At 66.2% G+C, this 222,188-nt stretch carries 224 protein-coding genes, 4 tRNA genes and 1 riboswitch (2 of these 229 cut by a window edge); of the genes, 115 read left to right on the top strand and 113 right to left on the bottom strand.

Annotation, left to right across the window (positions count from 1 at the left end; genetic code table 11):
- On the top strand, window positions 1–288 hold the final stretch of the coding sequence (gene rnc, locus ACFOOQ_RS18185; RefSeq protein WP_379729034.1) for a ribonuclease III. 459 nt of this gene lie to the left of the window's left edge; 288 of the gene's 747 nt are visible here — the last part of the coding sequence; its start codon lies off the left edge, out of view; it ends in the stop codon at window positions 286–288.
- Window positions 285–1,211 carry a GTPase Era gene (gene era, locus ACFOOQ_RS18180; RefSeq protein WP_379729033.1) on the top strand — a complete coding sequence of 309 codons (927 nt, stop codon included), beginning with the start codon at window positions 285–287 and terminating at the stop codon, window positions 1,209–1,211. Before rnc ends, era begins: the two co-directional genes overlap by 4 nt.
- 6 nt (window positions 1,212–1,217) lie before the next feature.
- Here era and ACFOOQ_RS18175 read toward each other — a convergent pair whose 3' ends face one another.
- Window positions 1,218–2,138, bottom strand: a complete 921-nt coding sequence (locus tag ACFOOQ_RS18175) for an AEC family transporter (protein WP_379729032.1) — start codon at window positions 2,136–2,138, stop codon at window positions 1,218–1,220.
- Window positions 2,139–2,196: 58 nt separating this feature from the next.
- Window positions 2,197–2,532: a hypothetical protein gene (locus tag ACFOOQ_RS18170; protein WP_379729031.1), complete on the bottom strand. Its 336-nt coding sequence runs from the start codon at window positions 2,530–2,532 to the stop codon at window positions 2,197–2,199.
- 198 nt (window positions 2,533–2,730) lie between these two features.
- On the opposite strand from ACFOOQ_RS18170, the gene ACFOOQ_RS18165 reads away from it, so the two are divergent.
- The 9 genes from ACFOOQ_RS18165 (at window position 2,731) to ACFOOQ_RS18125 (ending at window position 12,946) form a co-directional block, all read left to right on the top strand.
- Window positions 2,731–4,806 carry an AsmA family protein gene (locus tag ACFOOQ_RS18165; protein ID WP_379729030.1) on the top strand — a complete coding sequence of 692 codons (2,076 nt, stop codon included), beginning with the start codon at window positions 2,731–2,733 and terminating at the stop codon, window positions 4,804–4,806.
- Window positions 4,803–5,657 carry a YihY/virulence factor BrkB family protein gene (locus ACFOOQ_RS18160; protein ID WP_379729029.1) on the top strand — a complete coding sequence of 285 codons (855 nt, stop codon included), beginning with the start codon at window positions 4,803–4,805 and terminating at the stop codon, window positions 5,655–5,657. Before ACFOOQ_RS18165 ends, ACFOOQ_RS18160 begins: the two co-directional genes overlap by 4 nt.
- 86 nt (window positions 5,658–5,743) lie before the next feature.
- Window positions 5,744–7,513, top strand: coding sequence for a dihydroxy-acid dehydratase (gene ilvD / locus ACFOOQ_RS18155; protein WP_449265819.1), 1,770 nt, complete (start codon window positions 5,744–5,746; stop codon window positions 7,511–7,513).
- 52 nt (window positions 7,514–7,565) lie between these two features.
- Window positions 7,566–8,156 carry a class I SAM-dependent methyltransferase gene (locus ACFOOQ_RS18150; protein ID WP_379729028.1) on the top strand — a complete coding sequence of 197 codons (591 nt, stop codon included), beginning with the start codon at window positions 7,566–7,568 and terminating at the stop codon, window positions 8,154–8,156.
- A gap of 68 nt (window positions 8,157–8,224) precedes the next feature.
- A complete protein-coding gene (locus ACFOOQ_RS18145; protein ID WP_379729027.1) occupies window positions 8,225–9,763 on the top strand; it encodes a M81 family metallopeptidase in 1,539 nt (512 codons plus the stop codon).
- Between the two features lie 973 nt (window positions 9,764–10,736).
- Window positions 10,737–11,741 (top strand): fatty acid desaturase family protein, encoded by a 1,005-nt coding sequence (locus tag ACFOOQ_RS18140; RefSeq protein ID WP_379729025.1) that lies wholly within the window; start codon window positions 10,737–10,739, stop codon window positions 11,739–11,741.
- Window positions 11,742–11,847: 106 nt separating this feature from the next.
- The gene (locus tag ACFOOQ_RS18135; protein WP_379729024.1) at window positions 11,848–12,132 is read left to right on the top strand and encodes a toxin-antitoxin system TumE family protein; all 285 of its coding nucleotides are present in this window, start codon (window positions 11,848–11,850) and stop codon (window positions 12,130–12,132) included.
- Window positions 12,129–12,500: an HVO_A0114 family putative DNA-binding protein gene (locus tag ACFOOQ_RS18130; RefSeq protein WP_379729023.1), complete on the top strand. Its 372-nt coding sequence runs from the start codon at window positions 12,129–12,131 to the stop codon at window positions 12,498–12,500. Before ACFOOQ_RS18135 ends, ACFOOQ_RS18130 begins: the two co-directional genes overlap by 4 nt.
- Before the next feature lie 2 nt (window positions 12,501–12,502).
- Complete coding sequence (locus tag ACFOOQ_RS18125; protein WP_379729022.1) at window positions 12,503–12,946, top strand: hypothetical protein; 444 nt, start codon at window positions 12,503–12,505, stop codon at window positions 12,944–12,946.
- Here the strand turns inward: ACFOOQ_RS18125 and ACFOOQ_RS18120 are convergent.
- Window positions 12,938–13,822: a helix-turn-helix domain-containing protein gene (locus ACFOOQ_RS18120; RefSeq protein WP_379729021.1), complete on the bottom strand. Its 885-nt coding sequence runs from the start codon at window positions 13,820–13,822 to the stop codon at window positions 12,938–12,940. The genes ACFOOQ_RS18125 and ACFOOQ_RS18120 overlap by 9 nt on opposite strands.
- 107 nt (window positions 13,823–13,929) lie before the next feature.
- On the opposite strand from ACFOOQ_RS18120, the gene ACFOOQ_RS18115 reads away from it, so the two are divergent.
- From ACFOOQ_RS18115 to recQ, 3 genes are all read left to right on the top strand, one after another.
- On the top strand, window positions 13,930–14,313 hold the full coding sequence (locus tag ACFOOQ_RS18115) for a VOC family protein (RefSeq protein WP_379729019.1): 384 nt from the start codon (window positions 13,930–13,932) through the stop codon (window positions 14,311–14,313).
- A 252-nt stretch (window positions 14,314–14,565) separates the two neighbouring features.
- The gene (locus ACFOOQ_RS18110) at window positions 14,566–15,909 is read left to right on the top strand and encodes an MFS family transporter (protein WP_379729018.1); all 1,344 of its coding nucleotides are present in this window, start codon (window positions 14,566–14,568) and stop codon (window positions 15,907–15,909) included.
- Between the two features lie 306 nt (window positions 15,910–16,215).
- Entirely contained in the window at window positions 16,216–18,123 is a 1,908-nt protein-coding gene (gene recQ, locus ACFOOQ_RS18105) for a DNA helicase RecQ (RefSeq protein ID WP_379729017.1), read from the top strand.
- Here the strand turns inward: recQ and ACFOOQ_RS18100 are convergent.
- From ACFOOQ_RS18100 to ACFOOQ_RS18090, 3 genes are all read right to left on the bottom strand, one after another.
- Window positions 18,120–18,896 (bottom strand): exodeoxyribonuclease III, encoded by a 777-nt coding sequence (locus ACFOOQ_RS18100; RefSeq protein ID WP_379729016.1) that lies wholly within the window; start codon window positions 18,894–18,896, stop codon window positions 18,120–18,122. The two genes, recQ and ACFOOQ_RS18100, sit on opposite strands and share 4 nt — an antisense overlap.
- Window positions 18,897–18,943: 47 nt before the next feature.
- Window positions 18,944–19,828: an alpha/beta fold hydrolase gene (locus ACFOOQ_RS18095; protein ID WP_379729015.1), complete on the bottom strand. Its 885-nt coding sequence runs from the start codon at window positions 19,826–19,828 to the stop codon at window positions 18,944–18,946.
- A 130-nt stretch (window positions 19,829–19,958) separates the two neighbouring features.
- On the bottom strand, window positions 19,959–20,267 hold the full coding sequence (locus ACFOOQ_RS18090) for an ArsR/SmtB family transcription factor (protein ID WP_379729014.1): 309 nt from the start codon (window positions 20,265–20,267) through the stop codon (window positions 19,959–19,961).
- Window positions 20,268–20,338: 71 nt separating this feature from the next.
- On the opposite strand from ACFOOQ_RS18090, the gene ACFOOQ_RS18085 reads away from it, so the two are divergent.
- On the top strand, window positions 20,339–21,307 hold the full coding sequence (locus ACFOOQ_RS18085; RefSeq protein WP_379729013.1) for a threonine/serine dehydratase: 969 nt from the start codon (window positions 20,339–20,341) through the stop codon (window positions 21,305–21,307).
- A 30-nt stretch (window positions 21,308–21,337) separates the two neighbouring features.
- On the opposite strand, the gene erpA is transcribed toward ACFOOQ_RS18085, so the two are convergent.
- Entirely contained in the window at window positions 21,338–21,733 is a 396-nt protein-coding gene (gene erpA / locus ACFOOQ_RS18080) for an iron-sulfur cluster insertion protein ErpA (protein ID WP_379729012.1), read from the bottom strand.
- A 181-nt stretch (window positions 21,734–21,914) separates the two neighbouring features.
- On the opposite strand from erpA, the gene argS reads away from it, so the two are divergent.
- The 14 genes from argS to ACFOOQ_RS18010 all read left to right on the top strand — a co-directional run bounded on the left by argS (window position 21,915) and on the right by ACFOOQ_RS18010 (window position 35,298).
- Entirely contained in the window at window positions 21,915–23,666 is a 1,752-nt protein-coding gene (gene argS, locus ACFOOQ_RS18075) for an arginine--tRNA ligase (protein WP_379729011.1), read from the top strand.
- A gap of 3 nt (window positions 23,667–23,669) precedes the next feature.
- Window positions 23,670–24,566 (top strand): SPOR domain-containing protein, encoded by an 897-nt coding sequence (locus tag ACFOOQ_RS18070; protein WP_379729010.1) that lies wholly within the window; start codon window positions 23,670–23,672, stop codon window positions 24,564–24,566.
- Window positions 24,553–25,620 (top strand): beta-N-acetylhexosaminidase, encoded by a 1,068-nt coding sequence (gene nagZ / locus ACFOOQ_RS18065; RefSeq protein WP_379729009.1) that lies wholly within the window; start codon window positions 24,553–24,555, stop codon window positions 25,618–25,620. The genes ACFOOQ_RS18070 and nagZ overlap by 14 nt, the downstream gene beginning before the upstream one ends.
- Entirely contained in the window at window positions 25,617–26,312 is a 696-nt protein-coding gene (locus tag ACFOOQ_RS18060; protein WP_379729008.1) for a site-2 protease family protein, read from the top strand. Before nagZ ends, ACFOOQ_RS18060 begins: the two co-directional genes overlap by 4 nt.
- Before the next feature lie 41 nt (window positions 26,313–26,353).
- Window positions 26,354–27,259 carry a segregation and condensation protein A gene (locus tag ACFOOQ_RS18055; RefSeq protein WP_379729007.1) on the top strand — a complete coding sequence of 302 codons (906 nt, stop codon included), beginning with the start codon at window positions 26,354–26,356 and terminating at the stop codon, window positions 27,257–27,259.
- A gap of 3 nt (window positions 27,260–27,262) precedes the next feature.
- Window positions 27,263–28,333, top strand: coding sequence for an SMC-Scp complex subunit ScpB (scpB, locus tag ACFOOQ_RS18050; RefSeq protein WP_379729006.1), 1,071 nt, complete (start codon window positions 27,263–27,265; stop codon window positions 28,331–28,333).
- 8 nt (window positions 28,334–28,341) lie between these two features.
- The gene (locus ACFOOQ_RS18045) at window positions 28,342–29,391 is read left to right on the top strand and encodes an ABC transporter ATP-binding protein (protein WP_379729005.1); all 1,050 of its coding nucleotides are present in this window, start codon (window positions 28,342–28,344) and stop codon (window positions 29,389–29,391) included.
- A 120-nt stretch (window positions 29,392–29,511) separates the two neighbouring features.
- Window positions 29,512–29,757, top strand: a complete 246-nt coding sequence (locus ACFOOQ_RS18040; RefSeq protein ID WP_379729004.1) for a twin-arginine translocase TatA/TatE family subunit — start codon at window positions 29,512–29,514, stop codon at window positions 29,755–29,757.
- 91 nt (window positions 29,758–29,848) lie between these two features.
- The gene (gene tatB / locus ACFOOQ_RS18035; protein WP_379729003.1) at window positions 29,849–30,331 is read left to right on the top strand and encodes a Sec-independent protein translocase protein TatB; all 483 of its coding nucleotides are present in this window, start codon (window positions 29,849–29,851) and stop codon (window positions 30,329–30,331) included.
- Entirely contained in the window at window positions 30,328–31,206 is an 879-nt protein-coding gene (tatC, locus tag ACFOOQ_RS18030; RefSeq protein ID WP_379729002.1) for a twin-arginine translocase subunit TatC, read from the top strand. The genes tatB and tatC overlap by 4 nt, the downstream gene beginning before the upstream one ends.
- 12 nt (window positions 31,207–31,218) lie before the next feature.
- Window positions 31,219–32,505: a serine--tRNA ligase gene (gene serS / locus ACFOOQ_RS18025; protein WP_379729001.1), complete on the top strand. Its 1,287-nt coding sequence runs from the start codon at window positions 31,219–31,221 to the stop codon at window positions 32,503–32,505.
- Window positions 32,505–33,260 carry a 5'/3'-nucleotidase SurE gene (gene surE / locus ACFOOQ_RS18020; RefSeq protein ID WP_379729000.1) on the top strand — a complete coding sequence of 252 codons (756 nt, stop codon included), beginning with the start codon at window positions 32,505–32,507 and terminating at the stop codon, window positions 33,258–33,260. Before serS ends, surE begins: the two co-directional genes overlap by 1 nt.
- Window positions 33,260–33,913: a protein-L-isoaspartate(D-aspartate) O-methyltransferase gene (locus ACFOOQ_RS18015; RefSeq protein WP_379729152.1), complete on the top strand. Its 654-nt coding sequence runs from the start codon at window positions 33,260–33,262 to the stop codon at window positions 33,911–33,913. Before surE ends, ACFOOQ_RS18015 begins: the two co-directional genes overlap by 1 nt.
- Before the next feature lie 164 nt (window positions 33,914–34,077).
- Complete coding sequence (locus ACFOOQ_RS18010; RefSeq protein WP_379728999.1) at window positions 34,078–35,298, top strand: peptidoglycan DD-metalloendopeptidase family protein; 1,221 nt, start codon at window positions 34,078–34,080, stop codon at window positions 35,296–35,298.
- 3 nt (window positions 35,299–35,301) lie between these two features.
- Here ACFOOQ_RS18010 and ACFOOQ_RS18005 read toward each other — a convergent pair whose 3' ends face one another.
- On the bottom strand, window positions 35,302–36,219 hold the full coding sequence (locus ACFOOQ_RS18005; RefSeq protein ID WP_379728998.1) for an ATP-binding protein: 918 nt from the start codon (window positions 36,217–36,219) through the stop codon (window positions 35,302–35,304).
- Between the two features lie 94 nt (window positions 36,220–36,313).
- Here ACFOOQ_RS18005 and ACFOOQ_RS18000 point away from each other — a divergent pair, with 94 nt between their 5' ends.
- Entirely contained in the window at window positions 36,314–36,991 is a 678-nt protein-coding gene (locus ACFOOQ_RS18000) for a 2OG-Fe(II) oxygenase (RefSeq protein ID WP_379728996.1), read from the top strand.
- A gap of 98 nt (window positions 36,992–37,089) precedes the next feature.
- A complete protein-coding gene (locus ACFOOQ_RS17995; RefSeq protein WP_379728995.1) occupies window positions 37,090–38,523 on the top strand; it encodes an NAD-dependent succinate-semialdehyde dehydrogenase in 1,434 nt (477 codons plus the stop codon).
- Between the two features lie 52 nt (window positions 38,524–38,575).
- Here the strand turns inward: ACFOOQ_RS17995 and chrA are convergent, their stop codons facing one another.
- The 6 genes from chrA to ACFOOQ_RS17965 all read right to left on the bottom strand — a co-directional run bounded on the left by chrA (window position 38,576) and on the right by ACFOOQ_RS17965 (window position 44,900).
- Complete coding sequence (gene chrA, locus ACFOOQ_RS17990) at window positions 38,576–39,904, bottom strand: chromate efflux transporter (protein ID WP_379728994.1); 1,329 nt, start codon at window positions 39,902–39,904, stop codon at window positions 38,576–38,578.
- Between the two features lie 13 nt (window positions 39,905–39,917).
- The gene (locus ACFOOQ_RS17985) at window positions 39,918–40,718 is read right to left on the bottom strand and encodes a chromate resistance protein ChrB domain-containing protein (protein WP_379728993.1); all 801 of its coding nucleotides are present in this window, start codon (window positions 40,716–40,718) and stop codon (window positions 39,918–39,920) included.
- Between the two features lie 134 nt (window positions 40,719–40,852).
- The gene (dprA, locus tag ACFOOQ_RS17980) at window positions 40,853–41,968 is read right to left on the bottom strand and encodes a DNA-processing protein DprA (protein WP_379728992.1); all 1,116 of its coding nucleotides are present in this window, start codon (window positions 41,966–41,968) and stop codon (window positions 40,853–40,855) included.
- Window positions 41,940–42,557, bottom strand: a complete 618-nt coding sequence (gene plsY / locus ACFOOQ_RS17975; RefSeq protein ID WP_379728991.1) for a glycerol-3-phosphate 1-O-acyltransferase PlsY — start codon at window positions 42,555–42,557, stop codon at window positions 41,940–41,942. The genes dprA and plsY overlap by 29 nt, the downstream gene beginning before the upstream one ends.
- A 3-nt stretch (window positions 42,558–42,560) precedes the next feature.
- Window positions 42,561–43,865 carry a dihydroorotase gene (gene pyrC, locus ACFOOQ_RS17970; protein WP_379728990.1) on the bottom strand — a complete coding sequence of 435 codons (1,305 nt, stop codon included), beginning with the start codon at window positions 43,863–43,865 and terminating at the stop codon, window positions 42,561–42,563.
- A gap of 21 nt (window positions 43,866–43,886) precedes the next feature.
- Complete coding sequence (locus ACFOOQ_RS17965) at window positions 43,887–44,900, bottom strand: aspartate carbamoyltransferase catalytic subunit (RefSeq protein WP_379728988.1); 1,014 nt, start codon at window positions 44,898–44,900, stop codon at window positions 43,887–43,889.
- Between the two features lie 73 nt (window positions 44,901–44,973).
- On the opposite strand from ACFOOQ_RS17965, the gene ACFOOQ_RS17960 reads away from it, so the two are divergent.
- From ACFOOQ_RS17960 to ACFOOQ_RS17900, 13 genes are all read left to right on the top strand, one after another.
- On the top strand, window positions 44,974–45,522 hold the full coding sequence (locus ACFOOQ_RS17960) for a hypothetical protein (RefSeq protein WP_379728986.1): 549 nt from the start codon (window positions 44,974–44,976) through the stop codon (window positions 45,520–45,522).
- Between the two features lie 3 nt (window positions 45,523–45,525).
- Window positions 45,526–47,334 (top strand): tetratricopeptide repeat protein, encoded by a 1,809-nt coding sequence (locus ACFOOQ_RS17955; protein ID WP_379728985.1) that lies wholly within the window; start codon window positions 45,526–45,528, stop codon window positions 47,332–47,334.
- Window positions 47,335–47,401: 67 nt separating this feature from the next.
- A complete protein-coding gene (gene metG, locus ACFOOQ_RS17950) occupies window positions 47,402–48,958 on the top strand; it encodes a methionine--tRNA ligase (protein WP_379728984.1) in 1,557 nt (518 codons plus the stop codon).
- 7 nt (window positions 48,959–48,965) lie between these two features.
- Window positions 48,966–49,769, top strand: coding sequence for a TatD family hydrolase (locus ACFOOQ_RS17945; RefSeq protein WP_379729151.1), 804 nt, complete (start codon window positions 48,966–48,968; stop codon window positions 49,767–49,769).
- Between the two features lie 22 nt (window positions 49,770–49,791).
- Window positions 49,792–50,547, top strand: coding sequence for an MBL fold metallo-hydrolase (locus ACFOOQ_RS17940; protein ID WP_379728983.1), 756 nt, complete (start codon window positions 49,792–49,794; stop codon window positions 50,545–50,547).
- Window positions 50,541–51,515, top strand: coding sequence for a mitochondrial fission ELM1 family protein (locus tag ACFOOQ_RS17935; protein WP_379728982.1), 975 nt, complete (start codon window positions 50,541–50,543; stop codon window positions 51,513–51,515). The genes ACFOOQ_RS17940 and ACFOOQ_RS17935 overlap by 7 nt, the downstream gene beginning before the upstream one ends.
- Window positions 51,516–51,659: 144 nt before the next feature.
- Complete coding sequence (locus ACFOOQ_RS17930; protein ID WP_379728981.1) at window positions 51,660–52,391, top strand: MotA/TolQ/ExbB proton channel family protein; 732 nt, start codon at window positions 51,660–51,662, stop codon at window positions 52,389–52,391.
- 17 nt (window positions 52,392–52,408) lie between these two features.
- Window positions 52,409–52,894 carry an ExbD/TolR family protein gene (locus ACFOOQ_RS17925; RefSeq protein ID WP_449265821.1) on the top strand — a complete coding sequence of 162 codons (486 nt, stop codon included), beginning with the start codon at window positions 52,409–52,411 and terminating at the stop codon, window positions 52,892–52,894.
- A gap of 5 nt (window positions 52,895–52,899) precedes the next feature.
- The gene (locus tag ACFOOQ_RS17920; protein WP_379728979.1) at window positions 52,900–53,694 is read left to right on the top strand and encodes an energy transducer TonB; all 795 of its coding nucleotides are present in this window, start codon (window positions 52,900–52,902) and stop codon (window positions 53,692–53,694) included.
- Window positions 53,695–53,747: 53 nt separating this feature from the next.
- Window positions 53,748–55,034 (top strand): imelysin family protein, encoded by a 1,287-nt coding sequence (locus ACFOOQ_RS17915; RefSeq protein ID WP_379728978.1) that lies wholly within the window; start codon window positions 53,748–53,750, stop codon window positions 55,032–55,034.
- 68 nt (window positions 55,035–55,102) lie between these two features.
- Window positions 55,103–56,593, top strand: a complete 1,491-nt coding sequence (locus ACFOOQ_RS17910; RefSeq protein WP_379728976.1) for a di-heme oxidoreductase family protein — start codon at window positions 55,103–55,105, stop codon at window positions 56,591–56,593.
- Between the two features lie 11 nt (window positions 56,594–56,604).
- On the top strand, window positions 56,605–57,681 hold the full coding sequence (locus ACFOOQ_RS17905; RefSeq protein ID WP_379728975.1) for an imelysin family protein: 1,077 nt from the start codon (window positions 56,605–56,607) through the stop codon (window positions 57,679–57,681).
- A gap of 4 nt (window positions 57,682–57,685) precedes the next feature.
- On the top strand, window positions 57,686–58,819 hold the full coding sequence (locus ACFOOQ_RS17900; protein WP_379728974.1) for a DUF1513 domain-containing protein: 1,134 nt from the start codon (window positions 57,686–57,688) through the stop codon (window positions 58,817–58,819).
- Between the two features lie 154 nt (window positions 58,820–58,973).
- Here ACFOOQ_RS17900 and ACFOOQ_RS17895 read toward each other — a convergent pair whose 3' ends face one another.
- From ACFOOQ_RS17895 to ACFOOQ_RS17885, 3 genes are all read right to left on the bottom strand, one after another.
- Window positions 58,974–59,093 (bottom strand): hypothetical protein, encoded by a 120-nt coding sequence (locus tag ACFOOQ_RS17895; RefSeq protein ID WP_379728973.1) that lies wholly within the window; start codon window positions 59,091–59,093, stop codon window positions 58,974–58,976.
- 363 nt (window positions 59,094–59,456) lie between these two features.
- On the bottom strand, window positions 59,457–59,744 hold the full coding sequence (locus ACFOOQ_RS17890) for a hypothetical protein (RefSeq protein ID WP_379728971.1): 288 nt from the start codon (window positions 59,742–59,744) through the stop codon (window positions 59,457–59,459).
- 165 nt (window positions 59,745–59,909) lie between these two features.
- Window positions 59,910–60,395, bottom strand: a complete 486-nt coding sequence (locus ACFOOQ_RS17885; RefSeq protein WP_379728970.1) for a hypothetical protein — start codon at window positions 60,393–60,395, stop codon at window positions 59,910–59,912.
- Window positions 60,396–60,837: 442 nt separating this feature from the next.
- Here ACFOOQ_RS17885 and ACFOOQ_RS17880 point away from each other — a divergent pair, with 442 nt between their 5' ends.
- The 19 genes from ACFOOQ_RS17880 to ACFOOQ_RS17790 all read left to right on the top strand — a co-directional run bounded on the left by ACFOOQ_RS17880 (window position 60,838) and on the right by ACFOOQ_RS17790 (window position 90,088).
- Entirely contained in the window at window positions 60,838–62,757 is a 1,920-nt protein-coding gene (locus ACFOOQ_RS17880) for a phage tail sheath family protein (protein ID WP_379728969.1), read from the top strand.
- Window positions 62,758–62,772: 15 nt separating this feature from the next.
- A complete protein-coding gene (locus ACFOOQ_RS17875) occupies window positions 62,773–63,288 on the top strand; it encodes a phage tail protein (RefSeq protein WP_379728968.1) in 516 nt (171 codons plus the stop codon).
- 12 nt (window positions 63,289–63,300) lie between these two features.
- Window positions 63,301–64,041 (top strand): hypothetical protein, encoded by a 741-nt coding sequence (locus ACFOOQ_RS17870; RefSeq protein ID WP_379728967.1) that lies wholly within the window; start codon window positions 63,301–63,303, stop codon window positions 64,039–64,041.
- Window positions 64,042–65,078: 1,037 nt separating this feature from the next.
- On the top strand, window positions 65,079–65,501 hold the full coding sequence (locus tag ACFOOQ_RS17865) for a hypothetical protein (RefSeq protein ID WP_379728966.1): 423 nt from the start codon (window positions 65,079–65,081) through the stop codon (window positions 65,499–65,501).
- Entirely contained in the window at window positions 65,498–66,775 is a 1,278-nt protein-coding gene (locus ACFOOQ_RS17860) for a DUF4255 domain-containing protein (protein ID WP_379728965.1), read from the top strand. The genes ACFOOQ_RS17865 and ACFOOQ_RS17860 overlap by 4 nt, the downstream gene beginning before the upstream one ends.
- Entirely contained in the window at window positions 66,772–68,715 is a 1,944-nt protein-coding gene (locus ACFOOQ_RS17855; RefSeq protein WP_379728964.1) for an ATP-binding protein, read from the top strand. The genes ACFOOQ_RS17860 and ACFOOQ_RS17855 overlap by 4 nt, the downstream gene beginning before the upstream one ends.
- Complete coding sequence (locus tag ACFOOQ_RS17850) at window positions 68,712–68,942, top strand: hypothetical protein (protein WP_379728963.1); 231 nt, start codon at window positions 68,712–68,714, stop codon at window positions 68,940–68,942. The genes ACFOOQ_RS17855 and ACFOOQ_RS17850 overlap by 4 nt, the downstream gene beginning before the upstream one ends.
- Window positions 68,939–71,776 (top strand): eCIS core domain-containing protein, encoded by a 2,838-nt coding sequence (locus ACFOOQ_RS17845; RefSeq protein WP_379728962.1) that lies wholly within the window; start codon window positions 68,939–68,941, stop codon window positions 71,774–71,776. The genes ACFOOQ_RS17850 and ACFOOQ_RS17845 overlap by 4 nt, the downstream gene beginning before the upstream one ends.
- Window positions 71,773–72,423: a hypothetical protein gene (locus tag ACFOOQ_RS17840; protein ID WP_379728961.1), complete on the top strand. Its 651-nt coding sequence runs from the start codon at window positions 71,773–71,775 to the stop codon at window positions 72,421–72,423. Before ACFOOQ_RS17845 ends, ACFOOQ_RS17840 begins: the two co-directional genes overlap by 4 nt.
- An 11-nt stretch (window positions 72,424–72,434) precedes the next feature.
- Window positions 72,435–72,791: a LysM domain-containing protein gene (locus ACFOOQ_RS17835; RefSeq protein WP_379728960.1), complete on the top strand. Its 357-nt coding sequence runs from the start codon at window positions 72,435–72,437 to the stop codon at window positions 72,789–72,791.
- The gene (locus ACFOOQ_RS17830; RefSeq protein WP_379728959.1) at window positions 72,788–73,936 is read left to right on the top strand and encodes a hypothetical protein; all 1,149 of its coding nucleotides are present in this window, start codon (window positions 72,788–72,790) and stop codon (window positions 73,934–73,936) included. The genes ACFOOQ_RS17835 and ACFOOQ_RS17830 overlap by 4 nt, the downstream gene beginning before the upstream one ends.
- Complete coding sequence (locus ACFOOQ_RS17825; RefSeq protein WP_379728957.1) at window positions 73,933–74,523, top strand: phage baseplate assembly protein V; 591 nt, start codon at window positions 73,933–73,935, stop codon at window positions 74,521–74,523. The genes ACFOOQ_RS17830 and ACFOOQ_RS17825 overlap by 4 nt, the downstream gene beginning before the upstream one ends.
- On the top strand, window positions 74,523–74,864 hold the full coding sequence (locus tag ACFOOQ_RS17820; RefSeq protein WP_379728956.1) for a hypothetical protein: 342 nt from the start codon (window positions 74,523–74,525) through the stop codon (window positions 74,862–74,864). Before ACFOOQ_RS17825 ends, ACFOOQ_RS17820 begins: the two co-directional genes overlap by 1 nt.
- Window positions 74,861–75,226, top strand: a complete 366-nt coding sequence (locus ACFOOQ_RS17815; protein WP_379728955.1) for a GPW/gp25 family protein — start codon at window positions 74,861–74,863, stop codon at window positions 75,224–75,226. Before ACFOOQ_RS17820 ends, ACFOOQ_RS17815 begins: the two co-directional genes overlap by 4 nt.
- Window positions 75,227–75,231: 5 nt before the next feature.
- A complete protein-coding gene (locus ACFOOQ_RS17810; RefSeq protein ID WP_379728954.1) occupies window positions 75,232–77,508 on the top strand; it encodes a hypothetical protein in 2,277 nt (758 codons plus the stop codon).
- Window positions 77,505–82,811, top strand: coding sequence for a putative baseplate assembly protein (locus tag ACFOOQ_RS17805; RefSeq protein WP_379728953.1), 5,307 nt, complete (start codon window positions 77,505–77,507; stop codon window positions 82,809–82,811). Before ACFOOQ_RS17810 ends, ACFOOQ_RS17805 begins: the two co-directional genes overlap by 4 nt.
- The gene (locus ACFOOQ_RS17800; protein ID WP_379728952.1) at window positions 82,804–84,873 is read left to right on the top strand and encodes a hypothetical protein; all 2,070 of its coding nucleotides are present in this window, start codon (window positions 82,804–82,806) and stop codon (window positions 84,871–84,873) included. Before ACFOOQ_RS17805 ends, ACFOOQ_RS17800 begins: the two co-directional genes overlap by 8 nt.
- 30 nt (window positions 84,874–84,903) lie before the next feature.
- A complete protein-coding gene (locus tag ACFOOQ_RS17795) occupies window positions 84,904–86,199 on the top strand; it encodes a DUF6519 domain-containing protein (protein ID WP_379728951.1) in 1,296 nt (431 codons plus the stop codon).
- A gap of 43 nt (window positions 86,200–86,242) precedes the next feature.
- Complete coding sequence (locus ACFOOQ_RS17790; RefSeq protein WP_379728950.1) at window positions 86,243–90,088, top strand: hypothetical protein; 3,846 nt, start codon at window positions 86,243–86,245, stop codon at window positions 90,086–90,088.
- A gap of 159 nt (window positions 90,089–90,247) precedes the next feature.
- Here the strand turns inward: ACFOOQ_RS17790 and ACFOOQ_RS17785 are convergent, their stop codons facing one another.
- Window positions 90,248–91,033, bottom strand: coding sequence for a DUF2182 domain-containing protein (locus ACFOOQ_RS17785; protein WP_379728949.1), 786 nt, complete (start codon window positions 91,031–91,033; stop codon window positions 90,248–90,250).
- Between the two features lie 47 nt (window positions 91,034–91,080).
- Window positions 91,081–91,863 (bottom strand): DUF899 domain-containing protein, encoded by a 783-nt coding sequence (locus tag ACFOOQ_RS17780; RefSeq protein WP_379728948.1) that lies wholly within the window; start codon window positions 91,861–91,863, stop codon window positions 91,081–91,083.
- Between the two features lie 151 nt (window positions 91,864–92,014).
- Here ACFOOQ_RS17780 and ACFOOQ_RS17775 point away from each other — a divergent pair, with 151 nt between their 5' ends.
- Window positions 92,015–93,235 carry a hypothetical protein gene (locus tag ACFOOQ_RS17775; RefSeq protein ID WP_379728947.1) on the top strand — a complete coding sequence of 407 codons (1,221 nt, stop codon included), beginning with the start codon at window positions 92,015–92,017 and terminating at the stop codon, window positions 93,233–93,235.
- A gap of 9 nt (window positions 93,236–93,244) precedes the next feature.
- Window positions 93,245–93,889 (top strand): Vgb family protein, encoded by a 645-nt coding sequence (locus ACFOOQ_RS17770; RefSeq protein ID WP_379728946.1) that lies wholly within the window; start codon window positions 93,245–93,247, stop codon window positions 93,887–93,889.
- A 32-nt stretch (window positions 93,890–93,921) separates the two neighbouring features.
- On the opposite strand, the gene ACFOOQ_RS17765 is transcribed toward ACFOOQ_RS17770, so the two are convergent.
- Genes ACFOOQ_RS17765 through ACFOOQ_RS17735 form a run of 7 tightly spaced genes read right to left on the bottom strand, consistent with a single transcriptional unit; the run spans window position 93,922 to window position 101,958 of the window.
- Window positions 93,922–94,815: an ABC transporter permease gene (locus ACFOOQ_RS17765; RefSeq protein WP_379728945.1), complete on the bottom strand. Its 894-nt coding sequence runs from the start codon at window positions 94,813–94,815 to the stop codon at window positions 93,922–93,924.
- On the bottom strand, window positions 94,812–95,753 hold the full coding sequence (locus tag ACFOOQ_RS17760; RefSeq protein ID WP_379728944.1) for an ABC transporter permease: 942 nt from the start codon (window positions 95,751–95,753) through the stop codon (window positions 94,812–94,814). The genes ACFOOQ_RS17765 and ACFOOQ_RS17760 overlap by 4 nt, the downstream gene beginning before the upstream one ends.
- A gap of 56 nt (window positions 95,754–95,809) precedes the next feature.
- Window positions 95,810–97,315, bottom strand: coding sequence for an ABC transporter substrate-binding protein (locus ACFOOQ_RS17755; RefSeq protein WP_379728943.1), 1,506 nt, complete (start codon window positions 97,313–97,315; stop codon window positions 95,810–95,812).
- A gap of 19 nt (window positions 97,316–97,334) precedes the next feature.
- On the bottom strand, window positions 97,335–98,414 hold the full coding sequence (locus tag ACFOOQ_RS17750) for an ABC transporter ATP-binding protein (RefSeq protein WP_379728942.1): 1,080 nt from the start codon (window positions 98,412–98,414) through the stop codon (window positions 97,335–97,337).
- Entirely contained in the window at window positions 98,411–99,376 is a 966-nt protein-coding gene (locus ACFOOQ_RS17745; RefSeq protein ID WP_379728941.1) for an ABC transporter ATP-binding protein, read from the bottom strand. Before ACFOOQ_RS17745 ends, ACFOOQ_RS17750 begins: the two co-directional genes overlap by 4 nt.
- Complete coding sequence (locus ACFOOQ_RS17740) at window positions 99,376–100,107, bottom strand: DUF1028 domain-containing protein (protein ID WP_379728940.1); 732 nt, start codon at window positions 100,105–100,107, stop codon at window positions 99,376–99,378. The genes ACFOOQ_RS17745 and ACFOOQ_RS17740 overlap by 1 nt, the downstream gene beginning before the upstream one ends.
- A gap of 24 nt (window positions 100,108–100,131) precedes the next feature.
- Window positions 100,132–101,958 carry a gamma-glutamyltransferase family protein gene (locus ACFOOQ_RS17735; RefSeq protein ID WP_379728939.1) on the bottom strand — a complete coding sequence of 609 codons (1,827 nt, stop codon included), beginning with the start codon at window positions 101,956–101,958 and terminating at the stop codon, window positions 100,132–100,134.
- A gap of 316 nt (window positions 101,959–102,274) precedes the next feature.
- On the opposite strand from ACFOOQ_RS17735, the gene mazG reads away from it, so the two are divergent.
- From mazG to ACFOOQ_RS17710, 5 genes are all read left to right on the top strand, one after another.
- Window positions 102,275–103,096: a nucleoside triphosphate pyrophosphohydrolase gene (mazG, locus tag ACFOOQ_RS17730; RefSeq protein WP_379728938.1), complete on the top strand. Its 822-nt coding sequence runs from the start codon at window positions 102,275–102,277 to the stop codon at window positions 103,094–103,096.
- Window positions 103,097–103,322: 226 nt separating this feature from the next.
- A complete protein-coding gene (locus ACFOOQ_RS17725; protein ID WP_449265818.1) occupies window positions 103,323–103,616 on the top strand; it encodes a CsbD family protein in 294 nt (97 codons plus the stop codon).
- 49 nt (window positions 103,617–103,665) lie between these two features.
- Entirely contained in the window at window positions 103,666–103,929 is a 264-nt protein-coding gene (locus tag ACFOOQ_RS17720) for a CsbD family protein (RefSeq protein WP_379728937.1), read from the top strand.
- 50 nt (window positions 103,930–103,979) lie between these two features.
- The gene (locus tag ACFOOQ_RS17715; RefSeq protein ID WP_379728936.1) at window positions 103,980–104,285 is read left to right on the top strand and encodes a DUF883 family protein; all 306 of its coding nucleotides are present in this window, start codon (window positions 103,980–103,982) and stop codon (window positions 104,283–104,285) included.
- Window positions 104,282–104,668, top strand: a complete 387-nt coding sequence (locus tag ACFOOQ_RS17710; RefSeq protein WP_379728935.1) for a hypothetical protein — start codon at window positions 104,282–104,284, stop codon at window positions 104,666–104,668. Before ACFOOQ_RS17715 ends, ACFOOQ_RS17710 begins: the two co-directional genes overlap by 4 nt.
- Window positions 104,669–104,714: 46 nt before the next feature.
- Here ACFOOQ_RS17710 and ssb read toward each other — a convergent pair whose 3' ends face one another.
- Window positions 104,715–105,221 (bottom strand): single-stranded DNA-binding protein, encoded by a 507-nt coding sequence (ssb, locus tag ACFOOQ_RS17705; protein ID WP_379728934.1) that lies wholly within the window; start codon window positions 105,219–105,221, stop codon window positions 104,715–104,717.
- Window positions 105,222–105,332: 111 nt separating this feature from the next.
- Here ssb and uvrA point away from each other — a divergent pair, with 111 nt between their 5' ends.
- The 4 genes from uvrA to trmFO are packed head-to-tail and all read left to right on the top strand — an operon-like array spanning window position 105,333 to window position 110,635.
- Entirely contained in the window at window positions 105,333–108,233 is a 2,901-nt protein-coding gene (uvrA, locus tag ACFOOQ_RS17700) for an excinuclease ABC subunit UvrA (RefSeq protein ID WP_379728933.1), read from the top strand.
- A gap of 29 nt (window positions 108,234–108,262) precedes the next feature.
- Window positions 108,263–108,664: a GlcG/HbpS family heme-binding protein gene (locus ACFOOQ_RS17695; RefSeq protein WP_379728932.1), complete on the top strand. Its 402-nt coding sequence runs from the start codon at window positions 108,263–108,265 to the stop codon at window positions 108,662–108,664.
- Between the two features lie 14 nt (window positions 108,665–108,678).
- Window positions 108,679–109,260, top strand: a complete 582-nt coding sequence (locus ACFOOQ_RS17690; RefSeq protein ID WP_379728931.1) for a regulatory protein RecX — start codon at window positions 108,679–108,681, stop codon at window positions 109,258–109,260.
- Window positions 109,247–110,635: a methylenetetrahydrofolate--tRNA-(uracil(54)-C(5))-methyltransferase (FADH(2)-oxidizing) TrmFO gene (trmFO, locus tag ACFOOQ_RS17685; protein WP_379728930.1), complete on the top strand. Its 1,389-nt coding sequence runs from the start codon at window positions 109,247–109,249 to the stop codon at window positions 110,633–110,635. Before ACFOOQ_RS17690 ends, trmFO begins: the two co-directional genes overlap by 14 nt.
- Before the next feature lies 1 nt (window position 110,636).
- Here trmFO and ACFOOQ_RS17680 read toward each other — a convergent pair whose 3' ends face one another.
- Window positions 110,637–111,473, bottom strand: a complete 837-nt coding sequence (locus ACFOOQ_RS17680) for a phytoene/squalene synthase family protein (protein WP_379728928.1) — start codon at window positions 111,471–111,473, stop codon at window positions 110,637–110,639.
- A 153-nt stretch (window positions 111,474–111,626) separates the two neighbouring features.
- Here ACFOOQ_RS17680 and ACFOOQ_RS17675 point away from each other — a divergent pair, with 153 nt between their 5' ends.
- On the top strand, window positions 111,627–112,205 hold the full coding sequence (locus tag ACFOOQ_RS17675; protein WP_379728927.1) for a urate hydroxylase PuuD: 579 nt from the start codon (window positions 111,627–111,629) through the stop codon (window positions 112,203–112,205).
- Between the two features lie 3 nt (window positions 112,206–112,208).
- Here ACFOOQ_RS17675 and ACFOOQ_RS17670 read toward each other — a convergent pair whose 3' ends face one another.
- The 4 genes from ACFOOQ_RS17670 to yajC form a co-directional block, all read right to left on the bottom strand.
- Entirely contained in the window at window positions 112,209–112,583 is a 375-nt protein-coding gene (locus tag ACFOOQ_RS17670) for an Mth938-like domain-containing protein (protein ID WP_379728926.1), read from the bottom strand.
- A gap of 4 nt (window positions 112,584–112,587) precedes the next feature.
- Window positions 112,588–113,553 (bottom strand): protein translocase subunit SecF, encoded by a 966-nt coding sequence (gene secF, locus ACFOOQ_RS17665; RefSeq protein ID WP_379728925.1) that lies wholly within the window; start codon window positions 113,551–113,553, stop codon window positions 112,588–112,590.
- 18 nt (window positions 113,554–113,571) lie between these two features.
- Entirely contained in the window at window positions 113,572–115,188 is a 1,617-nt protein-coding gene (gene secD / locus ACFOOQ_RS17660) for a protein translocase subunit SecD (protein WP_379728924.1), read from the bottom strand.
- Between the two features lie 92 nt (window positions 115,189–115,280).
- Window positions 115,281–115,628 carry a preprotein translocase subunit YajC gene (yajC, locus tag ACFOOQ_RS17655; RefSeq protein ID WP_379728923.1) on the bottom strand — a complete coding sequence of 116 codons (348 nt, stop codon included), beginning with the start codon at window positions 115,626–115,628 and terminating at the stop codon, window positions 115,281–115,283.
- 224 nt (window positions 115,629–115,852) lie between these two features.
- On the opposite strand from yajC, the gene ACFOOQ_RS17650 reads away from it, so the two are divergent.
- Window positions 115,853–116,056, top strand: coding sequence for a heavy-metal-associated domain-containing protein (locus ACFOOQ_RS17650; protein ID WP_379728922.1), 204 nt, complete (start codon window positions 115,853–115,855; stop codon window positions 116,054–116,056).
- A 101-nt stretch (window positions 116,057–116,157) separates the two neighbouring features.
- On the top strand, window positions 116,158–116,748 hold the full coding sequence (locus tag ACFOOQ_RS17645) for a hemerythrin domain-containing protein (protein WP_379728921.1): 591 nt from the start codon (window positions 116,158–116,160) through the stop codon (window positions 116,746–116,748).
- A gap of 35 nt (window positions 116,749–116,783) precedes the next feature.
- On the opposite strand, the gene ACFOOQ_RS17640 is transcribed toward ACFOOQ_RS17645, so the two are convergent.
- The 8 genes from ACFOOQ_RS17640 to ACFOOQ_RS17605 all read right to left on the bottom strand — a co-directional run bounded on the left by ACFOOQ_RS17640 (window position 116,784) and on the right by ACFOOQ_RS17605 (window position 121,627).
- A tRNA-Pro gene (locus tag ACFOOQ_RS17640) sits at window positions 116,784–116,860 on the bottom strand.
- 134 nt (window positions 116,861–116,994) lie between these two features.
- The gene (locus ACFOOQ_RS17635; RefSeq protein WP_379728920.1) at window positions 116,995–117,519 is read right to left on the bottom strand and encodes a MerR family transcriptional regulator; all 525 of its coding nucleotides are present in this window, start codon (window positions 117,517–117,519) and stop codon (window positions 116,995–116,997) included.
- A gap of 38 nt (window positions 117,520–117,557) precedes the next feature.
- Window positions 117,558–117,881, bottom strand: coding sequence for an integration host factor subunit alpha (locus ACFOOQ_RS17630; RefSeq protein WP_379728919.1), 324 nt, complete (start codon window positions 117,879–117,881; stop codon window positions 117,558–117,560).
- 134 nt (window positions 117,882–118,015) lie between these two features.
- Window positions 118,016–118,987, bottom strand: a complete 972-nt coding sequence (locus tag ACFOOQ_RS17625; protein ID WP_379728918.1) for a beta-ketoacyl-ACP synthase III — start codon at window positions 118,985–118,987, stop codon at window positions 118,016–118,018.
- A complete protein-coding gene (gene plsX / locus ACFOOQ_RS17620) occupies window positions 118,984–120,084 on the bottom strand; it encodes a phosphate acyltransferase PlsX (protein ID WP_379728917.1) in 1,101 nt (366 codons plus the stop codon). The genes ACFOOQ_RS17625 and plsX overlap by 4 nt, the downstream gene beginning before the upstream one ends.
- Before the next feature lie 39 nt (window positions 120,085–120,123).
- Window positions 120,124–120,309, bottom strand: coding sequence for a 50S ribosomal protein L32 (gene rpmF, locus ACFOOQ_RS17615; RefSeq protein WP_379728916.1), 186 nt, complete (start codon window positions 120,307–120,309; stop codon window positions 120,124–120,126).
- A 110-nt stretch (window positions 120,310–120,419) separates the two neighbouring features.
- Window positions 120,420–120,989 (bottom strand): YceD family protein, encoded by a 570-nt coding sequence (locus ACFOOQ_RS17610; RefSeq protein ID WP_379728915.1) that lies wholly within the window; start codon window positions 120,987–120,989, stop codon window positions 120,420–120,422.
- A gap of 95 nt (window positions 120,990–121,084) precedes the next feature.
- Entirely contained in the window at window positions 121,085–121,627 is a 543-nt protein-coding gene (locus tag ACFOOQ_RS17605) for a ubiquinol-cytochrome C chaperone family protein (RefSeq protein WP_379728914.1), read from the bottom strand.
- 98 nt (window positions 121,628–121,725) lie between these two features.
- On the opposite strand from ACFOOQ_RS17605, the gene ACFOOQ_RS17600 reads away from it, so the two are divergent.
- Window positions 121,726–122,187, top strand: a complete 462-nt coding sequence (locus ACFOOQ_RS17600; protein ID WP_379728913.1) for an outer membrane protein assembly factor BamE — start codon at window positions 121,726–121,728, stop codon at window positions 122,185–122,187.
- An 11-nt stretch (window positions 122,188–122,198) separates the two neighbouring features.
- Here the strand turns inward: ACFOOQ_RS17600 and cobT are convergent, their stop codons facing one another.
- Window positions 122,199–123,221: a nicotinate-nucleotide--dimethylbenzimidazole phosphoribosyltransferase gene (gene cobT / locus ACFOOQ_RS17595; protein WP_379728912.1), complete on the bottom strand. Its 1,023-nt coding sequence runs from the start codon at window positions 123,219–123,221 to the stop codon at window positions 122,199–122,201.
- A gap of 79 nt (window positions 123,222–123,300) precedes the next feature.
- Between cobT and cobS the strand changes: the two genes are divergently transcribed.
- Window positions 123,301–124,167, top strand: coding sequence for an adenosylcobinamide-GDP ribazoletransferase (gene cobS / locus ACFOOQ_RS17590; protein ID WP_379728911.1), 867 nt, complete (start codon window positions 123,301–123,303; stop codon window positions 124,165–124,167).
- Window positions 124,168–124,224: 57 nt separating this feature from the next.
- Here cobS and ACFOOQ_RS17585 read toward each other — a convergent pair whose 3' ends face one another.
- From ACFOOQ_RS17585 to ACFOOQ_RS17495, 19 genes are all read right to left on the bottom strand, one after another.
- Window positions 124,225–126,306: a sodium-translocating pyrophosphatase gene (locus ACFOOQ_RS17585; RefSeq protein ID WP_379728910.1), complete on the bottom strand. Its 2,082-nt coding sequence runs from the start codon at window positions 126,304–126,306 to the stop codon at window positions 124,225–124,227.
- 194 nt (window positions 126,307–126,500) lie between these two features.
- Window positions 126,501–127,700 carry an MFS transporter gene (locus tag ACFOOQ_RS17580; RefSeq protein WP_379728909.1) on the bottom strand — a complete coding sequence of 400 codons (1,200 nt, stop codon included), beginning with the start codon at window positions 127,698–127,700 and terminating at the stop codon, window positions 126,501–126,503.
- A 26-nt stretch (window positions 127,701–127,726) separates the two neighbouring features.
- Window positions 127,727–128,194 (bottom strand): hypothetical protein, encoded by a 468-nt coding sequence (locus ACFOOQ_RS17575; RefSeq protein ID WP_379728908.1) that lies wholly within the window; start codon window positions 128,192–128,194, stop codon window positions 127,727–127,729.
- A gap of 21 nt (window positions 128,195–128,215) precedes the next feature.
- A complete protein-coding gene (gene thiL, locus ACFOOQ_RS17570; RefSeq protein ID WP_379728907.1) occupies window positions 128,216–129,211 on the bottom strand; it encodes a thiamine-phosphate kinase in 996 nt (331 codons plus the stop codon).
- Window positions 129,212–129,220: 9 nt separating this feature from the next.
- Window positions 129,221–129,727, bottom strand: coding sequence for a transcription antitermination factor NusB (gene nusB, locus ACFOOQ_RS17565; protein WP_379728906.1), 507 nt, complete (start codon window positions 129,725–129,727; stop codon window positions 129,221–129,223).
- Window positions 129,724–130,278 carry a 6,7-dimethyl-8-ribityllumazine synthase gene (locus tag ACFOOQ_RS17560; RefSeq protein ID WP_379728905.1) on the bottom strand — a complete coding sequence of 185 codons (555 nt, stop codon included), beginning with the start codon at window positions 130,276–130,278 and terminating at the stop codon, window positions 129,724–129,726. The genes nusB and ACFOOQ_RS17560 overlap by 4 nt, the downstream gene beginning before the upstream one ends.
- A gap of 4 nt (window positions 130,279–130,282) precedes the next feature.
- Window positions 130,283–131,413 carry a 3,4-dihydroxy-2-butanone-4-phosphate synthase gene (ribB, locus tag ACFOOQ_RS17555; protein WP_379728904.1) on the bottom strand — a complete coding sequence of 377 codons (1,131 nt, stop codon included), beginning with the start codon at window positions 131,411–131,413 and terminating at the stop codon, window positions 130,283–130,285.
- The gene (locus ACFOOQ_RS17550) at window positions 131,410–132,006 is read right to left on the bottom strand and encodes a riboflavin synthase (RefSeq protein WP_379728903.1); all 597 of its coding nucleotides are present in this window, start codon (window positions 132,004–132,006) and stop codon (window positions 131,410–131,412) included. Before ACFOOQ_RS17550 ends, ribB begins: the two co-directional genes overlap by 4 nt.
- Before the next feature lie 11 nt (window positions 132,007–132,017).
- Entirely contained in the window at window positions 132,018–133,139 is a 1,122-nt protein-coding gene (gene ribD / locus ACFOOQ_RS17545) for a bifunctional diaminohydroxyphosphoribosylaminopyrimidine deaminase/5-amino-6-(5-phosphoribosylamino)uracil reductase RibD (protein WP_379728902.1), read from the bottom strand.
- Window positions 133,132–133,599, bottom strand: coding sequence for a transcriptional regulator NrdR (gene nrdR, locus ACFOOQ_RS17540; RefSeq protein ID WP_379728901.1), 468 nt, complete (start codon window positions 133,597–133,599; stop codon window positions 133,132–133,134). Before nrdR ends, ribD begins: the two co-directional genes overlap by 8 nt.
- A gap of 31 nt (window positions 133,600–133,630) precedes the next feature.
- Entirely contained in the window at window positions 133,631–134,938 is a 1,308-nt protein-coding gene (gene glyA, locus ACFOOQ_RS17535) for a serine hydroxymethyltransferase (RefSeq protein ID WP_379728900.1), read from the bottom strand.
- Between the two features lie 35 nt (window positions 134,939–134,973).
- Window positions 134,974–135,417, bottom strand: coding sequence for a ribose 5-phosphate isomerase B (gene rpiB / locus ACFOOQ_RS17530; protein WP_379728899.1), 444 nt, complete (start codon window positions 135,415–135,417; stop codon window positions 134,974–134,976).
- Between the two features lie 186 nt (window positions 135,418–135,603).
- Window positions 135,604–136,704 carry a branched-chain amino acid ABC transporter substrate-binding protein gene (locus tag ACFOOQ_RS17525; protein WP_379728898.1) on the bottom strand — a complete coding sequence of 367 codons (1,101 nt, stop codon included), beginning with the start codon at window positions 136,702–136,704 and terminating at the stop codon, window positions 135,604–135,606.
- Window positions 136,705–136,773: 69 nt separating this feature from the next.
- Window positions 136,774–137,124 (bottom strand): DUF6867 family protein, encoded by a 351-nt coding sequence (locus tag ACFOOQ_RS17520; RefSeq protein ID WP_379728896.1) that lies wholly within the window; start codon window positions 137,122–137,124, stop codon window positions 136,774–136,776.
- Window positions 137,121–137,834: an ABC transporter ATP-binding protein gene (locus ACFOOQ_RS17515; RefSeq protein ID WP_379729148.1), complete on the bottom strand. Its 714-nt coding sequence runs from the start codon at window positions 137,832–137,834 to the stop codon at window positions 137,121–137,123. Before ACFOOQ_RS17515 ends, ACFOOQ_RS17520 begins: the two co-directional genes overlap by 4 nt.
- A complete protein-coding gene (locus ACFOOQ_RS17510; protein ID WP_379728895.1) occupies window positions 137,834–138,649 on the bottom strand; it encodes an ABC transporter ATP-binding protein in 816 nt (271 codons plus the stop codon). Before ACFOOQ_RS17510 ends, ACFOOQ_RS17515 begins: the two co-directional genes overlap by 1 nt.
- Window positions 138,646–139,950, bottom strand: coding sequence for a high-affinity branched-chain amino acid ABC transporter permease LivM (gene livM, locus ACFOOQ_RS17505; protein ID WP_379729147.1), 1,305 nt, complete (start codon window positions 139,948–139,950; stop codon window positions 138,646–138,648). The genes ACFOOQ_RS17510 and livM overlap by 4 nt, the downstream gene beginning before the upstream one ends.
- Before the next feature lie 4 nt (window positions 139,951–139,954).
- Entirely contained in the window at window positions 139,955–140,869 is a 915-nt protein-coding gene (gene livH, locus ACFOOQ_RS17500) for a high-affinity branched-chain amino acid ABC transporter permease LivH (protein ID WP_379728894.1), read from the bottom strand.
- 24 nt (window positions 140,870–140,893) lie between these two features.
- Window positions 140,894–141,100, bottom strand: coding sequence for a DUF6898 family protein (locus tag ACFOOQ_RS17495; RefSeq protein ID WP_379728893.1), 207 nt, complete (start codon window positions 141,098–141,100; stop codon window positions 140,894–140,896).
- 209 nt (window positions 141,101–141,309) lie between these two features.
- Here ACFOOQ_RS17495 and ACFOOQ_RS17490 point away from each other — a divergent pair, with 209 nt between their 5' ends.
- Entirely contained in the window at window positions 141,310–141,702 is a 393-nt protein-coding gene (locus ACFOOQ_RS17490; RefSeq protein WP_379728891.1) for a RidA family protein, read from the top strand.
- Between the two features lie 27 nt (window positions 141,703–141,729).
- Here the strand turns inward: ACFOOQ_RS17490 and mmsB are convergent, their stop codons facing one another.
- From mmsB to ACFOOQ_RS17475, 3 genes are read right to left on the bottom strand one after another with little or no spacing between them, the layout of a single operon-like run.
- A complete protein-coding gene (mmsB, locus tag ACFOOQ_RS17485; protein ID WP_379728890.1) occupies window positions 141,730–142,737 on the bottom strand; it encodes a 3-hydroxyisobutyrate dehydrogenase in 1,008 nt (335 codons plus the stop codon).
- Window positions 142,679–143,728 carry an enoyl-CoA hydratase/isomerase family protein gene (locus ACFOOQ_RS17480; RefSeq protein ID WP_379728889.1) on the bottom strand — a complete coding sequence of 350 codons (1,050 nt, stop codon included), beginning with the start codon at window positions 143,726–143,728 and terminating at the stop codon, window positions 142,679–142,681. The genes mmsB and ACFOOQ_RS17480 overlap by 59 nt, the downstream gene beginning before the upstream one ends.
- A 23-nt stretch (window positions 143,729–143,751) precedes the next feature.
- The gene (locus ACFOOQ_RS17475; RefSeq protein WP_379728888.1) at window positions 143,752–144,903 is read right to left on the bottom strand and encodes an isobutyryl-CoA dehydrogenase; all 1,152 of its coding nucleotides are present in this window, start codon (window positions 144,901–144,903) and stop codon (window positions 143,752–143,754) included.
- A gap of 215 nt (window positions 144,904–145,118) precedes the next feature.
- On the opposite strand from ACFOOQ_RS17475, the gene ACFOOQ_RS17470 reads away from it, so the two are divergent.
- The 3 genes from ACFOOQ_RS17470 to hemB all read left to right on the top strand — a co-directional run bounded on the left by ACFOOQ_RS17470 (window position 145,119) and on the right by hemB (window position 148,535).
- Window positions 145,119–147,203: a hybrid sensor histidine kinase/response regulator gene (locus tag ACFOOQ_RS17470; protein WP_379728887.1), complete on the top strand. Its 2,085-nt coding sequence runs from the start codon at window positions 145,119–145,121 to the stop codon at window positions 147,201–147,203.
- Window positions 147,204–147,280: 77 nt separating this feature from the next.
- Complete coding sequence (locus ACFOOQ_RS17465) at window positions 147,281–147,508, top strand: helix-turn-helix transcriptional regulator (RefSeq protein WP_379728886.1); 228 nt, start codon at window positions 147,281–147,283, stop codon at window positions 147,506–147,508.
- Window position 147,509: 1 nt separating this feature from the next.
- The gene (gene hemB, locus ACFOOQ_RS17460) at window positions 147,510–148,535 is read left to right on the top strand and encodes a porphobilinogen synthase (protein WP_379728885.1); all 1,026 of its coding nucleotides are present in this window, start codon (window positions 147,510–147,512) and stop codon (window positions 148,533–148,535) included.
- A 21-nt stretch (window positions 148,536–148,556) separates the two neighbouring features.
- Here hemB and ACFOOQ_RS17455 read toward each other — a convergent pair whose 3' ends face one another.
- A complete protein-coding gene (locus ACFOOQ_RS17455; protein ID WP_379728884.1) occupies window positions 148,557–149,438 on the bottom strand; it encodes an NAD(P)-dependent oxidoreductase in 882 nt (293 codons plus the stop codon).
- Window positions 149,439–149,650: 212 nt separating this feature from the next.
- Between ACFOOQ_RS17455 and ACFOOQ_RS17450 the strand changes: the two genes are divergently transcribed.
- The 8 genes from ACFOOQ_RS17450 (at window position 149,651) to ACFOOQ_RS17415 (ending at window position 158,952) form a co-directional block, all read left to right on the top strand.
- The gene (locus ACFOOQ_RS17450) at window positions 149,651–150,292 is read left to right on the top strand and encodes a hypothetical protein (protein ID WP_379728883.1); all 642 of its coding nucleotides are present in this window, start codon (window positions 149,651–149,653) and stop codon (window positions 150,290–150,292) included.
- A gap of 140 nt (window positions 150,293–150,432) precedes the next feature.
- Window positions 150,433–152,850: a penicillin acylase family protein gene (locus tag ACFOOQ_RS17445; RefSeq protein ID WP_379728882.1), complete on the top strand. Its 2,418-nt coding sequence runs from the start codon at window positions 150,433–150,435 to the stop codon at window positions 152,848–152,850.
- A gap of 112 nt (window positions 152,851–152,962) precedes the next feature.
- Window positions 152,963–153,823, top strand: coding sequence for a flagellar motor stator protein MotA (gene motA / locus ACFOOQ_RS17440; protein WP_379728881.1), 861 nt, complete (start codon window positions 152,963–152,965; stop codon window positions 153,821–153,823).
- 20 nt (window positions 153,824–153,843) lie between these two features.
- The gene (locus ACFOOQ_RS17435; RefSeq protein WP_379728880.1) at window positions 153,844–155,028 is read left to right on the top strand and encodes a flagellar motor protein MotB; all 1,185 of its coding nucleotides are present in this window, start codon (window positions 153,844–153,846) and stop codon (window positions 155,026–155,028) included.
- 24 nt (window positions 155,029–155,052) lie between these two features.
- Complete coding sequence (locus tag ACFOOQ_RS17430) at window positions 155,053–155,550, top strand: RDD family protein (RefSeq protein WP_379728879.1); 498 nt, start codon at window positions 155,053–155,055, stop codon at window positions 155,548–155,550.
- 73 nt (window positions 155,551–155,623) lie between these two features.
- Window positions 155,624–156,340: an arginyltransferase gene (locus ACFOOQ_RS17425; RefSeq protein WP_379728878.1), complete on the top strand. Its 717-nt coding sequence runs from the start codon at window positions 155,624–155,626 to the stop codon at window positions 156,338–156,340.
- Window positions 156,341–156,499: 159 nt separating this feature from the next.
- Window positions 156,500–157,621, top strand: coding sequence for a TRAP transporter substrate-binding protein (locus ACFOOQ_RS17420; protein WP_379728877.1), 1,122 nt, complete (start codon window positions 156,500–156,502; stop codon window positions 157,619–157,621).
- Window positions 157,622–157,827: 206 nt separating this feature from the next.
- A complete protein-coding gene (locus tag ACFOOQ_RS17415) occupies window positions 157,828–158,952 on the top strand; it encodes a TRAP transporter substrate-binding protein (RefSeq protein WP_379728876.1) in 1,125 nt (374 codons plus the stop codon).
- Between the two features lie 129 nt (window positions 158,953–159,081).
- On the opposite strand, the gene ACFOOQ_RS17410 is transcribed toward ACFOOQ_RS17415, so the two are convergent.
- Complete coding sequence (locus ACFOOQ_RS17410; protein ID WP_379728875.1) at window positions 159,082–160,650, bottom strand: TRAP transporter large permease; 1,569 nt, start codon at window positions 160,648–160,650, stop codon at window positions 159,082–159,084.
- A gap of 7 nt (window positions 160,651–160,657) precedes the next feature.
- Window positions 160,658–161,245: a TRAP transporter small permease subunit gene (locus tag ACFOOQ_RS17405; RefSeq protein ID WP_379728874.1), complete on the bottom strand. Its 588-nt coding sequence runs from the start codon at window positions 161,243–161,245 to the stop codon at window positions 160,658–160,660.
- A gap of 424 nt (window positions 161,246–161,669) precedes the next feature.
- Between ACFOOQ_RS17405 and ACFOOQ_RS17400 the strand changes: the two genes are divergently transcribed.
- Both ACFOOQ_RS17400 and ACFOOQ_RS17395 read left to right on the top strand, forming a co-directional pair.
- Window positions 161,670–162,098 (top strand): hypothetical protein, encoded by a 429-nt coding sequence (locus tag ACFOOQ_RS17400; RefSeq protein ID WP_379728873.1) that lies wholly within the window; start codon window positions 161,670–161,672, stop codon window positions 162,096–162,098.
- Window positions 162,099–162,197: 99 nt separating this feature from the next.
- Window positions 162,198–163,391, top strand: coding sequence for a hypothetical protein (locus ACFOOQ_RS17395; RefSeq protein WP_379728872.1), 1,194 nt, complete (start codon window positions 162,198–162,200; stop codon window positions 163,389–163,391).
- A gap of 17 nt (window positions 163,392–163,408) precedes the next feature.
- On the opposite strand, the gene ACFOOQ_RS17390 is transcribed toward ACFOOQ_RS17395, so the two are convergent.
- The 10 genes from ACFOOQ_RS17390 to ACFOOQ_RS17345 all read right to left on the bottom strand — a co-directional run bounded on the left by ACFOOQ_RS17390 (window position 163,409) and on the right by ACFOOQ_RS17345 (window position 170,217).
- A complete protein-coding gene (locus ACFOOQ_RS17390; protein ID WP_379728871.1) occupies window positions 163,409–164,665 on the bottom strand; it encodes a pentapeptide repeat-containing protein in 1,257 nt (418 codons plus the stop codon).
- A gap of 46 nt (window positions 164,666–164,711) precedes the next feature.
- Window positions 164,712–165,035 (bottom strand): hypothetical protein, encoded by a 324-nt coding sequence (locus ACFOOQ_RS17385; RefSeq protein WP_379728870.1) that lies wholly within the window; start codon window positions 165,033–165,035, stop codon window positions 164,712–164,714.
- A 255-nt stretch (window positions 165,036–165,290) separates the two neighbouring features.
- Entirely contained in the window at window positions 165,291–166,046 is a 756-nt protein-coding gene (locus ACFOOQ_RS17380; RefSeq protein ID WP_379728869.1) for an SDR family oxidoreductase, read from the bottom strand.
- A 170-nt stretch (window positions 166,047–166,216) separates the two neighbouring features.
- Entirely contained in the window at window positions 166,217–166,549 is a 333-nt protein-coding gene (locus ACFOOQ_RS17375; protein ID WP_379728868.1) for a c-type cytochrome, read from the bottom strand.
- A gap of 14 nt (window positions 166,550–166,563) precedes the next feature.
- Window positions 166,564–167,802 carry a molybdopterin-dependent oxidoreductase gene (locus ACFOOQ_RS17370; protein ID WP_379728867.1) on the bottom strand — a complete coding sequence of 413 codons (1,239 nt, stop codon included), beginning with the start codon at window positions 167,800–167,802 and terminating at the stop codon, window positions 166,564–166,566.
- A 115-nt stretch (window positions 167,803–167,917) separates the two neighbouring features.
- Window positions 167,918–167,994: transfer RNA gene (locus ACFOOQ_RS17365), tRNA-Arg, on the bottom strand.
- A 70-nt stretch (window positions 167,995–168,064) separates the two neighbouring features.
- The gene (locus ACFOOQ_RS17360; protein WP_379728866.1) at window positions 168,065–168,358 is read right to left on the bottom strand and encodes an ETC complex I subunit; all 294 of its coding nucleotides are present in this window, start codon (window positions 168,356–168,358) and stop codon (window positions 168,065–168,067) included.
- A 70-nt stretch (window positions 168,359–168,428) separates the two neighbouring features.
- Window positions 168,429–168,505, bottom strand: a tRNA-Pro gene (locus ACFOOQ_RS17355).
- A gap of 99 nt (window positions 168,506–168,604) precedes the next feature.
- Entirely contained in the window at window positions 168,605–169,102 is a 498-nt protein-coding gene (locus ACFOOQ_RS17350) for a DUF192 domain-containing protein (protein ID WP_379728865.1), read from the bottom strand.
- Complete coding sequence (locus tag ACFOOQ_RS17345) at window positions 169,099–170,217, bottom strand: acetoin utilization protein AcuC (RefSeq protein ID WP_379728864.1); 1,119 nt, start codon at window positions 170,215–170,217, stop codon at window positions 169,099–169,101. The genes ACFOOQ_RS17350 and ACFOOQ_RS17345 overlap by 4 nt, the downstream gene beginning before the upstream one ends.
- Window positions 170,218–170,276: 59 nt before the next feature.
- A riboswitch (TPP riboswitch) is annotated at window positions 170,277–170,384 on the top strand.
- Between ACFOOQ_RS17345 and ACFOOQ_RS17340 the strand changes: the two genes are divergently transcribed.
- The 4 genes from ACFOOQ_RS17340 to ACFOOQ_RS17325 all read left to right on the top strand — a co-directional run bounded on the left by ACFOOQ_RS17340 (window position 170,376) and on the right by ACFOOQ_RS17325 (window position 173,471).
- Complete coding sequence (locus tag ACFOOQ_RS17340; RefSeq protein ID WP_379728863.1) at window positions 170,376–171,110, top strand: ABC transporter ATP-binding protein; 735 nt, start codon at window positions 170,376–170,378, stop codon at window positions 171,108–171,110. (Overlaps the previous riboswitch by 9 nt.)
- Window positions 171,107–171,904 carry an ABC transporter permease gene (locus ACFOOQ_RS17335; protein ID WP_379728862.1) on the top strand — a complete coding sequence of 266 codons (798 nt, stop codon included), beginning with the start codon at window positions 171,107–171,109 and terminating at the stop codon, window positions 171,902–171,904. Before ACFOOQ_RS17340 ends, ACFOOQ_RS17335 begins: the two co-directional genes overlap by 4 nt.
- On the top strand, window positions 171,901–172,839 hold the full coding sequence (locus ACFOOQ_RS17330; RefSeq protein ID WP_379728861.1) for an ABC transporter substrate-binding protein: 939 nt from the start codon (window positions 171,901–171,903) through the stop codon (window positions 172,837–172,839). The genes ACFOOQ_RS17335 and ACFOOQ_RS17330 overlap by 4 nt, the downstream gene beginning before the upstream one ends.
- 98 nt (window positions 172,840–172,937) lie before the next feature.
- The gene (locus tag ACFOOQ_RS17325) at window positions 172,938–173,471 is read left to right on the top strand and encodes a PAS domain-containing protein (protein WP_379728860.1); all 534 of its coding nucleotides are present in this window, start codon (window positions 172,938–172,940) and stop codon (window positions 173,469–173,471) included.
- A gap of 88 nt (window positions 173,472–173,559) precedes the next feature.
- Here the strand turns inward: ACFOOQ_RS17325 and ACFOOQ_RS17320 are convergent, their stop codons facing one another.
- A complete protein-coding gene (locus ACFOOQ_RS17320) occupies window positions 173,560–174,240 on the bottom strand; it encodes a cold-shock protein (protein WP_379728859.1) in 681 nt (226 codons plus the stop codon).
- A 141-nt stretch (window positions 174,241–174,381) separates the two neighbouring features.
- The gene (locus ACFOOQ_RS17315; RefSeq protein WP_379728858.1) at window positions 174,382–175,116 is read right to left on the bottom strand and encodes a hypothetical protein; all 735 of its coding nucleotides are present in this window, start codon (window positions 175,114–175,116) and stop codon (window positions 174,382–174,384) included.
- A 120-nt stretch (window positions 175,117–175,236) separates the two neighbouring features.
- Between ACFOOQ_RS17315 and ACFOOQ_RS17310 the strand changes: the two genes are divergently transcribed.
- The 4 genes from ACFOOQ_RS17310 to ACFOOQ_RS17295 all read left to right on the top strand — a co-directional run bounded on the left by ACFOOQ_RS17310 (window position 175,237) and on the right by ACFOOQ_RS17295 (window position 179,691).
- Entirely contained in the window at window positions 175,237–175,902 is a 666-nt protein-coding gene (locus tag ACFOOQ_RS17310; RefSeq protein WP_379728857.1) for an SRPBCC family protein, read from the top strand.
- Window positions 175,903–176,020: 118 nt separating this feature from the next.
- Window positions 176,021–176,494, top strand: a complete 474-nt coding sequence (locus ACFOOQ_RS17305) for a (2Fe-2S)-binding protein (RefSeq protein WP_379728856.1) — start codon at window positions 176,021–176,023, stop codon at window positions 176,492–176,494.
- A 4-nt stretch (window positions 176,495–176,498) separates the two neighbouring features.
- Window positions 176,499–178,871, top strand: coding sequence for a xanthine dehydrogenase family protein molybdopterin-binding subunit (locus ACFOOQ_RS17300; protein ID WP_379728855.1), 2,373 nt, complete (start codon window positions 176,499–176,501; stop codon window positions 178,869–178,871).
- A 22-nt stretch (window positions 178,872–178,893) separates the two neighbouring features.
- The gene (locus tag ACFOOQ_RS17295) at window positions 178,894–179,691 is read left to right on the top strand and encodes an FAD binding domain-containing protein (protein ID WP_379728854.1); all 798 of its coding nucleotides are present in this window, start codon (window positions 178,894–178,896) and stop codon (window positions 179,689–179,691) included.
- 68 nt (window positions 179,692–179,759) lie between these two features.
- Here ACFOOQ_RS17295 and ACFOOQ_RS17290 read toward each other — a convergent pair whose 3' ends face one another.
- From ACFOOQ_RS17290 to ACFOOQ_RS17230, 13 genes are all read right to left on the bottom strand, one after another.
- Window positions 179,760–180,122, bottom strand: a complete 363-nt coding sequence (locus tag ACFOOQ_RS17290) for a nitrile hydratase accessory protein (protein WP_379728853.1) — start codon at window positions 180,120–180,122, stop codon at window positions 179,760–179,762.
- Entirely contained in the window at window positions 180,119–180,781 is a 663-nt protein-coding gene (nthB, locus tag ACFOOQ_RS17285) for a nitrile hydratase subunit beta (RefSeq protein ID WP_379728852.1), read from the bottom strand. Before nthB ends, ACFOOQ_RS17290 begins: the two co-directional genes overlap by 4 nt.
- Window positions 180,782–180,806: 25 nt before the next feature.
- Window positions 180,807–181,496, bottom strand: coding sequence for a nitrile hydratase subunit alpha (gene nthA / locus ACFOOQ_RS17280; RefSeq protein WP_379728851.1), 690 nt, complete (start codon window positions 181,494–181,496; stop codon window positions 180,807–180,809).
- A gap of 135 nt (window positions 181,497–181,631) precedes the next feature.
- A complete protein-coding gene (locus ACFOOQ_RS17275; RefSeq protein ID WP_379728850.1) occupies window positions 181,632–182,063 on the bottom strand; it encodes a hypothetical protein in 432 nt (143 codons plus the stop codon).
- Between the two features lie 12 nt (window positions 182,064–182,075).
- The gene (locus tag ACFOOQ_RS17270; RefSeq protein WP_379728849.1) at window positions 182,076–183,458 is read right to left on the bottom strand and encodes a sensor histidine kinase; all 1,383 of its coding nucleotides are present in this window, start codon (window positions 183,456–183,458) and stop codon (window positions 182,076–182,078) included.
- Window positions 183,451–184,131 carry a winged helix-turn-helix domain-containing protein gene (locus tag ACFOOQ_RS17265; protein ID WP_379728848.1) on the bottom strand — a complete coding sequence of 227 codons (681 nt, stop codon included), beginning with the start codon at window positions 184,129–184,131 and terminating at the stop codon, window positions 183,451–183,453. Before ACFOOQ_RS17265 ends, ACFOOQ_RS17270 begins: the two co-directional genes overlap by 8 nt.
- A 71-nt stretch (window positions 184,132–184,202) precedes the next feature.
- Window positions 184,203–185,681: a DegQ family serine endoprotease gene (locus tag ACFOOQ_RS17260; protein ID WP_379728847.1), complete on the bottom strand. Its 1,479-nt coding sequence runs from the start codon at window positions 185,679–185,681 to the stop codon at window positions 184,203–184,205.
- Between the two features lie 124 nt (window positions 185,682–185,805).
- Window positions 185,806–187,212, bottom strand: coding sequence for a multicopper oxidase family protein (locus ACFOOQ_RS17255; RefSeq protein WP_379728846.1), 1,407 nt, complete (start codon window positions 187,210–187,212; stop codon window positions 185,806–185,808).
- 100 nt (window positions 187,213–187,312) lie between these two features.
- A tRNA-Ser gene (locus ACFOOQ_RS17250) sits at window positions 187,313–187,405 on the bottom strand.
- A 94-nt stretch (window positions 187,406–187,499) separates the two neighbouring features.
- Window positions 187,500–188,009 carry a YbaK/EbsC family protein gene (locus tag ACFOOQ_RS17245; protein WP_379728845.1) on the bottom strand — a complete coding sequence of 170 codons (510 nt, stop codon included), beginning with the start codon at window positions 188,007–188,009 and terminating at the stop codon, window positions 187,500–187,502.
- A gap of 7 nt (window positions 188,010–188,016) precedes the next feature.
- Complete coding sequence (locus tag ACFOOQ_RS17240) at window positions 188,017–188,643, bottom strand: glutathione binding-like protein (protein WP_379728844.1); 627 nt, start codon at window positions 188,641–188,643, stop codon at window positions 188,017–188,019.
- A gap of 3 nt (window positions 188,644–188,646) precedes the next feature.
- Window positions 188,647–189,081: a GNAT family N-acetyltransferase gene (locus tag ACFOOQ_RS17235; RefSeq protein WP_379728843.1), complete on the bottom strand. Its 435-nt coding sequence runs from the start codon at window positions 189,079–189,081 to the stop codon at window positions 188,647–188,649.
- Window positions 189,082–189,182: 101 nt separating this feature from the next.
- Complete coding sequence (locus ACFOOQ_RS17230; RefSeq protein ID WP_379728842.1) at window positions 189,183–189,887, bottom strand: glutathione binding-like protein; 705 nt, start codon at window positions 189,885–189,887, stop codon at window positions 189,183–189,185.
- Window positions 189,888–190,128: 241 nt separating this feature from the next.
- Here ACFOOQ_RS17230 and ACFOOQ_RS17225 point away from each other — a divergent pair, with 241 nt between their 5' ends.
- Both ACFOOQ_RS17225 and ACFOOQ_RS17220 read left to right on the top strand, forming a co-directional pair.
- Window positions 190,129–190,602: a hypothetical protein gene (locus ACFOOQ_RS17225; RefSeq protein WP_379728841.1), complete on the top strand. Its 474-nt coding sequence runs from the start codon at window positions 190,129–190,131 to the stop codon at window positions 190,600–190,602.
- 90 nt (window positions 190,603–190,692) lie between these two features.
- Entirely contained in the window at window positions 190,693–191,388 is a 696-nt protein-coding gene (locus tag ACFOOQ_RS17220; protein WP_379728840.1) for a glutathione S-transferase family protein, read from the top strand.
- 3 nt (window positions 191,389–191,391) lie between these two features.
- Here ACFOOQ_RS17220 and ACFOOQ_RS17215 read toward each other — a convergent pair whose 3' ends face one another.
- The 5 genes from ACFOOQ_RS17215 to ACFOOQ_RS17195 form a co-directional block, all read right to left on the bottom strand.
- Window positions 191,392–191,619 (bottom strand): hypothetical protein, encoded by a 228-nt coding sequence (locus ACFOOQ_RS17215; RefSeq protein ID WP_379728839.1) that lies wholly within the window; start codon window positions 191,617–191,619, stop codon window positions 191,392–191,394.
- A 79-nt stretch (window positions 191,620–191,698) separates the two neighbouring features.
- Window positions 191,699–191,911 (bottom strand): hypothetical protein, encoded by a 213-nt coding sequence (locus ACFOOQ_RS17210; RefSeq protein ID WP_379728838.1) that lies wholly within the window; start codon window positions 191,909–191,911, stop codon window positions 191,699–191,701.
- Window positions 191,912–192,056: 145 nt separating this feature from the next.
- Window positions 192,057–193,511, bottom strand: coding sequence for an N-acyl-D-amino-acid deacylase family protein (locus ACFOOQ_RS17205; protein WP_379728837.1), 1,455 nt, complete (start codon window positions 193,509–193,511; stop codon window positions 192,057–192,059).
- Between the two features lies 1 nt (window position 193,512).
- The gene (locus ACFOOQ_RS17200) at window positions 193,513–194,442 is read right to left on the bottom strand and encodes an NAD(P)-dependent oxidoreductase (RefSeq protein ID WP_379728836.1); all 930 of its coding nucleotides are present in this window, start codon (window positions 194,440–194,442) and stop codon (window positions 193,513–193,515) included.
- A 59-nt stretch (window positions 194,443–194,501) separates the two neighbouring features.
- Window positions 194,502–196,763 carry a PAS domain-containing sensor histidine kinase gene (locus ACFOOQ_RS17195; protein ID WP_379728835.1) on the bottom strand — a complete coding sequence of 754 codons (2,262 nt, stop codon included), beginning with the start codon at window positions 196,761–196,763 and terminating at the stop codon, window positions 194,502–194,504.
- Between the two features lie 203 nt (window positions 196,764–196,966).
- Here ACFOOQ_RS17195 and ACFOOQ_RS17190 point away from each other — a divergent pair, with 203 nt between their 5' ends.
- Entirely contained in the window at window positions 196,967–198,271 is a 1,305-nt protein-coding gene (locus ACFOOQ_RS17190; RefSeq protein WP_379728834.1) for a flagellar hook protein FlgE, read from the top strand.
- A 16-nt stretch (window positions 198,272–198,287) separates the two neighbouring features.
- Here ACFOOQ_RS17190 and ACFOOQ_RS17185 read toward each other — a convergent pair whose 3' ends face one another.
- The gene (locus ACFOOQ_RS17185; protein ID WP_379728833.1) at window positions 198,288–198,593 is read right to left on the bottom strand and encodes a plasmid stabilization protein; all 306 of its coding nucleotides are present in this window, start codon (window positions 198,591–198,593) and stop codon (window positions 198,288–198,290) included.
- 184 nt (window positions 198,594–198,777) lie between these two features.
- Between ACFOOQ_RS17185 and ACFOOQ_RS17180 the strand changes: the two genes are divergently transcribed.
- Window positions 198,778–199,224 (top strand): CBS domain-containing protein, encoded by a 447-nt coding sequence (locus ACFOOQ_RS17180; RefSeq protein WP_379728832.1) that lies wholly within the window; start codon window positions 198,778–198,780, stop codon window positions 199,222–199,224.
- Between the two features lie 9 nt (window positions 199,225–199,233).
- On the opposite strand, the gene ACFOOQ_RS17175 is transcribed toward ACFOOQ_RS17180, so the two are convergent.
- Both ACFOOQ_RS17175 and ACFOOQ_RS17170 read right to left on the bottom strand, forming a co-directional pair.
- Window positions 199,234–199,605: a hypothetical protein gene (locus tag ACFOOQ_RS17175; protein ID WP_379728831.1), complete on the bottom strand. Its 372-nt coding sequence runs from the start codon at window positions 199,603–199,605 to the stop codon at window positions 199,234–199,236.
- A 36-nt stretch (window positions 199,606–199,641) separates the two neighbouring features.
- Window positions 199,642–201,075 carry a hypothetical protein gene (locus ACFOOQ_RS17170; RefSeq protein WP_379728830.1) on the bottom strand — a complete coding sequence of 478 codons (1,434 nt, stop codon included), beginning with the start codon at window positions 201,073–201,075 and terminating at the stop codon, window positions 199,642–199,644.
- A gap of 233 nt (window positions 201,076–201,308) precedes the next feature.
- Between ACFOOQ_RS17170 and ACFOOQ_RS17165 the strand changes: the two genes are divergently transcribed.
- Window positions 201,309–201,884 carry a chromate transporter gene (locus tag ACFOOQ_RS17165; protein WP_379728829.1) on the top strand — a complete coding sequence of 192 codons (576 nt, stop codon included), beginning with the start codon at window positions 201,309–201,311 and terminating at the stop codon, window positions 201,882–201,884.
- On the top strand, window positions 201,881–202,411 hold the full coding sequence (locus ACFOOQ_RS17160) for a chromate transporter (protein ID WP_379728828.1): 531 nt from the start codon (window positions 201,881–201,883) through the stop codon (window positions 202,409–202,411). Before ACFOOQ_RS17165 ends, ACFOOQ_RS17160 begins: the two co-directional genes overlap by 4 nt.
- Window positions 202,412–202,426: 15 nt before the next feature.
- Here ACFOOQ_RS17160 and ACFOOQ_RS17155 read toward each other — a convergent pair whose 3' ends face one another.
- From ACFOOQ_RS17155 to gatC, 5 genes are all read right to left on the bottom strand, one after another.
- Complete coding sequence (locus ACFOOQ_RS17155; protein ID WP_379728827.1) at window positions 202,427–203,035, bottom strand: DUF6655 family protein; 609 nt, start codon at window positions 203,033–203,035, stop codon at window positions 202,427–202,429.
- A 75-nt stretch (window positions 203,036–203,110) separates the two neighbouring features.
- Window positions 203,111–204,577, bottom strand: a complete 1,467-nt coding sequence (locus ACFOOQ_RS17150; RefSeq protein WP_379728826.1) for a hypothetical protein — start codon at window positions 204,575–204,577, stop codon at window positions 203,111–203,113.
- A gap of 164 nt (window positions 204,578–204,741) precedes the next feature.
- A complete protein-coding gene (gene gatB / locus ACFOOQ_RS17145) occupies window positions 204,742–206,202 on the bottom strand; it encodes an Asp-tRNA(Asn)/Glu-tRNA(Gln) amidotransferase subunit GatB (protein ID WP_379728825.1) in 1,461 nt (486 codons plus the stop codon).
- Between the two features lies 1 nt (window position 206,203).
- Window positions 206,204–207,682, bottom strand: a complete 1,479-nt coding sequence (gatA, locus tag ACFOOQ_RS17140; protein ID WP_379728824.1) for an Asp-tRNA(Asn)/Glu-tRNA(Gln) amidotransferase subunit GatA — start codon at window positions 207,680–207,682, stop codon at window positions 206,204–206,206.
- On the bottom strand, window positions 207,682–207,948 hold the full coding sequence (gene gatC, locus ACFOOQ_RS17135) for an Asp-tRNA(Asn)/Glu-tRNA(Gln) amidotransferase subunit GatC (RefSeq protein ID WP_449265817.1): 267 nt from the start codon (window positions 207,946–207,948) through the stop codon (window positions 207,682–207,684). The genes gatA and gatC overlap by 1 nt, the downstream gene beginning before the upstream one ends.
- Before the next feature lie 87 nt (window positions 207,949–208,035).
- Here gatC and ruvX point away from each other — a divergent pair, with 87 nt between their 5' ends.
- On the top strand, window positions 208,036–208,566 hold the full coding sequence (gene ruvX / locus ACFOOQ_RS17130) for a Holliday junction resolvase RuvX (RefSeq protein ID WP_379728822.1): 531 nt from the start codon (window positions 208,036–208,038) through the stop codon (window positions 208,564–208,566).
- 8 nt (window positions 208,567–208,574) lie between these two features.
- On the opposite strand, the gene ACFOOQ_RS17125 is transcribed toward ruvX, so the two are convergent.
- The 6 genes from ACFOOQ_RS17125 to ACFOOQ_RS17100 all read right to left on the bottom strand — a co-directional run bounded on the left by ACFOOQ_RS17125 (window position 208,575) and on the right by ACFOOQ_RS17100 (window position 213,919).
- Complete coding sequence (locus ACFOOQ_RS17125) at window positions 208,575–209,360, bottom strand: ABC transporter ATP-binding protein (protein ID WP_379728821.1); 786 nt, start codon at window positions 209,358–209,360, stop codon at window positions 208,575–208,577.
- Entirely contained in the window at window positions 209,357–210,418 is a 1,062-nt protein-coding gene (locus ACFOOQ_RS17120; protein ID WP_379728820.1) for a dihydrodipicolinate synthase family protein, read from the bottom strand. The genes ACFOOQ_RS17125 and ACFOOQ_RS17120 overlap by 4 nt, the downstream gene beginning before the upstream one ends.
- A 46-nt stretch (window positions 210,419–210,464) precedes the next feature.
- The gene (locus ACFOOQ_RS17115; RefSeq protein ID WP_379728819.1) at window positions 210,465–211,307 is read right to left on the bottom strand and encodes a GNAT family N-acetyltransferase; all 843 of its coding nucleotides are present in this window, start codon (window positions 211,305–211,307) and stop codon (window positions 210,465–210,467) included.
- Window positions 211,308–211,309: 2 nt separating this feature from the next.
- On the bottom strand, window positions 211,310–212,362 hold the full coding sequence (locus ACFOOQ_RS17110; protein WP_379728818.1) for an NAD-dependent epimerase/dehydratase family protein: 1,053 nt from the start codon (window positions 212,360–212,362) through the stop codon (window positions 211,310–211,312).
- A complete protein-coding gene (locus tag ACFOOQ_RS17105; RefSeq protein ID WP_379728817.1) occupies window positions 212,359–213,174 on the bottom strand; it encodes an ABC transporter permease in 816 nt (271 codons plus the stop codon). The genes ACFOOQ_RS17110 and ACFOOQ_RS17105 overlap by 4 nt, the downstream gene beginning before the upstream one ends.
- Before the next feature lie 82 nt (window positions 213,175–213,256).
- Window positions 213,257–213,919 carry a TetR family transcriptional regulator gene (locus tag ACFOOQ_RS17100; protein ID WP_379728816.1) on the bottom strand — a complete coding sequence of 221 codons (663 nt, stop codon included), beginning with the start codon at window positions 213,917–213,919 and terminating at the stop codon, window positions 213,257–213,259.
- Window positions 213,920–214,111: 192 nt separating this feature from the next.
- Between ACFOOQ_RS17100 and ACFOOQ_RS17095 the strand changes: the two genes are divergently transcribed.
- Both ACFOOQ_RS17095 and ACFOOQ_RS17090 read left to right on the top strand, forming a co-directional pair.
- Window positions 214,112–215,107 (top strand): ABC transporter substrate-binding protein, encoded by a 996-nt coding sequence (locus tag ACFOOQ_RS17095; RefSeq protein WP_379728815.1) that lies wholly within the window; start codon window positions 214,112–214,114, stop codon window positions 215,105–215,107.
- 196 nt (window positions 215,108–215,303) lie between these two features.
- A complete protein-coding gene (locus ACFOOQ_RS17090; protein WP_379728814.1) occupies window positions 215,304–216,551 on the top strand; it encodes an MFS transporter in 1,248 nt (415 codons plus the stop codon).
- Between the two features lie 7 nt (window positions 216,552–216,558).
- Here ACFOOQ_RS17090 and ACFOOQ_RS17085 read toward each other — a convergent pair whose 3' ends face one another.
- Entirely contained in the window at window positions 216,559–216,948 is a 390-nt protein-coding gene (locus ACFOOQ_RS17085) for a nuclear transport factor 2 family protein (RefSeq protein ID WP_379728813.1), read from the bottom strand.
- 117 nt (window positions 216,949–217,065) lie between these two features.
- Here ACFOOQ_RS17085 and ACFOOQ_RS17080 point away from each other — a divergent pair, with 117 nt between their 5' ends.
- The 5 genes from ACFOOQ_RS17080 (at window position 217,066) to ACFOOQ_RS17060 (ending at window position 221,532) form a co-directional block, all read left to right on the top strand.
- On the top strand, window positions 217,066–217,224 hold the full coding sequence (locus ACFOOQ_RS17080; RefSeq protein WP_379728812.1) for a hypothetical protein: 159 nt from the start codon (window positions 217,066–217,068) through the stop codon (window positions 217,222–217,224).
- A gap of 13 nt (window positions 217,225–217,237) precedes the next feature.
- The gene (locus ACFOOQ_RS17075) at window positions 217,238–217,978 is read left to right on the top strand and encodes a dipeptidase (protein ID WP_379729146.1); all 741 of its coding nucleotides are present in this window, start codon (window positions 217,238–217,240) and stop codon (window positions 217,976–217,978) included.
- Window positions 217,979–218,325: 347 nt separating this feature from the next.
- Window positions 218,326–219,648, top strand: coding sequence for an ABC transporter substrate-binding protein (locus ACFOOQ_RS17070; RefSeq protein WP_379728811.1), 1,323 nt, complete (start codon window positions 218,326–218,328; stop codon window positions 219,646–219,648).
- 71 nt (window positions 219,649–219,719) lie between these two features.
- Window positions 219,720–220,622 carry a carbohydrate ABC transporter permease gene (locus tag ACFOOQ_RS17065; protein ID WP_379728810.1) on the top strand — a complete coding sequence of 301 codons (903 nt, stop codon included), beginning with the start codon at window positions 219,720–219,722 and terminating at the stop codon, window positions 220,620–220,622.
- Window positions 220,623–220,632: 10 nt separating this feature from the next.
- The gene (locus tag ACFOOQ_RS17060) at window positions 220,633–221,532 is read left to right on the top strand and encodes a carbohydrate ABC transporter permease (RefSeq protein ID WP_379728809.1); all 900 of its coding nucleotides are present in this window, start codon (window positions 220,633–220,635) and stop codon (window positions 221,530–221,532) included.
- Window positions 221,533–221,552: 20 nt separating this feature from the next.
- Here the strand turns inward: ACFOOQ_RS17060 and ACFOOQ_RS17055 are convergent, their stop codons facing one another.
- Both ACFOOQ_RS17055 and ACFOOQ_RS17050 read right to left on the bottom strand, forming a co-directional pair.
- Entirely contained in the window at window positions 221,553–221,987 is a 435-nt protein-coding gene (locus tag ACFOOQ_RS17055) for a cytidine deaminase (RefSeq protein WP_379728808.1), read from the bottom strand.
- Window positions 221,984–222,188 carry the end of a valine--tRNA ligase gene (locus ACFOOQ_RS17050; protein ID WP_379729145.1) on the bottom strand. It continues 2,435 nt past the right edge of the window, so the window shows 205 of its 2,640 coding nt (coding positions 2,436–2,640); its start codon lies beyond the right edge, outside the window; it ends in the stop codon at window positions 221,984–221,986. The genes ACFOOQ_RS17055 and ACFOOQ_RS17050 overlap by 4 nt, the downstream gene beginning before the upstream one ends.

Below are 222,188 nucleotides of genomic sequence, written 5' to 3'. Positions count from 1 at the left end.
GCCGAACGCTTCGTGCGCCGCTACATGGAGCCGCTGCTGGGCGATTTCGCCGCCGGCGCCGAGAAAGATCCGAAGACCGCCCTGCAGGAATGGGCGGCCGCCCGCGGCATGGCGACACCGCGCTACGATGTGGTGAGCCAGGAAGGCCCGCCCCACGAACCCCATTTCACCGTGGCCGTCCGTCTCGGCAATGGTGACCCCGAAACCGGCAAGGGCGGCTCCAAGCGCGCGGCCGAACAGGAAGCGGCCGGGCATCTGCTCGCGCGGCTCGACAAAGCGAAGGCATGACCGATACCGAACAGACCACTCCGGCGACGCAGCATTGCGGCTACGTCGCCCTTGTCGGCGCACCCAATGCCGGAAAATCGACCCTGCTGAACCGGCTGGTCGGCGCCAAGGTGTCGATCGTCTCGAAGAAAGTGCAGACCACGCGCGCCCGCATCACGGCGATTGCCGTCGAAGGCGACGTGCAGATCGTCTTCCTCGATACGCCCGGCATCTTCGTGCCGAAGCGCAGGCTCGATCGCGCCATGGTGACGGCGGCCTGGAGCGGCATCGACGACGCCGATGCCGTGCTGCTGCTGATCGATGCCGGCAAGGGTTATGACGATGAAAGCCGTGCCATCGTCGAGGCGCTGAAGGCGCGCAAGCGCAAGGTGCTGCTGGCGCTGAACAAGATCGACACGGTGGCGCGCGAGAAGCTGCTTGGCCTGGCCAAGATGCTCAACGACGACTATCCCTTCGAGCAGACCTTCATGATCTCGGCCGAGAAGGGTCACGGCGTCGACGATGTCCGCACCGCGCTGGCGAAACGGATGCCGGCCGGCCCGTGGCTCTATCCGGAAGACCAGCTGGCCGACGTGCCGATGCGCTTCCTGGCCGCCGAGATCACCCGCGAGCAGGTCTATCGCAGCCTGCATGACGAACTGCCCTATGCGATCACCGTCGAGACCGAGAACTGGACCGACCAGAAGAAGGGCGGCGCGGCACGGATCGAGCAGGTGATCTATGTCGAGCGCGACAGCCAGAAGAAGATCGTGCTGGGGCAGGGCGGCCAGATGATCAAGCGCATCGGCGCCAAGGCGCGCGAGGAAATGCAGGTGCAGTTCGACCGCCCGGTCCACCTGTTCCTGTTCGTCAAGGTGCGCGAGGACTGGGGCGACGACCCCGAGCGCTACGAGGCCATGGGCCTCGATTTCCCGAAGAAATAAGCCGCGCTATATCCCGACCAGCAGGAAGACTGCCGGCACGGTGATGAAGGCGAGCAGGGTGCAGACGGTGACGATGGCGGCGGCCAGCGGCGCGTCGCCGCCCATCTGGCGGGCGAGGATATAGCTCGAACTCGCGGTGGGCATGGTGCCCCAGAGGATCAGGATCTTGGTCTCGAGCGGACCGAGACTCCACAGCCGGCTCAGCCCGAACAGCAGCGCCGGATAGACCAGCAGCTTGAGCACACAGGCAAAGCCGATCGCCCGTCCGCCGCTGCGGGCCGCATGCCACTGCAGGCCGGCGCCGACGGTCAGCAGACCCATCGGGGCGGCCATGCTGCCCAGCATCTTCAGCACCGGCTCGATCCCGGCCGGAATCGTGATGCCGCAGAAATTGAGGGCGATACCGAGCAGGCAGGCAATGATCAGCGGGTTCTTGGCAAGGAACAGTAGTTGCGCCTTCAGCGTGGTGCCCTGGCCGTGGTCGCCGTAACGCGCCAGCGTCAGGACGCACATCACGTTCAGCGTCGGGATGGCGAGGGCAATGGCCACGGCGAACAGCGTCACCCCGGTGCCGCCTTCCAGCGCCGTTACTGCGCCCAGGCCGACGAAGGTATTGAAGCGCACCGCGCCCTGGAACACCGACGTAAAGGCCGGGCCGTCGACATTCATCAGAGGCCGCAGCGCATAGACCAGCGCCGCCTGCACGATCAGGGCGATCAGCAGGGCGCCCAGCATGCCAGTCGGATCGAGGTTGCCCAGATGCGCATGGGCCAGGTTGTCGACCAGCAGGGCCGGGAAGAAGATGAAATAGGTCATCTTGTCGGCCAGCGGCCAGAAGGCATCGCCGGGGAAATTGCCACGCTTGAGGCCGGTGCCGATGGCGATCAGCAGGAAGATCGGGATGATGGCCAGAATGATCGAAAACATGGAGGGGGACTCGGGGCGGGACGATTTTCCCGCACTCTAGCCCATGACGGCCGGATTGCTAGCCGGCCAGCAGGATCAGCAGTTCCAGCGCCCGGTTGGCGAGACTGAAGACCAGATACAGCGCAAAGGCGCGCAGGGCGGCATCCTGCCAGCTCAGCGGCCGGGCCACCGTGCGCGGCAGGATCGCCGGCTGCACCGGCCCGACCTCGACGGTGATCGGCGGCGGCAGGGCAGGAAGAGCGGAGGCCGGCTCCGGCCGGTCCTGCACCCAGTATTCGGCGATGCGGGTGCGGCGCGGGCCGTAGATGCGGCGCCAGCGGAAGGCCTCGGCTTCGGCATTGTCGGGATCGGCATGGAAAGCGCGCGGAATCCAGCTGTCCGCCAGCCGCGTCATGACCACATAGCGTGGGACAACTATTTCAGCCTGTAATCCCATGTCTGAAGATTACATCCGCAGCGTTAACGATTCTTAAACAGCCGTTAATTTCCATCCTGCCGCAAAAAAGCCCGAAAAGATCAATATATACTTAGGGATACTGCTGATCCGGGAGGCTGCCATGGCCGCATTTGAGCCCCGGGGGATGTTTAAGAAATGAACCGGGAATCGCCACAACCGGCGGTCCGGCCGAGCTGGCGGCGATGGCTACTGGGCAGTCTCACCGTGCTTGTCGTGGTGATCGGCGGGACCGTGGCGCTGTTCGACTGGAACTGGCTGCGCGACCCCGTTGCCTCTGCACTCAGCGATGCCACCGGCCGCAATGTGCGACTGGATGGTGACCTGTCCGGGCAATGGTCGCTGCACCCGCGTCTGGTGATCGAGGATTTCCATATGGCCAATGCCGACTGGGCAGCCGAGCCGGAAATGGCAGCGGCCCGGCGGATCGAGGTGGTGATCGACCTGCCGGCCCTGCTGCATGGCCGGATCGAGATTCCGGACCTGCGGCTTGTTGACCCGAAAATCGATCTCGAACGCCAGGCCGATGGCCGCTCGAACTGGACGCTCGGCGCGAAGGAAGCTGCCGATGCGGCCACGCCGGATGATCGCCACGAGATGCCGGTGATCGGCCGGCTCAGCGTCGAGAACGGCCGACTGCGGTATCGCGATGCGAAGGCCGGCCTCGACATCGACACCCGGATTTCTACCGTCACGGGCCAGGGCGGGACGGGTCAGGGTGGGCAGGCCGGCGGCGAGATGCGCCTCGAGGGCGAGGGGCGCCTGCATGGCGAGCCCTTTCGTCTGACTGCACGCGGCGGTTCGCTGCTGGCGCTGCGCGAAGGCAACGATCCCTATCCGCTGACGGTCGATGCCCGGGTCGGCGAAACCCGGGGCCGCATCTCCGGCACGCTGGCGGATCCGATCCGCTTCGAAGGCCTCAATCTCGATGTCGCGCTGACCGGCCCCAATCTCGGCCGGCTGACCCGCATCACCGGCGTGCCGCTGCCCGCGACGCCGCCCTATGACCTGAAGGGCCATCTGCGTCGTGACGGCGCCATACTGCGCATCGAGGATATGGCCGGCCGTGTCGGCAACAGCGATCTGGCCGGCAAGCTCCGCATCGATACCGGCCGCGAGCGCCTGTTTATCGGCGCCGACCTGCATTCGAAGGTGCTGGACTATCGCGATATCGGTCCCCTGATCGGCCTGTCGCCGCCGGCCGCCGTGGAAGCAGCGGGCGGGGCGCCGCAACCGAAGCAGGCCAGTGCGGCGCCGCCTGCGGCCGGCAAGGCTGCGCCGTCAGAACCGGCGCCTGCATCTCCGCCGGCAGGCGATGCGCCGCCGCCGCGCGTGTTGCCGGATGCGCCGCTGGCCGCCGAACAGATCCGCGCCGTCGATGCCAAGGTGACCTTCCATGGGGACAAGGTCGAGGCGCCGAATGTGCCGCTCAATGCCGTCGACCTTGACCTGACCCTGCAGGATGGCCTGCTGCTGCTCAAACCGCTGCGGCTCGGCGTTGCCGGCGGCCAGGTCAATGCCGATATCCGCCTCGATGCCCGCCATGATCCGGTCACCACGGATTACGACATCCGGCTCAGCAAGTTCCGGCTGGAGCGCTTCCTCGACAGCGCCGGCCTGTCGGGTTCCGGCAACGGCATCATCGACGGGCGGATCCGGCTGACCGGGCAGGGCGATTCCGTGCGCAAGTCGCTCGGCAGCGCCAACGGCAATATCCGTTTCGTCATCGACCATGGCACCATCTCCAATCTGGCCGTGGCGCTGGCCGGCCTCGACATCGCCCGCGCGCTCGGCCTCTGGGCGACCGGCGATGCGCCGATCCCGCTGCGCTGTTTCGTGGCCGATTTCGATGTCCGCAAGGGCGTGATGACCCCGAAAACCTTCGTACTGGATTCCAGCAACAGCACGCTGACCGCCGAGGGCAATGTCAGCCTGGCAGATGAACAGCTTGACCTGCGGCTGCTGGCGCATCCGAAAACGCCGACCCTGGTCAGTGCGCGCACCCCGATCACGGTCAGCGGCGCCTTCAGCCGTCCTTCGGTCGGCGTCGAGGCCGCACCGCTGGGTGCACGGGCGGCCGGCGCGGCGGCACTCGGCGTGCTGCTGACGCCGCTGGCCTCGATCCTTGCCTTCATCGATCCCGGCCTGGCGCAGGACAGCGACTGCGCGGCGCTGATCCATGCTGCCGGCCCCAAGGCAGGTGGCGGTAAATGACCCGGTGGCCGGTTCTCGTGCTCTACCAGGCCGGCCGGGCGATGGCGCGCAGCCTGGCTCTCGAACTGGCCGGACATATCGCCTATACGGCGCTGCTGGCGATCTTCCCGTTCCTGATTTTCCTCGCCGCTCTTTCCGGCTTTCTCGGCAGTGGTGCGGAAAGCCTCGCCACCGTGGAGGATGCGGTCAACCTGCTGCCAGGCGATGTCGCCCGTACCCTGCTGCCGGTGATCCGCGAGGTGCTGACTTCGCGTGACAGCGGCCTGCTGACCCTCGGCCTGCTTGGCGCGCTGTGGGTGGCGTCAAACTGCATCGACGCCCTGCGCATTGCGCTCAATTCCGCCTATGGCTTTGACGAGCCGCGGCCGTGGTGGCGGGTCAAGCTGAGTAGTCTCGGTGCCATCGTGATCGGCGCCGTGGTCTTTCTCGTCCTGTCGGTGGTCGTGGTGCTCGGTCCGGTGATCTGGGACGGGCTGCTGTGGCTGCTGCCGCTCAGCGACAGCGACCACTGGGCTTTCGGCGCGCTGCGCTACGGCGTTGCCGCCGTAGTGCTGCTGGGCGGCCTGCTGGCCCTGCATTGCTGGCTGCCGGGGCGGCGGCTCGCGCTGGAGGCGTTGCTGCCCGGTGTGCTGGTCACCGCACTGCTCTGGCTCGGCGCCGCCAGCCTGTTTTCCTTCTATGTCGCCAATCTCGGCAACTACACGGCGACCTATGGCAGCCTCGGCGGCGTGATCATCACCCTGGTCTTCTTCTACATCTCGGCGGTCCTGTTCATCTTCGGCGCCGAGGTCAATGCCGCCCTGCTGCGCCGCCAGGGCCGCATGGGACGCAAAAAACCGGTATCCGGCTAGACATCATCTCTGGTCCGGCGGCCGGCCGCTGGCTATGCTCCGGACCCTGTGCTTTTCCGATGTCCGTCCCAGGGAGCGACCAGCCCATGAAAAAGCCCACAAAAAAGGCTGCACCGAAGCGCAAGTCCGTCATGAAGGGCGGCAAGATCGACAAGGCGATGCTGCCCAGCCGCCATGTCACCGAGGGCCCGGAGCGGGCGCCGCATCGCAGCTTCTATTACGCCATGGGCCTGACCGAGAAGGAAATCCACCAGCCCTTCGTCGGCGTGGTGACCACCTGGAACGAGGCCGCGCCCTGCAACATCACACTGGGCCGCCAGGCGCAGTGGGCGAAGAAGGGCGTGAAGGCAGCCGGCGGCACGCCGCGCGAATTCACCACCATCACGGTGACCGATGGCATCGCCATGGGGCACCAGGGCATGAAGTCGTCGCTGATCAGCCGCGAGGTGATCGCGGACTCGACCGAGCTGACCGTGCGCGGCCATTGCTATGACGCCCTGGTCGGCCTGGCCGGCTGCGACAAGTCGCTGCCCGGCCTGATGATGGCCATGGTGCGCCTGAACATCCCGTCGGTCTTCATGTATGGCGGCTCGATCCTGCCCGGCAGGTTCCGCGGCAAGGATGTCACCGTGATGGACGTCTTCGAGGGAGTCGGCAAATACGCCGCCGGCGAGATGAAGCCGGCCGACCTGCATGAGCTGGAATGCGTGGCCTGCCCGTCGGCCGGGTCCTGCGGCGGCCAGTTCACCGCCAATACCATGGCCTGCGTGTCGGAAGCCATCGGCCTCGCCCTGCCGGGTTCCGCCGGTGCGCCGGCGCCCTACGAGACCCGCGACCAGTATGCCGAGGCCTCGGGCAAACAGGTCATGGAGCTGATCAGGCTCGGCATCCGCCCGCGCGACATCGTCACCCGCAAGGCGCTGGAGAATGCCGCCCGCGTGGTCGCCGCCACCGGCGGTTCGACCAATGGCGCGCTGCATCTGCCGGCCATCGCTCATGAGGCCGGCATCCGGTTCGACCTCGACGACGTCGCCAGGATCTTCAAGTCGACGCCCTATATCGCCGACCTCAAGCCGGGCGGGCGGTACGTAGCCAAGGACATGTACCAGATCGGCGGCGTGCAGGTGGTGCTCAACGAGCTGTTCAAGGGCGGCTACATCCACGGCGACTGCCTGACGGTGACCGGCAAGACCATCGAGCAGAACCTGAAGGGCGTGAAATTCCCGAAAGACCAGGACGTGGTGCGCCCGATCACCAACCCGATCACGCCGACCGGCGGTGTCGTCGGCCTGAAGGGCAACCTCGCGCCGCGCGGCGCCATCGTGAAGGTCGCCGGCATGCACCGCCTGAAGCATGTCGGGCCGGCGCGGGTGTTCGACAGCGAGGAGGCCGCCTTCGAGGCGGTGCAGGCCAAGAAGTACAAGGAAGGCGACGTCATCGTCATCCGCTACGAGGGCCCGAAGGGCGGTCCCGGCATGCGCGAGATGCTGTCGACCACCTCGGCGATCTACGGCCAGGGCATGGGCGAGAAGGTGGCGCTGCTCACCGACGGCCGCTTCTCCGGCGCCACGCGCGGCTTCTGCGTCGGCCATGTCGGGCCCGAGGCGGCGGTCGGCGGGCCCATTGGTCTGATCAAAAACGGTGACATCGTCACCATCGATGCGGTCAAGGGCATCCTCAGCGTCGATGTCTCGGCCAGGGAGATGGCGGCGCGCAAGAAAAAGTGGAAGCCGCGCAAGACCGAATACCAGTCGGGTGCGCTGTGGAAATACGCCCAGACCGTGGGCGACGCCCATGACGGCGCGGTAACCCACCCCGGCGGCAAGGCGGAGGTCGAATGCTACGCCGATATCTGACCGGACCATCGAAGGGCGACCCGGTGGCGCGCTTTCTTTTTGGCGACCCAACATGACCGACAGCACAAGCACCGACGGCTATACGGCCGAAGCCGACGTTCTCGCCGAGCGCTATGAACGCATCCGCTTCGAGGATGTGCATGCCGCAATTCTGCACCTGCTGCCGGCCACGCCGTGCCGCGCCATCGATATTGGCGCCGGCACCGGCCGTGACGCCGCGGCACTGGCGGCGCGCGGCCATGCGGTGACCGCGGTCGAACCGACGGCGGCGATGCGGGCGCATGGCCAGCGCCTGCATCCCGGCAGCGGCATCACCTGGATCGACGACGGCCTGCCCGACCTGGCGCGGGTCGAGGGCACGTTCGACCTCGTCATGCTGACCGCCGTGTGGATGCATCTCGACGCCGGCGAGCGCGCACGGGGCATGGCGCGGCTGGCGGCATTGCTGGCACCGCAGGGCCTGGCGGCGATGACGCTCCGGCACGGGCCGGTGCCGCCCGGTCGCCGCATGTTCGAGGTCTCCGGCGCAGAGACCGTGGCGCTGGCGGCCCCGCACGGCCTGCAGGCGGTTCTGCAGGCGCAGCGCGGCGACATGCACGGCCGCGAGGTTACCTGGACCCAGCTTGTGCTGCGCCGGGTGTAGCGAACGGCCATGGACAGCCTGTCCGTATCCTGACTAAGCTCGCGGAAACAACCAGCGAGCCCCCAGCCATGACCTTTCGCGTTGCCATTGCCGGCTTCCAGCACGAGACCAACACCTTCGCGCCGCAGAAGGCGACGCTCGACAAGTTCGTCCGTGGCGAGGGCTGGCCGGCGCTGACCGAGGGCGCGGCGATCTACGCGACCTTCGAGCCGATGAACATCCCGATCGGCGGCTTCATCGCCGAGGCGAAGAAGAAGAAATGGGCGCTGCATCCCATCGCCTGGGCCGCCGCGCAGCCATGCGCCCATGTCACCGACGAGGCCTTCGAGCATGTGGTCGGCAAGATCGTCGATGGCGTGGCCGCGCTGCAGGGCCGCATCGACGCGGTCTATCTCGACCTGCATGGCGCCATGGTCACCGAGAGCCATGAGGACGGCGAGGGCGAGATCCTGCGCCGCGTGCGTGCAGTTGTAGGCCCGGACATACCCGTCGTCGCCAGCCTCGACCTGCATGTCAACATCACCGAGGCGATGGTGCGATACAGCGACGCGCTGATCGCCTATCGCACCTATCCGCATCTCGACATGGCGGTGACCGGCGGCCGCGTCGCGCGGCATCTGGAACAGCTGCTGACCGGCGAGCGGTCGAAGCAGGCGAAAGCGCTGCGCAAGCTGCCGTTCCTGATCCCGCTGACCGCGCAATGCACCTTCATCGAGCCGTGCAGGAGCATCTATGAGACTCTCGGCCAGATGGAGCTGGGCGCCGTCTCGTCGCTGTCGTTCGCGCCGGGCTTCCATCCGGCCGATATCCGCGACTGCGGCCCGGCGGTGATCGCCTATGCCGACACGCAGGATGCCGCCGACCGCGCGGCGGATGCGCTGGCCCGCCAGATCGCCGAGCGCGAGGGCGAGTTCCGCACCCGGCTGCTGTCGCCCGAGGCCGCCATTGCCGAGGCGCGGGCGATGATCCGCGCCGGCGCCAGCAAGTCGGTGGTGCTGGCCGACGTGCAGGATAATCCGGGTGCGGGGGCGACCTGCGACACCACGGGCCTGATCGCCGCGCTGGTGGCCGAGGGCGTGCCGGACGCCGCGGTCTGCGCGCTGTATGACCCGGAGACGGCGCGGCTGGCGCATCAGGCCGGCGAGGGCGCCACGCTCGAGATCGCCATCGGCGGCAAGCTCTATACCGACCACGGCGCCGGGCCGTTCCGCCACCGCTTCGAGGTCGCCAGGCTCGGCGACGGCAAATTCCTCTGCACCGGGCCGTTCTATCGCGGCACCCAGGCGAAGCTGGGGCCGCAGGCCCTGCTGCGCATCCGCAACCCGGAATCGCCCCAGGGCCGCGGCGTCGACATCCTGGTCAGCTCGACCCGCATGCAGGCCGCCGACAAGGAGCAGTTCCGCCAGCTCGGCATCGAGCCGGGCCAGCGCCCGATCCTCGGCCTGAAAAGCACGGTGCATTTCCGCGGCGACTTCACCGACATCGCCCACGAGATCCTGACCGTCGAGAGCCCTGGCGCCTTCATCGAGCGGGCCGAGACCCTGCCGTACAAGCACCTGCGCAGCGGTATCCGGCTGTTCCCGCAGGGCCGGGTGCATGCCGGCTGACGCATACCGCATTATGCACCGGTGCTGACCGTTCCGGTCCGTTTGTGACCGTTGCGGCCCGTTCTGGCCCGCTGGTGACCGTTTCTGACCGTTCGGGACCGTTTCTGACCGTTTCTGACCGTTCGGGACCGTTTCTGACCGTTTCGCACCGTTGGCGACCGCTGAGGACCGGCGGGGTCTGCCCGGATGCGCCGGGGCGGTACCCGGACAAGAACAAAATGGGTATCCGGCGGCCCGCCGGCAAGAGCCGTCGTCCCGCGCAATTTTCAGGATACGCGCCGTTCTCTGAAATTTTCGCGGCCGGTCAGGCGGTCTTCCGGATCTGCCGGACCCCGGCGCGCGCTGGCGCTTGGCCGGGGTGACGATTTGTGGGGGCGCTCCCGAAGCCCCGCCGTCCGAAACCCCGCCATCCCATAACCCGTCACCCCGGGCCAGACCTGGGGTCCATGCGGCGATGCCGTAGCGCAACCGGCGGGATGGCAGGCGCGGCAAGGGCGGCTGGACCCCGGCTCGCGCTGGCGCTTGGCCGGGGTGACGGTTTGTGGGGGGGCGGCCATGGAAGGTCGAACCCTGACTCGTCACCCCGGGCCAGACCCGGGGTCCATGCGGCGGCGCCGTAGCGCAGGCGGCGGGACGGCCTGCGCGGCAAGGGCGGCTGGACCCCGGCTCGCGCTGACGCTTGGCCGGGGTGACGGTTTGTGGGGGGCGGCCATGGAAGGTCGAACCCTGACTCGTCACCCCGGGCGCAGACCCGGGGTCCATGCGGTGGCGCCGTAGCGCAGGCGGCGGGATGGCAGGCGCGGCAGGGGCGGCTGGACCCTCGGGGCAAGCCCGAGGGTGACGGTTTATGGGAGCCGGCCATGGACGCCCGATCACGAATGAACGGGCCTGCCGCAAGGACAGGATTTATGCCCCGCCGCCGGCGCGCTAGACTGGCCGGCAACGACACGGACGACCAGCGGAGGAGAGGCCAGTGCAGGAGGAATCCGCCGAGGCCGTGGCGGCAAGGCCGGTGCGCCATGCCCGCGACCTGTTCACGCCGGAAGAGATCAAACGGCTCGGCCGCCGCTCGGACCTCGCCGGCGCCCTGCTGGTGCTGCATGCCTGGGCGCTGATCGGCGGCGCCATGGCGGTGTTTGCCGCCTGGCCGAACCCGCTCACCTTCATCGCGGCCGTGATGGTGATCGGCGGGCGGCAGCTCGGCCTCGCCATCCTGATGCATGACGCCGCCCATGGCCTGCTGTTCCGCACACGGCGCTGGAACGAATTCGCCGGGCAGTGGCTCTGCGCCTGGCCGGTCGGCACCGACCTGCATCTCTATCGCCCCTATCACCTGAAGCATCATCGCTTCACCCAGCAGGCCGAGGACCCCGACCTGGTGCTCTCGGCGCCGTTTCCGATCACGCGCAGGAGTCTCTGGCGCAAGATCCGCCGCGACCTGACCGGCGAGAGTGGCTTTCGCCGGCGGCAGGCGCAGTGGCGCGAGGCATGGGAAGGCGAATTGGCTTGGACGGAGCGCCGCGCGCGACTGAGCCAGCTCGGCATCACCGGCGGGCTGGCCGCCAACCTCGTGCTGCTCGCGGGACTCACTGCCATCGGCACCTGGTGGCTCTATCCGGTGCTGTGGCTGCTGCCGCTGTTCACCTGGTACCAGCTGGTCAGCCGCATCCGCAACATCGCCGAGCATGCCATGGTGCCCGACAACGACGACAGTTTACGCAACACGCGCACGACCCATGCCGGGCCGCTGCTGCGCCTCGTGCTGGCGCCCTACCGGGTGAACTACCACCTCGAACACCATCTCGCCCTGCAGGTGCCCTGCTGGAAACTGCCGCAGGCGCACCGCATGCTGCTGGCGAAAGGCTGGGGCGAGAAGATGGAGATTCAGAAAAGCTACGCCGCCGTGCTGCGGCTGGCGGCGAGTGCGCTGTCGGAGCGGGGCGGCGGTGCGAGCGGCCCGAAAGCGCAGCATATCTGAGGGGCGCAGCATATCCGACGCGCCCCGAGCGGTGACCGGCGGCCCTGCATACAGGTGTTGGCATAATTGACAACAGCCGGCCGGCCGTGCTGTAATTCCTGCCAACATGAAGGCCGAGTTGCTGATGCGCGAGGTCTGGCGGCTCGACGAGCATGCGGCGGTCGAGATCGTTATCTGGCGCCTGCCGAAACCGCTGGCCGGATCGCGCCACGGTTTCAAATACCGGCTGGCCTATATCGAGCGGAATCGCTGCGTGCTGCGCTACGACAACGAGGCGGGCAAGGGCGACCACCGCCATGCCGGGCGCCGCGAACAGGCCTATGACTTCAGCGACCCGGATACCCTGCTGGCGGATTTCTGGCGCGATGTTGACGAGTGGAGGCGCAGATGAGCAGCAAACCGGCGACAGACGGACCCGCGAATACCGTGACCATCGGCATCGCCGACCTGGCAGACGTGAAAAGCCGCGCCCGCGCCGCCTTTCGCGGCAGGAAGCAGGGTGCCCATATCACCTTCGCCTCGCATGACCTGCTGATGAAGACGCTGACGCCGAAACGCTGGGACCTGCTGCGCGCCATGACGGGGCTCGGGCCGACCGGCATCCGCCCGCTGGCGCGGCGGGTGGAGCGCGACGTGAAAAGCGTGCACCGCGACGTGCAGGCGATGCTGAAAGCCGGCCTGCTGCAGGCCACCGACGACGGCAAGGTGGAATTCCCCTGGGACGCCATCCATGTGGATTTCATGCTGAAGGCGGCGTGAGGGTGCGCCTGCTGGCGAAGGGGTACGGTGGATGGATGGAGATTCGGAAGTCGTATGTAGCCATGCTGCGACCGGCGGCGAGTGCGATGGGCGCGAGCGGAGGTAAGGATCGCCTGCCCGGCGGAATGTCACAAATCGTTGTCGATATGCTATCAAAAAAGCGGCTCGAATTTTCTAGTGATGCAGAAATTCGATTTGTAACCGACTCTTTGACTGTGGATGAAAAATGGGCAGGCAATTTAGTTGGTAGCCATATTGATTCTAATGTTGAAAATCCGAATAAATTTGTGCATGTCGAAATTGATTTAGATAAAATGATCGATGCAATTGTTCTGCACCCGAAAAGTGGATCCGAATATAAAAATAAAATTATCAATATGATTGAAATGACGCGCGATAATCCGAGTGACTTAATTCAAAAAATAAAAACATCTTCGTTAGCATGAATATATCCACTCTTTCGGAGTCATTCGAAATATTTCCTTGAATCTCGCATTGAACGTCGACAGGTCGCCGAAGCCGGCGTCGTAGGCAATCGCCGCGATGCTGTCGGTGCTCTCGCGTAATCGCACCGCCGCGCGGCGCAGGCGTAAACCCAGCAGCCAGTCATAGGGCGTGCTGCCGGTGATGCGGCGGAAGCTGCGCAGGAAATGGTATTTGCTCATGCAGGCGAGCGCCGCCAGCGCATCGAGGCTGTGCGGCTGGTCCTGCGTCTCTTCCATATGCCGCAGCACGGCGGCGATGCGCCGGTGGTCGCGGGGCGAGGGCGCGGCGGTGGTCGGCGTCTCGCCGCTCGCCGTGGTCAGCACCGCCTCGGCCAGGCGGATCGCGGTCTCCTCGATCTGAGCGCTGTCGCTCTCTGGCGACCGGGCATCCGGCGCGGCCAAAGCTTCGAGGCCGGCCAGGGCTTCGAGGCCGGCCAGCAGCGGCGTCAGCCGGCGCACACTGGCCGGCAGCATGGCATGGCGGAAGCGGAAGCGGCTGCTGCCGGCATGGCTGGCGGCGATCTCGGCGAAATAGTCGGGCGCGAAATGCAGCGAGAGGCAGCGGTCGCCGGCGCTGTGATCATGGCCGCATTCGAAACAGGCGCCGCTGTTGCCGAGCAGCAGGGCACCGGCATGCAGCAGCGCGGTGCCGCTGTCGGTGCGGTAGCGGAAGCTGCCGGCGGCGACCAGCGAGATCGAGGCGCTGTCGTGGCGTTCCTCGAAGGCGCGGTCGGCCGGGCCGGCCGTGCACAGGATGTCGCGGAACAGCCAGCCGTTGCCGGCCGCAATGGTGCGGCTGGCGAGCTTCGGTGGCGGCGCGGTTTCGGCGGTCGGCATGATGGAAGAATAGCAATATTCCCCAAGTGCCGGGAGGGGGCATCGGGCAGTCTGCGCGGCGCCAGTATGACGGACACCGTCAGACCCACACAGAGGACTGCCTTCCGATGCTCAACCACATTTCCTTCGGCGTCGCCGATCTCGCCCGCAGCCGCAAATTCTACGATGCCGTGCTCAAGCCGCTGGGCCTTGCCTGCACCGCGCCGGGCGACACATCGCTCGGTTACGGCGATGCGGCCGGCGCCATTGCGCTGTGGCTGCTGGCGGCCAAGAAGCCGGTCAGGGCCGAGGCGCAGAACGGCCTGCATGTCTGCTTCGATGCGCCCAGCCGCAAGGCGGTCGATGCCTTCCATGCCGCTGCCCTGAAGGCCGGCGGGTCGGACAACGGCCGGCCCGGCCTGCGCGCCGATTACGGGGCGCACTATTACGCCGCCTTCGTGATTGATCCGGACGGCTATCGGCTGGAGGCCTTCTGCGGGGCGGCAAAGTAAGCGCCGACCGGCGGGCGCTTCGCACCTGCAATATACTGCAGGGTTTGTGACCGCCGACATTGTTTGCAGACAGATGAGTTGGCAGGCTCGGGGCAGTTTTCCGGGCCTGCCGCGCCTGTCGCGGGTAACCATCCGCCGTTCCGGACGGTCTCTCCCGGCCGGTTTTATCCCGGCCTGTTCCGCCCCGTCCGCAGCGCGATCTGCATCCGGCAGCCCGCCGATAAAAAAACATGCCGCCCAGGAGCCTCCCCCATGTCCGCCCCCGCCACCCTGCCTGCCGGCACCGCCGCCGGCCAAGCCACCCCTGACTCCGGTTCTCGTGACACCGCACGCCGCGTCTGGGCCATCGTCGCCGGCTCGTCCGGCAACCTCGTCGAATGGTATGACTTCTACGTCTATTCCTTCTGCGCGCTGTATTTCGCGCCGGCCTTCTTCCCGCAGGGCAACACCACCACCCAGCTGCTCTCGGCCGCCGGCGTCTTCGCCGCCGGCTTCCTGATGCGGCCGATCGGCGGCTGGTTCTTCGGCCGCTTCGCCGACCGCCGGGGCCGCCGCGCCGCCATGGTGCTCTCGGTGATCCTGATGTGCAGCGGCTCGCTGGTGATCGCCGTGCTGCCGACCTATGACACGCTGGGCAATGCCGCCGCCGTGCTGCTGGTGCTGGCCCGCCTGCTGCAGGGCTTCTCGGTCGGCGGCGAATACGGCACCAGCGCCACCTACATGAGCGAGGTCGCCGTCGCCAGGCACCGCGGCTTTTTCGCCTCGTTCCAGTATGTCACGCTGATCGGCGGCCAGCTCGTCGCCGTGCTGGTGCTGGTGATCATGCAGCAGTTCCTCAGCCATGCCGAACTGTCGGCCTGGGGCTGGCGCGTGCCGTTCTTCATCGGCGCGGTGCTGGCGGTGATCGCGCTGTACCTGCGCCGCGCCCTGCCGGAGACCGCCAGCAAGACCGACCGCAGCCGCAAGGAGGCCGGCACGCTGGCCGGCCTGCGCGTGCATTACAAGGCGGTGCTGCAGGTGCTGGGCCTGACCGCGGCAGGCTCGCTGCTGTTCTACACCTATACGACCTACATGCAGAAATACCTGGTCAACACCGCCGGGATGAACGCGAAAACCGCCAGCGAGACGATGACCGTGGTGCTGCTGGTCTACATGCTGATGCAGCCGCTGTTCGGCGCCATCGCCGACCGCATCGGCCGCAAGCCGGCGCTGCTGGCCTTTGCCGTGCTCAGCATCGTCAGCACGGTGCCGCTGCTGAGTGCCATCGGCCATGTGCAGAGCCCGGTGATGGCCTTCGTGCTGATCGTGGCCGCGCTCGCCATCGTCAGCTTCTATACGTCGATCAGCGGCCTGGTGAAGGCCGAGCTGTTCCCGACCCAGGTGCGCGCGCTCGGCGTCGGCCTGTCCTACGCCATCGGCAACGCGCTGTTCGGCGGCACGGCGGAATATGCCGCGCTCTGGTTCAAGCAGGCAGGCATCGAGAGCGACTTCTACTGGTATGTCACCGGCATGGCGGTGATCGCGCTGCTCGCGGTGATCTGGATGCCGGACAGCCGCCGCCACGGCCATCTCGGCGGCGACCACCCGGTGGAGTAGGGGCGCAGGCCGGATCGTTTACCCAGATCGTCACCCCGGCCAGATTGACCCGTTCACAAAGATCGTCACCCCCGGACTTGATCCGGGGGGCCATCTGTCCTTTCCGTGTCTCTGGTCGTGCGGTTTGTATGGTGACGGTGCCGCATGGATCCCCGGGTCAAGCCCGGGGATGACGGTTTTTTTATACGTCCGTCAAAGAAGCCGTACCGGCCCCATATCCCCCGGGGTCGAAGCGGCGGCCGGTCTCTGCTAAACCGGAGGGGCAGGGCGAATCGGCCCCTCCTTCCGGTTGGCATGACCTCTCAGATGTCTTCAGAGTCCGGCGCAGTTTCCGGCGAGTCCGCAGCGCTTTCCGATGCGTTGGCGGAGGCGCGCGCCGCCCTGCATTCGGTGTTCGGCTTCGACAGTTTCCGCGCCGGCCAGGCCGAGATCGTGCAGTGCCTGCTCGGCGGCGCCGATGTGCTGGCCGTGATGCCGACCGGTAGCGGCAAGTCGCTGTGCTACCAGCTGCCGGCGATTCTGACGGGCGGGCTGACCGTGGTGGTCTCCCCGCTGATCGCCCTGATGCGCGACCAGGTGCGCCAGCTGCAGGGGCTCGGCGTGAATGCGGCGGCGCTCAATTCCGCCAATTCCGAGGACGACAACACGCGCATCCACCGCGACCTGCGCGACGGCAGCCTGCGCCTGCTCTATGTGGCGCCGGAGCGGCTGGTGCGCGACGGCACCGTGGCGATGCTGAAACGGCATGGGGTGGGGTTGCTCGCCATCGACGAGGCCCATTGCGTCTCGCAATGGGGCCATGACTTCCGCCCGGAATACCTCGCGCTCGGCCAGGTGCGCGCCGAGCTGGGCCATCCGCCGACCATTGCGCTGACCGCTACGGCGGACGCGCCGACCCGCGCCGATATCGTGGCGAAGCTGTTCGGCGACAGCGATCCGCGGCTGTTCATCCGCAGCTTCGACCGCCCCAACCTGCACCTGATGATGCAGCCCAAGGCGAGCGCCAAGCAGCAGATCGGCCGCTTCATCGCGGCGCGGCGGGGGCTGAACGGCATCGTCTACTGCTCGTCGCGCAAGCGCACCGAGGAGCTGGCGGCAGGTCTTGCCGGGATGGGCCACAACGCGCTGCCCTATCATGCCGGCCTCGATCAAAGCGTCCGCAACGCCAACCAGGACACCTTCCTGCGTGAGGACGGCGTGGTGATGGTGGCCACCGTGGCGTTCGGCATGGGCATCGACAAGCCGGACGTGCGCTATGTCTGCCATGCCGACCTGCCGGCCAATGTGGAAGCCTATTACCAGGAGATCGGCCGTGCCGGCCGCGACGGCCTGCCGGCCGAAACGCTGACGCTGTATGGCCTCGACGACATGCGGCTGCGCCGCCTGCAGATCGAGCAGGGCGAGGCCAGCGAAGACCGCAAACGCATCGAACGGCAGCGCTTCAACGCGCTGGTCGCACTCTGCGAAAGCCCGCGCTGCCGGCGGCAGACCCTGCTCGCCTATTTCGGCGAGGAGAGCGGCCCCTGCGGCCATTGCGACCTCTGCCAGGACGACGTCGCGCGCTTCGATGCCACGGTGGAGGCGCAGAAGGCGATGTCGGCGATGGCGCGTACCGGCCAGCGCTTCGGCACCGAGCATCTGGTGCAGATCCTGCTCGGCAATGCGACCGACGCCATCCTGCGGCTGGAGCATGACCGGCTGCCGACCTTCGGCGTCGGCAAGGACCGCGATGCTCATGCCTGGCGCTCGATCTTCCGCCAGCTTTATGGCGCCGGACTGATCGACCTCGATATAGCCGGTCATGGCGGCTGGTTCATCACCGACCAGGGCCGCGCCGTGCTCAAGGGGCAGGCGACGGTGGAACTGCGCGTCGAGAGCCTGACCGGCGGTCGCGCCAAGGACCGGAGGCGCGGGGCGGGTGCGGCGGCCGTCGCCGAAGCCGCACTCTCGGCCGGCGACCAGACGCTGCTTGCGGCGTTGAAAGACCTGCGGCGCAAACTTGCCACCGAGCTGCAGCAGCCGGCCTATCTGGTGTTCTCCGATCGCACGCTGATCGAACTGGCGATCAAGCGGCCGCAGAATCTCTACCGGATGGCGGATATCCACGGCATCGGCCAGGCCAAGCTCGACCGCTTCGGCGACGCGTTTCTCGATGTGGTGCTGGCGCATGACGCGCCGGATCGGCAGGCGCCAGGCCGGGATGCCGCCGACTAGGCCGCTGCGGCGATCTCGCAGATGATCGGCGTGTGATCGGAGGCCTTCTCGCGGCCGCGGGGGTTGCGGTCGATCTCGCAGGACACCAGCCGGTCGGCCAGCTGCGGCGACAGCAGGAAGTGATCGATGCGCAGGCCGTTGTTCTTCGGCCAGGCGCCGGCCTGATAGTCCCAGAAGGTGTAATCCACCTTGGTGGGGTGCAGGGCACGCCAGGCCTCGGTGAGGCCGAGATTGAGCAGGCTGCGGAACGCCCTGCGGCTGTCGGGCCAGCACAGGGCATCCTCGGCGAAGCCGATCGGATCGAACACATCGACATCCAGCGGGCAGACATTGTAGTCGCCGGCCATCAGGAAGGGGCGTTCCTCGGCGAGCAGTTCCGCGGCGCGCGCCTGCAGGCGGCGCATCCAGCCGAGCTTGTAGTCGTATTTCTCGCCCGGCCGCGGGTTGCCGTTCGGCAGGTAGAGGCCGCAGACCGTCACACCGCCGAAATCCGCCTCGATATAACGGGACTGCTCGTCGGCATCGTCGCCGGCCAGCCGCGTGCGCACGGCATCGGGCTTCTCGCGGCTGAGAACGGCGACGCCGTTATAGCTCTTCTGGCCATGGGCATGGACCTGATAGCCGAGCGACTGGAATTCCAGCACCGGGAAATCGGCGTCCTGGCATTTGATTTCCTGCAGCAGCAGCACGTCGGGCCGGGCCTCGCGCACCCAGTCGGTGGCATTGGCAAGCCGGGCCTTGATCGAATTGACGTTCCAGGAGGCGATTTTCATGGCCAAACGGAATAGCAGGAAAGCTGTGCCGAATGAAGGGGGCTACCTCACAACCGGTTCCGGGCCAGCCAGTCACTCAGGATGCCGGCGGCTTCCGTCGGATACTGGTCGACGAAGAAATGCCCGCCCGGCAGGCTGGCGGTGGACAGGTCATCGCATTTCTCGCGCCAGACAGCCGCCATATCGAACAGTTGTCCCATCAGGCCGGTGCTGCCCCAGAAGGCGAGCGTCGGGCAGGCGACGCGACGGGCGAGATCGGCGGTATCAAGGTCGAAATCGACCGTAGCGGCCGCGCGGTAATCCGAGCAGGCCCCGCGGATCGCATCTGGCTGGCGCCAGCAGCGCCGGTATTCGGCCACCTGCGCGGCGTCGAAATCCTCGATCCGGGTGGCGCCCCAGCCAACCAGACAGGTCTCGAAGAAGGCATCCGGATCGCGGGCAATCATGGTTTCAGGGAAGGGTGACGGCTGCGACAGGAAATACCAATGCCAGTAGGCCTTGGCGACCTGCCGGGTGACCGCGGCGAACATCGTGTGGGTCGGCACGATGTCGAGTACGGCCAGTGAGGCCACGCAATCCGGATGGTCGAGCGCCATGCGGTGGCCGGTGCGGCCGCCACGATCATGGCCGATCACATGGAAACGCCCGAAGCCAAGCTGCCGCATCAGCAGAATCTGATCACCGGCCATGGTACGGAAGGAATAGTTGCTGTGATCCGGCAACTCCGGCGGCTTGTCGCTGTCGCCATAGCCGCGCAGGTCAGCGCAGATCACCGTGTGGCTGCGCGCCAACACAGGCGCGACATGCGCCCACATGGCCTTGGTCTGCGGGAAGCCGTGCAGCAGCAGGAGCGGTGGACCGTTGCCGCCCGCGACATAACTGATGTCGATATCGCCGCAGCGTTGCGCAGCCGACCGGAATCCGTCGAACATCTGTTTCCTCTCCATGTGCGGACCTCGCGGGATCCGTCTCTCGTTTTTGCCGCATCAGCTAAACAGAGCCGGGCGGATTCCGGCATTGAATTATATTCAGTGCCGGTTGCGGATTTCTGCGCTGCCGCGATTACAACTCGCCGCCGATCGCTTTCTTCAGCGCGGCGATGCGCGTCTCGTTGCGTTTGTAGAAAATCCATTGACGGGTCTTCTTGGCGGTCAGCAGGCCGGCGCGGGTCAGCGTCGCCAGATGCACATGGGCGGTCGGCTGGCTGACGCCGAGCTTGTCGGCGATGAACACGCCGCAGACGCCATCCTTCACCAGATCGCCGTCGCGCTGTTCGGGGAAATGCGCGCGCGGGTCCTTCAGCCAGCCGAGGATGGCCAGCCGTTTCGGATTGGCGATGGCCTTCAGGCCGTCGAGGTCGCTGGCTTTCATGTCCTGCCGATGGACTTAGTCGATTAGCTAAGTTACTGTGCCATATTCCGTGTGTCAAACGAGGGATCGCCATGACCGCCGCTGTTGCCGCCGAAGCCGCCATTATTGACCGCGCCGGGGTGGAAGCGACGCTGCCGCTGATCCGGTCACATGTGCGCCGCACGCCGGTGCTTGAGGTGGCGGCAGCCGATCTCGGCCTAGCCGGCGATGCGCCGCCGGTGACGCTGAAGCTGGAATTCCTGCAGCATGCCGGTTCGTTCAAGCCGCGCGGCGCCTTCACCAACCTGCTGACCCGGCAGATACCGGCGGCCGGCGTGGTCGCAGCCTCGGGCGGCAACCACGGTGCCGCCGTGGCCTATGCCGCGAAGCAGCTCGGCATCCCGGCGAAGATCTTCATCCCGGAGGTGGCCTCGCCGACCAAGGTGGCGCAGATCCGCGGCTATGGCGCCGCGCTGGTGATATCCGGGCAGCGTTATGCCGATGCGCTGGCGGCCAGCGAAGAATGGATCGCGCAGTCGGGTGCGCTCGCCGTCCATGCCTATGACCATCCGGCGACCCTGCTGGGGCAGGGCACGGTGGCGCTGGAATGGGCGGAGCAGGCGCCGGAGCTCGATACCGTACTGGTGGCGGTCGGCGGCGGCGGCCTGATCGGCGGCATGGCGGCTTATTACGCCGGCGGCACGCGGCTGATCGGCGTCGAGCCGGAAGCAGCGCCGACCCTGACCATGGCGCTGGACGCCGGCCGCCCGGTCGAGGCGCCGGCGGGCGGCGTCGCCGCCGACAGCCTGGCACCGAAGCAGATCGGCGCGCTGGCCTTCGAACAGGCGCAGCGCCATGTGGCGGCCACGGTGCTGGTCACCGACGATGCCATTGTGGCGGCGCAGCGGCGCATCTGGGAGAGTTTCAGGATCGTGGCCGAGCCGGGCGGGGCGGCGGCGCTGGCGGCCGTGCTGTCAGGGCGCTACCGGCCGCAGGCCGGCGAGCGGATCGGCGTGCTGATGTGCGGCGCCAACAGCCATGCAGTCGATTTCGGCCGCTGAGGCCGGGACCGCCAGGTTGGGCGGCTGGCGTCAGATGGCGAAGGAATTGCCGCAGCCGCAGCTCGACGAGGCCTGCGGGTTGGCGATCTTGAAATAGGCGCCGGTCAGGTCCTCGATGAAGTCGATCTCGGCGCCGCGCAGGTATTCCACGGAGACGGTGTCGATCACCACCCGGGCGCCGTCGCGTTCGATGACGATGTCGTCGGCAGTTTCGGCATCGTCGAGGGTGAAGCCGTACTGGAAGCCGGAGCAGCCGCCGCCGGAGACGCTGATGCGCAGCGCCATGGCGGGATTGCCGTCCTGCGCCACGATGGTCCGCACCCGGCGCGCCGCCGAGGCGCTGACGGTCACCGGAGCCGCGCCGGCATCGGCCGGGGCAGTCTGGGCGCCGTTCTGGGGGCTGGTCTGGGTCGGCAGGTCGGTCACAGGGTCCTCACAGGTGTATTTACGCTTGGTTTACCAATAATTTGCCACATTGCATAAGCAATTTAGGAAACATTGCGCGGAAGTCAATTTTGGCAGGGCGCGCGGGCGGTGCGTTGCGGCTGGGATGGCCAGTCGCTAGTGTCCGGCCCGATTCCAGGAAGATACGAAAAGCCTTTCCGAAATGAACGTTTTCACCGAATTCCGCCGCGCCGTGATGGCGGCCGTCCATACGCTTTCCGAGCAGGGGGTGCTGGCGGGCGAACTGCCGCTGTCGGCCATCGCCGTCGAGCCGCCGCGCGATCCGAGTCATGGCGACCTCGCCACCAATGTCGCCATGGTGCTGGGCAAACCGGCGAAAATGGCGCCGCGTGCGCTGGCCGAGGCGATCAAACCGCTGCTGGAAGCCCATCCGGCGGTCACCGCCGTCGAGATCGCCGGGCCGGGCTTCATCAACCTGCGCCTGAACCCGGAGCACTGGCAGGGCCAGATTGCCACGATCCTGAAGACCGGCGCCGCCTATGGCGACAGCGACCTGGGGCAGGGCCGGCCGGTCAATGTCGAATATGTCTCGGCCAACCCGACCGGCCCGATGCATGTCGGCCATTGCCGCGGCGCCGTGTTTGGCGATGCGCTGGCCGCCCTGCTGCAGAAGGCCGGCTTCCAGGTCTGCCGCGAATATTACATCAACGATGCCGGCGCCCAGGTCGACGTGCTGGCCCGTTCCGCGCATCTGCGCTACCGCGAGGCGCTCGGCGAGACCATCAGCATCCCGGAAGGGCTCTATCCCGGCGACTACCTGGTGCCGCTCGGCCAGGCGCTGGCCGCGCAATACGGCGACACATACAAGACCGCGCCCGAGGGCGAATGGCTGGCGCTGTTCCGCAAGGAAGCCACCGCGGCGATGATGGCGATGGTGCGCGACGACCTTGCCGCGCTGAACATCCACCATGCCGTCTTCACCTCGGAAAAGGCGCTGCATGACAGCGGCGCCGTGCAGGGTGCCTTCGACCGCCTCAAGCAGCGCGGCCTGATCTATACCGGCGTGCTGGAGCCACCCAAGGGCAAGCCGCCCGAGGATTACGAGGCGCGGCCGCAGGAGCTGTTCAAGGCCAGCGAATTCGGCGACGACACCGACCGGCCGCTGAAGAAATCGGACGGCTCGTGGACCTATTTCGGCGCCGACATCGCCTATCACGACGACAAGTACCGCCGCGGCTTCAGCCAGATGATCGACGTCTGGGGCGCCGACCACGGCGGCTACGTCAAGCGCATGAAGGCGGCCGTGAAGGCGCTGTCGAACGGCGAGGGCGAACTCGACGTCAAGCTGGTGCAGATGGTCAACCTGCTCGACGGTGGCCAGCCGGTGAAGATGTCCAAGCGGGCCGGCACCTTCGTCACCCTGCGTGACGTGGTGGACGAGGTCGGCCGGGACGTCGTGCGCTTCATCATGCTGACGCGCAAGAACGACGCCCAGCTCGACTTCGACTTCAAGAAGGTGACCGAACAGTCGAAGGACAATCCGGTCTTCTACGTCCAGTATGCCCATGCCCGCATCTGTTCGGTGCTGCGCAATGCGGCTGCCGAAGTGCCGGGTATCGACACCGAGGACGGTGCGCTGGCCCAGGCCGATCTCGGCCGGCTGTCGCATGACTCGGAACTGGCGCTGATCAAGCTGCTGGCAAGCTGGCCGCGGCTGGTCGACAGCGCCGCCGAGGCCCATGAACCGCACCGGGTGGCGTTTTATCTGCAGGAGGTCGCCGCGGCCTTCCACGGCCTGTGGAACGTCGGCCGCGACGATACCAGCGTGCGGTTTCTGATCCCCGAGGATCTGGCGCTGACGCGGGCGCGGCTGGCGCTGCTGCGCGCGGTGGCCGTCGTGATCGCGTCGGGCCTGTCGGTGATGGGCGTGACGCCCGTTGAAGAGATGAGGTGAGTGATGAGTGACCTGCGAACCGAACGCGGCGGGCGCCCGGTGCCCGGCGACGAGCAGCAGGGCGGCAGCCCGAAGCGGATGATCACGGCGGCAATCGCGCTCGGCGCGGTGGCGGCTTTCGGCATCGGCATCTGGTTCGCCTATGACCAGGGCGTCAAGCGCGGCTCGAGCGGCGCGCCGCCGCTGATCCGGGCCGACCAGGGCCCGACCAAGGTGGCGCCGGAGAATCCCGGCGGCATGCAGGTGCCGAACCAGGACAAGCAGATCTATGACCGCATCGGCGGCAATGTGCCGCCGGCCGGCGATGACGGCAAGACCGAACGCCTGCTGCCGCCGCCGGAGCGGCCGTCCGCCAGCGTTGCCACGGCTCCCGCCACGGGGCCGGCCGGCAGCGCGCCGTCGGTGACGGTGCCGATGCGTCCGGCGCCGAGCCCGGTTCCCAACCAGGCGCCGAATCAGGCGCAGGGCCAGCAGGGCCAGGCGGCGACCGGCATTCCGAACCAGACCAACGCGCCGAGCGCCATGCCGCTGTCGCAGGCCGAGAAGACGCAGGCCGAGAGGACTCCGGCGGCAAAGCCGGCCGAGAGCAAGCCGGCCGCCAAGCCCGCAGCCGAGGCACCGGCCAAGACCGCCTCGCTGGCGTCGCCGGGCGGCAGCGCGAAAGTGCAGCTCGCCTCGCTGAAGGACCAGGCCGACGCGCAGGCGACCTGGAACCGGCTGCAGAAGAAGTTCCCCGAACTGCTCAATGGCCTGACCCCGAGCTACGAGAAGGTGGAAATCCCCAACAAGGGCGCCTTCGTGCGCCTGCAGGTCGGGCCGCTGAAGGATCGCGCCGCGGCGCAGTCGCTGTGCCAGCAGCTCGCGGCCAAGAACCAGGGCTGCATCGTTGTCAGCAAGTAACGGCGCGGCTGCCACCGACTGGGGCGGCTTCGCCCCGGTCGTGGTCGGCTGTGCCGGCCTGCAGCTGACGCCCGAGGAGCGCGTGCTGTTCGGCGTGCGCCGGCCGCTCGGCCTGATCCTGTTCGCCCGCAATGTCGACAGCCCGGCGCAGGTAAAGGCGCTGATCGCCGATTTCCGCGGCGTGGTCGGCAACGAGCTGGCGCCGGTGCTGATCGATCAGGAAGGCGGCCGGGTCGCCCGGCTGAAGCCGCCGCACTGGCCGAAATTTCCCGCCGGCGAGGTCTTCGGCCGGCTGTGGGCGCAGGACCGTGCCGCCGGCGAGGAACTGGCCTACCTGAATTACCGCTGGATCGGCGCCGAACTGGCCGCGCTCGGCATCGATGTCGACTGCGCGCCGGTCGCCGACCTGCCGGTGCCCGGCGCTCATGACGTGATCGGCGACCGCGCCTATGGCCGCGATCCCGCCACGGTGACCGCCATCGGCGGCGCGGTGATGCGCGGCCTTGCCGATGCCGGCGTGCTGCCCGTCATCAAGCATATTCCCGGCCATGGCCGCTCGCATGTCGACAGCCATCTTGACCTTCCGGTGGTCGATACCGATCTGGCAGAGATGGCCCACAGCGATTTCCGGCCCTTCGTCGCCCTGCGCGACGCGCCCTACGGCACGCCGTGCTGGGCAATGACCGCGCATATCGTCTACAGCGCCATCGATGCCGGGCATCCGGCCACCATGTCGCCCCTGGTGATCGGCGATATCATCCGCCGCCGCATCGGTTTCGACGGCGTGCTGATCAGCGACGACCTCAACATGAAGGCCCTGAAGGGCCGGCCGGCCGAAACCGGGCCAGCGGCGCTGGCGGCCGGCTGCGACCTGGCGCTGCATTGCTCGGGCGACCTGGCCGAGATGCAGGCGCTGTTCACCGCCCTGCCGGCCATGGGCCCGGACGCCGCCCGGCGGATCGGCGCCGCCCGCGCCAGCCTGCCGGCAACGCAGGCCTTCGGGGCGGCGGAGGCCGCGCGGCACCGCAGCCTGCTGGAACAGGCGGGGGCATGAGCCAGCACCTCCTCGCCACCCTGTTCGACATCTCGACCTGGATCCTGCCGGCCCTGCTGGCGATCACCCTGCACGAGGCCGCCCATGGCTGGGTCGCCTGGAAACTCGGCGACGACACCGCCCTGCGCGCCGGCCGGGTCAGCTTCAACCCGCTGCGCCATGTCGACCGTATGGGGACGATCATCATCCCCGGCATGCTGCTGCTGCTGCGGGCGCCGTTCCTGTTCGGCTGGGCCAAGCCGGTGCCGGTCAATTTCGCCAACCTGCCGCGACCGCGCCGCGACATGGCCATCGTGGCGGCCGCCGGACCCGCGGTGAACCTGCTGCAGGCCTATATCGCCATGCTGGCCTTCAACCTGCTGCCGCTGTTCGGTGGACTGGCTGACGACTGGCTGGCCATGAATTTCGATAAAGCCATAGCAATCAACCTTGTATTGTGTGTTTTTAACCTGATTCCGCTGCCGCCGCTGGATGGCGGCCGGGTCGCGGTCGGACTGCTGCCCCTGCCGCTGGCGCGCCCCTTGGCCCGTCTGGAACCCTATGGCATGGTCATCCTGCTGATTCTCCTGCTGGCCGTGCCCCTGGCGGCACGGGAATTCGGCACCAACTGGAACCCGCTGTTCGACGTGATCTCGCCGATCATCGACGGCCTGCGGGACTTCCTGCTTGTATTGGCCGGACTGAGCGATTAACACGCTGGTCCGATTTAGGTGTCCGAACTGGAATTTAGGCCGTGAGCGATAGCGCTGACCCATCTGATACCGCGCCGGCCGACGCTGCCGGAGGCCCCGTCACGGGCAGCCCGGCCGAGCCCTTCGAGCCGGCCCATCGCGATGGGCTGCCGGACGGCGAGGGGAACGCCATCCGGGTCGGCGAACAGCTCGTGCTCAACCTCGATGTCTTCGAGGGCCCGCTCGACGTCCTGCTGAACCTCGCCCGCGAGCAGAAGGTCGACCTGCGCAAGATCTCGATCCTGGCGCTGGCCGAGCAGTACCTCGTGTTCATTGCCGAACTGCGCAAGGTGCGCATCGAGGTCGCCGCCGACTACCTGGTCATGGCGGCCTGGCTGGCCTATCTGAAATCCCGTCTGCTGCTGCCCGAGCCGGAGAAGGAGGGCGAGCCCACCGGCGCCGAGATGGCTGCCCGGCTTGCCCTGCAGCTGCAGCGGCTGGAGGCCATGCGCAATGCCGCCGACCAGCTGCTGAAACGCGACCAGGTCGGTCTGGCCATGTTCCTGCGCGGCCAGCCGGAAGGCGTCCGCATCATCCGCAAGTCGGTCTACAATTCCACGCTTTACGAGCTGCTGAAGGCCTATGCGGAATTCCGCGCCAGCAAGGGTTCGAGCGAGGCGCTGACCATGCGGATGGCGCGCCGCCGCATCGTGTCGGTCGAGGAGGCGCTGGCCCGGCTGCGCAACATGATCGGGCAGATCCCCGACTGGGCGACCCTGCAGAGCTTCCTGCCGCCCGACATGGACGACCCGTTCACCATGCGCTCGGCGATCGCGTCGACCTTCAATGCCAGCCTGGAAATGGCCAAGCAGGGCCTGATCGATCTGAAACAGGTGCAGAGTTTCGGCCCCATTTACATCCGCCGGCACAGCAATGCGCAGCCGGCGACGACCAATCCGGAAGAATAAGCAATGTCGAACGACGCTGTACCGGCCGAGGAGCGGCTGGAAGACGAAACCGAAATGACCGTGGCGGCAGCCGAAGTGGCGTCCGAACAGGACAATGCTGCGCCGGATTTTGCCGATGACAATGCGGATGACGAGTCCGTCGACGCCGCCGATGAATCCGGCGAGGACGATGCCGAAGCCGCTTTTGCCGGTGCCATCCGCATGGCCGAGGCCCTGCTGTTCGCTGCCGCCGAGCCGCTCGACGAGGCGACCTTGCGCAAGCGCCTGCCGCCCAAGACACGGGTGCCGGCCGTGCTGGCGGCGCTGGAGGATATGTACCGCGGCCGCGGCGTGATCCTGAAAAAGGTTGCCGGCCGCTGGGCCTTCATGACCGCGCCGGATATGCAGCATCTGCTGGAAGAGCATCGCCAGGTGCAGCGCAAGCTGTCGCGTGCCGCCATCGAGACGCTGGCGATCATCGCCTATCACCAGCCGGTGACCCGCGCCGAGATCGAGGACATCCGCGGTGTCGGCCTCAGCCGCGGCACGCTGGACGTGCTGATGGAAGCCGACTGGATCAAGGTGCGCGGCCGTCGCCGGGTGCCGGGCCGTCCGGTCACCTGGGGCACCACCGACGAATTCCTGGTGCATTTCGGCCTCGAAAGCGCCGACGCCCTGCCGGGCATCGAGGAACTGCGCGCGGCCGGCCTGCTCGAGGCGCTGCCGGCCTCCGGTGGCATCCCGATGCCGGGCGAGGCGCTGGACACCGCGCCGGAAGACCCGCTGGGCGAGGATGACGACGGCCGCGAATTCCTTGAACCGCTGATCGTCGAGGCGGAAGAGAAGGCCGAAGCCGAAACCGCCGAAGACAATGCTGCCCCGCAGGACGACGACGCCTCCGACGAGGATGGCGATGACGACGATGCGGATGACGATGATGATGACTCGGACGATGATGATGACGAGTCCGACGACAACGACGATGAAGACGACGACGATTACGACGAAGACGATGATGAGGACGAGGACTCGGATGATGACGAGGATGAGTCCGATGAAGACGAGGACGGCCACGGGCCGCGCAACGGTGGCTGACCGCCGCCATGGCTGACGGTCCGGCTGCGGCGACCGGCGGCCTCGATCTCGTCGGGGTCAGCCACGATTACGGCAGCCGCCGCGCCGTCGACGACATCAGTTTCAGCGTCGCGCCGGGCGAGATCCTCGGCCTGCTCGGGCCATCCGGCTGCGGCAAATCGACCACCTTGCGCATCGCCGCCGGCCTGGAAGACCTGCAGCGCGGCGAGGTTCGCATCGGTGGCAGGATCGTCGCCGGCGCCCGCGTCAATATTCCCACCGAACGGCGCCACGTCGGCATGGTCTTCCAGGACCATGCGCTGTTCCCGCATCTCAGCGTGGCCGCCAACATCGCCTTCGGGCTGAGCCATCTGCCGGCCGCCGGCCAGCGCGACCGCGCCGCTTTCTGGGCCGGCCGGCTTGGCCTCGGCGGCCATCTGGACGCTTATCCGCATCAGCTCTCCGGCGGCGAACAGCAGCGGGTCGCGCTGGCCCGGGCACTGGCGCCGGAACCGCGGGTGATGCTGCTGGACGAACCGTTCTCCAGTCTCGACAGCCGCCTGCGCGACCAGATCCGCGACGAGACCGTCGTCGTGCTCAAGCAGGCCGGCACCGCCACCCTGCTGGTGACCCATGACCCGGACGAGGCCATGCGCATGGGCGACCGCATCGCCATCATGCAGGCCGGCCGCATCGAGCAGCTCGATACCCCGGCCCGGGTCTATGCCCGGCCGGGCACGCCCTTTGCCGCGCGATTCTTAAGCGAGACCAACGAAATCCGCGGCCGGATTGCCGCCGGCCGGCTGGACACCCCGTTCGGCGCCGTCGCGGCGGCCGGGATCGCCGAGGGCAGCCCGGCGGTGCTGATGTTCCGCCCCGAGGCGCTGCAGGAAAATGCCGGCGGCCTGGCCCTGACGGTGGAGCGCGCCCTGGCCCTTGGGCCCTATCGCCGGCTCGATCTCGCCGGGGCCGGACTGCGGCTGGCGGCACGGCTGCCGCCGGGTCCGCTGCCGGCCGCCGGGACGACCCTGAATTTCGGGCTTAACCGCGAATACTGTTTCGTTTTTCCGGTCGCCTGAGCAGGCCGGAAGATTTCCCCGGAAGATTGCCTTGGCCGCGCTATCTCTGTCATAGTGCGCACTGACTTCGGCAGGTCCCGCGGCAGGCGGATCTGCCCCTGGGTTTGAGGAGACAAGGGTATGGGTTCGTTTAGCATTTGGCACTGGATCATCGTTCTCGTGATCGTGCTGCTGTTGTTCGGTCGCGGCAAGATTCCGAGCCTGATGGGCGACGTCGCTGCCGGCATCAAGAGCTTCCGCAAGGGCATGAAGGAAGAGCCGGGTGCCGAGACCAAGCCCGAGCCGCCGGTGATCAACCAGCAGGGCCAGCCGACCGGGGGCAGCGCCAATGCCGGCACCCCGGCCGACAAGTCCGCGCATAACTGACGCGCCGCCTGCGGTTTCCCCCGGGGCGATGCCCCAATCTGGCGCCGGGTTCCCCCGGCGCCGCTTCCTTTTGACAAGCGGGTAGGCGGCGATGTTCGACATTGCCTGGTCAGAACTCGGAGTGGTCGCGGTGGTGGCGCTGGTCGTCATCGGCCCGAAGGACCTGCCCAAGGTGCTGCGCACCATGGGCCAGTGGACCTCCAAGGCGCGCTCGATGGCCCGGGAATTCCAGAGCGGCCTCGACGACATGGTGCGCGAGGCCGAACTCGACGACCTGCGCAAGGCGGCCAAGCAGGTGACCGACTTCTCGATCGAGAACGAGATCAAGAAGGCCGTCGATCCCGACGGCAGCATGGCGGAAGACTTCAAAAAGACCGAAGCCGAGATGAATGCCATGCTGACCGACGCCGAGCAGCCGGGCGGTTTCCAGCCGCCGGCGGTCGAGGCGCCCGCCGCAGAGATACCCGGCGCGGAGACGCCTGCCGCTGAGCCCGTAGCAACGCCGGTGGCAGAGCCGGCCGTTCAGCCTGCCGCCGCGCCCGTGCCGGACAACCAGGACGGAAAGACGCCGTGACCGACCAGACGCCCGGGGATGAAGTCGAAGCCTCGCGCATGCCGCTGATGGAGCATCTGCTCGAACTGCGCACCCGTCTCATCTATTCCATCGCCGCCATCCTGGTGGCCTTTTTCATCTGCTATTACTTCTCGGCGCATATCTACGAGATCCTGATGCACCCGCTGGTGCTGGCGATCGGCACCGAGGGCCGGCGCATGATCTTCACGGCGCCGCAGGAAGCCTTTTTCACCTATGTGCAGCTGTCGCTGTGGGCGGCGCTGCTGCTGAGCTTCCCGATCGTTGCCAGCCAGATCTGGATGTTCGTCGCGCCGGGCCTGTACAAGCACGAGCGCCACGCCTTCATGCCGTTCCTGATCGCGACGCCGATCATGTTCACCCTCGGCTCGTGTTTCGTCTATTTCGTCATCATGCCGATGATGCTGCGTTTTTTCAGCGGCTTCGAGGCGCCGGGCGGACCCGACAGCATCCCGATCCAGATGGAAACCCGGGTCAGCGAATACCTGTCGCTGGTGATGACTTTGATCTTCGCTTTCGGCATCGCCTTCGAGCTGCCGGTGCTGCTGACCCTGCTCGGCCGGGTCGGCATCGTCACCTCCAAGAGCCTCGGTTCGATGCGCAAATACGCCATCGTCGGCATCTTCATCTTCGCCGCGGTGGTGACGCCGCCGGATGTGGTCAGCCAGGTTTCGCTCGCCGTGCCGTTGCTGCTGCTCTACGAAATCTCGATCTTCCTGGTGAAGATGATGGAACGCGACCGGACCAAGCGCGAGGCGGCGGAAACCGCGGCCCGCGATGCCGAGAACGGCGACAGCGCAGACAGTACCGGCAGCACCAGCGGACAGGATGGGGCCGGGCCCTCATCGCAGTCGTGACGGAAGACCGCCATGCATGACATCAAAGCGATCCGGGACAATCCGGAAGCCTTCGACCGGGCCATTGCGCGGCGCGGCGTCGCGCCGCAGGCGCAGGCGCTGATCGACCTCGACAAGACGCGCCGTGCCGCCCAGACCGAATTCGACGAACTGCAGGGCCGCCGCAACAGCCTGTCCAGGGAGATCGGCGTCGCCAAGGGCAGGAAGGACGAGGCGAGGGCCGCCGAACTGATGGCCGAGGTGGCGACCTTGAAGGACCGGCTGGCGGCGCTGGAGGCCGAGCAGAAGGAGGCCGAGGCGGCGCTGACCGACGCGCTGTCGCGCATCCCGAACCTGCCGGCCGACGAGGTGCCGGACGGGCTGGACGAGAGCTTCAATGTCGAGCAGCGCCAGCATGGCGCGCCGAAGACTTACAGCTTCAAGCCGAAAGAGCATTTCGATATCGGCGAGGGGCTCGGCTACATGGATTTCGCCGCCGGCGTCAAGCTGGCCGGCGCACGCTTCACCGTGGTCAAGAGCCAGCTCGCCCGGCTCAGTCGCGCGCTCGGGCAGTTCATGCTCGACCTGCATACCACCGAGTTCGGCTATACCGAGATGCAGCCGCCCTTGCTGGTCAACGACGCCACCGCCTATGGCACTGGCCAGCTGCCGAAATTCGGCGAGGACCTGTTCCGCACCACGGCGGGCTACTGGCTGATCCCAACGGCGGAAGTGCCGCTGACCAACCTGGCGCGCGACCTGATCATCGACGAGGCCGAGCTGCCGTGGCGGATGACCGCGTTGACGCCGTGTTTCCGCTCCGAAGCCGGCGCCGCCGGCCGCGATACCCGCGGCATGATCCGCCAGCACCAGTTCGACAAGGTCGAGCTGGTCAGCATCGTCACCGCCGACAAGTCGGTCGAAGAGCACGAGCGGATGACGGAAGCCTCCGAGACCGTGCTGAAACGGCTCGGCCTGCCGTTCCGCACCATGCTGCTCTGTGCCGGCGACATGGGCGGCGCGGCACGCAAGACCTATGACCTCGAAGTCTGGCTGCCGGGCCAGAACCAGTATCGCGAGATTTCCTCCTGCTCGAACTGCTGGGACTGGCAGGCGCGCCGCATGAATGCGCGCAGCCGCGCCGCCGGCGAGAAGCAGACCCGCTTCGTGCATACGCTCAACGGCTCCGGCGTCGCCGTCGGCCGCGCCCTGATCGCGGTGATGGAGAATTACCAGAACGAGGACGGCAGCATCGCGGTGCCGGATGCCCTGGCGCCCTACATGGGCGGCCTGAAGACAATCGAGAAGGTATCAAAGTAATGCGCATCCTGGTCTCCAACGACGACGGCATCCACGCGCCGGGCCTGAAGGTCCTGGAGAAGGTGGCGAAGTCGCTGTCGAAGGATGTCTGGGTTGTGGCGCCCGAATTCGAGCAGTCCGGTGCCTCGCATTCGCTGACGCTGACACTGCCGCTGCGGCTGCGCAAGATCAACGCCCGCCGATACGCCGTGCGCGGCACGCCGACTGATTGCGTGATGCTGGCGATGCACGAATTGTTCAAGGACAAGAAGCCCGACCTGCTGCTGTCCGGCATCAACCGTGGCGGCAACCTCGGCGAGGATGTCACCTATTCGGGCACCGTGGCGGTGGCCATGGAAGGTGCGCTGCTCGGCGTGCCCTCGATTGCGCTCAGCCAGGTCTTCACCCATGGCCATGCCGTCAAGTGGAAGACAGCCGAGACCCATGCGCCGAAGGTGATCCGCAAGCTGCTCAAGACCGGCTGGTCGGCCAGCACGCTGATCAACGTCAATTTCCCCGATGTCGCCGCCGATGCGGTCACCGGCATCGAGGTGGTGAAGCAGGGCAAGCGCGACCTGACCGACCTGCTGCTGGATGCCCGCGTCGATGCGCGCGGCGTGCCGTATTACTGGATCGGCTTCCGCCGCCAGAAGAACAAGGCGAAGCGGCAGACCGACCTCGGCGCCACCGACAACGGCGCCATTTCGGTGACGCCGCTGCAGCTCGACCTGACCCATGATGCCGGTATCCGGGCGCTGAAATCGGCGCTCACCTGATCGCCGTGGACACCCGTGTCATCCAGCTGATCATGGAACTGCGGCGCCAGGGTATTGCCGATACCCGGGTGCTGGCGGCCATCGAACGGGTGCCGCGCGAGCAGTTCGTCGCCGACCAGTTCCTCAAGCATGCCTATGACAACATCGCCCTGCCGATCACCCAGGGCCAGACCATCAGCCAGCCCTATGTGGTCGCCTATATGACCGAGGCCTTGCAGGTCGGTGACCGCATGAAGGTGCTGGAGATCGGCACCGGCTCGGGTTACCAGACGGCGATCCTGTCGCGGCTGTGCCGCCGGGTCTACAGCATCGAACGCTACCGCTCGCTGCTGCAGACCGCCGAGAAGCGCTTCGCCGCCCTCGACCTGACCAACATCACCTGCATGCTGGGCGACGGCAACAAGGGCTGGCCCGAGCAGGCGCCGTTCGACCGCATCCTGGTGACCGCCGCGGCCGACCGGCGGCCCGACCGCCTGCTGGAGCAGCTGTCGCCCGATGGCGGCATCATGGTGGCACCGGTGGCCGTCACCACCACCGAGCAGGATGTGATCCGCTATACCCGGCAGGGCACCGAGATCACCGAGGAACGCCTGCTGCCGGTGCGCTTCGTGCCGCTGCTGCCCGGCATCGCCCGCGAGGCGGCGACCTCCTGACGAAGGTGTCCGGGGCCTGCGACCTGCCGTCGGATTGTGGCTGGCGGCAAAGCAGCCTAGACTCGCCGCCCATGCGCCGGATTCGCCCGATACAGTCGTTTCTGGGGTGTCCGTCCCGGTGCGCCCGGCGCGGCACCTGGCACGGCGCCCGGCCGCTTCTTGCATTGCTGGCCCTGCTGACGGTCGCCGCCTGCGGCACCCAGCCGCCGGCCCCGGTCGAGTTCGGGCACAGTCTCAACGTCCCCCGCGCCGTCGAACCGGGCCCCAATCCCGCCGCCAGCCAGATCGCCGTGGCGCCGGGCACCACGCCGGAAGCGGTGACGGTGCAGGCAGGCGATACCGTCTATGCGCTGTCGCGGCGTTATCACCGGCCGGTGCGCGCGATCATCGACGACAACAACCTGCAGCCGCCCTACCAGCTGCAGCCCGGCCAGCGCATCGAGATGCCGGGCGGGCAGTTCCATACCGTGCAGCGCGGCGACACGCTCTACAGCATCTCGCGCGCCTATGGCGTCGATCTCTACAGCATCGCACGGACCAACGACCTCGCGCCGCCCTATGCCATCGCGGTGGGCCAGCAACTGCGGATCTCCGCGCCGGGTGGTTCTGCCATCGCCTCGGCACCCCATGACGCGGCCCCGGCGACCGGCCCGGCGGCAACCGGTACGGTGGGCAGCCTCGGCAATGGCGGGGTACAGGTCGAAGCCCTGCCGCCACCGGGCGGTACTGCCGCCACACCGCCAGCCGTCACGCCGTCAGTCGCTGCGCCGCCCGGGCCCAAGACACCGGCCGCGCCCGGCGTGCTGATGCCACCACCACCGGGCGGCACGGCCGCGGCAAAAGCGCCGGAACCGCCGGCCGCCGAAGCGAAACCGGAGGGGCAGGCCGCGACCGCTGAACCGGCGCCGGAAGACAAACCGGTGATCCCCGAGGAAAAGCCGACGCCACCGGCCGCGCAGCAGCCGGCCGAGACGCAGCAGGCCGCCGTGGTGCCGCCGCGCTCGGGCCGCACGTTTTCATGGCCGGTGCGCGGCCGCATCATCTCGAGCTTCGGCCCCAAGGCCGACGGCCTGCACAACGACGGCATCAATATCGCCGCCCGCGCCGGCGCGCCGGTGACCGCCGCGGAGAACGGCGTCGTCGTCTATGCCGGCAACGAACTGCGCGGGTTCGGCAACCTGCTGCTGGTGCGCCATGCCGGCGGCTGGATCACCGCCTATGCCCATCTCGACAGGATGCTGGTCAAGAAGGGCCAGCAGGTGGCGCGCGGGCAGGCGATCGGCACGGTCGGCAGCAGCGGCGGGGTCAGTTCGCCGCAGCTGCATTTCGAGATCCGCCAGGGCACCCAGGCGGTCGATCCGGCCAAGTTCCTGGCGGTGACCTGAGCGTTATTTCGCCTTGAGCGGCGTGCCGAGCCGGCCGGCGAGGTCCTGGATGAACTGCCAGGCGACGCGGCCGGAGCGGGCGCCGCGGGTCATCGACCATTCCACTGCCTCGGCGCGCAGCTGCTTCTGGTCGATCTTCAGGCCATAGGCGGCGCAATAGCCATCGAGCATGGCGAAGAAATCCTCCTGGCTGCAGGAATGGAAACCGAGCCAGAGGCCGAAGCGGTCGGACAGCGAGACTTTCTCTTCCACCGCCTCGTGCGGATTGATCGCGGTCGAACGCTCGTTTTCCATCATGTCACGCGGCAGCAGGTGACGGCGGTTCGACGTAGCATAGAGGATCACGTTGTCCGGCCGGCCCTCGATGCCGCCGTCGAGCACCGCCTTCAGCGACTTGTAATGCTGGTCCTCGGCATCGAAGGAGAGATCGTCGCAGAACAGCACCCAGCGTCGCTGCGACGCGCGCAGCAGCTTGAGCAGCTGCGGCAGCGACGGGATGTCCTCGCGGTGGATCTCGACCAGCGCCAGGGCATGCGCCTTCTTGACATTGATGGCGCCGATCACCGCCTTGACCAGCGACGATTTGCCCATGCCGCGGGCGCCCCACAACAGGGCGTTGTTGGCCGGCAGGCCCTTCGCGAAACGGCGGGTGTTGTCGAGCAGGATGTCACGCACGCGCTCGACGCCCTGCAGCAGGTCGATGGTCACGGCATTGATGCGCGGCACGGCTTCCAGCCAGCCCGGCGCCGGCTCGGCATGCCAGACGAAGGCATCGGCGGCCATCTCGTCCCAGTCCGGCGCGCGTGGCGGCGCCAGACGCTCCAGCGCGTCGGCGATGCGCTGCAGCAGATCGGCGCTGTCGGCCGGCGTGACGGCGGGAGCGGGACGGACGGCGGTTTTCGGCTTCGGACGCGGCGGCATGGGGTAGCTTTCCGGTGTTTCCAGCAATCTTTTGAGGAAGATCAATACCCGTCCGGGCCGGCAGGGTAAAGCAGCGGGGACAGGAGGTCCCACCATGTTCGGCGCAGACTTGCACGGCCCCGGCCATATCCGCCGCCATTTCCTCGCCCGCCTGCGGGCGGCCAGCGAGGTTCGGCAGCCTTTCCGCCACTGGCTGCTGCAGACAGCCCTGCCGCTGGAAACGGCGGCGGCCATCGTCGACCTGCCGCTGCGTCCGGTCGAAATCGGCGATACCGGCGGCAAGCGCGACAACCACAATGACAGCCGGGTGTTCTTCGCCGGCAGCCTGCTCGGGGAGCATGCGGTCTGCCGTGAGGTGGCGGCCTGCTTCCAGCATCCGGAAACGATTGCCGCACTGCAAAAGACGACCGGGGCCGCGCTGGAGGGCAGCAGCCTGCGCATCGAGTATTGCCAGGATCGCGGCGGTTTCTGGCTGGAGCCGCATACCGACATCGGCGCCAAATGCTTCACCATGCTGGTCTACCTGTCGACCGCGCCGGGCGCCGCGCAATGGGGCACCGACATCTACGACGCCGCGCGGCATCATGCCGGCCGGGCACCGGCCGGTTTCGACCAGGGACTGATTTTCGTGCCGGCCAGCGATACCTGGCACGGCTTCGAGCCGCGGCGGATCGATGGCGTGCGGCGCTCGATCATCGTCAACTATGTGGTGCCGGAATGGCGCGCGCGGCATGAACTGGCGGTGCCGGACCAGCCGGTGATGGCGGCCTGAAGCAGACCTGCAAATCCCGCTCAATGCCTAGCCGGGACCCGGGCTTTCCGTCATAATCCCGGGCCTGATTTTTGTCTCCGGATGCGTGAGGAGGAAACATGTACCCCGAAGTCTCCCTGTACATTGACGGCGCCTGGACCAAGGGCGCGAATGGCAAATTCCTGCCGGTGCTGAACCCCGCCACCGGCGAGGAAATCGGCAAGGTCGCCCATGCCGAGAAGGCCGACCTCGATCGTGCGCTGGCCGCTGCCGACAAGGGCTTCAAGGCCTGGAAGAAGGTCTCGCCCTACGACCGCTACAAGGTGCTGCGCAAGGCCGCCGACATCATCCGTGGCCGCGCCGACGAGATCGGCAAGATCATGTCGATGGAGCAGGGCAAGCCGTTCATCGAGGCCAAGGGCGAGACCCTGCTGGCCGGCGACATCATGGACTGGTTCGCCGAGGAGGCCCGCCGCACCTATGGCCGCATCGTGCCGCCGCGCGCCGAGGGCGTCTACCAGCTGGTCGTCAAGGAGCCGGTCGGCCCGGTCGCCGCGTTTACGCCGTGGAATTTCCCGATCAACCAGGCGGTGCGCAAATGCTCGGCCGCGCTGGCGGCCGGCTGCTCGATCATCCTGAAGGGCCCGGAAGAGACCCCGGCCAGCTGTGCCGCCCTGGTGCAGGCCTATGTCGATGCCGGCGTGCCGGCCGGTGCGATCCAGCTGGTCTACGGCATCCCGTCGGAGATCTCGGAATACCTGATCCCGCATCCGGTGATCCGCAAGATCACCTTTACCGGCTCGACCCCGGTGGGCAAGCATCTCGCCATGCTGGCCGGCCAGCACATGAAGCGCATCACCATGGAACTCGGCGGCCATGCCCCGGCCATCGTGTTCGACGATGCCGATGTGGATGTCGCCGTGAAGGTGCTGTCGGCCAACAAGTTCCGCAACGCCGGCCAGGTCTGCGTGTCGCCGACCCGTTTCCTGGTGCATGAATCGGTCTACGGCAAGTTCGTCGACGGCTTCACGGCTTTCGCCAAGTCGCTGAAAGTCGGCGATGGCCTCGACAAGGATACCCGCATGGGTCCGCTGGCCAACGATCGCCGCGTGCAGGCGATGGAGATGTTCGTCGCCGATGCGGTGTCCAAGGGCGCCAAGATCGAGACCGGCGGCAAGCGGATCGGCAACAAGGGCAACTTCTTCGAGCCCACCGTGCTGACCGGCATCAACACCGACATGCGCATCATGAACGAGGAGCCGTTCGGCCCGCTGGCGCCGATCGTGCCGTTCTCGAGCTTCGATGCGGTGGTGGAAGAGGCCAACCGGCTGCCCTTCGGCCTCGCGGCCTACGCCTATACCAAATCGGCCAAGACGGCGGCCGCCATCGGCGCCGCCTTCGAGAGCGGCATGGTGTCGATCAACCACCACGGCCTTGCCCTGCCGGAAGTCCCCTTCGGCGGCATCAAGGATTCGGGCTACGGCTCGGAAGGCGGCTCGGAAGCCATCGAATCCTACCTAAATACCAAGTTCATCACCCAGGTCGGCCTCTGAGCCACCTGACGACGATGATGCGAAAGGGGGCTGCCATAGCCCCCTTTCTTTTTTATGCGGCAAGCCGGATGACGATGCCGGCAACAGCCGCGCCACCGAGCAGCCAGCCGAGCCCGAGGTGGAAGCGGAACACGGCAACGAGTGCCACCGCCGCCAGCAGTGCCATCGCCGGATCGAGGCTGGACAGCACCGGCAGGTCCCAGTGCAGCGGGCCGAACGAGAGCGGCTGCATCTGCCGGAACAGCACATGCAGGGCGAACCAGACCGCAAGGTTGAGGATCACGCCGACCACGGCGGCGGTGATCGCCGCCAGTGCGTGGGCGAAGGCGCGCACATGGCGGGCGCGTTCCACATAGGGCGCGCCGAGGAAGATCCACAGGAAGCAGGGCACGAAGGTTACCCAGGTGGCGAGCAGGCCGCCGGCCAGGCCACCGAGCAGCGGCGAGGCGAAGCCGCCATGCTCGAAGCCGGCCACGAAGCCGACGAAGGTGAGCACCAGGATCAGCGGCCCCGGCGTCGTCTCGGCGAGGCCAAGGCCGTGCAGCATCTGGTCGGGTGACAGCCAGCCATAGATGGTGACCGCCTGCTGCGCGACATAGGCCAGCACCGCATAGGCGCCGCCGAAGGTGACCACCGCCATCTCGCTGAAGAACACACCGATCCGGCTGTAGACATGCGCGTCGCCGAGCGTGACCAGCAGCGCGATCACCGGCGCGAACCACAGCAGGCCGAACAGGCCGAGCAGCAGCAGGCTGCGCCGCGCGCTGGGCGGCACCGACGGCAGCACGTCGCGGTCGTCTTTGACGGCCGCTGCGGCGATCCAGTCGGGACGGCGGCGGCCGACCATGGCGCCGACCAGGCCGGCACCCAGGACGATCAAGGGAAACGGCAGCTGCAGGCCGTAGATGGCGGCAAAGGCTGCGCCGCCGAGCGCCAGCAGGAACCGCGTCTTGATGGCCCGCTTCGCGATGCGCTGCACGGCCTCGATGACAATGGCCAGCACGGCGGCCTGCAGGCCGAAGAACACGCCCTCGACCGCCGGTACTTCGCGCCACAGCATGTAGACCGCACTGAGGCCGAGGATGACGCAGAGCCCGGGCAGGATGAACAGCAGGCCGGCGGCGACACCGCCCTTCGCCCGGTGCAGCAGCCAGCCGACATAGGTGGCCAGCTGCTGCGCCTCGGGCCCCGGCAGCAGCATGCAGAAGTTCAGTGCATGCAGGAACTGCGGCTCGCTGATCCACTTTTTCTCGTCGACCAGCATGCGGTGCATCATGGCGATCTGGCCGGCCGGGCCGCCGAAACTGAGCAGGCCGATCTTCGCCCAGACATGCAGTGCCTCGCGGAAGCCGGGGCGGGACGGCGGTGTCGTGTCAGTCATGTCTGTCCATCCGTCAGGCGGCCGGCGGCCAGCCATGGGTTTCTGCCCGGGCGCTCGCGCACCACGCATACAAGGCATCGTAGATCGCCATGCCCTGTGTCAACATCCTGTCATCGTCCGGCAACATCACCGACAGGCCGAGCGACAGTGCCTTCAGCCCGGCGGCCTCCGCGGCGAGATCGGGCCGCCCGGTATCGGCGCCGCGCACCACCCGGGCCAGCGCCGCCAGCGCCGGATCGTCGCCGAGGCCGTGGCGGGTGATGAAGGTATCGAAGCTGCACAGCTCGCCGTCATGGCTGTAGTCCGCGCCGGGGATGTCGTAGGGCGTCGCCTGCCAGTCCGCCGCCCGGTCAAAGACCTCGTTGGCCGGCACATAGAAGAACCGCGCATCCGGATCGACAAAGCGCCGCACCAGCCAGGGGCAGGCGATGCGGTCGATCTTCGGCCGCTCGCGGGTGATCCAGCGGCCGGCCTCGGCGGGCGGCTTGGCCTGCAGCGGGCCTCCGGCTTCCTGCCAGACCTCAATGCCGCCGGCGAGATAGCGCGCGTCGATACCTCGCTGCCGCAGGGCAGCACAGGCCTGCTGGCTGACCTCGTGGCCATGCACGCAACAGACGACGACTGAAACGCCAGCCGGAATCTCCTGCGCCCAGACGGCAAGCCGGTCAGGCCGGCGGCGGCGGGCGCCACGGATCACCCCGGCGGCCGTGGCATAGGTTTCCTCGCGGCGGACATCGACGAGATAGGGAAAGCGCCCGGCGGCAATCTCGCCGGCCAGCGCATTGACGGTGATGAAGGGAAGGGTGGCATCCATTGGCTACCTCCAATACGCAGACATTCTGCGTAACGGTGTAGCGGCGCTTGGATGCGGAGCATCTGGCGGGGAGACCGCGTTGTCCCCGTGCCCCAACAGATAGGCTTGTATCGCGGTGCCGGCAAGCGGGATTTTCAGGCCGACGATACCTTGCCGCCGGGATGCCGGGTCAGGCGACCGGCCAGTTCGCGCTCGGTCAACACCATATGCACGGCCGCCGGAGCAAGCCCGCTCAAGCGAATCAGGTCGTCGACCAGCACCGGGCTCGGCGACAGCAGGCGTTCGATTTCGGCATGGGCGTGATCGAGATCGCCTTGCATTGGCGGCGTCTCCGTCACCGGCGGATCGGCCCGGCGGGCCGGGGTGACCTGCGGTGCCACCACAGCAAGGATGTCGTCGACACGCTCGACCAGGGTGGCGCCCTGGCGGATCAAGTCGTTGCTGCCATGACAGCGTGGATCGAGCGGCGAGCCCGGCACCGCCATCACCTCGCGGCCCTGCTCGGCCGCCATCCGCGCGGTGATCAGCGAGCCGGATTTCAGCGCGGCCTCGACCACCAGCACGCCAAGCGATGCGCCGCTGATCAGCCGGTTGCGACGGGGGAAATTCTGCGCCAGTGCCGGCGTGCCCGGCGGCATCTCCGCCAGCAACAGGCCACGTTCGGCGACCTCGGCCTGCAGTTTGGCATTCTCTGGCGGAAAGACGATATCGATACCGGTGCCGATGAAAGCCAGCGTGCGGCCGGTGGCGGCGAGCGCACCCTCATGGGCTGCACGGTCGATGCCGCGGGCGAGACCGGAGATCACCGCATAACCGTGGCCGCAGAGCGCGGCGGCGATGTCGCGGGTGAAGCGCTGGCCGATCGCCGAAGCATTGCGGGCACCGACAATGGCGATGCCCGGCGGTTCGTCCGGTGCCGGCTGGCCCATGGCGCAGAGCAAAGGCGGCGCATCGTCGAGCTGCATCAGGCGGACCGGATAGCCCGGCTCGCCCCAGGCCAGCAGGCTGGCGCCGAGCTTGCGCAGGGTTTTCAGTTCGGCATCGATGGCGGCAAGCGGCGCCAGCTTGACCACGCGCCTGGAGCCGCCGCGCCGTGCCATGTCGGGCAGGGCCGCGATGGCCTTCGCGGCATCGCCATGGTGATACCGGAGTATGTGGTGGAAGGTAATCGGACCCAGATGCTCGCTGCGGATCAGCCGCAGCCAGTCGCGCTTCTCGTCGTCACTGAGGCGGCGCGGTTTCGGCTCCATCGGATTTCTTGCGACCGATCTTGGGTTCCTCGCCCTTCAGCAGGCGAGCGATATTCTGGTGGTGCCGGATATAGACCAGCACCGCCATGGCAGCGGCCAGCCCGGCAACCTGTGGGCCGGCATAATACCAGGCGAACAACGGGCTGAGCAGTGCGGCGATCAGCGCCGACAGCGACGAATAGCGGCTGATCGCCGCGGTGGCGAGCCAGGCGAGGCAGGCGAAGATGCCGACCGGCCAGGCCGCGCCGAGCAGCACGCCGATATAGGTGGCGACGCCCTTGCCGCCGCGAAACTTCAGCCAGACCGGAAACAGGTGGCCGAGAAAGGCGGCGAAGGCGGCGATCACCATGATCTCCGGGCCGTATTTGGCGCCGATCAGTGCCGCCGCCGTGCCCTTGCCGCCATCCAGCAGCAGGGTGAGCACGGCCAGGTCCTTGCGTCCGGTGCGCAGTACGTTGGTGGCACCGATATTGCCCGAACCGATGCTGCGGATGTCGCCCAGCCCGCCGAGGCGGGTCAGCACCAGCCCGAAAGGGATCGAGCCGAGCAGGTAGCCGAGCAGGGCGGCGGCCAGTTGATACTGCATCATGGCTCAGGCCTCGCGCTTGCGCTGGAACACGGTCTCGCCGGCGACCACGGTACGGAGCGCATGGCCCTGCAGGCGGCGGCCGTCATAGGGCGAGTTCTTGGCCTTGGAGCGGAATTTCTTTTCGTCGACGCGCCATGGCGTATCGAGGTCGAAGACCAGCAGGTCGGCTGGCGCGCCCGGCGCCAGCCGGCCGGTTTCCTGTTTCAGCAACCGGGCCGGATTGCAGGTCAGGCAGGCCAGCAGCTTGAGCAGCGGCACCGAGCCGTTGTGATACAGCTCCAAGGTCAGCGGCAGCAGGGTTTCGAGCCCGATGACGCCGAATTCCGCCTGGCCGAACGGCAGGCGCTTGTTCTCCGGGTCCTGCGGCGAATGCGCCGAGGAGATGACGTCGATGGTGCCATCGGCAATCGCCTCGACCACGGCGCGGCGGTCGGGTTCCGTGCGCAGCGGCGGCTTGACCTTGGCGAAGGTGCGGTAGTCGCCGACGTCGAGTTCGTTGAGCGCGAAGTTATGCGGCGCCGCGCCGGCGGTCAGGCGCAGGCCGCGCTGCTTGCCGCGGCGCACGACATCGAGAGAATCCTGGGTCGACAGATGCGAGGCGTGCAGGCGGCCGCCGGTCGCTTCCAGCAGGCGCATGTCGCGCTCCAGCAGGATGGTCTCGGCCACCGCCGGGATACCGGACAGGCCAAGCCGGGAGGCGACTTCGCCTTCGTTCATCACGCCGCCCTTGGCCAGCGAGGCATCCTCGCAATGCTGCATCAGCAGCAGGTCGAAGGTGGTGGCGTATGACAGCGCGCGGCGCATCAGCCGGCTGCTGGTCACCGTCTTCTCGCCTTCGGTGAAGGCGACGGCGCCGGCCTGGGCCAGCAGGCCGAGTTCGGTCATCTCTTCGCCTCTGGTGCCGCGGGTGATCGCCGCAGCGGGCAGCACGCGCACCACCGCGGTATCGGCGGCGCGACGCGAGATGAATTCGACCAGCGCCACCTCGTCGATCACCGGATCGGTGTTCGGCATGGCGACCACCGAGGTGATGCCGCCGGCCGCGGCGGCGCGGGCGCCGGTGGCGATGGTTTCCTGGTGTTCGGCGCCGGGCTCGCGCAGCCAGACATGCATGTCGATCACGCCGGGGCTGAGGCAATGGCCCTGGCAGTCGATCGTCTCGGTGTCATCGGCGAACCCGGCATTGCCGAGCTTGGGGCCGAGATCGACGATGCGGTTGCCCTCGGTGAGCAAGGCGCCTTTCACGTCCAGGCCGGAGGCCGGGTCGAGCAGGCGCGCGTTGGTGTAGAGCTTGCGGCGGCGGGCCATGATTGTACGCTCTCCGTCCGCTTACAGGCCGGGCGGCGTGGTGCCGCGCCAGTTCGGCAGATGCCGGGCCAGCAGTTCCAGGCAGGCCATGCGGACGGCAACGCCCATCTCGACCTGTTCGTGGATGACGCTGCGGTGAATGTCGTCGGCCACTTCGGTGTCGATCTCGACGCCGCGGTTCATCGGCCCCGGATGCATGATCAGCGCATCGGGCTTGGCGAAGCTGAGCTTGGCGTAGTCGAGACCATAGAAGTGGAAATATTCGCGGGTCGACGGCACGAAGGCGCCGTGGAAGCGTTCCATCTGCAGGCGCAGCATCATCACGATGTCGACGTCGGTGAGGCCCTTGCGCATGTCGTGGAAGACCTCGACGCCAAGGTTTTCGGCATAGGCCGGCAGCAGGGTCGGCGGCGCGATCAGGCGCACCCGGGCGCCCATGGTGTTCAGCAGGTGGATGTTCGAGCGGGCGACACGGCTGTGCAGGATGTCGCCGCAGATCGCCACCAGCAGGCCTTCCAGCGAGCCCTTGCGGCGCCGGATGGTCAGCGCGTCCAGCAGGGCCTGGGTCGGATGCTCGTGGCTGCCGTCACCGCCGTTGATGACGCCGCAGCCGACCTTCTGGGCCAGCAGGGCGACCGCGCCCGAGTCCTGGTGGCGCACCACCAGCAGGTCGGGGTGCATGGCGTTCAGGGTGATCGCCGTGTCGATCAGGGTCTCGCCCTTTTTGACCGACGAGGTGGCCACCGACATGTTGATGACGTCGGCGCCGAGGCGCTTGCCGGCCAGCTCGAAGGAGGTGCGGGTCCGGGTCGAATTCTCGAAGAACAGGTTGATGATGGTGCGGCCGCGCAGGCTGGACTGTTTCTTTTCCACCGCCCGGTTCAGGTCGACGTAATGGTCGGAATGATCCAGCAGGAGGGCAATATCCGGAGCGGACAGCCCCTCGATTCCCAGCAGGTGGCGGTGTGGAAAAGTAACCGAGGGCCGGGAGGCGGCCGGGTCGGTGGCGGGATTTGCTGCGCGACTCGATGACATCAAAAACGCACCTTACACGGCGGCCCGATTTTCAGCAATCAAACCGTTAACCATTTTATGCTGTGCTGGCTTCATGGTGCAGGACTATCGCCAGAATCAGGTGGAGACCGCCGGCGGGACCGATCCCGTCGGGCAGGCCGTGCGCCTGCTGCAGGTCCTCAACAGCCGGGCCACCGAGGTCCAGGGCGTCACCGCCCGGATGTACGAGATGGCGACCATCCTGTCGTTTTCCGACTATGCCGACGGCTTCCGCCGCGTGCAGGAATTTCTCTCCTTCTGCGACGTGATCGAAAGCAAGCTGGAGAATATCGCGCCGTCCACGCGCGAGCCGATCCTGCATGAAATCAGCGCGGTGAAGATGCGTGCCTTCTCGGCGCTGCTGCGCGCCATGGGTGCCTATCTGACGGTGCTGGAACGCCGTGACATGATCAACTATTTCGCCCAGGCCGTCTTCCTGATGCAGCAGGACGTGCTGGCCGACTTCCATGACCATGCCCTGCCGGACGTGCCGCGGCAGCTGGTGCCGGAAAACCTGCCGGCGCTGTTCGAGCAGGTCGGCGCCCTGATCAAGCATCTGCTGGACCGGTGTATCGACGTGCCGGATTTCCGGTTCGAGGCCTGACCCGTGCAGCCCCAGTTGCTGCAGCATCTGCAGGCCGGTGTCGAGGCCCATCGCCAGGGCAACCTGGCGGTGGCCGAACAGAATTACCGCGCCGTGCTGGCCCATGCGCCGGAAACCCTCGATGCCATCAACCTGCTGGGCCGCCTGCTGGTGCAGACCGGGCGGGCGGCCGAAGCCGCGTCGCAACTGCGCCGTGCCCTCGACGTCGCGGCCGGGCAGGGGCCGCTGTGGCTCAGTTATGCCGAAGCCCTGATTGCTGCCGGCGATGCGGCGGCGGCGCGGGAAGCGGCCGAGACCGCAAGACGGCTGCTGCCGAAAGACGCCGATGCCCTGTTCCTCTGGGCGGAGACCCAGCGGATCGGCGGCGCCTGGGCGGCGGCGGCGGACGGCTATCGCCATGTGCTCGTGATGCGTCCGCAGCATGCGGCGGCCGCGCTGCAGCTCGCCACCTGCCTGCAGGCGGCCGGCGACCATACCGGCGCCCTGGCAGCCGCGCGGCAAGCGCTGGCGTTGGCGCCGCAGGCTCCCGAATGCCACAACAACCTCGGCAACCTGCTGGCAGCCGGCGGCAGCCATGACGCCGCGCTCGCCTGTTTCGGGCAGGCCCTGAAGCTGCGCCCGCAGTATCCCGCCGCGGCGATCAACATGGCAGCCTCGCTGCGCGAGCTGGGCCGCGCCGCCGAAGCGCTGCCGCTGGCCACCGACGCCATCGCGGCCAGCCGGAGCCTGCCGGCGCCGCTGCAGGCCGATGCCTGGCATGCGCTGGCGCAGACCCTTCATGCGCTGGCAGAACCCGACAAGGCGCTGGCGGCTTTCCGCGAGGCACTGTCCCGCCGGCCGGGTGATGCCGAGATCCAGTGGAATTATGCGCTGGCGGCACTGGCCGCCGGCCATTTCGCCGACGGCTGGGCAGCCTATGCCGCACGCTGGCGCAAGGCGGAACCGCCGCTGCCGCGCCGTGCCTGGCCCTGGCCGCGCTGGTCACCGGGCGCACCGGTGCCGGCCGGCCGGCTGCTGCTGTGGGGTGAGCAGGGGCTCGGCGACCGCCTGCTGTTCCTGCAATACCTGCCGGCGCTGCTGCAGTCCGGCGCCCGCGTGACGCTCGAGACCGATCCGCGGTTGGTGCCGCTGCTGAAACGGTCGTTCCCGGCGCTCGATTTCGCACCGGAAGCCGCCACGGCCGATCCGGAACTGCTGGCTGGATCTTTCGCTGCCCATCTGCCGCTCGGCGACCTGCCGGCCGGGCCGCCGCCGGGGCAGGCATTCCTGCAGGCCGATATCGCCCGCGCAGCGATCCTGCGCGATCGTTATCGGACCGGTGCCGGCGAGCGGCTGGTCGGCCTGTCGTGGCGCAGTGCCAATCCGGCGCTCGGGGCGGCCAAGTCGCTGCGGCCCGCCGATCTCGCGCCGCTGGCCGCCGTGCCGGACTGCCGTTTCGTCTGCCTGCAATATGGCGTGACCGAGGATGAACTCGCCGAACTGCGTGGCCTGTTCGGTGACCGCCTGCTGCTGGACCCGGAGATCGACGCGCGCAACGACCTCGACGGGCTGGCGGCGCAGATCACCGCTCTCGACCTGACGGTAACAGTCTCGAATGTCACGGCGCATCTGGCCGGCGCGTTGGGGCGCCCGGTCTGGGTGCTGGCACCGGCCAGCAAGAGCCGGTTCTTCTACCTGATGACGCAGGGCGAGGGCACGCCGTGGTACCCGTCGATGCGGATTTTCCGCCCCGCGCCGGACGCCGGTCCGGCCGCGCTGGCGGCGCAGGTGGCAGACACCCTCGTATCACTGGCCAAATCCGCCCTCAGGTGATAGCAAAAGGCCCGCCGCCGGCTTGCCGGGCTGGCTTATCCGGCGCTTCTGCCCTAGCTTTAAATCCATGACCCAAAAGAACTATTACATCACGACGCCGATCTATTACGTCAACGACAAGCCGCATATCGGGCATGCCTACACGACGCTGGCCTGCGACGTGCTGGCGCGCTTCAAGCGGCTCGACGGCTGTAACGTGATGTTCCTGACCGGCACCGACGAGCACGGCCAGAAGGTCGAGAAATCGGCCGAGGTCGCCGGCATCGATCCGCAGGCCTTCTGCGACCGGGTCAGCCAGAGCTTCCGCGACCTCGCCGCGACGATGAACATCTCGAACGACGATTTCATCCGCACCACCGAGCCGCGCCATGTCACCGCCGTGCAGGCGCTGTGGCAGAAGCTGGCCGCCACCGGCAATATCTATCTCGGCAAATATGCCGGCTGGTATGCCGTGCGCGACGAGGCCTTCTACCAGGAAGACGAACTGCAGGATGGCCCGAACGGCCAGAAGCTGGCGCCCTCCGGCGCCCCGGTCGAATGGGTGGAGGAGCCGTCGTATTTCTTCCGGCTGTCGGCCTGGGAACAGCCGCTGCTGAAATTCTACGAGGAGAATCCCGGCTTCATCCTGCCGGCCAGCCGCCGCAACGAGGTGATCAGCTTCGTCAAGGGCGGGCTGAAGGACCTGTCGGTCTCGCGCACCACCTTCAAGTGGGGTATCCCGGTGCCGGGTGACGAGGCGCATGTGATGTATGTCTGGCTGGATGCGCTGGCCAACTACATCACCGCCGCCGGCTATCCCGATACCGCCAGCGAGAAGTACCGGCATTTCTGGCCGGCCGACCTGCATATGGTGGGCAAGGACATCCTGCGCTTCCACGCCGTCTACTGGCCGGCCTTCCTGATGGCCGCCGAACTGGCTGCGCCCAAGCGCATCTTCGCCCATGGCTGGTGGACCAACGAAGGCCAGAAGATTTCCAAGTCGCTCGGCAACGTGATCGATCCGGTCGGCCTGGTCGACGAATACGGCCTCGACCAGACCCGCTATTTCCTGATGCGCGAAGTGCCGTTCGGCAACGATGGCGATTTCCGCCGCTCGGCCATCATCGGCCGCATCAACAGCGAACTGGCCAACGGCTTTGGCAACCTGGCGCAGCGCACGCTGTCGTTCTGCGCCAAGAATACCGGCGCCGCGGTGCCGCAGCCGGGCGAGCTGAGCGAGGCCGACGAGGCCCTGCTGGCCCATGCCGACAGCCTGCATCCGCGCATGGGCGAATCCCTCGATGTGCAGGCGATCCATACCGCCCTGCAGCACTGGTTCGACCTCGTGGATGCCGCCAACAAGTATATCGACGTCGAGGCGCCGTGGACTTTGCGCAAGACCGATCCGGCGCGCATGCTGACCGTGCTGTGGTGCCTGCTCGAGGCGATCCGCCAGCTTGCCATCCTGGCCCAGCCGTTCATGCCGGCTTCGGCAGCGAAAATGCTCGACCAGCTCGGCGTTTCCGAGGCGGCGCGCAGCTTCGCGCATCTGGGCGAGGCCGGCCGCCTGCGCGCCGGCACGCCGCTGCCGGCACCGCAGGGCGTGTTCCCGCGCCATGTGGAAGCCGCCGCCCAGGAGGGCTGACATGGCTTTGCTGATCGACAGCCATTGCCATCTCGACTTCCCGGATTTCGCCGAGGAGCGCGATGCCATCATCACCCGGGCGCGGCAGGCCGGCATCGGCCTGATGCTGACCATCTCGACGCGGCTCGACCAGTTCGATCGCGTTCTGGCGGTGGCCGAGGCCTATCCGGATATCTACTGCACGGTCGGTGTGCATCCGCATGAGGCCGATGACCACCCGGATGTGACGGCGGCAAAACTCGTGGCGCTGGCCAGCCATCCGAAGGTGGTCGGCATCGGCGAGACCGGGCTCGACTATTTCTACGACCACAGCGACCGCGAAGCCCAGAAGCGCTGTTTTCTTGCCCATATCACGGCCGCGCGTGACACCGGCCTGCCGGTGATCATCCATACCCGCGATGCTGATGATGACACGGCCGCCATTCTCGATGCCGAGATGGCAAAAGGCAAATTCAAGGGCCTGCTGCACTGCTTTTCGTCGGGCCATGCCCTGGCGGAACTTGCGGTACGGCACGACATGATGGTGTCCTTCTCCGGCATCCTGACCTTCAACAAGGCGCGCGGCGTCCAGGAATCTGCGGTCGCGCTTCCCATGGGCAACCTGCTGGTCGAGACCGATGCGCCGTATCTGGCGCCGGTGCCGCTGCGCGGCAAGCGCAACGAACCGTCCTACGTGGTCCATACCGCCGCTTTCCTCGCCAAGCTGAAGGGCGTCGGGGTCGGCGAGATCACCGAGCAGACGACACAGAACTTCCTGCGCCTGTTCGACAAGGTACCGCGCGAGGCGGTTGCCGACCGTCGGGCGGCCTGACGCGCCGGATGCGGATGCGCCGATGAAAGTGACCATCCTTGGCTGCGGCGCTTCGCCCGGCGTGCCGCGCATCGATGGGGTCTGGGGCGACTGCGATCCGGCCGAGCCGAAAAACCGCCGCACCCGCGGCTCGATTGTGGTGGAAGAGGCGGAGACCCGCCTGCTGATCGATACCAGCCCGGACCTGCGCCACCAGTTCATCGACAACGGCATCACCGAGATCAGCGCGATCCTGTGGTCGCATGACCATGCCGACCAGACCCACGGCATCGACGATATCCGCTTTCTCGCCTATGCGGCGCGCGGCCAGATCCCGGCCTATGCCGATGCCTTCACGCTGGAGCGGCTGGAACGGAAATTCGGCTACTGCTTCCAGAAAAGCAGCGACGGTTATCCACCGATCATCGAGCCCAGGCTGATCGATGGGCCGTTCAGTGTCGGCGCCATGGATGTGCTGCCGATCCAGCAGCGGCACGGCCGGATTCATTCCCTCGGCTTCCGCTTCGGCGACTTCGCCTACTCCAACGACGTCTCTTCACTGGATGATGAGGCCTTTGCGGCGCTCGCCGGCATCCGGGTCTGGGTGGTGGATGCCCTGCGGTACACGCCGCATCCGTCGCACAGCCATCTTGAACAGACGCTGGAGTGGATCGCCCGGGTGAAACCCGAACGCGCCGTGCTGACCAACATGACCATCGATCTGGATTATCGTCGTCTGCTGTCGGAACTGCCGCCCGGCGTCGAGCCGGCCTATGACGGCATGGTAGTGGAATGCTGAGAAGTATCTGGGCGGTGTCGCAGCGTGGCGCCGTCGGCATGCAGAGCCAGGCGCTTGGCCTGGCTGAAGCGCTGTTCGCCGGCGGCGGATTCGGCCTGCCAGAAGCGAAGGAAGTCTCGTTCCGTGCGCCGTATACCTGGCTGCCGATGCGGCCGGGCTTTGCCAGCCTGAACATGCTGTCGCCAGCCGATCGTGCCGCCTTTGCCGAACCGTGGCCGGATGTGCTGATCACCTGCGGCCGCAAATCGGCGATGCTGGCCATGGCGGTGAAGCAGGCCAGCAAGGGCCGCACGACAACCATTCATGTGCAGGATCCCAAGGCATCGCCGCGCAACTGGGATCTGCTGGTCGTGCCCGAACATGATCGCGTCCGCGGTCCCAATGTTGTCGTGACCCAGGGGGCGCCGCACCGGGTGACGCAGCTCAAGCTGCGCTCCGGCGCCGAAGCCCTGCGGCAGGAATACGCGCATCTGCCGTCGCCACGCGTCGCCGTGCTGGTCGGCGGCAACAACCGCTATTACACGCTGGACGACGAGTGGATGCGCGGCTTCGTCGCGCAGCTGCGGCAGATGGTCGACCGTTCGGGCTGCGGCCTCCTTGCCACCATTTCGCGCCGCACCGGCGAGGCGGAAACCAGCATCCTGCGCGGCGGACTGGCCAGCATGCCGGCGGCGCTGTGGGACGGGAAGGGACCGAACCCGTATTTCGGTTTCCTCGGCCTGGCCGATGCCATCGTGGTGACCTGCGATTCCATCTCGATGGTCTCGGAAGCCTGCTCCACCGGCAAGCCGGTGCTGGTGGCCCGTCTGCCCGGCAGCTCGCGACGGTTCGACAGTTTCTTTGCCGGCCTGGAGAAAAAGGGCCTGATCCAGTGGTTCGACGGCCGCCTGATGCAGTGGCAGAACGGCAAGCTGGACGACATGGACGAGATCGCCCGGCAGGTGCGGCAGAAGCTCGGCTGGGCCTGAGCGCGGCAAAACCGCACATTTCCGGGCCCGGGACCGCAATCTGTCAATTCTGCGCCTTCCATTTGCGATCGGTTCTCATTATTAATAGCAATGCCTCAGACATGATGGCCGGCCCGAAGAGGCCAGCCGCTGGAGTTTTGCTTTATGGATCAGAGCCTTGTTCCCGCAGCAGCCGATGCTGCAGCCGGCGGTGCCGGATTCTCCTTCACCGACATGGTGCTCAACGCCGACCCGATCGTGCAGGGCGTGATGGCCCTGCTGGCGCTGACCTCGGTAGTCTGCTGGTCCATCGTCTTTGAAAAGGTCGTCAAGCTCGGCCGCGCCCGCCGCGCTGCCCGCAGCTTCGAGACCGCCATCAAGGCCGACCTGCTGCTCACCGGCACCGGCAAGGTCCCGGCCAGCGGCCTGCAGGGCGCCATCCTCGCCGCTGCCGCCCGCGAGAAGCATGACGGCATCGAGGCCGGCGAAAGCCGCAGCGATTTCCGCGGCCGGCTCGAACTGGCCATGCGCCAGGCCATGGTGGTGCAGTTGCGCCAGCTCGAACCCGGCCTGCCGTTCCTCGCCACGGTCGGCTCGGCGGCACCTTTCGTGGGCCTGTTCGGCACCGTCTGGGGCATCATGAACAGTTTCACGGCCATCGCCGGCTCGAACGACACCAGCCTCGCCGTGGTGGCGCCCGGTATCGCCGAGGCGCTGTTCGCCACCGCCATGGGCCTGGTCGCCGCGATCCCGGCCGTCGTCGCCTACAACAAGTTCAGCACCGATCTCGGCCGCATCGCCCAGCGCACCAGCGCGGCGATTGTTGAAGCCTCGCGCCAGCTTGCCCGCAGCGCCGGTCATCCGGCAGTGCGCAGCCACGCCGAAGCCGGCCAGTAGGGAGAGCCGGCATGGGCATGTCCTCCGCCGGCGGCGGCCACGATTTCGACAGCGACGATTTCGGCAGCTACCGCCCGCTGTCCGACATCAACGTGACGCCGCTGGTCGACGTCATGCTGGTGCTGCTGATTATCTTCATGGTGGCGGCGCCGCTGATGATGGTCGGTGTGCCGCTGCAACTGCCGAAGACCACAGCCGCCAAAGTGACACCGCCGAAGGAACCCTTGGTCGTCAGCATCGACAGGGACGGCAGGCTGTTCATCCGCAAGGAGCCGGTGGAAGAGGGCGAGATCGTCGCCCGGCTGGCCGGCATCAAGGCGAAGGAGCCGAATGCCGTGGTCTATGTGCGCGGCGACAAGGCACTGGAATACGGTCGCGTGATGCAGGTGATGGGCCTGGTCGGCGAGGCGGGCTTCGGCAAGGTCTCGCTGGTTGCCGAAGGCGCCAATACCCAGCCCGTCCAGCCGCCGGTTGCGGCAGGCCCAATTGCGGCAGGGAAATAACCGGCATGCGCGGACGCATGACAGCCGTCTCGGTTTCGATTCTGGCCCACGCCGGGATCGTCGCGGCGTTTGTCGTCGGCCTGCCGCAGCGCGATCCGCCCGGCGCGGTCGACAAGGGCCTGCAGGGCATCGAGGTGATGCTGGCCGCCGGCGGCATTGCCGGGGCCCAGGCCGCGGAAGCGCCGCCGAAACCGCAGTTCGTCGAGCCGCCGCCACCGCCACCCGAACCCGAGCCGCAGGTCGTCACCTCGAAGGACACGGCACCGGAGGTCGCCGAAGCGCCGAAACCCGAGGCCCGGCCGAAACCCGAGCCGAAACCCAAACCGGTGGTGCAGAAACCGAAGCCCGAACCGAAGCAGGAGATACGGCAGGCCGAGAAACCCGCCGAGGCGCCGCCGCAGGAAATCGAGGTCGCAGCGGCCGCCGCACCGGCACCGCAGGGCCAGGTCGGCCGCCAGAATGCGCCCGGTGCCGGCAACGGCGCCGCCCGCAGCAGCGGCGGCAATCCCGGTGCCGAGGCGAATTACTTCGCGGTGCTGTCCGCCTGGCTGGAACAGCACAAGGAATATCCCTGGCGCGCCCAGCGCCGGCACAGCGAGGGCGTCGCCTATCTGCAGTTCGTCGTCGGTCAGGACGGCAAGGTGCTGCGCTACAGCATCCAGCGCAGTTCCGGTCACCGGCTACTCGACGAGGCGGTCGAACGGATGATCGAGAAGGCCAATCCGCTGCCGCCGATTCCACCGGATCTCGGCAAGGATCATCTGGAAATCGTCGTACCCGTGGAATTTTTCCTGAAGTAGCACCCGCAGAGTCAGTCACGAGAGTCAGCCCAAAGAGTCAAAAGGGGAAGATCATGAAGAAGCTCGCAACCGCAATCGCGCTGGCCGCCGGCCTGTGGGCCGCCGCGCCGGCCCATGCCGCCGATGGCGACCCGACCAAGCAGGCGATCCTGCAGCATTACGGCGACCTCGCCCAGGCGATGTACGGCGATGCGCTGAAGCAGGCGCGCAAGCTGCAGACCGCCGTGAAGGCGCTGGTCGATAAGCCGTCGGAAGCCAGCCTGAAGGCGGCGCGCGCGGCCTGGATCGCGTCCCGGCCGTGGTATCAGCAGACCGAGGTGTTCCGCTTCGGCAATGCCATTGTCGACGACTGGGAGGGCCGGGTGAATTCCTGGCCGCTCGACGAAGGCCTGATCGATTATGTCGATACCGCCAGCTACGGTGAAGAGTCCGACGAGAACCCGCTCTATACCGCCAACATCATCGCCAACAGGCAGGTCAAGTTCGGCGGCAAGGTGCTCGATGCCAGCAAGGTCGACTGGAAACTGCTGCGCAAGCTGCAGGAGGCCGGCGGCGTCGAGGCCAATGTGGCCACCGGCTACCACGCCATCGAATTCCTGCTCTGGGGTCAGGACCTGAACGGCACCGGCCCGGGCGCCGGCAACCGGCCCTGGACGGATTACGCCAGGGGCGGCGACTGCACCCATGGCAATTGCGATCGCCGCGCGCAGTACCTCTCGGCTGCCGCCCAGCTGCTGGTCGACGATCTGACCGAGATGACCCATGACTGGAAGCCCGAGGGCCCCGCCCGCAAGGCGCTGGTCGAGCATGGCGAGGATGGCGGTATCGCCGCGATCCTGACCGGTATCGGCAGCCTGTCCTACGGCGAACTGGCCGGCGAGCGCATGAAGCTTGGCCTGCTGCTGCACGATCCGGAAGAAGAGCAGGACTGCTTCTCCGACAATACCCACAACTCGCATTACTACGATGTCGAGGGCATGCGGATCGTCTACAGCGGCACCTACAAGACGCTCGGCGGTACCGTCATGAAAGGCCCGTCGGCCAGCGACCTCGTCCAGAAGACGGCGCCGGATCTCAACAAGGAGATGCTGGCCAAGCTGGCGGCGACCCACGCGGCCGTGCTGGCGATCAAGCAGCGCGCCGAAACCAAGGAAGCCTATGACCAGATGATCGGGCCGAACAACCCCGAGGGCAATGCCGTGGTGCAGGCCGCCATCGACCGCCTGACCGACCAGACCAAGACGCTGGAGCGCGTGGTCGGCAGCCTGAAGCTGAAGGCGATCAAGTTCGAGGGCTCGGACAGCCTCGACTCCCCCGACAAGGTCGCCAAGAAGAAGTAACCGCATTGCGGGGCGGGCAGGTTCGCCTGTCCGCCCCGTCGGCTTTTGCGTATAACCGGCCGCGTTTCATGTCACAGTTCCTCGCCATCGGAGCCGCTCTGGCTCTTGTCCTGCTGACGGTGCCGACCGGCGCCGCCCAGACTCTGGCGGCCGGCCAGACTCTGGCGGGTGGTACGGCAGCAGGCGCGGCGACTGCGGCCTTCGTGCCGGGCGAGGACCGGCCCGGCGGCGCAGCGACCACCGACAAGACGCGCGACCGCTCGGTCTTCTCGCAGCCCTCGGCCAACATGGGCTTCGAGAAGGAGCTCGACTTCAAGGTCGGCAACGGCGTCTTCCGCAAGCTGTGGACCTCGGCGCCGAGTTCGACCACGTCGTCGGATGGTCTCGGCCCGCTGTATAACGCACGCAGCTGCCAGAGCTGCCACCTGAAGGATGGTCGCGGCCATGTGCCGGTCGCGGACGAGGCACCGGTCTCGCTGTTCCTGCGCCTGAGTGTGCCGCCGGCCACCGATGCCCAGCGCGCCGCACTGGCCAGCCTGCGCGAGCTGTCGATCCCGGAGCCGGTCTACGGCAGCCAGCTGCAGACGTTTTCCGTGCAGGGCGTGCTGGCGGAAGGCGGCTTTCATATCCGCTATACGGATGAGCCGGTCACCCTGGCTGGCGGCGAGACCGTCGTGGTGCGACGGCCCGCCTACGACATCGACGGGTTGAATTACGGGCCGCTCGATCCCCATGTCATGGTCTCGCCGCGGCTGACCCCGCCGATGATCGGCCTCGGCCTGCTGGAAATGATCCCCGAGGCCGATATCCTTGCCCATGCCGATCCGGAAGACCTTAACCGCGATGGCATTGCCGGCCGGCCCAACCGGGTCTGGAGCGCCGCCGAAGGGAAGGTAGCGCTCGGCCGCTTCGGCTGGAAGGCCGGCATGGCGAGCATTCCCGACCAGACGGCCACGGCCTTTGCCGGCGATATCGGCCTGTCGACCGATCTGCTGCCGCAGTCCCATGGCGACTGCATGCCGGCACAGCAGGACTGCATGGCCGCACCGGTCGGCGACGATCCGGCGGAGCATGTCGAAGTGCCGCGCAAGCTGTTCGATCTCGTCGTCTTCTATGCCCGCAACCTGGCGGTGCCGGCGCGACCCGGGGCGCGGGCGCCGGCGGTGCTGCGCGGCAAGCAGCGGTTCGCCGAGGCCGGCTGTGCCGCCTGCCATGTCCCGCAATTTGTCACCGGACAGGATCCGGCCCGGCCGGAACTCTCGGGCCAGACCATCTGGCCCTACACCGACCTGCTGCTGCATGATATGGGCGAGGGACTGGCCGATCACCGGCCGGAAGGGCTGGCCGACGGGCGCCAGTGGCGCACGCCGCCGCTGTGGGGCATCGGCCTGACCCGCACGGTGAGCGGCCACGAGAATCTGCTGCATGACGGCCGCGCCCGCGATGTGCTGGAAGCCATACTCTGGCATGACGGCGAAGCCGCGCCGGCGCGTCGCAAGGTCATGCAGATGAGCCGGCAGGATCGCCAGGACCTGCTCGCCTTTATCCGGTCGCTGTGAGAGGTGTGTCCATGTCCCGTCTGATGTTTTCCGTCCTTGCCGCCGGCTTGCTGGCCAGCGGACCGGCCATGGCGCTCGATGATGCGACCTATGGCAAGATGAACCGGACGGCGATCGAGCAGCACATCCTGCCGCGCTACGATGCCCTGACCGGCGCGACCGCGAAACTGGACGGGCAGGCGAAGGCCTTCTGCGCGGCGCCGACGCCGGCCGGCCTGGCACCGTTGCGCAATGCCTATAACGGCGCCGTCGATGCCTGGCAGGACATCCAGCATGTCACTTTCGGGCCGGTCGACCTGTTCTTCCGCAGCCAGCGGATTGCTTTCTGGCCGGATGCCCGCAACAGCATCAGCAAGCAGATGGCCGAGCTGCTGGCGAAGCAAGACGCCGACGCGCTGTCGCCCGAGCATCTGGGCAGGAGCAGTGTTGCCGTGCAGGGCCTGCCGGCACTGGAACGCCTGATCTTCGGCAAGGATGCCGACAAACTGCTGTCCGGCGACGATGCAGCCTTCCGCTGCCGGTATGTGCAGGCGATCAGCGCCAATCTCGCGACCATGGCGGCCGAGACCGGCAAGGACTGGCGCGAGGGGGCGCCATCCTTCCAGACCAAGATGCTGGAGCCGGCGAAGAGCGACGGGCTCTACCACGAGCCGAAGGATGCGACCCTCGACCTGTTCAAAAGCCTGTACACGGGCGTCGAACTGATTGCCGACCACAAGCTGGCGCGGCCGCTGGGCGGCAGCATCGACCAGGCACGGCCGCATCTGGCCGAGGCCTGGCGCAGCCAGCGCTCGATGCGCAACATCGTCATCAACCTCAAGGCCGCGCAGGACCTGTACACCAAAGTCTTCTCGCCGGTGGTGCCCGACCGCGACCTCGACGACGCCATCGCCGATACCTTCCGTCGCGCATTTGAAGCCGCCCAAGGCATTTCGGAGCCGCTGGAGCAGGCGGTCGAGGACAAGGCGCAGCGCGGCAAGGTCGAGGCGCTGGCCACGCAGATTCTCGCGCTCAAGACCCTGCTGCTGCAGAAGCTGCCGGGCAATATCGAGCTGCAAGTCGGCTTCAATGCCCTGGATGGAGACTGAGGCCATGACCGCCATCCCGATGAACCGTCGCACCCTTGTGGCCAGCCTGATCGGTGGCGGCCTGCTGCTGCCACGGCTGGCGTTCGCCAACACGCCGTCGGAGCGCATCTTCGTCAATGCCTATGGCTCGCCGCAGGGCTTCGGGTTTGCCGCCTTCGGCGCGGACGGCGCGCTGCGCTATACGCTGCCGCTGCCACAGCGCGGCCACAGCTTCACGCAGAGTCCGGATGCCCGTACCGGCGTTGCCTTTGCCCGACGGCCGGGCAGCTTCGCGCGGGTCTTCGATCTGCGCAGCGGCACAGTGCAGCATGAGATCGCCGCGACCGAGGACCGGAATTTCTGCGGCCATGGCGCTTACTCGGCTGATGGCCGGCTGCTGCATGCCACCGAGGTGGTGGCCTCGACGGGCGACGGCGTGCTCGGCATCTACGACGTGCGCGACGGCTACCGCCGGATCGGTGAATTTGCCACTCGCGGCCTGGATCCGCACGAGATCCTGCTGATGCCGGACGGCCGGACGCTGGTGGTCGCCAATGGCGGCATCCTGATGCGGTCGGACATGCCGCGGCTGAAGCTCAACATCCCGGACATGGCGCCGTCGCTGGTCTATCTCGACAGCCGCGACGGCAGCCTGACGGGTGAGATCAAACCGGCCCGGGAGCTGCACCAGCTCAGCACCCGGCATATCGCCATCGACCGGCACGGCCGGGTCGCGGTCGCCATGCAGTATGAGGGCCCGGCGGACGACGACGTGCCGCTGGTGGCCTTGCACGATCCGGGCGCCGGGGAAACCGGGTTCCGCTATCTGCCGATGCCGCGGGCCGAGCAGACCGCGCTCCGGCAGTATTGCGGCAGTGCCGCCATCGACCGGACCGGCCGGTATCTGGCGGTCAGCAGCCCGCGGGGCAACCGCGTCCTGGTCTGGGACCTGGCGGCGGACGCCATGCCGATGGTGGCGAGCGTGCCGCTCGGCGATGTCTGCGGGCTCGGCGCCAGCGGCGAGGCTGGCGGCTTCGTGCTGTCGGCCGGCACCGGCAAGCGCGAGGTCTGGCACCAGGGCAGCGCGCAGCCGCGCATGCTATCGGCCACGGAGCGCCGGCTGCAGTGGGACAACCATATGATGCCGGTCATGATCTGACTGGAACCGGAAATACTGGAGAACCGGCATATTTTGGCTAATCTATATTTTCCATAATATACATTATCCGATGAATGGACGCTTTTTGTAGTGTAGCCTTTTGGGGCGCCTAGCCGGCTGAGAGCAACGGGAATGAGCGCGAAGCCCACGGTGCTCAACGGCCATAGCGGTTACAGACGTATTGGTGGATGACTTCTTCGCGGCGGCTATGACCGGAATCCATATCGATGTTCGGCGACTCGCTGCGTTCGGCCGAAATGAAGCGTTCGATCAAGGTATCGATCCAGATCCGGGCCCGTGCAATGCGAACCGGATGGATCAGCCCGGCTTTCTCGTCGACAATCTTCTGCCCGGGCGAATAAAGCCAATATCCCCTTCTCCATCTCGACCAGCCGCCGCTGCACCTCCAGCGCAATCAGTTTCGAGCCATACCTCTCGCCAGCCAGCGCCTGCTGGGAACGTCTGGGCCTGCCGCAGCCGGTGCAGAGCCGCCATGATCGTTCTCCTGATTCGTTCGACCCAAGCCGGCCGGATTCCGTTGCCGCGGGAGAGAAAACAAAAAAAAACGCCAGGCGGGCGACGCCAGGCGTTTTTCTTCACGGCATGAGCGTGATGCGATCCGGCCGGTGGCAGCCGGTCACGACGATAGATCGGCGGCCCAGTTGTTGGAGCCGGCCTGATAGGTATTCTGACCGTTGATGGTGACGACGGTCAGGGTGCCGCTGCTCAGCGTCAGCATGCCGTTGACGGTCGACTGGTCGGTCTGCACCCAGGTCTTCAGCGACAGGCTGGTGGCGCCACCCGAGGCGCCGCTGACGTAGATCGAGGTCGGGGTGAAAATGACCTCGGTGAACTGCGTCGGATTGCCGCTTGGCATGATGGTCAGCCCGTTCTGCGACGAACCGCCGCTTGTCGGCGCCAGCACCCAGGTCGCCCCGGAGGGCAACTGAAGCAGGCAGCTCGCGTTTGCCGCCATATTGGAAAGCATGAATTGAACCATTTGCGCCGTTGCAGTTGTCATGTTGCACTTCCTTTTGCGTTTGGCCATGGAGTTCAGGAGCAGGAACGCACTATCCGCCTGCCCGCGGATTCAGGGTCTCTGAGCGGGTGGCATGTCGAAGAACAAGGACCAGGAACCGGTCCCCACGACATTGGTGCGGTCGAGATTCGACTGCGGCGTGACGATGGTGCCCGGCGGCAGCACGACCGAGCCGAAAACCCACGGACTTGCGGTGCGGACGTAGAGCGCGATGTCGAGGGCGGGCATCGCCTGGTTGACGGCGATCGTCAGATGCGTGTTGGTCAGAATGAAAAGCTTCAGGCTGACAGCGGCACTGGCCGGTGCCGAGATCATCAGCCGCTGGTCATGCCGAGGGCCCGGCGCCATCGACCAGGCGGCATATGGCAGGCTGCGTTCGCCGCCCACGGCCACCGTATGATGCAGCAAGGCTGGCATGTTCTGGAAGTGCAGCGTGACCGGAAACGCGGTCGCCCCGGCCTCTTCCGGTTTGACAGCCTGGCCTGGTGCCACGGCGGCCGATGCCGGACGCTTAGCAGCCGTGTCTGTCTCCGCCATTGATTCCCCCGGCCACAACCCTAAAGACACATGCGCGTGGAGGCTGTAGAGCTTGGTGTTTACAAGCGCAATGATGTCTTACATATATTTTGCGATGAATATCAAGATAGAAAGACTCGCTTTAGTTTCATTTTCATCATTTAATGAGTCTTAGGCGGGCTAAAATAAAATTTCATATGTCTTATTGTGTGTGATCGGGGGAGCCAAGTATGGGGCGGGTAGCGGAAAATCCATTAGTTTTGCGAGAACATCATTTGACTAGCTCTTCCCTTGATAATTGTTACTATGAAAATACCCGTTTAGAGACATGCGGTTTTTTGCACCGGCCCGCCCGCTGCCCTCCCCTGACGACATTCCCTAAAGCCGGGCCGGCGTCCGCCGCCACCATTTCCCCCATCCCGCTGCCGCCTTCCGCCTGAGCGGCACGCTTGCAGGGTCAGCCATGACGGTCACTCCCACCTATCCCGGCATCTACATCAGCGAACAGCCGAGCTCGAGCCGCACCATCGTCGGCTCCAGCACATCGGTGACCGGCTTCGTCGGCTATTTCCTGCGCGGGCCGGCCAACAAGGCCACGCCGATTTTCAGCTTCGGCGAATTCCAGCAGCAATTCGGCGGTATCACGCAGAACAGCGAAGCGTCCTACGCCATCTCGCAATTCTTCCTCAATGGAGGCAGCGAGGCCTGGGTCGTGCGCACGGCGAAAAGCACCAGCACGGCGCCGTTCCGGGCGGCCAGCGTGACGCTGCTGAGCGCAGTGGAAAGCGGCGCTCCGGTACTGGTGGCGAATGCGGGCAGCAATGGTGCGTGGGGCAACAGCCTGTATGTCGATATCGACTACAACACCCAAAATCCGGCCACGCTGTTCAACCTCACGGTTTCCGATCTCAGTGCGTTGCAGACCACCGGCAACGTCAACACCGTGGTCTCGCGCAATTTGTCCGTCGACCCGTCCAGCGCGCGCTACGCGCCATCCACGGCCAGCCGCGAAATGGGCGGCCTGCTGAATGCCACGCTGCCCAGCGGGGGCAGCGCGACAGGCAGCGTCATGCCGGCACAAACCGGCCTGACCGGCGCCAGCCTGACCAGCCTGACGCTGAGCGGCAGCGAGACGATGACGGCCAGCATCGACACGACGGCGATCAACAATCCCAGCGGCCAGCCCTATGTCATTGGCCCGTTGCCCGACACCACCACGCTGGCCAGCCTGCCTTATGCATTGCAGGCGGCGATCCGCCAGGTACCGCAACTCGCCTCGGCCGTGGTGCAGATGATCGGCGGTCAGTTGCGCGTCCAGTTGACGGACTTCGGTTATGCCAACAACGTGCTGACCTTCACGGGGCAGCTTGCGACCCTGCTCAATCTCAGTGGCCAGGGTGTGTCGGCGAACTGTCAGCGCTACAGCCTTGGCTCCGGCACGGTGGGGGCGCAGAGCAATGCGGTGTCCGGCGGCGATGGCCTGCAGCCTGGCGCTGACGAGCTGACCGGCGATTCGGTGGCACGCACCGGCATGTTCGCGCTTGATACGGTCGACATCATCAACCTGCTCAGCATCCCCTCGGTATCGCTGCTGGGCGCCACGGATGCCTTCCAGGTGATGACCGCCGCCACTGCCTATTGCGAGGACCGGCTGGCCTTCTACATCGCCGACATGGCCGCGTCGGTGGCATCACCCCAGGATGCCATCCAGTGGATGGCCCAAAACAACATCACCAGCGCCTATAATGCCGTCTACTTTCCTTCGGTGATCATTCCCGATCCGCTGACCGGCGGTACGCGCCAGACCAGCAACAGCGGCACGATGGCCGGGGTCTATGCCAATAACGACGCCAAGCGGGCCGTCTGGGTGGCGCCGGCCGGCATTGATGACAAGCTGGTCGGCGTGCTGGCGCCTTCCTACGTGATGACCGACGACGAGAACGGCATGCTCAACCCGTTGGGCATCAACTGCCTGCGCAACCGTCCGGTCTATGGCAACGTGTCGTGGGGCGCCCGGACCAGCGCCGGTGCCGACGTGATGGCCTCGCAGTGGAAATACATCCCGGTGCGCCGCACGGCGCTCTATATCGAGCAGAGCCTGCAGCGCGGCCTGCAATGGGTTGTTTTCGAACCGAACGGCGAAGTGCTGTGGTCGCAGATTCGCCTCAACGTCAATGCCTTCCTGAACAACATGTTCGTGCAGGGCGCCTTCAAGGGCATGACGCCGGCGGAAGCTTATTTCGTCAATTGCGGCGATGACACTACGAGCGAATACGAAACCGAGCGTGGCATCGTGGTGGTCGAAGTCGCCTTCGCGCCGCTGCGGCCGGCCGAATTCGTCATCATCACCCTGCAGCAGCTCACCGCAACCAGCCAGACCTAAGCACGAGGCGCGATCATGGTCATGTTTCCCGTTAATCCGCAGCGCATGGATCCGTACAAGAACTTCAAGTTCCGGCTGCGCTGGGAAGGCCGTTATGTTGCCGCGCTGAGCAAGGTCAGCTCGCTCAAGATGTCGGTCGAAGCCATCAAGTTCCGCGAAGGCGGCGATCCGTCGACGACCCGTGTTTCGCCCGGCCAGGCTTCCTACGACCCCATCACGCTGGAGCGCGGCCTGACCCTCGACACCGAGTTCGAAGCCTGGATGCGGCAGATCTGGAATTTCGGTTCCGGCTTTGGCCGCCAGGTGGCGCTGGCCAACTACCGCCGCGATGTGACGCTGGAATTCTACAACGAGGCCGGCCAGCTCGTGATCGGCTACAACATTTTCCGCTGCTGGCCATCGCAGTACCAGGCGATGCCCGATCTGGATGCCGGCGGCAACGCGGTCGCCATCCAGACGCTGGTTCTGCAGAACGAAGGGTGGCAGCGCGATAGCGGTCTCGAGCCGCCACCAGAACCGAGCTTCAACTGAGGCGGTGGCCGTATGCAGGGGCTTACGGCGCGCCAGTTACTCGAGGTCTGGGAGCAGGGTGAGGTCCGTCATCCGCTCGACCGGGCCCTCATGATCCTGAGCGCGGCTGCCGGTTTGCAGGCCACGTCGGCGACCTGGGGCAGTCTCGCCGATCTGTCAATCGGCGAACGCAACCACCGCTTGCTGGAATTGCGCGCCGCCACCTTCGGTCCGGCCATTGCCGTAGCCACGGCCTGTCCTGCCTGCGGCATGCCGCTGGAATTCACCATAGACAGCCGCATGCTGGTTGAGGCCGCACCGCCCGCAGAGGCGAAGCCGTTACGCCTGCAGTCGGACGGACTTGATCTTGTCCTGCGCCTGCCGACAAGTCGGGATCTGGCCAGCTTGGTGCAGGATGCCGGCATGGCCGGCGATCCGCGCGACCGGCTGGTCCGCCGCTGCGTCGTCGACGGCATGACGCCGGACGACCCGCCGGCGCTGTCCGAGGATGTCCTGCGCGCATTGTCGGCGCTGCTGGCCGAAGCCGATCCGCTGGCCGATATCCTGTTCGCCCTGTCCTGTCCGAAATGCGAGCAGCAGTCGCATCAGCCGCTGGATGTCGCGGCTTTTTTCTGGGCGGAGATCGTGGCGCAGGCCCGCCGCATACTGGCCGAGGTTGATGCCCTGGCACGGGTCTATCACTGGCCGGAGGCGGATATCCTGGCTCTCGAACCGCGCCGCCGGCAGGCCTATCTGGAGCGCGTCCTGTCATGAACGAGGCCGGCGGCGGTTTCCTCGGGCGTCTGGTGGCGCAGGCACAGGGCGATGCGGCACCGGTGCAGCCGGTGATGCCGCCGTTCTATGCATTGCCTGTCGCCGAGCCGCCCACCGAGACCGCGGTCTGGGCGGGAACCGATACACCTCTGGATGCCCCGGCCGGGATGCAGCCGGCGGCCGAGCGGCCGGGTGCCGCCCCACTGCATAACATGTCCGCGACAGACATGGCGGGTGGCGGCCATCCGGCGCGCGGTGATATTGCGGCCGGAACCGCCATGCCGCAGGCCGGTGGAACAGTAGCAGGCATGCCAGCAAGGGATAAGGCGACAGCAGATGCATCCCCGGCGGCGACCGGCATGTCGCCTGCCGCAGCCGTCAAGGCCGCATCCTTTGCGGAACCGACAGATGCGGTCCTGCATCGCGATGCAGGCGCGATCCAGGTTCCGCCGCGCCGCGCATCGCCGGCGCCAGAGCTGAAGCCAGAATCGGAACAGGCGCCGCACCTGCCGCACCTGCCGCGCGAGCCGGCCGGAACCGCCGCTGTTCCGCTTCCTGCCATGCCATCTGCGCCGAAAGCGGAATCTCCGGCCGCGGGCATGCCGCCAGCGGAAATCCCCGGGGCCGAGATTTCCCTGCGCACAGATGCCGCGGTCGCGGCACAGCCGGTCGCACCATTGCGCGGGACCGGGTCAGAGGCGAAGCCAGCGCCGCTCTCATCGCCCCTGGCGGAACCGGCGGGAGTCGTCGCCCTTCCCCCTGCCGCACCACCGACCCGAGACAATGCCACGGCATCGGCGGTCCCGGCGCCGCGGCCAGCACCATTGTCAGACCCGGCGGTGCCGGTGATGGGGCCGGTCGCGCTACGTCCGTTCCCTGTGCCGCCTGCCGCTGCTGCGATGCCGTCACCCGTGCAGACGGCGCCACTCTCTGCACCGGCTTCGGCCCCTCCGGCAGCAGCACCGTCGCCATCCGCCGGTTCACCGGCGACAGCCGCCGCACAGGACGGTTCGGCCTGGAGCGACCATCCACCTGCCATGCCGCTGCGACCGGCAACCGCAGAGCAGAAACCGGAACGGCTGCGCCGCTCACCGGCCCCTGCCGCCGGCCGCATCAGCGGCAGTGCCAGTTCCAGTGCCGACGCCAGTGCCAGTGCCGGCCGTCAGCACAGCGGGCAGGATTCGCCGCAGGCACGGGCCTTCGGTGCCGCGGCGCCGGGCGAGACCGACAGGACGGAGCGGCGGCCGCCGACCCTGGTGCCGGAGACCGCAGCGCCGACTTTCCGGCCGCAGCCGGAAGAGCGGCTGTTCAACCCGGCTTCGACCGTACCGCCACCGCCGCCGCCGGTGCGGATCGAGATCGGCCGCCTTGAGCTGACGCCGCTGCCCGCCGCTGCGCCGGTCGCCCGGCCGACATACATGTCGCTGTCCGATTACCTGCGCCTGCGGGTGCGACCATGAGCAATTTCCTGGCCGTCGCCAATGCAACCGCTGCCTTGTGCGAGGCCCTGCAGGGGGCCGTCTACAGCGAGGGGCTGGGTGGTGTGCCCGGCGCGCAGGTCACCCACCTGTCGCCGAGCAGCGAACAACTCGATGCCGTCCATCCCGGGGTGAACGTTTTCCTCTACCAGAGCGTCGTCAATGCCGCCCTGGCCAATGACGACCTGCCGACCCGTCGGGCCGACGGCCAGGCGATGCAGCGGCCGCGTGCCGCCCTGTATCTGTGCTACCTGCTGACCTTTCACGGCGACAACGGCAAGCTGGAGCCGCAGCGCTTGTACGGTTCGGTGACGGCCTACCTGCATGCCGACCCGGTCCTGTCGCGCAGCCTGGTGCGCCAGACCGCCGAGCGAATTCCCTATCTGGCCGAATCCGATCTGGCCGACCAGCCGGATGTCGTGCGCATCACACCGGCCCTGCCCAGTGTGGACGAGCTGTCGCGGCTGTGGCTGATGTTCCCGCAGGTCGATTACCAGCTCTCGGCCCTGTACCAGGCCGGCCCGGTGCTGCTGGACTGGCCCGAGATTCCCACCATGCCGCTGCCGGTGCGCAGCATGGACCTGCGCACCGGCAGCCTGCGGGCGCCGCGTATCGACCGTCTGTCGTCGGAGGACAGGAAGGCCGGCTGGCCTGCGGTCGGCAGCATCCTGGTGATCCGGGGCGAGAATCTTCTCGCGCCGATGATGGAGGTGCGGGTCGGCGCCGAGAGCGTCGTGCCGCTGTCGATGCAGCCCGGCGAAATCCGGCTGCGGCTCGATCCGGCACAGCAACCCGCGCTGCGCGCGGGGCCCAACACGGTCAGAATCCTGCACCAACAGAGCGATGCCGGTGGCCAGCACATCACCACGGCGGCCTCGAACAGCGCCTCTTTCACCTTGCTGCCGATACTGGAAACGGTCTCGGCCGTTGCGTTGCCGCCGGACCCGGCTGCCATGGCGGGCGGACAACCCGCCTGGCTGGTCACGGCGCGGCTGCAGCCATGCATCGGCGCCTACCAGGTAGTCGAACTGCTGCTCAACGCCACCGTGCCCGGCGGCACGCCGGGTCCGGTCTATGTCGCCGGCAGCCGCGTGGCGGATGGCAACGATATTGTCTTCCGGGTGAGCGGCCTTGCCCCCGGCAGCTATCTGGTCCGCTTGCGCGTCGACGGGGCCGAGACCGCGCTGGATGTCGATACCGATCCGGCCAGCCCGGATTTCCGGCGCTATGCCGGGCCGCTGCTGGTGCTGGCATGAGCGTCAACGACATGGATATCGACCTCGCCGCCTGGAATGCCGGCAACCGGGCGGCGCTGGCGCATGCCATTGACGGCGTGCGCCGGGCGCTGGCCCGCCATGCCGGCCGGGTAATGGATGCCCCGGTGCCGCCCGTGCCTGAAGGCGGTCCCTACACGCTGGACATACTGGCTGAACGTTTCGACCTATCCGCTTTCGAGCAGGCGGTGGTGGTGCTGTGCATCGGCATGGAGATCGATGCCGGCATGGCCCAGCTCTGCGCCACCGCCGTCAACGATGCGTCCCGTCCCTTCCCCACTTTCGGCCTTGCCGTGGCCGCCCTGCCGGGCGGCCACTGGAATGCGGCGGCGCCGGGCCGGCCGCTGCGCCACTGGCTGCTGCTCGACACCGATGGCGAAGCCTCGCTGCAGGGCGGCCACATCCGCCTGAACGAGCGTATCGTGCATTTCCTGCTGGGCGGCGGCGACCGCGATGCCCGGCTGGCGGCGATGAGCGAGCGGATTCCCGAGCCGCCGCTCGAGGATGTGCCGCCGGCGCACCGGCCGCTGGCCCGCCAAGTGGCAGCATTGATGGCCGGCCGTCTGGCTGCGCCGCTGCCATGCCTGGACGGGCCGGTGGCGGCCGTGCGCGGCATCGCCGCCGCCGCCGCCGCCGGGCTTGGCCTGCCGCTCTATGCGATGCCGGCGGACAGCCTGGCCAGCCAGCCCGATCTCGATCTCGTCGCCCGGCTGTGGGAGCGCGAGGTGGCGCTGCTGCCGGCGGCGCTGCTGCTGGATGCCGGCGACCGTGATGCCGCCGATCCGCTGGCCCAGGCGGTGCTCAGCCTGGCCGAACGCATCACCACGCCGCTGGTGCTGGCCGGCGGGGCCCATCTGCGCCCGCGCAGCCGCATCGCCGCGCATTTCACCGTGCCGCTGTCGACGGCGCCCGAGCGCCGCGCGCAATGGCAGGCGGCGCTGGCCAAGATGGGGCTGGGCGCAGATATGGCGGATGCCGCGGATGTGGTGGCGGACCAGTTCGAGCTGGATGCGCCGGCGATGCGGGCCTGCAGCCAGGCGGCGCTGGATGCGGAAGGCCGGCTCGATGTCGATGCGCTGTGGTCGCTGGCCCGGGCCCAGGCGCGCCGGCCGCTGAACGACCTGGCCGAGGTGATCGAGCCACGTGCCCTGATGGACGACCTGGTGGTGCCCGGCGAGATCGCCGCCATCCTGGCGCAGATCGTGGCGGCGCAGCGCCAGCGCACGCGCGTGCTGGACGACTGGGGTTTCGCCGCCCGCAACCGCAGCGGCCTGGGGTTGAGCGTGCTGTTCGCCGGGCCGAGCGGCACCGGCAAGAGCATGGCGGCCGAGGCGATTGCCACGGCGCTGCGGCTCGACCTGTGCCGCATCGACCTGAGCGCGGTGGTCAGCAAGTATATCGGCGAGACCGAGAAGAACCTGCGCCACGTCTTCGATGCCGCCGAAGCCAGCGGCGCCGTGCTGCTGTTCGACGAGGCCGATGCCCTGTTCGGCAAGCGCAGCGAGGTGCGCGACAGCCACGACCGTCATGCCAATATCGAGGTCGGCTACCTGCTGCAGCGGGTCGAGGCCTATCGCGGCGTCGCCGTGCTGACCACCAATCTGCGGTCATCGCTCGATCCTGCCTTTCTGCGCCGGTTGCGCTTCATCCTCGATTTCAGTTTCCCAGACCAGGCCGCCCGCGTGAAGCTGTGGCAGCGCGCTTTCCCGCGCGCCGTGCCGCTTGGCGCGCTTGACCATATGCGTCTCGCCCGGCTCAACCTGGCCGGCGGCAGCATCGCCAATATCGCGCTGAACGCCGCCTTTCTTGCCGCCGATGCCGGCCAGCCGGTTTCGATGGCGCATGTGCGCAGTGCGGCTATTTCGGAATATGCCAAGAACGATAAACGTCCCACCGCGGCCGAGATCGGGGACTGGGGATGACGCGCGAGATCGAGCTGCGGATCCATCGCCTCAGCCTGGTGGGTAAGACGCCGGCTGAGGCACGAGCCTTTATCCGCGCTATGGAGCGGGCACTCACAGCGCAACTGGCCGCTGCGCCGGTGCAGCCCGACGCCACTCTCGCTGTGCCGCGCCACCAGGCCGACCTGCAGGTGGCGGCGCAGCCGCGGGCCGCCGCCGCCGCCCTGCACAAGCTGGTGACGAAATGAGCGGCGCCGCCTTCGCCCCGCCGATCCGCCCGGCACCCGCGGCAGTGCAGGCGGCACCCCGGCCAGCCCCGCGCCTGCAGGCCAAACTGAGCATCAGTAAGCCGGGCGACCATCATGAACGCGAGGCCGATGCGGTGGCCGACCAGATCATGCGCATGCCGCAGCCCGGTGCAGCATCGCCGAGCCTGCAGTCCGGCATGCCCTGGGCACCAGCCGGCAGCATGGGGCTGGTGCAGCGCGCCTGCAAGCAGTGCGAGGCCGAGCAGAAGCAGAAACAGGACAGTACCCGGCAGGATGCCGGCGGCGGCGACGTGCTGGTGCAGCGTGAATGCTATGAGGGAGCATGCGATCCTTGGGTCGGCGACGGTGATGCCGAGGTCGAACAGGAAGCAGCGCAGCAGCAGGCATTAGCCCAACAGCAGGCGCAATCGCCCTATGCGGCCGCATTCCAACTCCCAACCGCTCAGTCCTCGGCCCAGACTTCCAGTGGAATGCCAAGCTTTGAATCGCGACAGCAACAGACGCCTGCGATCCGGCGGCCCCGATCCTCGACGCCGTCGGCAGCGGCTTTAGCACCGCTGGAAGACGATGATGACCAGCCCTTGGTCAGCTATGAGGACGATGAAGACAGGCCACGGCGGCTCCGATCAGCCAAGCGCAATCGGGGCGAGGTGGTGCCGACTCCACCTGCCCCTTCGACCACGCAAGCCCCGCCTGTATCGCCATGGGATGAGCAGGCCCGGGCCATCACGCTGGAAGAGTTTGGCATCACGCCGACCGCTTTCAAGCGCAGTAAAAAACGGCCGACAGCCGGCAGAAACCGCAGCAGCGCTACCAGCGGTCGCCGCAGAGCGACGGCGGTAGCTGCCGCCACGGCCAGCACCAGTTTCCAGTTCCAGAGTCCGCCGGTATCCGGCAGCCCCGCGTTCGGCTTCGGCAGTACAGGCAACAGCGGCTTCGGCTTCGGTTTCGGTACAACCGGCCAGAGTTGGGCCAGTCAGAGCTTCCCGTTTCTTTCCGACGAGGACCGAAAACGGCTGTTCGGCCAGATGAAATCCCGCCGGCCCGGCGGGGACGCGGCCGTGTCCCTGTCCGCGGTCGGGCTACCCAGCGGCGGCGGCCGGCCGCTGTCGGGCGACGAGCGCGGCTTCTTCGAGCCGCGGCTCGGCCGCGATCTCAGCGGCATTCGCCTGCATACCGATGGCCAAGCCGCCGCTGCGGCCGACAGCATCAATGCACGCGCCTTCACCTACGGCCACAACGTGGTGCTGAACCAGGGTGAATACACGCCCGGTTCCGATAGTGGCCGGCGGCTGCTGGCGCATGAACTGACCCATGCGGTGCAACAGGGTGCGGCCGGCCCGGCGATCGGTGCCGGTGCGCCGGCCATCTCGCCGGTATCGCGTGCGACGATCCAGCGGCTATGCAAGGGCACCAACCGCTCGTCGGGCAGCCCCGAGCAGATCGTCATCCAGAGCTATATCACCCGCGCCAATCCGACCGTCGAGAAGGAATACCAGGTCCAGGACCCCGGTGGCGGCAACTGCTTCTTCCTCGATCTGGCGGACACCGCGCATTATCGAATCTACGAGATCAAGCCCAAACACACGCCCGGCGCCGGCGCCGCCCAGCTTGGCACCTATCGCAATGCCGCCCGGCAGGAATGCATCGGCGGTGAACAATGGGCCATCGGCACCCAGGCGGAATTCGGCGCGTTGATGAACAACGCGCTGCCACCGGCATACCAGAATGCCGCCGCCGGCGGGCCCTGGTACCTGCCTGGTGTACGGCCCGACGAGGCCATCGAGGTCAGCACCCCGGTCAATGGCGAGGTGGTGTTCGAGAGCATGCCACTCGAGGGCATTCCCGGCCGCGGCCTCGGCAAGATTCATCATGCCACCCGCCGCGGCATCATTGCCGGCATGACCGCCGATGCCCGCGGTGACATCCTGTCGCGCATTACTCGCGCCCCGCTAGTCACTGCTTTGAGCAATTATTCGACAGCAAATCTTTACGCCGGCCTTTCGGCAGCGAATGGTTTGACCGGTGCAGCTGGCGCCTTCCCCAACAACGCCGTGATCGAATCAACCATCGAAGGTCAGCCGACGCTCCAAATCCAGAATGCCGCAAATTATTTGTTGGGCCAATTCCCCGCCAGTTTTTTCGGATATGGCGGGATAGCTGGAAAAACCGATGCGCAGCTGGCGACTAAAATCCGGATTGTGATTGTCGCCAATGCCGGTACCAACATCAACGCGGTCATGACCAATTTCACCAGGCCTGAAGCCAGGGCGGCCGTGCTCGCAATCCATGTCGGTGCCGGTCGTGGCGATCCTGGCGGCGGTGCCGCCGGCAGAACGCGTCTTGCCGGCGTCATGGGAACCCTGCCGAAAGCCCAGCTTGGTGTTGCGACGGCCGCCTCCATCGCGGCGGCAGGCAATAATACCGGCATCCCCAATATCGGTCCGCAGGATGCCGCCGCCTCGGTTCCGTTCACGGGCATGCGCGGCACCGCCGGCGCGACCCGCACGGCCATCCAGAACACGGCTGCACCGAACGCCCAAAGGACCCAGATGATGGCTGCGACGGCGACATCGCCGGCCATCACGCAGACCGCCATCGTCGGCAAGCCGCTTGAATTGCAGTTCAGGGACTGGATCAGCAACCAGATCGCTGCGCCAGCCGCGTGGCTATGGACGACGATCAATGCCAACCCGGTGGGCGGCACGCCGCAACTTGCTGCTCTTTCCGGGGTGGCTTCCGGTGCCACCGCCGCCGCACCGGCCGCACGCGCAGGCATCACCGACCTGTGGAAATGGAGCCTGCGGCTATGACGTCGCCGGTCAACAATGCGCGGCTGACCAAGGGCGCCATCGTCGCGCTCGATCCGTTCAATCCTTTAGCCAGCGTGGTGATCTTCCAGTACAACCCGGCGGAACTGACCCGCTCGCTGACGCCCGCAGCGCCGCCAGGCGGCGCCGCTGCCGTGCCGGTCGGTGCCCAGCGCCTGACCGGGCCGCCGACCGAGAAGATCTCACTCAAGGTCACCATCAATGCCGAAGAACAGATGCCGGTGGCCGGCACGGTTACCGGTGGCAGCGTCTATCCGCAGCTCGCCGCGCTCGAGATGCTGATGTATCCGAAGAGCCTGCTGGTCATCAAGAATGCCGTGCTCGCGGCCATGGGCACGATGGAGGTACAGCCACCCGAGGCACCGCTGACGCTGTTCATCTGGGGCTTGCGGCGGGTGATGCCGGTGACGGTCGAGAGCTACAGCGTCACCGAGCAGTATCACGACAACAACCTCAATCCGCTGATCGCCGAAGCCGACCTGCAACTGCGGGTGCTGACCTACCAGAACTTCACCCGCCGCCAGGCCGGCTATTACACCTTCCTGTCCTACCAGATCGTCAAGGAGGCGATGGCGATGGTGGCCAGCGTCAGCAACATCGCCGCCACCGGCGCCGCAATACTCAAATAGCCGGACCCGTCATGACCATCCTCCAAGCCAACAGCCGCTATGCCCAGAATGACGACAGCGCCAGCATCGGCCGGCTGCCGCAACCTGATGGCCGCACTGTCCGCTACCGCCTGCGGCGTTTCCTGCCGCAGGGCGCGGATATCCCCACTGTGGGGGAAGTGACGGTGCAGGCTGGCGAGCGGCTCGACAATATCGCCTATCGCAGTTTCGGTGATACCGAGCAGGCATGGCGCATCGCCGATGCCAACAATGCCATGCGACCGCAGGCATTGCTGGCCGAACTCGGTCGTCGGCTGGCGATCCCGCTGCCGCAGGCCGAGACCGGCTGGCCGGCGCAGGACACGCCGCAGCAGGATGAATCGACATGACGGCGGCGCGCGGCATCACCATGACCGTGCTGGCCGGGCCGTCGGTGCCCAAACCGCTGCTGCCGGCGACGGTTGACCTGCTGGAATCCGTCGAGATCACTGAGGCGATGGAGGGCCGCAGCGGCTTCCAGCTCGTTTTCGGAGCCAGCCGCGGCTCACCGTTTGACCTGATCGACTATCCACTGCTGAAGGAGCGCAGCCTGGCGCCCTGGAGCCGGGTTGTCGTACTGGTGACATTCAACGCCGTGCCGACTGTGCTGATCGACGGACTGATCACGCGCCAGGAGCTGCAGCCCAGCCAGGGCGATGGCAGCGCCAGGCTGGTCCTGACCGGCGAGGATCTCAGCGTGGCGATGGACCGCGAGGCGAAGACCGCAGCCCATCCGGCGCAGAGCGAGAATGTCATCGCCAGCAAGATCATTCTGTCCTATGGCCGCTACGGCATCCTGCCGCAGGTGATGCCGCCACCGGTGATCGTGGTGCCGCCGCCGACCCAGCGCATGCCGATGCAGCATGATACCGACCTTGGCTATCTGCTAACCATGGCGGCGCGCTTCGGCTATGTCTTCCAAGTGCGGCCCGGCCGCGTGCCGCTCAGCAATATTGCTTATTGGGGGCCGCCGCGCCTGATCGGGCTGCCGCAGCCGGCCCTGACGGTCGCCATGAGCGGCGAGACCAATGTCGATTCGATCAGTTTCCGCACCGATGCGCTGGCCGCCGCCGCCACGGCCGGCCAGATCATGGACCCGGCGACCAACAAGGCCAGCAGCATCGCCGTCACCAAGGCATCCTGGCCGGCGCTCGGCCGCACGCCGGCCCTGCAGGCCTGGGGCAGCGACGGCCGTCAGGCATTGCTCGACGGTGCGGAGGGGCTGACCTATGCCCAGGCGCGGGCGCTGGCGCAGGGGCGCACCGACAGCAGTTCACAGCGGACCATGATCGCCGAGGGCGAACTCGATGCGCTGGCCTATGGCAATATCCTGCGCGCCGCCGGCCTGGTCGGCGTGCGCGGTGTCGGCCGGACCTATGATGGCGATTATTATGTGGCCGAAGTCACGCATCAGCTGGCGCGCGGCAGCTTCCGGCAGAAATTCCGCCTCAACCGCGGCGGCATCGCAGCCCTGAAACCGCTGGTGCGGCCATGACATCATTTTTCGGGAAATATCGCGGCAAGGTCGAACAGAATGTCGATCCCGAGAATCAGGCCCGCCTGCTGGTGAGCTGTCCGGCGGTGATGGGCAATGCGAAGAACTGGGCGATGCCTTCCGTGCCTTATGCCGGCAAGAATGTCGGCTTTTATGCGATGCCGCCAGTCGGCGCCAATGTCTGGGTCGAATTCGAGGCCGGCAATATCGATTATCCGATCTGGAGCGGCTGTTTCTGGGGCAAGGGCGAGCTGCCGGCCAAGGCCGTATCGCCGGCGACCAAATTCTGGGACACCGAATATATCAGCCTGACGCTGGACAACCGCCAGCGCAAGGGAGGCACCATCCTGACGGTCGGCTCCCCCGCCGTCTCAGTGCCGATCAGGATATCGGCCGCCGATGACGGCGTGACGATCTCGCTGGCCTCGGTGAAATTGCAGCTGCGCAAGAACGGCATCGATATCAGCCTGCCGCCCGGCAACATCGGCATGACCTCGAATGGCCTGGTGCTGAAGCATGGCGGTGCCACGGTGGCGCTGCAGCGGGTCAAGGTCAGCATCAACAACGGCGCCTTCGAGGTGACCTGATGGGCGTTTCCCTCATTCCCTTCGGCACCCAGATCAAATGCCCGCATGGCGGCACGGTGATGCCGACCGGCGGCAATCCGCGGGTCAAGGCGACCGGCCGGCCGATCCTGATGCTGCTGGGCGGCTATCCCATCGCCGGCTGCCCCTTCACCATTCCGACGCCCGGCGGGCCGAAGCCGCAGCCCTGCATCCGCGTGCAGTGGATCACCGGCACCATGCGCAGCAAGGCCGGCGGCGTCGCGCTGCTGCAGAATTCCAACGGCCTGTGCTTCAGCGCCGAGGGCATCATGCAGGGCAAGGCCATCATCCCGCCGGTGCCGCCGCGGGTGAAGTCGCAATGAATACGTTGCTGCTGCCCCTGCAGATCGGTCCGGACGGGCGCACCATGCTGGCGACGCCGGCACAGAGTCTGCGCAACATGATCGAGCAGGTGCTATTCACGGCGCCGGGCGAACGGGTCAACCGGCCGACCTTCGGCAGCGGCCTGCAGCAGTTCGTCTTCGCCCCGGCCAGCGACGAAATGGCGACGGCGCTGGAATTCACCATCCAGGCCGCCCTGCTGGAATGGCTGGGGGAGCGCATCCAGGTCGAACAGGTGGCCGTGGCAAGCGCCGATTCCATGCTGTCGGTGACGGTTGTCTATACCGTGCTGGTCAGCCAGGAACGGCAGACCGATACTTTCCTGCGCAGTCTGGCGGACTGACGGCGATGGCGGTCACAGCATCGTTGCTGACGCGGCTCGCCGGCATCACGGTCCGCAAGGGCGACGGACGGCAATGGCTGCTGGGCCTGCGCTTCGATCCGCCGGACGCGCCCGGCCCCGTTACGACAGGCAATATCCGGCTGACCACTGTACAGGGGGCGCCGGCGAGTGATCTTGCGGTGCGTGCGGTGACGCCGCCGAGCCCGGCGGCGCCGCTGACGGTCACGCTGGAAGATCTGCGGCCGCTGACCCTCGTCGCCGGCAACGACGATCCGTCGCCGGTCATCCTCACGCTGGTCGGCCTCGACGATGTCATAGATCCGGCAGCCAATTATGCCGGCTTCCTGCTCGGCGCGCCGGCCGCCACACTGTTCGACGCGGCCGAGGCGGCCGTTGCGGCCGCACCGGCCACCCTACCAGTCAATGCCGCGCTGGATTACCTGGCACGCGACTATCCGGCCCTACGCCAGGCCATGCTGGACCAGCTCAGCATTGCCGTGCCCGGCTTCGATGGTGGCCAGGGGGCGGCGGATTTTCCGGTCATGCTGGTCGAGGCGCTGGCCTATGCCGCCGACCAGCTCAGCTATTTCCAGGATGCGGTGGCAACCGAAGCCTATCTGGGCACGGCACGGCTGCGCCGGTCGGTGCGGCGTCATCTTCGCCTGATCGACTATCGCCTGCATGAAGGCTGCAATGCCAGGGCCTGGATTCATGTGGCGGTCAACGCGCCGATGGTTCTGCCGGCCGGCATCACCTTCGCCGCCGGCAGCCGCGTTTTCGCCGCCATGGCCGGGGCGAGCCTAGATCCGGGCTGCAACCGCATCGCCCTATGGTCGCCGCCCCGGGCCGGCAGCCACGTGATTCCGCAGGGCGCGACGGCGGCGCGACTGGCTGCCTCTGCCACGCTGCGGCCCGGCGACATCCTGGTCTTCGAGGAAATCCGCAATCCGGCCAGCGCGCGGATCGAGCCGGGCAATCCAGAGCGGCGCCAGGCCGTGCGGCTGACCGGCGTGACGGCCACGGCGGATGGCGTCGAGGTCCGCTGGGACCAGAGCGATGCCCTGCAATTCCCGCTGACGGTGACAGCGACCATCGCCGGCCAACGGATCGACGGAATCAGCGTGGCGCTAGGCAATATCCTGCTGGCCGACGAAGGCGCCTGGCAGCCGGCGGTAGCATTGCCGGATCCTGTGCTTTTCGCCAGCACTTACCAGCCGGCCCTGCCGCAGGGGCCGCTGGTCTATGCCACTGCGGCACCCGCCGCGACGTTGCCGGCAGCCCTCTGCCTGGATCAGGACCCGCGCCTGGCCGTGCCGCAGCTGAGCCTGACCGATGCGCAGGGCAATGCCTGGCAGCCCTGCATCGACCTGCTCGACCGCAACGGCTTCATGCGTGCCGTTACCGTGGAACCCGATGCCGCCGGGTGGAACCGCCTGCGCTTCGGCGATGGCCAATATGGCCGCCGGCCGGCGCCCGGCAGCCGGTTCACGCTGGTTCTGCGCAAGGGTGGCGGCAGCGCCGGCAATGTCGGTGCCGATGCCATCGATGCCGTACTGGGCGGCGGCATACCGGTGGCGACGATCACTGCGGTCCGTAACCCGCTGCCGGCAGCAGGCGGACTGGAACCCGAGGCGCTGGCCGATGCCCGCCTGACCGCGCCGCAGGCCTTCCGCCGGCAGCAGCGTTGCGTCACGCCGGCCGATTACGCCCTGCGCGCCGGAAGTTTTCCCAGCGTACTGCAGGCCGCCGCGCAGGCGGGCTGGTCGGGCAGCTGGCGCGTCATGGAGATTGCCGTCGAACGCACGGGGGCGGCACCGCTCGACGCCGCATTCAGGACGGCACTGCAGGCCCATATCGACCGCTTCCGCTGCGGCGGCGTCCAGGTGGCGATCACGGAACCGCGGCAGATCGGCATCGTCCTCGGTCTCGTGGTCTATTGCACGGCCAGTGCGGAGGCCAGCGCCATCCGCGCCGAGCTGAACCGGCGCTTCGGCACCGGCTACCTGCCGGATGGCAGCCCGGCCTTCTTCAATCCCGACAGCCTGCGGCTCGGCGCGCCGCTGCGTCTGAGCGACATCCTCGAACAGGCCAGCGCCGTGCCCGGCGTTGCCTGGATCGATAGCGATCCGCGCAACGACCCGCGCATCGGCTTCTATCGCGCCGACCGGCCGCCCGCCGATCTGCGGCAGCGCCAGATGCTGACTTTCGCACCGCTGGAGGTTGCCAGTGTCACCGCCGGGCATGGCGGCCAGGTGCGTTTCTATGTGGCGCGGAACGCATGAGCGATTTTCCCGACACCCTTCCCGCCAATCCGCCGGGACAACCGTCGCTATCCTATCGCATCGGCGACCAGTCCTCGTTCTTCCAGGCGATGCTCGACCAGCTGCCGCGCGAGCGGATCAGGAGCGGCCCCAATGCCGATGCCACGCCACTGCAGGCATTGACCACCCGTGCGCGCGAAGACTGGACCATCGCCCTGCTGCATGCCTGGGCCGGGATCGGCGACATCCTGACCTTCTATCAGGAGCGCATTGCCAACGAGGGCTATATCGGCACCGCGCGCGAGCGCCTGTCGGTCGCCGAACTGGCCGGCCTGGTCGGGTATCAGCCGCGGCCCGGGCTGTCGGCCGCCACCGACCTTGCCTTCGCCGTTACCGACGAAGAGGACGGGACCGCCCGCTGCCTCAGCCTTGATCCAGGCCTTGCGATACAGAGCATCCCCGATGCCGGCCTGTTGCCGCGGACCTTCGAGACCCAGCAGGCGGCGCAGCTGTCCAGTCGCTGGAATGCAATGCGCCCGCTGCTCACTCAGCCGCAGCAGGTCGGGCCCGGCAGCCGGCAGCTCTATCTGGCCGGGCTGCAGACCGGCCTGAATGTCGGCGATTACATCCTGCTGTTCGACGAGGCCAGCCTGAACAGCGCGGCGCCGCTCTGGTGGCTGCGGCAGGTCGATGCGGTCATCCCCGGGACCACCGCGGAAGGAATCGAGCGCAGCCTGGTGTCGTGGTACGAGCCGCTCGACGGCCTGACGACCGCCAGCCGCATTGCGGTTTTCGCACTGCGGCTCAGCGCACCGCTTTTCGGTTATGACGCGCCGGCCTGGTCGTCGCTGGCCTACGATCTCAAGCAGGATGCGGTGCCGCCCGGCTACGCGCCGCAGGATTTCAGCGAATGGCCGGGCTTCGGCGTCGATCCCGGCCGGCTCGATCTCGATGCCGTCTATCCGGCGGTTCTGGCCGGCAGCTATACCGTGCTGATGCAGCCGACCGCGCTGACGCTGTCGGTGGCGAGAACGGTGCGGACGGCTGCCGAAGCGGCCTTTTCCCTGACCGGGCAGGCGACGCAGATCCTGTCGGAGGCGCTGGCCAGCCTTTCCTACCATCATGCGCTGGCGCCGCCGCGGTCCGATCTCACCACCACGCTGCTTCCGGATGGCCGGCTGCTGCTGGCCGGCGGCCGCAGCCGTGACGGCGCCAGCGCCGTGGTCGAGGTCTATGACCCGGCCACCCGGGCCATCCAGACTGTCGGCGCCCTGCTGGTGCCGCGCTGGAACCATGTCGCCGTGCTGCTGCCCGACCAGAGCGTGCTGATCGCCGGCGGCGAGAATGACAGCGGCATGCTGGCGGATGCCGAGCTGCTGCGCCTGGCGGGCGATGATCCTTTCACGGCCACGGTACTGCCGCCGATGGCGACGCCGCGCAGCCGGCACCGGGCCACCGCCCTGCCCAGCGGTCCGGTGCTGGTGTCCGGCGGCTTCGACGGCCGGCAGACCCTGGCCAGCGCCGAACTCTTCCAGCCCAAGACCAGACAGTTCGATCCACCGGTCGCGCTGGCTGCGGCGCGGCAGAATCACAGCGCGACCCTGCTGATCCGGCAGGGCGATGTGCGGGTCCTGCTGGCCGGCGGCGATGACGACGGTATGGTGCTCGACACAGCCGAAAGCTATGTCGCCGCCAGCGGCAGCAGCAGCGCGATCACGGCGAAGATGACGGCGGCGCGCACCGGGCATAGCAGCATCTATCTGCCCTCGACCGGCCTGCTGCTGCTGATCGGCGGCGCCAGCGGCATGGACGGTCCGGCCGCGCAGCCGTCATCCGAACTGTTCCAGCCGGCCGGCGATCCGGCCGGCGGCAGCTTCGCGGCCAGCGGTGCGATGCTGACGCCGCGCTGGCGGCAGGATTCGCTGCTGCTGCAGAGCGGCGACGTCCTGGTCTGCGGCGGCACTGCCGATGGCCGCACGGCGCTGGCGGCCGTGGAACTCTATGCGCCGCAGACCGGCGGCTTCCGGGCCGCAGTGCCGGCCGCGCAGGCCCGGCTGGACGGCACGGCATCCCTGCTGGCCGACGGCACGGTCCTGCTGGCCGGCGGCAGCGACGGTACCGTCCTGATCACCGATCCCGAGACCTACGATCCCGCCGTCGAGACCTTCGTGCCGACCGGCGCCATGCCGGTCGCCAGCTTCGGCGGCGCCGGCGCCCTGCTGCCCAACGGCTATGCGCTGCACAGCGGCGGCTTCGGCATGACGGTGCAGACGCCGCCGCCGGCCCAGCCAGTGTCCGACGCGCCGCTCAATGCCGCCCTGCTGTACAATCCCTATACCGGGCTGTTCTCCGCCACCGGTGCGATGGGCACGGCGCGCTGCTACCACACCGCAACGACGCTGGACAACGGCAGCATCCTGGTCGCCGGCGGCCAGCTGCAGCGCGTCGCTCCGGAGCTGCAGAACATCATCGACATGCTGCAGGCCCTGGCCAGCACGGTCGGCCAGCTGACACCGCTGACCAACGACATCGTCGCGCAGGCCAATGCCGGCATCAGCACGACGCAGGCAATCGTTTCGAACAGCGAGAACAGCCCGATTACCGGCAACATCACCGTCACTTTCAGTGGCCACGATTATACTATCAACGGCTCCTATCAATATCAGGGCAACTTCACCATAACCATGACATGCAATGGCCAGCCGCCCCACGGTCATGATGATGCTTCGCCATGGGTCTGGCAGTGGAACAGCAATCTCTGGCAGGTAATGAATCCTGTTCAGTATCTCGTCAATAATGATGAAGCGTATTTCACGCAGATCCTGAACGATGCATCCACCGGTAACGGCAACACGCTCGAATCCGTCACGCAGCAGATCCTCGACGGCATCCAAGCCATCATCGACGCAATCTATGCGATGGGCCCGGGCTTGCTCTCCGCCGAGATCTACGATCCAGCCACCGGCGCCTTTGCCCAGACCACCGAGCCGATGCAGCAGATGCGCTATTTCCACAGCGCCAGCCTGCTGCCGACCGGGCAGGTGCTGCTGGCCGGCGGCACGGCTTTCGTGCCGAACCATCCGATGCCGACGCCGACCCTGAATTCCGCCGAACTGTACGATCCGGGCGGCGGCAGTTTCACCGCGACGGCCGGCAGCATGGCGGCGGCGCGCCAGCAGCAGACCGCTACCGTTCTGCCGAATGGCTTGGTGCTGATCGCCGGGGGCAGCAACGGGCAGGATTCCCTGGCCAGCGCCGAGATCTTCGATCCGTCCACCGGCCAGTTCACGGCCGTGGGCAGCATGAGCTTCGCCCGGCGCGGCCACAGCGCGACATTGCTGCCCGATGGCCGGGTGCTAGTCGCCGGCGGCCTCGACAACGACAGCCAGCCGGTCGCCACCTGCGAGATTTTTTATCCGGCCTGGGGTGGTTTCGGGCCGACGGCGCAGCTCAGTCCGGCCTGCGCCTTCCACGCGGCCAGCCTGCTGGACGATGGCCGCGTGCTGATCGCCGGCGGCACGTCTGGCGGCGCGGCGGGCAGCATGGCACTGACCGCCGCGTCCCTATACGATCCGCTCGCCGGCACCATCGCACCGACCGGTGCCATGCTGGCCGCGCAGGTGATGGCCGTCTGCCTGCGCCTGCCGACCGGCCGCATCCTGCTGGCCGGTGGCAGCAGCGATGGCCATGGCCACACGCCGGTCAATGCGGCCAGCCTCTATGTGGCGCCGCCACAGCCGCTGCCGGCCGGCAGCCGGCGCGACAGCACCGTGCTGACGCAGAGCGAGCCGCTGCCGCTGGCACCGGCGCCGCTGACCGAACCGGTGATGGGCGACCAGTTGGTCCTGCAGACCGCGGAAAGCGGGTTCTCTGCCGGACAGGTCACGATCCTGAGTGGCCGGCCGCTGCAGGCCATCGTTACGACGGCCGGGACCGGCCTGCGTCTGACCGATGCCGCCAGCGGACGCTGGGTCGCCCTCGAAGCCGGCGAGGCGCTGACCATCGTTTCGGTTGGGCCGGCCGATTCCGCCGGCCTACGCGTCTGGTGCCTGATCACGGCGCGCGGCTTTACCGGCACACTGACGGCGGCCCTAGACGCTTTCGATCTCGAACCGGATCCGGCCGCGCCCATCGCCGCGGAGCGTCTAGTGATCGCCGCGGCCGAAACGCCGGCCGATGGCGGCCCGACCCGGCTAGTTCTCACCGATGCCATGCAGCGCATCTACGAGCGCGTCACGGTCAGCCTGAATGCCAATGTCGTTGCGGCGCTGCAGACGCAGACGGTGGCCGGCGAGATTCTGGGCAGTGGCGATGGCACCTTGTCCAACCAGACCTTCACCCTTGCCGAATATCCGCTGAGCGCCTTTCCCGCAGCCACCAGCCACGGCAGCCGCGATGCCCTCTCCGTCACCGTGGACGGCATCGCCTGGCGCGAGGTCGACAGCCTGCTCGACAGCCTGCCTGCCTCGCAGGTCTATACCGTGCAGCGCGACCGCAGCGGCCGCGCCACCATCCGCTTCGGTAACGGCCGGCACGGCGCCCGGCCGGCCAGCGGCATCGACAACATCGTCGCCAGTTACGGCATCGGCATCGGCACGGGCGGCAACGTGCCGGCCAACCGGCTGCAGCAGATGCTGCAGCCGCCACAATTTGTCGACACCGTCACCAATCCGATGCCGGCTACCGGCGGTACCGATCCCGACAGCCTCGCGACTTTGCGGCGCATCGCGCCGATCACCACGCTGTCACTGGACCGGATTGTCACCGCCATGGATTACGAGACCTTCGCCATGTCCTTTGCCGGCATCGCTAAGGCCCGCAGCACGGTATTGCCCGGCGACCGGCGGCAGGTTTGTCTGGCCGTCGCGGGTCAGGACGGCGCCGCCGTGCCCCCCGGCAGCGCACTGTACGACCGGCTGCGCGATGCCATTGCCGGGGCCAGCGATCCGGGCCTGACCTGCCGCCTCGTTTCCTACACGCCGCGCCTGTTCACGCTCGGCGCAAGGCTGTCGCTCGATCCGCGTCGCGATGCCGAAGCCATCCTGGCCGCGGCGCGGTCGCTGGTGCTGGCGCGATTCGGCTTTGCCGCGCGTACATTCGGTCAGGGCGTGGCCGCCTCGATGGTGATTGCCGCCCTGCAGTCGGTGGATGGGGTGACCGGCGTCGTGCTGACGGAATTCGATTCCGGCACGGCCCTGCCGGAGCGGCATAGCTGGCTGCCGGCGGCATCCCTGCAGGTCGATGGCGACCGGATCACGCCCCCCGAGCTGCTCAGCATCGATCCGGACGGCATCACCCTGGCGGCGGCGGCGCGCCATGAATAACGGCAACCGCCTCGACCTGTTACAGCTGCTGCCGGCGCTGTACCGCAGCCTCGATATCACGGCCGGCAGTCCATTGCAGGCGCTGATGGCCGTCATGCAGCGGCAGTATGACGCCATCGACGCGAATATCGAGCAGCTCTACGACGACTGGTTTATCGAGACCTGCCAGGACTGGGCAGTGCCGTATATTGGACAACTGGTCGGCATCGACTGGCTGCTCGGGCCGGATGCCGCGCTGGAGCCGCAGCGTCGTGCCCTGGTCGCCGATGCCGTCGCCTTTGCCCGCCGCAAGGGCGTCGTGCCCGTGCTGCAGGCGCTGTGCTGGGCCGCCACCGGCTGGGCAGCGCGTGCCGTCGAGGCACCACCGCATCTGTTGGCGACGCAGGCGATGACCGCCCTGCGACCGGGCCAGGCCGGTTATGTCGATATCGCTGCACCGGGTACGCTGGCGGCGATCGATACGCCCTTCGATCCGCTCTTCCACCGCCCGGACATGGCCACCAGCGGCCACACCGGTGCCTATAACCTGTCCGATATCGCTGTCTATGTCTGGCGGCTGACGGCCTTTCCCCTGCAGGCCGTGCCGGCCACTGCCGCGACCGGCATCGACCATGCCTATTGTTTCGATCCGTTCGGGCGCGACCTGCCGCTCTTCGCGCCGCCATCGCGGCCGGTGCCCGGTGACGAGACCGCCGGCGTCGCGTCGCTGCCCGTCGAGATCAGCCGCCGCGCCCTGCAGCAGGACCTGGCCGCCTATCGCCAGCAATGGGGCGGCGCGACGAATCCGCCACCCAACAGCCTGTATTACGGGCCCGATCGCGGCCTGCTGATCACCAGCGGAAATATCGCGCTCACCCCGCTGCAGATCGAAGCTGCCGATCTCGGGGCCTGGCCGGACAGCCTGCCGGCCAACGGTCTCGTGCTGCTCGATCCGGAATGCGGCCGCTTCATGCTGGCGGCGACCGGCGCCGTGACCACCGACTACGGCTATGGTTTTTCCGCCGGCATGGGCGGCGGCCCCTATGGCCGGACCGGGCGCATGGCCGATCCGGCCGCCGCCGACTGGAGCATCACGGTCGGCAGCGGCGGCCGGGTGCCCGATATCGCCACCGCACTGGCGCAATGGCAGCAGGCAAATCCGGCAACGGCGGTGATCACCGTCCTGGACAATGCCAGCTATGCCGGCCTGCCGCCGATACTGGACATCACCGGTGGCAGTCGCCTGGTGATCCAGGCCGCCGACCAGCAGCGTCCGAGCATCGTCCTGCCGGCGCCATGGGCGGTCAGCGGTGCGGGAATCCTCGAACTGTCCGGTCTACTGCTGCAGGGCGCACTGGCTATGGACGGCACGATGCACCTGATCCTGCGCGACAGCACCATGCTGCCGCCGGACGGGCCGGTGACGTCGGCGCCGATTGCCGCTGCAGCCGGGGCCGGCATCGCCATCATGATTACCGACAGCATCGTGCCACCCATGGCCCTGCCATCCACCGCGACGGTGACGCTCAGCGACAGCATCGTCGATCCGTTTGGCCTGCCGGCGGCGATCACAGGTGTCGATGGCGCTGCCGGCGGCGCCGTGCTGACCGTGCGGCGCTGCACCCTGCTGGGCGCGGTCACTGCCGGCCAGCTTGCGGTGGCGGAGGATTCGATCTTCCTGGCGCCGGTCAGTCTCGCCGACAGCGAAAACGGGATCTTCCGCTACAGCTATGCCGCCGCGGGATCGGTACTGCCGCCGGCCTACCGGGCCCAGCCGCAGCTTGCCCTGGCCGAGGCCGCCGCCGAACTCGGCCTGGCCGGTCCCGACCAGCTGCCGCCGTCGGTGCGCGCTGCCGTGACTGCCGCGGTCACGCCGCGATTCACCAGCCTGACATTGCCGCAGGCCGGCTATGGCCAGCTGACGCTGGATGCGGCACCGCAGATCACCGGCGGTGCCAATGACGGGGGCGCGATGGGGGCCTTCAACAATCTGAACGAACCGCAGCTGCGACGGCTGCTCCTGCGCCTGCTGCCACGCTTTGTGCCGCTGGGCTGCACCGTCGATCCGGTCTTCGTCACATAGCGCTGCAGCAGCCAGCGCGGAAAGGATCACATGAGCGGCGATTTCTCACGCTTCCAGTTTCCCACCAGCGGGTTATACCAGACCATCCTGATGCAGCAAGGCCGTGTCGCCCTCGATGCCGACTGGAACAACCTGCAATCCGGCCAGCAGCAGCATCTGCAGCAACAGCTCGTCGATCTGGTCGGCGCGGCGGCCGGTCCGAAGGATGCCGCCGGCTTCGCGCTGACCCCCGGCAGCAACGCCGGCCTGCAGATCGGCGCCGGACGCTATTATGTGGCCGGCATCCTGTGCAGCTGCGATGCCGCGGTGGCCTGGGCCAGACAGCCCTACCTGCCGGTCGGCAGCCGGCTGCCGCTCAAGGCCGGATCATACATCGCCTATCTCGATGTCTGGCCGCGCATCGTCAATGCCTGGCAGGACCCGGCGCTCGGCGAGGTGGCGCTCGGCGGTGCGGATACCGCGGTCGGCCTGCAGCAGGTCTGGCAGCTCAAACTGCTGCCGAAAGCCGATCCGCCGCCATGGTCGGCGCCGGCCAGTCCGGTGATGACGGCGCAGGTCACCAACAGTTCCGGCCTCGGCAACTGGCTCTACCGCGTCGAGGTGCATTACGGCAGCGGCACCGCCAATGCCGCGAACGGCACGTTCAAATGGTCGCGGCGCAATGGTGCGGTGACCTTCGGGATCCAGGCCTGGAATGACGGGGCTGTCACGCTTGCCCCGGCGGCCGCGCCGCTTGGCACACAGCTGGCCGTCGGCGACTGGGTCGAATTCGTCGACGACGACATCGTGTTCGGCCAGACCGCGGTGCCGCTCTGGCAGGTGGCGGCCATCGACGCGGCCCGCAACACCGTCACGCTCAGCTCGGCGACAGGCAAGGCGCCGGCCATCCATCCGGACCGGCATCCGATGCTGCAGCGCTGGGACCAGCAGGATGGCGCCGGGCTGGTGGACGGCACCATCCCGATCGTGCCGGGCAGCTGGCTACCGCTCGAAGACGGCATCACCGTGCAGTTTCCCGCCGCCGCCACGCAGCCGGCCGTGGCCTATGGCGATTTCTGGACCTTCACCGCGCGGGCGGCGACCGGCGGCATCGACTGGCCGGCGGATGCCAAAGGCGTGCCGCTGCCGCAGCCGAAGCAGGGCATCTCGCACAATTACGCGCAGATCGCCGCGCTCAGCCTGTCCGGCACGGCCTGGACGGTCGACCAGGACCTGCGCGTCCTGTTCGGTCCGCTTGCCGGACCGGGCGGCAACGGACTGCTGGAAAAACTGGCGCAACTCGAGAAACGCCTTGCTGCGGCGGAGAAGCAGTTCATGGGCCGGTAGCAGCCGCTCGCCGGATCGATCCATCAACAGAGGGGATACAGACATGACATCGAAGCCGGGAATGCTGAAAGACAGCCAGTTTTCTTACGTCCGCATGGGCGATTTCCTGTCGACGCAGATGCAGTCGAACCGCAGCTTCGGCTACGGCCTGTTCATCTGCCGGATGCGAGCGGCGAAGGGACCGGTCTGCTCGACCTTCTGGCTCTATTCCAACTGCCCGTCGCCGGCGCAGGCCTCAAACACCGCGCAGAACTGGAATTGGAACGAGGTCGATTTCGAGTTCGTCCCGTATACGCAGGCGCCGCAGGCTGCCTATCTGTCCTTCGACGGCAATCTGCCCAAGCCGACGGTCACGACCTACGCTGCCATGCTCAATCTCGGCGATCCGCGCTCAGAAACGATCGAGAATGCCGCCGTCGCCTGGACACAGGTTGCGCGTACCGATGAAGAGATCGCCCGGCAGATGTGGGCCTATTATAACACCTGGATGACCGCAGGCAGCGCCGGCGCGCCCACGGGCGGCACGTTTATCCTCGAGGATGGCGTGAGCGGCGACATGACGGATTCGCTGGATTTCAATGCGAGTGCCTCGGATGTGCAGGCCGCGCTCGACCAGCTAAATGACGGCACCGGCCTGTTCGGCGTGAAGGGGCAATACGCGGTCAGCGTTTCGTCCGCGGGCGGACCCGGCAGCATCGCCTCCGTCCTTGCAGATGCAACCATGGTGACGGAGATCGATGCCGGTGCCAGCACGGTCACGCTGAGCAGTGCCTCTCCCGTCACCTGCGCCGACGCCACCCTGAACTTCACGCTCACTGCATCGGGCAACCTCATCACTGGCTCGGCCACGGTCAACGGCTTTGCGGCCCTGTCGGCTATCGCCGTGGGCCAGAGCGTGTATGCGACGGGTGTACCGATCGACACCACGGTGCAGGCGATCAATACGGCCAGCAACTCGATCACCCTGTCGAACGCGGCTACGGCCGCCTACACGCAGCAACCCCTGCTGTTCATCGGCGGCACCGCCACGGGCACCCTGACCGCGGCATCGGCGATGGTGACGGATATCACGCTGCCCGCCGGCGTGCTGGTCGGGCAGGCGGTCTGTGCGCAGACCGACCAGATCGTCCTGTCGGCAGGCCTGGTTCCGCAGCTGGTGGTCGGCGAAATCGTCACTGCAGCGAACAATCCCGCCCTGCTGCCGTCCGATACGACGATCACGGCGCTTGATGCCGTGACCAATACGGTGACGCTGAGCAACTGTGCGATGCAGGCGGCTGCCGGGCAGAATTTCAATTTCACACCCGCAGGCAGTTACAGCGTGACCTTCACGCCACCATTGCCGGCCGAGAAACCGCTGATCGTCCACTCCGCTGGCCTGCTACCAACCGGCACGCTCGGCAAGGTCGTCGCTGGTCTGAGCGGTACCACGGTTACTGCGCTCAACGTCACGATCTTTCAGCCCAGCCTGCAGCCGCGCAGCAGCCAGACCTGGTGGGATCTGCTCGTCGCCCAGACCGGCACGGGGACGGCACCGGCCTGGCCCCAGGCGACTGACTGGAAGTATCCGCTGGTGACAAAAGCTGCCCCGAGCAGCCTCAGCATGGACAATGCCGTGGCCCTGAACTTCTGGCGCACTCCGACTGGCAATACATCGGTCAGCGTAGATCTCGGCAGCTGGGGCACCATCGCCCATGATGGCGTCCTGAGTTCGACCCCCATGGCCGGCTCGACTCTCGACGGATCCTTTACCGCGGCGGTGCTCAACAACGAGGCCTATCTGTTCGATACCAGCGAGGTGTTCGCGCCCTATGATGGCTTTCACACCTATACCATTGCCTGGTCACCGACGCGCATGGCACAGTATATCGATGCGCCCAATGGCGGCCGTGACATCTCGAAGGCCACGCCGGTCGCGGAATTCGACCTGACCGGCTATCCATCGATCGCCAGATCCGGGCCGCAGGCCCCGGGTGGCGAGATTCCCTGGATCAGCAGCGAAGCCGACATGCCGATCGGCAACGTGACGATGAACCTCGCCAATTACGTCGCTTTCGATGCCGCCAGCACCGGCCCCAATCCGCCGGTGCAGGTCACCGGAACCCTGACCGCGAACTCGACGTCCATCACGGCCCTGAGCAGCTGCACGGGCCTCTTCACTGGCCAGGGCGTCACCGGCGCCGGTGTGCCGGAGAACACCACAGTGCTGGCGGTCGATGCGACCGCCCAGACAGTCACGCTCAGCGCTGCAGCGGCGACCAGCGGCACGGCCGTCGCGCTGACGTTCTTCACGATAGCCACGCTTGCGACGACGGGGACCTTGATCGCAGGACACCCCACGATCAGCAGCGTCGCTGCCATCACGTCGGTAGCCATCGGCCAGGTGGTGTCCGGCACTGGCGTGCCGGCCGGGGCAACGGTCACGGCTGTCGGGGCAACGACAGTTACCCTCAGCGCCAACGCGACAGCCAGCGGCACGGCCGTGTCGCTGACCTTCGCGACATTCTTCAACACCAGCACCACGACAGGAGATGTAACGCAAGGCTCGACCACCATCACCGGCATCGCCGACCCGGCCATCGTCGTGCCGGGCCAGTATGTGTCCGGTGCCGGACTGCCGGCCGGCGCCCAGGTGAAAGCGGTCGACGGCACCAGCCTGACACTGAATCTGGCGGCTACAACCAGCGGTTCGGCCGTTGCGCTGATATTCACGACCTCGCAGTCCGGTCCCGGCTGGTCCGGACCACCGCCCGAGGACAGCTTCACCGGCGTCGATGCCTATGTGCAGACCATCGGCTGGTATCCGCTGCAGCATGGCAAATCGGGCAAGGCGACCGACGATTTCGACCTGCAGAGCACGGAGGCGATGTGGCTCGACTTTTCCGACGGAAGTTGGTCAGCCGCGCAGTTCGATGCGGCCTTCCCGCGCCATTTCGGCATCCTGTATGCGCAGGATTACACCAGTGCCGGTGGCGTTCCCGGCTTCAGCCCGCTGCGCGATTCCAAAAGTCCGCTGGTCGTTTCCTGGGTTACCATACCCGATGGAAAAAATAAGCTCGGCGTAATGCAGCTGTCCTGCATGCCGTCGCAGGCCGAGCCAACACGCAACTTCTTCGTGCTGTTCACCAGCCAGAGCGGTTCAGGTGTCCTGAGTGCGACTAACCCGCTGGTGCGGGCTGTGGTGCGGGCGCCCGCCATCATCACCTGCAGTGCAGCAGCGAGTGCGGGCGGTACCGCCATGCCGATGACCTTTTCCGCCACGACCACCGGCAGCCTTGCGACAGGGATGGCCACCGTCACCGGCGTTGCCGATCTGTCGCTGGTCCGTCCGGGCCAGGCCATTGCAGGAACCGGGGTGCCAACCGGTACGACGGTTATCGCCGCCGATGCCAAGGCCGGCACATTGACCATGAGTGCGGCAGCAACAAGCGGCGGAACCGCCGCCGCCCTGAGCCTTTCCGCCATGACCACCGGCACCGTGACTGCCAGCACGGCCAGTGTGACGCTGGATGCTGCTTTTGATGTCGCGCCGGTCGTGGTCGGGCAGTCCGTTACCTGTGCCGGCTTCGCCAGCGGGACTACGGTCACGGCGATCGAGGAGCCGTATTATGCCGCCAACAGTTCGGTTGGCCCACCGACCGCTTTCTATGCGCCGCCGGCCGGCACGTCTGTCAACCTTGCGGTCGATGTCTGGGTGAACGACAAGGCCCATTACCCCAAGGGCAGCGTGCGGCCAGTCCCCCCTGATTATACGGCCAGCATCACGGTCCAGACAAGCACACGCGGCACCATATCCTGGTCGCCTGTCAGCGATCCGAACCAGGTCCTGGAAAAATATGATCCGAACAATCCCTTCCGTATTGTCGTGACGGCACCACCGTCATCCTGACCGGCCGTTTACTTCAACCCCTCAACCGGTTGTGGCTCACGGTGCCTAGAAACGATCAATGGGAAAGTTCAAACCCGATAGGCAGTGTTACTGCGGGAGTGATAAGAGTTCTGCTCAAAGAAATTCAACTCGTCGGGCAATGGAAAATTTTAAGGCCGCCTAAAAGCCCTGCACCACGGCCTGCGCGACCAGAAACACCCCCGTTGCAACAGCGGCCGCCCCGGTGACCCGGGCAAGGTGTTCGCCGTTCGCGGCAAGCCGTTCAAGACTGATGGCGACCGCGACGATGGCCATCACCCACAGGTCCATGACGCCCAGCACCAGCAGGATCGCGGTCGGACCGATGCAGCAGCGCACGCAGCGCAGACCGAGACGCAACCCGTGCCGCCACGCCGCACCGGCCGACCCGGACACTCGTTCGGCCTGCCGGCAGCACGCAAGCTGACGGACCTTCCAGGCGGAGAACTGCTGCACGCCGGCCCCCAGCACCACGAGGCCTGTGGCCAGCGGACCGGCCTGCGCCAGCGCCGGAAACCGCATCAGCATGTCCGCCAGTCCCGCCCCCAGCGGAAACACCACCAGGCCGGCCAGGCCCCAGACGAGAAAATAGCCGGCACCCACCAGAGTCGTCAGCCAGCCCGGACGCCCCTTGCCCGACCCGCCGGTCACCGTCGAGCGATACCGCCGCAGCATCGGCACCAGGGACGGCAGCATCATCGCGACCATCATCACCAACCACATACCGGTGAACGCCGCCGCGGCGCCGGTCCAGGTCTGACCGCACATCGGCAGCCATGCCATCGCCATCGACCAGCCGCCCGGCATCGGCACCGCGCCCATGTCCGACATGGACATGCACCAGACGGCCGTCGCTGTTGCGCTGCAGGCGAACAGCAGCAGCAGAATGCCGGGGAAAGCCAGTCGGGAGACCCGTTCAGAAATCATGGCCTGCGGACCTCCCGCCCTCTGGCTACGTCAGGGCCGTTCGCGGCTCAGCCGCAGCACGACGCGCCGGCAGCTTTCGCCGGAGCCTCGTACTCGTCATGGCGGCGCCACCAGATGCCCTGTTCGTTGCGCCCCTTGGGCGCGCGGTCGAGCCACTGATAGGCACCCCACAGGCCGTCCAGCCCGCGGGCATAGGTCGAATAGGTGTGATAGATCACACCGTCTTCGAGCACGAAGGTGCTTATGCCAGGCCGGTCCCGCGTGTAGGTGGCCGCATCAGTGCCACAGGTCGCCGCGAACTGGGTGACGGCTGCCGGAAACGCATTCGTGGCCATCTTGGGGCCACCACTGCGGAAGTTGTATTCGATGGTGCCGTCGCGCTGCTGCTGTTCGGTGAACGAGACGTTGAAGTCGAAGTTGAAGTCGCCGCCCTGCGACGACGCCCAGGGGAATGACCAGCCCATCCGCTTGCGATAGGCCAGCAGCTTTGCCAGCGGTGCCCGCGATACGGCCGTCAGCGTCACATCGTGGTTCGCCAGATGCATGGCGAAGCCATCGAAACCATCGGCAATCATCGAGCAGGACGGGCAGCCTGCCTTGTAGTCGGGGCCGAACATGAAGTGGTAGACCAGCAGCTGCGAGCGCCCCTGGAACAGATCCGCCAGTGATACCTGCCCCTGCTCGGTCTCGAACCGATAGCCCTTGTCGACCCGGACCCAGGGCAGCGCCTGGCGTTGCTGCGCCAGCGCGTCGCTGCGCCGCGTCAGGTCCTTTTCCTCCTCGAGCAGCCTGGTGCGTGCGGCCAGCCATTCCTCACGCGTTGCGGTCATATGTGCAGTCATCGTATCTCTCCATTGCCTGTGTTCTGCTGCCTGTGTTCTGCCGCCCGGCCGTCCTGTCACGACGTTCTGGCTGGCAGTCGAGGGTTAGACTAGGATCGGGAAACCGGATGGCGGGAGTGACAAGTGTGTCGGGATTCGCATGGACTCTCTGATCACGGCAGCAGCCCGCGCACTGGCGGCCGGTGACCCGCTCGGCGCATTGAATCGCGTCGCCCTGCGCGACGATGCGCCTGCCCTCGCCCTGCGCGGCATTGCCATGGCGCAGTTGGGCGATTTCGCGCGGGCAAAAACCCTGATGCGGAGTGCGGCGCGCCGCTTTGGCGTGAAAGAAGCGGTGGCGCGCGCCCGCTGCATCGTGGCCGAGGCCGAAATCGCCCTGGCATCGCGCGAGCTGGGCTGGGATGCGAAAGCGCTCGATGCGGCACGGTCGACACTGGAAAGCCATGGCGACCGGCTGAATGCAGCGCATGCGCGCTATCTCGAGATCCGCCGCCTGCTGCTGATCGGCCGGCTGGAAGATGCCGAGCGATTGCTGGCCCGGCTCGATCCCGCCCCTTTCCCGTCGGCCTCGCGTGCCGCCCACGAACTGGTGGTCGCCGGAATAGCCATGCGGCGCATTCGCACCAAACCGGCCCGCGCGGCGCTGGCCCGCGCCAGACGTGCCGCGCAGCAGGCCGGCATTCCTGCACTCGTCGCCGAGGTCGAAAGTACCACCCGCCTGCTGGACGCACCCGCGGCGCGGCGCATCGATCGCGGCAGGGAACGCCCGTTGCTGCTGGAGCAGGTGGAAACGCTGCTGGCTTCCAAGGCCCTCATCGTCGATGCCTGCCGGTATGTGGTCCGCCAGCGGCAGGCCGTGGTTTCGCTGCTGGGGCGCCCCGTCCTGTTCGCCCTGGCCCGTGTGCTGGCCGAAGCCTGGCCGCAAGATGCAGCGCGAGACCTGCTGATTGCCCGGGCTTTTGGCGGCCGGCATGCCGATGAATCGCATCGCGCCCGGCTGCGGGTCGAGATCGGGCGGTTGCGCGCGAGCATACGGCCGCTGGCCGGCATCAGCGCCACGCCGGACGGCTTCATTCTGACGCCGCGCCAGGCCCGCGAAGTCGTCGTGCTGGCCCGCCCGGTCGAGGAACCGCATGCGGCCGTGCTGGCCTTCCTCGCCGACGGCGAATCCTGGTCGAGCTCGGCGCTGGCCCTGGCACTGGGCACCAGCCAGCGCAGCGTACAGCGCGCGCTCGATGCACTCGCGGCAGACGGCAAGGTGCAGGCCACCGGCCGCGGGCGGGCGCGCCGCTGGATGATGCCGCCGGTGCCGGCATTCACGACGATATTGTTACTCCCTGCTCCGCTGCCGGCCGGCTAGGATGGCGCCATGACCAGATCGAAAGCAGAAATCATCCGCGAATACGGCCCCTTCCCCGGCATCGAACAGGTCGGTGGCGTCAGCTACGACGGACAGCATGTCTGGCTCGCCGCCGGTGACAGGCTGCAGGCCTTCGATCCCGACAGCGGAGAGCTGACGCGCGCCATCGATATCGCCGCCCACGCCGGCACGGCCTTTGACGGCCGGCACCTGTTCCAGATTGCCGAGAGCAAAATACTGAAGATTGACCCGGAAACCGGCCGCGTGCTTGCCGCGATCCCGGCGCCGGGCGGCGGCGGCGATTCCGGCATGGCCTGGGCAGAAGGCTGCCTGTGGGTGGGCCAGCACCGCGATCGCAAGATCCACCAGATCGATCCCGAAACGGGCAAGATCCTGCGGACCATAGAATCCAACCGCTTTGTCACCGGCGTCACCTGGGTCGATGGCCAGCTGTGGCATGGCACCTGGGAAGGCGATGAGAGCGACCTGCGCCTGATTGATCCGCAGACCGGCCAAGTGCTGGACTGTCTCGACATGCCAGCCGGCACCGCGGTCTCCGGTCTGGAATCGGACGGCAGCGACCGCTTTTTCTGCGGCGGCGGCAACAGCGGCAAGGTGAGAGCTGTGCGTCGTCCCGGGCGCACCGGTAAATAACCGGGACAGCCCGCAATCTGCAGGCCGCCCTGTCAGCCCCGGTGCCGCGGGTCGAGGGCGTCGCGCAGGCCGTCGCCGAACAGGTTGAACGACAGCACGACCAGAAAGATCGAGATGCCGGGATAGACCGCCATCCACGGTGCCTGCTCGAGGAAATCCTTCGCCGTGTTCAGCATGCTGCCCCAGCTCGGCGCCGGCGGCTGCTGGCCGAGACCGAGGAACGACAGGCTGGCCTCGGCGATGATGGCGGATGCGATGGTGAGCGTCGCCTGCACCAGCAGGGCCGGCCAGATATTCGGCAGGATATGGCGCAGCGCGATCCGCAGCGGCGGATTGCCCATGGCGCGCGCCGCCTCGACGTAATCCTCCACCTTCACCGCCTGCACCTGCGCCCGGGTCAGCCGGATGAAGATCGGCGTCGCCGACAGGCCGATGGCGATCATCGCGTTGCTGAGGCTCGGGCCCAGGAAGGCGGCCAGCGCGATGGCGAGGATCAGGAAGGGTACCGCCAGCATGGCGTCGGTCAGCCGCATGATCAGGCCGTCGACCAGCCCGCCGGCATAGCCCGACAGCAGGCCGATCGGAATGCCGAGCAGCAGCGCCAGCGCCACCGAAATCACGCCGGCCAGCAGCGAGGCCCGCGCACCGTAGATCACCCGCGACAGCACGTCGCGGCCGAGCTCGTCGCCGCCGAACGGATGCGCTAGGGTCGGCGCGGCACGCAGGGCGCCCCAGTCGGCCTCGGTCGGATCGTAGGGCGAGACGACATCGGCCAGCACCGCCACCGCAATGAACAGCAGCACGACGATCAGGCCGATCACGGCGCTGCGCCGCTTCAGCAGGCGGCGGAAGGCACGGCGCGCCGGGCTCTCTTCGGTTTCGGCGCGGACCGCGGTGGCGGTTTCGTTGGCAGCGGCGGCGGTCATGCGCGCAGCCTCGGGTTCACCAGGAAATAGGCAATGTCGGCCAGCAGGTTCAGCACGATGTAGGCCGTCGCCGTGCAGAGCACGACGCCTTGCACGACCGCATAGTCGCGGTTGAACACGGCATCGACGATCAGCTTGCCGAAGCCCGGCACCGAGAAAATCTGTTCGGTCAGCACCGCGCCGGACAGAAGCTGGCCGAATTCCAGCGCGCCGAGCGTGATCACCGGCACGGCGGCATTGCGCAAGGCATGCTTGCCGATCACCACGCGCTCGAACAGGCCTTTCGCCCGCGCCGTGCGGATATAGTCGCTGGACAGCACCTGCAGCATGGCGCTGCGGGTATGCCGCATCATCACGGCGGCAATCGCCGTGCCCAGCACGAAGGCCGGCATGACCATCGCCTCGAGGTTGCCGAGCAGGTCTTGCGCTGGGCTGACATAGCCGGACGCCGGCAGCCAGCCGAGATGCACGGAGAACAGCAGGATCATCATGATGCCGAGCCAGAAATTCGGGGTCGACAGGCCCCAGAGGCCAATCACATTGGCGAGGTAGTCCGGCCATCGACCGTTATAGAGCGCGGAGATCATGCCGGCCGGCAGGCCGATCAGCAGCGCGATCAGCATGGCCAGCACGGCCAGTTCCAGCGTGACCGGCAGCTTGTCGGCCAGCAGCTGGCTGACCGGCATCTGGATGCGGATCGATTCGCCGAAATCGCCGCGTACCACGCCGGAAATCCACAGCCAGTAGCGCACCGGCAGTGGCTTGTTGAGATTGTATTTCTCGCGAATCTGCGCGATGGCCACGGGATCATGTTCCTCGCCAGCCATGGCGAGGGCGGGGTCGCCGGGCAACAGCTGCTGCAGCCCGAAGATGATCATCGAAACGAAGATCAGCGTCGGGATGATGATGGCAAAACGGCGCAGCAGAAATCGGGTCATCTGAAAACGGACGGGCCGCTGAAACCGGCGGCCCGCCCTTCCCTGTTACGTGACGGTTACAGCTTCATGCCCTGGAAGCGGACCAGGCCGTCAGGATATTCCTTGAAGCCGGTCAGCTTGGCGTTATAGGCCCACATCCACTTGCGGTGCAGCAGGTAGATGATCGGGCGTTCGGCCATGATGATCCCGGCCGCACGTTCCCAGGCCTTCTGACGATCGGCCAGATTGGTGGTCAGGCGGGAATCCTTCAGCGCCTCGTCCAGCGCCGGGTTGCAGGTGCCCGGATAGTTCAGCGGCGCTTTGCAGGCGTAGAAGCTGTAGAGATTGCCGTCCGGATCGGGCCGGCCGCTCCACGCCAGGATATAGGCCTCGAAATCCCCCTTGTCCGCCATGTTCAGCGAGGTGGCGAATTCGGTCGCCTGGATACGCACGTCAAAGCCGGCATCCTTGGCCATCGCCTGCACGACCTGGGCGATGTTGCGCGCATCGGTCGTGGTCGGCGTGACCAGGTTGACCACCGGATGGGGATTGCCGGCTTCCTTCAGTAGCGCCTTGGCCTTGGCGACATCACGCTTCGGGACCGGGAAGGCCTTCACGTAATTTGGATTGGTCGGCGCGACCCACTGGTTGCCTGGAGTCGCCAGACCGTCGAAGACCGCCTTGTTGATGCCGTTGCGGTCGAGCGACAGCTCGAAGGCCTCGCGGATCTTCGGGTTCGACCCGATCGCCGACTTCGCCTTTTCGCCATGGCCGATGTTGATGTCGATACCGTAATAGCCGATCTCGGTGATCGACCCGAACTTCAGGGTCTTGTCCTTCTGCACCGACGGCGCATCGGTCGCCGCCAGACGCTCCAGCATATCGAGCTGGCCCGAGCGCAGGTTGGCAAGACGAACGGTGGCATCGATGAACGGCCGGAACTCGATCTTCTGGAAGTGGATATTGGCCTTGTCCCAGTAGCCGTCATACTTCTCCAGCACGATACGGTCCTGGGCAACACGCTCGACGAACTTGAACGGGCCCGAGCAGACCGGCGCGGTGGCGAACTTGTCGCCCAGCGCCTTGGCAGCCTTGGGCGAAACCATCATGCCGGAACGGTCGGTCAGGGTCGCCAGCAGCGGCGCGAACGGCGCCGTGGTGTTGATGCGAACGGTCAGCGGATCGACCACATCGACGGTGGTGACCGCCGACAGCTCGCCGCGGCGCTGCGAACCCTGCATGGTCTTGTAGCGCTCGATATTGAACTTCACGGCCTCGGCGTCGAACTTCTCGCCGTCCTGGAAAGTGACGCCCGGGCGCAGCTTCAGGGTCAGCGCCTTGTTGTCGGCCGACCAGCTCCAGGCGGTGGCAAGCTGCGGCACGACCTTCAGGTCGGGCGAGATGTCGACCAGCTTGTCACACAGCGCCGAAAAGACGATGCGCCCGACAAAGGTGCGGCCAAGCGCCGGATCGAGGGCATCGGGATCTTCGGCAAGGCCGAAGCGCAGGGTCTGCGCGCCGGCGGGCATCGCAACCAGCAGCGCGAGCGCCGCCAGCAGTCCATGGGTAGTTTTCCGTAGCATCAGGTCTTTCTCCTCCGGGTCAGCGGGACAAGGGTGGAACTTCGGTGGATTGCACAAAGCGGGCCTGCAGCCGGGCCAGCCGGGCGGCGCCGGCGCTGTCCGTGGTGGCCGGCAGAGGTGCGGCGGCCGGCAGCTCGGTCCAGCGGTGACAGGCAACCTCCTGCCCGTCGCCCGTCGATTGCATCGCCGGCGTTTCCTGCCGGCAGCGGTCGATGGCGAAGGGACAGCGCGTATGGAAGCGACAGCCGGGCGGCGGATCGATCGGGCTCGGCACGTCGCCCGTCAGCATCTCGCGCTGGCGGGCGGCACGCGGCTGCGGCACCGGGATGGCCGACAGCAGGGCCCGCGTATAGGGATGCCGCGGCGTGGCGAACAGCTGCCGTGTCGGCGCCACCTCGACGATGCGGCCGAGATACATCACGGCAATGCGGTCGGCGATGTGGCGCACCACGGCAAGGTCATGGGCGATGAAGATCAGCGCGATGCCCAGTTTCGCCTGCAGGTCTTTCAGCAGGTTCAGCACCTGGGCCTGCACCGAGACGTCGAGCGCCGAGACGGCCTCGTCGGCGACGATCAGGTTGGGCTCGACCGCCAGCGCCCGGGCGATGCCGACGCGCTGGCGCTGACCGCCGGAGAATTCATGCGGGTAGCGCCGGGCATGGAACGGCGCTAGGCCGACCATCTGCAGCAGCTCGGCCACCCGTTCCTTGCGCTTGGCCGGCGGCACAAGGCCGTGCAGCATCAGCGGCTCGGTCAGGATATCGCCAATGGTCATGCGCGGATTGAGCGAAGCGTAAGGGTCCTGGAACACCAGCTGCATCTCGCGGCGCAGGTCGCGCAGCGCGCTGCCTTCGATGCCGGTGATGTCGCGGCCGTCATAGCGGATGCTGCCGGCACTCGGATCGAGCAGGCGCAGCACCAGCCGGCCGGTGGTCGACTTGCCGCAGCCGCTTTCGCCGACCAGTCCCAGCGTCTCGCCGGCATCCAGCGTGAAGCTGATGTCGTCGACCGCGCTGACATGCCTGATCGGCCGGCCGTACCAGTTGGCCTTGGCGACGAAGCGCTTGGTCAGGCCGTTCACTTCCAGCAAACGGCTCATAGCGGGGCCTTCCAGCAGGCCACGGCATGGCCAGGCAGAACGTCCCGCAGGTCCGGCTGCGCGGCGCGGCATTGCTCGTCGGCAAACGGACAGCGCGGCTCGAAACGGCAGCCCGGCGGCGGCCTAGCCGGATCGGGCACGCTGCCCTCGATCACCGCCAGCCTTTCCTGATCCTGGTCGAGGCGCGGAATCGAGCCCAGCAGGCCGATGGTATAGGGATGCTGCGGCGCATCGAACAGCGCATCGACCGAGGCCTGTTCGACCACGCGGCCGGCATACATCACGGCCACATGATCGGCCATTTCGGCGATCACGCCGAGATCGTGGCTGATCAGAAGGATCGCCGCGCCGGTATCGCGCTGCAGGTCACGCAGCAGGTCGAGAATCTGGGCCTGCACGGTCACATCGAGCGCGGTGGTCGGCTCGTCGGCAATCAGCAGCTCCGGACCGCAGGCCAGCGCCATGGCGATCATGGCGCGCTGGCGCATGCCGCCGGACAACTGGTGCGGATAATCGTCGACGCGCTGTTCCGGGGCCGGGATGCGCACCTGGCGCAGCATGGCGATGGCAGCCTGACGCGCCTGCTCGCGGTTCAGCTTCTTGTGCCGGATCAGGCCTTCCATGATCTGGTCGCCGATGGTGAAAGCCGGGTTCAGCGACGTCATCGGCTCCTGAAAGATCATCGCCAGCCGGTTGCCGCGCAGGTCGCGCTTGGCATCCTCGTCGAGCGTCAGCAGGTCGGTGCCCTTGAAGCGGATGCTGCCGCCGGCGACGCGGGCGATCCGCGCCGGCAGCAGGCCCATCACCGACAGCGAGGTGACCGACTTGCCGCAGCCGCTCTCGCCGACGATGCCGAGCGTCTTGCCGGCATCGACCGCAAAGCTGACGCCGTCGACGGCACGGAACTCGCCGCCGTCGGTGGCGAAATGGGTGCGCAGGCCATCGACTTCGAGCAGCGCCATCAGGCCGCCCCCTTCTCTGCCTGTGCCAGCATGGCCTCGCGGCGCTGCACTTCCGCCTCGATGACGGCACGGTCGAACACGCCGCAGGGATTGTCGCGGGTCGGCAGGAAGCTCATGAAGGCCGCGTAGCGCCCCTGCGAGACGCGGTAGAGCCGCCGCAGTTCGGCCAGCGGATCGACATGGTCGTCGGCCCGCAGCGACAGGGAGGGATACGCCTCGCCGGTGTGGATGACGAGGCAGGCCGACTGTTTGCCGCGCTTGTCGCCGCCGGCGGTCTCGCCGGCTTCCATGGCCGTCAGCAGGCGTTCGGCAAACGGCAGGCTGGCCATCTTCAGGTACGTCTCACAGGTCGCATCGATCACTTCGGGACCCGCCAGCATGTTGCCGGCCACGGAAAGATTCTCGCCGCCGCGATGGCCGCACCAGCCGATGCAGTCGGCGCCGGTATGGGCGGCAGCCCGTCCCTGCGCATCGACGACATGAAGCTGCCGCGCCGCCCGGCCCTCGTCGCCGGTGATCAGCCCGGCAATGACATCCGATGCCGTGGCGCCGCCGGCCAGCAGGTCAAGTCCGCGCGGACCGTAGGTCGGGTTGATCAGCGCCTGGGTCGACAGGGCACCGGCGCCCGGACGGACATGCGGGCACAGCGATCCGACGGCAAAGAAACGCGAGGCCACGGCGACGCCCCAGGCATCGCCGGCCGGATCGCGCGCGACGATCGACCAGGTCATCGTCCGTCCCCCGTTCCGTCGGCCTCAGCGGCCAACCGCGTAGCCCTGCATGCCGCGCGGATTGGCACCGGCGCGCAGCATGGTGCCTTCCGGCGTCTCGTCGGTGGCCGTGGCGCAGAGTCGGCCTTCCGACCAGTCGCCGCCAACCTCGACCTTGTGCCCGCGCGCCTTCAGCGCCTCGACCGTCTCTTTCGGGAAGCGGCCTTCAAGGCCGAGATGGCCGGGCTTGGACGCCCGCGGATAGAAGGAGCTCGGGAAATGCTCGCAATGCCAGGCCGGGGAATCGATGGCTTCCTGCAGGTTCATGCCGTGATGCACGATCTTGAGGAACAGTTGCGGCGACCACTGGTCCTGCTGGTCGCCACCCGGGGTGCCAAACGCCATGGCGGGCTTGCCGTCCTTCAGTGCCATCGACGGCGACAGGGTGGTGCGCGGCCGCTTGCCCGGCAGCAGGGAATTCGGCAGGCCCTCTTCGAGCCAGAACATCTGCGCGCGGGTACCGAGCGCGAAGCCCAGCTCGGGGATCACCGGTGAGCTCTGCAGCCAGCCGCCCGACGGCGTCGCCGCCACCATGTTGCCCCAGCGGTCGATCACGTCGACATGGCAGGTATCGCCGCTGGCCACGCCGCGCTTGCTGACGGCGCCGTCGCTGCCGGCCAGACGGCCGACCGTCGGCTCGCCGATGCCGGCGCCGCCGGCGTCACCGGCCTTGATGCTGGTGAGTTTCGCGCCGGCGCCGCCCGGATTGCCGGGCCGCAGTTCCAGCGAGGCCTGTTCGCCGATCAGCTTGCGGCGCTCGGCGTTGTAGGCATCGGACAGCAGGGCATCCATCGGCACATCGACGAAATCGGGATCGCCGTACCAGGCCTCGCGGTCGGCGAAGGCAAGCTTGGCGGCCTCAGTCACCGTATGGACGAAATCGGGGCCGTCCGGTTCCATGGCGGAGAGATCGAAACCCTTGAGCAGGGCGAGCTGTTGCAGGAAGGCCGGGCCCTGGCTCCACGGGCCGCATTTGGCCACCGTCCAGCCGTGATAGTCATAGGTCAGCGGCGCCTCGACATGGGCCTGCCACTTCGCCATGTCGTCGCCGCTGAGTACGCCGCGATGGCGCCGCCCGGAGGCATCCATGGCCTCGGTGCTGCGGCAGAAACTGTCGATCGCCTCGGCCACAAAACCCTCGCGCCAGACCTGGCGCACCGCGTCGATGCCCTTCTCGCGACCGCCGGCACCCTTGGCGATCTCGGCGAATTTCGTGTAGGTGGCGCCGAGCTTCTCCTGGCGGAACAGCGCATAGCCCTTCGGCAGGTTGCCGCCCGGCAGCCAGACCGCGGCCGAGGTCTTCCACTCGTCGCGGAACAGCTCGCGCACCGTGGCAATCGTGTCGATGACGCGCGGCACCAGCGGACAGCCCTGCAGCGCGTAATGAATGGCCGGCGCCAGCGCCTCGTCGAGGCTGATGGTGCCGTAGTCGCGCAGCATCAGCAGCCAGCCGTCGACGGCACCGGGCACGCAGGGCGCCAGCAGGCCGGAGCCGGGGATCAGGTCGAGGCCGAGCGAGCGGAAATGCGCGATGCTGGCCTTCTGCGGTGCCGGCCCCTGCCCGCACAGCACCTCGACCTTCTGCTTGCCCGCGCTCCACATCAGCGCCGGCAGATCGCCGCCCGGGCCGTTCAGATGCGGCTCGGCCAGATGCAGCACGAAGCCGGCGACCACGGCCGCGTCAAACGCGTTGCCGCCGCGCTCCAGTACGCCCATGGCAGCCGAGGTGGCGATCCAGTGGGTGGTGGCGACGACGCCGAAATTGCCTTTGATCTCGGGGCGGGTGGTAAAAGCGAACGGAGGACGGGACATGGAAGCCTTCATCAATAAACGGACCAATCATGCCTATCATTTAGGCACGGCCGGACGATACCAGTACAATGTATGCAATGGTAAGCATTTCTTGTGCCAGCGACGCCCGGTTTGCGCTGCAGTGGGTTTCCCAGACGAGACGCTGGTTTCGGCCTGAATTGCCACACCACAACAGCACATTCCCCTACTGTTTAATGCCAGTTACCGCACAACAGATAGGCAAATGCATTATGCATTACCGTGGCCGGCCGGCGCCGGCTTGACGCCTCCGGCGATCCTGTCGAGGCTGGGTCGCCCCAGCTTCCGGATTCCCGCCATGACACAGCCCGATCTTTCCAGCCTGGCCGACCTGCTCGCCATCATGGCCCGGCTGCGCAATCCCGATGGCGGCTGCCCCTGGGACCTCGAACAGACCTTCAGCACCATCGCGCCCTATACCATCGAGGAGGCCTACGAGGTCGAAGATGCCATTGCCCGCAATGACATGGCGGCCCTGAAGGACGAACTCGGCGACCTGCTGCTGCAGGTGGTGTTCCATGCCCGGATGGCCGAGGAAGCCGGGCATTTCAGCTTTGCCGATGTCGCCGCTGCCATTTCCGACAAGATGATCCGGCGCCACCCCCATGTCTTTGGCAGCGTCGAGGCCCGCGAGGCCGAAACGGTGACCAGCAACTGGGAGGCCATCAAGGCGGCCGAGCGGCAGGCGAAGTCCGCGGCTCCTGGTGGAATCTCCGAAGTGCTGGCGGGCGTGACCACCGGCCTGCCCGGCCTGACCCGGGCGGTGAAACTGCAGAACCGCGCCGCCCGCGTGGGATTCGACTGGCCGGACATGAAACCTGTAATTGCCAAGATAAGGGAGGAATTGCAGGAGCTTGAAGACGAAATCCAATCCGGAAAATCAGAAGCGATCGATGAGGAGTTCGGCGATTTTCTCTTTGTTGTCGCGAACCTGGCCCGCCACCTGAAGCTCGACCCGGAAGACCGGATTCGTGCAGCGAATCGGAAATTCGAGAAACGCTTCAGCCGGATGGAAGCTATACTGAAGGCAGAAGGCAAACATCTGCCGGATTGCGATCTGGCGACCATGGATGCGGCTTGGGATCGCGCCAAGGCCGAGGAAAAGGCCGCCAGCGCCTGACCATCCGGGCCGGCTGCCCCATTCCGGCCACAACATCATCACACGAAGATCATGCCGTCTCCATTGTATTGCCCCGACTTGGTTCTCAAATACAAGTCACTGGAGCGCAAGGCGGAAATCATTCCACCCGGAATTCCGCGGAATGATTTCCTTTTTATTCTTGGAGTCCTTCCTCCATGCCGGCGAATACTTCGCAGGACACCCATTATTTTAGGAGGACTTGATAATGCGTAAGATCGCTATTGCTGCCGCATCCGCCCTGGCCATTCTGGCCGCCGTGCCGGTCATCGCCGCCCCGGCCTATGCCGAAAGTGCCACCTGGCTGAAGATCGAGGGCAACTGGAACCAGTTCGCCGGCAAGGTCAAACAGCAGTGGGGCAAGCTGACCGACGATGACCTGACCACCATCAAGGGCCATCGCCAGGAACTGGTCGGCAAGATCCAGGAGCGCTACGGCATCGCCAAGGCGGAAGCCGAGAAGCAGGTCGACGCCTGGGAGAAGACCCAGAAGGTCAACTGACCTGCGCCGGCTGCCCACTGACCCAATTCAAGCTTGAGGAGGCATGACCATGCCCAGCACAGTCGCGTCCACCGAAGCCGAGATGCGTGCGGCCCTGCCGTCCTGGGACCGCGTGGCCGGCAACTGGAACCAGTTCGCCGGCAAGATCAAGGAACGCTGGGGCGAGCTGACCCACGATGACCTCGCCATCATCGACGGCCATCACCAGCGCCTGATCGGCAAGATCCAGGAGCATTACGGGATCATCCACGAGCAGGCGGAAGTCCAGGTCGCCGAATGGCTGAAAGGCCTTGAATCGGCCGATGGCGGCTGACACCGCCGCTGACGCCGCAATCACTGAATCAGACAGACAGGAGAACTACCATGGCACGAGCCACCACCCGCACATCGGCTGACCCCGATCTCGCCACCCTGCAGGCCCAGGTCGCCGAAATCGGCGATCAGCTCGGCAGCCTGCTCACCCGCGCCAAGCAGGATGGCGGCGCGCTGGCCGAAGCCGAGCTCAGCCAGTTGCAGGCCCGCGTTCAGGCCATGATGGCCGACATGAAGGATCGAGGGCATGAAGCCCTCGTGAAGGTGGAAGATACGGTCAAGGAGCATCCGGGAACGTCGCTGCTGACGGCGTTTGCCGCCGGTGCGCTGCTGACCGGCCTTCTGATGCGGCGATGAGCCTCAACCTCGCCTCACTGGCCTTCCAGGGCCTGCAGGCAGCCGCATCGGCGCGGCAGCGGCGGCAGATTGCCGTCGCTGCCGTCGCCGGCCTGTTTGGCCTGGCGGCCATGCTGGCCGGCCTGCTGATGGCGGGCTGGGCGCTGTTTCTGGGTTTCAGCGCCGTGCTGATCGCGCCCTGGGCAGCCGCCGCAGCAGCGGCCTGCCTGTTCGTGCTGGCTGGCCTGAGCGGCTGCCTCGTGCTGCGCCTGAAGCCCGAGCCGGTCAATCCCCTCAACGAGGCGATCGCGCAGATCGCCCCGCTGGTCAGACAGCATCCGACCACGGCCCTGCTGGCCGCCGCCGTGCTGGGCGGGCTGACCGGGCTGTCAGCCCGGCGCTAGGATTTATGAGGGCTTAGAACGGGCCTGGCTTAAAACGGGCCTGGGCTCAGAACGGGATATCGTCGTCGAGATCGTCACGACGCGGCGGCGCGCCACCACCGGAGCGGCCGCCGCCACCCGACGAACCGCCGCCGAATCCACCTCCACCGCCGCCACTGCCGTAATCATCGCCACCGCCGGCACCGCTGCCACCGCCTTCACCGCGGCCATCCAGCATGGTCAGCTCGCCGCGGAAGCGCTGCAGCACCACTTCGGTGGTGTATTTCTCGGCGCCGTCCTTGTCGGTCCACTTGCGGGTCTGCAGCGCGCCCTCGATATAGACCTTGGAGCCTTTTTTCAGGAACTGCTTGGCGACCTTGACCAGATTCTCGTTGAAAATCACCACCCTGTGCCACTCGGTGCGCTCCTTGCGCTCGCCCGAGGCTTTGTCGCGCCAGGTTTCCGAGGTGGCCAGTGACAGCTGGGCGATCTCCTCGCCCGACTGCATGGAGCGGATTTCGGGGTCGCGGCCCAGATTGCCGACGAGAATTACCTTATTGACACTTCCAGCCATTTTTTAGCCCCTATCCGTTCGCGAACTGGTCTTATATCATCCAGACGGCGTATAATGAAAGTCTCCTCCGAAAAGCGCAATATTCGGCTCCCCTCAGACCCGGCGTAACCCATGCAGAAGTTCATTTCGGTCCGCGGTGCCCGCGAGCACAACCTGAAAAACGTCGATGTCGACATCCCCCGCGACAAGCTGGTGGTGCTGACCGGCCTCAGCGGCTCGGGCAAGTCCTCGCTGGCTTTCGATACGATCTACGCCGAGGGGCAGCGCCGCTACGTCGAATCGCTGTCGGCCTATGCGCGGCAGTTCCTCGAACTGATGCAGAAGCCCGATGTCGACCATATCGACGGCCTCAGCCCGGCGATCTCCATCGAGCAGAAGACCACCTCGCGCAACCCGCGCTCGACGGTCGGCACCGTCACCGAGATCTACGATTACCTGCGCCTGCTGTTCGCCCGCATCGGCATCCCCTATTCGCCGGCGACCGGCCTGCCGATCGAGAGCCAGACCGTCAGCCAGATGGTCGACCGCGTGATGGCCATGGCAGAAGGTACCCGCCTCTACCTGCTGGCGCCGATCGTGCGCGGCCGCAAGGGCGAATACCGCAAGGAACTGCAGGACCTGCAGAAGCGCGGCTTCCAGCGCGTCAAGGTCGACGGCAAGCTGCACGAGATCGCCGAGGTGCCGGCGCTCAACAAGAAGCTGAAGCACGACATCGAGGTGGTGGTCGACCGCGTGGTGGTGCGCGACGGCATCCAGACCCGGCTGGCTGATTCCATCGAGACGGCGCTCGGTCTCGCCGACGGCATTGCCTTTGCCGAGAATGCCGACAAGGACGAACGCACCATCTTCTCGGCCAAGTTCGCCTGCCCGGTCTCGGGCTTCACCATCGAGGAAATCGAGCCGCGACTGTTTTCGTTCAACAGCCCGCATGGCGCCTGCCCGACCTGCGACGGTCTCGGCTCGAAGATGTATTTCGATGCCGCGCTGGTGGTGCCGGACGGTGGCATCAGCCTGCGCGACGGTGCCATCGTGCCATGGTCACGCGCCGCCACCCCCTCGCCCTATTACCTGCAGACCCTGGAAGGCCTGGCCAAGTTCTACAAGTTCTCGCTGGCGACCAAGTGGAAGGAACTGCCGGCCAAGATCCGCAATGCCGTCCTCGGCGGCTCCGGCGACGATATCGTGCCGATCACCTACGACGACGGCATGCGCAGCTACACGGTGAAGAAGCCATTCGAGGGCGTGCTGCCCAACCTGGAGCGGCGCTGGCGCGAGACCGAATCCGACACCATCCGCGACGACCTGTCGCGCTACCAGTCGCAGACCGCCTGCGAGACCTGCGGCGGCCATCGCCTGAAGCAGGAAGCGCTGGCGGTCAAGATCAGCGGCAAGCATATCGGCGAGATCAGCGAGCTCTCGATCCTTGCGGCCCGCGACTGGTTCCTCGCGCTGACCAAGAAGCTGTCGCCCAAGGAAAAGGACATCGCCGCCCGCATCCTCAAGGAAATCAACGAGCGGCTCGGCTTCCTGGTCAATGTCGGCCTCGATTACCTGTCCATGTCGCGTGCGTCAGGAACCCTGTCGGGCGGCGAGAGCCAGCGCATCCGGCTGGCCTCGCAGATCGGCTCCGGCCTCAGCGGCGTGCTCTATGTGCTGGATGAGCCCTCCATCGGCCTGCACCAGCGCGACAATGCCAAGCTGCTGGAAACCCTCGTGCACCTGCGCGACATCGGCAACACCGTGCTGGTGGTCGAGCATGACGAGGAAGCCATCCGCACGGCGGATTACGTGATCGACATGGGCCCGGCCGCCGGCGTGCATGGCGGCGAGATCATCGCCGAGGGCACACCGGCCGACATCATGGCCAGCAAGAAGTCCGTGACCGGCCAGTATCTCACCGGGGTCCGGTCGGTGCCGGTGCCGGCCAAGCGGCGCAAACGCCAGCCCAACAAGACACTGCGGGTGGTCGGCGCCAAGGCCAACAACCTGCGCGACATCACGGTGGAATTTCCGCTCGGCATCTTCACCTGCGTCACCGGCGTGTCCGGCGGCGGCAAGTCGACCCTGACCATCGAGACCCTGTACAAGGCGATGTCGCGCAAGCTGAACGGCAGCCGCGAAATCCCCGGCCTGCATGACCGCATCGAGGGCCTGGAATGGCTCGACAAGATCGTCGACATCGACCAGTCGCCGATCGGCCGCACGCCGCGCTCCAATCCCGCCACCTATACCGGCGCCTTTGGCCCGATCCGCGACTGGTTTGCCGGCCTGCCCGAAGCCAAGGCGCGCGGTTATGCGCCGGGCCGCTTCTCGTTCAACGTCAAGGGCGGCCGCTGCGAGGCCTGCCAGGGCGACGGCCTGATCAAGATCGAGATGCACTTCCTGCCCGACGTCTACGTGCAATGCGACGTCTGCAAGGGTAAGCGCTACAACCGCGAGACCCTGGAGATCCATTACCGCGACAAATCGATCGCCGATGTGCTCGATATGACCGTCGAGGACGGCGTCGCCTTCTTCAAGGCGGTGCCGACCATCCGCGAGAAGCTGGAAACCCTGCAGAAGGTCGGGCTTGGTTATATCAAGGTCGGCCAGTCGGCGACCACGCTGTCGGGTGGCGAGGCGCAGCGCGTCAAGCTGGCCAAGGAACTGTCCAAGCGGGCGACCGGCCGCACGCTGTATATCCTCGACGAGCCGACCACCGGCCTGCATTTCGAGGATGTCCGCAAGCTGCTCGAGGTGCTGCACACCCTGGTCGATTCCGGCAATACGATGATCGTCATCGAGCATAACCTTGAGGTCATCAAGACCGCCGACTGGATCATCGACATGGGCCCCGAGGGCGGCAATGGCGGTGGCCAGGTCGTTGCCCAGGGCACGCCGGAAGACGTCGCCAAGGTCGCGGCCAGCTATACTGGCCGGTACCTGAAAGAATACCTGAAGCCGCCGGCGCAGCGCGAAACCGCGGCCGCGAAGAAAGCCGGCAACGGCAAGCGTCGCGATGCGGCAGAGTGATTGATCAAAACGAACGGAGTTAACGCAGCATGATTACGCGTAAGGGACTGACCCTCGACGACGTCCAGAAGATCGCCGCCGCCGCCGAGGCGGAAGCGAAGAAGAACGACTGGAAGGTCAGCATCGCCATCACCGATGATGGGGGCCATCTGCTGCATTTCCAGCGTCTCGATGGCGCCCCGGTGCAGTCGACCTGGATCAGCCAGGGCAAGGCCAAGGCGGCCGCCTTCTCGCGCAAGCCGACCAAGAATCTGGAAGACATCGTCGGCAACGGCCGCAATGCCTTCCTCTCGGTGCCCGACCTGGTGCTGCTGGAAGGCGGCGAGCCGATCCTCGTCGACGGTATCTGCATCGGCGGCGTCGGCGTCTCCGGCGTGACCTCGGCACAGGATGCCCAGATCGCCCAGGCCGGCATCGCCGTTCTGGGCTGACCGCCCTCGCCATCATGCCACCCACCGCCCGGAAGAAGCCGAAGAAAATTTCACCGGGCTATCTGGAGCGGGCGGCGCTGTTCTACCTCGAACGTTACAGCAGCTCGGCGGAGAATCTCCGCCGGGTGTTGGACCGCAAGGTGCGGCGCTCGATCCAGGAGCATGGCGAGCCGGAAGCGACCAAAGCGGCGGAATGGATCGGCGAGGTGCTGGCCAAGCTGCAGCGCAATGGCCTGCTGAATGACCGCGTTTTCGCCGAAAGCCGGGTGCGCAGCCTCTATGCTGCCGGCAAGCCGCTGGCCCGTATCCGGCAAACCCTTGCCGTGAAAGGCGTTTCCAAGCCGGATATCGAGGCGGCGCTGGAGCGGTTGCGGGACGAGGCGGAAACGCCTATTTCCGACCTGCCGGCGGCCGTGGCCTTTGCCCGCCGGCGGAAGCTGGGGCCCTATCGTGCCGACCCGACGCAGCGTCGCGAGATGCGCCAGAAGGATCTCGGCGCCCTCGCCCGCCGCGGTTTCAGCCAGACTGTGGCGACGAAGATACTCAATGCCGAGAGCGTCGCGGCGCTCGAGGAGATACTGAATGACCCAGACTGATCCTGTCCACGTCCCCCCTGTTCATGTCGTGGGCGGCGGCCTTGCCGGCTCGGAAGCCGCCTGGCAGCTCGCCCGCGCCGGCGTGCCTGTCGTGCTGCACGAGATGCGCCCGGTGCGCAAGACCGACGCCCACAGCACCGACGGGCTGGCCGAACTGGTCTGCTCGAATTCCTTCCGCTCGGACGATGCCGACAGCAATGCCGTCGGCCTGCTGCACGAGGAACTGCGGCGCTGTGACTCGGTCATCATGCGGGCGGCCGATATCGCCAAGGTGCCGGCCGGCGGCGCGCTTGCCGTCGATCGCGATGTCTTCTCGGCCGAAGTACAGAAAGTCATCGAGGGCCATCCACTGATCACCATCCAGCGCGAGGAAATCGCCGGGCTGCCGCCGGCCGACTGGGACAGAGTGATCGTCGCCACCGGGCCGCTGACTTCTCCCGCCCTGGCCGAAGCCGTACGCGATCTGACCGGCGAACAGAGCCTCGCCTTCTTCGATGCCATCGCGCCGATCGTGCATCGCGACAGCATCGACATGGACAAGGCCTGGTTCCAGTCGCGCTATGACAAGATCGGCCCGGGCGGGGCCGGCGAACAGGGCGAAGGCGCCGACTACATCAACTGCCCGTTCGAGAAGCCGAACTACCTCGAATTCCATGCCGCGCTGCTGGCCGCCGAAAAGACCGAGTTCAAGGAGTGGGAAAAGAACACGCCCTATTTCGAGGGCTGCCTGCCGATCGAGGTGATGGCCGAGCGCGGGCCGCGCACGCTCACTTTCGGGCCGATGAAGCCGGTCGGCCTGACCGACCCGCGCACCGGCCGCAAACCCTATGCCGTGGTACAACTGCGCATGGAAAACAAGCTCGGCACCCTGTTCAACATGGTCGGCTTCCAGACCAAGATGAAGCACGCCGAACAGGTGCGCGTCTTCCGCATGATCCCGGGTCTGGAGAACGCCCAGTTCGCCCGCCTCGGCGGCATCCACCGCAACACCTTCCTCAACAGCCCGAAACTGCTGGACGGGCAACTGCGGCTGAAGGCACTGCCGCGCCTGCGCTTCGCCGGCCAGGTCACCGGCGTCGAGGGTTATGTAGAGAGCACCGCCATCGGCCTGCTGGCCGGCCGCATGGCCGCCGCCGAACGTCTGGGTCGCGAACAGGCGCCGCCGCCGCCGACCACGGCGCTGGGCGCGCTGCACAGCCACATCACCGGCGGCGCCGATGCGAAACACTTCCAGCCGATGAACGTGAACTTCGGGCTGTTCCCGCCGCCGCCCGGCGATGTGCGCAAGGACGACCGCAAGCGTAGCTTAAGCCGTCGTGCCCGTGCCGATTTCGGCGACTGGCTGCAGACCCACGCCGCCGCGGCCGCCGCCTAGATCAGATTCGCCGGGTGACCGAGGCCACCAGCAGGGCGGCATGCTTGCGCGTTGCCGAAACCGCTGCTGCCGGGGCATCCGGATCATGGCCGGCCCGGCGCAGCGCCCGCAGATAGACGCGACCCAGCCGCGCCGGCAGCACAGCCGGGATGGCAGCACGAGAAATCCTTTGCCGCCCGGCCTCCTGCAACAGGCTTTCCGCCTCGGCAGCCACCGCGGCGATCACCGAAAAGACCGGCGTCCCGCTTCCCTGCTGATAAAGGTCCTCAGGCCGCATGCCCTGCGCCGCCAGCAGGTCTGCCGGCAGCACAACGCGTTCCTGCGTGGCCATGAAGGAAGTGGCGCGCAGCAGCCCGGCGAGTGCATAGGCCGTGGCGGCGGGGCGGATCATCGCCTGCAGGTCGTCGCTCACCGGGACACCGAGTGCCGCCGCCGCCAGCCGCATCAGCGGCGCCGATGTCTTTTCGGCATAGTCCAGCAGGGCGGCCATATCGGCCATCGGCGCCGGCTCCATGTCGCGCTCGCGGGCATCGATCAGCGCCGCGACATCGGCCGGGTTGGCCTGCCGGCAATGGCTGTGCAGCGCCAGCACAACAGGATGCTGGCGCGGCCGGTCCTGTGTGATGCCCTCCCAGGCCTCGCGCCACCATTGCAGGCGGATCTGCCCGATCATCGGCTGGCTGACGGCCTCGCGCGCGCGGGCGATTTCGGCATTGAAAGCATAGAGAGCCAGCAGCGCCGGCCGGCGCACGTCCGGCGCGAACAGGGCGGTCAGCCAGCGGTCCGGATCCTGGCGGCGGACCTCGGCGGCGCAGTATTCGTCAGGCGACTCGGTCATCGGGCGACTCGGTCATGGCTCACGGGCAACCGGGTGTTGTCTGCTTGTCGCTATCACGAATCGTGCTAGCCTGACAGTCGCGAATCACAGTGCCGTTGCGGGCGTCCATGACCCGCGCCAATAACAACAAGTACCGACAAGGACACGGCCATCATGACGAAAATTCTCGAGAACATGTACAAGGCGCTCGGTGCCGGCGTGGTACTGGCCTTCATCGTCTTCCTGCTCACCTACCACGGCCTCGACGTCACGTTCTGGAGCTTCTTCGTCCGCTGGCTGCACGTGCTGTCGGGCATCCTGTGGATCGGCCTGCTGTGGTATTTCAACATGGTCCAGATCCCGACCATGCCGAAAATTCCCGCCGAGCTGAAACCCGCCATCGGCAAGTACATCGCGCCGGAAGCCCTGTTCTGGTTCCGCTGGGCCGCCATTGCCACGCCGGTGACGGGCCTGGTGCTGTCGGGGCTGAACGGCTATGGCCACCAGGCACTGATGTTGCAGGAGGGTGCGCGCACCATCGGCATCGGCATGTGGCTCGGCCTGTTCATGGCGGCCAATGTCTGGTTCATCATCTGGCCGAACCAGAAGCGTGCGCTCGGCATCGTGCCGGCTGACGATGCAGCCAAGGCGAAGTCGGCACGGATCGCCATGCTTGGGTCGCGCGCCAACTTCATGCTGTCGCTGCCCATGCTCTACTGCATGGTGGCGCAGCAGAACGGCGGCGCCTGGTAGAATCTAGACCGGAATGAGCGCGGCGGCGACCCGCCGCGACTCACCCATCAGCAGGTTGTAGGTGCGGCAGGCGGCGCCGGTATCCAGCGCCTCCATCACCACGCCGCGTTCGCGCACCGCGGCGCGAATGTCTTTCGGCAGGAAGGCGATCGATGGTCCGCAGCCGACCAGCAGCAGTTCGACGGCCGGATCGGCGTCGAAGACCGGCTGCAGCGACTCCACCGTCATGCCGGCAAAACCGTCGACGGCCCAGGCGACGGTGAGGCCCGGGAAGATCAGGATCGGCTGTTCCCAGCGCTGGCCGTTGATGCGGAAACCGCCATCCCCATAGGCATTGATGACCTGGCGGTCGACCGGGATGCGCGGCAGCAGGTCCATGGCGTCAGGACTGCTGGGCTGCCGCAGCCGCCTTCTTGTCCGCCGCCTCGGCGGCCGCCTTGCCCCGGCGCAGCCACTTCTCGCCGGTCAGCAGCACCAGCGGCGCCGCGATGAAGATCGACGACGAGGTGCCGACGATGATGCCGAACAGCATGCCCATGGCGAAGACCTCGACCGACTCGCCGCCCATGAAGGCGAGCGGGATCATCGCCAGGAAGGTGGTCATCGAGGTGAAGATGGTGCGCGACAGCGTCTCGTTGATGCTGAGATCGATCAGCTCGCGCAACGGCATCTGCTTGTAGCGGCGCAGGTTCTCGCGCATCCGGTCGTAGACCACGACCTTGTCGTTGATCGAATAGCCGATGATGGTGAGGATCGCCGCCACCGCCGTCAGGCCGAACGGCAGCTGCATCACCGCGAAAAAGCCGATCATCTTGGTGATGTCGAGCAGCAGGGTAACCAGTGCCGCGAAGGCGAACATCCATTCGAAGCGGAACCAGATGTAGACCGCGATGGCCAGCAGCGCGAGGCCGACCGCCAACAGGCCGCTCTCGAACAGCTCGGCACTGATCTTGCCGCCGACGACGTCGACGCGGCGGACTTCGGTGCCAGGATAGCTCTTGGCCAGCTCGGTGCGCACCAGGTTGGCGGCATTGTTGTTCGCTTCATCGGCCGTGCCCTGGCTTTCCAGGCGGATCAGCACGTCGTTCGGCGAGCCAAACTGCTGCAGCGCCACTTCGCCCAGGTTCAGATCGCCGAGCTTGCCGCGCAGGCCGGGGAAATCGGCCGGCTTCTCGAAGCGGACTTCCATCAGGATGCCGCCCTTGAAATCGATGCCGTAATTGAGGCCGGGATAGAAGAACATGATGATCGAGGCGATCGACAGGAAGGCCGAAGTCGCCAGGCCGGCGAAGCGGCCCTTCATGAACTTGATATTGGTCTTTTCCGGAACGAGGCGGAGGCGGCGCATGGCGGTTTTCCCCTTCAGCTAAACGGCCAGAGCCTTGGGGCGGGCCCGCTTCAGCCACATCACCATCATCATGCGGACGACGGTAATGGCGGTAAACATCGAGGTGGCAATGCCGACCGAGATGGTCACGGCGAAACCGCGCACCGGGCCGGAGCCCAGCGCGAACAGTACGCCCATGGCGATCAGGGTCGTCAGATTCGCGTCGAGAATAGTCGAGAAGGCCCGGTTGAAACCGGCATCCAGCGACGCCACCGGCGACTTGCCGAGCCGCGCCTCCTCGCGGATGCGCTCGTTGATCAGCACGTTGGCATCCACCGCCATGCCGATGGTCAGCAGGATGCCGGCAATGCCCGGCAACGACAATGTCGCCTGCATCAGCGACAGCACGCCGAGGATCAGGATCAGGTTGAGCGCGACGGCCGCCACCGCGAACAGGCCGAACAGGCCATAGACGCCAACCATGAAGATGTTCACCAGCACGAAGCCGATGATGATGGCGATGGTGCCGGCACGGATGGCATCGGCGCCGAGGTCAGGACCGACCACCCGCTTCTCCACCACCTTCAGCGGCGCCGGCAGCGCGCCGGCCCGCAGCAGCACGGCGAGATCGTTGGCCTCGGCCACCGAGAAATTGCCGGTGATCTGGCCGGACCCGCCGAGGATCGGCTCGCGGATCACCGGCGCGCTCAGCACCTTGTTGTCGAGCACGATGGCAAAGGGCTGGCCGACATTCTGCTGGGTCACCTCGGCAAAGCGCTTGGCACCGGCGGTATCGAAGCGAAAGCTGACCATCGGCGTGCCGCTGCGCTGGTCATAGCCGGCCTGGGCATCGACGAGATCGTCGCCGGAGACTTCGACGCGGCGCTTGACCACGTATTTCGGCACCGGGCCGTTGCCGGCGCGCGGCTTGTCGCCTTCGAGGATTTCAGCGCCCGGCGGCGGCGGCGAATTCGGATCGGCCGAGGCATCCAGCATGCGGAAGGCCAGCTTCGCTGTGGTGCCGAGCAGGCGCTCGATGCGTTCCGGATCGTCGAGGCCGGGCAGTTGCACAAGGATACGGTCGCTACCCTGCACCTGGATGGTCGGCTCGTTGACGCCGGTCTGGTCGATACGGCGGCGGACGATCTCGATCGACTGGGTCACAGCCGAACGGGCGCGCTCACGCACCGCCACTTCGGACAGCGTCATGCGGACGGTGCCATCCGCGGCGATGTCGACGGTCATGTCGCTCGGTGTGGCGCCAAGGCTGAAGGCACCGCCCTGGATCGGCTGGCCCAGCTTGTTCAGCAGCTCGCGGGCACGGTCGGCCTGCGACGGATCGCGCAGCTTGAGGCCCACGGTATTGGTGCCGGCAATGCCGAGATTGGTATAGCCGATGCGCTCCTTGCGCAGTTCCTCGCGGGCGCCTTCCACCAGCGCCTCGAGGCGATCCCGCAGTACCGAGCTGGTATCGACCTCGAGCAGCAGATGCGAGCCGCCGCGCAGGTCGAGACCGAGGTTGACCTGTGGCAGCTGCAGCCAGGACGGCAGATCCTGGAGCTGCTGCTTGGACAGGAGATTCGGTGCGGCGGTGATCAGCCCGGCCAGGGTGACCAGAATCACCAGAGCAGTTTTCCAGGGCGCGAAATACAGCATCGGAATACCTCATCGGCAGCCCGGCACCATCCATGGGCCGGACTGCGGAACAATCCGGCGCCGCCGCACGCGCGCCGGATAGCGAACCTGCGTCAGGAGGCCTTTTCGGCCTTGTCGCCCTCGTCGACTTCCGCACCCTTGGCGCGGACCTCGGTGATCGTGCCCTTGACCACCTTGACCTTCACGCCTTCGGCGATCTCGATCTGCAGCACGCCGTCTTCCTGCACCTTGGTGACCTTGCCGATGATGCCGCCGGACGTGGTGACCGTGTCGCCGCGCCGCACGGCCTCGATCATCGCCTTGTGGTCCTTCATCTTCTTCTGCTGCGGACGGATCAGCAGGAAATAGAAGACGACGAAAATCAGGACCAGCGGCAGCAGCGAGGTCAGCATATCGGTGGTGCCGCCACCCGCCTGGGCGTAGGCCTCGGAAATCAGCATGAAAAGGGCTCCCTGAGCATTGGATTGGCCGGCCGTCCGGCGCGAGGGGGGACTATAACGGCCGATACTGGGAATGCAAGCGCTGCCGGGGCTTGGGGCCCGCCGACAGCCCGTTGAAATACCTTATATATCAACGGACTGCGACAACACGACCAGCCTGCGGGGGTACCCTCCGCGCAACCGGCCGGCTAAAATGCCGCCACAGATTCGGAGATGTGGCTGCAATGCACGTGATGAATATCGAAGGCATGACCTGCGAGGGCTGCAAAAGGGCCATCAGCAATGCCATCAGCCTGGCCGCCCCCGGCACGACCTTCGAGGTCGACCTGCGGCGCAAGCAGGTGCGCGTCGGCAACCTGCCGCCCGACCGGCTCGCCGTGATCCGGAACGCCATCCGCGACGCCGGCTATTCGATTCTCGACAGCTGACCGCCATCCGGCGCCGGTTTGCGGCAGATCAAGGCCGGCCGCGCAAACGCCCCGCATACTCCACCCCGTATTTCCAGGGTGGAGCCAGGGTGGAGGCTGTCATGCAGCAGGCAATATCCGTCATCAAGGCCGAGCACCGGTCTCTGGCCGCGGTATTGCACGGCCTGATGACAGTGGTCGACGACCTCCAGAATCATGGCGGCAGGGTCGATTTCCGCGTCCTGCATGCCATGCTCGATTACATCGACCGCTATCCCGACCGTTTCCACCACCCCAAGGAAGACCACTATCTGTTCCGCCTGCTGCGCCTGCGCGCACCGGATGCCGCCGGCCTGCTCGACAGCCTTGAAGCCGAACACCGGAAGAATATCGACCTGATGGGCGATCTGCGTCGCGCGCTGCAGCGCTTCGAGGAAGCACCCGGCGACATGGCGCGGCTGGCGACGCTTCAGGCCCTGATCCGGCAATATGCCGAGTTCCACTGGAGTCATATGCGGATCGAGGAAGAGCAGGTCTTTCCGCTGGCCACGAGCCGGCTGCTGCCGGAAGACTGGCAGGAGATCAATGCCGCCTTCTGCCACAACGAAGATCCGTTGTTCGGCCTGGATGCCAAACGCGAGTATGACGCACTGCTGCGCCGCATCGTCGCCATCGCGCCGGCCCCGATCGGCACGGGTGCCGCCTGGCGGTAAGCCGCGGGCCGTCATCTGCAAGGCGGGGGAAGAAATGGTCGGAGCGGCGGGATTTGAACCCACGACCCCCAGTCCCCCAGACTGATGCGCTACCAGACTGCGCTACGCTCCGACCGGGCCGAGGCCGCCAGCCGGGTAAGCAGGCAGCAGCTTCAGGCGGCGCGCACTATACCCACGGGACACGCCCTTCGCAACCGCGCGGCCATCGTGGAAAACACAGGAACTACAGGAAATTAGCGGCTCTGCTTAGCGACTCTGGCGGGCCACGATGTCGGCGTGAATCGCTTCCAGTTCATGGAGGCAGGTTTTCAGCGCCTGTTTCAGGCTGCCCATGTCGCTGAGCAGATCGAAGGGCATGCCGATCTGCCGGCTGTCCGGCTTCGGCGCCGCCGGCGCAGATGCCGTCTTTTCGGTAGTGCCGCCGGCCGTCTTGCCCAAGGTTGCGCTGCCTTGGGCCCGGGCGCGGACAGCCTTGGCCATGCCGCCATCGCGCAGCAGCTTCTGCACGCCCCGGATGGTGTAGCCCTGATCGTGCAGCAGGCCGCGGATTTCCGTCAGCAGCGCAATGTCTTCGGTGCGGTAATAGCGGCGGCCGCCATTGCGTTTCACCGGCCGGATCTGATGGAACTTCTTTTCCCAGAAGCGCAGGACATGCTGCGGCAGGTCGAGCTGGTCAGCGACCTCGCCAATGGTCCGGAACGCGGTCTCGGTCTTGCGCTGGGGGCTGCGGCTGCGTTTTGCCGTCGTTTCAGGGCCGACTGTATCCGCCATGCCGCGAGAATCGCTCCGTTACCTGCTAACAGGCTGGGTTACTGGGCCGGTTTGCTCTGCTGCGCATGCATGCCGGCGTTGATCTTTTCCTTCAGCACATGGCTGGCCCGGAAAACCAGTACCTTGCGCGGCTCGATCGGCACTTCCTGGCCGGTCTTCGGATTGCGCCCCATGCGGCCGCCCTTGGAACGGACCTGAAAGGTCCCGAAAGACGAGATTTTGACCATGTGGTCGGCGATCAGGCTTTCGATGATCTCGTTGAGTACCGTCTCGACCAGCTGGGCGGACTCGCTGCGCGACAGGCCAACCTCCTGGTAGATCGCCTCGCTCAGTTGTGCCCGCGTCAACGTATTGCCGCTCATAGCCACCGCCCCTTATTGGCAAATTTTCTTTCAGGGACGCTAACTTACCACCGGGCGGCCGTCAATACGACGTTCGCCGAATCGTGGCCCGGATGACAGAAAAATGGCGGAAAGCGGTATCGCCGTACCCGAAGCTACCAGCGAACCAGCGCGCTGCCCCAGGTAAAGCCGCCGCCCATGGCCTCCAGCAGCAGCACGTCGCCGCGCTTGATCCGGCCATCCTTGACCGCTTCCGCCAGGGCCAGCGGCACCGAGGCCGCCGAGGTATTGCCATGCCGGTCGACGGTCAGCACCACCCGGTCGGTGCTCAGTCCGAGCTTGCGGGCAGTGCCATCGATGATGCGCTTGTTGGCCTGGTGCGGCACCAGCCAGTCGATTTCCGATGGCTGCATGCCGACTGCGTCCAGCGTCTCGCGAACCACCTCGGCGAGGTTGACCACCGCATGGCGAAACACTTCCTTGCCCAGCATGCGCAGATGCCCGGTGGTCTGGGTGCTGGACGGGCCGCCATCGACATAGAGCAGGTCGTGATGCCGGCCGTCCGAATGCAGGTGGGTGGTCAGCACGCCGCGGTCACTGTTGTCGCCCCGCCCCTCCTCGGCCTTCAGGACCAGCGCGCCGGCGCCGTCGGCAAACAGCACGCAGGTGGTGCGGTCGGTCCAGTCGAGGATGCGCGAAAAGGTCTCGGCGCCGATCACCAGCGCCGTCTTGGCCTGCCCGGCCTTGATGAAGTTGTCGGCGGTGGCCAGCGCGTAGATGAAGCCCGAGCAGACCGCCTGCACGTCAAAGGCAAAACCGCGGGTCATGCCGAGGCCGGCCTGCACCTTGCACGCGGTTGCCGGAAAGGTCTGGTCCGGCGTCGACGTGGCCAGCACGATCAGGTCAACCTCGTCGACCGCAACGCCGGCATCCGCGAGTGCGGCGCGCGCCGCATTCAGCGCCAGGTCGGACGTCTTCTCGTTATCGGCAGCGATATGACGCTGGTGGATCCCGGTGCGTTCGATGATCCACTCGTCAGAGGTATCGACCAGCTTCTCGAGGTCCGCATTGGTCAGAATCCGTTCCGGCAGGTAACTGCCACACCCGACGACTACCGACCGGATCATGAAATCCTCGCACTCGATTCTTGTGTTTCTTGTCCGTCCCGGTTGTCGTCTTCGGCCGCCGGTTTGCCCGCCAGGGAATCGGCAAAGGCACCGGAGAAGTCTGCCTTGATCCGCTCGATCAGTCGATCCTGCGCCATGTCGATGGCGACTTCCAGCGCCGCGGCAAAGCCGACCTCGTCGGTGCCGCCATGGCTTTTCACCGTGATGCCGTTCAGCCCCAGCAGCACGCCGCCATTGTAGAAACGCGGATCCATGCGGTCCTTTAGCATGGTCAGGCCGGCGCTGGCGAACAGATAGCCGATCCTGGTGAAGATCGACCGCTGGAACGCGGCGCGCAGCAGCGATGCCATCAGCTTGGCGGTGCCTTCCGCCGTCTTCAGCGCGACATTGCCGGTGAAACCGTCGGTGACGATGACATCGGTCTCGCCCATGGTGATGTCGTTGCCTTCGACGAAGCCGACGAACTCGAAAGGCGGATTCTGTACGCCACGCAGGATCTCGGCCGCCGCCTTGACCTCGTCATGGCCCTTGGCATCCTCGACGCCGACATTGAGCAGGCCGACCCGCGGACGATGCCGCCCGAGCGCGGAATGCGCCAGGTTGGCGCCCATCACGGCGAACTGCACGAGGTTGCGTGAGTCGCATTCGACGTTGGCGCCCAGATCGAGCAGGACGGTCTCGCCCTTCATGGTGGGAAAGAACGAAGCAATCGCCGGCCGCTCGATTCCCGGCAGGGTGCGCAGGACGAATTTCGCCATCGCCATCAGCGCGCCGGTATTGCCGGCCGAGACGATGGCGTCGGCGTCGCCGCTGGCCACCGCGTCAATCGCCAGCCGCATGCTGGTGTTGCGGCCACGGCGCAGGGCCAGGCCCGGCTTCTCTTCGCTGGCGACTTTCTCGCTGGTATGGCGCAGTTCGCACTTGTCCTGCAGCGCCGGAAAACGGCGCAACAAAGGCTCGACCTGTCCGGCATCGCCGAACAGGATGAACCTCACCTGCGGAAAACGCGGCAATACGGCAGCGGCGCCTTTGATCACCATATCGGGGGCATGATCCCCCCCCATGGCATCGAGCGCGATGGTCAAGGCCGCAGTCACCCGGCTGTCCTTAACCGGTTACAGTGTCGGCCTGACGGATCAGGCTGCAGCGGACTTCGCCACCACTTCGCGGCCATCATAATGGCCGCAGGCACCGCACACATGGTGCGGGCGCTTCAGCTCGCCGCAATTCGGGCACTCGACATGGGCGCTCGACTTCAGGGCGTCATGCGAACGCCCCATGTCACGCTTCGAGCTGGACTTCTTCTTCTTCGGAACAGCCATGATACATCTCTCTCACAATCCGCGCGGGGATACCGGCATTGCTGCCTTACCCCGGCAAAAAATCCCCGCCTATATACTCTCGGTGCGCCCGGGGGCCAAGCGCTTTCGCCTTAATCCTTTTTTGCCGCCTTCAGGCCGGCCAGAACCGCAAACGGACTGACCTTGGCAGCTTGCTCCGGCTCCGGATGATATTCCGGCGGCAAATCGGCCCCCGCCTTGCGAGGGTACGGATCCAGCGCCAGGGCCAGTTCCTCAGCCACGACCTCACCGGCGTCGATCCGGTCATCTTCGAGCAGATCCGGCGGATCGGCCGCATCCGGGTCCAGCCAGTCCGCTTCATCCTCGCCGGCGCCCTCGTTCCTGGTCCCGGCAACGGCCGGCGCGAAACTGCGGACAAAGGTTTCGGCGATCCGCTGCCGGACCGGCTCCAGCGATACCACACAGGCCTGTTCGACCTCGGCATCCACCTGCCCCGACATGACGTAGCAGCCGGCAAGCACCGGATCGGGGCGAATCTGCAGCCGGGCCTCCAGCCGCAGTACGGCCAGAATTCCGAAGCGTTCCGCCAGCGCACGACACTCATCGGCGCTGGCCGTTAGGTGGAGCTGGAGTCCTTCAGGCGAAATCTGCCCCGTTTCGACGACGTGGCTGAATTCGCCGGACAGCGATTCTTTTGACACGGCGCGACCCTCCGACCCTGCAGCGGTCAAGGCGGCGGAACATAGGGGCTGACCCGGCGCCGGTCAACCGGTATCCGCAGGGTGATTTCGTCGTGTTACGGCGCAGGAAATTCCAGGTTTCCCGCCAGAATTTCGCGATCCGGCAGGACGGCCAGCGTGGCATCGACACGCCGGACATAGGCCGCCACGGCCAGACTCTGCGCCGGCTGCGGATTCACCGTGCCGAACAGGTTGCGCTGCAGGGCCTCGGCAAGCACAGCATCGGTATCCGCCGCCAGGCCCGCATCATAGGCCTCGACCCGGCCGTAAAAGGCCTGGGCCATGACTTTCACTTTCTTGCCAACGCTGAGATCCCCGATGCCGATCTCGCGCAGCGAGCTGTCCATGTCGGCGAAGATCAGGTCGAACAGCGCCTGGTTAAGCGTCTGGCTTTCCTCAGTATTCATGGCTTTCAGGCGCCGGCTCGCCAGATAGGCGTGCAGGATGATCATGTCGAAACGGCCATCCAGCGTGTCCGGCACCCCGTGCTCGCTGTACAGGCGCGGCAGGCGGGCCTGCGCGACAATGACCCGGTAGAGCGCCACGGCCACGGCCTTCTCGGGTTTTGGCGAGAAGAATGACATAACATTAGTAAGCATCTGTATTCATACCATTTTATAGAATTTTTAGAGTCGGCGGTTTGCTTCCGGGGCGGGAAAAGATAGTATGCGCCCCGCGTTATAGCGAGTCTTCTGCCATGTCGATGCGCCATACGGGCGCGGTGATCGCCGCCGCCCTCCTTCTGCTGCTCAGTGCAGCCTGTGCTCCGCGGGACGAATACCGCGGCACCAGCATTGATGAGGAAAAACTCAAGCAGGTCGTGGTCGGCCAGACCACGGAAGCCCAGGTGGCCACGCTGCTCGGTTCGCCATCGACCAGCTCGACCTTTCCCGACTGGGGCACCACCTATTATTACATCTCCAGCGAGACCGAGGCGGTTGCCTTCCTTGCTCCGGAAGTGATCGACCAGCAGGTACTGGCCATCGCCTTCGACAAGAGCACCAGCAAGGTGAAGGACATCAAGCGCTATGGCCTGAAGGACGGCAAGCAGATCGCCTTTGTCGATCGCGAGACGCCGACGCGCGGCAAGGAACTGACCGTGCTCGAACAGCTGTTCGGCAATTTCGGCCGCTTCAACAACGACACCAACAAGAAATAATCCACGCCTCGCTACGGCGCCTTATTGCTGACGCTGGCCTCGGCGAAGGTTGCCATGCCCGCCTGACAGGCAACTGCCGCCCGCAGGATGCCGAGCGCCACTGCCGCGCCAGACCCCTCGCCCAGCCGCAATCCGAGATCGAGCAGCGGCACCAGATCGAGCGCCGCAAGCAGACGCCGGTGCCCCGGCTCTGCCGACACATGCCCGGCGAGGCAATGCTGCAGGCCATCTGTGGCCAGCCGCGCAATGACAGCCGCAGAGGCCGCCACCACGAAACCGTCGAGCAGCACGGGGATCGACCGGCGCCGTGCCTCGATGATGGCGCCGGCCATTGCCGCCAGCTCGCGGCCGCCGACCCGCCGCAGAGCCTGCAGCGGATCCGCCAGCGTGGCGCCATGGCAGGCCAGCGCCGCATCGACCGCTGCAAACTTCCCGGCCAGCGCGGCGCCCGCGACGCCGGTGCCGCGGCCAACCCAGTCCTGCCCGTTGCCGCCATGCAGCGCCGCAGCCAGGGCCGCCGCAGACGTGGTGTTGCCGATTCCCATCTCGCCGGCAATCAGCAGATCGGCACTGGCCGGTACAGCCGCGGCACCGACATTGAAGGCGGCAAGGCATTCGGCATCGGTCATCGCCGGCGCGATGGTGAAATCCTGCGTCGGCCGGTCAAGATCGAGCGCCGCAACCGACAAGGTTGCCCCGTGCAGTTTTGCCAGCTGGTTGATCGCCGCACCGCCCTGCCGGAAGTTGGCCACCATCTGGGCCGTGACCTCGGCCGGAAAGGCCGAGACGCCGCGCGCCGTCACACCATGGTTGCCGGCGAAAATCAGGATGTGCACGTCTTCAAGCCGGGGCTTCGCCTGTTTCTGCCAGGCCGCCAGATGAAAGACGCAGTCCTCCAGCCGGCCGAGCGCGCCCGGCGGCTTGGTCAGTTGTGCATCATGCGCGCGGGCGGCCTGCGCGCTGGCCGCATCGGCCGACGGCAGCGCGGCAGCGACCGCACGGATGGCATCGAAATCGGCATACGATACAGTCATGGCACGGACGCGCCCCCGGCTTCGTTGATTGGCCCCCGCGTGCTATAAGGCAGGCAACCATGGACCGCAATCAGCCACGATGACACACGACCGGGACCGCGCGGCGGACGAGAGCCGCAATCCGATGCCGCCAGACACGCGCCTGCCATGGCCGAAGCAGGCCTATCTTGCCCTCACCCTGCTGACACGGATACCGCTGCCGCCCCTGCAGGCCCTGCCCGACCGCGCCGTTGCCAGCTGTGCCTGGGCCTTTCCGCTGGTCGGCGCGCTGGTCGGCCTCGCCGGCGGCCTGGTGTTCTTTGCCGCCAACCAGGCCGGACTCGGCATCGGCAGTTCCAGCCTGCTGGCCATCGGCAGCCAGGTCCTGCTGACCGGCGGCCTGCATGAAGACGGGCTTGCGGACACGGCGGATGGATTCGGCGGCGGTCGTGACCGGGATGCCAAGCTCGCCATCATGCGCGACAGCCGGATCGGCACCTACGGCGTGCTGGCGCTGGTGCTGCTGATCGGACTGCGTTATGCGGCGCTCAGCGAACTCGCCAACAGCCTGATCTCGATTTCCGACGAATACGACGAGACGGTCAACCATACGGCCTCGGTCGTCATCACTCTCGTGGTATCGGGTGCGCTGTCGCGCGCCGCCATGACTGTGCTGTGGTTCGCCCTGCCGCCGGCGCGATCCGATGGCCTCTCGGCCTCGGCCGGAATCGTCCCGGTGCCGGCGCTGCTGGTCTGCGTGCTGCTTGCGCTGCTGCCGGCCGCCCTGCTGCTGGATGGCCCCCTGCTGGTTGCCGCGCTGGTTTCCGTCTGCGCCGTCAGCCTGGTCATGCTGCTGCTGGCGCGCCGCCAGATCGGTGGTCAAACCGGCGATGTGCTCGGTGCCATGCAGCAGATTGCCGAAGTGGCCGCCCTGCTGGCGATCAGCGCGGTGACCATCGCCACCTGACAAAAAGAAAACGGGCCGGGTTGCCCCGGCCCGTCGTCCTGCGATCCTGTTTGCGGATCAGTGCGCCAGCACGGCCAGCAGCAGCAAAGCCACGATGTTGGTGATCTTGATCAGCGGATTGACCGCCGGACCGGCAGTGTCCTTGTAGGGATCGCCGACGGTATCACCGGTCACGGCCGCCTTGTGGGCGTCCGAGCCCTTGCCGCCATGATGGCCTTCCTCGATGTACTTCTTGGCATTGTCCCAGGCACCGCCGCCCGCCGTCATCGAGATGGCGACGAACAGGCCGGTGACGATCACGCCGAGCAGCATGGCGCCGACCGACGCGAAGGCCGCCGCCTGACCGGCAATCGTCTTGATGACGAAATACAGCACGATCGGGCTGAGCACCGGCAGCAGACTGGGGATCACCATTTCCTTGATCGCCGCCTTGGTCAGCAGATCCACGGCCTTGGAATAGTCCGGCTTGGCGGTGCCTTCCATGATGCCGGGGATTTCCTTGAACTGCCGCCGGACTTCCACGACGACAGAACCGGCCGCGCGACCGACCGCCGTCATGCCCATGGCACCGAACAGATACGGCAGCAGGCCGCCGATCAGCAGGCCGACGACGACATACGGATTGCTGAGCGAGAAGTCGATGGTGACGTCCTTGAAGAAGTACTTCAGGTCCTCGGTATAGGCGGCGAACAGCACCAGCGAGCCGAAGCCGGCCGAACCGATGGCATAGCCCTTGGTGACCGCCTTGGTGGTGTTGCCCACGGCATCCAGGGCATCCGTGGTCTTGCGTACTTCCTTCGGCAGATCCGACATTTCGGCGATACCGCCGGCATTGTCGGTCACCGGACCATAGGCATCCAGCGCCACCACGATACCGGCCAGCGCCAGCATGGTGGTCACGGCGATGGCAATGCCGAACAGGCCCGCCAGCTTGAAGGTGGCAATGATGCCGATGACGATGAACAGCGCCGGCAGCGCCGTCGCCTCCATCGACACGGCAAGACCCTGGATCACGTTGGTGCCGTGACCTGTGGTCGAGGCCTGCGCCACGCTTTTCACCGGGCGGTATTCGGTACCGGTATAATATTCGGTCGCCCAGACAATCGCCGCGGTGACCAGCAGGCCGACGATGCCGCACCAGAACAGGCTCACGCCCGTGAAGGTGGCGGTGCCGGCCGTCAGCGTGGTGTTCATGCCGATCATGTAATCGGTGATCGGCCAGAGCGCGATCGCCGACAGCACGCCGGTGACGATCAGGCCCTTGTACAGCGCGCCCATGATATTCTGGCTCTTGCCCAAGCGAACGAAGAAGGTGCCGATCACCGAGGTGATGATGCAGGCGCCGGCGATCACTAGCGGATAGGCCATCACCTTCGCCATCATGGCGGCGTCGGCGGCGAAATAGATCGACGCCAGCACCATGGTGGCGACAATGGTCACCGCATAGGTCTCGAACAGATCGGCCGCCATGCCGGCGCAGTCGCCGACATTGTCACCGACGTTGTCGGCGATCACGGCCGGATTGCGGGGGTCATCTTCCGGGATGCCGGCCTCGACCTTGCCGACGAGATCGGCGCCGACGTCGGCGCCCTTGGTGAAGATACCGCCGCCGAGGCGGGCGAAGATCGAGATAAGCGACGAACCAAAGCCCAGCGCGACCAGCGCATCGACCATTTCGCGTGTCGGCACACCCATCTGCAGCAGGATGACGTAATAGATCGCGACGCCAAGCAGCGCGAGACCAACCACCAGCATGCCGGTGACCGCACCCGACTTGAAGGCGATACTGAGCGCATGCTCCATGCCCTTGCGCGCGCCTTCCGCCGTGCGCACATTGGCGCGGACGGAAACATTCATGCCGATATAGCCGGCCGCGCCGGACAGCACAGCGCCGATGATGAAGCCGATGGCCACTTTCAGGCCCAGCGTAAAGCCGAGGATAATCACGACCACGATGCCAACCAGGCCAATCGTCCGATACTGGCGGTTGAGATAAGCAGACGCGCCTTCCTGGATGGCGGCAGCGATTTCCTGCATGCGCGCATTGCCGGCGGATTCCGCCAGCACCGAGCGCGACGTCCAGACTCCGTATAACAGCGCCAACACGCCACAGGCGATGGCGAACCACAACTCGATCATGAGCGTTTCCCTTCTCGTGATTATTAGTCTTATGCTTACAGAAACGAGATGCGCCCGAGCGGGCCGGTGCGCTGGCCCGGGACGGGGTACGCGACTGTAATCGTTATTGCCGCCCGGACTCGACGCAGGGCGGATACCATCCGGTTATGCCAGAGATAACCGGGCGGCGCAATATCGCTTTATTTTTCCGGGAGTTAGGGGGCGGCCGGTACGCGCCTGCGCTGCAGCATCAGCCAGCCGGCAGCCAGCGCCGCCATCAGGATGAACGGCACGGCGGCGGCCGGAACCACGCCCCACCCCCACTGGAACAGCAGCTTGCCGGAGCTGAGTGACGCAAGGGCAACCGTGCCGAAGACCAGAAAGTCATTCAATGCCTGGGTCTTGTTGCGCTCGGCCGGGCGATAGGCCTCGGTCAGCAGCGTCGTGCCGCCGATATACATGAAGTTCCAGCCGATACCGAGCAGCAGAAGGGCGATCTGGAAGTTCATCACCGCGATGCCGTTCAGGGCAACGGCCACGCAGATCAGGTTGAGCACCGCACCCGCAATGATGATCCGCAGCACACCGAAGCGGGCGATCAGGCTGCCGGTGAAGAAGCTCGGGAAGAACATGCCGAAGACATGCCACTGGATCACCGTCGCGGCGGCGACGAACGGATGCTGGCAGATCTGCATCGCCAGTGGCGTCGCCGTCATCAGCAGGTTCATCACGCCATAGCCGAACATGCCGGATATGGCGGCGACGAAGAACACCGGCTGGCGGACGATGGCCGACAGCGGACGCCCCTGCTCCTGGATCTCTGCCGTCGTCGGCGCCGGGATGCTCACCTGGGTGAGGACGCCGAGCGTCAGCAGCGGCAGGCAGGCCGCCGCCAGATAGCAGCCGAGGAACAGGTACGGCGAGAGCAGCTCGCGGGTATGCTTGGCGATCTCCGGGCCGAGAAAAGCCGCCACCAGGCCGCCAACCATGACAATGGAAATCGCACGGCTTTTCATGGCCGGCGGCGCCACATCGGCAGCGGCAAAGCGATAGAGCTGCACATAGGCACTGGAAATACCGAAGACGAAGGCGCCCAGGCAGAACAGCCAGAACGATCCCTGGTAGACCCCCAGCGCCGACAGCAGCGAGCCGCAGATGGCGATCAGCGCACCGGCCATGAAGCCGAGCCTGCGGCCGACCCGCCGCATCAGCATCGACGCCGGAATGGTCGACAGGGCCATGCCCGTCACCACGCAGGTCACCGGCAGGGTGGCCAGCGCCTTGTCCTCGGCCAGGATGCTGCCCACCAGGCCGCCCAGCGTCACCTGCAGGGTGACGGCGGAGTTCGACAGCGCCATGCAGACGGCGAGCGTGAAGACATTCCGCCGCGCTGCGGCTTCGGACAGGGTGGTCATGAGGGCTTTCTGCGAGACGATTCTGTTTATTTGAGCGGGGAAATAATATTCAGCAGCAGGACCTGCGTCACCACCCCTTTTCCGAACACCTCGTCGGTCGGTTTCTGCAGGCGATCACGCAGGCTGTACAGGTCCTTGGCGGTAAACCGGGCCGGAACCTCGATCGGCGGGCCTTTCAGCAGCTCGCCAATATAGCGGTCGCGCAGCATGAACATCTTTTCGTTGACCTTCGGCACATTGTCCGGCGGTACTTCCAGATTGAAGATCGCGATGACCTCGCGGACCGGCTGGCCTTCCGGTTTGACATACACGCTGAACGGTTCCAGCGGAACGAAGGCCGGCCGCTTGACCGGGATCGGCGGCGGCGGGTCCTTTGAGGCCTCATCCTCGGCATGCGGCTTCGGCGCCAGGAACATCGAATAGATCGCATAGCCGCCACCGGCGAGGGCAAGCAGCGCGATCAGGCCAATGAGAATGAGGGCAATCTTGCGCAAACGGGGACCCTTTCTGTGGCCCTATTCTACCGATCCGCCGAAATGCTGAAACCCGGCTTTTTCCAGCGCGAGCGGCCGGCCGTCGCTGTCCAGCACGACCACACCCTGCCCCGCCTGCACCCGGCCGATCCGGGTGACGGCCAGGGTCTGCGACCGCGCCAGCACGGCCACCGCATCGGCCGCGGCCGGCGGCGCCGTGAACAGCAACTCGTAATCGTCGCCCCCGGTCAGCACAACCGAGCGCAGGGCCGGGTCCTCGGCCAGCGCACCGCGCGCCGCCAGTGACAGCGGCACGGCCCCCGCCTCGATCACCACCTGGACACCGGCGGTTTCGGCGATATGGCCGGCATCCTGCACCAGGCCATCGGAGACATCGAGCACCGCGTGGGCAATGCCGCGCAGGCCCTGCCCGAAGGCCAGCCGTGGCGACGGCAGATGCAGGCGGCTGTCGAACATCATTCTCGACGCAGAGGGAAACAGCCGATGATTCAGCTTGGCTTCAAGGCCGAGTGCCGCATCGCCGATACTGCCCGTCACATACAGGTCGTCGCCTGCTTGCGCGGCAGAGCGGCGCAGCATGCTGCCTTCCGGCACGCTGCCGAAAGCCGTCACCGCAAGCGTGATGCCGCCCGGACTGCGTACCGTGTCGCCACCATAAAGCGGGAAGGAGAATGCGGCCTGGTCCTGGGCAAGGCCGGCGGCGAAATCGGCGAGCCAGCCCTCATCCAACGGTGCCGGCATCCCGAGCACGAGCTGATAGCCGAGCGGGACGGCGCCCTTGGCGGCGAGGTCGGACAGGTTGACCCGCAGAAGCTTGCGCGCCACCGACTGCCCGCCATCGGCTTTCAGGAAGTGCACGCTCTCGATCATCGCGTCGGTGGTGATGACCAGATCGCAGCCGGCCGGCGTATGAATGATTGCGGCGTCGTCCTGCAGCCCGAAGGCGCCCGGCACGGCACTGGCCAGCGGGGCCAGGTAACGGGCGATCAGATCGAATTCGCCGGGCCCGCCCGACACGCCGCGCCCTCAGCCGTTCTGCGACGCGGCATATTCGCCGGGACGCAGCCGGCGCGCCACGGCATCGATCACGCCATTGGCCAGCTTGATCTCGCGCGGACCGAAGAACGCCCGCACGATGCCGGTATATTCGTCGATCACCGTCGTCGCCGGCACATCGATGCGCGCCAGGATTTCATAGGTGGCGCAGCGCAGCGCGTAGCGCAGGATCGCTTCCATGCGGTCGATGGCACCGGCGCGCGGCATGGCAGCACGGATGGCCTCGTCGACCTCCTCCTGCCGCCTGGATACGCCGCGGACGATCTCGCCGAACCAGTCGGCGTCGGCCTCGCGCATCTGCACGCCGTCGATTTCCTCGGTCTGCCGGTGGGCACGGAAATCGGCGATCACCGCCTCGGGGACGCCGCCGCCGAACTCGATCTCGTACAATGCCTGAACCGCAAACAGACGGGCGACCGACCTACGTCCTGCCGGTCGGGAAGTCCTGTTGTTGCGGTTCTGGCCTCCATCGCTCATAAGGAAAACAGCTGTTTGAGCCCGATCATGGCGACGCAGGCCAGTGCCGCCTGCCCGCCCTTGTCCTGGCGGTCCTTGCGGGCGCGCTCCCAGGCCTGCTCCTCGTTCTCGACGGTGATGATGCCGTTGCCGATGGCGAGCTGATGCTCGATGGCAAGCTGCTGCAGTCCGCGGGCGCTTTCGTTGATCACCACGTCGAAATGCGCCGTCTCGCCGCGGATGACGCAGCCGAGCGCGACGAAGCCGTCATAGGCGCGGTCGCCCTTGCGATTCATGGCGAAGCGGATAGCGGCCGGGATTTCCAGCGCGCCGGGCACGTCGATCCGGTCGTATTCGAAATCCGAGGCGTCGATCGCCGCCTTGGCGCCCTCGAACAGGGCATCGGCGATATCCTCGTAGAAGCGGGCCTCGATGATCAGCACCCGCGGCTTACGGATGTCGATCGACAGCGAGCCCATCACCTGGCTCTTGCCGGTGGCAAACTTCTTCAGCTTGGCGGATGTCTTCGGGGCCGGCTTCTTCGAGACCGGTTTGCGCGCACGCGACACCATGATGTCAGGCCTCCCTCTGGACGCTGATCGGACGGGTTTCCACCACGGTCAGGCCATAGCCATCAAGGCCCACAATGGTTCGCTGCACATTCGACAGGACGATCATTTCCCTCACCCCCAGATCGATCAGGATCTGTGCTCCGATGCCATAATCCCGGAGTTGTGAAGAGTTTTCAACTGGTTCCCCGAGCTTCTGACGCACCCGGTCGGACAGGGCGGTCGGCCGCGGCTCGCGGATCAGCACGACAATGCCACGTCCGGCCTCGCCGATCATCCGCATGGCGTTATGCAGTGTGCCGGATCGGCTGCCGTGATCGCCCAGCACGTCGTCCAGCACATTCAGGGCGTGCATGCGCACCAGCACCGGTCCGCCCTCGGCAATATCACCCTTCACCAGGGCAATATGTTCGGCATATTCGACCCGGTTGCGATAGACCAGCATGCGGAACTTGCCGCCCCAGGCGCTGTCGATCTCGCCCTCGACGACCTTGTCGATCAGGTTGTCGTTGCGCCGGCGGTAGGCGATCAGGTCAGCGATGGTGCCGATCTTCAGCCCGTGCAGCTGGGCAAAGCCGATCAGGTCCGGCAACCGGGCCATGGTGCCGTCGTCATTCATGATCTCGCAGATCACACCGGACGGGTTGAGCCCGGCCAGCCGCGCGATATCCACCGCCGCTTCGGTATGGCCGGCCCGTACCAGCGTACCACCGTCGCGGGCGACCAGCGGGAAGATATGCCCCGGCGTGCCGATATCCGCCGGGCCTTTCGCCGGATCGATGGCAACCGCGATGGTGCGGGCGCGGTCGGCGGCAGAGATGCCGGTGGTGACGCCCTCGCGGGCTTCGATGGAGACAGTAAAGGCGGTCTGGTGCCGGGTGGCGTTATGCTGCGCCATCAGCGGCAGGCCGAGCTGCTCGATGCGCTGGCGCGTCATTGCCAGGCAGATCAGGCCGCGGCCGTAGCGCGCCATGAAGTTGATCGCCGTGGCATCGGCAACCTGCGCCGGGATATAGAGGTCACCCTCGTTCTCGCGGTCCTCGGCATCGACCAGCACCACCATGCGGCCAGCACGGGCTTCCTCGATGATCTCTTCCGACGACGAGATATACCGGCCGATATCGTCCACTGCACTCACGATGTCTTGCTCCACTGCTGCAGGCGGGCGACATAGCGCGCGAGCGTGTCGATCTCAAGGTTGACCCGGCTGCCGGCCTTGAGCTTGCCGAGGGTGGTCACGTCCTGCGTATGCGGGATCAGGTTCACGCCGAAGATATTGCCCTGTACGCTGTTTACCGTCAGCGACGCGCCGTCGATGGTGACCGAGCCCTTTTCGGCAATGAAGCCGGCCAGCTCCGCCGGCACCCGGATCTGCACCCGCAGCGAATCCCCCTCGGGCTGCGTGTCGATCACATCGGCAACGGCGTCGACATGGCCGGACACGATATGACCGCCCAGTTCGTCGCCGACCTTCAGGCTGCGCTCGAGGTTGACCGGCGCATCCGGCTGCCAGTCGCCCAGCGTGGTGCGCGACAGGGTCTCGGCCGAGACATCGACGCTGAACCAGTCGGCGCCTTTCTGGACCACGGTCAGACAGACGCCGGAACAGGCGATCGAGGCGCCGATGGCGATGCTGCCGGTGTCGTAGGCGGTACGGATCTGGAAACGGGTATCGCCGCGGGTGTCGCGTGCGGTGACCGTGCCGATATCGGTGATGATGCCTGTGAACATGGCCTTAAGTATTAGAGGGCGCGGACGAAGGTTTCCAGCAGGTCGTCACCCAGAATATCGGCCCGGACCCGGCGCCAGCGGGGGGCTTCCGCGACGGTATCCACCCCGAAAGCCGCAAGGGCCGGCAGGCCGTCGCCGCCGATCACGCTGGGGGAGCGGAACCAGATCATCCGGTCGACCAGGTCGGCGCGGACCAGGCTGGCGGCCAGCTTGCCGCCACCTTCGACCAGAACCCGGGTCAGCCCGCGCTCGGCCAGTTCCCCGAAAGCCGCCGGCAGATCGGGAAACCCGGCCGCATCCGGCGGCACCGCGATGACCTCTATCCCGCAATCCTCGAAGGCGCGGCGGCGGGTGGCATCGACATCCTCGCGGGTGATCACCCAGGTGGGAATTTCCCGGGCGGTGGCGACCACCCGGGCGGTCAGGCTGAGCCGCAGCCGGCCATCCAGCACGATCCGGACCGGCTGCTTCGGCGGCAGTCCCGGCAGCCGGCAGGTCAGTTCCGGATCATCCTGCAGGGCGGTGTTGCTGCCGACCATGACGGCATCGCTGCGGCTGCGCAGCAGGTGGGCCCGCTGGCGCGAGGCCGGACTCGTGATCCACCGGCTGTCACCGCTGTGGGTGCCGATGCGGCCGTCGAGGCTGACCGCCAGCTTGAGCGTGATCAGCGGGCGGCCCTGCTGGCGGGTCATCAGGAAGCCGGCATTGAGGTCGGCGGCCTGGATCGACAGGCAGTCGTCACGCACGGCAACGCCCGCCTCGCGCAGCATGGCAAAGCCCTTGCCGGAGACCCGCGGATCGGGATCTTCCAGCGCGGCGACGCAGCGTCCGATGCCGGCGGCGATCAGCGCCTCGGCGCAGGGCGGTGTCTTGCCTTGGTGACTGCAGGGTTCAAGGGTGACATAGGCGGTGGCGCCCCTGGCCGCCGCGCCCGCCTCGGCCAGCGCCTGGGTTTCGGCATGCGGCCGGCCACCGACCTGGGTCCAGCCGCGGCCGACGATGCGGCCGTCGTTGACGATCACACAGCCGACGGCGGGATTGGGCCAAGTATTGCCCAGCCCGCGAGCGGCCAGGCCCAGCGCGATGCGCATGTAGCGCTCGTCCTGGCCCGGCGCGGCCCGCTGTTCAGTCATCGTCGGTTCCGGCGCCGCTCAGCGAGCCGATGAATTCCTCGAAATCCTTGGCCTCGCGGAAATTGCGATAGACCGAGGCAAAGCGCACATAGGCGACCTTGTCGAGCGCTGCCAGACCATCCATCACCAGCTCGCCGATGGCATCCGACTTGATCTCGTTCTCGCCCGAACTTTCCAGCCGGCGCACGATGCCGTTGATCAGGCGCTCGATGCGCTCGGGGTCAATCGGCCGCTTGCGGGTGGCAATCATGATCGAGCGGGCCAGCTTGTCACGATCGAACGGCGCCTTCAGGCCGTTCTTCTTGATCACCGTCAGCTCGCGCAGCTGGATGCGCTCGAAGGTGGTGAAGCGCGCACCGCAATTGGGGCAAAAGCGCCGCCGCCGGATCGCCGAATTGTCTTCGGTCGGCCGCGAATCCTTGACCTGTGTGTCGTCATTCCCGCAGAACGGACAACGCATTGTTCAGCTTCCCCCGCCGGTCCCGCCGGTCTTATGCGTGCGGATAGATCGGAAAACGGTTGCACAGCGCGACGACCTTCTCGGCCACCGCCCGCTCCGTATCCGCGTTATCGTTGGTCTTCTTCACCAGGCCGTCCATCACATCGGCGATCAGGTTGCCGATCTGGCGGAACTCGGCGACGCCGAAACCGCGCGTGGTGCCGGCCGGGCTGCCCAGACGCACACCCGAGGTGACCGTCGGCTTCTCGGTGTCGAAGGGCACACCGTTCTTGTTGGTGGTGATGCGCGCGGCTTCGAGGCTCTCGACCACCACATTGCCCTTGAGGCCCTTGGCACGCAGGTCGACCAGCATCAGGTGGTTGTCGGTGCCGCCGGAGACGAGGTCGTAGCCACGCTCCTGCAGGGCCCCGGCCATCGCCTTGGCATTATCGACCACGGCCTGGCTATAGGCCTTGAATTCCGGAGTCAGCGCCTCGCCGAAGGCAACCGCCTTGGCGGCGATCACATGCATCAGCGGGCCGCCCTGCAGGCCGGGGAACACCGCCGAGTTGATCTTCTTGGCCAGCGCCTCGTCGTTGGTCAGCACCATGCCGCCGCGCGGACCGCGCAGGGTCTTATGCGTGGTGGTGGTCGCCACATGGGCATACGGGAACGGGCTCGGATGCACGCCGCCCGCCACCAGGCCGGCGAAATGCGCCATGTCGACCATGAACACGGCGCCGATGCTGTCGGCGATCTCGCGGAACTTTGCGAAGTCCCAGTAGCGCGGATAGGCCGAACCGCCGGCGATGATCAGCTTCGGCTTGTGCTCGGCGGCGAGCTTCGCCACCTGGTCCATGTCGATGCGCTGGTCGTCCTGGCGTACGGTATAGGGCACCACGTTGAACCACTTGCCCGACTGGTTCGCCGCCGAGCCATGGGTGAGATGGCCGCCGGCGGCAAGGTCGAGACCCATGAAGGTATCACCCGGCTTCAGGCAGGCCATGAACACCGCCTGGTTGGCCTGGGCGCCGGAATGCGGCTGTACATTGGCGAAACCGCAGCCGAACAGTTTTTTCGCCCGCTCGATCGCCAGGATCTCGGCGACATCGACGAACTCGCAGCCGTTGTAATAGCGCTTGCCCGGATAGCCTTCGGCATACTTGTTGGTCAGCACCGAGCCCTGGGCTTCCAGTACCGCCCGGCTGACGATGTTCTCGGACGCGATCAGTTCGATCTGGTGCTGCTGGCGGTCGAGCTCGCCAGTGATCGAGGCGTAAAGCTCGGGATCGGCCTGGACCAGGGTCCGCTCGAAGAAGCCGGCATGGGTGACAGTGGGTTTGGTTGCGGTGCTGGACATGGCGGGCACTCCAAATCAGGGCGTCTGAATTCCGGTCAGGCCGTCTGGCCGAGCTTGGCCACGCGGCCGGCGTGGCGACCGCCGGCGAACTCGGTGGCAAGGAAAGTCTTCACACAGTCGCGCGCGGTCTCGACGCCGATCAGCCGGGCGCCGAGCGCCAGCACATTGGCGTCGTTATGCTCGCGGCACAGCCGGGCGCTGGTGGTGTCGTGGCACAAAGCGGCACGGCAGCCGGCGATCCGGTTGGCGGCAATGGAAATGCCGATGCCGGTGCCGCAGACGGCGATGCCGAAGCCGGCCTTGCCGGCCGCCACGGCCTCGCCGAGGGCGCGGCCGAAATCCGGGTAATCGACGCTTTCCGGGCCATTGGTCCCGAGGTCGAGCACACCGTAGCCCTGGGCCTTAAGCTCGTCGCGCAGCAGGTTTTTCAGCTCGAAACCCGCGTGATCGGCGGCAAAGGCGACCGTGGGCTTGGTCATGGGCAAATACCTCGGGGAAGAACGCGCGGACCCTACAATATCCGGTGGCTGGTGCCAACCCCAGCAACAAGAAAATGCTTTTCGGGCCAGTTGAACCGCCCGTCCGGCATTGAGAACAATGAGCGAACAATCGTCACAAGAAAAACCCGGCAGTCGCCTGCCGGGTTTTCCGTCGATCCGGGTGGATCAGTTCACGTAGTCGTAGGAACCGTTCTTCCAGACATAGACCTTGTAGGCCGGGGTGGTGGTGTCACCCTTGGCGTCGAACGAGATCTCGTTCAGCACGGTCTTGAACTTGCCGGCATGCATCGCCTTCTCGACAGCGGCGGTCTTGAACGACTTGGCCGCGGTCGCCGCCTCGGCCCAGACCTGGACCGCAGCATAGGTGTAGAGGGTGTAGCCCTCGGGGTCGTAGCCCTGCGCCTTGAACTTGTCGACGATCGGCTTGGCAACGGCGTTCTTGCGCGGATCAGCATCGAAGGTCATCAGGGTGCCTTCGCCGGCCGGGCCGGAAATCGCCCAGAACTGCTTGTCGACCAGCGCGTCGCCGCCCATCAGCGGGGCATTCATGCCCTGCTCCTTGGCCTGGCGGACAATCAGGCCACCTTCCGGATGGTAGCCGCCGAGATAGATCAGATCGATGCCGGCCGCCTTCATCTTCGACACCAGCGCCGAGTAATCCTTCTCGCCCGGAGTGATGCCTTCGAACATGGTCTCCTTCATGCCCTTGGCATTCAGGCGCTTCCTGGTTTCCTCGGCGAGGCCCTGACCGTAAGCGGTCTTGTCATGCAGGATGGCGACCTTCTTGCCCTTGTAATGGGCCAGAATGTAGTCACCGGCGACGATGCCCTGCTGGTCGTCACGGCCGCAGACGCGGAAGGTGTTCTTGTAACCACGGTCGGTGTACTTCGGATTGGTCGAGGCCGGGGTGATCTGGAGGATATTCTCCTCCTTGTAGACATCCGAGGCCGGGATCGACGAGCCCGAGCAGAAATGGCCGATCACCACGGCGACCTTTTCCTGCGCCGCGCGGTTGGCAACCGCCACCGCCTGCTTCGGATCGCACTGGTCGTCGCCGATGATCAGCTGGATCTTCTGGCCATTCACGCCGCCCTTGGCGTTGATGTCGGCCACCGCCATCTCGGCACCGCGCTTCATCTGCTCGCCGAAGCTGGCGAGCTGGCCGGTGATCGGGCCATTCAGCGCGATCTTCACATCAGCCGATGCCGAGCCGGCAAACAGCCCGGCGGTGGCAAGGGCAGCCAAACCTATTGTCAGTTTACGCATGAATACATCTCCCCGTTTGGATGCGCTGGTGGAAAAGTCTAGAGGGTCAGTCCGGCAGGAGCAACAACCTCAGGTATCCGGTCCGGTTGCACGCCAGCCGAGCAGCCCGTGACGCCGGTAGAGCCACGGATACTGATGCACCATCAGGTCGGCGAGCGTGAGCCGGAAACCGAAACCGGCGAAACCGAGAACGACCGCGACAGCCACAATATATGGCACCACGGCCAGCAAAGGCTCCCCAAACAGAGCGAAGGAGAGGAACCGGTTGGTGGCACCCAGCAGGATGCTGTAGGGCACCAGCTGCCACCAGGGGCGCCAGGTATTGGCAATCGCCTGCCCCATCAGGAAGGCACAACCGCCGGTCAGGACCAGGGTCAGGCCGATGAAGACGCCGATGCTTTCGCCCAGAACCGCGTTCATCCGTGGCCTCCCTCAAGATAGGCTGCCCGGATCTGCTCGTCGGCCAGCAGGGCCGCGCCGCTGCCGGTCATGGTGATCTTGCCGTTGACCAGCACATAGCCGCGATGCGCCAGCTTCAGCGCATGATAGGCATTCTGCTCGACCAACAGGACGGTGACGCCGTCGCGGCGGTTGACCTCCTCGATGATCGAGAAGATCTGCTTCACCACCAGCGGCGCCAGCCCGAGCGACGGCTCGTCGAGCAACAGCAGTTTCGGCCGGCTCATCAGCGCGCGGGCGATCGCCAGCATCTGCTGCTCGCCACCCGACAGGGTGCCGCCGCGCTGCTCGCGGCGCTCCTTCAGACGCGGAAACAATGTGAAGACGCGATCGAGGTCGCTGTCGAAATGCGCCGGATCGCCGGCCACCGCGCCCATGCGCAGGTTCTCGAGCACCGACATGCGCGCGAAAATCCGGCGCCCTTCCGGCGCATGTGCCAGGCCGCGGCGCACCAGCATATGGGTCGGCAGGCCGACGATATTCTCGCCCGCCAGCGACACTGCACCGTGACGGGGCTTCGGATTGCCGCAGATGGTCATCAGCAGGGTCGACTTGCCGGCACCGTTGGCACCGATCAGGGCGACGATCTCGCCATTGCCGACCTCGATATCGACGCCCTTGAGCGCATGCACCGCGCCGTAATAGGTATGAAGGCCGGAGACGCTCAGCATCACGCGGCCCCCTTCTCGTCATCTTCGGGTTCGCCGAGATAGGCGCGGATCACCGTCGGGTCGTTGCGGATCTGCTCCGGCGAGCCGTCGGCGATCTTCTTGCCGTAATCCAGCACGACGATGTGGTCGGAAATTTCCATCACCACGCTCATGTCATGCTCGATCAGCAGCACGCCGCATTGATGCTGGTCGCGGATGAAACGCAGCAGCGCGTTCAGCTCGGCGGATTCGCGCGGATTGAGGCCCGCGGCCGGCTCGTCGAGGCAGAGCAGCACCGGCTCGGTGCACATGGCGCGGGCGATCTCCAACCGGCGCTGGCCGCCATAGGGCAGGCTGCCGGCCGGCTCGTTGGCGGCATCGGTCAGCCGGGTATGTTCCAGCCAGTAACGCGCCTGTTCGACCGCTTCGACTTCCGCCTTGCGATAGCCCTTCCAGCCGAACAGGCCGGTCAGGGTGAAGCCGGAGGCGCGCATCAGCTTGTTGTGCTGGGCGACGATCAGGTTCTCCAGCACCGTCATCTTCGGGAACAGCCGGATATTCTGGAAGGTGCGCGCCACCCGCGCTTTAGCGGCAATGTCATGCCCCTGCATGCGTTCCAGCAGGTAAAGGGCGCCATCGCGGTTCAGTGCCAGGCGGCCGACCGTCGGCCGGTAGAATCCGGCAATGCAGTTGAACACCGTGGTCTTGCCGGCACCGTTGGGTCCGATGATCGCCGTGATCTGCTTCGGCATCGCCTCGAAGGAAACGTCGTTCACCGCCACCAGGCCGCCGAAGCGCATGGTCAGATGTTCGACCTGCAGCAGGGGCGCGGTCATGACGCGCCTCCCCCGCCGGGCCTGGCCGGCTTCGGCAACCGGATGGTCGGTTCGCGATGCGATAGCAGGCCCTGCGGCCGCCAGATCATGATCAGCACCATGGCCGCGCCGAAGGCCAGCATGCGGTAGAGCGAGAATTCGCGGGCCACTTCCGGCAGCAGAGTCAGGAAGGCGGCGGCCAGCACGATGCCGGCCTGGCTGCCCATGCCACCCAGCACCACGATGGCAAGAATGACGGCGGACTCGATGAAAGAGAAACTTTCCGGACTGATGAAGCCCTGCCGGGTGGCGAAGAAACTGCCGGCGAAACCGCCGAACATGGCGCCGATGGCGAAAGCCGTCAGCTTGGTGTTGGTCGGGTTGATGCCCAGTGCCTTGCAGGCGATCTCGTCCTCGCGCAAAGCCTCCCAGGCGCGGCCGACCGGCAGGCGGCGGATGCGCATGGTGAACAGGTTGGTGACCAGCGCCAGCACCAGGATCACGTAGTAGAGGAAGATGATTCGTTGCAGCGACGAATACTCGAGTCCGAACAACTGGTGGAAGGCGGTCACGCCGTCATCAGGATCGGCAGTGAACGGATAGCCGAAGAAGGACGGCCGCTGGATGCCACTGATGCCGTTCGAGCCCTGCGTCACCGAAGTCCAGTTGAGCAGGATGATGCGGATGATCTCGCCGAAGCCGAGCGTGACGATGGCGAGATAGTCGCCGCGCAGCCGCAGCACCGGGAAGCCCAGCACGACACCGAAGCTGGCGGCGAACAGGCCGGCCAGCGGCAGGCAGGCCCAGAAGCTGAGCCCGAAATGCTGCGACAGCAGCGCATAGGTATAGGCGCCGACCGCGTAGAAAGCCACGTAGCCGAGATCGAGCAGGCCGGCGAGACCGACCACGATGTTCAGGCCCCAGCCGAGCATCACGTAGATCAGCACCACAGTGCCGAGATCGACCACGGTGCGATCGGCAAACGGCATCATCGGCAGGATGACGGCAAAGGCGATCAATGCCGGCATCAGCCATTTGTCGGCCTTGCTGCCCAGCCGGGTCAGGAAGTCGCGGCGCTCGCCGGTTGCGGCCTCCGCCTGCTGCCCCTTCGTCAGATGGTTGCGCCGCCAGTCGAGCAGGCCCATGAAAACCAGCCGGCCGAAGAACACGATCACCGCGGCATAACCGACCAGGTGGAACCGGGTGTTGATGCCGAGCGGGCCTCCGGTATCGACCGTCTCGAAGCCGAGCAGCGGAAGCGCCAGCACGGCGCCGACGAAAGCCGCCAGGACTGCGTCGCGAAGGCGTTGTTGCACGGTCATCATCTCACACCTTCTCGACTTCAGGACGACCGAGCAGGCCCGAGGGGCGGAAGATCAGGACGATGACCAGAATCGCGAAGACCGCGACATCCTTGTACTCGATGCTGAAATAGGCCGACCAGAAGGCTTCGATCAGGCCGATCAGCAGGCCGCCGAGCATGGCGCCCGGCAGGCTGCCGATGCCGCCCAGCACCGCGGCGGTGAAGGCCTTCAGTCCGGCCAGGAAACCGATGTAGAAATCGACCACGCCGTAATACAGCGTGACCAGCACGCCGGCGACCGCGGCCAGCACGGCGCCCAGCACGAAGGTCAGCGAGATCGTGCGGTCGGTATTCACGCCCAGCAGCGAGGCCATCACGCGATCCTGTTCGCAGGCGCGCTGGGCGCGACCGAGCGGCGTGGCGGCAATCAGCCAGGAAAAGCCGATCATCAGCACGAGCGTCAGCACCATGATGATGATCTGCATATAGGACAGGCTGACCGAGAAAACGTCGCCGGTCATCAGCGTGACCCCGCCGTGGATGATCGGCTGCAACGGTTTGATCTTGGCGCCCTGGGCGATCTGCACGTAGTTCTGCAGGAAGATCGACATGCCGATGGCGGAGATCAGCGGCGCCAGGCGGAACGAGCCGCGCAGCGGGCGGTAGGCGATGCGTTCGATGGTCCAGCCATACAGGCCGGTCAGCACCATGGAGACGATCAGCACGATCAGCAGGGCCAGCGGCACCCAGGTGACGCCGACCAGCCCCAGGATGGAAAAGCTGATGACCGCGATGAAGGCACCGATCATGTAGATTTCGCCATGGGCGAAATTGATCATGCCGATGATGCCGTAGACCATCGTGTAACCGATGGCGATCAGGGCGTAGACGGCGCCCAGCGTGACGCCGTTAATCAACTGCTGAAGAAAATACTCCAACCCCATTGTCCCCCGTGTTCCCTGTCATTGGCCCTGCTGCTGCTTATTGAGGACATACTGCAGCTTACGCACGGCCAATCGCGCAAGTTCCTGACGCGACAAACGCGGGTCACCGACCATTGACACTTCCGTGCCGGTTGCCGGATCGATCGCGACCACCTTTAACGCCGCCCCGATGCGGCGAAATTCGACGATCGCATCACCATCACCGCTGTCTGTCGCGCGTGACATTACAGGTCTGTTACCATCACTTTGTCCGGAAGCTCAAGCGGCTTGAGCCGGTTACCCGGCAGAGCCTGTACAGTCGGTCAGCTTTTGTCGACTCTTACTTCGCGACGCGAAAAATTTCGGACATATTATTTCTTCCGCTGCGCAGGCGGGCTTGCATTGCTGGATGAATATATTTTATATCTAAAATATTATCGGGAGGACAAGATTCGATGGACATCCTGAACCCGGCAGAATGGGCCCCGCCGAAAGGCTACGCCAACGGCATCGCGGCGACTGGGCGTATGGTCTTCGTCGCCGGCCAGATCGGCTGGACCGCCGAGGCCCGGTTCGAGAGCGATGATCTGGTCGAGCAGACGCGGCAGGCGCTGCGCAACATCGTGCGCGTGCTGGCCGAGGCCGGCGCCCGCCCCGAACACCTCGTCCGCCTGACCTGGTATGTCACCGACAAGCGCGACTACATGGCCCGCAACGCCGATCTCGGCAAAGCCTACCGCGAGATCATCGGCCGGCATTATCCGGCGATGACGCTGGTGCAGGTCGCCGCCTTGCTGGAAGACCGCGCCAAGGTCGAGATCGAGGCGACCGCCGTCATTCCGGCCTGACGCCCCTCCTCTGTTCTACACCTCGGTTCAGCCGGCCATCTTGCGGATCATACGGATGATGCCGGAATAGTCGGACGAGCCGCCGCTGGCGGTTTCGACATATTCGGCAAACAGCGCCGTGGCCTCGGCCCCCAGCGGCGTTTCGACCTTGGCGCTACGCGCCGCCTCCTGCGACAGCCGCAGGTCCTTCAGCATCAGTTCGGCCGCGAAACCCGGCTTGTAGTCGCGATTGGCCGCCGAGGTCGGCACGGGGCCCGGCACCGGGCAGTGATTGACCAGGGCCCAGCACGACCCCGACGAGCTGGATACGATGTCGAACATCGCCTGTGTCGACAGGCCGAGTTTCTCGGCCATCACAAAGGCTTCCGAGACGGCGATCATCGAGATGCCGAGCACCATGTTGTTGCAGACTTTCGCCACCTGGCCGTTGCCGGCGCCGCCGGCGTGGACGATCTTCTTGCCCATCGCCTCCAGCACCGGCTTTGCCCTGGCGAAGGCTGCGTCGCTGCCCCCGACCATGAAGGTCAGCGCGGCATTCTCCGCCCCGGCCACGCCGCCCGAGACCGGCGCATCCAGCATCAGCATGCCTTTCGCTTCGGCCGCCGCGATCACTTCGCGGGCCGTCTTCACGTCGATGGTCGAACTGTCGACGAACAGGGTGCCGGGTTTGGCTGCGGCCAGTATCCCCTTGTCGCCGGTATAGACCGCCTTCACATGCTTGCCGGCCGGCAGCATGGAGACCACGATCTCCGCATCGCGCACGGCATCTGCGGCCGTTGCGGCCTTCTTTCCGCCGGCATCCACCACCTTCTGCACCAGCTCGGCCGAGAGGTCGAAAGCCGTCACCTCGTGACCGGCCTTCAGCAGGTTGGCGGCCATCGGCCCACCCATGTTGCCGACACCGATAAATCCGATCTTCGCCATGCTGTTTCCTCCTGATGCTTTTTCTGGCTGGTGCTGTTCTGGATTGGCCGCGTCAGTCGAACTGCAGTTCGCCCTGCGGCACCGGTTCGAAATAGCGCTCGATATCGGCATCCGGCACCGTGCCGAGCGTCGCCGGCTGCCAGTGCGGATGGTGGTCCTTGTCGACGATCACCGCACGCACGCCTTCATAGAAATCATGGCCGCCGGCAACATGATTGCACATGCGCCATTCCAGCCGCATGCAGTCGCGCAGCGACAGGGTCCGGCCGCGGCGCAGCTGCGCGAAAGTCAGCTTCAGCGAGGTCGGCGATTTTCCGGCCAGGAATTTGAGCTGCTGGCGGGCGAAGTCGCTGTCCTCGACCTCCAGGGCCGCGACGATCGCCGGCACACTGGCGCCGCCGAACAGGCGGTCGATCTGGACCCGCAGTCCGGCCAGGGGCGACGGCCCGGCATCGGCGGCAAATTTCACGACCACGGCATCGACATCGGCCTGGCTGGCTGGCGCAGCCGCGATCAGCGCCGCCTCCAGCGCAGGCATTTTCTCGCGCGGCACAAAATGCGTGGCCGCGCCGGCCGTGATGATATCCGCGCCTTTCAGGCGGGCGCCGGTCAGGCCGAGATACATGCCGATCTCGCCCGGGCAGCGCGGCAGGAAATAGGTGCCGCCGACATCGGGAAACAGGCCGATGCCGGTCTCCGGCATGGCAAACAGCGCATGCTCGCTGATGATGCGGTGGCTGCCGTGCACCGACAGGCCGACGCCGCCACCCATGAAGATGCCGTCGATCAGCGCGATGAACGGTTTCGGGTATTCGCCGATCAGCGTGTTGCAGCGGTATTCGTCATGCCAGAACCTCTGCCGGTAAGCCGTGCCGTCCGGGCCGCGGTCGGCCAGCTTGCGGATGTCGCCGCCGGCGCAGAAAGCCTTGTCGCCGGCCGCCTTGATGATCACCGCCCTGACCGCCGCATCCTTCGCCCAGTCGCGCAGATGGCGTTCCAGCGGCACGCACATCGTATGGGTCAGTGCATTCAGGGCCTGCGGCCGGTTCAGCAGGATGGTGGCCACGCCGTTCTGGACGGCAAACGCAATCTCGTCGGTCATCTTGTTCCGTTGTCTTTTCTGCTTCAGTCGAGGGAGGCGCCGCCGAGCAGGCGGCGGGAAACGATCACGCGCATGATCTCGTTGGTGCCTTCGAGAATCTGGTGCACGCGGGCATCGCGCAGATAACGCTCGATGGGATAATCCTTGAGATACCCGTAGCCGCCATGCAGCTGCAAAGCCTCGTTGCAGATGGCGAAGCCGGCATCGGTGGCAAAGCGCTTGGCCATGGCGCAGGCCATAGTCGCCTCCGGGTGCTTCGCATCGAGACGGGCTGCCGCCTGGCGGATCATCAGCCGGGCCGCGATCAGCTCTGTGGCCATGTCGGCCAGCTTGAACTGGGTCGCCTGGAAGTCGGCCAGCGCCTTGCCGAACTGCTTGCGCGTTGCCACATGCTCGCGCGCCGCTTCAAGGCAGGCGGTCGCGGCGCCGATCGAGCAGGCACCGATATTGATGCGGCCGCCATCGAGGCCGGCCATGGCGATCCTGAAGCCGTCGCCCTCCTCGCCGACCCGGTTCGCCTTCGGCACCCGGCAGTCCTCGAAGATCACCATGGCGGTCGGCTGGCTGTTCCAGCCGAGCTTGCGTTCCTGCGCGCCGAAGGACAGGCCGGGCGTACCATTCTCCACCACCAGGCAGGTGATGCCTTGCGGTCCCGGCTCGCCGGTGCGCACCATGCAGACATAGACATCGGCACGGCCGCCGCCCGAGATGAAGGCCTTGGTGCCGTTCAACACATAATGATCGCCGGCGTCGACGGCGCGGGTCTGCAGCGACGCAGCATCAGAACCGGCATTGGGTTCGGTCAGGCAATAGGAGGCGAAGGCCTGCATGCTGCACAGGTCGGGCAGGACCCGCTGCCGCAGGGCATCGCTGCCGAAACGGTCAATCATCCAGGCCGCCATGTTGTGGATCGAGATATAGGCCGCCGTCGAGGTGCAGCCGGCCGCCAGTTCCTCGAAGATGATCGCCGCATCGAGCCGGCTGAGCCCCGAGCCGCCGACATCGTCCTTCACATAGATGCCGCCAAAACCAAGCTCAGCTGCCTCGCGCAGTTCCGCAACCGGGAAGTGCTTCTCTTCGTCCCACTTCGCCGCATGCGGCTTCAGCCGCTCGGCGGCGAAACGCCGTGCCATGTCGCGAATAGCCCGCTGGTCTTCCGAAAGCTCCAGATTCATGGCGTTTTCTCCCTGGTCCCGGGTCTTAATCGGCCCATGGCGGGCCGTCAATGTCCGTCGCCGCCATCCGCGCAGAACAGGGTCGCCTGCCGTCGCCCCCCATGCTAGCTTGGCCAGCCATGCCAGCGATATCGCTGCGCCCGCGAAATCACAAAACTGGGTATCTGACGCAGCCGATTATGGTCCCTGACGTTTCCCGGCCACGGTCGACGAATATGCCGGTCCAGCGCGGACCGTTACGAGGGCTGTCCTACGGCCTCGCCGTCCTGATGGTCGGCGTGGCGCTGGGCTGCATCGCCGGCCGCGAGACGGTGGGTGGCGTGCAGGATGTTGCCTGGCTGCCCGGCCATCCGCCTTTCCATGCCGACATTGTCGTGGCGGCCGCCCTTGCCGCCCTCGCCCTGCTGCTGCGCGATCACGCCGAGCGGCTGAGCCGACTGGCAGCCCTGCTGCTGGTCCTGTTCGGCTTTGCCGGACTGGCGGTGTTCGCCCTGATCCCGGACCTGACCGCGGCAAGCCTGCCCGCGGGCATGGCCACGGGCATTCTCTGGTTCTCCCATGCCGGCCCGGTTGTCGACTGCGGCTTCATCGTTGCCGGCCTGCGCCTGAGCGTGCCGCTGTCGGGGCAGGCCACGGCCAACAACGTGCCGCTCGGCTGGTCCATGGCCATGACCATCGTCGCGCTTGCCGTCACGCTGGCCGTCGGCGCGTCATCCGTGCTGCCGCAATCGACGCATTGGGCGACCCATACGGCCGCTTTGCCGGACGGCGCGATCATCCTGCTGCTACTCGGCATGGCCTGCGCTGCCCGCGCGTTCTATCCCGCACCGCGCATCGCGCCGCTGGCTCTGCTGGCCGGACAGACGCTGATCCTGGTCGGCGGCGTTACCGCGTCCTTCGTGCTGTGGCAGGCCCTGGTCGCCGGTTCATCGGAGACCATCGTCCCCGCCCTGTCGCTGATCGCCTGCCTGCTCGGCACCTATACCATCGCCGGGCTGCTGACGCTGGCGGCCCGCGTCGCCATGCAGCAGCAGGAGATGGCCGAGGCCCGTGCCGCACTCGAGGAAAGCAACAGCCTGTTCCAGGCGGCGGCCCGCAGCAGTCATATCGGCATCTGGGACTGGTCGCTGCCGACCGGGCATCTGCTGATCGCGGCCAACTACCTGCAGGCCAGCGACGACGGCAACCTGCTGGAAACCCGCACCACCATCGAGGCCTTCAACGCCCTGATCCATCCGGAAGACCTGCCCCGGGTACAGAAGCGGGTCAATGAAAGCCTGCGCGGCGAGCGGCCTTATGAATGCGAGTTCCGCCTGCGGCGCGGCGATGGGCGATACATCTGGGTGCTGGCCCGCGCCGAGGTGATGCGCGATGCGACCGGCCGGCCGCTGCGGATGCTGGGCAGCCTGGAGGATGTCGACCAGGTCCGCCAGCAGATGACCGAACTGGACTGGCAGCGCCAGATGCTGGAGGAACAATCCGTCCGGCTGGCGGAGAACGCCCAGGCCCTGCTGCATGCCCGCGATGCGGCGGAAGCTGCCAACCGTGCCAAATCGAGCTTTCTGGCGATGATGAGCCATGAAATCAGGACACCGATGAACGGCGTGATCGGGATGCTCGGCATGCTGCAGAAGCATGACCTTGAGCCGCAACTGCGCCGCTATGCCGATATCGCCGAACAATCGGCGCGCGACCTGCTTGGCCTGATCGACGACATTCTCGACATTTCCAAGCTGGAAGCCGGCAAGCTGCGGATCGACAGCATCGACTTCGACCTGCGCCCCACCATCGCCGGCGTCGTCGCCCTGCTGCAGCCCCGTGCCGAAGAAAACAATGACCGCATGCGCACCACCGTCGCCGATACTGTCCCCGAGCACCTGATCGGCGATCCGCTGCGGCTGCGGCAGATCCTCAGCAACCTGCTGGGCAACGCCATCAAGTTCACCGAAAACGGCAGCATCGAACTGGAAGTGACGGCGACACCGCAGGCGGACGATCGCTTCCTGCTGCATTGCGCCGTACATGACACCGGCATCGGCATTCCGCTGGAGATCCAGGACCGGCTGTTCGAGCCCTTCATCCAGGCTGACGCCTCGACGACCCGGCGCTATGGCGGCACCGGTCTCGGACTGACGATCTGCCGCCACCTCGTCCAGCTGATGGGCGGCGAGATCGGCGTCACCAGCACCGTCGGCAAGGGATCGACCTTCCGGTTCACGCTGCAGTGCCGCGAAGATTTCGAAATGGCACAGCTGACCGCGACAGACGGTCGCACCCCGGGCGCCGCCGGCCAGTCCTGAGCGCACAATTACCGGCTGTTAACCGCTATCGGCGATTCTGCTCCGACAGGTCTCCCGATGCGCGGAGGTTGCCGACCATGCTGCCCATTCATCCCGGTACCCTGCTGGCGCGGGCCATCGATGCCCGCGGCACGGACCCGGAGCACTTTTACCTTGAAGCCCGGATGCCGCTGCGCCTGCTGCGGATGGTGCTGAACGGCCAGCGGCCGATCTCGCTCGGGCTGGCCCTGCGGCTGGGTCGTATTTTCGGGACCTCGCCGTGGGTCTGGCTTGCGTTCCAGGAGAGGTTTAATAAAGCTCTCTGACATGACAGAGAGCCATTTGCCCCCCCTTCCTTCCGTCCCGGCCCTGCGTCCGCGCCGCCTGCGCGACCGCGACTGGACCCGGCGCCTGGTCGCCGAGAACCGCCTCGGCATCGACGACCTGATCTGGCCGATCTTCGTCCATGACGGCAGCGGCAGCGCGCCGATCCCCTCGATGCCCGGCGTCGAGCGGCTGAGCATCGATGCCGCGGTGGCCGCCGCGCGCGAGGCCGAACAGCTTGGCATCCCGGCCATCGCCCTGTTCCCCGCCACCGATCCCGGCCTGAAGACGGCCGATGGCCGCGAAGCGACCAATCCCGACAATCTGATCTGCCGCACGGTGCGTGCCATCAAGGCCGGCACCGGCAACATCGGCATCCTCTGCGACGTTGCCCTCGATCCCTATACCAGCCACGGCCATGACGGCCTGCTGCAGGACGACGAGATCCTCAACGATGAAAGCGTCGCGGTGCTGGTCGAGCAGGCCCTGGTGCAGGCGCGGGCCGGCTGCGACATCATTGCCCCGTCGGACATGATGGACGGCCGGGTCGCCGCCATCCGCGAGGCGCTGGAAGCCGAGGGCTTCCGCAATGTGAAGATCATGGCCTATGCGGCCAAATACGCTTCCGCCTTCTACGGGCCGTTCCGCGATGCGGTCGGGTCCTCCGGCAATCTCGGCGGCGGCGACAAGCGCACCTACCAGATGAACCCCGGCAACGGCGACGAGGCCCTGCGCGAAGTGGCGCTGGACATCGCCGAGGGCGCCGACATGGTGATGGTGAAGCCGGGCATGCCCTATCTCGACATCTGCTGGCGGGTGAAGCAGGCCTTCGGGCTGCCGACCTTCGCCTATCAGGTTTCCGGCGAATACGCGATGCTGGCCGGCGCCGCCGAACGCGGCTGGCTTGATCGCACCCGCGTGGCCTGGGAAAGCCTGCTGGCGTTCAAGCGGGCCGGCTGCGACGGCGTGCTGACCTATTTCGCGCGCGACATCGCCCGCATGATCGCCGAGGGCAAGCGGCAGCCCTGACGGCTGCCGCGCCCCGCAGCTTTACTTCTTGGTCTTGGTGGCTTCCAGGCGGGCGATCAGGCTGGAGGTATCCCAGCGATTGCCGCCCATCTGCTGCACTTCGGCATAGAACTGGTCGACCAGCGCCGCCACCGGCAGGCTGGCGCCGTTGCGCCGCGCTTCCGCAAGGCAGATGCCGAGGTCCTTGCGCATCCAGTCGACGGCAAAACCGTAATCGAACTTGCCCTCGATCATCGTCTTGTGGCGGTTGTCCATCTGCCAGGACCCGGCAGCACCCTTCGAGATCACCTCGACCGCCTTTACCAAGTCGAGACCTGATGCCCGGCCGAAGGCCAGCGCTTCCGACAGGCCCTGCACCAGACCGGCAATGCAGATCTGGTTCATCATCTTGGTCAACTGGCCGCTGCCGGCCGGCCCCATCAGGTTCTGCATCTTGGCATAGGCCTGGATCACCGGCTTGACCCGGTCGTAAACCGGCACATCGCCGCCGCACATGATGGTCAGCTGGCCGTTTTCAGCCCCGGCCTGACCGCCCGACACCGGCGCGTCGATGAACTCGAAACCGCCGGCCTTCGCCGCCTTGTGCAATTCGCGGGCGACATCGGCCGATGCCGTGGTGTGGTCGACGAAGACGGCGTTCTTCGCCATGCCAGCGAAGGCACCATCGTCGCCATAAACCACTGAGCGCAGATCATCGTCGTTGCCGACGCAGGCCATGACCAGTTCGGCACTGGCGGCTGCTGCCTTCGGACTCGCGGCCTTCCGGCCCTTGTGCTGTGCAACCCAGCGGTCGGCTTTATCCGCCGAGCGGTTCCAGACCGTGACCTCATGGCCGGCCTTCACCAGATGCCCGGCCATCGGGTAGCCCATGACGCCAAGCCCGATAAATGCAACCTTCGCCATCGTTTCCCCCAGAATTTACATGAAAGAAGAAAGGGTTAGCTGATTATACAGCGTATGCGCAGTTTGCACCATGCCTGCCCTGCGGGCAATTGCCGGCCATGACCGACCCCCGCGATTGTTTGGTCATACGAAACAATTGGTGCTTGTAAAAAACCCTCTGTTAAGGTAAACAAAAGACTGAGTTACTGCATCTGGCATGGGAGAAGCCCATTATGCCGCTCGAATCCATCGGCAGTTACGCCGTGGTGAGCAGCACCGGTGCGAATGCCCGTGGTGCTCGCCAAAGTGTGGCCCCCCAGTACAGCGTCGCAAACGACAGCGGTTTTGCGGCTGCTTCGGCGCGTGGTGGTGACACCGGCGGCGAAGAGGTGCGCCTGCCCTCCTCGACGTCGAGCGTTGCAGTCTACCTCAGCCCCTTCATCCGCCTCGATCTGGAGACGCGGCTCGCCATCGTCGAGTTCCGCGACAGTCAGACTGGCGCTGTGAAGCAGCAGTATCCCAGCCCGCGTGTCGTCGAGCAGTATCGGCAGAACCTGCCGGAATCGTCCGACCTGCAGCCGCAGCCGTCGCAGAGCAAATCTGCGGAAGCGCCGAACCTGCAGGTGCAGGTCATCGGCCCGAGTGACAATGCCGGCACAGGCAGCAATGCCGGTGCAAGCGACCAGCTGACCGGCACCACCGGTCCGGTCTTCGGCACAGGCAGCCAGAGCGACACAGCCGCCCAAGCCGCGCCTGCCCAGGCCGCGCCTGCCGCACCGGCTTCGACGCCGGCACCGCTGGCCCATGCGGCGGCGGCGGCTTTCACTGCCGCCCAGGCCGCGCCGGCGCCCAGCCGCGAACTGGCTATCGCCTGATCATCGTCAGACGAGCCGAACCCACTGGAGCGATTGCGTAACAAGTCGCACCGGCATGCGGTTTCACACTGCGAATCATGCGCAAATCTGTTAAGCCACTTGGGTCTGCAGTTTGCTGATCGTCACAAGACCGAGCGGCAATGCGCTGGGTATTCCGTCTCCTGACCCTGATTGTTTTCATGGTGGCCGCTGCGGCGGGCGGCATTTACTTCGTGGCCCGGTCCTCGCTGCCCGATCTGAACGGCGACGTCACCGTTGCCCGGGCATTGTCGGCGCCGGTGGAGATCGTGCGCGACCGCCATGCGGTGCCCCATATCCGCGCCGCCAGCCGCAATGACGTTGCCTTCGGCCTGGGCTATGCCCATGCCCAGGATCGCCTGTGGCAGATGGAGATCAACCGCCGGATCGCTGCCGGCCGCCTGGCCGAGATTTTCGGATCGGCCGCACTCAATACCGACAAATTCCTGCGCACGCTGGGCATCCGCCGCAAGGCTGCGGCCGCATTCAGCGCGCTGAAGCCGGAAACGCAGGCCTATCTGCAGGCCTATGCCGATGGCGTGAATGCTTTTCTGACCACGCGCAAAGGCTTCCTGCCGCCCGAATTCCTCGTTTTCGACATCACGCCGGAACCCTGGACGCCGGCCGACTCCCTCGGCTGGCTGAAAATGATGGCCTGGGACCTCAGCGGCAACTGGAGCACCGAACTGGCCCGGCTTGGCCTGTCGCGCCGACTGACGCAGCAGCAGATCGAGGAATTCTTCCCGCCCTATCCCGGCGACGGCCCCGTCGCCCTTGCCGATCACAGCAGCCTGTATCGGCAGTTTGCCGCAGGCATGGACTTCGACCGGCTGATGCGGGCCCTGCCGGCGCCGCCGCCGGAGGGCCTTGGCTCGAACAACTGGGTGGTCAGCGGCAAGCGCACCGTTACCGGCGCGCCGTTGCTGGCGAACGACCCGCATCTGGGCCTCTCGTCGCCGTCGCTGTGGTATTTCACGCATCTCTCGACACCGCAGGGCAATGTGATCGGCGCCACCCTGCCCGGCATCCCCGGCGTCATCCTCGGCCACAACGATCGCGTGGCCTGGGGCTTCACCAACACCGGGCCCGATACGCAGGATCTTTATATCGAGCGGGTCGCCGCCAGCGACCCGAAGCAGTATGTCACGCCGACCGGAGCCGCACCCTTCGTGACCCGGCAGGAAGTCATCAAGGTCAAGGGCGAGCCGGATGTGACGCTGACCGTGCGCGAAACCCGTCACGGCCCGGTTATCTCCGATGTCTCTGACCGCGCCCGGCTGTCGGTGTCCGACGGCTATGTGCTGTCGTTTGCCTGGACCGCCCTGCGCGACGACGACACTACGGCCGATGCGCTTGTCGGCCTCGACGCGATCCGCGACTGGCCGGACTTCCTGAACAATTTCCGGCGCTATGTCACGCCGGAGCAGAACATCGTCTATGCCGACCAGGACGGCAATGTCGGTTTCCTCGCGCCCGGACTGGTGCCGATCCGCCGCCCCGACAATGACCTGAAGGGGCTGGCACCGGCGCCCGGATGGGATGCCCGCTATGACTGGACCGGCTTCATTCCCTACGATGACCTGCCGCGCAGCTTCAATCCGGCGCAGGGCATGATCGTAACCGCCAACAACAAGATCGTGCCCGACAGCTATCCCTATTTCCTGACCACCGAATGGGCCGATCCCTATCGCGCCCGGCGCATCGAACAGTTGCTGAAAGAGCGCGACGTCCATTCGGTGGAAAGCTTCAAGCAGATCCAGGGCGACGTCATGTCACTGATGGCGGCCGACCTGCTGCCGCTGATGCTGGCGGCACCGGTGAAGGCGGCTCCCCGCAACCCCGAAGTCACGACCGGGCGCGACATGCTGTCCGGCTGGGACGGCAGCACGACGACAAACCGCCCTGAACCGCTGATCTTCGCCAGTTGGTATCGCGAACTGACGCGGCTGGTGCTGGCCGACGAACTCGGCGATTCCTTCGTGCCGCTGTGGCAGTTCCGGCCCCGGCTGATGAAGAACATCCTGAGCAACAAGGACGGACAGTCGCGCTGGTGCAACAACGTCGCAACCGGACGCGCCGCCACCTGCAACGAACTGATCGCCGAGGCGCTCGACCGAGCCTTCGACGACCTGAAGGCGCGCTATGGCACCGATGTCGCCCGCTGGCGCTGGGGCGACGCCCATTATGCGCGCGCCGAACACCGGCCGTTCAGCAAGGTGCCGGTGCTGAAAAGCCTGTTCGAGGTCTCGGTGCCGACCCCGGGCGACACCTTCACCATCGATGTCGGCCGCAACGATCTTGCCGACGACCGGGCCCCTTACGCCAACCGCCATGCCCCGTCGCTGCGGGCCATTTACGATCTGGCGGACCTGAACCGGTCGCAGTTCATCGATTCGACCGGCCAGTCCGGTCATCCGCTGTCGCCGCACTACCGGGATTTCGCCATGCCGTGGGCGACGGTCCAATATATCTCGATTTCCGCCAAACCTGCGGAATACGAGGCCGGCGCCATCGGCCGCCTCCGCCTGGTCGGCCCCTGAAGAGCCCTTGGCGCATGATTTCAATGTTCTATTTACCATATCCATACGATAAAAGCGGTCGGGCAGGCAGGCTGCGGCAGGCAGGCCACAGCAAGGGCGTGGGGAGTCAGGAATGCTGACCATTATCGGTTCGGTCGTGGTGCTTGGCTGCGTCATGGGCGGTTATATCGCCGGCGGCGGCCATATCGGCGTTCTGTGGCAGCCTTTCGAATTCGTCATCATCATGGGCGCCGGCGTCGGCGCCTTCGTCATCAGCAGCCCGAAGCCGGTCCTCAAGCAGGCACTTGGCGGTTTCAAGAAGGCCTTCAAGGGCCCCAGCTACACCAAGGATGACTATCTCGAACTGCTGTCGATGCTCTACAGCGTCTTCAAGCTGGCCAAGAGCAAGGGCATGCTGGCCCTCGAACAGCACATCGAAAAGCCCGAAGAGAGCAAGCTCTTCACCCAGTTCCCCAAATTCATGGCCGACCACCATTCGATGGATTTTCTCTGCGACTATCTGCGCCTGATGACCCTGGGCAGCGAGAACCCGCACGAGATGGAATCGCTGATGGACATGGAACTGGAGGTCCATCACCAGGAAACCCACCTGGCCGCCCATACGATGGCGGCCTTCGGCGAAAGCTTTCCGGCGCTCGGCATCGTCGCCGCGGTGCTCGGCGTCATTCACACCATGGGCTCGATCAGCGAGCCGCCGGAAGTGCTGGGTCACCTGATCGGCGGCGCGCTGGTCGGTACGTTCAGCGGCATTCTGATCTCCTACGGTTTCGTCTCGCCGCTCGCGGCGGCGGCGAAAGCGACCTGGGAACATGAAGGCAAATATCTGCTCTGCATGAAGGCCGGCATGCTGGCGCATCTGCAGGGCTATGCGCCAGCGGTCTCGGTCGAGTTCGCCCGCAAGTCCCTGATGTCGAATGTCCGGCCGAGCTTCTACGAAGTCGAAGAAGCCACCAGCAAGGTGCAGTCGGTATGATTGTCGTGAAAGGCTGAGCCATGGCTGCCGCCGATGGCGAACGCCCGATCATCGTCAAGAAGATCAAGAAGACCGAAGCCGGCGCCCATGGCGGCGCCTGGAAGGTTGCCTACGCCGACTTCGTGACGGCGATGATGGCCTTCTTCCTGCTGCTGTGGCTGCTCAACGTCACCACCGACGAGCAGAAGAAGGGCATTGCCGATTATTTCTCGCCCGCTTCGATCAGCCGCAGCCTGTCAGGCGCCGGCGGCGTGCTGGGCGGCCGCACCATCATCGAGGATGGCGGCAAGATTTCCAGCTTCGGCCTGCCGACCGTAGTCACCGGACCCTCGTCGGAAAAATCCGACCAACCGGACCAGCCGCAGTACGACAAGAAATACGAAGACGTCCATACGCCGCCGCCGGCGCCCGGCCAGCAGGGCGACACCTTTCCGAACCCGGCCGAGGCCAACAAGGGCTTCGGCCAGACCGACCAGCAGCAGCAGGGCAGCGGACAGCAGCAGCAGATCACCGACCTGCAGCAGATCGATGCCCAGGCCGCCCGGGCCCGCGTCGCCCAGATCGAGGCCGAGAATTTCAAGGAAGCCGAGGCGCAGATCCGCCAGGCGATCCAGGACAATCCGCAGCTGGCGGAACTGTCCAAGCAGATCGTGTTCGACAAGACGCCGGAGGGCCTGCGCATCCAGCTGGTCGACCAGGACCAGTCGTCGATGTTTCCCTCGGGCGCCGCGCAGATGAACGAGAATGCGCGCAAGCTGATGCAGAAAGTGGCCCAGGTCGTCGCCAAGCTGCCCAACAAGCTGTCGATCAGCGGCAATACCGATGCCCAGCCGTTCCGCGGCGGCGGCGGCTATTCGAACTGGGAACTGTCGACCGATCGCGCCAATGCCGCGCGCCGTGCGCTCGTCGATGCCGGCGTGGCGTCCGACCGCATCCGTCAGGTCACCGGCAATGCCGACCAGGACCCGATGATCAAGGACAACCCGCTGGACCCGCGCAACCGCCGCATCGCCATCCTGCTGCTCAGCGACGTGCCGAAAGCGGGCGCTGCCGCCGGCGGCGCCGGTGGTGCGGCAGCAGGAAAAGCCGACGGCCCGCTGCGCCCGGGCCCCCTGCGGCTGCCGCCGCCGCCGCCGCCGCCGCCGCCGGGCCTCGATAGCCCGGGGCCGAGCAACGGCGCCATTCGCATCCTGCCGACGCGATGATGGTGCAAGCGATCATGGTGTGTCGTGTCTGATCAGCCGCCGCTGCCGGCAGAACGCCCGCCGTTCATCATCCCGGCCGATCCGCTGGCGGACCCGCAGCTGTTCGAGGGCGTCGTCCTGCGCCGCGCGCTGGCCTATCTGCTGGATCTGCTGGTCATCCTGGCAATCATTTTCCTGTTCAAGATCGCCTTCGTCATCCTGACCATCGTGTCTTTTGGGCTGCTGACCCCGCTGCTCATTCTGCTCGGCGCTGCCATCCCGACGGCCTACCACACGCTGACCATCGGCGGGCCGGCGTCTGCCACCTTGGGTATGCGTTTGTTCGGCCTTGAGGTGCGGGTCTGGAATGGCGGGAAACCGGGCTATCTGCAGGCCCTGCTACAGACGGTGATTTTCTACATGTCCGTCAGCCTGACCGCCGGGCTGATTCTGCTCTGGGCCCTGTTCAACAACCGGCATCGCTGCCTGCATGACGTGCTGTGCGGTACGGTTGTCATCCGCCGCAGCCGAGTCGGGACGTAACGTAGAATCCCCCTCGCAAAGCGGCCCATTTACGCTAATCTCGACATCGAGACCCATTAACGGACACTGCGACGTGAAACATCGCCTGCAGATACCTTTGCGGCATTTCTTTGCGACGCCGCCAACTCCCTGCCCCTACCTGCCCGGACGGCTGGAGCGGAAGGTCGTCACCCTGTTGGCCGGTGACGATCCCGACGGCTTGCACAACGCGCTGAGCCAGGCCGGTTTCCGCCGCAGTCAGGATCTGGCCTACCGGCCCGCCTGCGAGCAATGCAATGCCTGTGTGCCGGTGCGCGTGCCGGTCACCGACTTTCAGCCTGATCGCGCCCAGCGGCGCATCTGGCGTAACAACAGCGAGATCCTGAGCCGCCACCTGCCGGCCTATGCCACCCGCGAGCATTTCCAGGTCTTCCGTCGCTATGTCACCGCCCGGCACGAGGGTGGCGGCATGGCCGACATGGAATTCGCCGACTATCGGGCCATGGTCGAGGACAGCCCGGTGCGCAGCAGCCTGACCGAATTCCGCTGCCCGGACGGCCGGCTGTTCGGCGTCTGCCTGACCGACGAGATGAGCGACGGCGTGTCGCTGGTCTACAGCTTCTTCGATCCGGATTTCGAGGCGCTCAGCCCGGGCAATTTCATCATTCTGTGGCATATCCGCAATGCCGTGGAGACCGGCCTGCCCTACGTCTATCTGGGCTACTGGATCGCCGAGAGCCGGAAGATGGCCTACAAGAGCCGCTACCAGCCGCTCGAGGCCCTGGCCCCCGAGGGCTGGCGCCGGCTCTGACCGGCCATTCTACCGACGGTTCTTGCAGGCATTCCGGCTTCGGATTACTTTCTGTGGCCGTATGCGGATTCTCTGCATACACACTGTTGTATGTTCCCGGCCTTCCCCGGAAACCGGACCGGGCAACTACCAACGAGATTCCTAGGGAGACCTCAAAAAATGCTTCGTCGAAAATTCCTGAAGGGCGCTGCCCTCGCGGGTGCCGGCAGCGTCGGCGTCGCCGCCAGCTTCCCGGCTCCTGCCCTTGCGCAGAGCATGCCCGAGATCAAGTGGCGCCTGCCGACCAGCTTCCCGAAGAGCCTGGACACCATCTATGGCGGTTCGGAGTTCATCGCCAAGCGCGTCGCCGAACTCACCGACAACAAATTCCAGATCCGCGCCTTTGCCGGCGGCGAGATCGTTCCGCCGCTGCAGGTGCTCGATGCCGTGCAGAATGGCACCGTCGAGGCCGGCTACACCGTCAGCTACTACTATGTCGGCAAGGATCCGACCTTTGCCTTCGACGCCTGCCTGCCCTTCGGCCTGAACGTGCGCCAGCAGAATTCGTGGATGCGCAACGGCGGCGGCCTTGAGCTGATGCGTGACTTCTTCAAGGACTACAACATCGTCCAGTTCCCGGCCGGCAACACCGGCACGCAGATGGGCGGCTGGTTCCGCAAGGAGATCAAGACCGTCGAAGACCTGAGCGGCCTGAAGTTCCGCATCGCCGGCATCGCCGGCCAGATCCTGACCAAGCTGGGCGTGGTGCCGCAGCAGATCGGTGGCGGCGACATCTATCCGTCGCTGGAAAAGGGCACCATCGACGCCGCCGAATGGGTCGGCCCCTACGATGACGAGAAGCTCGGCTTCAACAAGGTCGCCAAGTACTACTACTATCCCGGCTGGTGGGAAGGTGGCCCGCAGGTCTCGCTGTACATCAATCAGAAGCAGTGGGACAGCCTGCCGAAGATGTACCAGGCGGCGCTTGAGACCGCCTCGGCGGAAGCCATCGTGTGGATGCTCGGCAAGTACGATTCGCAGAATCCGGCGGCCCTCAAGCGCCTGCTCGGCGGCGGCACCCAGCTGCGGCCCTTCCCGAAGCCGGTCATGGACGCGGCCTATGACGCAGCCAACGCGCTCTACGCCGAGATTTCGGCGAAGAACCCGAAGTTCAAGAAAATCTACGACAGTTGGGTCAAGTATCGCGACGAACAGCTGCTGTGGTTCCGCGTCGCGGAAGGCACCTTCGACAGCTATATGGCGTCGACCACCACCCGCAAGCCGAAGAAAAAGAAGGGCTGACCCCAGCCTTAATCCTCGACAGCCTGAATTTCAGGCAAAGCCCCGCTTCGGCGGGGCTTTTTTATTGGGCCGTTGCCCTTGGGTAACCAATCCCGTAATCTCGCGCCATCGTTCACGCGGCTTTGCCGGGGGGGCGGTCGGTGATCGGGCCGCAAGAGTCCGGCCCGTGAACCGACAAAAAGTCTTAACTAGGGAGATAAAAAACAATGCAACGTCGCAAGTTCCTTAAGGGGGCTGCGCTGGCTGGTGCCGGCGGTATCGGTGCCGCCAGCACCTTCGCCATGCCGGCCATCGCCCAGAGCATGCCCGAAATCAGCTGGCGCATGGCGTCCAGCTTTCCGAAAAGCCTGGACACCATCTTCGGCGCCGGCGAGGTCATCGCCAGGCGGGTCGAAGCCGCCACCGACGGCAAGTTCAAGATCCGCGTCTTTGCCGGTGGTGAAATCGTGCCCGGCCTGCAAGTGCTCGACGCCGTCCAGGCCGGTACCGTCGAGTGCGGCCATACCGCCTCGTACTACTATGTCGGCAAGGACCCGACCTTCGCCTTCGACACCGCCATCCCGTTCGGCCTGAACGGGCGCCAGCAAAATGCCTGGATGATGTTCGGCGGCGGCATGGAGCTGATGCGCGAGTTCTTCAAGGGCTACAACTGCATCAACTTCATGGCCGGCAACACCGGTGCGCAGATGGGTGGCTGGTTCCGCAAGGAGATCAAGACCGTCGAGGACCTGAACGGCCTCAAGATGCGTATCGGCGGCTTCGCCGGCAAGGTGCTGGTCAAGCTGGGCCTGGTGCCGCAGCAGATCGCCGGCGGCGACATCTATCCGTCGCTGGAAAAGGGCACCATCGACGCCACCGAGTGGGTCGGCCCCTACGACGACGAGAAGCTCGGCTTCAACAAGGTCGCCAAGTACTACTACTATCCCGGTTGGTGGGAAGGCGGGCCGCAGCTGTCGGCGCTCTGCAACATCGACGCCTTCAACAAGCTGCCGAAGTCCTACCAGGCGGTCTTCGAGGCAGCCTGCCACGAAGCCAACACCTGGATGGTCGCCAAGTACGACGCCCAGAACCCGGCGGCCCTGAAGCGGCTGATCTCCAGCGGCACCCAGCTCCGGGCTTTCAGCCGCCCGATCATGGAAGCCTCGCTGAAGGCTGCCAACGAGCTGTATGCCGAGACGTCGGCAGCCAATCCGAAGTTCAAGAAGGTCTATGACAACTGGCGGCCGTTCCGCGACGAGGAAGTCCTGTGGTGGCGGATTGCCGAAAACACCTTCGACAACTTCATGATCGCGTCGCAGTCGAATCGCGGTCGGGCGAAGAAAAAGGGCTGAACCCACCAGGTCTGCGCTTTCAGGAAAAGCCCCGCTTCGGCGGGGCTTTTTTTTGCGCGGCGCACAGCCACGGCCGCAAAAAGAAGAGCCGGGACAAGCCCGGCTCTTCTGGTCTGCAGGCGACCCGCCTCAGTCCTTCTTGGTGTCGTCCCCGGAATCAGACGGCTGGTCGTCCTCGTCCTCGGTATCGCCGGCCTGGTCGCCATCATCGGCCGGCGCGGCGTCCTGGTTCTGCTGGTCGTAGGGATTGAGCGAATCATCGCCGCCATAATCCGGCGTGGGCATCTCCAGCTGCTGCATCACCGCGGCCGGATCGAGCTTCGGCCCCCGGTCGAGGAAATGTGTCACCATCCCCGGGAAAATCAGCACCAGCGCCACCATCAGGATCTGGATGAAGACGAAGGGCACCGCGCCCCAGTAGATCTGGCCGGTGGTGATCTTGCCGGTCAGCTTGCCGGTGATCTTGTCGATATAGTCATGGACCGGCGCCACACTGCGCAGGAAGAACAGCGCGAAGCCGAACGGCGGATGCATGAACGACGTCTGCATGTTGACGCTGAGCAGCACGCCGAACCAGATCAGGTCGATGCCCATCTTTTCGGCCACCGGCGCCAGCAGCGGCACCACGATGAAGGCCAGCTCGAAGAAATCGAGGAAGAAGGCCAGCACGAAGACCAGGATGTTGACGACAATCAGGAAGCCGGTTTCGCCACCCGGTACGCTGGTCAGCAGGTGCTCGACCCAGAGATCGCCGTTGACCGCGCGGAAGATCAGGCCGAAGCAGGTCGAGCCGATCAGGATGAACACAACGAAGGACGACAGCTTGGCCGTGGTATCCATCGCCTGCTTGAGCAGCGACCAGTCCAGCTTGCGCTTGATCATCGCCAGGATCAGTGCGCCCGTGGCGCCCATGGCGCCGCCTTCGGTCGGCGTCGCGATACCCATGAAGATGGTGCCCAGCACGAGGAAGATCAGCACCAGCGGCGGCACCAGCGAAAATGCCACCCGGGACAGCAGCGCCAGGCCTCGCAGGGTGCGCGCCTCCGGCGGCAGCGCCGGCGCGGCCTTGGGGAAAACCAGCGTCACCAGCAGCACATAACTCGCATAAAGGCCCGACAGGATCAGGCCCGGCACCAGGGCGCCGGCATACATATCGCCGACCGAGCGGCCGAGCTGGTCCGCCATCACGATCAGCACCAGGCTGGGCGGGATGATCTGCGCCAGTGTGCCGGACGCGGCGATCACGCCCGTCGCCAGCCGGCGGTCATAGCCGTAACGCAGCATGATCGGCAGCGAGATCAGGCCCATCGAGATCACCGATGCGGCCACCACGCCGGTGGTCGCCGCCAGCAGGGCGCCGACGAAAATCACCGCATAGGCAAGACCGCCGCGCATCGGCCCGAACAGCTGCCCGATCGTGTTGAGCAGATCTTCGGCCATGCCGGATCGTTCGAGAATCAGGCCCATGAAGGTGAAGAACGGGATCGCCAACAGCGTGTCATTGGCCATGATGCCGAAGACGCGCTCCGGCAGGGCCTGGAAGATCGCCGGGGTCAGCAGGCCCAGTTCCATGCCGATCAGGCCGAACAGGAACCCGTTGGCGGCGAGCGCAAAGGCAACCGGGTAGCCGAGCAGCAGGAAGAACACCAGCGCCGCGAACATCACCGGCGCCAGGTTGGCGGCAAGAAAATCCATCATGACGCTGTTACTCTCCCACCATGTCTGCCGGCGCGTTCACGGGATCCGCGGGCGGTACGCCATGGGATGCACGTTTCGGATTGGGATTCGGAATCAGCCCCATCAGGAAAGCAACGCGCTTGATGATTTCCGAGAGGGCCTGCAGCACCAGCAGGGCAAAGCCGATCGGGATCAGTATCTTCACCGGCCAGCGCACCAGTCCGCCGGCGTTCTGCGACATTTCGTGATGGATGTAGGAATCCGTGAACACCGGCCACGACAGCCACATGATGATGGTCGCCATCGGCAGCAGGAACAGCACACCGCCGACAATGTCGATCCAGGTCTGTGCCCGCTCGGACAGCCGGCCGGTGATGATGTCGATGCGGATATGTTCGTTGCGCAGCAGCGTGTAGCCGGCGCAAAGCAGGAAAATCGCCGAGAAGAAGTACCATTGCAGTTCGAGCCATTTGTTCGAACTGGTGTCGAGCGTGTAGCGGATGGTTGCATTGCCCGCACTGACCACGACGGCGGCCAGGACCAGCCAGTAAACCAGACGACCGACATGCTCATTGAGCCAGTCGACTGCCCGACTGAATGCCAGAAGGATACCCAACAAGACCTCCCTACCCCGAATCGACGGCGCTTTCGGTCGCGCCGGACAAGCCCGGCGTCGCCTGAATACACCCTTGGGCGCAGCGAGTTACCCCCGCTGCACCGTATGGTCAAGCCACAGTGTGGAACGACCCCTGTTTAGCGCCCCCTGTAAAGGCGCTTCGTTATAGCAGGTTCACCCGCAGGATGTGAAATATTCTGAACCGATTGAGCATGTTACTGAAAAGCAATGCCTCCGGCGGCCGGTCCTGTGAAATACTGCAGGATGCCAGGCGGCCGCCGGGGTCCTTGGGGCTTCCCGGCCGGGGGAATCGGCAGGTTTTAAGCCTCGGTAAACCATTGCCCTGGAAAGTGTTGGCGCACCAGCGGGTTGTATCGCAATATGGATACCCCGGCTTGGCGCCAGAAAGGATTACGCCAAGGTCATGTGGCGCAGTGTCGTCAGACGTACCCGCAGAACGCAGCCCGATCCGGTGCTGGCCCCGTCGCCGCGCGATCGGGAGCGGGTCGATGGCATCATCAACCGTATTTCCGAGGAAACCCTCCAGGTGTTCGACCTGCTGAAAGACGGCATGGTCAAGGAGGCCTCGTTCAAGACCGTTGAAGAAGGCATCACCCGGCACTGCATCCTCTCGACCTTCGAACAGGTCCGCGTCGATGCCTTCAAGGACGCCGCCGGTCTCGCACGCCATCAGGCCCGCCGGTTCGCCGAGGCGGCCCTCGAGATGCCGGAGCCGCAGCAGCGCCAGTTCGTGCTGTCGGTCTCACTGGCCTTTGAGCGATTTGCAAAACAGCTGCAGGCCATTGAACAGCGCGCCCTCGCGGAGAAAGCGCGCCAAGCGGTTGCTGAGTGAATCTGCCGTGATATCTGCCGCTGTGGGGTGCAGCGGCGTTGCAGTGGTAAATATGCCGGATTAAAACAACTACAGCTTTATCGGTGGGGAGATAGCTGAATGTTTGGGTCTATGTTTGGCGGCGGGCGTGCCTACGCCTATGAAATCTATGTGATGGTCGATGGCCGCTGGCGCCTCGACAAACGCCTTGAGGGCGAAGCGAGCAGCACCCAGCATGCCAATGAGCAGATGGAAAAGTCTGCCATCGCACAGGCCAACGCGCTACTCAACATGGGCGATTTCAGTGCCGTCAAGGTGATGCGCTCGCGCGCACGCAGCGACGGCTTCCAGACCCAGTCGGAAATCTTCAACAAGACGGCGACGGCCCGCCCGAAGGCGATGGTGACGCGCCCGTTCAAGGGCCTTTTCCCGATCTGCGGCACGGTCCACGACCTGTCTCGCCGCCCGGCGGCAAAAGGCTTCAGCGCGACCTTCCGCGAATTCCTCGACAAGCAGAATGCAACGTCGCTGGAGCTGCTGCATTCGCCGCAGCATATCCGCAAGCTGAACGACATGAGCAGCTTCCTGCGCGCCGGCATCTATGCCCTTGCCGGCGCGCAGACCCAGCCCGACCTGCCGAGCCAGTCCGAGCGCAGCAAGAAGCTGGAAAGCCTGTTCGAGAAGCAGTTCCAGATGGTTCGCGACGCGATGGCGGAAAAGGGCCTGCCGGCCTTCGAGAACAACGATTTCTCGGCTCTCTACAAGCGTCTGGCTGCGCGCGAGCAGGATATCGACAAGCTGCGGTTCCTGTTCTTTTTCCAGACCACCAAGTCGACCCAGACGATGTCGAGCTACGCCGCGCGGCTGGATATCGCCCTGGCCGACATGATTGACCGTCCGACCAAGGGACTCGATGAGCTGCTCGACGAAATCTCGGCGGCCTGCCTCGATTCAACGACGCTGATCCAGGACATCCTCGGCCCGCGCGCCAATCTGTCGGAGGCCCTGCTGGCGCTGGCCGAACTGTCGACCGGCAAGCTGCAGATGCCCGCGAAACCGGATCCGGTGCTGGAGAAGCTCAACAAACTGCTGGGCGAGAACCGTCTGCCCTGCTGCGCCGAGACGCTGTGGGACCGCATCCTGGCCAACCTGTCTTCCAAGACGCTGCTCAGCAAGAGCGACCCGAAGAAGGAATGGCAGATGAGCCGCAACCTCAATCACAAACTGCTGGCGGTGGCGCCGGAAGCGCTCAAGGAACAGATCGATTACGCCGGACGGATGCGCATGGAGCGTGCCCGCAACATGGAAGACTGATGTCGGGGCAGTTGCCCTCAGCTCGCTGAGGGCAACTGCGCACCGGTCGTATCAGCGCCTTCCAGGTCGGTATTGACCATCTTCGCATCGGACAGGTTGGCGTTGATCAGCCTGGCCCTGGTCAGCTTGGCATCGATCAGGTTGGCGCCCTTCAGCAGCGCATCCGAGAAATCCGCCTCGGTGGCATCCGCCGCGGCCAGGCTGGCCGACCAGAAGCGGCCGATCGGCTTGCCGTCCGGCCCGCGCAGCGGCACCTGGCCGAGCTGGGCCCGCTGCAAAACCGCCTTGTGCAGGATGGCACGGGCCATGTTGGCACCATTGGCCAGCGCACCGATCAGGTTGGCGCCGGTCAGATCGGCTTCCGACAGGTCGGTCATCACCAGCGTGGTGTTCTGCAGCTTGGCACCGGCGAGTTTCGCACCCTTGAGATTGGCGCCGCTGAGGTCTTTTCCGGCCAGGTCGATGCGTTCCATGTTCAGCCCGGCAAGATCGGCGCGCGAGCCTTCCTTGCCGTCGGTCTTGATCCACTTCTCGTGCTCCTGAAGGATCGTCGCGACCGTATCGCCGAAGCTGGAGATATCGACGAACAGTTCTGCCCCGGCGAAGTTGGCGGACTCCATGTCGACGTCCTCGAGGATCGCCCCCTTGAGGTCGGCGCCCTGGAAATCGGCGCCGTCGATCAGGGCCAGCGACATGTCGACGCCGCGCAGGCAGGCGCCCTTGAAATCCGCGCCGGCGAGATTGGCCTTGCGCAGCGATACCTTGGTCAGGTTGGCGCGCGACAGGTTGGCGCCCGACAGGTTGACGCCGTTCATGTTCGAACCGGTCAGGTTCGAACCGCGCAGATTGGCTTCGGTCAGGTCGGCGCCCGAGGTATTGGCCTTGGGCTTCTTGCCGCTGGAATCCGCGGCGCCGAAGCCGACCCCGTCGTCAGAGGCCTGCATCAGCGCGCCGCCACGGAAATCCACCCCCATCAGCCGGGCGCCGGCCAGGGTGGCACCCCGCATTGAGGCGCCGCGCAGGTCGGCCTTGGACAGGTCGGATTTGGACAGGTCCGCCCGCTCGAGGTTGGCGGCGAACAGATCGGCCTCGGACAGATTGGTCTCGACGAGCACGGCCCGGGCCAGGTTGGCGCCCGACAGCTTGGCCGCCCGCAGGTCGGCACCGGAAAAGTCATACCCCTGGAGATCGGCAAGCGACAAATTCAGACGGGCACCACGCGGACGCTTCAGCAGCCACTCGCGGTGGCGTGCCAGCATCCGTTCAACCTCCATGGGGTTCATTCTGCCCCTAGCCCCCTCTTGCTATGGCAACCGCCGCCTACTGCTTCGGCCGCATGAAATCTTCAACGATTTTAATGTTTTTCTCTAGCTCCGCAATCTTCCCGCTGAGTTCGGCAACCTTCACCCGCAGGCTTTGCAGCCCGGAAACAGCCCCCTGAGCGGCTTCCTTCGCATTGCGCAGCTCACTTTGCAACTGTGGCGACGGCCCCTTCGCCGACCGCAGCTGTGCCTGGATGTCCATGATGGCCTTGTCGAGCTGGGGGCGCCGTTTCGCCAGGGCCGCCATTTCACCCTCAAGACGGCTTTTTTCCTCCTGATGGTGGAGAATCTGCTCCCGCATCTGCTCGATGGCGCCGGACAAAATCACCCCTTCCGTAACGCTGTTACCAAGCTGCCGCCAAGGCAGCTCCCCCGGTAAACTTCATAGACTTCTGTTCCCGCGCCGCCAAGCTGTCCTTATGGCGTAGCCGGCGAGCGGCACCGGCAGCCAGCCCTTTGCGTCGCGCCGGGACAAATGCCAAAAAATCAGGCCGTCTCGCCGTGCCGTTTCAGCCCTGAAATCTGCCGCACCAATACCGGGGTCCGCTGGCGTGCCCTGACCGTGACCGGCCCGGGATCAGCCGCGACCGACGAACGGCATCTTCGAGGCCATCACCGTCATGAACAGGATGTTGGTGTCGAGCGGCAGGCCGGCCATGTGCACCACCGCATCGGCGACATGCTGCACGTCCATGCGCGGCTCGACCTTCATCGAGCCATCGGCCTGCGGCACGCCCTTGGCCATGCGCTCGGTCATCTCGGTCGCCGCATTGCCGATGTCGACCTGGCCGACCGCGATGTCATAGGCGCGGCCGTCCAGCGAGCAGGCCTTGGTCAGGCCCGACACGGCATGCTTGGTCGAGGTGTAGGGCGCCGAGAACGGCCGCGGTGCATAGGCCGAGATCGAGCCGTTGTTGATGATACGGCCGCCGCGCGGCGTCTGGTCCTTCATGATGCGGAAGGCTTCCTGGCTGCACAGGAACATGCCGGTCAGGTTCACGTCGACCACGGCCTTCCACTGCTCGTAGGAGATATCCTCGAACGGCATCACCGGCGTGCCCATGCCGGCATTGTTGAACAGCACGTCGAGCCGGCCGAAGGCCTGCTTGGTCTTGGCGAACAGCGAGCGCACCGAGGCCGGGTCGCCCACATCGGTCGAGACCGCCAGCGCACGCGTGCCGTGTTTCTCGGCCTCACGGGCGGCGGTCTCCAGCGGCTCGAGCCGCCGGCCGGCCAGCACAACATTGTAGCCGGCCTTGGCCAGCGCCAGCGCCGAAGCCTTGCCGATCCCGGTGCCGGCACCGGTCACCAGCGCCACTTTGGTCGTCGTCATGTCCCGTTTCCTCCGGTTCATTGCATGCCCGGCCCGCCGGACACTGTATGCATTGTGATTTTTATTATTATCCAGAGGATTAGCAGAAAGGAAGGCCGCCGGGCAGCCTGTCGCCGCCCGGCGGTGACAAATCCCTGTCCGAAACCGGCAGCTTCTGCGCGGGCCGGGGTCTATTTGCTGCCTTTGGTATGGGTCAGATAGTCGACGATGGCATCGACATCCTCTTGCGCGACCGGTGCCTTGTAGGCGTTGATCATCTTGCCGACTTCGGCCGCCCAGGCCGCCCTGGGCATGGCCGGCTGGTTCAGCACCATGCCGGCCGAATGACAGGCGAGGCAGTTGTCGTTGATCGCCGCCGCTCCGGGGCCGTCGGGGAAGGTCCGGTCGCTGTCGGGCAGGTCGACCGTCACCGATGCCAGATCGGACGGAGCGCCGGCACGGGCCAGCGGGACAAGGGCAAATCCGGCCAGAGCCAGACAGCAGCAAAAGACAGGACGAAGCATGATGCGGCCCTCCCCTAGACGGCAGCGACGTCGATCGTCTCGACGACGTTGCGCATGAAGCCGCCGGGATTCCAGTTGGCCGTGTCCGGCTGGACTTCATCGTTGCCGTTCCGGCAGCGCACTTTCACGCCGATGCGGCCGCGCGCTGCCGGCGTGAAACTGGCATGCCACTGCCGGAAGCCGTATTTGCCCGCGTCCCGGCCCAATTGCGCCGGCCGCCATGTGCGGCCGTCATCGACCGACAATTCCACCGCAGCGACGCTGGTATCGCCACCGAAAGCGATGCCGCGCAATGCCGCCGGCTGCCCGACCGGCACCGTCATGCCGCTGCGCAGATTGGTGACGAAGGAGCGCGGCACCATGCGATTGATCGGCACCATCTTCACGCCGGCCTGCCCGGGCCGCATGTCGGCATGGGGCGTATCCGGGATGGTGTAGGCCTTCGCCATCCAGAAATTGCCGTCGGGCCTGTCCAGCACTTCGATGTCGCTCAGCATCTTGGTCCAGTAGGTCGAGTACCAGCCGGGCACGACAAGACGCAGCGGAAAGCCGTTCAGCAGCGGCAACTGTTCGCTGTTCATGGCGAAGGCGATCATCACCTCGCCGTCGCGGGCATGGTCGATGGCCAGGGATTTCAGGAAGGCCGGCGCCTCGTCCACGACAGGCTCGTCGAGCCCGCGCATGCGCACCTGCAGGGCACCGGCGCGGATGCCGGCACGGTCCAGCACGTCCTTCAGCCGGACGCCGGTCCACAGCGCATTGCCCATGGCGCCATTCGCCCATTGCCCGCCCGCCACACGCGGCTGGAAGAAGCCGCGCGAATTGCCCGAGCACTGATTGACGGCCGCCATCTCCACTCGCGGAAAGCCATGCAGGATGTCGTTCAGGGTCAGCGACAGGGGCCGGCTGACATGGCCATGGACCTTGAGGCGGAAGGTGGCGACATCCACCTCAGTCGGAATGACGGCCCAATGCCAGCGGACATAAAACTGGTCGTTCGGCGTGAAAACACCCTTGTCGAACACCTCCCAGGGGGTTTCCAGCAAGGGGGGCCGCGTCCGCTGCAGGATCATCTGCCCCTTCTGCGGAAAGGCCGTGGTCAACGCCCGTTCGCCCGGCCCGCCGGGCAGCGCCAGATCCGTCATCGCTTGCGCCAGGGAGCGATGCGAAAGCAATGCCGCACTACCCAGACCCGCAGCCGCGAGCAGGCCGCGGCGGGTCAGCCTGGGGAGAGGATGTGTCGTTCCGGCCATATCGGAGCTCCTTCGCTGGTGGCGTGGGCGACAATATGGCTTGGAAGCGAGATCAAACTAACTTGTGAAACTGATGATTTCGATCAGATTTCGTGATGCTCCGCGCCCGTGGGAATGGCGCGCCCTGGTGGATTCGAACCACCGACCTGCCGCTTAGAAGGCGGCTGCTCTATCCAACTGAGCTAAGGGCGCCCGAAGGAAAACGGGTACTGTCCGCCGCCGGCGAGGCCGGCCGCGTCACGGCACCCCGCCATCAGCAGGTTTAGCGGATTCTGGTAAACGCGAAGTTGTCGGCGTAGGTCTTGCGGATCACCTTGCGGGCCTGCGGTTCCTCGACCTCGTAGGGAATGCCGTGCTTGCGGGCATAGGCCTCGGCCTCTGCGCGGCTGTCGAAGCTGAGCGCGAGCTGGCTCAGCGTGCCGTTGGCCCCGGTCCAGCCCATCAGCGGCTCGACGAAGCGGCTGCCCGCCGTGTCGTAATCCAGCTGCCACTGGCGGGTCAGCGCCTTGCCCGACTGCATGGCCGTCTTGGTCGGTTGATAGATCCGCGCCTTCATGCCGTCTGTCCTGCTTCTCTGGTCTGCCTGTCCGGTTCTAACTGTCCGGCGCCATACTGCCGGGCCGGGCTGGTCGGGGCGAGAGGATTCGAACCTCCGACATCCAGCTCCCAAAGCTGGCGCTCTACCAGGCTGAGCTACACCCCGTGCCGGTCCCGGCCGGAAACCACCGGAAAATCCGCGGCCTGTTTATCACGAAGGCTCCCGCCGGGCCAGCCCCGGAAAGGCGCCCAAAAGGCAGGCAGATCAGCGCTTTGCGGCTGGGGAATCGCCGAAAATGGCATGCAGGACCCGGTCGCCGGCCCGGATTCCCAGCCGGGTGACCGTCCCGCCGTTCAGTTCGAGCACCGCCCGCACCGGGCCGTCGGAATTGATCCCGGTCTCGTCGTGGGGAATCGCCCGCTGGTGGATATTCAGGATCGTGCCGTCGGCCCTGATGAACAGCATGTCGAGCGGGATGAGCGTGTTGCGCATCCAGAACGAGGCCATCTGCTCCTGGCCGAAATCGAACAGCATGCCGGCATCCGGCGCCATGCTCTGGCGGAACATCAGGCCGCGGGCCCGGCTTTCATCATTGCTCGCCAGTTCCACCGTGAAATGCTGCGGGCCCTTCGCCGTCTCGATCACCAGATCGCTGTGCGGCAGTGCCGGCTGCGGCTGGGCCGCCGCCGGCAGGGCCAGCAAGGCTGCGGCCAGCAGCCCGAGAAACCATCGCCGTGTCGCGTCAATCAAACGAACTGTCACGCCCGCATCCTCTCTTTCGTGCGCCGGATCAGGGCGCACACCTCGTCCCGCACCGGCCCCTCGCGACCGGCATCGGCCAGGGTGGTGAACCAGTGCGGCGGCGGATTGCGGCCCGCCGCGCGGCTCCAAGTCAGCTCGCGCAGCAGGGCCTCGGCTTCCGCCGGCAGCCGGTCGGGAATCTCCTGCCCGGTCAGCGTCGCCCAGACGCCGGTCCAGCAGCGCGCCACCGACCATGGATTATAGCCGCCGCCGCCCAGCACCAACAGGCGCGGCGCCAGACCGCCCATCGCGCGCACCGCCCGCCACAGCGCGCCGTTGCCCAGGTTCTGATGCCCGAGCGGGTCGTCGGCCAGCGCATCGGCGCCGCATTGCACGACCAGCGCATCCGGCCGGAAACCTTCCACCAAGGGCCCGATGGCGTCGCCGATCAGCGCATCCATCTCCGGGTCGGTCATGCCCGGCGGCACCGGATAGTTGAACAGGTTGCCGGCGCCCTCTTCATTGAGCTGGCCGGAATGCGGCCAGCGGCCGGCCTCGTGCACCGAGGCGACCAGCACGCGGTCGGCCTCGGCAAAGGCATCGGCCACGCCGTCGCCGTGATGCACATCGAGATCGACATAGGCGACGCGGCCGAGGCCGGCATCCAGCATATGCAGGATCGCCAGCACCGGATCGTTGAAATAGCAGAAGCCCGAGGCGCGGTCCGGCCGACCATGATGGGTGCCGCCGCCGGGGCTGTAGACGATGCCACCTTCCGCCAGCAGATGCGCGGCGGCGATCAGGCTGCCGCCGACACCGGTGGCCGGACGACGGAACATGGTGCCGTAGACCGGATTGCCGCCGCGGCCGAGGTTGTAGCGCAAAGAGTCTTCCGCGCTGACCGTCAGCGTCTGTTCGGCCGCCTGCACCGCGGCGATGTAATCCGGCCGGTGGAAACGCGCCAGTTCGGCCGGCGTGGCCGGACGGCTTTCGCGATACTGGCCGGGTGCCACCCAGCCGAGCGCACGGATCAGGTCGAGCACCGTGGAGACACGCGGGATCGACAGCGGATGTTTGCCGCCGAGCGAGGAATGCCGGTAGATGTCGTTGCCAATCAGCAGAGGCGCGGCCTGCATGCCGGGAAATCTAGTGGTTCGGCGGCCCTTAACAAGTATCCCGCGGCTTCTATAATGAGGCTGCCCTGAGGGGGAGCCGATGGGCGGCTGAGAGGTCCGGGTTGGCCGGACGACCCCTCGAACCTGTCCGGGTCATGCCGGCGTAGGGATTCAGCGGCTTGCCTTTTCCCGTCCCCTCACCCACCGCCGCCTCGCCGGGCTTCACGCTGCGCGACAGTGGATTTTCCTATAACGACGCGCCGCTGCTGGCGCCGCTGCGGCTGGACCTGCGGCCGCGCGAGATCGTCGCCATCCTCGGCCCCAGCGGCAGCGGCAAGAGCACCCTGCTGAAGCGGCTGGCCGGCCTGTTGCCCGGCGGCGCGGCGACCGACCTGCCCGGCCGGATCGCCTGGATGGCGCAGCAGGACCTGCTGCTGCCCTGGCTGAGCCTGCGCGAGAATGTGCTGCTCGGTGCCCGGCTACGCGGCGAGGCCGCCGATGCGGCCGCCGCCGACGCCCTGCTGGCGCGCCTCGGCCTCGGCGCCTGGACGACGGCACGCCCGGCGGCATTATCGGGTGGCATGCGCCAGCGCGTGGCACTGGCCCGCACCCTGATCGAGAACCGTCCGCTGGTGCTGATGGACGAACCCTTCTCGGCGCTGGATGCCATCACCCGCGAGGAGATGCAGGATCTCGCCTGCGAGCTGCTGGCCGACCGCTGCGTGATGCTGGTGACCCACGACCCGGCCGAGGCCTGCCGCATTGCCGACCGCATCTTCGTACTGTCGGGCCGGCCGGCGGTGCTGAGCGAGGTCGCCGCCTTTCCGGCCCGCGGACCGCGTGACACGCTTGCGGACGACATCCTGCCGGTGCTGCGCCGCGTGCACGACCTGCTGCGCGAGGCAGCGCCATGAGCCTCCGCCTGCTGCGCCCGCTGCTGACGCTGGCCGGCCTGCTGCTGCTGTGGGAAGCGGCGGTGTATCTGTTCGCCCTGCCGCCCTATATCCTGCCGCCGCCGCACCGCGTGTTGCCGATCCTGGTCGACCGTGCCGGGCTGCTGGCCGCCCATGCGGCGGTCACGGTCACCGAAATGCTGCTCGGCCTGCTGTTCGGCGCCCTGCTCGGCGCTGCGGCCGCGCTTGGCCTGTTGCTGTCGATAGCTGCGCGGCGCTGGCTGCTGCCGCTGATCGTCGCCAGCCAGGCGGTGCCGGTCTTCGCGCTGGCGCCGCTGCTGGTGCTGTGGTTCGGCTACGGCATGGCGTCGAAGATCGTCATGGCACTGCTGATCATCTTCTTCCCGGTCGCCATGACGCTCTATGATGGCCTGCGCCGCACCGAGACCGGCTGGCTCGACCTGGCGCGGGTGATGACCGGCGATGCGCCACGCCATCGCCTGCGCATCCTGCTGCGCATCCGCCTGATGGCCGCACTGCCCGCCTTTGCCAGCGGCCTGAAGGTCGCCGCCGCCGTCGCGCCCATCGGCGCCGTGATCGGCGAATGGGTCGGCGCCAGCGCCGGCCTCGGCTTCCTGATGCTGCAGGCCAATGCCCGCGTGCAGACCGACCTGATGTTCGCCGCACTGATCGTGCTGGCCGCCTGTGCCGTGGCGCTCTATGCGCTGGTCGATCTTCTGTCCCGCCGCCTGCTGCCGTGGCAGGCCGATACTCATGCCGAACCGCTTTCCGACCGACCGGAGACCACCCGATGACACGCCTGCTGACCGCCTTCCTCGCCGCCATCCTGCTGCTGCCCGCCACCGCCTCGGCGCATGACAAGCTGACCGTGGTGCTCGACTGGTTCGTCAACCCCGACCATGCGCCGCTGGTCGTCGCCAAGAATGCCGGCATCTTCGACCGCCACGACCTGCAGGTTGATCTGGTGGCACCGGCCGATCCGAACGATCCGCCCAAGCTGGTCGCCGCCGGCAAGGCCGATGTCGCGATCTCGTACCAGCCGCAGCTGCACATGCAGGTCGCCGAAGGCCTGCCGCTGCGCCGCATCGGCACGCTGGTCGCCACGCCGCTGAATGCGCTGGTGGTGCTGCGCGACGGGCCGGTCAAAACCGTTGCCGACCTGAAGGGCCGCAAGATCGGCTATTCGATCGGCGGTTTCGAGGATGCGCTGCTGAAGACCATGCTCGGCGAATACGGCCTCAAGCTCACCGACGTCACCATGGTCAATGTCAACTTCACGCTGTCGCCCTCGCTGTATACCGGCCAGGTCGACGCGGTGATCGGCGCCTTCCGCAATTTCGAGCTGAACCAGATGGACCTTGCCGGCAAGCCCGGCCGCGCCTTCTATCCCGAGGAATACGGCGTGCCGCTCTATGACGAACTGATCCTGGTGGCCAACAAGGATCACCTGCAGGACCCGCGCCTGTCGCGCCTGCTGGATGCGCTGGAAGAGGCCGTCGCCATGCTGCACAACCACCCGGATGAGAGCTGGGCCGCCTTCATCAAGGGCGACAAGAGCCTGAACGACGACCTCAACCGCCGGGCCTGGCGGGATACCCTGCCGCGTTTCGCCCCCTCGCCACGGGCGCTGGACCGCCACCGCTACGCCCGTTTCGCGGCCTATCTGGCCCGCCAGGGCCTGATCCCCAAGGCCCTGCCGGTCGACAGCTACGCCACCGAACTGAAATAAGCCGACAATCCTGCCTTGCCCGGTGTAGAGTTCACCCCATCTGAAGTGGAGAACACTGGCTCCGGGAGGACCCGGCGATGCGGCTGCCAGATTACCCTGTGCTGCATCCACGTTTCCGCTGGATGCGGGACTATCTCTCCCGCGTGGCGCCGCCCGGCGGCCTGCCCGGCCGGCAGGCTGTCGACCCGACGGTCTTCAAGGCGCTGCTGCCCTTCATCAACCTGGTCGACGTCATCCGCCGGCCTGACGGCCTCGATTTCCGCTTCCGCCTGGTCGGCACCCTGCAGACCACCGTTGCCGGCCGCGAGATCACCGGCCGGCACGTTGAGGAAGCCGTCCTGCCGCAATTCGTCGATCGCATCCGCGCCAACATGATAGCAACGGTCGAACATCGCGATGCGATCTACGACCGGTTTCCGATGCCGCATCCCGGTCGCGACTTCATCGATACCGAGCGCATCTACTATCCGCTGGCCAGCAACGGCCACGACATCGACATGCTGCTGATCCTGAACGGCTATCCTGAAGACGAAAACCGCAGCGACATTCCCCTGCCGCCACTGCCGGAACAGCCAGCCCAGAAGCCGGCGGCGCCGACTGCCGAACCATCCGGTGTGAAGCCCCAGGCATGACGGGCTCCAGCAAGACAGGCCCGACATGAAAAACGCCGGCATGTTGCCATGCCGGCGTCAGATTTCATTCAGTCGAGAGAGGCGCGCGTCAGTCGAGGCGAATCTCGGCGACCTGCGGCCCCTTCGGGCCCTGACCGATGCGGATGCGCACGGTCTGACCGGGCTGCAGTTCCTGGATACCCTCGCGGCGCAGCACTTCCATATGGACGAAGATGTCCTGGTCGCCATCGCCACGCGACACGAAGCCATAGCCCTTTACGGCATTGAACCACTTGACCTTGGCTTCGAAGAAATCGCCCTGGGCCACCACGGACGGGAAGCGCGGGCCACGGTCGCCGCCGCCGAAACCGCCACCACCACCGAAGCCGCCGCGATCCCCCCGATCGCCAAAGCCGCCCCGGTCGCCAAAGCCACCCCGGTCGCCGAAACCGCCCCGGTCACCACCGAAGCGCGGTGCACGCGGCGGGCGCGGACCGCCCATGCCACCGCCACCCGGGCCGCGCGCAGCAGATGGCGCCGCCGTGCTGGTATCGACCGAAAGTACACGAACGGCCTGCATGCCCTTGGGCCGCTTGGCGACCTCGAGGAACACCGTGGTCCCCTCTTCAACGCTCTCGTAGCCGGCCTGCCGCAGGCAGGAAAGATGCAGGAAAACGTCACCGGAATTGTCGTCGGGACTGACGAAACCAAAACCTTTGACTGCGTTGAACCACTTAACCTTGCCGGAAATTTTGACGATTTCCGCGTCGCCGAAGCCCCCTTGATCCACTCTCGTAATCCTTCATATTGCCGCACTGGGGCTTAGAGCGTAGCACCTTGTGAAACACCCTGCAAAACGATTCTAAAAGGCTGCCCGGGGGTTACCGGCAGAACGTCAGCGTCAGGAACAGTCTTCGCCGCGGCCGGCAGATCACATCGTCGGCCCTTCGACGCGACGCTTCGGACGCCAGCGCGTCACCGACCGCCCATCGGCGGTGAAGCGTACCTCCTGGCTCTCCGGCGGAGCCGCGCGCAGATGGCCGACGGCTTCCTGAACCGAGGCGGTCCGCCCGGTTGCCTTGCCCGGCGTCTTCGCCGGCTGGCCGCGCATGGCACGGGTCAGCGGATGGCTCCCCTCTCCGGCATGCTCGGCGATCTTGGCGCGCACTTCCTCCTCGAAAGACGGCAGGTCGGTTTTGGCCTGCTGGCGCGCCGGCAGGGTCGGCGCGGATGCACGGGCGACCGGCTTGCCGCCGCGATGCAGTTCAACATGCACCTCGCTGCCGGGGCCGTTCTCCTGCGCCTTCTTCCAGGCCGGGTCCCCCACCACCAGCTTGTGCAGTGCGATTGCCGGCAGGGCACCGAAGCGCTTCCAGAAGCCCTCCAGGAAAGATTCGGCGGTATCGCTCATGGTCGGGGTCCAGGGATTCTCGATGCCGGCCTGGAACACCAGGTCCAGCGTCGGCTCGAGCGGGCCGTCGTCACCGACCAGAAATGTTGCCGGCATCAGCTTGGCGCCCTCGCGCAGGATGGCATAATGGGCCTGCGCCAGGTACAGCAGCCAACGCAGCTTGGGCAGCGACATGGCAATGCGCTCGGACGCGGCGCGTTCGAGGAACCAGAAGCTGACATCGATACCGGATCGCGTTGCGGGAACCATCGCCATCCTCACTCACTGCGCGCTGGCCGGCGCGGAAAACGGGACCTGAAACTGGCTCTGCCGAGCCTAGGTCGCTAATCTTAACAGGGCGTGAATCGATTATCCGTACTTTTCGGAGATTTTATCATGGAATTGACCGGCGAACAGCTCATCCCCGCCCCCCGCAGCAAGGTGTGGGATGCCATCAACGACCCCGAAATCCTGCGCCAGTGCATCACCGGGGCGGAAACCGTCACCAAGACCTCCGATACCGACTTCGAGGCCACCGTGCAGGTCAAGGTCGGCCCGGTGAAGGCCCGCTTCAAGGGCAAGGTCTCGCTCGGCGACCTCGACCCGCCGAACAGCTGCACCATCAGCGGCGAGGCCCAGGGCGGCGTCGCCGCCGGTTTCGGCAAGGGCAGCGCCGAGGTGCGCCTTGCCGACGCCCCGATCAATGGCGGCACCGGCACGAAGCTGACCTATGCCGTGAAGGCCCAGGTCGGCGGCAAGCTGGCGCAGATCGGCGCCCGGCTGATCGACGGTGTCGCCGCCAAGATGGCGGATGACTTCTTCTCGAAGTTCAATGCCATTGTCGGCGGCCCGGCTGCCGCGGAAGGGGGCGGTGCTGCAGCGCAAGATGCTCAGGCCCCGGAGATCGCACCGGAGATGGCGATCGGCGCGGCGGCAACGACTGCTGCACCGCAACCGGCACCGCTGCCTGCTCCGGTAACCGGCGGGATACCGTCATGGGCCTGGATCATCGGCCTGATCGTGATCGTCGGCATCGTGACGGTAATTGTCCTGCGGCAATAATGCCGCGCATCGAAATGCCGCCGATTTGCAACTTGACGCGCGTTACGCGATTTGCCCAGAGTCTTGTCCGGGTGAAGCGTGCGCCTAGTTTCTGCTTAGCGCTTTTAGGGAGGAATGCATGTCCAACTCCGTGACGATGACCGTCAACGGCCAGTCTGTTACGCGCGATATCGAACCGCGCACGCTTCTGGTCCAGCTTCTGCGAGACATTCTCGGCATGACCGGCACCCATGTGGGCTGCGACACCAGCCAGTGCGGCGCCTGCGTCGTCCATGTCGACGGCCGCAGCGTCAAGTCCTGCACCATGCTGGCCGCCCAGGCCCAGGGCGCCACGGTCACCACCATCGAAGGCCTCGCCGCCTCTGACGGCAAGCTGCATCCGATGCAGGAAGCCTTCCGCGAGCATCATGCCCTGCAGTGCGGCTTCTGCACGCCGGGCATGATCATGAGTGCCATCGACCTCGTGCAGCGCCATCCGAACCCGGACGAGGATACCGTTCGCCACGAGCTGGAAGGCAACATCTGCCGCTGCACCGGCTACCACAACATCGTCAAGGCCGTGATGGCCGGGGCGCAGGCAATGCGGGGGTGACGTCATGACCAACCAGGGCATCGGACAGGCTGTCCGCCGTAAGGAAGATTTCCGCTTCATCACCGGCCAGGGCCATTACACCGACGACATCAACCGCCCCGGTCAGCTTCATGCCGCCTTCCTGCGATCGCCGCACGCCTTCGCGAAAATCAAGTCAATCGATACTGCCACCGCGGCAAAGATGCCCGGCATCGTCGCCGTCTATACCGGCAAGGATGTCGCCGTCGACAAGGTCGGCGGCCTGATCTGCGGCTGGACCGTCAAGGACAAGAAGGGCGAACCGCACAAGGCGCCGCGCCACGACATTATCGCCATCGACCATGTCCGCCATGTCGGCGACCAGGTTGCCGTGGTGATCGCCGACACCTATGCCCATGCCCGCGACGCGGCCGAAGCCATCGACGTCGATTACGATGTGCTGAAGCCGGTGGTCGACGTAGTCACCGCGCTCAAGCCCGGCGCGCCGCAGGTGCATGCCGATGTTCCAGGCAACCTCTGCTACGACTGGGAATTCGGTGACAAGGCAGCCACCGAGGCGGCCTTCGCCAAGGCCGACCATGTCACCAAGATCGAGCTGCTGAACAACCGGCTGTCGCCCAATCCGATGGAGCCGCGCAGCGCCATCGCCGAATACGACGCCGGCCTGGATTCGACGACCGTCTACACGACGTCGCAGAACCCGCACGTGCTGCGGCTGCTGCTCTGCGCCTTCGTCTTCGGCCTGCCGGAAAACAAGGTCCGCGTCATCGCCCCCGATGTCGGCGGCGGCTTCGGCTCGAAGATTTTCAACTATGCGGAAGAGACGGTCTGTTTCTGGGCCGCCCGCAAGCTGAGAAAGCCGGTTAAATGGACCTCGGACCGCACCGAGGCCTTCCTGACCGACGCCCATGGCCGCGACCATGTCACCCATGCCGAGCTGGCAATGACCAAGGACGGCAAGTTCCTCGGCCTGCGCGTCGACACCAAGGCCAACATGGGCGCCTATCTGTCGACCTTCGCGTCGGCGGTGCCGACCTATCTCTACGCCCTGCTGCTGGCCGGCCAGTACACCACGCCGGCGGTCTATGCCGAGGTCAAGGCGGTGTTCACCAACACCACGCCGGTGGATGCCTATCGCGGCGCCGGCCGGCCGGAAGCCACCTATGTGGTCGAGCGCATCGTCGAGGCGGCGGCGCGCGAGCTGAAGATGGACCCGGTCGAACTGCGCAAGAAGAACTTCGTGCCGCCGGATGCCTTCCCGTACCAGACCCCGGTCGCCTGCGTGTATGACTCCGGCCAGTACGCCAAGGCAATCGACGAGGCCTGCAAGATGGCCGATTACGCCGGCTTCCCGAAGCGCAAGGCGGACGCCGCGAAGAAGGGCAAGCTGCGCGGTATCGGCTTCTGCGCCTATATCGAAGCCTGCGGCATCGCGCCGTCGGCGGTGGTCGGCTCGCTCGGCGCCGGCGTCGGCCTGTGGGAATCGGCACAGATCCGCTTCAACGCCACCGGCACGGTGTTCGTCTACACCGGCTCGCACAGCCATGGCCAGGGCCATGAGACCACCTTCGCCCAGGTGGTCTCCGACAAGCTCGGCGTGCCGCTCGACAGCATCGAGGTCGTGCACGGCGACACCGCCCTCGTGCCCATGGGCATGGGCACCTACGGCTCGCGCTCGCTGGCCGTCGGCGGCTCCGCCATCGTGCGGGCGACCGACAAGATCATCGAGAAGGGCAAGAAGATCGCCGCCCATCTGATGGAAGCAGCCGTCGACGACGTCGTCTTCGAAGGCGGCAACTTCTCGGTCAAAGGCACCGACAAGCAGGTGCCGATGGCCCAGGTCGCCTTCACCGCCTATGTGCCACATAACTATCCGGCCGATCTCGAACCCGGCCTCGAGGCCAGCGCCTTCTACGATCCGGCCAACTTCACTTTCCCGGCCGGCACCCATATCGCCGAAGTCGAGATCGATGCCGATACCGGCGTCACCACCCTGGTCAACTGGGTCGCCGTGGACGATTTCGGCAAGGTGGTCAACCCGATGATCGTCGAGGGCCAGGTGCATGGCGGCATCGCCCAGGGCGTCGGCCAGGCGCTGATGGAGGGCGTCGTCTACGACAAGGAGAGCGGCCAGCTGCTGACCGCCTCTTTCCTCGATTACTGCATGCCGCGCGCCGACAATCTGCCATCCTACAAGGTCGGCATGATCGAGACGCCCTGCCCGCATAATCCGCTGGGCGTGAAGGGCTGCGGCGAGGCCGGTGCGATTGCCGCGCCTGCCGCGCTGATGAATGCCATTACCGATGCGCTCGGTACCGAAGACATCACCATGCCGGCAACGCCGCTGAAGGTATGGAACGTGATCCAGAGCCGCCATCTGGCGGATGCCGCCGAATAGACCAGTCCCGGAGACCTGCCCCATGTATGCTTTCAACTATCACCGTCCGTCCTCTCTCGCCGATGCGGCCAAGCTGCTCGGCGGCGCCGAGGACGGCAAATTCGTCGCCGGTGGCCAGACCCTGCTGCCGACGCTCAAGCAGCGGCTGGCCTCGCCGTCGGACCTGATCGATGTCACCGGCATCCCCGAGCTGAAAGGCATCACGGTGTCGGGCGGCAGCGTCACCATCGGCGCTGCCACCCGCCATGCCGTGGTGGCCGCCTCGGCCGAGGTGAAGAAGGCGATCCCGGCGCTGGCACATCTGGCCGGCGGGATCGGCGACCCGCAGGTGCGCAACATGGGCACGCTGGGCGGTTCGCTGGCCAACAACGACCCGGCGGCGGATTATCCCGCGGCCGTGCTCGGCCTCGGCGCCACCGTGCATACCAGCAAGCGCAAGATCGCCGCCGATGACTATTTCACCAGCATGTTCGAGACTGCGCTGGAAGACGGCGAGATCATCGTCAAGGTCGAGTTCCCGATCCCGAAGCGGGCCGGCTATGTGAAGTTCCCCAACCCGGCCTCGCGCTACGTGATGGTTGGCGCCTTCGTGGCCGAGACCGCCGGCGGCATCCGCGTCGCCATCAACGGTGCCGGCCCCTGCGTGTTCCGCCATGCGGCCATGGAAGCCGCGCTGGCGAAATCCTTCGCGCCGGATGCGCTCAAGGGCATCAAGACCGCTGCCGGCGAGATGAACAATGACATCCATGCCAGCGCCGAATACCGCGCCCATCTGGTCGGCGTGATCGCCAGGCGGGCCGTGCAGGCCGCGCTGGGCTGATCCTTCCGGATATTCGAAGTGCGAACGGGGGCTGCCGGCCCCCGTTTTCATGCCGGGCCGGATTCCGCTTAGGGCAGCATGATCGGCTGGCCGTGCGGGGTGGCACGCGCGGCCCGGTCCCACGCGGCGGCACGGTCCTGCAGGCCATGGCTGCTGGCGGCGCCCTTCTCGATGACGAGACGCTCGAGCGCGGCCAGCCAATGGCGGTAATAGGTCTCGCCGGTATCGGGGTCGCCTTCGGCCTGGGCGCGACGGATTTCAGCGGTCAGCGCCGCCGCCCATTCCGGCCAGGTGAACAGGCCCTGCTGGTGCAGCGCGACCGCCATGGCAAAGGCCTGCGCCTCCCAGGGGGCGCGGAAGACCGGCGCGGCGGTCTCGTCGCAGGGCAGGTCCGGCAGCAGGTCGACCGGGATACTCGCGCCGGCTGTCATGTCACGGGCTCCAGATAGCTTTCCCAGGCGTCCACCGAGACCGACAGGGTCGGATCGCCCTGCTCACCCCACAGCTCGCGGCCGTCGAAGCGGACGGTATACAGCCATTGCGGCGCATCGCCCTGCCCCTGCGCGGAGACGTCCGGGAAGACATGGGCGCCATGCACCAGCTCGATCACGCCGGTATGGCCGCGCACATAGCGCGGCAGCCGGGTATGGCCGGCGGGATGGATGTTCTTCGCCCGCACGCGGTCGCCGACCTTGAAGCGCGCCTTTGCATCGGACGGCCGGTCGCTCGGCCCGCCCCTGGCCAGCACCTCCGGCACCTTGTCCAGCGTCAGGACACGGGCCAGCGGCTTCGCCGGCTGCAGCGCATGGCCGGCCGCGATCTCGTCGCCGGAGACCAGGCCACGCTCGGCCATCAGCTTCTCCATGCCGGCCAGCCAGATCTCGTAATAGGTCTTGGCGAGATACTGCGGCGGCGGCAGGCTTTCGCGCGCGGCACGCGACTGGTCGATATTCCACTGCCCGGTCGTACCCATGGCGAGCGTCATGGCCAGCACGCGCTTTTCCCATGCGGCATGGAAGCGCACATGTTCGGGCTCGGGCTGCACCGGGCCAAAGCCCATCATGCCGCCCATGTCGGCTGCGCCATTCATGACGCATATCCTTTTCCTGGGCCATTCATTGCGCGGCCTCCAGCTCGGGCGGCGTGCGGGCCAGCCCGGTACCGATCATGCTGTCGCGGGTGACCAGCTTGGCGAGCTGTTCCTCGCTCCAGCCCTCGGTGCCGGCGGGGCGTTCGGGCAGTACCAGGTAACGGACTTCCGCGGTGGAATCCCACACCTTGATCTGCCGGTTCGCCGGCAAGGTGACGCCGAAATCCTTCAGCACGCCGCGCGGGTCCATCACCGCGCGCGAGCGGTAGGGCGCCGCCTTGTACCAGACCGGCGGCAGGCCGAGCACCGGCCACGGATAGCAGGAACACAGCGTGCAGACGACCATGTTGTGCACGGCCGGCGTATTCTCGACCGCGACCATATGCTCGCCCTGGCGGCCGGTATAGCCGAGCGAGTGGATCGCCGCCGTGGCATCCTGCATCAGCCAGTCGTGATAGGCCGGATCGCTCCAGGCCTTCGCCACCACATGGGCGCCGTTATGGGGGCCGACCCTGGTCTCGTAGGTCTCGATCAGCGCATCGAGGGCGGCCGGATCGACATAGCCCTTCTCGACCAGGATGCTTTCCAGCGCACGCACGCGCAGCTCGACATCCGACAGCACGGTGCCGCCGGCGGCGTCGTGGCTGTGGTCATGCTCATCATCATGCCCATGGTCATGATGATGATCGTGGTGGTGATCGTGTTGCTGGCTCATCGGGTCCGCCATCGGGGTGTGATAACCAGCCCCTTTATAGCAGACCGCGGCAGGCAAAAAGAAGCCGGGAGGGCCCGTGCGGCGAGACCCTCCCGGCAGCGCGACAGCCTTTGCTGGCTGACGACTGGCTGGCGCTCAGCTGTCGCGCTTTTCGATCTTGCCGGCCTCCGGATCGATGATCAGATGCATGGTCCTGCCGTCTCGTGTCACGGTGGCGGCATACATCCGGCCATCGCGGTGGAAATTGTCAAAATCGCCGTAGCCCCGGGACTCCAGCAGGTTGAGCGCGTCGGTGGCCGGCGAATGGGCCATGGCGTCGTCACTGGCGGCCGGGGCGGCCATTTTCCTCGCCGGAGCGGTGGCCGGCATGCTGCCGGTGGCCGCAACGGCCGGTACTGTCATGCCGACGGCCACGAGGCTGGAAAGCGCCAGGGCCAGGGCGGCGGTTTTGCTGTCTGGGTGGAAGCGATACATGGAACAACCCTCCTTGAACTGTTGGGTCCGAACTGTTCCCTGTGGAACGCAACCACTATGGCAAAGCTTGGCTTTTCCCGCGGTGAAGGCCAAGTTAATTAATCTTTAGGATTGCGCGGCGGCGTCCGGCGCGGCCCGCGACAGGCGCAGGCTCGCCCGTAATCCCGGCGCGTTATCGGCAAAATCGAGGCTGCCGCCATGCAGCCGGGCCACCGCCTGCACCAGACTGAGGCCGAGGCCGACGCCGCCCTTGCCGCGCGCGGAATCGCCGCGATAGAACCGCTCGGTCACCCGCTCGCGCTCGTCCGCCGGAATGCCCGGGCCGTTGTCGGCCACGGTAATCACGATGCGGTCATCGCCATCCGCCGCGATGCCGAGGCGGATGCGGCCGCCGGCCGGCGTGTATTTCACCGCGTTGTCGAGCAGGTTGCCGACCGCCTGCGCCAGCAGGAAGGGATCGCCGCTGACCTGGATATCGGGTGCCGTGTCGGTTTCGAGCGTCAGGCCCTTCTGCTCGGCGGACGGCCCGTATAATTCAGCCAGATCGTCGACCAGTTCGGCCAGATCGACGCGGGTGAAGCCGGCGCGGCGCAGGCCGGAATCGATCTCCGACAGGCGCAGCAGGGCGTTGAACACGCCGATCAGCCGGTCGATGTCACTGACCGCCTCGCCCAGGCTGTCGAGCGTCAGTTCGCGGTCCGGCTTGCTGCGCAGGATATCCTCCAGCCGGGCGCGCAGCTCGGCCAGCGGCGTGCGCAGGTCATGGGCGATGGCATTCGAGACATTGCGCACGCCCTCGATCAGCTGCTGGATCTGTTCCAGCATGCGGTTGATGATGCCGGCAAGCTGGTCGAACTCGTCGTCGGCGCCACGCATCGGGATGCGCTGGCCGAGGTTGCCGTCGACGATGGCGATTGTCGTGCGGTTGATGCTCTCGATACGCTGCAGGATGAAGCGCCGCACCAGCAGGCCGCCGATCACCGCCAGGCCGAGCGCAATGGCCGCGGCCCAGGCGCCGCTGCGCAGTACCATGCCCTGCACGGCAACACGGTCCTGGATATCGCGACCGACGATCAGCTGGTAATTGCCCGGCAGGGCGACATGCAGCAGGCGGGCCTGATGCAGCTTGCCCTCGTAGACCAGATCGACCTCGTGCCAGCCCATGCTGCGGTCGATCTTCAGCGGCCAGGCATCGACATTGCCGGCCAGCGGTTTCAGGGCCGGATCGGCCAGCAGGTAGATCGCCCGCTTGTCCTGGTTGGCATCGACCCGCTCTTCCACCGTCTGCATGGCGCCCGGCAGGCCAAAATCATGCAGCCGGTCGCCGATCGCCCGGGTATCGGCGGCGATCACCGCATCGATCTCGCGGTCGAGATAGCCGACCGTATGCCACCACAGCAGGCCGACCAGGGTCAGCGACGACACGACCAGCAGCAGCGCATAGATCAGCGCCAGCCGGACCGATGTCGAGCGCAGCAGTTTAGTCATCCGCGGTCAGCATATAGCCCGCCCCGCGTACTGTCCGCAGCAAAGGCGCCTCGTATCCGGCGTCGATCTTCTGGCGCAGGTTGCTGATATGCACATCGATCACATTGGTCTGCGGATCGAAATGATAGTTCCAGACGTTTTCCAGCAGCATGGTGCGGGTGACCACCTGGTTGGCATGGCGCATCAGGTATTCCAGCAGCTTGAATTCGCGCGGCTGCAACTGGATGGTCTTGCCGGCGCGCGCCACCTTGCGCGACAGCAGGTCCATGCTGAGGTCGGCGACGGCCAGCGCGGTCTGGGTATCGGCGGCGATGCTGCGGCGCAGCAGGGCAGCCAGCCGCGCCTCCAGCTCGCCGAAGGCAAACGGCTTGGTCAAGTAGTCGTCGCCGCCGGCCTTGAGGCCGCGGATGCGTTCGTCGACATCGGCCAGCGCACTGAGGATCAGCACCGGCGTCGGGTTGTCGGCCTTGCGCATCGCCTCGAGGATCGCCAGCCCGTCGACCCCGCCGGGCAGCATGCGATCGAGGATCACAGCGTCGTAATGCTCGGTGGTGGCCAGGAACAGCCCGTCACGGCCGTTCTCGGCATGGTCGACGGTATGACCGGCCTCTTCCAGTCCCTTGCAGACGAACTGCGACACCCGGGCGTTGTCTTCGACCAGCAGGATCTTCATGGCGGCATTGTTTCGGGCAAATCCGGGGCGGTCAATGCCGCCCCGGACTTTCGGTTCCGCTTTCATCGCGGTCAGGCGATTTCCAGCGCCAGGTAATAGGTGGTGCCGTGACGCAGCACCAGCAGCGGCACAGCGTCCTTATGCGCCTTGCGCGCATCCCGGATCTTCTCGGCCACCTGGCCCGGGGTGGTGACGCTGCTGCCGCCGACCTTGACGATCACATCGCCGGCCTGCACGCCGCTTTCCTCGGCATGGCTGTCCGGCTTGACCTGGGCCACCACCACGCCGTGGGCCTTGTCGTCGAGACCGAACTGCTGGCGCACATCCGGCGTCAGCGCAGCCAGCGACAGGCCGACCTTGTCGCCCGAGGGATTGTCGGCCGAGGCCACATCCTGGTCGGCCGGCTGGGTGCCGATGGCGACACGGATATCCTTGGTATTGCCATCGCGCCAGACATGCACATCGGCATGATCGCCGGCATGGATATTGGCCACCGCCAGGGCGAGGTCACGCGGCTCCTTGATCTTGGCATCGTTGATGCCGGTGATCACGTCACCCTGCTTCAGCCCGGCGGCCAGCGCCGGCGAATCGGGCAGCACCGAATTGACGATGACGCCGTCACTGTCGGGCCGGCCGAGCGCCTTGGCCAGCGTGTCGGTCATCGGCTGCATCTGGATGCCGAGCCAGCCGCGCGAGACCTTGCCGCTCGACTTGAGCTGCGCGATCACCTGGGAGGCGATGTTGGACGGAATGGCAAAGCCGATGCCGACATTGCCGCCGTTCGGCGTATAGATCGCCGAATCGATGCCGATCACCTTGCCCGACTGGTCGAACAGCGGGCCGCCGGAATTGCCTGGATTGATCGGCGCATCGACCTGCAGGAAGTTGTCGTAGGGCCCGTTGTTGAGGTCGCGGCCGCGCGCCGAGACGATGCCGGCCGTGACGCTGCCGCCCAGGCCGAACGGATTGCCGACCGCGATCACCCAGTCGCCGATGCGCGCCGCGTCGGAATCGCCGAAGGCGACATAGGGCAGATCCTTCTTCGGCTTGATCTTGAGCAGCGCGAGATCCGTCTTGGCGTCGCGACCCTTCAGCTCGGCCGGATAGCTGGTGCCGTCATCCAGCGTAACGACGATCTTGCTGGCGCTGTCGATCACATGGTTGTTGGTGACGATCCAGCCGCTCGGGTCGACGATGAAGCCCGAGCCCAGCGCATGCTGCGGACCGCGATGACGCTGCTGCTGTTCCATGAACTGGCGGAAGAATTCCTCGAACGGCGAACCGGGCGGGAAGTTCGGCATCTGCTGCTGGCCGTTCTTGTCGTCGACCTTCTCGGTGGTGGCGATGTTCACCACCGCCGGCTTCACCCGGGCGACGAGATCGGCAAAGCCGGCGCGCTGGGCCATGGGCGGCACGGTGACCGGCGGGTTGCTGTCGTTGGCGGCAATCGCGCCGGCCGCGAGGAAGCCGCCGCCGCCAGCCAGCACTGTGGTGGCGAGCAGGACGGCAGCGATGGCGCGCTTGCTGCGGGAGAATTTGCGGTTGGTCATGGATGGCCTCCTGGGCTGGGGAATCACTGTCATCCCGAACATAGGAAGCCCCGGCTTTGGCCGACCTGAACGCCGGATTAAATAAATTTAATGATGCGGCCGGCAGCGCCGGCCCTGCTCCGCCTTACGCCACCCGCAGATAGCCCATCATGCCGGTTTCCTGGTGCTCGATGATGTGGCAGTGGAACATCCAGTCGCCCGGCCGGCCGCCGACGAAGGCGATCTTCACCCGCTCATTGGGCCGCACCAGCACGGTGTCGCACCAGTGCGAGCGCACATCCTCCTCGGTCGAGGCAATCACGCGGAAGGTATGACCATGCAGATGCATCGGATGGGTATGCGGCGTGCCGTTGAAGATTTCGGCGATGTAGCTGCGGCCGCTTTTCAGGGTGAACAGGGGATCGGCCTTCAGCCCCGGCCCCATGCCGGGCCAGGCCTGGCGGTTGATCGACCAGAACACCTGGCGGGTCAGGCAGAGGTCGTCGGCACCGAAGCCATTCTCCTTCGCCCATTCGTTGATCTGCGGCGAATCGGCATGGCCGGCCAGCAGGGTGAACTGCAGCGAGTCGGCATTCTTCAGGTCCGGCTCGGGCAGTTCCGGCGGCGGCAGGCGCAGCGCCGGCTGCGCGCCGTCGCGCTTCACCGCCTCGCCCCGGGTGACGATCTTCGCCAGCAGATGCGGCTTCGAGCTCCAGATATCCTCAAGGAAGGCCTCGGCGCCCTCGGTGGCCGGCATGACGACGCCGATATCGGCGCGCATCGCCGGACCAATCCGCCAGCCATCGACCGGAAACGGTTCGCAGGCATTGCCGTCGGTGGCGATCACGACGGCCTGTTCGGCACCGCGCAGACCCAGCATGGGGATGCGGGTGTTGTCGATGTTGAGCACGCGCAGCCGCAGCCGCGTGCCCGGCCGCACCGTGATCACCGGCGCCGCCATGCCGTTGGCGGTGCGCAGCCGGCCGAAGGTGCCAGCCCGCGCCGCGCCGGCATCGGTGGTGAATTCCTCGAAGCTGCCGTCCTTGGCTACCCGCCAGTCCTTCAGCACGATGGTCTGCTCGCGGTCGAACAGGCCGGCATCGCGCGGGTCCTCGACCACCAGCACACCGGCCAGGCCGCGGCCGAGCTGGGTGACGGTGTCGCAATGGGGATGAAAAAAGAAGGTGCCCGGATCGGGTGGCGTGAAGGCATAGTGGAAGCTCTGGCCCGGCTCGACCGGCTGCTGGCTGAAATACGGCACGCCATCCATCGGGAATGGCAGGCGGATGCCGTGCCAGTGGATCGCCGTCTGCTCGGGCAGCGCGTTCTTCAGCACCGCCTCGAAGGGCTGGCCGCGCCGCAGCCGCAGTTCCAGCGGCCAGGTCGCGTTGTAGCCCCACAGCGGACTCGGGCCGGTGCAGCCGGGCAGCAGGAAGGACATCGGCTCGGCGGTCAGCGTGACCGGGCCGGCGGCGGCGACGGCGCGCGGCAGCACGCCGACGAGGCCGGCGGCAGCGATGGAAGTCTGGAGGAAACGGCGACGCGACAGCATGGACGGACGACCTCGCAACATTACGGCCCGGCCTGATCAGGGGCCGGGAACTGGACGGGCGGGGCGATACCGATGCTGGTCGGGGACGCGGAAAGGTAAGTGGCGGAGGGGATGGGATTCGAACCCACGATACACCTTGACAGTGTATAACGGTTTAGCAAACCGCCGCCTTCAGCCACTCGGCCACCCCTCCGCACGCGAGTGGGTATTAACACGGCGTATGCGGGGCCTCTTCTAAGGGCCCTCGGGGGGCCTGTCAACGTCCTCGACCGGGGTCCGCAACCGGGTCAGCCGCCGGCCGCGATGGCCGCCGCCGGTGCCCCGGTCCAGTCCAGCAATTCCCGGTATTTCAGCGGAAACACCGCATGGGGATGGCCGGCCGCGGCATGCAGGGTCTCGAACCGTGCCAGGCTGTCGTCAACGGCGATCGGCAGCGGTGCCGGATGGCCCAAGGGCGCCACTCCGCCGATGGCAAAGCCGGTTGCCGCCCGCACCAGTTCGGCATCGGCCCGCTTCGGGGTGCCGTCCAGCCCGAGCGCCCGGCCGAGCGCCGCCACGTCGCATTGCCGGTCGCCGGCCACCAGCGCCATGACAGCCCGCTTTTCGCCATTCTGGCCCTGATGGGCGAAGACCAGCGACTTGACGATGGCACCGACCGGACAGCCGAGCGCCGCGGCAGCCTCGGCCGCAGTACGCGCCGAATCAGACAGCACGATCACCCGCTCGCCGGCGCCGCGCTCGATGAGCGCAGCACGCACCCGGCGCACGGAGGGATTTTCGAGGATCGCTTCCGTCACGACGGCCTCAGGGGATCTCGAAGCCGCGCTGCACCGCCGGCCGCGCCGCGATGATATCGAACCAGCGCTTCACATGCGGATAGTCAGCCAGATCGACCTGATGCCATTCATGGCGTGCCGCCCAGGGCTGGGTCGCGATATCGGCAATCGAATACTCCTTGCCGGCAAGATATTCGTTCTTGCCCAGATGACCGTTCAGCACGCGATAGAGCCGCTTGGCCTCGGTGGTGTAGCGCTCGATGCCATAGGGCACCTGCTCCTTGGCGGCGCGCAGGAAGTGGTGCGCCTGGCCCAGCATCGGACCGAAACCGCCCATCTGCCACATCAGCCACTGGATCGCCTGCATGCGTGCGGCGGCATCCTTGGGCAGGAACTGGCCGGTCTTCTCGGCCAGATAGATCAGGATCGCCCCGGACTCGAAGATCGAATAAGGCTTGGCTCCATAGGCGGCCGGCGGCTCATGGTCGACGATGGCGGGAATCCGGTTGTTCGGGCTGATCGCCAGAAAGTCCGGCGCGAACTGCTCGTCCTTGCCGATATTGATCGGGAAGACCTGATACTTCACGCCGGTCTCCTCCAGCATGACGGCGACCTTGCGGCCGTTCGGGGTGCCCCAGGTATAGAAATCGATCACGGTTCAAACCTTCTTCAGGAAGTGAAAAGCGGAAATGCTGTAGCGCTGGCGGAAATAGAAACGATGCGCCTCGGTGCGATGGGTGCCGCTGTCGAGATCGACGACCTTGCGGCCCTCGCTTTTCGCCAGCGCCTCGACCCAGTCGAGCAGCACCGCGCCATAGCCGCGCGAACGGCCGGTCGATGTGGTGACGAGATCGTCGACATAGATCATCGGCCCATGCACCAGCCGCTCCTGCCGGCGAAAGCCGATGCAGGCGGCAGGCACGCCATCGTTGCCGGCGGCATAGGCGAGCACAAAGCCCTCCTGCTGCTGGCGCTTTACCCGCTGCACCAGCTCGGCGGCATCCTTCAGGTGCGGCCGCAGCTCGTGCATCACCGGAAAACAGGCGGCGATCTTCGCATCGGTATCGGCGATATGGACAGTCGGTGGTGACATCAATGGCTCTCTGCTGGAAAATGGGATGCCCGGGTCAAGCCCGGGCATGACAAAGCAAACCTCGTCACCCTCGGGCTTGACCCGAGGGTCCCATTTGTTGCTTACGCCTTCACCACGGCGGCAGTCTGGCCGAACAGCACCTTGCGGGCTTCCTCGGTCACAGTCGGCACACCCTGGTTGATCGCCTTGCCCTTCTCGTAGGCCACCTTGGTGGCCGGGCGCGCCCAGATGCTGTCGAACCAGCGCTTGAGATGCGTGAAGTCCTCGAGCTTCTGGCCCTGCCGCTCATGCGGCACGATCCACGGATAGCTCATCATGTCGGCGATGGTGTAATCGTCGCCACAGATGAAGGCGCGGCCATCGAGGCGCTTGTTCAGCACGCCATAGAGCCGGTTGGTCTCGTTGACATAGCGGTTGATGGCGTAGGGAATCTTTTCGGGCGCATACTGGCTGAAATGGTGGTTCTGGCCGCACATGGGCCCAAGGCCGCCCATCTGCCACATCACCCATTCGGTACACAGGGTGCGGCCGCGCAGGTCCTGCGGGATGAATTTTTTATACTTGTCGGCGAGGTACAGCAGGATCGCGCCGGACTCGAAGACGCTGATCGGCTCGCCGCCGTCGGCGGGCTCTGAGTCGATGATCGCCGGCATGCGGTTGTTGGGCGAGAATTTCAGGAAGTCGGGCTGGAACTGCTCGCCCTTGGAAATGTTGACCGGCTTGATCGTATAAGGGATGCCGGCTTCCTCGAGAAACAGCGTGATCTTGTGGCCGTTCGGGGTCGGCCAGTAATAGAGATCGATCATCTTGGGAACTCCGTTTTTGCGAACAGCAGATTGCGGCATCGGCGCCCCGGCGGCAACCCGCGCAGGCCCGGCGCTGGCATGCGACCTAGAGCCGGAACAGGTACTTATCAAGCACTGGTCAAGCACTGGCGCACGGTGACGTGATCCTGTGGCGTAATCCTGTCGCCGGCCGGCGGCCTCGCGTATTTTGCGATATCGGCAGGGCCAGCATATATCTTGAGTCTGCCCCGAATACAGTGCCATGCTGGACGCCATGCAGCAGATATCGCAAGCCGACATCGCGCCGGCCGGTCCCGGCCTGCGCCTCGGCACCCCGGCCGATTATGTCGATTTGCAGGTCGAGGGCGATCTGCTGGTCGTGGAGCTTGCCGGGGCCGTACCGCTTGCCCTGGTGCGCGAGGCGCTGGCCGGCGGCCGGCAGGCCGGCTGGATCAGGGCGGCCCGGCCGGCACTGATCGACCTGTCGCAGTTCAGCGGCAATGTCGACTGGGCCGAGCTGCGCGCCATCAGCCAGATGGCGGACTGGACGCCGCCCGGCGGCCGCATCCTGCCGGTCGCCTATGTGTCGGACCATACGCTGTTCGTCATGCTGCTCAAGCTGGTGCAGGTCTTCTTCCCCTGGGCGCGGCATCGCGCCTTCGGCCGCCGCGACTGGGCACTGGACTGGCTGATGCGCGAGACCCGGGCGGCCGAAACGGAAACCGCACCGGGCTGACCTCCCGTCGCAACTGCCGGAGATCAGCCGGTTGCCCTGCGGGACCGTTCCCTATACGTTTCCTGACCGCCCGTGATTACGGAGACGCCGATGTCCGCCCCCCTCACCCTGTATTCCGGCCCGCTCAGCATGTTCGGCGCCAAGGCCGAAATCGCCGCCCGCGAAAAGGGCCTGCGCTTCGAACTGGTGATGGTCCCCTTCGCCATGGCGACGCTATACAGCCCGAAGCACCCAGAGGTCGAGCGCATCAACCCGAAGCGCCAGGTGCCGGTGCTGGTCCATCGCAGCAACGGCGGCCCGGATCTCGAGCTGTTCGATTCCACCCAGATCTTTGAATATCTGGAAGACCTCGCCCCCGATCCGGCGCTGTGGCCGCGCGAGACGGCGGCCCGCGCCCGCGCCCGCCAGCTCGAACTGCTGTCCGACGAAATCTATTTCCCGCATATCATCCGCCTGATGGGCCTGCAGCAGACGCCCGACGATCCGGCCGCGATTGCGGCACGCGGCGCCGCCGCCGGCTTCTACGGCCGCATCGAAGGCCTGCTCGCCGACGGCCGCGCCTGGCTGGCCGGCGCCGATTACACCTATGCCGACATCGCCTTCTTCATGGCCTGCATCTTCGGCGACCGCATGGGGGCGCCGATACCGGACCAGGCCGCCCATCTGATCGCTTGGCGCACGCGGATGAGCGAACGCCCGGCGGTGCGCCAGGTGGCCGGCGCCATGGGGCGCTGGCTGCTGGGCCAGCACCGGCCGCTGCCGGCCTTCGTGCAGGCGATGGTGTGAAGACTAACGGATGATGGCGCGCAGCTTGCGCTCGACGATCACCGGCACCGGATCGATGCCCTTCAGCATCAGGCTGAGGCTGGAGCGCGGCACGTCGACCCGGGCGGCGATATCGTCCATCGTGGTCTTCGCCATGCCGCACCAGCGCTGCACCATCACCTCGGTCTCGCGCGGAAAATAACGCTCTTCGCCCTGCGGACGGATATCTGGCAGCAGCGACGACATTTGCATGGTGGGTCCCCGTTCAATCCTGTTGGCTCGAGTATGCCCGCACTCCGTGTGCAGAACAACTGGTAATAGTATAGCCAGACTAGCCGATCATGCCGCGCAGCTTGCGTTCCACCGACGGCGGCACCGGATCGACGCCTTTCAGGATCAGGCTCAGGTTGACCCGCGGAATGCCGATCTGGCGGGCCAGGGCGTCAATGCTGGTGCTCGATTCCGCGCACCAGCGCTGCACCGTCACATCAGTATCACGCGGAAAATAGCGGGCATCGCCCTGCATTCGGGTGTCTGGCAGCATCGGTATCTCCGGGGAGGAGAATTATTCGTCTGCGGAGTACCAGAGCATGCCATCCCGGTAAATTCAATTGGAAATAGTGTTGCAGACTCTGCTTATCCTTGTGGATAACTCGGAAGACAGAGCACCAGACTACGAATCTGGAGCTTTACGCATTCCGCGTCACCAGCCGCCCGGCGGTGGCCCCGGTGACACCCTTGCCTCCCACATAGCTCGACACGCCGTTGACCCAGACCTCGGCGATGCCGCGCGCCGGCGTCTTCGGCGCCGTGAACGTCGCGGTGTCGATCACGCTGTCCGGATCGAACAGCACGAGGTCGGCGAAGGCATTCTCGCGCAGGCTGCCTCGATCTTTCATGCCGAAGACCCGCGCGGTCAGGCCGGTCATCTTGTGCACCGCGGCCTCCAGCGTGATCAGGCCGAGATCGCGGGCATAATGGCCGAGCACGCGCGGAAAGGTGCCCCACAGGCGCGGATGCGGCATGTCGTTGCTGGGGATGCCGTCGCTGCCGATCATGCTGCGCGGATGGGCGATGATCCGCTGCACATCCTTCTCGTCCATCATGAAATAGATGGCGGCGGCCGGCAGCAGTTTCTTCGCCGCCGTCACCTGGTCGGTGCCCCATTCCTTTGCGATATCGGCCAGCATGCGGCCGGCCATCTCCGGAAACGGTTCCGACGAACTGATCTGCACCGGCATGTCGTCACGCAGGCGGTCGGGCAGCAGGGCGGTCGAGCTGGCGGCATAAGGATAGACGTCGAAATCAACCGTCTGCTCTTTGGCACCGCGGTCGATGCGGGCGAGCGTCTCCGGCGAACGGCCGAAATTCTCCGGCATGGTGCATTTGTGATGGCTGATCACCACGGCGCTGCCGGTGTCGCGGCCGATCTTCAGGGTCTCCTCGATGGAGGCAACCACCCCGTCGGCCTCGTCGCGCATATGGGTCACGTAGAGGCCTCCGCGTGAGCGCAGGGCCTCGGCCACGGCGATAACCTCGTCGGTCGGCGCGGCGCGGCTCGGCGGATACCACAGGCCGGTGGAGAAGCCGGACGCGCCCTCGTCCAGCGCCTCGGTCAGGCGCTGTTTCATCTGCGCGGCCTCCCTGTCGGTGGCGGCGCGCTGTACGTCATGATCCATGGCCTGCACGCGCAGCGACATATGGCCGACCAGCGCATAGGCGTTCACCGCCGGTGGCTGGCGCCGCAGCTGCTCGGCATAAGCGCCGAAGCTGGGGAATTTCCAGTTCTCCGCCCCGCCGACCAGGTCGAGCGGCGCCGGCGGGCGCTTCGTCATGGTGGCCGGCGCCAGGCTGATGCCGCAGTTGCCGATCACCGAGGTGGTCACCCCCTGCGACAGCTTGCATTCCATGCATTCGGCGCCGCAGAGCACGGCATTGTCGTCATGGGTATGGGCATCGATGAAGCCCGGCGCCAGCGCCAGCCGACCCTCACCCAGCACTTCACGATCGCCGCTGTCGGCGCCAAGGTCGCCGATGGCGGCGATCCGGTCGCCACTGACGCCGAGGTCGCCGCGCCGCGCCGCCCCGCCGCTGCCGTCATAGAGCATCACATCGCGGAACAGCAGGTCGAAGCGGCGCGCCATCTTACTTCCCCTCTTTGGCAATGCGGCGGCTGTGGTCGAGTGCCGCCTGGATCAGGTTGTCACTGGCTTCCGGTGTGCGAAAGGCCGAATGCGCCGACAGGGTGACATTGTCGAGCGCGGTAAGCGGATGGCCGGCCGGTAGCGGCTCGACATCGAAGACATCGAGCCCGGCATGACCGAGCTGGCCGGATTTGAGCGCGGCGATCATCGCCGCCTCGTCGACCACGGCGCCGCGCGCCGTATTGACCAGGATGGCGCCTTTTTTCATCTGCGCCAGCCGGGCCGCCGAGAGGAAGCCGCGCGTCTCCTCGTTGAGCAGCAGATGCACCGACAGTACGTCGCTGTGCGCCAGCAGGGTGTCGAGATCGGTGAAACTGACGCCAGGATGCGATTTCGGACTGCGGTTCCAGGCCAGCACCGTCATGCCGGCGCCGCGGCAGAGCCGCGCCATCTCGGCGGCGATGCCGCCAAAGCCGAGCAGGCCGACCGTCTTGCCGGTCAGTTGCACGCCGTCGCTGCGCAGCCAGTTGCCGGCCCGCATGCCACGATCCATGACGGCAAAGCCCTTGGCCGCCGCCCACATCAGGGCGAAGGCGCATTCCGCCACCGCGGTGTCGCCATAGCCCTTGATCAGGTGCACGCTGATGCCGAGTTCTGCCAGTTCCTCGACATTCATGTAGCTGCGGGCGCCGGTGCCGAGGAAGACAACGTGCTTCAGCCCCTTGCACTGGCGGGCAATGTCGGTCGGCAGATAGGTGTGGTCGATCCAGCAGGCCGGTGCATCGCCGAGCAGTGCCGGCAGATCTTCGGGCTTGATGTCGGGCTGGCGGTTCACCTGCAGCGGCGGTTCGCCGGCGGCATGCAGGCGTTCGGCAATGGCGCCGAGGGTCGGGTTGGCGTCGACGAAGACGGAACGGAAGACAGCAGACAAAGCGCGACTCCGGCTGGCGGGACAGGAAGCCGCAGGATAGGACAGCCGACTGCCGTCTGTCAGGTCTTGGCGTCCTGGGGAAAGCTGATGCTGAAGCGGGTGCCCTCGCCCGGTCGGCTGGACACGGCAATGGTACCGCCCAGCACCTGGGTGACCAGATTATAGGCAATATGCAGGCCGAGCCCGGTGCCGCCGGTGCCGCGCCGCGTGGTGAAAAACGGATCGAAAACCCGCGGCAGGCTGTCCGCGTCGATGCCGCGGCCATTGTCGCTGAACTCGATGCCGATGCGGCCCTCGCGCGGCCGGGTCACCCGGATGCTGATCCGGGCTTCCGCCGTGTCGTCGTCAAAGGCATGCTGCAGGGCATTCATCACCAGATTGGTGATGATCTGGCCAAGTGCGCCGGGCCGGTTGGTGACGACCAGACCTGCGGGACAGTCGACCTGCACCGGACGCGCCAGCGAGCGCAGCGCCGGCGCCAGCGACAGCATGATCTCGCTGAGGTATTCGGCGAGGTCGAAACTGCGGATCTCGTCGGTGCTCTGGTCGGCCGAAACCTGCTTGAAGGCCTGGATCAGCCGGGCGGCCCGGCCGAGATTGGCCTGCATGATCCGCGTCGCCTCGGTCGCCGCCTCGAGGAAACTGTCGAGATCGCTGCGCCGCAGCTGGCCATCCTGGAAATTGCCGGACAGCCTGGCGATCTCCGCGGCCAGATGCGAGGCAGCGGAAACGCCGATACCGAGCGGCGTCGAGATCTCGTGGCTCATGCCGGCGACCAGCGAGCCGAGCGAAGCCATCTTTTCCGACAGGATCAGGTTGGCCTGTGCCTCGCGCAGTTCGGCCAGCATGCGCTCGGCCTCTTCCTTGGCCCGCCGCAGTTCGTCCTCGATGCGGCGGCGCGCCGTGATATTGGTGCGCACCACCACAAGGTCGCCGGACGGCGTGACGCGCTCATGGATCAGGAACCATTCGCCGGCGGCGGTGCGGATTTCCACCATGCGCTCCGGGATGCGGCGCCGCGTCTGGCCGGCCACGCGCACCGAACCGGCATTGCTGTTGCCGCGGTCGAACACGCCGCGGTCGTAGGCACGCTCGACCAGTTCGTCGAAGGTCATGCCGATCGCCTGATCCACGGTCAGGCCATACAGGGCCGCGAAGCGGCTGGAGCAGACCGTGACGGTGTCATTGGCGTCATAGATAGCAAAGCCGTCGCCGGCCACCTCGACGGCATGGCGCAGGCGGCGGTTCAGCGCATAGCGCTCCGAGGCATCGAAAATGGTCAGCGAGACGGAATTGTCGGGCAGCCGGCCGATGGTGAACTCCAGCACCCGGCCGGTACTGCGCAGGCGGATCGCCGCGACGCTGGCCCGGCCGCGCAGCAGGCGGTCGACATGGTAGCGCACGTCCGACAGGTCGAGATCACCGAGATCGCCACGCTGGATCAGGAAACGGATCAGCGCCTCATAACGGTCACCCGGAATGATCGACCCGGGCGGCAGCGCCAGCAACTCCACGCCACGGCGGTTCAGGGTGTGGATATAGCCGTCGGGGTCGAACAGCACGACGCCGACCTGGAGGGAATCAAGCGCCCAGGCCTGGTATTCGCTGCGCCGGCGGCTTTCCTGCCGCGACAGGGTCAGCGCCTCGGTAACCCGGTTGGCCTCGCCCTGGGCCAGGTAGGAGCGGCGCCGGTCGAGCTTGGACTGGCGCATCCCGATAAAGCCCAGCCCGTTGGCCGCCGTCACCATCAGGACAACGGCAACCACATCTTCTGGATGCATGGGCAAGCGCAACAGCGCGGCAACCAGCGTGCCGATGCTGAAATAGGCCGCGTTGCCGATAATGCCAACACCCGAGCAGGGTACCAGCAGGTAATAAACCAGCAACACCGCGAAGGTCAGGGTCGGGCCACCCAGGCCCGGCGGCGGTGCCGTAATCCAGGTGAGGAAAACCAGCGTGGACAGATTGGCCATGCCAGCCGTGATCGCGACATGCAGGATCGCCGCGGTCGGCGCCCGCATCACCACCACTTGGAAGATCAGCCCGGTGACCAATCCGACGCAGCGGATCATGGCGGTCCAGTAGAAGGCCTGACCGAGACCGAGCACAAAATAATCGCGGATCACCAGCAGGAAAAAGGCCGCCGTAGCCGCAATGCCGCAGATGAACAACAGCTGGCGGATTTCCTCGCGCCGCGCCTCCATGAAAGTCCGCTCGAACCGCAGGTCGCGGAATTCCCCCGCCCAGTTGAAGGGCGGCAGGCGGCCGCCTGGCGGGTCGTCGCGCGTGAGAGGCGCGGTCTGGAACGGTGTCTGCAGCATCTGTCCGATGGCCGAAAGGGCCGGCACATTATGGCCGGCAGCCCGGCAGCAACAAGCCAAAACGGCAGTTTTTGCCGGGTCGCCGAACTGCCGCCGGAGGCTTAGTCATGTTATTTCAGAATGTTACGGGAAAACAAGACGCGGCACGATGCTTGCTTTGCTGCTGCCGACAGATGTCTTAACAGGACACGGGAGTCTTTCGCATGTCGATCTTCGCCTCGATGGATACGGCCATACTGGGAATCAATGCCCAGGCTGCGGCGATCGGACATATTTCCGATAACGTGGCCAATGCCAGTACCAACGGGTACCGGCAGGTCAGCACGGCCTTCTCCGATCTGGTCACCAACAAACTGATGGGCGCCAGTCCGGTGACCGACAATACCCGGAATATGGGTGTGCTTGCACTGGCGGATTTCAATAACCGCAAGAACGGCCAGATCATTCATGACGACAGCCTCACCTCCATCGCGGTGAACGGCAACGGCTTCATCCCGGTAGAACGTGCCACTGGCTTCAGTACGACGGACCACACGCCATCCGGCTTCGACAGTCAGGTCTATTACACCCGGCTCGGCGACTTCCATATGGACAATTCGAACCGTCTGGTGAATTCCGCCGGCTACTATCTGATGGCGACAACGGTCGGTGGCACAACGCCCAGCGATTTCGTCGTCGATACCGACGATATCGCCGCGGTCCCGGCCAGTGTCGTCAACTATACCCTCAACCTGCCCTCCTCGGCCCTGGTCGGTCGCACCATCACCAACGGTATCGGCATCGTCGATGCGACGGGCGTCGAGCGGCAATTCCAGGTTCAGTGGCAGAAGACCGCTGCCGACACCTGGAGCATGACGGTCAATACGCCCGATGCGACACCGGCCAGCTTCGGCCCCGTCAGCGTGACCTTCGCGAACGGCGTGCTGAGCACCATGACCTCGACCGATCCGAACATCACCGTCACCGCCGCCGGCAATGCCGTGGCGACCCTCAGTCCCGACTTCGGCTCCGGCGCACAGGCAATCACCTTCAATCTCGGCACCTTCGGCGGAGCCTTCTCCACCGCGAACACCAGCGGCCTGACCCAGTTCGCCACCAACGATGCCAATGAATCGAACTTCAGCATCACCCAGAACGGCCTGAAAACCGGTGCCTTCCAGAATGTCTCGATCCAGGAAGACGGAGAAATCGTCTACAACTACAGCAATGGTCGCACCCAGGTCGGTGGCCAGATCCTGCTGGCGAATTTCCCGGAGCCCGACCGCCTTAATCGTCTCGACGGCACCGTTTTTACTGAAACCTCGGTCTCGGGCGACGTCGTCTATGGCGTACCGGGCGGCTCCAATGGCACAGGTCTGCTGGTCAGTTCCGCGGTCGAGCAATCGAATGTCGACGTTGCCGAGCAGATGACCCACCTGATATCCGCACAGCAGGCCTATGGCCTGAACAGCCAGGTCCTCACGGCTTCGAACGAAATGCTATCCCGCCTGATCGACATGAAACGCTGATTGCGGACAGATACGCCTAACTGTCCGCATTCCGGCGCCGCGTGGCGGCAGCCTTTTTGGCCGATGCAACACGCGCCGCCTTCGGGCGCGCCGCAGCCGCAGCTCCGCCCTTGTGGCCGCCCTTGCGCGCTGACGCCTTGTTCTGTGACGTGCCGCGCCCGCTCCCGCTCTGCTTGCCGCCATGGTCCATCTTGTTCACGGTGGCCCAGGCGCGGCGCTCGGCTTCCTCCTCGCCGACTCCGCGCTCGCGGTAGCCCTCTTCGATATGCTCGGCCTTGCGCTTCTGCCTTTCGGTATAGGCGGATTTGTCTCCACGCGGCATCACGGCCTCCTGCTTGCGCTGCGATATCTGCCAGATATTCCCATCATGCCGAAGCTCGCCGGATATCGGCCGGAGAATTCTGTGACCTCGCTGTGACTCCGCGCGTGGCGTCCGTCGGCGCCTTGTGTGGCCGTCGATACCGCCTAGATGGCAGGGGCGATCACCAACAGAGGAGACCGACATCATGCGTGTAAGCGAAGTCATGACCCGGGATGTCCGCCTGATCTCGCCCGATCACAGCATCCAGGAAGCCGCCGGCATCATGGCGGATATCGACGCCGGCGCCCTGCCGGTCGGCCAGGATGACCGTCTGGTCGGCATTATTACCGACCGGGATATCGCCATCCGCGGCGTCGGCCGCGGCTGCGATGCCGCAACGAAGATCGGCGAGGTGATGAGCGCCGATATCAAATATTGCTTCGACGATGAGGATATCGGCCATGTGGTCAAGAACATGGGCGATATCCAGGTTCGCCGGCTGCCGGTGATGAACCGCAGCAAGCGGCTGGTCGGCATCCTGTCGCTCGGCGATATCGCCACCGAAGGCAATCAGAAGCAAGCGGCCGAGGTAATCAGGAAAGTGTCGGAACCGAACGGCCAGCACCGCCAGAGCATGGCAGGCATGCGCTGATCGCCACTGTCATTCGCGCGTACATCTGGTCTGCCGGTCCGTAACGGTATAGCGGCAGGTCAGGTCCGTCGTCTTGTCGGGCAAGGCCACCTTGAAGGTGTTGCCTTCCATGCGACGGAGCGCATAGCCGTTGGAGAACTGCAGCCAGCCGAAGCTGTCGAAATGCGCCGTGATGCCGGTCGAGAAGGTCAGGTTGCGGCGCCGGTCTTTTTTCACCGTGTATTTGCTGTCATATTCCAGCGTACCGTCGGCGAATTCGCGGATCACCTTGTCGTTGCTGCACAGGGCTACCTTGGGGTCATCGGTGATGCGACAGCCGAAAGAAGCCGGCGGCGACCAGATCAGGATTCCGTATAGCGTTGCTTCCATCAGATTCATCATGACGTCACCATCCGATTGCGACTCACGGCTACCGGATCATACCGTGAAAAATGCCCGGATGCGTGGTTCGTCGGCGCTGTCCCGGCAGGTATAGCGGGCAGCAACCAGCCCGTCGGTCACCCGCACCACCTCTGCATCGGCGGCAAAATCGATCATCAGGCTAGCATTGCGGATGGTGACGGTAATCGACATCCGGTCGCCGACGGCGATGCCTGGTGGACAGGGCCCGAATTGAAGACCGGCCGGACTCCAGTTGCGCAGCGGGATTCGCAGATTGCCGACCGCCACGCTGTCCTCGATTCCGGCCTGGCCGCGCTGCATCTGCCGCGACCCGGTCGGGCGGACCGCGCGCGCCAGATGACCGCGAAACAGCTCCAGCATGCGTGCCTTGCGCTGCTCCGGGATATCGGCGGTGACAAGCGAACCGGAGATTTCCGCCGCCAGGTCGGTGAAATCCTCGCGCGTCGCCTGCGGCCCGACGAACTTGGTCGCGAAATCCCGGTGATCGAGATAATGCTCAAGGATCCCGTGCAGTTCGAAGCGCGCCCCCGACTCCTCGATCTCACGGCAGAGCTGCAGCAGCACGATGGCCTTGCGGGCATACTCGGGCTCGCGCGCCAGCAACGGATTGAGCTGATCGGGCATGGCGAAACGGCTGAAGCGCCGCGACAGCGCGGTGGCGAGCTGCCAGTCGGCCTCCAGCTCCGGCACGGCGCGCAGGCGCTGCCGCAGGGCCAGCATCGCCACCCACTCCTCATGGGGCTCCGGGCTGTACAGGTGCAGTGAACCGCCGAGCAGTTCGAGCAGGCGTTCGCGCATGGCTGCCATGCAGCGTGGCAGGTCGGCAAGGCCGCCGCGCGCCATGATGCGGGCCATCACAGGTGTCGGCGCCGTCGCCCGGTCGCCACCGGCACCGCAGAGCGACAGGCACAGATCCAGCAGCCGCGGCCGCTCGACATCAGCGCCATAGATATCCATCGCCGCCGGCCGCATGCGCAGGATTTCCGACAGCGTCTGATCCAGCATGCCGTGACCCGTCTCGATGGTGCGGGAATCCAGCAGGTCGAGGCAGCGCAGGCAGCGCTCACCCCAGGACGGCACCCGCGACAGCAACTGTGACAGCAGGATGCCGGTCTGCACCACGGTATCGATTTCCGGTCTGCTGCCGGGCGCTACCGGGCCGGCCGCATGGGTCCGGGCGATACGGTCCATGGCCGCCTCGGCAAAGGCCGTTAGTTCCTTCATCCGCTCGGACACCGGCCGCTTGGTATGCTGGCCTTGCAGCAGGGCGATGCGCTGCAATATTTCCTGAAACCGCGGTCCGTCATCGAGCAGGACCTGGTGCTGGGCCGGATCGAAGACGAGCTGGGTGGCGGTGATCCCGTGCCGTTCCAGATAGGCCCGGCCGACCTGAAAGATCACTTCGCGGGACTCGTCCCCCAAGGTCTGGATGTCGTTTTCGCAAAACATCTTTCGCCCATTCTGCGGCGCAGCATAACTCTTCGCCGAACTTAAGCGCCGTGAAACGCAGGATGGCAAGGCACACGCGCCTGTTGTTGCGTTTCACAACCCATTGGCGCGTATAGAGTTTTCATAAACTAGAATGGCGTGTTATCTCGCCCATGGCCCCGCTTGAGATTTTCTCAGGCCGCCGGGAAACGATCTCGATAGCCGGCAGGGACGGGCGGGATTATGCAGAGGCCATGACCTCCCCTGCCGTCTTGCCCGCGCCGGCTTTGCCGACAACGCCGCCAGCCAGCCTGTTTGCCCTGTTCACCGGCTTCCTGCAGGTGGCCCTGTGCAGCTTCGGCGGCGCCTTCGCCTGGGCGCACCGGATCCTGGTGCTGCAGCGCCGCTGGCTCAACGAACAGGAATTCGCCGAAGCGCTCGGCCTCTGCCAGGTGCTGCCCGGCCCCAATATCGTCAACCTGTCGGTGCATCTGGGCGACCGCTTCTTTGGCGTCCGTGGCGCCATCGTCGCGCTGGCCGGCCTGACCATCGTGCCGATCTGCATCGTCACCACGCTGGAGATTCTCTACGTCACCTTCAGCCATGTCGCCGCCCTGGTGCATGTGCTGGCCTATATGGGTGCCGCGGCCGCCGGTCTGGTGATCGGTGTCGGCCTGCGCATGCTGTGGCGCCTGCCGGCGCGGCCGATGGCCTATGCGGTGGCCGGCGCCGCCTTTGTCACCGTGGCGATGCTGGAACTGCCGCTGCCGCCGGTGGTGCTGGTGCTGGTGCCGTTGGCGATCCTGCTGGCCTGGGCGAAGCTGCTGTGAACGACAGCCCGCTGACCCATCTCATCCTCACGCTGGCCGGCCTGTCGCTGGTGGCGGTCGGCGGCGGCAATTCGGTGCTGCCCGAGATGCACCGCCAGTTCGTCGATGTGGCGCATTGGTTTGGCGATGCCGAGTTCAACCAGATGTATGCGCTGGCCCAGGTCTCGCCGGGGCCGAACGTGCTGGTGGTCGCCGTGTTCGGCTGGCGCGCCGCGGGCTATGCCGGCGCCGTGCTCGGACCGCTGGCCATGTGCCTGCCCTCTTCCGTGCTGACGCTGGTGCTCGGCCGCCTGTGGCACCGGTTCCGCGAGGCGCCCTGGCGCATGCGCATTGCCGCCGGCCTGGTACCGGTCAGCGTCGGCCTGGTGCTCTCCAGCGGCGCCGTGCTGGCCGGCAACCAGGATACCAACCTGATGGCGCTGGCGCTGACCACGGTGACCGTGATCGTCACTGCCGCGACGCGGCTCAATCCGCTGTGGTGCCTCGGCGCCGCCGGCCTGACCGGCCTGATGACCAGCCTGCTGTAGTCACGCCTTGGCGGGTCAGTGGTGATTGACCCATTGCTTTTCGTCCTCGGGCATCAGGTCGTTACGCGTCCAGTAGAAGAAGATCAGCACCGCCCGCTCGGTGGTATGAGCATAGCCATAGACCGGATCGACCGACTGGATCAGCGCGCCGGTCTTCGGATTGTAACTGGTGACCGCCAGCTTGATCACGCCCTGCTGGGTTTCACGCTTGTAGAAGGCGATTTCGGGCGTCTTGAGCGGCCCGGCCAGCGGCACCGGAATGCCGTAATCAGGAATGCCGTAGAGCGTCTTGTTATGATCGACCGACATCGCGCCGATGCGCGGCTCGACCGCCATGTCGGCCTGCTTCTTGTCATCGACCAGCAGACCGCCCTTGCGCAGGATCTGGTCGCGGATCGCGCTCAGCAGGTATTTCGCCTGAGTGCTGCCATCGGTGGCGCCGCCATCGACGAAAACCTTTGCGCCATCCGGCACGGTCAGCGACAGCTTGGCCGCCGCGCGGTCGGCCGCGGTGGAGAACAGCAGTTGTTCGGTGGCGGTGTGATCCGGTTCGGTTTCGCGAACGGTAGAGCAAGCAGCCAGCGACAAGATCAGCGCGGCAGATAAAACAAGGCTGCGGAACATCGACGACCTCGCCTGGGGATTTTCCCGGTTATCGACGCCAAAAAGGGCGAAAACATGGCGCCGGCGGCGGCGCCGTCAGTCGGCGAAATACTGCCGGATGCGCTGGGTCATCGTTTCATCGGCGCAGCGGTAGCGTGCCGCGATCATGCCATCGGTCATCTTCATCACTTCAGCCTTGGCGGCGAAGCGGATATCGAGCGCGGCATTGCGCACAACCACCGTGACATCGACGGTCTGCCCCGGCGCCAGTACCACCTTCGCTGGACCGAACAGCAGGCCGACCGGACTCCAGTTATGCAGGCGCATTGCCTGGTTGCCGATGCTGACGCTGTCGTCGGCACCGCCGATCACGCGCGGATCGCGCTGCGCCTCGCCGCTGCCTTTCTGCTGCAGGCCGGTGATGATTGCCGTGATCGCCGCCCGGAAACGCTCGCGCCGATGCTCGGGAAAGCTCGGATCCTGCAGCGCCAGGTCAAGCTGCTGTGCCAGTGCCAGCGCTTCGGTGCGGCCGGTACCCGGTTCAACGAAAGTGCTTTTGAAATCGCGATGCTCCATCTGGAAACCCAGCGAGGCCAGCAGTGCGGTACGCGCCTCGCCCTCGCCAACCACCGGATAAAGCCGGGCGAGGAACAGCGCCTTGCGGCCATAGGCCGGCAGTTCGGTGAGACCGCGGTTGAGCAGCTCGGCACCGGCCAGGCGCACGAAGCGCCGCTGCAGGGCATCGTGCAGCGGTTGCTCGGTTTCCAGCAGCGGCAGCGTGGCGATGCGGTCGCGCAGCGCCAGCAGCAGGGCCTGCTCGCCGGTCACGCTGTCAGCCAGCAGCGGCACCTGCTGCAGCGCTTCGGTCAGCAGTTCGCCGATGGCACTGACCGTGTCGTTCAGGCCACCGTCAATCTGCGCCTGCAGGCGGTCGCGCAGCAGATGGTCCTGCAGGTCGCGGGTGATCTCGCCGGCCAGCATCAGGCAGATGTCGATCTGCAGGCGCCGGTCGCCTGTGAAGCCGAACACTTCCATGGCGGGAGTCAGCCGCAGCAGTTCGGCCAGGGTCTGGTCGAGGTGGCGGCGGAACAGGCCGTCGGCGCCGCTTTCCAGCAGGTCGAGGCAGAGCACCGCCTTGCCATGCCAGTCGGCCTCGGCCAGCTGCGCGGCCAGAATGATGCCGGCCTGCAGCAGACCCTCATTGCCCTCCGCCGCCAGCCGTGACAGCGGCCGGCCGGCGAAGACGAAGTCCGACGGGATATTCCGGGTCAGCAGGTCGATGCGGCGCACGCCGGCGATGACCAGGCGATCGAGTTCCTCCTGACGGTCGGGGACCTGCTGGCGGGTCTGCTGGCATTGCGCGGTCGCAACGCGCAGCAGCATGTCGGCCAGCCGGTTGCCGTCATTGACCAGTACCTTCTGGCGCAGACGACCGAACACCAGCTCGACGGTGGTGATGCCTTCCTGCTCGAGATACGGCCGCGCCACCCGGAACGCCAGCTCGCGGGCGCCGATGCCGAAAAAGTCGAATTCGGTGGTGCAGTAGGAAACGTCGTCGCGCATGCTGACTGGCTGCCCTGCTCTTTTCTTTCTGTCCCGGGGCCGGATGAATCAGAATCGGCGCAACGGCCTTACATTCGGTAAACGCCGGAAAAGCTCCGTATAGCAACGAAAAAAGGCCGGGTTATGGCACCCCGGCCTTTCTACGATACCGGTGCGGCGGCGGATCAGCCGGCCAGTTTCTTCTTCAGCAGCTCGTTGACCGCGGCCGGATTGGCCTTGCCGCCGGAGGCTTTCATGGTCTGGCCGACGAAGAAGCCGAACAGCTTGTCCTTGCCCGAGCGGTATTCGGCGACCTTGTCGGCATTGGCGGCCATCACGTCGTCGATCACCTTTTCGATGGCACCGGTATCGGTGACCTGGCGCATGCCCTTCTCGTCGACGATGGCGGCGGCATCCTTGCCGGTTTCCACCATCAGCGCGAAGACATCCTTGGCCAGCCGGTTCGAGATTGTGTTGTCGGCGATCAGGTCGATCAGGCCGCCGAGCTTGTCGGCGGTGATGACGAAATCCTCCATCGACTGGCCCGACTTGTTGAGGAAGCCGAAATAGTCGCCGATCACCCAGTTGGCGCACAGCTTGCCGTCGCGGCCCTTGGCGACTTGCTCGTAGAAGTCGGCGGATTCCTTCTCGGCAACCAGCACGCTGGCGTCATAGGGACTGAGGCCCAGCTTGTCGATGAAGCGCGCCTTCTTCTCGTCGGGCAGTTCGGGCAAGGTCGCCTTGATGCCGTCGACCCAGTCCTGCTCGAATTCCAGCGGCAGCAGGTCGGGATCGGGGAAGTAGCGGTAGTCATGCGCCTCTTCCTTGGAGCGCATGCTGCGGGTCACACCCTTGCCGGTATCGAACAGGCGGGTCTCCTGGTCGATCTTGCCGCCGTCTTCCAGTATCTCGATCTGGCGCCGCGCCTCGTATTCGATAGCCTGCTGCACGAAACGCACCGAGTTAACGTTCTTGATCTCGCAGCGCGTGCCCAGCGGGCCGCCCGGCTTGCGCACCGACACATTGACGTCGGCGCGCATCGAGCCCTCGTCCATGTTGCCGTCGCAGGTGCCGAGATAGCGCACGATGGTGCGCAGCTTCTTGAGATACAGGCCGGCCTCTTCCGAGTTGCGCATGTCGGGCTCGGAGACGATTTCCATCAGCGCGACGCCCGACCGGTTGAGATCGATGAAGCTCTCGCGCGGATTCTGGTCATGCAGGCTCTTGCCGGCATCCTGTTCCAGATGCAGCCGGGTGATGCCGATCTCGCGGGTCGAGCCGTCGGCCATGTCGAGCAGCAGCTTGCCGGTACCGACGATCGGCTGCAGGTACTGGCTGATCTGGTAGCCCTGCGGCAGATCGGCGTAGAAGTAGTTCTTGCGGTCGAACACCGAATGCAGGTTGATCTGCGCCTTCAGGCCCAGCCCGGTGCGCACCGCCTGCTCGACGCAATAGGCGTTGATCACCGGCAGCATGCCGGGCATCGCCGCATCGACCAGGCTGACCTGGTGGTTCGGCTCGGCGCCGAAGGTGGTATCGGCACCGGAGAACAGCTTCGACTTCGAGGAGACCTGGGCATGGACTTCCATGCCGATGACGATCTCCCACGGTCCCGTGGCGCCCTGGATGTAATCTTTCTCGGCCATCTTACTGCCTCCACCACGCGGCGGGTTTCGCGGTGAAATCCGCAGCCTTTTCCAGCGCCCGGCCGGCGCGCAGCAGCACCGCCTCGTCGAACGGCCTGCCGATCAGCTGCAGGCCGAGCGGCAGGCCCTCGCTGTTCAGGCCGGCCGGCACCGACATGCCGGGCAGGCCGGCGAGATTCACCGGCACGGTGAACACGTCGTTCAGATACATGGTGACCGGGTCGTCGTTTTTCATGCCGATCGGGAACGCGGCGTTCGGCGCGGTCGGCGTCAGGATGGCGTCGACGCGCTGGAACGCCTGTTCGAAATCCTTCTTGATCAGCGTCCGCACCTTCTGCGCCTTGGTGTAATAGGCGTCGTAATAACCGGCCGACAGCACATACGTGCCGATCATGATGCGACGCTGCACCTCGCGGCCGAACCCGGCGCCGCGGGTATTCTCGTACATCTCGATCAGGTCCTTGCCCGGCACGCGCAGGCCGTAACGCACGCCGTCATAGCGGGCGAGATTCGACGAGGCCTCGGCCGGCGCCACGATGTAATAGGCCGACAGGGCGTAATGGGTATGCGGCAGGTGGATGTCGACGATCTCGGCACCGGCATCGCGCAGCCATTCCTTGCCGCGCTCCCACAGCGCCACGATCTCGCGATCCATGCCGTCCATATGGTATTCGCGCGGAATGCCGATGCGCAGGCCCTTCACGCCTCCTTCGAGGTTGGCGCAATAGTCCGGCACCGGCAGGTCGACGCTGGTGCTGTCCTTGGGGTCGAAACCGGCCATGGCCTGCAGCATCAACGCGCTGTCACGCACGCTGCGGGTCATCGGCCCGGCCTGGTCGAGCGACGAGGCGAAGGCGACGACGCCCCAGCGCGACACCCGGCCATAGGTCGGCTTGATCCCGGTGATGCCGCAGAGCGAGGCCGGCTGGCGGATCGAGCCGCCGGTATCGGTGCCGGTGGCGCCGAGCGCGAAGCCGGCCGCGACGGCCGCCGCCGAGCCGCCCGACGAGCCGCCGGGCACCAGCCTGGTGCCGTCCTTGGCCCGCCAGGGATTGACCGCGGGGCCGTAGTAACTGGTCTCGTTCGACGAGCCCATGGCGAATTCGTCGAGGTTCAGCTTGCCCAGCATGACCGCACCGGCCTGCCACAGGTTGGCGGTGACGGTACTTTCATAGGCCGGCTTGAAGCCGTCGAGGATATGGCTGCCGGCGGTGGTCAGCACGCCCTCGGTACAGAACAGGTCCTTGATGGCGAGCGGAATGCCCTCCAGCAGGCCGGCCTCGCCCTTCGCCCGGCGGGCATCGGAGGCCTTGGCCATCTCCAGCGCCTTCTCCGGCGTTTCGGTGATCATGGTGTTCAGCGGTTTCGCCGCCTGCATGGCAGCGACAGAGGCCTCGGTCAGTTCAACCGCGGTGAAATCCTTCTTTGCCAGCCCGTCGAGGGCGTCAGAAATGGTCAGCTTGGCCGGGTCGATACGCATCACTCAATCACCTTCGGCACCGTGTAGAAATCGCCCTGGCGCTGGGGGGCATTCTTCAGCACGGCTTCGGCATCGCCGCCGGCGGTGACCTTATCTTCACGCTGACGCAGCTTCATGGGCATGACCGAGGTCATCGGCGGGGTGTTTTCGGTATTCACCGCCTGCAGTTCCTCGACAAAGGAGAGAATCCGGTTCAATTCCGTGGTCATCGCCTCCAGCCGGTCGGGCTCCATATGGAGCCGGGCCAGCTTGGCGATCTTCGCCACGGCTGCTCTATCCAATGACATGCGCTGTCCGTTCGCTATAGTACCGGGGAGAATCCCTTGAAATGGCGGCGGAAAGTAACACCCGGCATGCCCACCGGCAACCCTGAGTCCCCACCTGCGCCGGTGCCGGAAAATCCGGCAAAAAAGCCCCCCTTCCGCCCCGCCGAGGGCCCGCTGCGGCTGCCCGCCGGACGGCGCTATCTGGGCCTCGATCTCGGCACCAAGACCATCGGGCTGGCGCTGTCCGATGCCGGCCACCGCATCGCCACGCCGCTGCGCACCCTGACCCGCAAGAAATTCACCCAGGATGCCACCGGACTGGCCGGGATCGTCACGGCCGAGAATGTCGGCGCGCTGGTGCTCGGCCTGCCGGTCAACATGGACGGCTCGGAGGGCCCGCGCTGCCAGGCGACCCGGGCCTTTGCGCGGAACATCGCCGGGGTGGTCGACCTGCCGGTCGCCCTGTGGGACGAGCGCCTCAGCACGGTGGCCGTGGAGCGGATGATGGTGCAGGCCGACCTCAGCCGGGCGCGGCGGGCGGAACTGGTCGACAAGCTGGCCGCCGGCTACATCCTGCAGAGCTATCTCGACTGGCTGGCGCAGCAGCCGGCGGGCTAAGCCCGCCCCTACTCCATCCCGAGCAGGCGGTAGATCCGGCGGGTATATTCGCCGAAGCGCTCGGTGGTCTTCATGTCGAGGGTGCGCGGGAACGGCAGGTCGATGGTAAACGCATCGGCCATGCGGGCGGGCCCGGAGGTCAGCACGGCGCAGCGCGAGCCGAGGAACACCGCCTCCTGGATCGAATGGGTAACGAAAATGATGGTCTTGCGGCTCTGCTGCCAGATGCGCAGCATCTCCAGATTCATCTTCTCGCGGGTCAGCGCATCGAGCGCGCCGAACGGCTCGTCCATCAGGATCAGCTTGGGGTCATGCACCAGCGCGCGGGCGATGGCGGCGCGCTGCTGCATGCCACCCGACAGCTCGTAGGGGTATTTCGCCTCGAAGCCCTCCAGCCCGACCATGGCGAGCAGGGCGCGGGCGCGGTCTTTGGCCGCCTTGCGCGGCAGGCCGAGGATATCGGCCGGCAGCAGCACGTTGTCGAGGATGGTGCGCCATTTCAGCAGCAGGGCCTGCTGGAACACCATGCCGACATCGCGGCCGGCCTCAAAGCCGGCCTGGCTGCCGATCTGCACCACGCCCTCGTCCGCCTTGTGCAGGTCGGCGAGGATCTTCAGCACGGTGGTCTTGCCGCAGCCGGACGGGCCGACCAGCGAGACCAGATCGCCCTCGGCGACATCGAAGGTGACATCCGAGACGGCGACGAATTCGCGGCCGCCGGTGCGATAGACCTTGCGGACATTCTGCAGATGGATCAGCGGCGCAGCCCCGCTCCGGGTCGCAGGCTCTGTCATGACAGCCAGCGCTCGCGGTTGGCGGCGACGAAGGCGTCATCGGACAGGTCGGCATGCTGGCGGCTGACCCGGTCGAGCAGCGCGGCCTGACCCGGGCTGAGGCCTTCTTCCGGGTCGAGGCACCAGATGCCCTCCAGCAGGCCCTGGCGACGCAGGATCTCGTGGCAGCCGGCGATGCAGCCATGGAAATTGTTAGCGACATCGAAGAAGGCGGCATTGCAGTCGGTCACCCGGGCATCCAGCCCGAGCAGCTCGGGCGAAACCGCGCCGGCCGCGATCTCGGCATGCACGCGGTCGAGCAGTTTCACCGCCTGCTGCGTCCAGACCGACCAGTGGCCAAGCAGGCCGCCGACAAAGCGCAAGGTCACCGGGCCGTCGTCGCGCATCACCGTGAACGGGATGGTCAGGTCGAGCACGATATGGTCGTCGTTGCCGGTGTAGAGCGAGATGCGTTTCTCGGCCCGCGCCATCGCCACGCCGCGCATGACGTCGAGGGTACGGTAGCGGTGGAACGGCGCCACCTTGATGGCAATGACATTGTCGATGCTGGCGAAGCGGCACCAGAAATCGGCGTCGAGCACCACGCCGCCCACTGCCGGCTGCAGGTAGAAACCGACCAGCGGGATTTCGGCGGCCACCGCCTCGCAATGGGCGATGATCGCGTCGGGCGAGGCATCCTTCATGGCGGCCAGGCTGAGCAGGCCGGCATGGTAGCCGAGCCGCACCGCGGTCTGCGCTTCCTGCACCGCCTGCGCGGTCTTGCCGGCGAGGCCGCCGACCATCACCAGCGGACGGTCGGTCCAGGCCTTGGCGTCTTCCATGGCGGCGGCCAGCACCGGCTCGTAGAGGCCGACCTCGCGGATGGCGAACTGGGTGGTATGCACGCCGACCGCCAGGCCGCCAACCCCGCAATCGACGTAATAGCGCGTCAGCGCGCGCTGGCGCCGGCGGTCGAACTGGCGGTTGGCATCCAGCGCCAGCGGATGCGCCGGGATCACCACGCCGCGGCGCAGACTGGCCAGCACGTCCTGCGGCAGACTGGAATGATGCAGACCCATGATGCTCTCTCGCCTCTCTTCTCGCGTCCTGTTGCTCTGCCCTGGCTCAGCCGAATTCCGGCCCGGCGATCACGAAGCTGCGGCCCGGATCGCCGAAGCCCGCGTCGCGATCCAGTACCATGCGGCGGAAACCGCGCTGTTTGCTGAAGCCGCGCTGCTGCAGTTCTGCGGCAATGCCGGTCCATTGCTCAGGGACATCGAGGAAAACCGGCCCGTCGATGCGCGCCAGCGCCGCCTGCAGCAGGGCGATGGCGGCGGCCTCGTCATTGGCGGCCAGCGGCCCGATCTGAGTGGCCAGCCGGCCCGGCCGTGCCAGCAGGATGCTGTGCTGCTTCAGGCGGAGCGCCAGATGCGGCGCGCGCGCCTGCAGGCTGCGCAGCAGGCCTTCGCGTGGCGCACCGCAGACGGCGGCATCCAGCGCGATGGCATCGGCGAGTCCGGCTTCATTCAGCGGCAGCGCGGTGGTGACGGCCGTATCATCCGGCCTGCCCGACCTCTGCCCCTGGCCCTGCCAGCGGGTGATGCCGTAGAGCGGCCGGAAACCGAGCGGGATGTAGATCTTCTCGCCGGCCGCCGTGGCATCGAGCAGCGGCACGAGACCCATGCGGCGCAGTTCGGCGATGCAATGGCGCAGCAGGCCGGTGCCGAGCCCGAGCCGCCGTGCCGTCGCCGTCACCAGCACCATGCTGATCCAGGCGAAAGCGCCGTAGGGCAGGATCGCCGCCGAGGCGAGCAGCCGGCCAGCCTCGCGACAGCCAAACACTTGGCCCGCGCCGAGGAAAATGCGCCAGTCATCCATCGTCTGGTTCCAGCCGGCCTCGGCCGACAGGGTCTGCAGGCCGGGAAGATCGGCCTCGGACAGACGATCGATGACCAGCGCGTCGGCCATGCTCAGTAGGCTCCGTCGCGCACTTCGAAATGGGTCGGCTTGCCGAGGCTGCGACCGCTGCGCGACACCCAGTCGGCGACCCAGTCGAGCATGGCGGCCAGCGGCACGCGCGGATAGCCGAACAGTCGCGCGGCCTCGGCGGCATTGTTCAGCCAGGCGGTCGGCGCCTCGGTGCCGGTAATCTGCGGCGTCTTGCCGAAGCGCTTGCCGAAGCTTTCGGCCAGCCAGCGCACGGCGATGGTCTCCGGCCCGGTGACGTTCAGCGGCGAGGTCGGCGCGGTGGCGGCGCGCAGGCAGCGCAGCGCCTGGGCATTGGCATCGCCCTGCCAGATCACATTGACATGGCCCATGGTGACATCCACCGGCTCGCCGCGCAGGACAAGCTGCGCCACGTCATGCAGCACGCCGTAGCGCAGGTCGATGGAGTAATTGAGCCGGAACAGCCGGCCCGGCGTGCCATGCACTTGCGAGAAATGCTCGAACATGCGCTCGCGGCCGATGCAGGACATGGCGTATTCGCCCGGCGGGTCCGGCGGCATCGCCTCGGTCGAACCCTGGCTGGCGACCGGCACGAAGGGATACACGCAGCCGGTCGAGAAAGCGACGATGCGCGAGGCGCGGAAGCTTTCGGCGACCAGTGCCGGCACATGGGCATTCATCGCCCAGGTCAGGCTCTGGTTGCCGCTGGCGCCGAACTTGCGGCCGGCCATGAACACGACATTCTTTGCCCGCGGCAGCGCGTCGACGGCGGCGCGGTCCATCAGGTCGGCGGCGATGGTCTCGATGCCGTGACGCTCGAGGCCTTCCTTCAGGCCCTTCTCGCTGAACCGGGCGACGCCGATCACGCGCCTGTCGGGCGCCGCGCGCTTGGCCAGCCGCGCCATGGTCGGGCCCATCTTGCCGCCGACGCCGAGGATCATGATATCGCCGTCGAGCGCGGCGAGGTCCGCCGCCAGCGCCCGGCTCGGCCGGGTCATGAATTCCTCCAGCGCCGCCTCGTCGGCGAAGCCGGTCGGCAGTACCCCGTCGTCAAGCCAGTGATCGATCTTCGTCATGATGAAATCCTTGCGTCCCTGCGGACCAGCAGATGTTCCAGCACCACCACCAGCAGGTAGAGCAGGATGCCGATCAGGGTGATGAGCACGACGGCCATGAACATGGCCGGGGTATCGAGCGCCGCCTGCACCTGAATCATCAGGTAGCCGAGGCCGCGGTCCGACGAGATGAACTCGCCGACCACCGCGCCGGCGACGGCGAGGATCGCCGCCACCTTCATGCCGGAGAAGACATAGGGCAGCGCGCCAGGCAGCTGGATGTAGATGAAGGCCTGCCAGCGCGAGCCCTTCAGCGAGCGCACCAAGTCGAGCAGGTCGGGTTCGACCTCCTTCAGGCCACGCACGGTGGTCAGCAGGATCGGGAAGAAGCAGAGCGACAGGGTGATCAACACGTTGGTGCCGATACCGTAGGAGAACCAGACGATGATCAGCGGCCCCAGCGCCACCTTGGGGATCATGTTCAGCGTGACGAACAGCGGGAAAACGGCCAGCGTCAGCAGTCGCGACCAGGTGAACATCAGCGCCAGCAGCACGCCGGCGACCAGCGACAGCACATAGCCGCCGAAGATCTCGATGCTGGTGACCCAGGTATTGCTCAGCCAAGCGTAGTTGCTCTTGGCCAGCGTAGCCAGGATGGCACTCGGCGCCGGCAGGATGAAGGCCGGCAGGCTGGTCATGCGCACCAGCACTTCCCAGACGATCACAGCGACCACATGGACCGCTAGGATGGTCAGCCAGCGCAGGCGGCGGCCATCCGGCGGGGGTGCCCCCGCCTCTGCCGTGTCCATGCCGGTCCGGTCGCCTGCTGCCATGCTCACCCCCTGGATGACTGCCGGCAGTCTAGCGGCAGCCCCTTACCTAATCAACCAACCAGTTGATTATTTGTCATCAAAATTACACGACCTCCGGCCGCAGGGCGGCCATGGCAAAGGTCACCACATGGCGGCGGCGTTCGGCCACCGCCTTCGGCTTGTCGAGCGGACGGCCGAAAATCGCCGACAGGGTGCGGTTGTTGGAAAAGAAGAAATACGACAGGCCGGCGATCGAGATGTAGAGCTGCACCGGGTCAAGGTCGTTGCGGAACACGCCCTCGGCGGCACCGCGCTCGATGGTCTGGCGCATCAGGGTGACCAGCGGCGAATGCATCTCCTCGAGCCGCGCCGAGCCGCGCACATGGCGGGCATCCTGGCGGTTCTCGTCATTCAGCAGGGCAATGAATTCGGGGTGTTCGGCCAGGTAATCGAAGGAAAAGCCGATCAGCCGTTCCATCGCGGCCAGCGGCGACAGGTCGGCCAGATGCAGGGCGCTCTCGCGCTCGCGGATCTCGGCATATACCGCCTCCAGCGCCGCCCGGTAGAGTTCGTCCTTGCTGCCGAAGTAATGGTAGACGAGCTGCTTGTTGACCCCGGCGCGCTGGGCGATCTCGTCGATGCGCGCCCCGGCAAAGCCCTTGGCGGCGAAATCGGCAATGGCCGCCTGCAGCAGGGCCGCCTTGGTGGCGACCCGGTCGCGGCGCCGCTCGGTACCCTCTTCCCGGCCCTGGACCGTCTCCTGCATCGCACCCTCTCTTTATCATCCAACCAGTTGATTAATTATTGAACGAATGTTGCCGTCTGGCTACAGTTTCCTCGCAGGGGCCGGCGCGGGCTCCGCGGCGGGACCCGACCGGCCCCCGCCGCCCGGAAACCACGAGGGGGAGACCACGGGGAGATCCGGAGGCGGCCGGCGAATCAAGCCTCGAGGGGGTTCATGATGACATTTCGCCGTATTCTTGCCATCGCCGTGACAGCCGCGGCCCTGCTGCCGGCGACCGGCCATGCCGCGGACAAGGTCAACCTGCTGCTGAACTGGGTGCCGACCGCCGACCATTCGCCCTACTACTATGCCAAGGCGCAGGGCTGGTACGAGAAGGAAGGCCTCGATGTCAGCATCGAAGCCGGCCGCGGCTCGGGCGTCGCCGTGCAGCGCATCGGCGCCGCCAGCACCGAATTCGCCATCGCCGACATGGCCACCGCGCTGGTCGGCAAGAGCAAGGGCGCCGACATCGTCGCCGTGATGGCGGTCTATGCCAATTCGCCGCAGGGCTTCTACTGGCTGAAGAGTTCGGGGATCAAGGGACCGGCGGATTTCCCCGGCAAGAAGCTCGGCAACCCGCCGGGCGATGCCTCGCGCGTGATGTGGCCGGCCTTCGCCAAGCTGGTCGGCATTCCGGCCGACTCGGTGACCTTCGTCAACATCGCGCCGCAGGCCAAGCTCGCCTCGCTGAAAAGCCATGTCATCGACATCACCAGCGACTTCTACAACGAGCATGACCTGAAGGTGCGCGAGTTCGGCAAGGACCTCGGCTTCCTCGCCTGGCGCAACATCGGCCTGAACCTCTATGGCAACTCGGTGATCGTCAACGGCGACTATCTCGCCAAGCACAAGGACATCGTCGCCAAGTTCACCAGGGTATCGCAGAAGGCCTTTGCCGCCTGCGTCGCCGATGTCAGCCCCTGCCTGAAGGCGCTGATGGCCAGCGTCAGTGGCCTCGACGAGCCGAACCAGCGCGACCAGTGGAACCGCATCAAGGAACTGATGGCCGACCCGACCACCACCAGCGTGGCGCTCGGTGCCTTCAGCGGCGACCGGCTGAAGAGCGACTACGACCTGGTGAAGACCTACTTCGGCATGGAAAAGGATTTCGATGTCGCCAAGGCCTATACCAACGAGTTCCTCGACACCTCGATCAAGATGACCAAATAAGCTGCCCCGTTTCGCGGCAGAAACCGGCGCGGGGCGGCAACGTCCCGCGCTTTCTTTTTTTGCGCCGCGGAAGATCATCCGGGCCATGACTTTCCCCTCGCCGGCCGGCCTGAATCTGCTACAGTCGCGGCAACCGGCGACCACAGCCGGCGGAAACATCCGTCCCGACGCCACCCCATCCTGCAGCAGGTCGCTCATGTCCGAGTTTGCCATTCCGGCCGGCCAGCCGGCCCTTCCCAGCCGCGATCTCAAGGTCATGGCGCTGGTCGGCGCCGCCCATGGCTGCAGCCATTTCTTCCAGCTCGTGCTGCCTTCGCTGTTTCCCTGGCTGAAGGATGTCTTCCAGGTCAGCTATACCGAGCTTGGCCTGATCACCACCTGCTTCTACGTGATCTCCGGCACCCTGCAGACCCCGGCCGGCTTCCTGGTCGACCGCATCGGCGCCCGCAACGTGCTGATGGGCGGCCTCGGCATCTTCTGCGTCGCCATCCTGCTGCTGTCGCTGGTCCCGGCCTACTGGATGCTGTTCCCGGTGATGCTGCTGGCCGGTCTCGGCAACTGCGTGTTCCATCCGGCCGATTATTCGATCCTCGGCGCCAGCATCGATTCCAAACGCCTCGGCGTCGCCTATGGCAGCCATACCTTTGCCGGCAATCTCGGCTGGGCGCTGGCGCCCGCGCTGATGGGCGGCGTGGCCGCTTTCGCCGGCTGGCATGCCGCGCCGCTGGTCGCCGGGATCATCGGCCTCGTCATCCTTGCCACCCTGGTGCTGAACCGCGACCTGCTGCGCGACGATGCCGGCGCCGGCCAGCGCAAGGCGGCCGGCAAGACAGGCGGCCCGGCACCGCTGCCGCTCGCCGCCATCCTCACCCTGCCGGTGGTGATGTGCTTCGTCTATTTCATGTTCACGTCCATCGTCGCCATCGGCCTGCAGAACTTCCTGCCGGCTACCCTGCAGACCCTGTTCGGCACCCCGCTCGCCATCGGCGCCACGGCGCTGACCGGCTTCCTGCTCGCCTCGGCCGTCGGCATCATGAGCGGCGGCTGGGTTGCCGACCGCGGCATCCCGGTCGAGGTGATCGTGGTCGGCGGGCTGCTGAGCTCGGGGGCGCTGATGCTGGTGGCGGCGCTGGTGCACCTGCCGGACTCCCTGCTGATCGCCTGCATTGCTGGCGCCGGCTTCCTGTTCGGCTTCACCACCCCGTCGCGTGACCTGATCGTGCGCGGCGCCACGCCCAAGGGCGCGTCGGGCCGGGTGTTCGGCTTCGTCTATTCCGGCCTCGATGCCGGCTCGGCGCTGGTGCCGCTGATCATGGGCCAGTTGCTCGACCACGGCCATGCCGACAAGGTACTGCTGTTCGTCGCCGCCATCCTCGCCTGCGGCAGCGTCACGGCCTTTACCGTGCGCCGCAAGTCGCAGCCGACAGCGGCCGCCGCGGAGTAATCCCGCCTCAGGCCGGCAGCGTCTCGAAGGTGTAGGTCTTGCTGATGATCTGCCAGCGGCCGTCGAGGCGGATCAGGCTGAGATAGTCGGTGAACAGCCGCGGCAGGATCGCGCAGTTCAGCTTCACCATCGCCGTATCGGGTCCGGTCATGTCGACCGAGAGAATCCGGTCATGCTCGCGGCCCTGCCCCTTGGCCTGCGGCGCCGGCCGGCCCTCGACCATCTTGCACCAGTCCTCGCGCGGCACCTGTACCAGCTTGCCGTCCGCCGATGCGAACAGGCTGGAGGCCGGGTGGAAGGCCTGCCGCAGCTTGGCTGTATCGCCTGCATACAGCCCGTCGAGATAGACCTGCACGATTTCCAGAATATCGGTGATCTGCGGGTTCACTGCCGTCATCGCCATTCTCCCTGAATCTGCCGGCAGCAGAACAGCCGGTCATACCGGCGTCAAGCGAAGCATTGTATGCTGACATGCCGGCGGCCGCCGGTGCCGCGCGCCGCAGGGAGGCTGGCCATGCGCATCGACTGGTCCGATCTTCAGCACGGGGAAATGACCGGACGGCTGCACGGCCGGCAGGTCGAAATCGAGGGCTGGTTCGCGGCCCTCAGTCCTGAAGCGCCCTCAGTCCTGAAGCATTGGGACCTGGCGACCGCCATGACATCTTTTTCCTGACCGACGAGCCGGCCTGCTGTGCCGGCTGTCTGCCGCACGACGCGGCGCGGATCATCACCGTCACCGCCGCGGCACCGACCGGCAGAGCCTGGCGGCCGCCACCGCCGCCCATCCCGCGATGATCGTGACCAGCGAGGGCGGCGACTTCCTCGAGGGCAGTGCCGACCGGGTCGACGAGGCCTATAAGCGCTGGCATCTGCGGCAGTTACAGCTCACCCATTACCGGGTCAACGAGCTGGGCGACATCCAGACCGAACCCCGCCTGCATGGCGGCCTGGCCGATGCCGGCGCCGCCGTCATCCGGCGCTGCAACCGCCGCGGCATCGTGGTCGATATCGCCCATGGCCCCTATGAACTGGTGAAGCGGGTGGCCGCGGTGACCGAAAAGCCGCTGGTGCTGCCGCATACCTCGCTGAATCCGAAGCCCGGCCGCTACAGCCGCACCATCAGCCCGGATCATGCCCGGATCGTCGCCGAAACCGGCGGCGTCATCGGCATCTGGCCGCCGACCACGATCTTCCCCGACATGGCCGCGCTGGCCGAGGGCATGGCGCGCATGGTCGAGGTCGCCGGCGTCGCCCATGTCGGGCTCGGCAGCGACATGATGGGGCTGCTGAGCCCGGCCGCCTTCAGCAGCTATGCCCAGTTGCCCGACCTTGCCGCGGCCCTGCTGGCGCAGGGGTTTTCGGCCGAGGAGACCGCCAAACTGCTGGGCGGCAATGCCGCACGGGTCTTCGCCGCCACACTGGCCTGAAAACCGCCCGCAGCACCGCCCGGCGCAGTGCTGCGGCCCGTCGGTCTTTGTGCAGCGCACGGCGTGACGCGACAAAAACATTAAAGGGGTTGCGCCGGCGCCCAAGGCTGCTTACGCTCCGCGAACAGATATATCAGATATCAAACCCGGCAATCGCACGACCGGGCGAAAAAACGAGGAAACGTCTTGATCTGCCGGACAGAAGGCCGGCGCCAATCCCCCCTGGACTGATCGGTGCCGTGCATCACTGCGCCGAGAGTGAACTGGTACTGAAGCGTTCATGACCGCCCGACTGCCAACGATGCAGGGGCGAAGACCGTCAGACAACCATGGGAGGGCGTATCCGCATGTCCGATTTCACCAGGCGCGATGTTCTGAAAACCACTGTGGCCGCCGCCGCGGCCGGTGCCGGCGGCAGCCTGCTGCTGCCGCAATCATCCTTCGCGCAACAGGCCCCGAACCTGAAGATCGAGAAAGGTGCCAAGCTGCGCGTGCTGCGCTGGAGCCAGTTCGTCCAGGGCGACATCGACCAGTGGATGGCCAACACCAAGAAATTCACCGAGAAGACCGGCGTCGAGGTCCGCATCGACCGCGAGAACTGGCCGGATGTCTCGCCCAAGGCCTCGGTGGCCGCCAATGTCGGCTCGGGCCCGGACATCATCGTCGACTTCTTCGACTCGCCGCAGCTGTTCTCCGACAAGCTGGTCGACCTCAGCGACATCGCCAACTATCTCGGCGGCAAATACGGCGGCTGGTTCCCGGTCTGCGAGAAGTACAGCAAGCGCGGCAGCAGGTGGATCGGCCTGCCGCTCGGTGCCGCCGGTGCCTGCATGGTCTATCGCAAAAGCCACATGGAAGCCGCTGGCTTCAAGGAATTCCCCAAGGACATGGACGGCTTCCTCAAGCTGTGCAAGGCGCTGCATGACAAGGGCACGCCGGCCGGCATGGCGCTCGGCAATGCGGTGGGCGACGGTTCGTGGACCTACTGGCTGATGTGGGCCTTCGGCGGCAAGATGGTCGACGACAAGAACAACGTCGTCATCAACAGCCCCGAAACGCTGAAGGCACTGGAATACGCCAAGGAACTGTATCCGACCTTTATCCAGGGCACGCTCGGCTGGCTCGACCCGAACAACAACAAGGCGTTCCTCGACGGCCAGATCAGTCTGACCAACAACGGCATCTCGGTCTACTATGCCGCCAAGACCTCGAAGGACCCCAAGCTGAACGAGATGGCGAAGGACATCTACCACGCCAACTTCCCGGTCGGCCCGGTCGGCAAGCCCACCGAACTGCACCTGTACAGCCAGTCCTACGTGTTCAAGTACTGCAAGTACCCGAACGCGGCGAAGGCCTACCTGCTGCACATGATGGAAAAGGAGCAGTACGAGCCTTGGCAGTCGGCGGCGATCGGCTATGTCACCCATCCGCTGAAAGCCTACGAGAACAATGCGGTCTGGAAGTCGGATCCGAAGAACCTGCCCTACCGCGACACGGTGAAGAACATGCTGTGGCACGGCTATTCGGGCGAGCTCGGCTATTCCTCGGCCGCCGCCTTGAACGACTACATCGTCAACAACATGGTGGCACAGGCTGCCTCGGGCTCGAAGTCACCCAAGGACGCCCTCGCCGAGGCCGAGAAGCGCCTGCAGCGTTTCTACAAGGTGTGAGTGCCGGCGGGGCGGCCGGGATGGTCGCCCCGCTTCTTTTCCCGTAGCCTGCCTTTGCGGATTGCCCTGACATGACCTCCCCCGTCCCGGCCTGGGACCGCCTGCGCGACAACACCACCTTCCTGACCCTGGTGTTCATGGCACCAGCGGGCCTGCTGCTGCTGGTCTTCCTGACCTATCCGCTCGGCCTCGGCATCTGGCTCGGCTTCACCGACACGCGCATCGGCCGGCCCGGCATCTTCATCGGCCTGGAAAACTACATCTCCCTGCTCGGCGATTCGATTTTCCTGAAATCGGTGTTCAACACGATCCTCTATACCAGCGTGGCGACGGTGATCAAATTCGCGCTTGGCCTGTGGCTCGCGCTGCTGCTGAACCGCCGCATGCCGTTCCAGGCCTTCATCCGCGCCATCGTGCTGCTGCCCTATATCGTGCCCACCGTGCTGTCCGCCATTGCCTTCTGGTGGATCTACGATTCGCAGTTCTCGATCCTCTCGTGGATGCTGACCAAGGCCGGCCTGATCCACCAGTACATCGACTTCCTCGGCAACGAGAACAACGCCCGCGCCGCGGTGATCGCCGCCAATATCTGGCGCGGCATCCCCTTTGTCGCCATCTGCCTGCTGGCCGGCCTGCAGACCATCTCGCCCAGCCTCTACGAGGCTGCCTCGCTGGATGGCGCCAATTCGTGGCAGCGCTTCCGCTTTGTCACCGTGCCGAACCTGATGCCGGTGCTCAGTATCGTGCTGACCTTCTCGATCCTGTTCACCTTTACCGATTTCCAGCTGATCTATGCGATCACCCGCGGCGGGCCGAACAATGCGACCCATCTGATGGCAACGCTGGCCTTCCAGCGCGGCATCAACGGCGGCCTGCTTGGCGAGGGCGCCGCCATTGCCATTGCCATGGTGCCGTTCCTGATCCTGTCGACGGCGATCAGCTACATCGCGCTGCAGCGCAAGAAGTGGCAGTGAGGAAAACGCGATGAGCGCTTCTGCAGACAGCCCGGCGAAAGCCGCCAAGCCCGGCCGCGAGGGCATGCAGTATCTGGACTCGGTGTCCTACCGGATGGTTACCCTGTGGCTGCCGCTCGGCATCTTCCTGCTGGTGCTGCTGTTCCCGTTCTACTGGATGGGTCTGACCACCTTCAAGCCGAACGGCGAGCTGCTCAACTACCAGGATTACGACCCGCTGTGGGTTGCCCACCCGACCTTGGACAACATCCACAAGCTGCTGTTCGAGACGCAGTATCCGCAATGGCTGCTGACCACCATGACGGTGGCGGTAGCGGCCACCGCGCTGTCGCTGTTCTGCTCGGTGCTGGCGGCCTATGCCATCGCGCGGCTGCGCTTCCGCGGCGCCGATACCGTGGGCCTGCTGATCTTCCTCGCCTATCTGGTGCCGCCGAGCATCCTGTTCATCCCGCTGGCCACCATGATCTTCCAGTTCGGGTTGTATGACAGCATGTGGGCGCTGATCCTCACCTACCCGACCTTCCTGATCCCGTTCTGCACCTGGCTGCTGATCGGCTATTTCAAGACACTGCCCTTCGAGCTGGAGGAATGCGCGCTGATCGACGGCGCCTCGCGCTTCCAGATCCTGTGGAAGATCATCCTGCCGCTCAGCCTGCCGGGCCTGATCTCGGCCGGCATCTTCGCGTTCACGCTGAGCTGGAACGAGTTCATCTACGCCCTCGCCTTCATCTCCTCGTCAGAGAACAAGACGGTGGCGGTCGGCGTGCTGACCGAACTGGTCGAGGGCGATGTCTATCACTGGGGGTCGCTGATGGCCGGCGCGCTGTTCGGCTCGCTGCCGGTGGCGATCCTGTATTCCTTCTTCGTCGACAGTTACGTCGCCAGCCTGACCGGTGCCGTGAAAGAATAGGCGCCGTGAAGGAATAACCGCTATTTCAGCCGGTGGTATTTCAGCGGCAGCAGCTCGGCCGGGCTGTAGGCGGCAAGCTGGCCCTGCTCGTTCAGGATGACACGGGCATCCGGGGCGAAGTCACGAATCATCTCGCGGCAGATGCCGCAGGGCGCCACCACCTGGATATCCTGATGCTCTTCGGTCGGCCGCGGATGCCGCACCGACACGATGGCGGTGACCGGATCGTCCGGTCCGGCGCCGTCGGCCATCGCCTGGCCGACCGCCACCGCCTCGGCACAGACCGAGGCGCGGCCGACATAGGTATCGAGATGCAGGCCGGTGAAGATGCGGCCCGAGCGCGTGCGCAGGGCCGCCGCAATATGGTGCCGCCCCACCGCATAGCGCTTGCGGATCAGGGCGGAGGCCGCCTCGATCAGCGCCAGGTCGTCAGGGCTGAGCGGCGCCGCGTTCATCCGAGCTGCCGCAGGGCATCGCCGAGCTTGTCGGCCAGCGCCGTCTGGGCCTCGCGGCGCTCGCGCTGCTCTTCTACCACCGCCTCGGGGGCGCGGGCGACGAATGTGGCGTCGCCGAGCTTGGCGTCGATCTTGCCGATCTCGGCCAGCGCCTTGTCGCGCTCCTTGCCGAGCCGTTCCTTTTCCTTCGCGATATCGATC

The organism is Ferrovibrio xuzhouensis, from assembly GCF_042648965.1.
GTDB classification, from domain to species: domain Bacteria; phylum Pseudomonadota; class Alphaproteobacteria; order Ferrovibrionales; family Ferrovibrionaceae; genus Ferrovibrio; species Ferrovibrio xuzhouensis.
Note: the sequence above shows the minus strand (reverse complement) of the source record. Positions and strands in the feature narration are given on the sequence as shown.

Excerpts from the sequence above, each read along its gene's own strand:
- ACFOOQ_RS17735 (WP_379728939.1), bottom strand. The coding sequence starts at position 101,958 with ATGTCCCGTCCTCCGTTCGCTTTTACCACCCGCCCCGAGATCAAAGGC.
- hemB (WP_379728885.1), top strand. The coding sequence starts at position 147,510 with ATGACAGAGAGCCATTTGCCCCCCCTTCCTTCCGTCCCGGCCCTGCGT.
- ACFOOQ_RS17210 (WP_379728838.1), bottom strand. The coding sequence starts at position 191,911 with ATGCTGCCAGACACCCGAATGCAGGGCGATGCCCGCTATTTTCCGCGT.
- ACFOOQ_RS17220 (WP_379728840.1), top strand. The coding sequence starts at position 190,693 with ATGTCCGCCCCCCTCACCCTGTATTCCGGCCCGCTCAGCATGTTCGGC.
- ACFOOQ_RS17645 (WP_379728921.1), top strand. The coding sequence starts at position 116,158 with ATGCAGCAGGCAATATCCGTCATCAAGGCCGAGCACCGGTCTCTGGCC.
- ACFOOQ_RS17725 (WP_449265818.1), top strand. The coding sequence starts at position 103,323 with ATGCGTAAGATCGCTATTGCTGCCGCATCCGCCCTGGCCATTCTGGCC.
- ACFOOQ_RS17865 (WP_379728966.1), top strand. The coding sequence starts at position 65,079 with ATGCCGCTGCGACCGGCAACCGCAGAGCAGAAACCGGAACGGCTGCGC.
- ACFOOQ_RS17835 (WP_379728960.1), top strand. The coding sequence starts at position 72,435 with ATGACCATCCTCCAAGCCAACAGCCGCTATGCCCAGAATGACGACAGC.
- ACFOOQ_RS17525 (WP_379728898.1), bottom strand. The coding sequence starts at position 136,704 with ATGCGTAAACTGACAATAGGTTTGGCTGCCCTTGCCACCGCCGGGCTG.
- ACFOOQ_RS17095 (WP_379728815.1), top strand. The coding sequence starts at position 214,112 with ATGATGACATTTCGCCGTATTCTTGCCATCGCCGTGACAGCCGCGGCC.
- ACFOOQ_RS17650 (WP_379728922.1), top strand. The coding sequence starts at position 115,853 with ATGCACGTGATGAATATCGAAGGCATGACCTGCGAGGGCTGCAAAAGG.
- ACFOOQ_RS17715 (WP_379728936.1), top strand. The coding sequence starts at position 103,980 with ATGGCACGAGCCACCACCCGCACATCGGCTGACCCCGATCTCGCCACC.
- ACFOOQ_RS17985 (WP_379728993.1), bottom strand. The coding sequence starts at position 40,718 with ATGGATGCCACCCTTCCCTTCATCACCGTCAATGCGCTGGCCGGCGAG.
- ACFOOQ_RS17635 (WP_379728920.1), bottom strand. The coding sequence starts at position 117,519 with ATGGCGGATACAGTCGGCCCTGAAACGACGGCAAAACGCAGCCGCAGC.
- ilvD (WP_449265819.1), top strand. The coding sequence starts at position 5,744 with ATGAAAAAGCCCACAAAAAAGGCTGCACCGAAGCGCAAGTCCGTCATG.
- nthA (WP_379728851.1), bottom strand. The coding sequence starts at position 181,496 with ATGAGCCAGCAACACGATCACCACCACGATCATCATCATGACCATGGG.
- ribD (WP_379728902.1), bottom strand. The coding sequence starts at position 133,139 with ATGACTGAACAGCGGGCCGCGCCGGGCCAGGACGAGCGCTACATGCGC.
- plsY (WP_379728991.1), bottom strand. The coding sequence starts at position 42,557 with ATGATGCAGTATCAACTGGCCGCCGCCCTGCTCGGCTACCTGCTCGGC.
- ACFOOQ_RS18135 (WP_379729024.1), top strand. The coding sequence starts at position 11,848 with ATGAAGGCCGAGTTGCTGATGCGCGAGGTCTGGCGGCTCGACGAGCAT.
- ACFOOQ_RS17755 (WP_379728943.1), bottom strand. The coding sequence starts at position 97,315 with ATGCTACGGAAAACTACCCATGGACTGCTGGCGGCGCTCGCGCTGCTG.
- nusB (WP_379728906.1), bottom strand. The coding sequence starts at position 129,727 with ATGAGCGATGGAGGCCAGAACCGCAACAACAGGACTTCCCGACCGGCA.
- motA (WP_379728881.1), top strand. The coding sequence starts at position 152,963 with ATGCTGACCATTATCGGTTCGGTCGTGGTGCTTGGCTGCGTCATGGGC.
- ACFOOQ_RS18110 (WP_379729018.1), top strand. The coding sequence starts at position 14,566 with ATGTCCGCCCCCGCCACCCTGCCTGCCGGCACCGCCGCCGGCCAAGCC.
- ACFOOQ_RS17410 (WP_379728875.1), bottom strand. The coding sequence starts at position 160,650 with ATGATGGATTTTCTTGCCGCCAACCTGGCGCCGGTGATGTTCGCGGCG.
- ACFOOQ_RS18160 (WP_379729029.1), top strand. The coding sequence starts at position 4,803 with ATGACCCGGTGGCCGGTTCTCGTGCTCTACCAGGCCGGCCGGGCGATG.
- ACFOOQ_RS17630 (WP_379728919.1), bottom strand. The coding sequence starts at position 117,881 with ATGAGCGGCAATACGTTGACGCGGGCACAACTGAGCGAGGCGATCTAC.
- ACFOOQ_RS17805 (WP_379728953.1), top strand. The coding sequence starts at position 77,505 with ATGAGCGATTTTCCCGACACCCTTCCCGCCAATCCGCCGGGACAACCG.
- pyrC (WP_379728990.1), bottom strand. The coding sequence starts at position 43,865 with ATGGCCCGCCGCCGCAAGCTCTACACCAACGCGCGCCTGCTCGACCCG.
- ACFOOQ_RS17780 (WP_379728948.1), bottom strand. The coding sequence starts at position 91,863 with ATGACCGCAACGCGTGAGGAATGGCTGGCCGCACGCACCAGGCTGCTC.
- ACFOOQ_RS17880 (WP_379728969.1), top strand. The coding sequence starts at position 60,838 with ATGACGGTCACTCCCACCTATCCCGGCATCTACATCAGCGAACAGCCG.
- ACFOOQ_RS17815 (WP_379728955.1), top strand. The coding sequence starts at position 74,861 with ATGAATACGTTGCTGCTGCCCCTGCAGATCGGTCCGGACGGGCGCACC.
- ACFOOQ_RS17215 (WP_379728839.1), bottom strand. The coding sequence starts at position 191,619 with ATGCAAATGTCGTCGCTGCTGCCAGATATCCGTCCGCAGGGCGAAGAG.
- ACFOOQ_RS17225 (WP_379728841.1), top strand. The coding sequence starts at position 190,129 with ATGCTGGACGCCATGCAGCAGATATCGCAAGCCGACATCGCGCCGGCC.
- gatB (WP_379728825.1), bottom strand. The coding sequence starts at position 206,202 with ATGGCCGAGAAAGATTACATCCAGGGCGCCACGGGACCGTGGGAGATC.
- ACFOOQ_RS18005 (WP_379728998.1), bottom strand. The coding sequence starts at position 36,219 with ATGCCGCCGCGTCCGAAGCCGAAAACCGCCGTCCGTCCCGCTCCCGCC.
- ssb (WP_379728934.1), bottom strand. The coding sequence starts at position 105,221 with ATGGCTGGAAGTGTCAATAAGGTAATTCTCGTCGGCAATCTGGGCCGC.
- ACFOOQ_RS17710 (WP_379728935.1), top strand. The coding sequence starts at position 104,282 with ATGAGCCTCAACCTCGCCTCACTGGCCTTCCAGGGCCTGCAGGCAGCC.
- ACFOOQ_RS17360 (WP_379728866.1), bottom strand. The coding sequence starts at position 168,358 with ATGAAGGCGCGGATCTATCAACCGACCAAGACGGCCATGCAGTCGGGC.
- ACFOOQ_RS18040 (WP_379729004.1), top strand. The coding sequence starts at position 29,512 with ATGGGTTCGTTTAGCATTTGGCACTGGATCATCGTTCTCGTGATCGTG.
- secD (WP_379728924.1), bottom strand. The coding sequence starts at position 115,188 with ATGCTGTATTTCGCGCCCTGGAAAACTGCTCTGGTGATTCTGGTCACC.
- ACFOOQ_RS17150 (WP_379728826.1), bottom strand. The coding sequence starts at position 204,577 with ATGCGCGACGACGTTTCCTACTGCACCACCGAATTCGACTTTTTCGGC.
- ACFOOQ_RS18085 (WP_379729013.1), top strand. The coding sequence starts at position 20,339 with ATGACCGCCGCTGTTGCCGCCGAAGCCGCCATTATTGACCGCGCCGGG.
- ACFOOQ_RS17470 (WP_379728887.1), top strand. The coding sequence starts at position 145,119 with ATGCCGGTCCAGCGCGGACCGTTACGAGGGCTGTCCTACGGCCTCGCC.
- recQ (WP_379729017.1), top strand. The coding sequence starts at position 16,216 with ATGTCTTCAGAGTCCGGCGCAGTTTCCGGCGAGTCCGCAGCGCTTTCC.
- ACFOOQ_RS17305 (WP_379728856.1), top strand. The coding sequence starts at position 176,021 with ATGTCCAACTCCGTGACGATGACCGTCAACGGCCAGTCTGTTACGCGC.
- ACFOOQ_RS17905 (WP_379728975.1), top strand. The coding sequence starts at position 56,605 with ATGTCCCGTCTGATGTTTTCCGTCCTTGCCGCCGGCTTGCTGGCCAGC.
- ACFOOQ_RS17580 (WP_379728909.1), bottom strand. The coding sequence starts at position 127,700 with ATGACCACCCTGTCCGAAGCCGCAGCGCGGCGGAATGTCTTCACGCTC.
- ACFOOQ_RS17295 (WP_379728854.1), top strand. The coding sequence starts at position 178,894 with ATGTATGCTTTCAACTATCACCGTCCGTCCTCTCTCGCCGATGCGGCC.
- livM (WP_379729147.1), bottom strand. The coding sequence starts at position 139,950 with ATGACCGTGCAACAACGCCTTCGCGACGCAGTCCTGGCGGCTTTCGTC.
- ACFOOQ_RS17380 (WP_379728869.1), bottom strand. The coding sequence starts at position 166,046 with ATGACGACGACCAAAGTGGCGCTGGTGACCGGTGCCGGCACCGGGATC.
- ACFOOQ_RS17965 (WP_379728988.1), bottom strand. The coding sequence starts at position 44,900 with ATGTCATCGAGTCGCGCAGCAAATCCCGCCACCGACCCGGCCGCCTCC.
- ACFOOQ_RS17330 (WP_379728861.1), top strand. The coding sequence starts at position 171,901 with ATGACACGCCTGCTGACCGCCTTCCTCGCCGCCATCCTGCTGCTGCCC.
- ACFOOQ_RS17435 (WP_379728880.1), top strand. The coding sequence starts at position 153,844 with ATGGCTGCCGCCGATGGCGAACGCCCGATCATCGTCAAGAAGATCAAG.
- ACFOOQ_RS17370 (WP_379728867.1), bottom strand. The coding sequence starts at position 167,802 with ATGGCCGGAACGACACATCCTCTCCCCAGGCTGACCCGCCGCGGCCTG.
- ACFOOQ_RS17060 (WP_379728809.1), top strand. The coding sequence starts at position 220,633 with ATGAGCGCTTCTGCAGACAGCCCGGCGAAAGCCGCCAAGCCCGGCCGC.
- ACFOOQ_RS17740 (WP_379728940.1), bottom strand. The coding sequence starts at position 100,107 with ATGACCTGGTCGATCGTCGCGCGCGATCCGGCCGGCGATGCCTGGGGC.
- ACFOOQ_RS17310 (WP_379728857.1), top strand. The coding sequence starts at position 175,237 with ATGGAATTGACCGGCGAACAGCTCATCCCCGCCCCCCGCAGCAAGGTG.
- ACFOOQ_RS17855 (WP_379728964.1), top strand. The coding sequence starts at position 66,772 with ATGAGCGTCAACGACATGGATATCGACCTCGCCGCCTGGAATGCCGGC.
- ACFOOQ_RS18090 (WP_379729014.1), bottom strand. The coding sequence starts at position 20,267 with ATGAAAGCCAGCGACCTCGACGGCCTGAAGGCCATCGCCAATCCGAAA.
- ACFOOQ_RS17375 (WP_379728868.1), bottom strand. The coding sequence starts at position 166,549 with ATGCTTCGTCCTGTCTTTTGCTGCTGTCTGGCTCTGGCCGGATTTGCC.
- scpB (WP_379729006.1), top strand. The coding sequence starts at position 27,263 with ATGTCGAACGACGCTGTACCGGCCGAGGAGCGGCTGGAAGACGAAACC.
- ACFOOQ_RS17335 (WP_379728862.1), top strand. The coding sequence starts at position 171,107 with ATGAGCCTCCGCCTGCTGCGCCCGCTGCTGACGCTGGCCGGCCTGCTG.
- nrdR (WP_379728901.1), bottom strand. The coding sequence starts at position 133,599 with ATGCGTTGTCCGTTCTGCGGGAATGACGACACACAGGTCAAGGATTCG.
- ACFOOQ_RS17790 (WP_379728950.1), top strand. The coding sequence starts at position 86,243 with ATGACATCGAAGCCGGGAATGCTGAAAGACAGCCAGTTTTCTTACGTC.
- ACFOOQ_RS17490 (WP_379728891.1), top strand. The coding sequence starts at position 141,310 with ATGGACATCCTGAACCCGGCAGAATGGGCCCCGCCGAAAGGCTACGCC.
- ACFOOQ_RS17315 (WP_379728858.1), bottom strand. The coding sequence starts at position 175,116 with ATGGCGATGGTTCCCGCAACGCGATCCGGTATCGATGTCAGCTTCTGG.
- cobT (WP_379728912.1), bottom strand. The coding sequence starts at position 123,221 with ATGACTGTATCGTATGCCGATTTCGATGCCATCCGTGCGGTCGCTGCC.
- ACFOOQ_RS17055 (WP_379728808.1), bottom strand. The coding sequence starts at position 221,987 with ATGAACGCGGCGCCGCTCAGCCCTGACGACCTGGCGCTGATCGAGGCG.
- ACFOOQ_RS17080 (WP_379728812.1), top strand. The coding sequence starts at position 217,066 with ATGCGCATCGACTGGTCCGATCTTCAGCACGGGGAAATGACCGGACGG.
- ACFOOQ_RS17110 (WP_379728818.1), bottom strand. The coding sequence starts at position 212,362 with ATGACGAAGATCGATCACTGGCTTGACGACGGGGTACTGCCGACCGGC.
- ACFOOQ_RS17070 (WP_379728811.1), top strand. The coding sequence starts at position 218,326 with ATGTCCGATTTCACCAGGCGCGATGTTCTGAAAACCACTGTGGCCGCC.
- ACFOOQ_RS17910 (WP_379728976.1), top strand. The coding sequence starts at position 55,103 with ATGTCACAGTTCCTCGCCATCGGAGCCGCTCTGGCTCTTGTCCTGCTG.
- ACFOOQ_RS17175 (WP_379728831.1), bottom strand. The coding sequence starts at position 199,605 with ATGATGAATCTGATGGAAGCAACGCTATACGGAATCCTGATCTGGTCG.
- ACFOOQ_RS17400 (WP_379728873.1), top strand. The coding sequence starts at position 161,670 with ATGTGGCGCAGTGTCGTCAGACGTACCCGCAGAACGCAGCCCGATCCG.
- ACFOOQ_RS17185 (WP_379728833.1), bottom strand. The coding sequence starts at position 198,593 with ATGCCGCGTGGAGACAAATCCGCCTATACCGAAAGGCAGAAGCGCAAG.
- ACFOOQ_RS17925 (WP_449265821.1), top strand. The coding sequence starts at position 52,409 with ATGTCCTCCGCCGGCGGCGGCCACGATTTCGACAGCGACGATTTCGGC.
- ACFOOQ_RS17065 (WP_379728810.1), top strand. The coding sequence starts at position 219,720 with ATGACCTCCCCCGTCCCGGCCTGGGACCGCCTGCGCGACAACACCACC.
- ACFOOQ_RS17345 (WP_379728864.1), bottom strand. The coding sequence starts at position 170,217 with ATGCAGGCCGCGCCTCTGCTGATTGGCAACGACATCTACCGGCATTCC.
- ACFOOQ_RS17695 (WP_379728932.1), top strand. The coding sequence starts at position 108,263 with ATGATTACGCGTAAGGGACTGACCCTCGACGACGTCCAGAAGATCGCC.
- rpiB (WP_379728899.1), bottom strand. The coding sequence starts at position 135,417 with ATGACCAAGCCCACGGTCGCCTTTGCCGCCGATCACGCGGGTTTCGAG.
- ACFOOQ_RS18175 (WP_379729032.1), bottom strand. The coding sequence starts at position 2,138 with ATGTTTTCGATCATTCTGGCCATCATCCCGATCTTCCTGCTGATCGCC.
- mmsB (WP_379728890.1), bottom strand. The coding sequence starts at position 142,737 with ATGCCGATATCGAGCGCTATTTCGAACCGGTGCCGCAGGGCGAACTGC.
- ACFOOQ_RS17625 (WP_379728918.1), bottom strand. The coding sequence starts at position 118,987 with ATGATCCGGTCGGTAGTCGTCGGGTGTGGCAGTTACCTGCCGGAACGG.
- ACFOOQ_RS17120 (WP_379728820.1), bottom strand. The coding sequence starts at position 210,418 with ATGGGTCTGCATCATTCCAGTCTGCCGCAGGACGTGCTGGCCAGTCTG.
- ACFOOQ_RS17255 (WP_379728846.1), bottom strand. The coding sequence starts at position 187,212 with ATGCTGTCGCGTCGCCGTTTCCTCCAGACTTCCATCGCTGCCGCCGGC.
- ACFOOQ_RS17205 (WP_379728837.1), bottom strand. The coding sequence starts at position 193,511 with ATGGCGCGCCGCTTCGACCTGCTGTTCCGCGATGTGATGCTCTATGAC.
- ACFOOQ_RS17680 (WP_379728928.1), bottom strand. The coding sequence starts at position 111,473 with ATGACCGAGTCGCCTGACGAATACTGCGCCGCCGAGGTCCGCCGCCAG.
- ACFOOQ_RS17170 (WP_379728830.1), bottom strand. The coding sequence starts at position 201,075 with ATGTTTTGCGAAAACGACATCCAGACCTTGGGGGACGAGTCCCGCGAA.
- ACFOOQ_RS17100 (WP_379728816.1), bottom strand. The coding sequence starts at position 213,919 with ATGCAGGAGACGGTCCAGGGCCGGGAAGAGGGTACCGAGCGGCGCCGC.
- ACFOOQ_RS17270 (WP_379728849.1), bottom strand. The coding sequence starts at position 183,458 with ATGACTAAACTGCTGCGCTCGACATCGGTCCGGCTGGCGCTGATCTAT.
- ACFOOQ_RS17495 (WP_379728893.1), bottom strand. The coding sequence starts at position 141,100 with ATGTCACGCGCGACAGACAGCGGTGATGGTGATGCGATCGTCGAATTT.
- secF (WP_379728925.1), bottom strand. The coding sequence starts at position 113,553 with ATGCGCCGCCTCCGCCTCGTTCCGGAAAAGACCAATATCAAGTTCATG.
- ACFOOQ_RS17995 (WP_379728995.1), top strand. The coding sequence starts at position 37,090 with ATGTACCCCGAAGTCTCCCTGTACATTGACGGCGCCTGGACCAAGGGC.
- ACFOOQ_RS18045 (WP_379729005.1), top strand. The coding sequence starts at position 28,342 with ATGGCTGACGGTCCGGCTGCGGCGACCGGCGGCCTCGATCTCGTCGGG.
- ACFOOQ_RS18095 (WP_379729015.1), bottom strand. The coding sequence starts at position 19,828 with ATGTTCGACGGATTCCGGTCGGCTGCGCAACGCTGCGGCGATATCGAC.
- gatA (WP_379728824.1), bottom strand. The coding sequence starts at position 207,682 with ATGCGTATCGACCCGGCCAAGCTGACCATTTCTGACGCCCTCGACGGG.
- ACFOOQ_RS17825 (WP_379728957.1), top strand. The coding sequence starts at position 73,933 with ATGACATCATTTTTCGGGAAATATCGCGGCAAGGTCGAACAGAATGTC.
- ACFOOQ_RS18170 (WP_379729031.1), bottom strand. The coding sequence starts at position 2,532 with ATGACGCGGCTGGCGGACAGCTGGATTCCGCGCGCTTTCCATGCCGAT.
- ACFOOQ_RS17930 (WP_379728981.1), top strand. The coding sequence starts at position 51,660 with ATGGATCAGAGCCTTGTTCCCGCAGCAGCCGATGCTGCAGCCGGCGGT.
- ACFOOQ_RS17520 (WP_379728896.1), bottom strand. The coding sequence starts at position 137,124 with ATGAACGCGGTTCTGGGCGAAAGCATCGGCGTCTTCATCGGCCTGACC.
- ACFOOQ_RS17235 (WP_379728843.1), bottom strand. The coding sequence starts at position 189,081 with ATGTCACCACCGACTGTCCATATCGCCGATACCGATGCGAAGATCGCC.
- ACFOOQ_RS17690 (WP_379728931.1), top strand. The coding sequence starts at position 108,679 with ATGCCACCCACCGCCCGGAAGAAGCCGAAGAAAATTTCACCGGGCTAT.
- ruvX (WP_379728822.1), top strand. The coding sequence starts at position 208,036 with ATGCCCACCGGCAACCCTGAGTCCCCACCTGCGCCGGTGCCGGAAAAT.
- ACFOOQ_RS17860 (WP_379728965.1), top strand. The coding sequence starts at position 65,498 with ATGAGCAATTTCCTGGCCGTCGCCAATGCAACCGCTGCCTTGTGCGAG.
- ACFOOQ_RS17940 (WP_379728983.1), top strand. The coding sequence starts at position 49,792 with ATGAAAGTGACCATCCTTGGCTGCGGCGCTTCGCCCGGCGTGCCGCGC.
- yajC (WP_379728923.1), bottom strand. The coding sequence starts at position 115,628 with ATGCTGATTTCCGAGGCCTACGCCCAGGCGGGTGGCGGCACCACCGAT.
- ACFOOQ_RS17850 (WP_379728963.1), top strand. The coding sequence starts at position 68,712 with ATGACGCGCGAGATCGAGCTGCGGATCCATCGCCTCAGCCTGGTGGGT.
- ACFOOQ_RS17550 (WP_379728903.1), bottom strand. The coding sequence starts at position 132,006 with ATGTTCACAGGCATCATCACCGATATCGGCACGGTCACCGCACGCGAC.
- serS (WP_379729001.1), top strand. The coding sequence starts at position 31,219 with ATGCATGACATCAAAGCGATCCGGGACAATCCGGAAGCCTTCGACCGG.
- ACFOOQ_RS17770 (WP_379728946.1), top strand. The coding sequence starts at position 93,245 with ATGACCAGATCGAAAGCAGAAATCATCCGCGAATACGGCCCCTTCCCC.
- ACFOOQ_RS17830 (WP_379728959.1), top strand. The coding sequence starts at position 72,788 with ATGACGGCGGCGCGCGGCATCACCATGACCGTGCTGGCCGGGCCGTCG.
- ACFOOQ_RS17750 (WP_379728942.1), bottom strand. The coding sequence starts at position 98,414 with ATGAGCCGTTTGCTGGAAGTGAACGGCCTGACCAAGCGCTTCGTCGCC.
- ACFOOQ_RS18130 (WP_379729023.1), top strand. The coding sequence starts at position 12,129 with ATGAGCAGCAAACCGGCGACAGACGGACCCGCGAATACCGTGACCATC.
- ACFOOQ_RS17455 (WP_379728884.1), bottom strand. The coding sequence starts at position 149,438 with ATGGCGAAGGTTGCATTTATCGGGCTTGGCGTCATGGGCTACCCGATG.
- ACFOOQ_RS17795 (WP_379728951.1), top strand. The coding sequence starts at position 84,904 with ATGAGCGGCGATTTCTCACGCTTCCAGTTTCCCACCAGCGGGTTATAC.
- ACFOOQ_RS17915 (WP_379728978.1), top strand. The coding sequence starts at position 53,748 with ATGAAGAAGCTCGCAACCGCAATCGCGCTGGCCGCCGGCCTGTGGGCC.
- trmFO (WP_379728930.1), top strand. The coding sequence starts at position 109,247 with ATGACCCAGACTGATCCTGTCCACGTCCCCCCTGTTCATGTCGTGGGC.
- ACFOOQ_RS17475 (WP_379728888.1), bottom strand. The coding sequence starts at position 144,903 with ATGAATCTGGAGCTTTCGGAAGACCAGCGGGCTATTCGCGACATGGCA.
- era (WP_379729033.1), top strand. The coding sequence starts at position 285 with ATGACCGATACCGAACAGACCACTCCGGCGACGCAGCATTGCGGCTAC.
- ACFOOQ_RS17720 (WP_379728937.1), top strand. The coding sequence starts at position 103,666 with ATGCCCAGCACAGTCGCGTCCACCGAAGCCGAGATGCGTGCGGCCCTG.
- ACFOOQ_RS17585 (WP_379728910.1), bottom strand. The coding sequence starts at position 126,306 with ATGATCGAGTTGTGGTTCGCCATCGCCTGTGGCGTGTTGGCGCTGTTA.
- ACFOOQ_RS17115 (WP_379728819.1), bottom strand. The coding sequence starts at position 211,307 with ATGGCCGACGCGCTGGTCATCGATCGTCTGTCCGAGGCCGATCTTCCC.
- ACFOOQ_RS17885 (WP_379728970.1), bottom strand. The coding sequence starts at position 60,395 with ATGGCGGAGACAGACACGGCTGCTAAGCGTCCGGCATCGGCCGCCGTG.
- ACFOOQ_RS17230 (WP_379728842.1), bottom strand. The coding sequence starts at position 189,887 with ATGATCGATCTCTATTACTGGCCGACCCCGAACGGCCACAAGATCACG.
- ACFOOQ_RS17085 (WP_379728813.1), bottom strand. The coding sequence starts at position 216,948 with ATGACGGCAGTGAACCCGCAGATCACCGATATTCTGGAAATCGTGCAG.
- mazG (WP_379728938.1), top strand. The coding sequence starts at position 102,275 with ATGACACAGCCCGATCTTTCCAGCCTGGCCGACCTGCTCGCCATCATG.
- ACFOOQ_RS17920 (WP_379728979.1), top strand. The coding sequence starts at position 52,900 with ATGCGCGGACGCATGACAGCCGTCTCGGTTTCGATTCTGGCCCACGCC.
- surE (WP_379729000.1), top strand. The coding sequence starts at position 32,505 with ATGCGCATCCTGGTCTCCAACGACGACGGCATCCACGCGCCGGGCCTG.
- tatB (WP_379729003.1), top strand. The coding sequence starts at position 29,849 with ATGTTCGACATTGCCTGGTCAGAACTCGGAGTGGTCGCGGTGGTGGCG.
- ACFOOQ_RS18070 (WP_379729010.1), top strand. The coding sequence starts at position 23,670 with ATGAGTGACCTGCGAACCGAACGCGGCGGGCGCCCGGTGCCCGGCGAC.
- ACFOOQ_RS17480 (WP_379728889.1), bottom strand. The coding sequence starts at position 143,728 with ATGACCGACGAGATTGCGTTTGCCGTCCAGAACGGCGTGGCCACCATC.
- ACFOOQ_RS17510 (WP_379728895.1), bottom strand. The coding sequence starts at position 138,649 with ATGACCGCGCCCCTGCTGCAGGTCGAACATCTGACCATGCGCTTCGGC.
- ACFOOQ_RS17785 (WP_379728949.1), bottom strand. The coding sequence starts at position 91,033 with ATGATTTCTGAACGGGTCTCCCGACTGGCTTTCCCCGGCATTCTGCTG.
- ACFOOQ_RS17395 (WP_379728872.1), top strand. The coding sequence starts at position 162,198 with ATGTTTGGGTCTATGTTTGGCGGCGGGCGTGCCTACGCCTATGAAATC.
- ACFOOQ_RS18145 (WP_379729027.1), top strand. The coding sequence starts at position 8,225 with ATGACCTTTCGCGTTGCCATTGCCGGCTTCCAGCACGAGACCAACACC.
- rpmF (WP_379728916.1), bottom strand. The coding sequence starts at position 120,309 with ATGGCTGTTCCGAAGAAGAAGAAGTCCAGCTCGAAGCGTGACATGGGG.
- cobS (WP_379728911.1), top strand. The coding sequence starts at position 123,301 with ATGACACACGACCGGGACCGCGCGGCGGACGAGAGCCGCAATCCGATG.
- ACFOOQ_RS17515 (WP_379729148.1), bottom strand. The coding sequence starts at position 137,834 with ATGCTGAGCGTCTCCGGCCTTCATACCTATTACGGCGCGGTGCATGCG.
- ACFOOQ_RS17960 (WP_379728986.1), top strand. The coding sequence starts at position 44,974 with ATGGTGCAGGACTATCGCCAGAATCAGGTGGAGACCGCCGGCGGGACC.
- ACFOOQ_RS17800 (WP_379728952.1), top strand. The coding sequence starts at position 82,804 with ATGAATAACGGCAACCGCCTCGACCTGTTACAGCTGCTGCCGGCGCTG.
- ACFOOQ_RS17845 (WP_379728962.1), top strand. The coding sequence starts at position 68,939 with ATGAGCGGCGCCGCCTTCGCCCCGCCGATCCGCCCGGCACCCGCGGCA.
- ACFOOQ_RS17900 (WP_379728974.1), top strand. The coding sequence starts at position 57,686 with ATGACCGCCATCCCGATGAACCGTCGCACCCTTGTGGCCAGCCTGATC.
- ACFOOQ_RS18100 (WP_379729016.1), bottom strand. The coding sequence starts at position 18,896 with ATGAAAATCGCCTCCTGGAACGTCAATTCGATCAAGGCCCGGCTTGCC.
- ACFOOQ_RS17775 (WP_379728947.1), top strand. The coding sequence starts at position 92,015 with ATGGACTCTCTGATCACGGCAGCAGCCCGCGCACTGGCGGCCGGTGAC.
- glyA (WP_379728900.1), bottom strand. The coding sequence starts at position 134,938 with ATGTCCAGCACCGCAACCAAACCCACTGTCACCCATGCCGGCTTCTTC.
- ACFOOQ_RS18060 (WP_379729008.1), top strand. The coding sequence starts at position 25,617 with ATGAGCCAGCACCTCCTCGCCACCCTGTTCGACATCTCGACCTGGATC.
- ACFOOQ_RS17820 (WP_379728956.1), top strand. The coding sequence starts at position 74,523 with ATGGGCGTTTCCCTCATTCCCTTCGGCACCCAGATCAAATGCCCGCAT.
- ACFOOQ_RS17605 (WP_379728914.1), bottom strand. The coding sequence starts at position 121,627 with ATGCTTACTAATGTTATGTCATTCTTCTCGCCAAAACCCGAGAAGGCC.
- ACFOOQ_RS17420 (WP_379728877.1), top strand. The coding sequence starts at position 156,500 with ATGCTTCGTCGAAAATTCCTGAAGGGCGCTGCCCTCGCGGGTGCCGGC.
- nthB (WP_379728852.1), bottom strand. The coding sequence starts at position 180,781 with ATGAATGGCGCAGCCGACATGGGCGGCATGATGGGCTTTGGCCCGGTG.
- ACFOOQ_RS17675 (WP_379728927.1), top strand. The coding sequence starts at position 111,627 with ATGACGAAAATTCTCGAGAACATGTACAAGGCGCTCGGTGCCGGCGTG.
- ACFOOQ_RS17415 (WP_379728876.1), top strand. The coding sequence starts at position 157,828 with ATGCAACGTCGCAAGTTCCTTAAGGGGGCTGCGCTGGCTGGTGCCGGC.
- uvrA (WP_379728933.1), top strand. The coding sequence starts at position 105,333 with ATGCAGAAGTTCATTTCGGTCCGCGGTGCCCGCGAGCACAACCTGAAA.
- ACFOOQ_RS18150 (WP_379729028.1), top strand. The coding sequence starts at position 7,566 with ATGACCGACAGCACAAGCACCGACGGCTATACGGCCGAAGCCGACGTT.
- ACFOOQ_RS17445 (WP_379728882.1), top strand. The coding sequence starts at position 150,433 with ATGCGCTGGGTATTCCGTCTCCTGACCCTGATTGTTTTCATGGTGGCC.
- ACFOOQ_RS17875 (WP_379728968.1), top strand. The coding sequence starts at position 62,773 with ATGGTCATGTTTCCCGTTAATCCGCAGCGCATGGATCCGTACAAGAAC.
- ACFOOQ_RS17600 (WP_379728913.1), top strand. The coding sequence starts at position 121,726 with ATGTCGATGCGCCATACGGGCGCGGTGATCGCCGCCGCCCTCCTTCTG.
- ACFOOQ_RS18165 (WP_379729030.1), top strand. The coding sequence starts at position 2,731 with ATGAACCGGGAATCGCCACAACCGGCGGTCCGGCCGAGCTGGCGGCGA.
- ACFOOQ_RS17260 (WP_379728847.1), bottom strand. The coding sequence starts at position 185,681 with ATGACCAACCGCAAATTCTCCCGCAGCAAGCGCGCCATCGCTGCCGTC.
- ACFOOQ_RS17265 (WP_379728848.1), bottom strand. The coding sequence starts at position 184,131 with ATGAAGATCCTGCTGGTCGAAGACAACGCCCGGGTGTCGCAGTTCGTC.
- ACFOOQ_RS17465 (WP_379728886.1), top strand. The coding sequence starts at position 147,281 with ATGCTGCCCATTCATCCCGGTACCCTGCTGGCGCGGGCCATCGATGCC.
- ACFOOQ_RS17105 (WP_379728817.1), bottom strand. The coding sequence starts at position 213,174 with ATGGCAGCAGGCGACCGGACCGGCATGGACACGGCAGAGGCGGGGGCA.
- ACFOOQ_RS17300 (WP_379728855.1), top strand. The coding sequence starts at position 176,499 with ATGACCAACCAGGGCATCGGACAGGCTGTCCGCCGTAAGGAAGATTTC.
- ACFOOQ_RS17450 (WP_379728883.1), top strand. The coding sequence starts at position 149,651 with ATGCCGCTCGAATCCATCGGCAGTTACGCCGTGGTGAGCAGCACCGGT.
- ACFOOQ_RS17560 (WP_379728905.1), bottom strand. The coding sequence starts at position 130,278 with ATGGTGTCGCGTGCGCGCAAACCGGTCTCGAAGAAGCCGGCCCCGAAG.
- ACFOOQ_RS17870 (WP_379728967.1), top strand. The coding sequence starts at position 63,301 with ATGCAGGGGCTTACGGCGCGCCAGTTACTCGAGGTCTGGGAGCAGGGT.
- ACFOOQ_RS17125 (WP_379728821.1), bottom strand. The coding sequence starts at position 209,360 with ATGACAGAGCCTGCGACCCGGAGCGGGGCTGCGCCGCTGATCCATCTG.
- dprA (WP_379728992.1), bottom strand. The coding sequence starts at position 41,968 with ATGGAGCCGAAACCGCGCCGCCTCAGTGACGACGAGAAGCGCGACTGG.
- ACFOOQ_RS17090 (WP_379728814.1), top strand. The coding sequence starts at position 215,304 with ATGTCCGAGTTTGCCATTCCGGCCGGCCAGCCGGCCCTTCCCAGCCGC.
- argS (WP_379729011.1), top strand. The coding sequence starts at position 21,915 with ATGAACGTTTTCACCGAATTCCGCCGCGCCGTGATGGCGGCCGTCCAT.
- ACFOOQ_RS18120 (WP_379729021.1), bottom strand. The coding sequence starts at position 13,822 with ATGCCGACCGCCGAAACCGCGCCGCCACCGAAGCTCGCCAGCCGCACC.
- ACFOOQ_RS17765 (WP_379728945.1), bottom strand. The coding sequence starts at position 94,815 with ATGACCGCCGCCGCTGCCAACGAAACCGCCACCGCGGTCCGCGCCGAA.
- ACFOOQ_RS17745 (WP_379728941.1), bottom strand. The coding sequence starts at position 99,376 with ATGGCGCTGCTCGAAGTCGATGGCCTGCGCACCCATTTCGCCACCGAC.
- ACFOOQ_RS17165 (WP_379728829.1), top strand. The coding sequence starts at position 201,309 with ATGACCTCCCCTGCCGTCTTGCCCGCGCCGGCTTTGCCGACAACGCCG.
- ACFOOQ_RS17935 (WP_379728982.1), top strand. The coding sequence starts at position 50,541 with ATGCTGAGAAGTATCTGGGCGGTGTCGCAGCGTGGCGCCGTCGGCATG.
- ACFOOQ_RS17810 (WP_379728954.1), top strand. The coding sequence starts at position 75,232 with ATGGCGGTCACAGCATCGTTGCTGACGCGGCTCGCCGGCATCACGGTC.
- ACFOOQ_RS18115 (WP_379729019.1), top strand. The coding sequence starts at position 13,930 with ATGCTCAACCACATTTCCTTCGGCGTCGCCGATCTCGCCCGCAGCCGC.
- ACFOOQ_RS17190 (WP_379728834.1), top strand. The coding sequence starts at position 196,967 with ATGTCGATCTTCGCCTCGATGGATACGGCCATACTGGGAATCAATGCC.
- ACFOOQ_RS18000 (WP_379728996.1), top strand. The coding sequence starts at position 36,314 with ATGTTCGGCGCAGACTTGCACGGCCCCGGCCATATCCGCCGCCATTTC.
- ACFOOQ_RS17760 (WP_379728944.1), bottom strand. The coding sequence starts at position 95,753 with ATGACCCGATTTCTGCTGCGCCGTTTTGCCATCATCATCCCGACGCTG.
- ACFOOQ_RS17390 (WP_379728871.1), bottom strand. The coding sequence starts at position 164,665 with ATGGAGGTTGAACGGATGCTGGCACGCCACCGCGAGTGGCTGCTGAAG.
- ACFOOQ_RS17155 (WP_379728827.1), bottom strand. The coding sequence starts at position 203,035 with ATGTTCCGCAGCCTTGTTTTATCTGCCGCGCTGATCTTGTCGCTGGCT.
- metG (WP_379728984.1), top strand. The coding sequence starts at position 47,402 with ATGACCCAAAAGAACTATTACATCACGACGCCGATCTATTACGTCAAC.
- chrA (WP_379728994.1), bottom strand. The coding sequence starts at position 39,904 with ATGACTGACACGACACCGCCGTCCCGCCCCGGCTTCCGCGAGGCACTG.
- ACFOOQ_RS17290 (WP_379728853.1), bottom strand. The coding sequence starts at position 180,122 with ATGACAGCCGGCGCGAGTATCCCGGTCGACCTGCTGCCGGACCTGCCC.
- ACFOOQ_RS17840 (WP_379728961.1), top strand. The coding sequence starts at position 71,773 with ATGACGTCGCCGGTCAACAATGCGCGGCTGACCAAGGGCGCCATCGTC.
- ACFOOQ_RS17195 (WP_379728835.1), bottom strand. The coding sequence starts at position 196,763 with ATGCTGCAGACACCGTTCCAGACCGCGCCTCTCACGCGCGACGACCCG.
- ACFOOQ_RS17670 (WP_379728926.1), bottom strand. The coding sequence starts at position 112,583 with ATGGACCTGCTGCCGCGCATCCCGGTCGACCGCCAGGTCATCAATGCC.
- ACFOOQ_RS17180 (WP_379728832.1), top strand. The coding sequence starts at position 198,778 with ATGCGTGTAAGCGAAGTCATGACCCGGGATGTCCGCCTGATCTCGCCC.